The organism is Niallia sp. FSL W8-0954, from assembly GCF_038005605.1.
Lineage (GTDB): Bacteria > Bacillota > Bacilli > Bacillales > Cytobacillaceae > Niallia > Niallia circulans_A.
Window position 1 is genome coordinate 3,277,293 of the sequence record NZ_JBBOTN010000001.1, and the last position, 230,686, is coordinate 3,507,978.

At 35.3% G+C, this 230,686-nt stretch carries 224 protein-coding genes, 2 tRNA genes, 3 pseudogenes, 1 riboswitch and 5 other annotated features (2 of these 235 only partly in view); of the genes and pseudogenes, 39 read left to right on the forward strand and 190 right to left on the reverse strand.

Annotated features, from left to right (window positions below; all coding sequences use genetic code 11):
- From dnaK to gpr, 7 genes are all read right to left on the reverse strand, one after another.
- Positions 1-528, reverse strand: the 5' end (the start) of a protein-coding gene (gene dnaK / locus NX902_RS16240) for a molecular chaperone DnaK (protein WP_095334249.1). Its footprint begins 1,302 nt before the window's first position; 528 of the gene's 1,830 nt are visible here — the first part of the coding sequence; its start codon is at positions 526-528; its stop codon lies off the left edge, out of view.
- A 34-nt stretch (positions 529-562) separates the two neighbouring features.
- The gene (grpE, locus tag NX902_RS16245) at positions 563-1,165 is read right to left on the reverse strand and encodes a nucleotide exchange factor GrpE (protein WP_275068604.1); all 603 of its coding nucleotides are present in this window, start codon (positions 1,163-1,165) and stop codon (positions 563-565) included.
- 124 nt (positions 1,166-1,289) lie between these two features.
- Entirely contained in the window at positions 1,290-2,318 is a 1,029-nt protein-coding gene (hrcA, locus tag NX902_RS16250) for a heat-inducible transcriptional repressor HrcA (RefSeq protein WP_095334251.1), read from the reverse strand.
- Positions 2,319-2,471: 153 nt separating this feature from the next.
- Positions 2,472-3,614: a radical SAM family heme chaperone HemW gene (gene hemW, locus NX902_RS16255; protein WP_171509809.1), complete on the reverse strand. Its 1,143-nt coding sequence runs from the start codon at positions 3,612-3,614 to the stop codon at positions 2,472-2,474.
- Between the two features lie 180 nt (positions 3,615-3,794).
- On the reverse strand, positions 3,795-5,630 hold the full coding sequence (gene lepA / locus NX902_RS16260) for a translation elongation factor 4 (RefSeq protein ID WP_163188127.1): 1,836 nt from the start codon (positions 5,628-5,630) through the stop codon (positions 3,795-3,797).
- A gap of 102 nt (positions 5,631-5,732) precedes the next feature.
- Positions 5,733-6,080 (reverse strand): DUF3679 domain-containing protein, encoded by a 348-nt coding sequence (locus NX902_RS16265; RefSeq protein WP_249937867.1) that lies wholly within the window; start codon positions 6,078-6,080, stop codon positions 5,733-5,735.
- A 116-nt stretch (positions 6,081-6,196) separates the two neighbouring features.
- Positions 6,197-7,318 carry a GPR endopeptidase gene (gpr, locus tag NX902_RS16270; protein WP_095334259.1) on the reverse strand — a complete coding sequence of 374 codons (1,122 nt, stop codon included), beginning with the start codon at positions 7,316-7,318 and terminating at the stop codon, positions 6,197-6,199.
- A gap of 208 nt (positions 7,319-7,526) precedes the next feature.
- On the opposite strand from gpr, the gene rpsT reads away from it, so the two are divergent.
- Complete coding sequence (gene rpsT / locus NX902_RS16275) at positions 7,527-7,793, forward strand: 30S ribosomal protein S20 (protein ID WP_016202952.1); 267 nt, start codon at positions 7,527-7,529, stop codon at positions 7,791-7,793.
- Positions 7,793-7,987, forward strand: a complete 195-nt coding sequence (locus tag NX902_RS16280) for a hypothetical protein (RefSeq protein WP_341160846.1) — start codon at positions 7,793-7,795, stop codon at positions 7,985-7,987. Before rpsT ends, NX902_RS16280 begins: the two co-directional genes overlap by 1 nt.
- Before the next feature lie 7 nt (positions 7,988-7,994).
- On the opposite strand, the gene holA is transcribed toward NX902_RS16280, so the two are convergent.
- From holA to NX902_RS16300, 4 genes are all read right to left on the reverse strand, one after another.
- The gene (holA, locus tag NX902_RS16285; RefSeq protein ID WP_123260841.1) at positions 7,995-9,017 is read right to left on the reverse strand and encodes a DNA polymerase III subunit delta; all 1,023 of its coding nucleotides are present in this window, start codon (positions 9,015-9,017) and stop codon (positions 7,995-7,997) included.
- A gap of 461 nt (positions 9,018-9,478) precedes the next feature.
- Entirely contained in the window at positions 9,479-11,809 is a 2,331-nt protein-coding gene (locus tag NX902_RS16290; protein WP_171509810.1) for a DNA internalization-related competence protein ComEC/Rec2, read from the reverse strand.
- A 48-nt stretch (positions 11,810-11,857) separates the two neighbouring features.
- On the reverse strand, positions 11,858-12,436 hold the full coding sequence (locus NX902_RS16295) for a ComE operon protein 2 (RefSeq protein ID WP_095334265.1): 579 nt from the start codon (positions 12,434-12,436) through the stop codon (positions 11,858-11,860).
- A 158-nt stretch (positions 12,437-12,594) separates the two neighbouring features.
- On the reverse strand, positions 12,595-13,230 hold the full coding sequence (locus tag NX902_RS16300; RefSeq protein ID WP_123257995.1) for a helix-hairpin-helix domain-containing protein: 636 nt from the start codon (positions 13,228-13,230) through the stop codon (positions 12,595-12,597).
- A gap of 88 nt (positions 13,231-13,318) precedes the next feature.
- Between NX902_RS16300 and comER the strand changes: the two genes are divergently transcribed.
- The gene (gene comER, locus NX902_RS16305; protein ID WP_123257996.1) at positions 13,319-14,152 is read left to right on the forward strand and encodes a late competence protein ComER; all 834 of its coding nucleotides are present in this window, start codon (positions 13,319-13,321) and stop codon (positions 14,150-14,152) included.
- Between the two features lie 235 nt (positions 14,153-14,387).
- On the opposite strand, the gene NX902_RS16310 is transcribed toward comER, so the two are convergent.
- Genes NX902_RS16310 through NX902_RS16345 form a run of 8 tightly spaced genes read right to left on the reverse strand, consistent with a single transcriptional unit; the run spans position 14,388 to position 19,446 of the window.
- The gene (locus tag NX902_RS16310; protein WP_123257997.1) at positions 14,388-15,134 is read right to left on the reverse strand and encodes a class I SAM-dependent DNA methyltransferase; all 747 of its coding nucleotides are present in this window, start codon (positions 15,132-15,134) and stop codon (positions 14,388-14,390) included.
- Positions 15,131-15,487: a ribosome silencing factor gene (gene rsfS, locus NX902_RS16315; RefSeq protein ID WP_095334273.1), complete on the reverse strand. Its 357-nt coding sequence runs from the start codon at positions 15,485-15,487 to the stop codon at positions 15,131-15,133. Before rsfS ends, NX902_RS16310 begins: the two co-directional genes overlap by 4 nt.
- Positions 15,488-16,057 carry a bis(5'-nucleosyl)-tetraphosphatase (symmetrical) YqeK gene (gene yqeK / locus NX902_RS16320; RefSeq protein ID WP_095334274.1) on the reverse strand — a complete coding sequence of 190 codons (570 nt, stop codon included), beginning with the start codon at positions 16,055-16,057 and terminating at the stop codon, positions 15,488-15,490.
- On the reverse strand, positions 16,047-16,616 hold the full coding sequence (locus NX902_RS16325; RefSeq protein ID WP_095334276.1) for a nicotinate-nucleotide adenylyltransferase: 570 nt from the start codon (positions 16,614-16,616) through the stop codon (positions 16,047-16,049). Before NX902_RS16325 ends, yqeK begins: the two co-directional genes overlap by 11 nt.
- 22 nt (positions 16,617-16,638) lie before the next feature.
- Positions 16,639-16,932, reverse strand: a complete 294-nt coding sequence (gene yhbY, locus NX902_RS16330) for a ribosome assembly RNA-binding protein YhbY (RefSeq protein WP_016202941.1) — start codon at positions 16,930-16,932, stop codon at positions 16,639-16,641.
- Complete coding sequence (gene aroE, locus NX902_RS16335) at positions 16,926-17,762, reverse strand: shikimate dehydrogenase (RefSeq protein ID WP_095334278.1); 837 nt, start codon at positions 17,760-17,762, stop codon at positions 16,926-16,928. The genes yhbY and aroE overlap by 7 nt, the downstream gene beginning before the upstream one ends.
- 43 nt (positions 17,763-17,805) lie before the next feature.
- Complete coding sequence (yqeH, locus tag NX902_RS16340) at positions 17,806-18,909, reverse strand: ribosome biogenesis GTPase YqeH (RefSeq protein ID WP_095334280.1); 1,104 nt, start codon at positions 18,907-18,909, stop codon at positions 17,806-17,808.
- Between the two features lie 3 nt (positions 18,910-18,912).
- Entirely contained in the window at positions 18,913-19,446 is a 534-nt protein-coding gene (locus NX902_RS16345; RefSeq protein WP_328588029.1) for a YqeG family HAD IIIA-type phosphatase, read from the reverse strand.
- Between the two features lie 569 nt (positions 19,447-20,015).
- On the opposite strand from NX902_RS16345, the gene NX902_RS16350 reads away from it, so the two are divergent.
- A complete protein-coding gene (locus NX902_RS16350; RefSeq protein WP_016202937.1) occupies positions 20,016-20,156 on the forward strand; it encodes a sporulation histidine kinase inhibitor Sda in 141 nt (46 codons plus the stop codon).
- Positions 20,157-20,224: 68 nt separating this feature from the next.
- Here NX902_RS16350 and NX902_RS16355 read toward each other — a convergent pair whose 3' ends face one another.
- On the reverse strand, positions 20,225-21,031 hold the full coding sequence (locus NX902_RS16355) for a phosphatidylserine decarboxylase (RefSeq protein ID WP_095334283.1): 807 nt from the start codon (positions 21,029-21,031) through the stop codon (positions 20,225-20,227).
- A 127-nt stretch (positions 21,032-21,158) separates the two neighbouring features.
- Between NX902_RS16355 and pssA the strand changes: the two genes are divergently transcribed.
- Positions 21,159-21,698: a CDP-diacylglycerol--serine O-phosphatidyltransferase gene (pssA, locus tag NX902_RS16360; protein ID WP_095334284.1), complete on the forward strand. Its 540-nt coding sequence runs from the start codon at positions 21,159-21,161 to the stop codon at positions 21,696-21,698.
- Between the two features lie 143 nt (positions 21,699-21,841).
- Here pssA and NX902_RS16365 read toward each other — a convergent pair whose 3' ends face one another.
- From NX902_RS16365 to NX902_RS16380, 4 genes are all read right to left on the reverse strand, one after another.
- Entirely contained in the window at positions 21,842-23,623 is a 1,782-nt protein-coding gene (locus NX902_RS16365) for a M3 family oligoendopeptidase (protein WP_095334285.1), read from the reverse strand.
- Positions 23,624-23,844: 221 nt separating this feature from the next.
- Complete coding sequence (locus NX902_RS16370) at positions 23,845-24,057, reverse strand: sporulation protein YjcZ (protein WP_095334286.1); 213 nt, start codon at positions 24,055-24,057, stop codon at positions 23,845-23,847.
- A gap of 106 nt (positions 24,058-24,163) precedes the next feature.
- The gene (locus NX902_RS16375) at positions 24,164-24,931 is read right to left on the reverse strand and encodes an N-acetylmuramoyl-L-alanine amidase (RefSeq protein ID WP_171509811.1); all 768 of its coding nucleotides are present in this window, start codon (positions 24,929-24,931) and stop codon (positions 24,164-24,166) included.
- A 161-nt stretch (positions 24,932-25,092) separates the two neighbouring features.
- Positions 25,093-25,548 (reverse strand): hypothetical protein, encoded by a 456-nt coding sequence (locus NX902_RS16380; RefSeq protein WP_341123018.1) that lies wholly within the window; start codon positions 25,546-25,548, stop codon positions 25,093-25,095.
- Positions 25,549-25,858: 310 nt separating this feature from the next.
- On the opposite strand from NX902_RS16380, the gene NX902_RS16385 reads away from it, so the two are divergent.
- Positions 25,859-26,179 (forward strand): hypothetical protein, encoded by a 321-nt coding sequence (locus NX902_RS16385; RefSeq protein WP_095334289.1) that lies wholly within the window; start codon positions 25,859-25,861, stop codon positions 26,177-26,179.
- A gap of 139 nt (positions 26,180-26,318) precedes the next feature.
- Here the strand turns inward: NX902_RS16385 and NX902_RS16390 are convergent.
- From NX902_RS16390 to NX902_RS16400, 3 genes and pseudogenes are all read right to left on the reverse strand, one after another.
- A pseudogene (locus NX902_RS16390) lies at positions 26,319-26,711 on the reverse strand (sigma-70 family RNA polymerase sigma factor); the annotation flags it as partial.
- A gap of 17 nt (positions 26,712-26,728) precedes the next feature.
- The gene (locus tag NX902_RS16395) at positions 26,729-28,207 is read right to left on the reverse strand and encodes a recombinase family protein (protein WP_341160847.1); all 1,479 of its coding nucleotides are present in this window, start codon (positions 28,205-28,207) and stop codon (positions 26,729-26,731) included.
- Positions 28,158-28,325 (reverse strand): hypothetical protein, encoded by a 168-nt coding sequence (locus NX902_RS16400; RefSeq protein WP_341160848.1) that lies wholly within the window; start codon positions 28,323-28,325, stop codon positions 28,158-28,160. The genes NX902_RS16395 and NX902_RS16400 overlap by 50 nt, the downstream gene beginning before the upstream one ends.
- 295 nt (positions 28,326-28,620) lie before the next feature.
- On the opposite strand from NX902_RS16400, the gene NX902_RS16405 reads away from it, so the two are divergent.
- On the forward strand, positions 28,621-29,049 hold the full coding sequence (locus NX902_RS16405; RefSeq protein WP_303985480.1) for a CBO0543 family protein: 429 nt from the start codon (positions 28,621-28,623) through the stop codon (positions 29,047-29,049).
- 217 nt (positions 29,050-29,266) lie between these two features.
- Complete coding sequence (locus NX902_RS16410; protein WP_341160849.1) at positions 29,267-29,755, forward strand: hypothetical protein; 489 nt, start codon at positions 29,267-29,269, stop codon at positions 29,753-29,755.
- A 315-nt stretch (positions 29,756-30,070) separates the two neighbouring features.
- Here the strand turns inward: NX902_RS16410 and NX902_RS16415 are convergent, their stop codons facing one another.
- The gene (locus tag NX902_RS16415) at positions 30,071-31,069 is read right to left on the reverse strand and encodes a DUF3231 family protein (RefSeq protein WP_341160850.1); all 999 of its coding nucleotides are present in this window, start codon (positions 31,067-31,069) and stop codon (positions 30,071-30,073) included.
- Between the two features lie 547 nt (positions 31,070-31,616).
- On the opposite strand from NX902_RS16415, the gene NX902_RS16420 reads away from it, so the two are divergent.
- Positions 31,617-32,180 (forward strand): DUF5067 domain-containing protein, encoded by a 564-nt coding sequence (locus NX902_RS16420; RefSeq protein WP_341123023.1) that lies wholly within the window; start codon positions 31,617-31,619, stop codon positions 32,178-32,180.
- 46 nt (positions 32,181-32,226) lie between these two features.
- Here NX902_RS16420 and NX902_RS16425 read toward each other — a convergent pair whose 3' ends face one another.
- The 3 genes from NX902_RS16425 to istA (NX902_RS16435) all read right to left on the reverse strand — a co-directional run bounded on the left by NX902_RS16425 (position 32,227) and on the right by istA (NX902_RS16435) (position 34,932).
- On the reverse strand, positions 32,227-32,487 hold the full coding sequence (locus tag NX902_RS16425; protein ID WP_341123024.1) for a YolD-like family protein: 261 nt from the start codon (positions 32,485-32,487) through the stop codon (positions 32,227-32,229).
- Between the two features lie 223 nt (positions 32,488-32,710).
- A complete protein-coding gene (gene istB / locus NX902_RS16430) occupies positions 32,711-33,430 on the reverse strand; it encodes an IS21-like element helper ATPase IstB (protein WP_036179323.1) in 720 nt (239 codons plus the stop codon).
- Entirely contained in the window at positions 33,427-34,932 is a 1,506-nt protein-coding gene (gene istA, locus NX902_RS16435; RefSeq protein ID WP_171509407.1) for an IS21 family transposase, read from the reverse strand. Before istA (NX902_RS16435) ends, istB (NX902_RS16430) begins: the two co-directional genes overlap by 4 nt.
- Positions 34,933-35,264: 332 nt before the next feature.
- Here istA (NX902_RS16435) and NX902_RS16440 point away from each other — a divergent pair, with 332 nt between their 5' ends.
- Genes NX902_RS16440 through NX902_RS16450 form a run of 3 tightly spaced genes read left to right on the forward strand, consistent with a single transcriptional unit; the run spans position 35,265 to position 35,962 of the window.
- The gene (locus tag NX902_RS16440; RefSeq protein WP_341123025.1) at positions 35,265-35,390 is read left to right on the forward strand and encodes a hypothetical protein; all 126 of its coding nucleotides are present in this window, start codon (positions 35,265-35,267) and stop codon (positions 35,388-35,390) included.
- A complete protein-coding gene (locus tag NX902_RS16445; RefSeq protein WP_235973410.1) occupies positions 35,362-35,565 on the forward strand; it encodes a YolD-like family protein in 204 nt (67 codons plus the stop codon). Before NX902_RS16440 ends, NX902_RS16445 begins: the two co-directional genes overlap by 29 nt.
- A gap of 34 nt (positions 35,566-35,599) precedes the next feature.
- On the forward strand, positions 35,600-35,962 hold the full coding sequence (locus tag NX902_RS16450) for a hypothetical protein (protein ID WP_172860251.1): 363 nt from the start codon (positions 35,600-35,602) through the stop codon (positions 35,960-35,962).
- Positions 35,963-36,437: 475 nt separating this feature from the next.
- On the opposite strand, the gene NX902_RS16455 is transcribed toward NX902_RS16450, so the two are convergent.
- Both NX902_RS16455 and NX902_RS16460 read right to left on the reverse strand, forming a co-directional pair.
- Positions 36,438-36,569: a hypothetical protein gene (locus NX902_RS16455; protein WP_341123027.1), complete on the reverse strand. Its 132-nt coding sequence runs from the start codon at positions 36,567-36,569 to the stop codon at positions 36,438-36,440.
- A gap of 6 nt (positions 36,570-36,575) precedes the next feature.
- Positions 36,576-37,379 carry an SMI1/KNR4 family protein gene (locus tag NX902_RS16460; RefSeq protein WP_172859970.1) on the reverse strand — a complete coding sequence of 268 codons (804 nt, stop codon included), beginning with the start codon at positions 37,377-37,379 and terminating at the stop codon, positions 36,576-36,578.
- A 104-nt stretch (positions 37,380-37,483) separates the two neighbouring features.
- Between NX902_RS16460 and NX902_RS16465 the strand changes: the two genes are divergently transcribed.
- Positions 37,484-38,257 carry an HNH endonuclease gene (locus tag NX902_RS16465; RefSeq protein ID WP_123260829.1) on the forward strand — a complete coding sequence of 258 codons (774 nt, stop codon included), beginning with the start codon at positions 37,484-37,486 and terminating at the stop codon, positions 38,255-38,257.
- A 244-nt stretch (positions 38,258-38,501) separates the two neighbouring features.
- Here NX902_RS16465 and NX902_RS16470 read toward each other — a convergent pair.
- The 9 genes and pseudogenes from NX902_RS16470 to NX902_RS16510 all read right to left on the reverse strand — a co-directional run bounded on the left by NX902_RS16470 (position 38,502) and on the right by NX902_RS16510 (position 43,287).
- Positions 38,502-39,850: pseudogene (locus NX902_RS16470) on the reverse strand (IS1182 family transposase).
- A gap of 128 nt (positions 39,851-39,978) precedes the next feature.
- Positions 39,979-40,512 (reverse strand): hypothetical protein, encoded by a 534-nt coding sequence (locus NX902_RS16475; protein WP_172859969.1) that lies wholly within the window; start codon positions 40,510-40,512, stop codon positions 39,979-39,981.
- Between the two features lie 126 nt (positions 40,513-40,638).
- Entirely contained in the window at positions 40,639-41,439 is an 801-nt protein-coding gene (locus NX902_RS16480) for a hypothetical protein (protein WP_172859968.1), read from the reverse strand.
- Positions 41,440-41,498: 59 nt separating this feature from the next.
- Positions 41,499-41,732: a hypothetical protein gene (locus NX902_RS16485; RefSeq protein WP_095334328.1), complete on the reverse strand. Its 234-nt coding sequence runs from the start codon at positions 41,730-41,732 to the stop codon at positions 41,499-41,501.
- Between the two features lie 132 nt (positions 41,733-41,864).
- Positions 41,865-42,107: a hypothetical protein gene (locus NX902_RS16490; protein WP_235973336.1), complete on the reverse strand. Its 243-nt coding sequence runs from the start codon at positions 42,105-42,107 to the stop codon at positions 41,865-41,867.
- On the reverse strand, positions 42,107-42,316 hold the full coding sequence (locus NX902_RS16495) for a hypothetical protein (protein WP_235973334.1): 210 nt from the start codon (positions 42,314-42,316) through the stop codon (positions 42,107-42,109). Before NX902_RS16495 ends, NX902_RS16490 begins: the two co-directional genes overlap by 1 nt.
- Positions 42,317-42,322: 6 nt before the next feature.
- The gene (locus NX902_RS16500; protein ID WP_172859971.1) at positions 42,323-42,508 is read right to left on the reverse strand and encodes a hypothetical protein; all 186 of its coding nucleotides are present in this window, start codon (positions 42,506-42,508) and stop codon (positions 42,323-42,325) included.
- Between the two features lie 92 nt (positions 42,509-42,600).
- Complete coding sequence (locus tag NX902_RS16505; protein WP_341160851.1) at positions 42,601-43,014, reverse strand: hypothetical protein; 414 nt, start codon at positions 43,012-43,014, stop codon at positions 42,601-42,603.
- Between the two features lie 72 nt (positions 43,015-43,086).
- A complete protein-coding gene (locus NX902_RS16510) occupies positions 43,087-43,287 on the reverse strand; it encodes an XtrA/YqaO family protein (protein ID WP_123258020.1) in 201 nt (66 codons plus the stop codon).
- Between the two features lie 110 nt (positions 43,288-43,397).
- Here NX902_RS16510 and istA (NX902_RS16515) point away from each other — a divergent pair, with 110 nt between their 5' ends.
- Together istA (NX902_RS16515) and istB (NX902_RS16520) are read left to right on the forward strand one after the other, a co-directional pair.
- Positions 43,398-44,687 (forward strand): IS21 family transposase, encoded by a 1,290-nt coding sequence (gene istA, locus NX902_RS16515; RefSeq protein WP_061801336.1) that lies wholly within the window; start codon positions 43,398-43,400, stop codon positions 44,685-44,687.
- The gene (istB, locus tag NX902_RS16520) at positions 44,687-45,445 is read left to right on the forward strand and encodes an IS21-like element helper ATPase IstB (RefSeq protein WP_061801337.1); all 759 of its coding nucleotides are present in this window, start codon (positions 44,687-44,689) and stop codon (positions 45,443-45,445) included. Before istA (NX902_RS16515) ends, istB (NX902_RS16520) begins: the two co-directional genes overlap by 1 nt.
- Before the next feature lie 124 nt (positions 45,446-45,569).
- On the opposite strand, the gene NX902_RS16525 is transcribed toward istB (NX902_RS16520), so the two are convergent.
- Positions 45,570-45,770, reverse strand: coding sequence for a hypothetical protein (locus NX902_RS16525; RefSeq protein ID WP_341123031.1), 201 nt, complete (start codon positions 45,768-45,770; stop codon positions 45,570-45,572).
- A gap of 261 nt (positions 45,771-46,031) precedes the next feature.
- Complete coding sequence (locus NX902_RS16530) at positions 46,032-46,214, reverse strand: hypothetical protein (protein WP_141231373.1); 183 nt, start codon at positions 46,212-46,214, stop codon at positions 46,032-46,034.
- Between the two features lie 272 nt (positions 46,215-46,486).
- On the opposite strand from NX902_RS16530, the gene NX902_RS16535 reads away from it, so the two are divergent.
- Positions 46,487-47,026, forward strand: a complete 540-nt coding sequence (locus NX902_RS16535; RefSeq protein ID WP_341123032.1) for a hypothetical protein — start codon at positions 46,487-46,489, stop codon at positions 47,024-47,026.
- Positions 47,027-47,563: 537 nt separating this feature from the next.
- Here the strand turns inward: NX902_RS16535 and NX902_RS16540 are convergent.
- Complete coding sequence (locus NX902_RS16540) at positions 47,564-48,367, reverse strand: helix-turn-helix transcriptional regulator (RefSeq protein ID WP_341123033.1); 804 nt, start codon at positions 48,365-48,367, stop codon at positions 47,564-47,566.
- 133 nt (positions 48,368-48,500) lie between these two features.
- Here NX902_RS16540 and NX902_RS16545 point away from each other — a divergent pair, with 133 nt between their 5' ends.
- Genes NX902_RS16545 through NX902_RS16555 form a run of 3 tightly spaced genes read left to right on the forward strand, consistent with a single transcriptional unit; the run spans position 48,501 to position 51,579 of the window.
- Positions 48,501-49,661 carry a Gfo/Idh/MocA family protein gene (locus NX902_RS16545; protein ID WP_341160852.1) on the forward strand — a complete coding sequence of 387 codons (1,161 nt, stop codon included), beginning with the start codon at positions 48,501-48,503 and terminating at the stop codon, positions 49,659-49,661.
- Positions 49,662-49,686: 25 nt separating this feature from the next.
- Positions 49,687-50,424 carry a ThuA domain-containing protein gene (locus NX902_RS16550; protein ID WP_249878123.1) on the forward strand — a complete coding sequence of 246 codons (738 nt, stop codon included), beginning with the start codon at positions 49,687-49,689 and terminating at the stop codon, positions 50,422-50,424.
- A 51-nt stretch (positions 50,425-50,475) separates the two neighbouring features.
- Positions 50,476-51,579 (forward strand): Gfo/Idh/MocA family protein, encoded by a 1,104-nt coding sequence (locus tag NX902_RS16555; protein ID WP_123258023.1) that lies wholly within the window; start codon positions 50,476-50,478, stop codon positions 51,577-51,579.
- A gap of 342 nt (positions 51,580-51,921) precedes the next feature.
- On the opposite strand, the gene NX902_RS16560 is transcribed toward NX902_RS16555, so the two are convergent.
- Positions 51,922-52,320, reverse strand: a complete 399-nt coding sequence (locus NX902_RS16560) for a MerR family transcriptional regulator (protein WP_341160853.1) — start codon at positions 52,318-52,320, stop codon at positions 51,922-51,924.
- Positions 52,321-52,789: 469 nt separating this feature from the next.
- On the opposite strand from NX902_RS16560, the gene NX902_RS16565 reads away from it, so the two are divergent.
- Entirely contained in the window at positions 52,790-53,044 is a 255-nt protein-coding gene (locus NX902_RS16565) for a hypothetical protein (protein WP_095334339.1), read from the forward strand.
- A 217-nt stretch (positions 53,045-53,261) separates the two neighbouring features.
- Here the strand turns inward: NX902_RS16565 and NX902_RS16570 are convergent, their stop codons facing one another.
- Both NX902_RS16570 and NX902_RS16575 read right to left on the reverse strand, forming a co-directional pair.
- On the reverse strand, positions 53,262-53,429 hold the full coding sequence (locus NX902_RS16570; RefSeq protein ID WP_164464127.1) for a hypothetical protein: 168 nt from the start codon (positions 53,427-53,429) through the stop codon (positions 53,262-53,264).
- A 585-nt stretch (positions 53,430-54,014) separates the two neighbouring features.
- Positions 54,015-54,203, reverse strand: a complete 189-nt coding sequence (locus NX902_RS16575; protein WP_341160854.1) for a hypothetical protein — start codon at positions 54,201-54,203, stop codon at positions 54,015-54,017.
- 483 nt (positions 54,204-54,686) lie between these two features.
- Between NX902_RS16575 and NX902_RS16580 the strand changes: the two genes are divergently transcribed.
- From NX902_RS16580 to NX902_RS16590, 3 genes are read left to right on the forward strand one after another with little or no spacing between them, the layout of a single operon-like run.
- Positions 54,687-54,827: a YrzI family small protein gene (locus NX902_RS16580; RefSeq protein ID WP_095258117.1), complete on the forward strand. Its 141-nt coding sequence runs from the start codon at positions 54,687-54,689 to the stop codon at positions 54,825-54,827.
- A gap of 26 nt (positions 54,828-54,853) precedes the next feature.
- Positions 54,854-55,006 carry a YrzI family small protein gene (locus NX902_RS16585; protein ID WP_095258116.1) on the forward strand — a complete coding sequence of 51 codons (153 nt, stop codon included), beginning with the start codon at positions 54,854-54,856 and terminating at the stop codon, positions 55,004-55,006.
- Positions 55,007-55,028: 22 nt separating this feature from the next.
- Entirely contained in the window at positions 55,029-55,166 is a 138-nt protein-coding gene (locus NX902_RS16590) for a YrzI family small protein (protein WP_082138421.1), read from the forward strand.
- A 202-nt stretch (positions 55,167-55,368) separates the two neighbouring features.
- On the opposite strand, the gene NX902_RS16595 is transcribed toward NX902_RS16590, so the two are convergent.
- On the reverse strand, positions 55,369-57,300 hold the full coding sequence (locus NX902_RS16595) for a fructose-1,6-bisphosphatase (protein WP_095334342.1): 1,932 nt from the start codon (positions 57,298-57,300) through the stop codon (positions 55,369-55,371).
- Positions 57,301-57,648: 348 nt separating this feature from the next.
- Here NX902_RS16595 and NX902_RS16600 point away from each other — a divergent pair.
- Positions 57,649-57,996: pseudogene (locus NX902_RS16600) on the forward strand (sigma-70 family RNA polymerase sigma factor); the annotation flags it as partial.
- Positions 57,997-58,242: 246 nt separating this feature from the next.
- Here NX902_RS16600 and NX902_RS16605 read toward each other — a convergent pair.
- From NX902_RS16605 to NX902_RS16625, 5 genes are all read right to left on the reverse strand, one after another.
- Positions 58,243-58,482 carry a YrhC family protein gene (locus NX902_RS16605; RefSeq protein ID WP_082138418.1) on the reverse strand — a complete coding sequence of 80 codons (240 nt, stop codon included), beginning with the start codon at positions 58,480-58,482 and terminating at the stop codon, positions 58,243-58,245.
- Positions 58,483-58,665: 183 nt separating this feature from the next.
- Positions 58,666-59,799: a bifunctional cystathionine gamma-lyase/homocysteine desulfhydrase gene (locus tag NX902_RS16610; protein WP_341160855.1), complete on the reverse strand. Its 1,134-nt coding sequence runs from the start codon at positions 59,797-59,799 to the stop codon at positions 58,666-58,668.
- A complete protein-coding gene (gene cysK, locus NX902_RS16615; protein ID WP_095331737.1) occupies positions 59,800-60,723 on the reverse strand; it encodes a cysteine synthase A in 924 nt (307 codons plus the stop codon).
- Positions 60,724-60,860: 137 nt separating this feature from the next.
- On the reverse strand, positions 60,861-61,553 hold the full coding sequence (gene mtnN / locus NX902_RS16620; RefSeq protein ID WP_095331727.1) for a 5'-methylthioadenosine/S-adenosylhomocysteine nucleosidase: 693 nt from the start codon (positions 61,551-61,553) through the stop codon (positions 60,861-60,863).
- Position 61,554: 1 nt separating this feature from the next.
- Positions 61,555-62,205 carry a class I SAM-dependent DNA methyltransferase gene (locus NX902_RS16625; RefSeq protein WP_123258027.1) on the reverse strand — a complete coding sequence of 217 codons (651 nt, stop codon included), beginning with the start codon at positions 62,203-62,205 and terminating at the stop codon, positions 61,555-61,557.
- A gap of 231 nt (positions 62,206-62,436) precedes the next feature.
- Here NX902_RS16625 and NX902_RS16630 point away from each other — a divergent pair, with 231 nt between their 5' ends.
- Positions 62,437-62,649 (forward strand): YrzA family protein, encoded by a 213-nt coding sequence (locus NX902_RS16630; RefSeq protein WP_095331723.1) that lies wholly within the window; start codon positions 62,437-62,439, stop codon positions 62,647-62,649.
- Positions 62,650-62,692: 43 nt separating this feature from the next.
- On the opposite strand, the gene NX902_RS16635 is transcribed toward NX902_RS16630, so the two are convergent.
- The 39 genes from NX902_RS16635 to NX902_RS16825 all read right to left on the reverse strand — a co-directional run bounded on the left by NX902_RS16635 (position 62,693) and on the right by NX902_RS16825 (position 107,774).
- Positions 62,693-63,331: a DUF1510 family protein gene (locus NX902_RS16635; RefSeq protein ID WP_095331721.1), complete on the reverse strand. Its 639-nt coding sequence runs from the start codon at positions 63,329-63,331 to the stop codon at positions 62,693-62,695.
- A 130-nt stretch (positions 63,332-63,461) separates the two neighbouring features.
- Entirely contained in the window at positions 63,462-65,225 is a 1,764-nt protein-coding gene (locus NX902_RS16640) for a peptidoglycan D,D-transpeptidase FtsI family protein (RefSeq protein WP_123260803.1), read from the reverse strand.
- Positions 65,226-65,320: 95 nt separating this feature from the next.
- On the reverse strand, positions 65,321-65,797 hold the full coding sequence (greA, locus tag NX902_RS16645) for a transcription elongation factor GreA (protein WP_047944032.1): 477 nt from the start codon (positions 65,795-65,797) through the stop codon (positions 65,321-65,323).
- A gap of 409 nt (positions 65,798-66,206) precedes the next feature.
- Entirely contained in the window at positions 66,207-66,842 is a 636-nt protein-coding gene (gene udk / locus NX902_RS16650; protein ID WP_095331717.1) for a uridine kinase, read from the reverse strand.
- Between the two features lie 5 nt (positions 66,843-66,847).
- Entirely contained in the window at positions 66,848-68,116 is a 1,269-nt protein-coding gene (locus NX902_RS16655) for a peptidase U32 family protein (RefSeq protein WP_163188147.1), read from the reverse strand.
- 21 nt (positions 68,117-68,137) lie between these two features.
- Complete coding sequence (locus NX902_RS16660; RefSeq protein ID WP_341160856.1) at positions 68,138-69,067, reverse strand: peptidase U32 family protein; 930 nt, start codon at positions 69,065-69,067, stop codon at positions 68,138-68,140.
- A 2-nt stretch (positions 69,068-69,069) separates the two neighbouring features.
- A complete protein-coding gene (locus tag NX902_RS16665) occupies positions 69,070-69,711 on the reverse strand; it encodes an O-methyltransferase (protein ID WP_235850302.1) in 642 nt (213 codons plus the stop codon).
- A gap of 309 nt (positions 69,712-70,020) precedes the next feature.
- On the reverse strand, positions 70,021-71,172 hold the full coding sequence (mltG, locus tag NX902_RS16670; RefSeq protein WP_341160857.1) for an endolytic transglycosylase MltG: 1,152 nt from the start codon (positions 71,170-71,172) through the stop codon (positions 70,021-70,023).
- A gap of 180 nt (positions 71,173-71,352) precedes the next feature.
- Positions 71,353-71,640 carry a DUF1292 domain-containing protein gene (locus NX902_RS16675; protein ID WP_047944340.1) on the reverse strand — a complete coding sequence of 96 codons (288 nt, stop codon included), beginning with the start codon at positions 71,638-71,640 and terminating at the stop codon, positions 71,353-71,355.
- 12 nt (positions 71,641-71,652) lie between these two features.
- The gene (gene ruvX / locus NX902_RS16680) at positions 71,653-72,069 is read right to left on the reverse strand and encodes a Holliday junction resolvase RuvX (RefSeq protein WP_095331709.1); all 417 of its coding nucleotides are present in this window, start codon (positions 72,067-72,069) and stop codon (positions 71,653-71,655) included.
- Positions 72,070-72,073: 4 nt separating this feature from the next.
- The gene (locus NX902_RS16685; protein ID WP_047944338.1) at positions 72,074-72,340 is read right to left on the reverse strand and encodes an IreB family regulatory phosphoprotein; all 267 of its coding nucleotides are present in this window, start codon (positions 72,338-72,340) and stop codon (positions 72,074-72,076) included.
- A gap of 74 nt (positions 72,341-72,414) precedes the next feature.
- On the reverse strand, positions 72,415-75,042 hold the full coding sequence (gene alaS / locus NX902_RS16690) for an alanine--tRNA ligase (RefSeq protein WP_123260802.1): 2,628 nt from the start codon (positions 75,040-75,042) through the stop codon (positions 72,415-72,417).
- 85 nt (positions 75,043-75,127) lie between these two features.
- Positions 75,128-75,359, reverse strand: a binding site (T-box leader).
- 59 nt (positions 75,360-75,418) lie between these two features.
- On the reverse strand, positions 75,419-76,498 hold the full coding sequence (locus NX902_RS16695) for an AI-2E family transporter (RefSeq protein ID WP_095331705.1): 1,080 nt from the start codon (positions 76,496-76,498) through the stop codon (positions 75,419-75,421).
- Between the two features lie 300 nt (positions 76,499-76,798).
- Complete coding sequence (locus NX902_RS16700; RefSeq protein WP_082138431.1) at positions 76,799-76,930, reverse strand: YrzQ family protein; 132 nt, start codon at positions 76,928-76,930, stop codon at positions 76,799-76,801.
- A 56-nt stretch (positions 76,931-76,986) separates the two neighbouring features.
- Entirely contained in the window at positions 76,987-77,175 is a 189-nt protein-coding gene (locus NX902_RS16705) for a hypothetical protein (RefSeq protein ID WP_047944344.1), read from the reverse strand.
- A gap of 298 nt (positions 77,176-77,473) precedes the next feature.
- The gene (gene recD2, locus NX902_RS16710; protein ID WP_341160858.1) at positions 77,474-79,900 is read right to left on the reverse strand and encodes an SF1B family DNA helicase RecD2; all 2,427 of its coding nucleotides are present in this window, start codon (positions 79,898-79,900) and stop codon (positions 77,474-77,476) included.
- A gap of 43 nt (positions 79,901-79,943) precedes the next feature.
- Complete coding sequence (locus NX902_RS16715; RefSeq protein ID WP_095331701.1) at positions 79,944-80,594, reverse strand: tetratricopeptide repeat protein; 651 nt, start codon at positions 80,592-80,594, stop codon at positions 79,944-79,946.
- 170 nt (positions 80,595-80,764) lie between these two features.
- Positions 80,765-81,880 (reverse strand): tRNA 2-thiouridine(34) synthase MnmA, encoded by a 1,116-nt coding sequence (mnmA, locus tag NX902_RS16720; RefSeq protein ID WP_095331699.1) that lies wholly within the window; start codon positions 81,878-81,880, stop codon positions 80,765-80,767.
- A 47-nt stretch (positions 81,881-81,927) separates the two neighbouring features.
- Positions 81,928-83,070 (reverse strand): cysteine desulfurase family protein, encoded by a 1,143-nt coding sequence (locus tag NX902_RS16725; RefSeq protein WP_341160859.1) that lies wholly within the window; start codon positions 83,068-83,070, stop codon positions 81,928-81,930.
- Between the two features lie 142 nt (positions 83,071-83,212).
- A complete protein-coding gene (cymR, locus tag NX902_RS16730) occupies positions 83,213-83,632 on the reverse strand; it encodes a cysteine metabolism transcriptional regulator CymR (RefSeq protein WP_095331695.1) in 420 nt (139 codons plus the stop codon).
- Complete coding sequence (locus NX902_RS16735) at positions 83,632-84,315, reverse strand: YczE/YyaS/YitT family protein (RefSeq protein WP_095331693.1); 684 nt, start codon at positions 84,313-84,315, stop codon at positions 83,632-83,634. The genes cymR and NX902_RS16735 overlap by 1 nt, the downstream gene beginning before the upstream one ends.
- A gap of 268 nt (positions 84,316-84,583) precedes the next feature.
- On the reverse strand, positions 84,584-85,726 hold the full coding sequence (locus NX902_RS16740) for a M20 peptidase aminoacylase family protein (protein ID WP_303985220.1): 1,143 nt from the start codon (positions 85,724-85,726) through the stop codon (positions 84,584-84,586).
- Positions 85,727-85,767: 41 nt separating this feature from the next.
- Positions 85,768-86,568 carry a GNAT family N-acetyltransferase gene (locus NX902_RS16745; RefSeq protein ID WP_164463667.1) on the reverse strand — a complete coding sequence of 267 codons (801 nt, stop codon included), beginning with the start codon at positions 86,566-86,568 and terminating at the stop codon, positions 85,768-85,770.
- A 19-nt stretch (positions 86,569-86,587) separates the two neighbouring features.
- A complete protein-coding gene (gene menC, locus NX902_RS16750) occupies positions 86,588-87,709 on the reverse strand; it encodes an o-succinylbenzoate synthase (RefSeq protein WP_341161080.1) in 1,122 nt (373 codons plus the stop codon).
- A gap of 718 nt (positions 87,710-88,427) precedes the next feature.
- A complete protein-coding gene (locus tag NX902_RS16755; protein WP_163185513.1) occupies positions 88,428-90,659 on the reverse strand; it encodes a helix-turn-helix domain-containing protein in 2,232 nt (743 codons plus the stop codon).
- Between the two features lie 151 nt (positions 90,660-90,810).
- Entirely contained in the window at positions 90,811-93,918 is a 3,108-nt protein-coding gene (locus NX902_RS16760; protein ID WP_163185511.1) for an alpha-mannosidase, read from the reverse strand.
- Between the two features lie 6 nt (positions 93,919-93,924).
- Positions 93,925-94,755 carry a carbohydrate ABC transporter permease gene (locus NX902_RS16765; protein ID WP_341160860.1) on the reverse strand — a complete coding sequence of 277 codons (831 nt, stop codon included), beginning with the start codon at positions 94,753-94,755 and terminating at the stop codon, positions 93,925-93,927.
- 10 nt (positions 94,756-94,765) lie between these two features.
- Positions 94,766-95,668: a carbohydrate ABC transporter permease gene (locus tag NX902_RS16770; protein ID WP_206426390.1), complete on the reverse strand. Its 903-nt coding sequence runs from the start codon at positions 95,666-95,668 to the stop codon at positions 94,766-94,768.
- A 106-nt stretch (positions 95,669-95,774) separates the two neighbouring features.
- Positions 95,775-97,148: an extracellular solute-binding protein gene (locus NX902_RS16775; protein ID WP_123258035.1), complete on the reverse strand. Its 1,374-nt coding sequence runs from the start codon at positions 97,146-97,148 to the stop codon at positions 95,775-95,777.
- A 312-nt stretch (positions 97,149-97,460) separates the two neighbouring features.
- Positions 97,461-98,744 (reverse strand): replication-associated recombination protein A, encoded by a 1,284-nt coding sequence (locus NX902_RS16780; protein WP_163185505.1) that lies wholly within the window; start codon positions 98,742-98,744, stop codon positions 97,461-97,463.
- A gap of 101 nt (positions 98,745-98,845) precedes the next feature.
- The gene (locus NX902_RS16785; RefSeq protein WP_341160861.1) at positions 98,846-99,796 is read right to left on the reverse strand and encodes an ABC transporter permease; all 951 of its coding nucleotides are present in this window, start codon (positions 99,794-99,796) and stop codon (positions 98,846-98,848) included.
- Positions 99,796-100,713, reverse strand: a complete 918-nt coding sequence (locus NX902_RS16790; protein ID WP_341160862.1) for an ABC transporter ATP-binding protein — start codon at positions 100,711-100,713, stop codon at positions 99,796-99,798. The genes NX902_RS16785 and NX902_RS16790 overlap by 1 nt, the downstream gene beginning before the upstream one ends.
- Before the next feature lie 17 nt (positions 100,714-100,730).
- Entirely contained in the window at positions 100,731-101,423 is a 693-nt protein-coding gene (locus NX902_RS16795; protein ID WP_163185497.1) for an ABC transporter ATP-binding protein, read from the reverse strand.
- Complete coding sequence (locus NX902_RS16800; RefSeq protein ID WP_095331669.1) at positions 101,424-101,801, reverse strand: GntR family transcriptional regulator; 378 nt, start codon at positions 101,799-101,801, stop codon at positions 101,424-101,426. It abuts the gene before it with no gap.
- A 6-nt stretch (positions 101,802-101,807) separates the two neighbouring features.
- Positions 101,808-102,569 carry a hypothetical protein gene (locus NX902_RS16805; protein ID WP_095331667.1) on the reverse strand — a complete coding sequence of 254 codons (762 nt, stop codon included), beginning with the start codon at positions 102,567-102,569 and terminating at the stop codon, positions 101,808-101,810.
- Between the two features lie 246 nt (positions 102,570-102,815).
- Positions 102,816-103,583: a tRNA threonylcarbamoyladenosine dehydratase gene (locus NX902_RS16810; RefSeq protein WP_095331665.1), complete on the reverse strand. Its 768-nt coding sequence runs from the start codon at positions 103,581-103,583 to the stop codon at positions 102,816-102,818.
- Positions 103,584-104,006: 423 nt separating this feature from the next.
- Entirely contained in the window at positions 104,007-105,776 is a 1,770-nt protein-coding gene (gene aspS, locus NX902_RS16815) for an aspartate--tRNA ligase (RefSeq protein WP_123260792.1), read from the reverse strand.
- Positions 105,777-105,907: 131 nt separating this feature from the next.
- Positions 105,908-107,182, reverse strand: a complete 1,275-nt coding sequence (hisS, locus tag NX902_RS16820; RefSeq protein ID WP_095331661.1) for a histidine--tRNA ligase — start codon at positions 107,180-107,182, stop codon at positions 105,908-105,910.
- A gap of 98 nt (positions 107,183-107,280) precedes the next feature.
- Positions 107,281-107,515, reverse strand: a binding site (T-box leader).
- 82 nt (positions 107,516-107,597) lie between these two features.
- A complete protein-coding gene (locus NX902_RS16825; RefSeq protein ID WP_164463668.1) occupies positions 107,598-107,774 on the reverse strand; it encodes a hypothetical protein in 177 nt (58 codons plus the stop codon).
- Positions 107,775-107,977: 203 nt separating this feature from the next.
- Between NX902_RS16825 and NX902_RS16830 the strand changes: the two genes are divergently transcribed.
- Complete coding sequence (locus tag NX902_RS16830; protein ID WP_163185488.1) at positions 107,978-109,522, forward strand: N-acetylmuramoyl-L-alanine amidase; 1,545 nt, start codon at positions 107,978-107,980, stop codon at positions 109,520-109,522.
- A 140-nt stretch (positions 109,523-109,662) separates the two neighbouring features.
- Here the strand turns inward: NX902_RS16830 and dtd are convergent, their stop codons facing one another.
- From dtd to NX902_RS16870, 8 genes are all read right to left on the reverse strand, one after another.
- On the reverse strand, positions 109,663-110,103 hold the full coding sequence (gene dtd / locus NX902_RS16835) for a D-aminoacyl-tRNA deacylase (protein WP_095331657.1): 441 nt from the start codon (positions 110,101-110,103) through the stop codon (positions 109,663-109,665).
- 12 nt (positions 110,104-110,115) lie between these two features.
- The gene (locus tag NX902_RS16840) at positions 110,116-112,311 is read right to left on the reverse strand and encodes a RelA/SpoT family protein (RefSeq protein ID WP_095331655.1); all 2,196 of its coding nucleotides are present in this window, start codon (positions 112,309-112,311) and stop codon (positions 110,116-110,118) included.
- Between the two features lie 403 nt (positions 112,312-112,714).
- Positions 112,715-114,073, reverse strand: a complete 1,359-nt coding sequence (locus tag NX902_RS16845) for an IS1182 family transposase (RefSeq protein WP_341122667.1) — start codon at positions 114,071-114,073, stop codon at positions 112,715-112,717.
- Between the two features lie 133 nt (positions 114,074-114,206).
- Positions 114,207-114,719, reverse strand: coding sequence for an adenine phosphoribosyltransferase (locus tag NX902_RS16850; RefSeq protein WP_095331653.1), 513 nt, complete (start codon positions 114,717-114,719; stop codon positions 114,207-114,209).
- Positions 114,710-117,073 carry a single-stranded-DNA-specific exonuclease RecJ gene (gene recJ / locus NX902_RS16855; protein WP_123258039.1) on the reverse strand — a complete coding sequence of 788 codons (2,364 nt, stop codon included), beginning with the start codon at positions 117,071-117,073 and terminating at the stop codon, positions 114,710-114,712. Before recJ ends, NX902_RS16850 begins: the two co-directional genes overlap by 10 nt.
- Before the next feature lie 218 nt (positions 117,074-117,291).
- Positions 117,292-117,591, reverse strand: a complete 300-nt coding sequence (locus NX902_RS16860; RefSeq protein ID WP_095331649.1) for a LapA family protein — start codon at positions 117,589-117,591, stop codon at positions 117,292-117,294.
- Positions 117,592-117,728: 137 nt separating this feature from the next.
- Complete coding sequence (gene secDF, locus NX902_RS16865) at positions 117,729-119,981, reverse strand: protein translocase subunit SecDF (protein ID WP_095331647.1); 2,253 nt, start codon at positions 119,979-119,981, stop codon at positions 117,729-117,731.
- 356 nt (positions 119,982-120,337) lie between these two features.
- Positions 120,338-120,643, reverse strand: coding sequence for a post-transcriptional regulator (locus NX902_RS16870; RefSeq protein WP_095331645.1), 306 nt, complete (start codon positions 120,641-120,643; stop codon positions 120,338-120,340).
- Between the two features lie 257 nt (positions 120,644-120,900).
- Here NX902_RS16870 and spoVB point away from each other — a divergent pair, with 257 nt between their 5' ends.
- A complete protein-coding gene (spoVB, locus tag NX902_RS16875; RefSeq protein ID WP_163185482.1) occupies positions 120,901-122,445 on the forward strand; it encodes a stage V sporulation protein B in 1,545 nt (514 codons plus the stop codon).
- 84 nt (positions 122,446-122,529) lie between these two features.
- Here the strand turns inward: spoVB and NX902_RS16880 are convergent, their stop codons facing one another.
- Positions 122,530-123,171: a DUF421 domain-containing protein gene (locus NX902_RS16880; RefSeq protein WP_095331641.1), complete on the reverse strand. Its 642-nt coding sequence runs from the start codon at positions 123,169-123,171 to the stop codon at positions 122,530-122,532.
- 228 nt (positions 123,172-123,399) lie between these two features.
- Here NX902_RS16880 and NX902_RS16885 point away from each other — a divergent pair, with 228 nt between their 5' ends.
- The gene (locus tag NX902_RS16885) at positions 123,400-123,750 is read left to right on the forward strand and encodes a TIGR04086 family membrane protein (RefSeq protein ID WP_328824417.1); all 351 of its coding nucleotides are present in this window, start codon (positions 123,400-123,402) and stop codon (positions 123,748-123,750) included.
- Between the two features lie 64 nt (positions 123,751-123,814).
- Here the strand turns inward: NX902_RS16885 and yajC are convergent, their stop codons facing one another.
- The 11 genes from yajC to safA all read right to left on the reverse strand — a co-directional run bounded on the left by yajC (position 123,815) and on the right by safA (position 134,508).
- Positions 123,815-124,117: a preprotein translocase subunit YajC gene (gene yajC / locus NX902_RS16890; RefSeq protein ID WP_095331637.1), complete on the reverse strand. Its 303-nt coding sequence runs from the start codon at positions 124,115-124,117 to the stop codon at positions 123,815-123,817.
- A 29-nt stretch (positions 124,118-124,146) separates the two neighbouring features.
- Positions 124,147-125,286, reverse strand: coding sequence for a tRNA guanosine(34) transglycosylase Tgt (gene tgt / locus NX902_RS16895; protein ID WP_095331635.1), 1,140 nt, complete (start codon positions 125,284-125,286; stop codon positions 124,147-124,149).
- Between the two features lie 169 nt (positions 125,287-125,455).
- A complete protein-coding gene (gene queA / locus NX902_RS16900) occupies positions 125,456-126,484 on the reverse strand; it encodes a tRNA preQ1(34) S-adenosylmethionine ribosyltransferase-isomerase QueA (protein WP_095331633.1) in 1,029 nt (342 codons plus the stop codon).
- A gap of 35 nt (positions 126,485-126,519) precedes the next feature.
- Positions 126,520-126,726 (reverse strand): DUF2905 domain-containing protein, encoded by a 207-nt coding sequence (locus NX902_RS16905; RefSeq protein WP_095331631.1) that lies wholly within the window; start codon positions 126,724-126,726, stop codon positions 126,520-126,522.
- Between the two features lie 51 nt (positions 126,727-126,777).
- Positions 126,778-127,773, reverse strand: a complete 996-nt coding sequence (ruvB, locus tag NX902_RS16910; protein WP_095331629.1) for a Holliday junction branch migration DNA helicase RuvB — start codon at positions 127,771-127,773, stop codon at positions 126,778-126,780.
- A 59-nt stretch (positions 127,774-127,832) separates the two neighbouring features.
- Positions 127,833-128,444, reverse strand: a complete 612-nt coding sequence (gene ruvA / locus NX902_RS16915; protein ID WP_123258041.1) for a Holliday junction branch migration protein RuvA — start codon at positions 128,442-128,444, stop codon at positions 127,833-127,835.
- A 205-nt stretch (positions 128,445-128,649) separates the two neighbouring features.
- On the reverse strand, positions 128,650-129,180 hold the full coding sequence (locus NX902_RS16920) for an intercompartmental signaling factor BofC (RefSeq protein WP_095331625.1): 531 nt from the start codon (positions 129,178-129,180) through the stop codon (positions 128,650-128,652).
- Between the two features lie 234 nt (positions 129,181-129,414).
- A complete protein-coding gene (locus NX902_RS16925; protein ID WP_163185479.1) occupies positions 129,415-130,335 on the reverse strand; it encodes an NAD-dependent epimerase/dehydratase family protein in 921 nt (306 codons plus the stop codon).
- A gap of 286 nt (positions 130,336-130,621) precedes the next feature.
- A complete protein-coding gene (locus tag NX902_RS16930; protein ID WP_095331621.1) occupies positions 130,622-131,299 on the reverse strand; it encodes a YhcN/YlaJ family sporulation lipoprotein in 678 nt (225 codons plus the stop codon).
- Between the two features lie 109 nt (positions 131,300-131,408).
- Positions 131,409-132,389, reverse strand: a complete 981-nt coding sequence (locus NX902_RS16935) for a phosphotransferase (RefSeq protein ID WP_164463669.1) — start codon at positions 132,387-132,389, stop codon at positions 131,409-131,411.
- Positions 132,379-134,508 carry a SafA/ExsA family spore coat assembly protein gene (gene safA / locus NX902_RS16940; RefSeq protein WP_341160863.1) on the reverse strand — a complete coding sequence of 710 codons (2,130 nt, stop codon included), beginning with the start codon at positions 134,506-134,508 and terminating at the stop codon, positions 132,379-132,381. Before safA ends, NX902_RS16935 begins: the two co-directional genes overlap by 11 nt.
- A 386-nt stretch (positions 134,509-134,894) precedes the next feature.
- Between safA and NX902_RS16945 the strand changes: the two genes are divergently transcribed.
- On the forward strand, positions 134,895-135,437 hold the full coding sequence (locus NX902_RS16945) for a transcription repressor NadR (RefSeq protein ID WP_047943611.1): 543 nt from the start codon (positions 134,895-134,897) through the stop codon (positions 135,435-135,437).
- Between the two features lie 75 nt (positions 135,438-135,512).
- On the opposite strand, the gene pheA is transcribed toward NX902_RS16945, so the two are convergent.
- The 30 genes from pheA to NX902_RS17095 all read right to left on the reverse strand — a co-directional run bounded on the left by pheA (position 135,513) and on the right by NX902_RS17095 (position 163,310).
- Positions 135,513-136,364, reverse strand: a complete 852-nt coding sequence (gene pheA / locus NX902_RS16950; protein ID WP_095331605.1) for a prephenate dehydratase — start codon at positions 136,362-136,364, stop codon at positions 135,513-135,515.
- Positions 136,365-136,482: 118 nt separating this feature from the next.
- Entirely contained in the window at positions 136,483-136,938 is a 456-nt protein-coding gene (locus NX902_RS16955) for an ACT domain-containing protein (protein WP_047943609.1), read from the reverse strand.
- A 174-nt stretch (positions 136,939-137,112) separates the two neighbouring features.
- Complete coding sequence (obgE, locus tag NX902_RS16960; protein ID WP_047943608.1) at positions 137,113-138,402, reverse strand: GTPase ObgE; 1,290 nt, start codon at positions 138,400-138,402, stop codon at positions 137,113-137,115.
- A 192-nt stretch (positions 138,403-138,594) separates the two neighbouring features.
- Positions 138,595-139,143 carry a Spo0B C-terminal domain-containing protein gene (locus NX902_RS16965; protein WP_095331603.1) on the reverse strand — a complete coding sequence of 183 codons (549 nt, stop codon included), beginning with the start codon at positions 139,141-139,143 and terminating at the stop codon, positions 138,595-138,597.
- Positions 139,144-139,634: 491 nt separating this feature from the next.
- On the reverse strand, positions 139,635-139,925 hold the full coding sequence (gene rpmA / locus NX902_RS16970; protein ID WP_016201696.1) for a 50S ribosomal protein L27: 291 nt from the start codon (positions 139,923-139,925) through the stop codon (positions 139,635-139,637).
- Positions 139,926-139,942: 17 nt separating this feature from the next.
- Positions 139,943-140,275, reverse strand: a complete 333-nt coding sequence (locus NX902_RS16975; RefSeq protein ID WP_123258042.1) for a ribosomal-processing cysteine protease Prp — start codon at positions 140,273-140,275, stop codon at positions 139,943-139,945.
- Between the two features lie 12 nt (positions 140,276-140,287).
- Positions 140,288-140,596: a 50S ribosomal protein L21 gene (rplU, locus tag NX902_RS16980; RefSeq protein WP_016201698.1), complete on the reverse strand. Its 309-nt coding sequence runs from the start codon at positions 140,594-140,596 to the stop codon at positions 140,288-140,290.
- Positions 140,597-140,611: 15 nt separating this feature from the next.
- Positions 140,612-140,691 (reverse strand) — a sequence feature (ribosomal protein L21 leader region).
- 81 nt (positions 140,692-140,772) lie between these two features.
- Positions 140,773-142,209: an Rne/Rng family ribonuclease gene (locus tag NX902_RS16985; protein WP_249928302.1), complete on the reverse strand. Its 1,437-nt coding sequence runs from the start codon at positions 142,207-142,209 to the stop codon at positions 140,773-140,775.
- Between the two features lie 146 nt (positions 142,210-142,355).
- A complete protein-coding gene (locus NX902_RS16990) occupies positions 142,356-143,222 on the reverse strand; it encodes a M50 family metallopeptidase (protein WP_095331599.1) in 867 nt (288 codons plus the stop codon).
- A complete protein-coding gene (locus tag NX902_RS16995) occupies positions 143,215-143,985 on the reverse strand; it encodes a M23 family metallopeptidase (protein WP_095331597.1) in 771 nt (256 codons plus the stop codon). Before NX902_RS16995 ends, NX902_RS16990 begins: the two co-directional genes overlap by 8 nt.
- A 260-nt stretch (positions 143,986-144,245) precedes the next feature.
- Complete coding sequence (minD, locus tag NX902_RS17000; protein ID WP_095331595.1) at positions 144,246-145,049, reverse strand: septum site-determining protein MinD; 804 nt, start codon at positions 145,047-145,049, stop codon at positions 144,246-144,248.
- Position 145,050: 1 nt separating this feature from the next.
- A complete protein-coding gene (minC, locus tag NX902_RS17005) occupies positions 145,051-145,728 on the reverse strand; it encodes a septum site-determining protein MinC (RefSeq protein ID WP_095331593.1) in 678 nt (225 codons plus the stop codon).
- 598 nt (positions 145,729-146,326) lie between these two features.
- Positions 146,327-146,842: a rod shape-determining protein MreD gene (gene mreD, locus NX902_RS17010; RefSeq protein WP_095331591.1), complete on the reverse strand. Its 516-nt coding sequence runs from the start codon at positions 146,840-146,842 to the stop codon at positions 146,327-146,329.
- Positions 146,839-147,714 (reverse strand): rod shape-determining protein MreC, encoded by an 876-nt coding sequence (gene mreC / locus NX902_RS17015; protein ID WP_341160864.1) that lies wholly within the window; start codon positions 147,712-147,714, stop codon positions 146,839-146,841. The genes mreD and mreC overlap by 4 nt, the downstream gene beginning before the upstream one ends.
- A gap of 36 nt (positions 147,715-147,750) precedes the next feature.
- Entirely contained in the window at positions 147,751-148,773 is a 1,023-nt protein-coding gene (locus NX902_RS17020) for a rod shape-determining protein (protein ID WP_047943598.1), read from the reverse strand.
- A 168-nt stretch (positions 148,774-148,941) separates the two neighbouring features.
- A complete protein-coding gene (gene radC / locus NX902_RS17025; protein ID WP_095331587.1) occupies positions 148,942-149,625 on the reverse strand; it encodes a RadC family protein in 684 nt (227 codons plus the stop codon).
- A gap of 60 nt (positions 149,626-149,685) precedes the next feature.
- Positions 149,686-150,264 (reverse strand): Maf family protein, encoded by a 579-nt coding sequence (locus NX902_RS17030; protein ID WP_095331585.1) that lies wholly within the window; start codon positions 150,262-150,264, stop codon positions 149,686-149,688.
- Between the two features lie 309 nt (positions 150,265-150,573).
- A complete protein-coding gene (locus NX902_RS17035) occupies positions 150,574-151,674 on the reverse strand; it encodes an SPOR domain-containing protein (RefSeq protein WP_095331583.1) in 1,101 nt (366 codons plus the stop codon).
- 101 nt (positions 151,675-151,775) lie between these two features.
- Positions 151,776-152,231, reverse strand: coding sequence for a prepilin-type N-terminal cleavage/methylation domain-containing protein (locus NX902_RS17040; protein ID WP_095331581.1), 456 nt, complete (start codon positions 152,229-152,231; stop codon positions 151,776-151,778).
- Positions 152,232-152,261: 30 nt separating this feature from the next.
- Complete coding sequence (locus tag NX902_RS17045) at positions 152,262-153,026, reverse strand: pilus assembly protein PilO (RefSeq protein WP_163185473.1); 765 nt, start codon at positions 153,024-153,026, stop codon at positions 152,262-152,264.
- A complete protein-coding gene (locus NX902_RS17050; protein ID WP_095331577.1) occupies positions 153,023-153,673 on the reverse strand; it encodes a fimbrial assembly protein in 651 nt (216 codons plus the stop codon). The genes NX902_RS17045 and NX902_RS17050 overlap by 4 nt, the downstream gene beginning before the upstream one ends.
- 2 nt (positions 153,674-153,675) lie before the next feature.
- Complete coding sequence (pilM, locus tag NX902_RS17055) at positions 153,676-154,668, reverse strand: type IV pilus biogenesis protein PilM (protein WP_095331575.1); 993 nt, start codon at positions 154,666-154,668, stop codon at positions 153,676-153,678.
- A 67-nt stretch (positions 154,669-154,735) separates the two neighbouring features.
- Positions 154,736-155,482: a prepilin peptidase gene (locus NX902_RS17060; RefSeq protein WP_095331573.1), complete on the reverse strand. Its 747-nt coding sequence runs from the start codon at positions 155,480-155,482 to the stop codon at positions 154,736-154,738.
- A 13-nt stretch (positions 155,483-155,495) separates the two neighbouring features.
- Positions 155,496-155,918 (reverse strand): prepilin-type N-terminal cleavage/methylation domain-containing protein, encoded by a 423-nt coding sequence (locus tag NX902_RS17065; protein WP_095331571.1) that lies wholly within the window; start codon positions 155,916-155,918, stop codon positions 155,496-155,498.
- A gap of 104 nt (positions 155,919-156,022) precedes the next feature.
- Positions 156,023-157,231 (reverse strand): type II secretion system F family protein, encoded by a 1,209-nt coding sequence (locus NX902_RS17070; protein ID WP_163185471.1) that lies wholly within the window; start codon positions 157,229-157,231, stop codon positions 156,023-156,025.
- A gap of 2 nt (positions 157,232-157,233) precedes the next feature.
- Positions 157,234-158,274: a type IV pilus twitching motility protein PilT gene (locus NX902_RS17075; protein WP_095331567.1), complete on the reverse strand. Its 1,041-nt coding sequence runs from the start codon at positions 158,272-158,274 to the stop codon at positions 157,234-157,236.
- 11 nt (positions 158,275-158,285) lie between these two features.
- A complete protein-coding gene (locus NX902_RS17080; protein ID WP_163185468.1) occupies positions 158,286-159,950 on the reverse strand; it encodes an ATPase, T2SS/T4P/T4SS family in 1,665 nt (554 codons plus the stop codon).
- Positions 159,951-159,977: 27 nt separating this feature from the next.
- Positions 159,978-161,330: a VanW family protein gene (locus NX902_RS17085; protein ID WP_163185465.1), complete on the reverse strand. Its 1,353-nt coding sequence runs from the start codon at positions 161,328-161,330 to the stop codon at positions 159,978-159,980.
- Positions 161,331-161,349: 19 nt separating this feature from the next.
- On the reverse strand, positions 161,350-162,084 hold the full coding sequence (locus NX902_RS17090; RefSeq protein ID WP_163185463.1) for a PRC-barrel domain-containing protein: 735 nt from the start codon (positions 162,082-162,084) through the stop codon (positions 161,350-161,352).
- A 17-nt stretch (positions 162,085-162,101) separates the two neighbouring features.
- Positions 162,102-163,310, reverse strand: a complete 1,209-nt coding sequence (locus NX902_RS17095; RefSeq protein WP_163185460.1) for a hypothetical protein — start codon at positions 163,308-163,310, stop codon at positions 162,102-162,104.
- Between the two features lie 156 nt (positions 163,311-163,466).
- On the opposite strand from NX902_RS17095, the gene NX902_RS17100 reads away from it, so the two are divergent.
- From NX902_RS17100 to NX902_RS17110, 3 genes are read left to right on the forward strand one after another with little or no spacing between them, the layout of a single operon-like run.
- Positions 163,467-163,961 carry a type IV pilus modification PilV family protein gene (locus tag NX902_RS17100; RefSeq protein ID WP_095331557.1) on the forward strand — a complete coding sequence of 165 codons (495 nt, stop codon included), beginning with the start codon at positions 163,467-163,469 and terminating at the stop codon, positions 163,959-163,961.
- Positions 163,945-164,526: a type II secretion system protein gene (locus tag NX902_RS17105; RefSeq protein WP_095331555.1), complete on the forward strand. Its 582-nt coding sequence runs from the start codon at positions 163,945-163,947 to the stop codon at positions 164,524-164,526. Before NX902_RS17100 ends, NX902_RS17105 begins: the two co-directional genes overlap by 17 nt.
- Positions 164,527-164,540: 14 nt before the next feature.
- The gene (locus tag NX902_RS17110; RefSeq protein WP_341160865.1) at positions 164,541-166,589 is read left to right on the forward strand and encodes a hypothetical protein; all 2,049 of its coding nucleotides are present in this window, start codon (positions 164,541-164,543) and stop codon (positions 166,587-166,589) included.
- 161 nt (positions 166,590-166,750) lie between these two features.
- On the opposite strand, the gene NX902_RS17115 is transcribed toward NX902_RS17110, so the two are convergent.
- The 6 genes from NX902_RS17115 to spoVID all read right to left on the reverse strand — a co-directional run bounded on the left by NX902_RS17115 (position 166,751) and on the right by spoVID (position 178,785).
- On the reverse strand, positions 166,751-169,600 hold the full coding sequence (locus tag NX902_RS17115; protein WP_341160866.1) for a vWA domain-containing protein: 2,850 nt from the start codon (positions 169,598-169,600) through the stop codon (positions 166,751-166,753).
- A gap of 259 nt (positions 169,601-169,859) precedes the next feature.
- Positions 169,860-171,437: a sensor domain-containing diguanylate cyclase gene (locus NX902_RS17120; RefSeq protein WP_341160867.1), complete on the reverse strand. Its 1,578-nt coding sequence runs from the start codon at positions 171,435-171,437 to the stop codon at positions 169,860-169,862.
- Between the two features lie 313 nt (positions 171,438-171,750).
- Positions 171,751-173,052 carry a glutamate ligase domain-containing protein gene (locus tag NX902_RS17125; RefSeq protein ID WP_163185451.1) on the reverse strand — a complete coding sequence of 434 codons (1,302 nt, stop codon included), beginning with the start codon at positions 173,050-173,052 and terminating at the stop codon, positions 171,751-171,753.
- Between the two features lie 145 nt (positions 173,053-173,197).
- Positions 173,198-175,843 (reverse strand): valine--tRNA ligase, encoded by a 2,646-nt coding sequence (locus tag NX902_RS17130; protein ID WP_341123065.1) that lies wholly within the window; start codon positions 175,841-175,843, stop codon positions 173,198-173,200.
- A 64-nt stretch (positions 175,844-175,907) separates the two neighbouring features.
- Positions 175,908-176,137, reverse strand: a binding site (T-box leader).
- A 166-nt stretch (positions 176,138-176,303) separates the two neighbouring features.
- Complete coding sequence (gene ysxE, locus NX902_RS17135) at positions 176,304-177,392, reverse strand: spore coat protein YsxE (RefSeq protein ID WP_286167700.1); 1,089 nt, start codon at positions 177,390-177,392, stop codon at positions 176,304-176,306.
- Positions 177,393-177,582: 190 nt separating this feature from the next.
- Positions 177,583-178,785, reverse strand: a complete 1,203-nt coding sequence (spoVID, locus tag NX902_RS17140; RefSeq protein WP_235850298.1) for a stage VI sporulation protein D — start codon at positions 178,783-178,785, stop codon at positions 177,583-177,585.
- 294 nt (positions 178,786-179,079) lie between these two features.
- Between spoVID and NX902_RS17145 the strand changes: the two genes are divergently transcribed.
- Positions 179,080-179,832, forward strand: coding sequence for a polysaccharide deacetylase family protein (locus NX902_RS17145; RefSeq protein WP_095331547.1), 753 nt, complete (start codon positions 179,080-179,082; stop codon positions 179,830-179,832).
- Positions 179,833-179,842: 10 nt separating this feature from the next.
- Positions 179,843-180,808 (forward strand): ABC transporter substrate-binding protein, encoded by a 966-nt coding sequence (locus tag NX902_RS17150; protein ID WP_123260781.1) that lies wholly within the window; start codon positions 179,843-179,845, stop codon positions 180,806-180,808.
- A 262-nt stretch (positions 180,809-181,070) separates the two neighbouring features.
- On the opposite strand, the gene NX902_RS17155 is transcribed toward NX902_RS17150, so the two are convergent.
- The 8 genes from NX902_RS17155 to hemA all read right to left on the reverse strand — a co-directional run bounded on the left by NX902_RS17155 (position 181,071) and on the right by hemA (position 189,167).
- A complete protein-coding gene (locus NX902_RS17155) occupies positions 181,071-181,823 on the reverse strand; it encodes an ABC transporter permease (protein ID WP_286167699.1) in 753 nt (250 codons plus the stop codon).
- Positions 181,820-182,563 carry an ABC transporter ATP-binding protein gene (locus NX902_RS17160; RefSeq protein WP_341123067.1) on the reverse strand — a complete coding sequence of 248 codons (744 nt, stop codon included), beginning with the start codon at positions 182,561-182,563 and terminating at the stop codon, positions 181,820-181,822. The genes NX902_RS17155 and NX902_RS17160 overlap by 4 nt, the downstream gene beginning before the upstream one ends.
- A gap of 203 nt (positions 182,564-182,766) precedes the next feature.
- A complete protein-coding gene (gene hemL / locus NX902_RS17165) occupies positions 182,767-184,056 on the reverse strand; it encodes a glutamate-1-semialdehyde 2,1-aminomutase (protein ID WP_095331543.1) in 1,290 nt (429 codons plus the stop codon).
- A 14-nt stretch (positions 184,057-184,070) separates the two neighbouring features.
- On the reverse strand, positions 184,071-185,045 hold the full coding sequence (gene hemB / locus NX902_RS17170) for a porphobilinogen synthase (protein WP_095331541.1): 975 nt from the start codon (positions 185,043-185,045) through the stop codon (positions 184,071-184,073).
- 15 nt (positions 185,046-185,060) lie between these two features.
- Positions 185,061-185,825 carry a uroporphyrinogen-III synthase gene (locus tag NX902_RS17175; protein ID WP_163185441.1) on the reverse strand — a complete coding sequence of 255 codons (765 nt, stop codon included), beginning with the start codon at positions 185,823-185,825 and terminating at the stop codon, positions 185,061-185,063.
- On the reverse strand, positions 185,818-186,753 hold the full coding sequence (hemC, locus tag NX902_RS17180) for a hydroxymethylbilane synthase (RefSeq protein ID WP_095331537.1): 936 nt from the start codon (positions 186,751-186,753) through the stop codon (positions 185,818-185,820). Before hemC ends, NX902_RS17175 begins: the two co-directional genes overlap by 8 nt.
- 41 nt (positions 186,754-186,794) lie before the next feature.
- The gene (locus tag NX902_RS17185; RefSeq protein ID WP_095331535.1) at positions 186,795-187,619 is read right to left on the reverse strand and encodes a cytochrome C assembly family protein; all 825 of its coding nucleotides are present in this window, start codon (positions 187,617-187,619) and stop codon (positions 186,795-186,797) included.
- A 198-nt stretch (positions 187,620-187,817) separates the two neighbouring features.
- Positions 187,818-189,167, reverse strand: coding sequence for a glutamyl-tRNA reductase (gene hemA, locus NX902_RS17190; RefSeq protein ID WP_095331533.1), 1,350 nt, complete (start codon positions 189,165-189,167; stop codon positions 187,818-187,820).
- Positions 189,168-189,531: 364 nt separating this feature from the next.
- Between hemA and NX902_RS17195 the strand changes: the two genes are divergently transcribed.
- The gene (locus NX902_RS17195; RefSeq protein ID WP_095331532.1) at positions 189,532-190,020 is read left to right on the forward strand and encodes a LiaI-LiaF-like domain-containing protein; all 489 of its coding nucleotides are present in this window, start codon (positions 189,532-189,534) and stop codon (positions 190,018-190,020) included.
- Positions 190,021-190,189: 169 nt separating this feature from the next.
- On the opposite strand, the gene yihA is transcribed toward NX902_RS17195, so the two are convergent.
- The 14 genes from yihA to NX902_RS17265 all read right to left on the reverse strand — a co-directional run bounded on the left by yihA (position 190,190) and on the right by NX902_RS17265 (position 209,399).
- Positions 190,190-190,777, reverse strand: a complete 588-nt coding sequence (gene yihA / locus NX902_RS17200) for a ribosome biogenesis GTP-binding protein YihA/YsxC (protein WP_341160868.1) — start codon at positions 190,775-190,777, stop codon at positions 190,190-190,192.
- Complete coding sequence (lon, locus tag NX902_RS17205; protein ID WP_095331530.1) at positions 190,774-193,101, reverse strand: endopeptidase La; 2,328 nt, start codon at positions 193,099-193,101, stop codon at positions 190,774-190,776. Before lon ends, yihA begins: the two co-directional genes overlap by 4 nt.
- A 519-nt stretch (positions 193,102-193,620) precedes the next feature.
- Positions 193,621-195,294: an ATP-dependent protease LonB gene (lonB, locus tag NX902_RS17210; protein WP_095331529.1), complete on the reverse strand. Its 1,674-nt coding sequence runs from the start codon at positions 195,292-195,294 to the stop codon at positions 193,621-193,623.
- A 394-nt stretch (positions 195,295-195,688) separates the two neighbouring features.
- Positions 195,689-196,954, reverse strand: coding sequence for an ATP-dependent protease ATP-binding subunit ClpX (gene clpX, locus NX902_RS17215; RefSeq protein ID WP_047943563.1), 1,266 nt, complete (start codon positions 196,952-196,954; stop codon positions 195,689-195,691).
- Positions 196,955-197,318: 364 nt separating this feature from the next.
- Positions 197,319-198,605 carry a trigger factor gene (gene tig / locus NX902_RS17220; RefSeq protein WP_163185438.1) on the reverse strand — a complete coding sequence of 429 codons (1,287 nt, stop codon included), beginning with the start codon at positions 198,603-198,605 and terminating at the stop codon, positions 197,319-197,321.
- 215 nt (positions 198,606-198,820) lie between these two features.
- Positions 198,821-199,843: a tetratricopeptide repeat protein gene (locus tag NX902_RS17225; RefSeq protein ID WP_163185435.1), complete on the reverse strand. Its 1,023-nt coding sequence runs from the start codon at positions 199,841-199,843 to the stop codon at positions 198,821-198,823.
- A gap of 182 nt (positions 199,844-200,025) precedes the next feature.
- Positions 200,026-200,616 (reverse strand): 3-isopropylmalate dehydratase small subunit, encoded by a 591-nt coding sequence (gene leuD, locus NX902_RS17230; protein WP_095331526.1) that lies wholly within the window; start codon positions 200,614-200,616, stop codon positions 200,026-200,028.
- A 14-nt stretch (positions 200,617-200,630) separates the two neighbouring features.
- The gene (leuC, locus tag NX902_RS17235) at positions 200,631-202,043 is read right to left on the reverse strand and encodes a 3-isopropylmalate dehydratase large subunit (RefSeq protein WP_095331525.1); all 1,413 of its coding nucleotides are present in this window, start codon (positions 202,041-202,043) and stop codon (positions 200,631-200,633) included.
- Positions 202,044-202,434: 391 nt separating this feature from the next.
- The gene (leuB, locus tag NX902_RS17240; RefSeq protein WP_095331523.1) at positions 202,435-203,535 is read right to left on the reverse strand and encodes a 3-isopropylmalate dehydrogenase; all 1,101 of its coding nucleotides are present in this window, start codon (positions 203,533-203,535) and stop codon (positions 202,435-202,437) included.
- Between the two features lie 47 nt (positions 203,536-203,582).
- Positions 203,583-205,118 (reverse strand): 2-isopropylmalate synthase, encoded by a 1,536-nt coding sequence (locus NX902_RS17245; RefSeq protein WP_341161081.1) that lies wholly within the window; start codon positions 205,116-205,118, stop codon positions 203,583-203,585.
- Positions 205,105-206,127 (reverse strand): ketol-acid reductoisomerase, encoded by a 1,023-nt coding sequence (gene ilvC / locus NX902_RS17250; RefSeq protein WP_061798688.1) that lies wholly within the window; start codon positions 206,125-206,127, stop codon positions 205,105-205,107. Before ilvC ends, NX902_RS17245 begins: the two co-directional genes overlap by 14 nt.
- 49 nt (positions 206,128-206,176) lie before the next feature.
- Positions 206,177-206,695, reverse strand: a complete 519-nt coding sequence (gene ilvN, locus NX902_RS17255; protein WP_095331520.1) for an acetolactate synthase small subunit — start codon at positions 206,693-206,695, stop codon at positions 206,177-206,179.
- The gene (ilvB, locus tag NX902_RS17260; protein WP_095331518.1) at positions 206,692-208,407 is read right to left on the reverse strand and encodes an acetolactate synthase large subunit; all 1,716 of its coding nucleotides are present in this window, start codon (positions 208,405-208,407) and stop codon (positions 206,692-206,694) included. Before ilvB ends, ilvN begins: the two co-directional genes overlap by 4 nt.
- A gap of 117 nt (positions 208,408-208,524) precedes the next feature.
- Positions 208,525-208,778: a binding site (T-box leader), on the reverse strand.
- Positions 208,779-209,207: 429 nt separating this feature from the next.
- A complete protein-coding gene (locus tag NX902_RS17265; RefSeq protein WP_095331517.1) occupies positions 209,208-209,399 on the reverse strand; it encodes a YolD-like family protein in 192 nt (63 codons plus the stop codon).
- Between the two features lie 534 nt (positions 209,400-209,933).
- Between NX902_RS17265 and NX902_RS17270 the strand changes: the two genes are divergently transcribed.
- Positions 209,934-210,329, forward strand: coding sequence for a general stress protein (locus NX902_RS17270; RefSeq protein WP_095331515.1), 396 nt, complete (start codon positions 209,934-209,936; stop codon positions 210,327-210,329).
- 200 nt (positions 210,330-210,529) lie between these two features.
- Here the strand turns inward: NX902_RS17270 and NX902_RS17275 are convergent.
- The 4 genes from NX902_RS17275 to NX902_RS17290 all read right to left on the reverse strand — a co-directional run bounded on the left by NX902_RS17275 (position 210,530) and on the right by NX902_RS17290 (position 212,095).
- Positions 210,530-210,603, reverse strand: a tRNA-Arg gene (locus NX902_RS17275).
- Between the two features lie 165 nt (positions 210,604-210,768).
- Positions 210,769-210,842, reverse strand: a tRNA-Arg gene (locus NX902_RS17280).
- 131 nt (positions 210,843-210,973) lie between these two features.
- Positions 210,974-211,483, reverse strand: coding sequence for a metallophosphoesterase family protein (locus NX902_RS17285; RefSeq protein ID WP_095331512.1), 510 nt, complete (start codon positions 211,481-211,483; stop codon positions 210,974-210,976).
- Between the two features lie 6 nt (positions 211,484-211,489).
- A complete protein-coding gene (locus tag NX902_RS17290) occupies positions 211,490-212,095 on the reverse strand; it encodes an XTP/dITP diphosphatase (RefSeq protein ID WP_095331510.1) in 606 nt (201 codons plus the stop codon).
- A 324-nt stretch (positions 212,096-212,419) separates the two neighbouring features.
- On the opposite strand from NX902_RS17290, the gene NX902_RS17295 reads away from it, so the two are divergent.
- Entirely contained in the window at positions 212,420-213,199 is a 780-nt protein-coding gene (locus tag NX902_RS17295) for an alpha/beta fold hydrolase (protein WP_163185432.1), read from the forward strand.
- A 100-nt stretch (positions 213,200-213,299) separates the two neighbouring features.
- On the opposite strand, the gene NX902_RS17300 is transcribed toward NX902_RS17295, so the two are convergent.
- The 4 genes from NX902_RS17300 to gerE form a co-directional block, all read right to left on the reverse strand.
- Positions 213,300-214,367, reverse strand: a complete 1,068-nt coding sequence (locus NX902_RS17300) for a GerMN domain-containing protein (protein ID WP_095331508.1) — start codon at positions 214,365-214,367, stop codon at positions 213,300-213,302.
- A gap of 173 nt (positions 214,368-214,540) precedes the next feature.
- Complete coding sequence (racE, locus tag NX902_RS17305) at positions 214,541-215,338, reverse strand: glutamate racemase (RefSeq protein WP_163185429.1); 798 nt, start codon at positions 215,336-215,338, stop codon at positions 214,541-214,543.
- Positions 215,339-215,347: 9 nt separating this feature from the next.
- The gene (locus NX902_RS17310; RefSeq protein ID WP_123260695.1) at positions 215,348-215,806 is read right to left on the reverse strand and encodes a MarR family winged helix-turn-helix transcriptional regulator; all 459 of its coding nucleotides are present in this window, start codon (positions 215,804-215,806) and stop codon (positions 215,348-215,350) included.
- A gap of 247 nt (positions 215,807-216,053) precedes the next feature.
- Entirely contained in the window at positions 216,054-216,278 is a 225-nt protein-coding gene (gene gerE, locus NX902_RS17315; protein WP_016201768.1) for a spore germination transcription factor GerE, read from the reverse strand.
- Between the two features lie 345 nt (positions 216,279-216,623).
- Here gerE and NX902_RS17320 point away from each other — a divergent pair, with 345 nt between their 5' ends.
- Positions 216,624-217,772: a hypothetical protein gene (locus NX902_RS17320; RefSeq protein WP_123258062.1), complete on the forward strand. Its 1,149-nt coding sequence runs from the start codon at positions 216,624-216,626 to the stop codon at positions 217,770-217,772.
- A 35-nt stretch (positions 217,773-217,807) separates the two neighbouring features.
- Here NX902_RS17320 and sdhB read toward each other — a convergent pair whose 3' ends face one another.
- From sdhB to NX902_RS17335, 3 genes are read right to left on the reverse strand one after another with little or no spacing between them, the layout of a single operon-like run.
- On the reverse strand, positions 217,808-218,566 hold the full coding sequence (gene sdhB / locus NX902_RS17325) for a succinate dehydrogenase iron-sulfur subunit (RefSeq protein WP_095331501.1): 759 nt from the start codon (positions 218,564-218,566) through the stop codon (positions 217,808-217,810).
- A 1-nt stretch (position 218,567) separates the two neighbouring features.
- Positions 218,568-220,331: a succinate dehydrogenase flavoprotein subunit gene (sdhA, locus tag NX902_RS17330; RefSeq protein WP_095331499.1), complete on the reverse strand. Its 1,764-nt coding sequence runs from the start codon at positions 220,329-220,331 to the stop codon at positions 218,568-218,570.
- Between the two features lie 47 nt (positions 220,332-220,378).
- The gene (locus NX902_RS17335) at positions 220,379-220,987 is read right to left on the reverse strand and encodes a succinate dehydrogenase cytochrome b558 subunit (protein ID WP_095331498.1); all 609 of its coding nucleotides are present in this window, start codon (positions 220,985-220,987) and stop codon (positions 220,379-220,381) included.
- Positions 220,988-221,575: 588 nt separating this feature from the next.
- Between NX902_RS17335 and NX902_RS17340 the strand changes: the two genes are divergently transcribed.
- Positions 221,576-222,037, forward strand: a complete 462-nt coding sequence (locus NX902_RS17340) for a YslB family protein (protein WP_095331496.1) — start codon at positions 221,576-221,578, stop codon at positions 222,035-222,037.
- 76 nt (positions 222,038-222,113) lie between these two features.
- On the opposite strand, the gene NX902_RS17345 is transcribed toward NX902_RS17340, so the two are convergent.
- The 8 genes from NX902_RS17345 to NX902_RS17380 all read right to left on the reverse strand — a co-directional run.
- Complete coding sequence (locus NX902_RS17345) at positions 222,114-223,343, reverse strand: aspartate kinase (protein ID WP_163185426.1); 1,230 nt, start codon at positions 223,341-223,343, stop codon at positions 222,114-222,116.
- Positions 223,344-223,513: 170 nt separating this feature from the next.
- Positions 223,514-223,696: riboswitch (Lysine riboswitch) on the reverse strand.
- 59 nt (positions 223,697-223,755) lie between these two features.
- Positions 223,756-225,528 (reverse strand): excinuclease ABC subunit UvrC, encoded by a 1,773-nt coding sequence (gene uvrC, locus NX902_RS17350; RefSeq protein ID WP_095331493.1) that lies wholly within the window; start codon positions 225,526-225,528, stop codon positions 223,756-223,758.
- 314 nt (positions 225,529-225,842) lie between these two features.
- Positions 225,843-226,157: a thioredoxin gene (trxA, locus tag NX902_RS17355; protein WP_047941926.1), complete on the reverse strand. Its 315-nt coding sequence runs from the start codon at positions 226,155-226,157 to the stop codon at positions 225,843-225,845.
- Positions 226,158-226,288: 131 nt separating this feature from the next.
- Positions 226,289-227,248: an electron transfer flavoprotein subunit alpha/FixB family protein gene (locus NX902_RS17360; protein ID WP_095331491.1), complete on the reverse strand. Its 960-nt coding sequence runs from the start codon at positions 227,246-227,248 to the stop codon at positions 226,289-226,291.
- A 16-nt stretch (positions 227,249-227,264) separates the two neighbouring features.
- The gene (locus tag NX902_RS17365; protein ID WP_095331490.1) at positions 227,265-228,011 is read right to left on the reverse strand and encodes an electron transfer flavoprotein subunit beta/FixA family protein; all 747 of its coding nucleotides are present in this window, start codon (positions 228,009-228,011) and stop codon (positions 227,265-227,267) included.
- Complete coding sequence (locus NX902_RS17370; RefSeq protein ID WP_172859649.1) at positions 228,004-229,686, reverse strand: long-chain-fatty-acid--CoA ligase; 1,683 nt, start codon at positions 229,684-229,686, stop codon at positions 228,004-228,006. The genes NX902_RS17365 and NX902_RS17370 overlap by 8 nt, the downstream gene beginning before the upstream one ends.
- Before the next feature lie 224 nt (positions 229,687-229,910).
- A complete protein-coding gene (locus NX902_RS17375; protein WP_095331487.1) occupies positions 229,911-230,318 on the reverse strand; it encodes a DUF350 domain-containing protein in 408 nt (135 codons plus the stop codon).
- Between the two features lie 37 nt (positions 230,319-230,355).
- On the reverse strand, positions 230,356-230,686 hold the 3' portion of the coding sequence (locus NX902_RS17380; RefSeq protein WP_123258066.1) for an endonuclease MutS2. 2,021 nt of this gene lie beyond the right edge of the window; 331 of the gene's 2,352 nt are visible here — the last part of the coding sequence; the start codon falls outside the window, past its right edge; its stop codon occupies positions 230,356-230,358.

Genomic DNA, 230,686 nt, shown 5'->3' on the forward strand with positions numbered 1-230,686 from the left:
TACGTCAAAAGTACCTCCACCTAGGTCATATACTAAGATAGTTTGATCTTCGTCTGTTTTATCTAAACCATATGCTAATGCTGCAGCTGTTGGTTCGTTAATAATACGTTCTACTTCTAAACCAGCAATTTTACCAGCATCTTTCGTAGCTTGGCGTTCTGCATCATTAAAGTATGCAGGCACTGTAATAACTGCTTTCGTTACTTTTTCTCCTAAGTATTCTTCTGCATAGCCTTTTAGGTATTGAAGAATAATCGCAGAAACTTCTTGTGGAGAGTAGTTTTTGCCTTCTACTTCTACTTTATAGTCCGTACCCATATGACGTTTAATAGACATAATAGTGTTTGGGTTTGTAATAGATTGACGTTTAGCAACTTCCCCTACTTGGCGTTCTCCGTTTTTGAATGCTACTACAGATGGAGATGTTCTATTGCCTTCTGGATTTGGGATAACTTTTGGTTCTCCACCTTCAAGTACAGCAACACAAGAGTTTGTTGTACCTAAATCAATTCCAATAATTTTACTCATGGAAATTTCCCTCCTATTTTTTAATATGTAACGCTTATTGACTTACTTTAACCATTGCAGGTCTAATGACTCTGTCTTTAAGCTTATACCCTTTTTGGAACTCATCTACCACAATATTTGAATCCGTTCCTTCGACTTCTTCTTGCATTACTGCTTGATGAAGATGTGGATCAAATTCTTTTCCAACTGCTTCGATAGCCTCTACACCTTCTTTTTTAAGAGCATCAAGGATTCCGCGATAAACCATTTCAACACCTGTGTATAAACTTTGTGTTTGTTCATCTACTGCCTCAATTTTTAATGCTCTTTCCAAATTATCGATGCTTGGTAATAAGTCCATGACAAGACTTTGCGCTCTGTATGTTTGAGCCGCTTCCATATCGAGCCTTGATCTGCGGCGTGAATTATCAAAATCAGCCTGCAAGCGAAGATAACGATTAGATTCTTCTTCTAATTTAGCTTCTAGCTCTGCAATTTTATCATTAGCAGCTTTTAATTCTTCAGCTACATTTCCCTCATTGGAAGGAGACGCTTCTGCCTCTTCGAAAACTTCTTCAACTGTTTCTTCGACTTTAACGTCTTCTTGTGCTGCTTGTTGTTCCATCTCTGCATTGTTCGTTGCTTTTTCTTCTGCCAACTTGTTCACCTCCCTTAAAGGATTATTTACATAAAGACGGGACAGATTGGCAAATAGAAATTCACCAACCTTCTCTTTACTTACTTTAGACCTTCAATCCACACTTTTAAATATTCCACAGAAGTTACTTTTGATACAAATTAGTGAGTACTTTTGTCAGGTCATTCGATAATATATTTAATAAGCTCACAACTCTTGAATATTCCATTCTTGTTGGGCCAAGAATCGCAATCGATCCAATTTGCTCATTCCCAATCCGATAAGAAGCAGAGATAATACTGCAATTTTCCATTGCCGTATTATTATTTTCTCTCCCGATTTTAATACTAATATCGGATGAGTTATTACGAATGAGCTCTGGTATTCCATCCTCTTTTTCAATCATATTTAACAAATTTCTTATTTTTGTAATATCATGAAATTCAGGCTGTCTCAAAATATTTGTCTTGCCACCAAAAAATAACTTTTCATGGGTATCGATTTTCACGGTTTCAGAAAGAGAGTTGATAAAATACTCATAATTGCTAATATGCTGTTTCAATAAGGTAGCGACTTCCTTATAGATTTTATTATGAAGCTTATCAATCGGCACACCCGTTAACCGGTCATTTAAAATATTTACTAGTTTCTCTATTTCCCCTGCGTGAACAGAATCTGGCAAGTGAAACATTCTGTTTTCCACATGTCCTGAGTCTGTCACAATAATAGCAATGGCCGTATGGTTGTTTAAAGGAACAATTTGAATCTTCTTCAATTTATTTTCTTTAACGGCAGGCCCAAGGACAATAGTAGTATAATTTGTTAAATCAGACAATATTTTAGCAGATTTTTGTACAATATTTTCTAATTCGTATATTTTTTCTGCAAACAGTGAGTTAATTCTCAATATTTCTGAACGCTTTAATTTCTGTGGTGATAAAAGATGATCAACATAAAAACGATAACCCTTCTCTGAAGGAACACGCCCAGAAGAAGAGTGGGTTTTTTCGATAAAACCAGATTCCTCTAAATCTGCCATCTCATTGCGAATAGTGGCGGAGCTAAATGTAATGTTTTCTTTCTTTGATAAGCTCCTTGAGCCTACTGGTTGTGCTGTTGAAATAAAATCATCAATAATCACCTGTAATATTAATAATTGACGATCAGTTAACACATTAATCACCTCTGTTAGCACTCTTTATTAACGAGTGCTAAATCTATATATAAAGTAGCAAAAACAAAGGGGCTGTGTCAATAATTTGCACCTTATTTCTATAAGAAATTTTTCCCTTCTCGTATACTACTTCATGACAAACCTAGATTATGATTATTCAAGAACTCCGATAAAGGATTGAAACACTTCATTCCCTAAAAATCTGCCTTTATGTGTTAATTTTAAATAATCACTTTCTATTTCAATAAGCTCTCTGCTTATTAGCTTGTTTATTTCCTTATCAAATAGCTCTAATACATTTTCATTATATTTTTGTTCAAATGAAGATAAACTTACTCCTTTATTTTCCCTTAACCCAAGGAATAATTTCTCTTCCATTTGTTCTATAACGGTTACCTTATGTTCATGCATAATCGGAAACTCACCTTGCTCTAAAGGCTGCATGTATTTCTTTAAAGGTCCATAATTAGAATAGCGATTCCCATGTACATAACCATGGGATCCAGCTCCAAACCCAAAGTACTCTTCATTATTCCAGTATGTGAGATTATGCCGACTTTCGAATCCAGGCTTCGCAAAATTACTAATTTCGTATTGCTGAAAACCATGTCTTGCCATCTCGTCCATTAAGACGCTGTACATACCTGCTTCCACATCTTCTCCAGGTGTAGGTAGTTTTCCTTTTCTCATTAAGTTATAAAAGACAGTTTTAGGCTCTATAATTAAAGAATATCCTGAATAATGCTGAATATCTAATGTAAATGCTGTCTTTAATGTTTCTTGAAAGTCTTCTAACGTTTGACCTGGTAAACTATAAATTAAGTCTACACTGATATTATTAAAACCGATTTTTTTAGCTGCTTCAATGGATGAAAACACATCTTCCGCCTTATGCGTTCTCCCAATTCTCTTTAGTAGCTCATTATTAAAAGATTGTACTCCAAAGCTAAGACGATTCACGCCTCCTTCATACAAAGCTTTTAATTTATCTTCTGTTAAATCACCAGGATTGGCTTCAAACGTATATTCTTGCTCTGGACGAAGCTTAAGTTCTTTATTCACCATTCCACAAAGTCGTTCTAATTGGGAAGCAGATAAGCTTGTTGGTGTACCTCCTCCAACAAAAATCGTTGACAGCTCTTGTTGTCCATATTTTTCAATGGTCAGCTTCATCTCTTTCTCTAAAGAGTCTAAGTATTCATCAACTGGCTGTCCTTTTAAAAATACTTTATTAAAATCACAATAGTGACAAATATGTTCACAAAATGGAATATGGATATATGCTGCTTGTATCAATTTTTCACAACCTTTAAATTAATTAAACTATATTAACCAATAAGTTTCTCCTACTTGTTTCAATAAAAATAAGAAAAGAGGTTGATACCTACCTGGCATCTACCCCTTTACTTATAGCAGTCCATGTTGCGATTAGCAAGTTTCTTGCATAATGACCATGCAATGCTTTTATTGTCATTTTTACTTTTTCGTATTATTGTCGTCCATACGTAATACAGCCATAAACGCTTCTTGCGGTACTTCAACCGAACCAACTTGTTTCATTCGTTTTTTCCCTTCTTTTTGCTTCTCTAGCAATTTACGTTTACGAGAAATATCTCCACCATAACATTTAGCCAATACATTCTTGCGCATCGCCTTAATGGTAGAACGAGCAACAATCTTTTGCCCAATTGCAGCTTGGATCGGCACTTCAAATTGCTGACGCGGAATAAGCTCTTTTAATTTCTCTACAATAACTTTTCCTCTTTCATAAGCAAAATCCTTATGAACGATGAAGCTAAGTGCATCTACTTGTTCTGCATTTAACAGAATATCCATTTTAACCAACGTCGATGTTTTATAGCCAATTAGTTCATAATCAAAAGACGCATATCCTCTTGTATTTGATTTCAATTGGTCAAAGAAATCATAAACAATTTCCGATAAAGGAATTTCATACGTTATTTTAACGCGAGTCTCATCCATATATTGCATATCGAGGAAGACACCTCTCTTTTGCTGGCATAATTCCATAATCGCACCAACATATTCATTTGGGGCCATCATCGTTGCTTTTACATATGGTTCTTCGATTCTGTCAATTTTTTGAGGATCAGGCATTGCTGATGGATTATCTACTTTTATTTCTGTTCCATCTGTCAAAATAACATCATAAATAACACTTGGTGCAGTAGTAATTAGGTCAATTTTAAATTCGCGCTCGATGCGCTCTTGAATAATTTCCATATGAAGCAAACCTAGGAAACCACAACGGAAACCAAATCCTAATGCTTGCGATGTCTCTGGTTCAAATTGTAACGCAGAATCATTAAGCTCTAATTTTTCCAATGCTTCACGTAAATCATTAAACTTTGCACTATCTATTGGATATAAACCACAATAAACCATTGGATTTAGCTTACGGTAGCCAGGCAGTGCTTCTGTTGCACCGTTCTTCGCATTAGTGATAGTATCACCTACTCGAGTATCGCCAACATTTTTAATTGCTGCTGTTAAGAATCCTACGTCCCCAACAGATAAATGATCGGCATTAACTGCTTTTGGTGTAAACACACCTACTTCAATAACTTCAAATTCTTTTCCTGTTGCCATCATTTTGATTTTGTCACCAGGTTTAACTGTTCCATCGACTACTCGAATATAAGTAACAACACCACGATAAGCATCATATAAACTATCAAAAATAAGTGCCTTTAATGGTGCTTCTGGATCTCCTTGTGGTGCAGGAACCTTTTCTACGACTTGTTCGAGGATATCTTCTATCCCAATACCAGCCTTCGCAGAAGCCAGCACTGCTTCAGAAGCATCTAACCCTATAACATCTTCAATTTCATTTCTAACCCTTTCAGGATCAGCACTTGGTAGGTCAATTTTATTAATAACTGGAACAATTTCCAAATCATTATCAATCGCTAAATAAACGTTAGCCAATGTTTGAGCTTCAATTCCTTGAGCGGCATCAACTACTAATACAGCCCCTTCACAAGCAGCCAAGCTTCGAGATACTTCATATGTAAAATCCACGTGTCCCGGTGTGTCAATGAGATGTAATGTATAAATTTCTCCATCTTTTGCTTGATATTTTAATTGGACGGAATTTAGTTTAATCGTGATTCCGCGTTCTCTTTCTAAATCCATTGAATCTAAAAGCTGATCTTTCATCTCACGTGCTGTGAGTGCATTTGTTTTTTCTAATATTCTATCAGCGAGGGTTGATTTCCCATGATCTATATGTGCAATAATAGAAAAATTTCTAATTTTTGATTGTCTCTTTAACATCTCTTCTCTGTTCATTTAGTTCACTCCTACAATAATCGCGCATGTACACTATTTTTGATTATAGCAGTGTGAAGAATAAGATTCAACGAAAAGTAAAATGATTTACTAAACAGTCTTCTATTTTTCTTTTTCTCCCATTATATCTCCAACAAGATTGACTCCTTTTTCTGCTACAGAAGATATCGTATCTGCTACTCCTTTTCCGATGCTAGACAATAAATTAAAAGCTTTCATTTCCTCTAATTGCTGTTTCTTTTCATCCAGATCATGACTAGTAATATTTTCTCCAAGGACAGATGCTTCTAAATTTCCATTCTCCTTATTTATGGCTACAGCACTTTGGAATCCCTCATCTTCATACCCTTTCATTTTATGAATTCCACTATTTGCTTGCTGCATGCCAAATAATACACAAATAAACATCAACAAAACAATTCCGACAGCACCTAATGTATATAGTTTCAACTTGATCAATCTCCTTTATTTTCAGTACCAAGTTTGTATTTTCCAAAACTACCATCCCTAGTAACTCTATTGAAATATATGAAGTAACTAGAAATGGTAGAACCCTTTTAATAAATTTAGTGGGTATTGTACCCTACATTCTCTTGATTGATCGCTGAATGAAGCGCCGCATTTAAGCCATTTGCAAGTAAATTCGCCATGTCTTCTATAAAGACATCGACCTCTTTAGGTGTTACCATTAAGTTATGACCAATTGGTGATAATACTTCATAGATTAGCTTTCTCTTTTCTTCCTCAGGCAATGTTCCAACAATACCTAGAAATGTCTTACGATGCTGCTCTTCTGGTAAATCTTCATCCGTTAATTTTCTTTGTTCACCAAAGGTCAAGCCAGCTGGCGCCAAAGCTCTCGATGGTTTATTTCCTTCTCTTAGCTCCTTGCCAAAATGCTTTAATATATAATCAATTGTGTCACTTGTAATAGACACAGCATCTACGACAGTTGGTACACCGATAGCAATTACTGGTCTGCCTAGCGTTTCTTTACTTAGTTCCTTCCGTTTATTACCTACACCAGAGCCAGGATGGATACCTGTATCGGAAACTTGAATCGTAGAATTCACACGATCAATAGAGCGGGATGCAAGAGCATCAATAACAATCACAAAATCAGGATTTGTTTTCTCGACAACCCCTTTTATAATGTCACTTGTTTCGATTCCTGTTAACCCCATCACACCAGGGGCTAAGCTTGATACCGGTCGATAGCCCTCTTCCACACTTTCTGGCTGCAATTCATATAAATGTCTCGTTACTAGTATATTCTCACAAACCTGGGGTCCTAATGCGTCAGGAGTGACATTCCAGTTCCCAAGACCAACTAATAAACAAGAAGCATCCTCTTTTATATCGCTCTGCTTTAAAAATTGAGAAAACTCTTTTGCAAATACTTGCTCTACCTTTTCTTGCAATTTAGTATCTTGCTGTCGAATACCTAACACTTCTATCGTTAAATATTTCCCTTGTTTTTTCCCGATTAGTTCTTCGCCCTTTTTGGTGACCTCCACATAGGACATCTTAATACCATTTTCTTCTTTCTCCTTGATAATTACCCCATCGAGACGTGACTGATCTTGTTCATTTTGAACAAGCCCTTGATTATGTAAAGCTAAATCTTTTGCTTCAATTGCCAAATCTGTTCGTACTGAATACATACTTAAATCTAGTTTTTCCTCCATTGTTATCCCCTTCCTATTCAATTAATCATTTTATTATTACTAGCATTGCCTTTCTCTCAAAAAAAATTCATATTGTGCAATTTGACTGGAGGTATTGCATTATTAGTCCTCGTTTGATAAAATATCACTTGTTCTTTAAGTTTTTTAGGAATGTATATATCGAGTTTAAATAATGAACTTGATGCTTCGTTTTAGGAGGTGAACGTAAATGCCAAATATTAAATCTGCTATTAAACGTGTGAAAACTAGTGAAGCTCGTAACGCTCAAAACACTACAGTTAAATCTGCAATGCGTACTGCTGTTAAAAAGACTGAAGCTGCTATTGCTCTTAATGATACAACTGCTGCAAATGAAAGTTTTGTAGAAGCTGCTAGTAAGTTAGACAAAGCTGCTGCTAAAGGTCTTATTCATAAAAATGCTGCTGCTCGTAAAAAATCTCGTTTAGCTAAAAGAAAAAATGCTTTAAACGCATAATGAGTAAAAAAGACTATCTTCCTGATAGTCTTTTTTTATTTATAAAGCTTGGGCAGACGGATTCCACTAAACATGAATTAAACAGAGAAAAACCTGAACAATTTCATACAATTGTTCAGGTTAAAAAGTTTTATCGTCACCACACTCAAGACACCTATAGGAACGCAGAGGCAGTCCTACCTCTTTTTGATTAGATCGCCTTTATACTCCACGTCCTATTTGAAACAGAATCAATTCTATGACCATGTTTTTAGGCATTGTCCCTGTTTTTAATTGATAGTCACCTTCCGCAAATAGACGGATACACTTTGTTAGTTCCTCTTCTGTAAATCGATTAGCTTGTCCAGCTGCCAATTTTACTCGGAATGGATGAACTTTTAAAACACTAGCAATTTGCTGTTGTCCATATCCTTTTTGTGCAAGTCCTTTCACTTGATAAATTAAGCGAAATTGATTCGTAATGATAGATAGAATCTTCAACGGTTCCTCATTTTGTTTTAATAAGTCATAATATATCCGCAAAGCTTCATCTATTTTTTTAGAGATTACTTTATCGACAAGAGAAAAAATATTTTGCTCAAGCGATTTAGCAACTAATTCTTCCACAATCTCTTTCGTAATTAACTTTGAATCTTGGACGTATAAAGCCATCTTATCAATTTCAGTTGTCAAAAGAGACAAATTAGTTCCAGCGAGACTTAAAATAGTATCAAGTCCATCTTCATTTATCTCCACATGATTATATGCAGCACGTTGTTTTAACCATTTCTTTAGTTCTTGTTCATTTAATTTTTTTGCTTCTAAAATAGATGCTGTTGTTTTTAGTTGTTTGGTTATCTTCTTTCTTTCATCTAATTTTTCGTAACTTCCTATAAAAATCATAATTGTAAACGGAGATGGCTCTTTCAAATATTCCTCTAGTTTTTTTACATTATGTTCCACTTTAGACTTAGACTTTTCAGCTGTTAAGAAAAAGGGATTATTTAATACAACAACCTTTCTTTCTCCAAAAAATGGGATTGTCTCTGCATCCTCTATCGCTACTTCTATTGGTGTTTCCTCTAAATCATATGTAGATAAATTAAAATCCTCATCTTCTTCGTTTAATAATGATTGCAATAATAAATATTTTGTTTCATTTATTAGAAAAGACTCAAGCCCATATAATAGATAGACAAAAGAAAAATCTCTATTCTTTATTTTTTTCCATAATTCTTCGATCATTTCTTCTCCCCATTCCCTAAAAAAACCATTGTTCCTTATTTACATAGAAAACTATCCCTAATCAATTATTATATACGAAATTCCTAACAGTTGTCCTTCTTTTCGAAAATTCACATACAGAAAGAAGGTCCTTTCGACATCATCTCTTGTTAACGAAACTCTATCCTAAAGCTTTGGTTTAAGCTCTAGGAAGATTTACTAGCAGCAAAGAAATGACTATCTTAAGGACCTTCCTTCAATCTATAATGAACGTTACACATTAAGGCCTAGGATACTTAATGTGTAACGGTGCAATTATATTAATAGTGTGCTCCAATGGCTAAATTCTATTTGTGTCAACTCTTGACAACAAAGGAAATCAGTACGATTCATGTCCATATAGGTAAGTATTTTTTATTCCAATCGGATAGGTATTTAGATGACATTTTTCCATTATTATAGCCATTCACTATTGCTATATTCTATGGAATTTGCAATTGAAACGTGCCACCTTTTTCCGAAAAATAAAAAGAAATTCCCCCATTTTCATCTGTTCTGAATACTTTCACTTTATAGTCCTCTAAAATGGTGAGCACATCCATACTGGGATGATGATACCTATTATTTATCCCAACTGATATAACGGCAATTTTCGGTCTAAGCTGCTCTATAAATACACTCGTTGAAGAAGTTTTACTACCATGATGTCCTACCTTTAAAACGTTTATTTCTCTTAAATCCGGATATTTGTTCATAAGTGCTAATTCTCCTTCTTTTTCTAAATCTCCGGTAAATAACCATGTAATACCAGCGATCTTTGCAAAAATGACAATCGAGCTATTATTTTTTGTTAAATTCTCCTTCTCTATTGGTGCTAAAACCATAAAAGACTCCTTCCCCGTACTCCACTTCTGACCTGCTTGCATAAAACGAATGGGGATTCGTTTCTTTTCCACTAATTTTAGTAAGTGCTCTTCTTCCACAGACCAATCTCCTTTCACATTTGGATACATTATCTCTTTTACACGTAATTGTTCAATAATAGCAGTACTTCCTCCTATATGGTCTAAATCACCATGGGTTAAGATTAATTTATCAATTGTACGAATCCCTTTACTTTTTAAAAAGGGGACAACGGTCTTGGCTCCCACTTCATAAGGGTCTTTCCTCTTTTGCCAGTCTTCTTTCGGGAAATTGACAGTACCACCGGTGTCTATTAAATAAGTTCCTTTATTATATGGCAGTTGAATAAGAATACTGTCCCCTTGCCCAACATCAATAAAAGTAATTTCTCCTTTTGGTGGATAGATATTGTTTAGAAATTGAACACTCAAAAGCAAGAGTGGAAGACAATATAACCACTTTCTTGCGGCCTTCGCCAAATTCTCGTATAAATAAAAGAAGATGGGCAGGCTGAGACTATAAGCGCACATAAAAAAGAAGGATGGCCTTCCCAATATAATGGTGCTAAATGGAAAATTCGATAATTTCAACACCAGCTTATCAGATAATAGGATGACAGCATCTAACGGGAAAGAAAAAAAAGAAATAAATGGTGGGAATACAAAGGAAAGGACATAGAGAACAAGTAAGAACGGCAAAACAATTACCGTATAAAAAGGAATAAAAATAAGATTTGCTAGTAAAGATAAGGTGGGAATTTCAAAAAAGTAGTATAGGATAACGGGGATAACAGCATACTCAGAAATAAATGTCAGGAAGAAGTACATTTTAATGGTTGAGGAATGGTATTCTTTAATTAGTGAGGATGAAACAATGAGAAAAAAACAGACGATAAAAGATAATAAAAATCCAACACTAAATAACATTCTTGGTTGAATAAATAAACATACGGTAAAAACTATACTGATTATATCGATCATCGGCAAAGAAGAGGAAGTATAAAATTTATTTATAGCTAAGAGGATAAAAGCAGAAAATACAGCTCTAATTACGGATGGGCTTAGCCCGGTTAAAACTGCATATATTGGTAAAAGCAATAGCAGAATAGTACTAGCTCTTTCTCTCGTTAAACCAACTCGTATTAGTAAAAAATAAACGATACCTATTAAAACGACAACATGGGAACCAGAAATAGCTAGTAGATGAATAATGCCTATACGTTGAAATGCTTTTTGCAGATCTTCCTCCATCATACTACGATCACCAAAAATTAAAGCTTCTGCAATTGGAATTGTTGTTTCTGAAAAATGATTTTCAATCCAAATAGTCCCTTTTTCTCTTAGCTGCTTTAATGATAGAATAATATTTCTTTCTGTCACACAACTGCTTAAATCCAAATTCCCCACTGATACTAGCCAATAAATCGAATTATTTTCCAGGTATTGCTGATAATTAAAACCATTTTCATTTCGCTGAGAAGATGGAAGTGACAAAGATCCCTTAATAGAGCATGTCTTCCCTATCACCCTCTTCGCTTTTAAAAAGGCTTTTTCTTCTTTCGTTTCTATTTTGTAAGAAAGCAGTAGCTTTTCTTTTGTTTGTTTTTCCCTACCTACTACCCGCCACCTATCTCCATCTATCTCAGCTGGTTCTATAAAAGTAACGAAGAAAGAGGAAGTATCCTCCCTTATTTTCGAGCTGTTCCCATGATCATCATAACCTCCTCGAACAAGGAATAAAAGAAATGTACACAGCAGAAAAGCAGCTAATTTCCATCTCCCTTTCTTCATAAAAAGTAACCAGCCTATAAATAAAAAATAGAATATATAGACCAATACCTGTTGTGTATAGGCACACAACAAGCCGAATAAGGCTGATACTGCGAAGTACAATAGCTTTGTTTGAATCATAAATCGCTCCTCACAAGACCGCTGTAGACAGGCAGTAGAGAGGTTTAATTAAATAGACGTTTTTGCGGTAGGTATAATGGAGAATAATTCTGCCGCTCTTTTTTCCAAAGCCTTTGCCTCTACAGAATCTGCATTATTTTCTTTTAATTGTTTTACAAGAGCTTCTACTAATGCCTTTTTCTCCTCTTTTTTCTCCAGCTCTTTTCTTTCCACTTGCACTGTTTCAATATTAGCCTGTTCAAACAACTCTAGCGCATATGGATGATTTTTATAATCCAATTCGTAATAAACTGTTTTAATACCTGCTTGGACAATCGCCTTACAGCATTGAAGACAAGGAAAATGCGTAACATATATATCTGCCCCAGCAGTTGGAACGCCGAATTTAGCACATTGTAAGATAGCATTCATCTCCGCATGGATAGTTCTGACACAATGATTGTCAATTACATAGCAGCCTTCATCAATACAATGAACACCACCAGCGATGCTACCATTGTACCCTCCAGCAATTATCCGTTTATCTCGAACTATTGTTGCCCCCACTGCCAATCTTGTACATGTGCTTCTTAAAGCCAGCAATTCGCTCTGTGCCATAAAATACTCATCCCATGAAATTCTTTCCACTTTCACTTTCACTCCCATACATAAACCGAATTGAGAAAAACTCTAATACTTTTCATTCCTCATTAAGTTTATCGAGAACTATGTCACCAGTCAATTGCGAAAAGGATTTCCATGCGGCACATAAAGCAATCTCTTGCTTTAAATACATATCCCTAGATTTATTTTATCGAAATAAAGGATTCTAATTTTTCATATGTTTTTTCTCCAATTCCACTTATGTTTTTTAAATCCTCTTTTGTAGAAAAACCTCCATTCTGTTCACGATACTCCACAATGGCCGCTGCTTTAGACGGACCCACTCCTGGTAATTCAAGCAATTCCGTTTCACTAGCTTTATTAATATTTACTGTACCTTCATTTGAAGGAACGGAAGTCTCGTTACCAACTGCATTTCCATTAGCTGCTTCCCCCTCTTCTCCTATATAAGGAACATTAATAATCATTTCGTCTGTCACTCTCATTGCAAAATTCACTGCATTTTTTTCTCCATCTTTCAAAATTCCGCCTGCCTTTTCAATCACATCATTCACCCGTTCTCCTTCATTCGCTTCATAAACACCTGGATTCTTAACCGCCCCTTTCACATCTACCAGCATTACGGTAACAGGCGGTTCTTCCTCTAGTGCTTCTTCTGGCTTCTCCTCTAAGTTTCTTTCAGCAAACAAGTTTTCATGGGGAATTTGTTCTTCTTCACTACTCGAGATAAGAATAGGGTAAAAACGATATAGCAATAAAAGTACGATGCCACCTAAACCAAAGAAAATTATTTTCTTATTTTTACGAAGCCAGTCCATGATAACTAATCATCCTTTCAGGTATATTTTGAAATGTTGCTACATATCGTTATATGAGAAAACGCTCAATTTAAGGGGGGAAGGAAAATTGAAAATTGGAATGATTGGTACAGGAAATATGGGGAAAATACTAATAGAATCAATGATTGATGGAAAAGCGGTTTCCCCCGAAGACTTATTTATTTTCAATCGAACAAGAAACAAAGCTTTAGAAATTAAGGAAGAGTATCCTACCATAAATATATGCGATAGCGACATCGAAATAGCAAAAAAAGCAGAGCTTATCTTTTTATGTGTAAAGCCACATGATATGTATGAGGTAGCCCATACTATTTCTCCCGTTTTAACAGAAGAAAAATGCGTTATTTCGATTACTAGTCCAATAAGCCCTGACCAGCTTGATTCTTTATTTAGGTGCTCTGTTGCTCGCATTATACCAAGCATTACCAATAGAGCATTGGCAGGCGTTTCTTTGTTTTCCTTTGGAAGCAATTGTACGGAAGAGTGGAAAAAACAATTAGAAAGTTTGTATGAAAAATTTTCGACACCATTAGAAATTGAAGATGACATTACGAGGGTTGCCTCTGATATAGTAAGTTGCGGACCAGCTTTTTTCAGCTATCTTACCCAAAGATTTATAGAAGGCGCTGTAGATGAAACAGAAATTGATACAGAAACAGCAACAAAATTAGCTAGCGAAATGCTTATTGGCTTAGGAGAATTATTAAAGAAGGGCTATTACACTTTACCTACATTACAGGAAAAGGTATGTGTAAAGGGCGGGATTACAGGCGAAGGAATAAATGTTTTGGAACGTCAAATAGGAGATACTTTTAATCAACTATTTCAAGCAACACAGGCAAAATATGAGGATGATAAGCAATCCCTTAAAAATCTTGTCACATGGCATAAAAATATATAATGCTCCTATTACTTTCTACTTTACCCATTCGAATTCCTTCTCCCTTTTCAAATTTTTCAAAAAAAATTACAAATGGCTGTTTTTAGAATAGGAAAAAGGGAAATGATCCATCCAAGGACCATTTCCCCCTTTCACATTTTCGCCATAAAAAACAATATGTAGGAAGGATGTTTCCAAGTTTTCTCCTAGAAGCATTTATCTTGCAACTGCAAAACTGCTTTACTGAGGAAACATCTCATTTTTTCTTACAATAAAAGAAAATTCGCTCTGCCTTTTCATCTAATATATCTTGAGAAAAATCGGCTTCAACTTTCAATAAAGTAAACCCAGTTTGTTCGAGCCATTCCGAATATTGGTCAACGGAATAAGTTCGTTGAAAATGGAGTTCATCATATCGACGATACATTCCTGAGGCTGCATCTAATTCAAAAAAACTTAAATCATGTTCAACACTATTGGGATATTCTCCTTCATAGCATTGCCATATAAGGCTTAAATCCTCATCATTGACTGTATAGGTTTGATTGATAAATAATTGATTCATTTTATACAAGGAATGCACATCAAATATAAATAAGCCTTTTTCATCTAAATGGGCATAAACACTTTCAAAAGTATTTATGACTTCTTCTTCGGTTCTTAAATAGTTGATGGAATCACAGCAAATACAAATAAGATCGAAAACGGGTAAGCCCTCTAGCTGAGACATATCTTGTTCTATATAAAATACAGATTCTCCTGCTTCCATTGTCTTCGCTTGAGCAACACTTAGCATATCCTCCGATAAATCAATCCCAGTTACATTATAACCAGTCTGTGCCAGCCTAATCGATAACTCTCCTGTTCCACAGGCTAGGTCTAAAAGGTTTGCTCCATTAACTTTATAATCGGCTGCTGCCTTTTTGATAAGCTGTATCCACTTCTCATAAGGTACATCATTCATTAAGCGATCATAAAGATAGGCAAACTGCTCATAACTCATTGACTGATCACACTTTCCACATTTTCCACTGGTGCATCTCCCCAAAGACGCTCTAAATTGTAATAAGTTCTTTCATCGCGGTGAAAGACATGGACAATAATATCTCCTAAATCAACTAAGATCCATTTTGCCTCATTATAACCTTCAAAACGTTTAACCGTAATTCCAAGTTCACCAGACTTTTCTTTAATTTCATTCGCAATAGCCTGTACTTGCTTGTCAGAATTACCATGACAGATTACGAAATAATCAGCAACAAGAGAAATACCTTTCATATTTAGGGCAACAATATTCTCTGCTCTTTTGTCATCAGCTGCCTTTACAGCAGTCCATAATAAAGTACGTTCATCCATTCAATCAACCTCCATTTTTATACAATAACTGTTATATGTTTCAAAGCTTAAAGGAAATACAGCTCGATTATTCCGAATAAGAAACATAATCGTGTTTTTCACCGCTTGCAAAAAAGCTCTTTCTAAACTCACTTCTGCCAATTCTCTTACTTCATCTACCCCTGGAAAAGCTCGGCCAGGTTCAATATAATCGGCTAAATAGACTATTTTTTCTAGCATACTCATTTCAGGTCTTCCTGATGTATGGTATCTAATAGCATCTAATATTTCTCTATCTTTTATTCCGACTTCTTTCTCAACTAAAAAAGCACCAACTGGAGCGTGCCAAAGTTCTGAATGAAATAATAAAAGATTAGGATCCATATTTTGCTGTATGATAATCTTTTTCATTTCATCCTTTGGGCGAAATTTTGCGTAATCGTGAAAAATCGCTGCTATTTCTGCCTTTCTAGCATCTCCACCGTACTTATTCGCTAACTTAATTGCTGTTTCCATTACACCGATTGTATGAATATAACGCTTTTCCGTTATTTGTTCTTTTACTATTTGTAATGCTTCTTCACGATTCATATAGACGATTCTCCTCAATATATCTCTTTACTTCATCTCTGACTAAAAAGGAAATGGTTTCCCCTTCCTTAACCCTTTCACGAATTAAGCTCGAAGAAATATTTATATCAGGAACCTTTACATACTGCACTGGGTAAGCCGTTTCTAGTTGATATTTAGGGCGGTTCACACTTATGAATTGTACAATTTCCATAAGTTCTTGAATTTTATACCATTTTGGCAAATATTCTACCATATCGGCTCCAATTATAAAATAAAAATCATTGTCTGGGTAAGCCTCATTTAAAAGCTTCATCGTATCATACGTATAGGATTTCCCCTCTCTGTCTAATTCCATCGTTTCGATGCGAAAAGAGGAAGTGGATTCTATTGATAATTGTAACATTTCTACTCGTTGAGTATTTGTTACCGTCCCTGTTTTTATTTTATGTGGAGGTTCTTGATTTGGCATAAACCATATTTCATCTAATTTTTTTGCGTGCAGTACTTCATTTGCTATAATTAGATGTCCTATATGAGGAGGATCAAACGTCCCTCCCAATATTCCAACTTTTTTCAAAAAAATCGCCTCTTCTACCGACTTATGATGGTAAATTTATCGTTTTATTTTCTTTTGATTCTTTATATAATACAATTGTATTTCCTATAATTTGAACTAGCTCACTTTTTGTTCCATTTACTAATTCACTTGCTACCGTATCTTTATCCTCATCACAGTTTTGCAAAATACTTATCTTTAATAGTTCTCTAACCTCTAATGCCTCACTAATTTGTTTAATCATATTGTCATTAACGCCACCTTTTCCTACTTGGAATATAGGGCTCAAATGGTGTGCTTTTGCTCGTAAAAACCTTTTTTGTTTACCTCTTAACATGATGATCCTCCTAATTGTGTTAAAACATTTTGTCTCATTCTAGCTGTATCTGGGAAAATTCCTTGCCATTTCTCAAACGCTAAAGCTCCTTGATATACAAACATATCAATTCCATTTTGCGTTACAGCGCCTTTGGCTTTTGCATCTTTTAATATTTTTGTTTCTAATGGATTATAGATGATATCACTAACGAATGTGCCCTGCTTCAAATTGCTTACTTGAATAGGCGAAACATCTATCTTTGGTGACATTCCAATGGAAGTTGTTTGGATGATAAGATCATATTCCTCAAGATTTTTGTCCACTGAAGCAACTTCCAGTATATTTGTTACAACTGAAAAAGGACACGCTTCTTTCAGCCTTTCTGCATTTGAAAGCGTACGATTACAAATATCTATATGGTGTACTCCATAATTAGCTAGTGAAAAATAGATTGCTCTTGCGGCACCGCCACTACCAATAATCAATGTTTTTTTCTGCTTCAAGTTAGATAGCTGGTCTAATAGACTTCTTAAATACCCTTCCCCATCCGTATTATACCCAACCCACTTTCCATTTTTACAAACCACCGTATTAACTGCGCCAATCGCTTCACTCAATGGGTCTAGTTCATCCAAAAAGGGAATGATTGCTTGTTTATGGGGGACGGTAACATTAAAGCCATCTATATTACTATCCCTCAAACTTTTTAGTCCCATTTCGAGCCTCTCTGTTTTAATATGCATTTTTTTCATTTCAGCATCCAAACCATAGAAATGAAAAAGATCATTATGCATAACAGGTGACATCGAATGCTGAATTGGATCACCAATTACTGCATAGTTCTTCATAAATAGCTGCTCTCCTTTTCCCCTTGCTTTATTGCAAAACAGATTATATCAACGATTTACGCAACAAGGCATGTACCCCTTTAGGCACATAAACAGAAACTTGAATATTCGGTTCATTAATCGTTATCCAGCCTAAGCCTGAAAACACAATATCTGTTTTTGGTTCTTTTATAGAAAAATCATGCCTTACCAACTCTGGAAAAGCCTCCAAATGCTCTCTGTTGGGAGGTGTCAATAATTCACCTGCATGTTTTTCATACAGCTCATCTGCCTTTTCCAACTTCGTCCGATGGATCGTTATTTCATTAGAGAAATAGCATACAAAGCTACTGCGCTCGCCTTTTACAAAATCAAATCGAGCTAGCCCGCCAAAGAATAATGTTTGTTGATCGTTTAATTGAAAAATTCTCGATTTTATTTCTTTTTTTGGCGTGATAATTTTCAAATCTTTTTTATCAACAAAATGAGCCATTTGATGGTGATTAATAATTCCAGGGGTATCCACTAGGTATTTACCATCCGACAATGGAATTTCAATGATATCTAGCGTTGTACCAGGAAAATGTGATGTTGTAATTACATTTTCTTCTCCAGATACCTCTTTAAGAATTCGATTAATAAAAGTAGATTTCCCTACATTTGTACAGCCCACTACATAAACATCTTTTCCGTTACGATGATATTCAATTGCATCCAGTACTTCTTTAATATTCTTTCCTTTTTCTGCACTGACAAGGTATACATCTTCTGGTCTCAATCCTAAATCCTTTGCTTCTTTTTTCATCCAATTGATAACCTTCTGGTGTTTCACCGATTTTGGTAAAAGATCTACTTTATTTCCTATTAGTATTACTTTATTGTTCCCAGTAAAACGATGAAGACCAGGTAACCAGCTTCCATTGAAATCAAAAATATCTACTAATTTTACTATTAGGCTGTCACTTTTCCCTATTTCATTTAGAATCTTTAAAAAATCATCGTCTGTTAAAGAAACATCTTGTACTTCGTTATAATGCTTTAAACGGAAACATCTTTGACAAATAACCTCTTCCTTTTCTAACGAAGAAGAAGGTGCATAACCTAATTCATTCTTATTCTCCGTCTGAATAACTACTCCACAGCCGATACAATGTATTCTTTCTGTCACGTATTAATCCTCCCAAGTTAATTTTCCGTTTCTACGAAACCAATTCAAAATTCTTCTTTCGATTCTACGATTAATTCTAGTCATAAACCCATCTGTTTGCGCAACAGGCACGACTAAAATAGTATGAAATCCACTACGATTCCCACCAAGAACATCTGTTAATAATTGGTCACCAATTACAACTGTTTCTTCTTTTTTTGTATTCATTTGCATGATAGCTTTTTTAAAAGCACGACCAAGCGGCTTTCTAGCAGCAAAAATAAAAGGAATATGCAACGGGTCAGAAAATGATTTTACTCTTGCTTCTTTATTATTAGAAACAATTGTGACTTTAATGTCATTTCTCTTCATTTCTGCAAACCATTCAATAATTTGAGGAGTCGCAAGCGGGCGATCCCATTCTACTAACGTATTATCTAAGTCTGTTATGATGCCTTTTATTCCTTTTTTCTTTAAATCATCTGGGGAAATTTCAAATATATTTTTAACAAACTGATTTGGCAAAAATTGATTTAACACTAAAAAACACCTCTTAATTCTTTCATTTCTATAGTTTAACCAGTTTAACCAGTATGTCTTCCTATTGTTATGGTAACCATTTTTACGATAGAAGAAAATAATATTATACCGTTTTTCTTCTTAAAGAAGATACCATATTCATTCTTTTTTTAATAATAGCAAAATAATTTTCGACAAAATACGCATTTTTCAACATATGTGGATAACATTATACACATAATACCCATTGATTTACATATAGTCCACATAGTTCTCAACAAAATAATCACAGGTTATCCACTGAACGCTGTGGATAAACGAACAGTTGTTCTCTATGTTTATTTTTGTTAAAGTAAGGATACAATATACTATCCAAAAAACTTCCAAGATTAATCCACTAAAAAAAGAAGATTAAAAGTGTTCTCTACATAGCAATTTTTTTACATAGACAAGCTAGTTTTCTGATAAACATTGTCGAATGATACATCTAGTATGCACTTTTTAATCAGCGAATTAAAAAAATCTTATTTCAACACTGAAAACAACTACATTTATATATGTTTTCTATGAAAATCTTCTCATTATATTTGAATGGAGGTGTTTCTGGCATGCGAAAACTGTCAGATGAATTATTGATTGAGTCCTATCATAAAGCAAGGGAATTAAACTTAAGCCCTGAATTTATTCGTCTCATCGAAACAGAGATTCACCGACGTTCTTTAAGCAACAAGATAAAAGTCTCCTCTTAACCCAATAAAAGTAATAATATATTCCATTTGAAAACAGCCTTGTACAAGGCTGTTTTTCTTTTAAACTATTAATTTTTGTATTCATTGCGCTTTTCGAAGCTCTCTCCAATAACCTCTCCTATTTTAACCGGATATGGAATGGAATGAAAGCCTTTCTGTTTAAATGTATTTTTTTCAAATAGTAACACAACAGTTGAGCCAAATGAAAAATAAGCAATTTCCTCTCCCTGAACTACGCGGTCTTTCTTATGGTTTAGGACGATAGAGTTAATAAACATGGCACCAACCTTCACAATACATATCCCGTTTCCTTCCTCTGTCTTTAATTCCGTTATAGACCGATAATTTTTGGAGAGGGTAGATTTCCCCCACTTTAAACCATATTTATTAACAGGATACGATTTATTTCCAAGTGTCCAACGATTTGTTACAGTACCTGTGACAGGACAGTGAATGCGATGATAATGACTTGGGCTTAAATAAAATATTAAATAAGTTCCACCAATATATTTATCCACTGTTTTTTCATCCCCAAGCATTTCATGAATAGAATACGTTTTTCCTTTAACTAAAATAGAGCTATCTTCTCTTACTTCTCCAATATCCTCAATCACTGCATCAACAGGACTAATTATTTCTCTATGATCAGCATGAATATTTCGGCAGTTGGCTTTTAATTTTCTAACAAAAAATTCATGTAAGGATCCGTATTCCTTTAGTTGTTTGTCCATTTCCTCTATATTTATTTTATAAACTTTTGCAAAGGAAGGAATTAAATATCGGCTCCATCTAGAATAAGCAAATTTCTTAATCATATAGGAACTCCATCTTCCATTTGTCAGTTCAATACAAAGTCGATAAATTGTTTCTTTCAATGAAGCAATCCTCCAATAAATAAAAATTTTTCTTTACGAATGATCATATACTAATTAGAATTATATATGATTATATAAAAAAATGGTTGTATGAAATGCAAAACATTTCATACTAGGAGTGAATCTAATGTTTTTACATGGAGTTTTAGAACAAACTATCAAGAAAATTAAAACTCAACTCGCTAATGTGTTAACTTTAACAAATATTTCATTAGGTGCTTTTGCAATTATCTATAGTTTAAAGGGACATCTCCAATTAAGTCTATTACTTATTTTTATCGCTGCATTAGCAGATAGACTGGATGGAATGACTGCCAGAAAATTTAATATCGAATCAGAGCTTGGCAAACAGCTTGATTCTATGAGTGATATCATTTCATTTGGGGTAGCACCGGCATTATTAGTGTATCAAGGGATTTTATTTGAGTTGGGAGCACCAGGATCTTTCTTTACAGTCCTTTATATTGTGTGTGGCGCTTTTCGATTAGCTCGATTTAATATTACGGAAAGTCATGGCTTTTTTACAGGCCTGCCGATAACAGCAGCTGGCTGTATTTTAACCTTTAGCTGTCTATTTTTTACTTTTATACCGAGCCATATTTATTTATTTCTTATGCTTATTCTTTCCATCTTGATGATTGGCAGTTTCAAATGGAAAAAAATATAAGCATTTACTAAAGCTATTCATCAAAAAATGAAGACCTCCTACACACCAGCAGCTTTTGGTATGTAGGAGGTCTTTTATCTATATTCCTTTTAAACGAATGCTGTGGTTCTAGTCATTTCTATATAATCCTATAAAAAGACCTTTCATTCATTCGTTAATGCTAAAAATTCTTCTACATCCTTAATACAAAGATCTATAGCACTATTCCAGAAATCCTCTTTTGTTAAATCAATTTGAAGATGCTTAAATGCCAATTCTTCTACTGTCATGCTTGCTGTATCTCTTAATAGGGCAATGTATTTCTCTTCATAGCCCTTTCCTTCCTCTAATGCTTTTGCATAGATTCCAAGTGAAAATAGAAACCCAAATGTATAAGGGAAATTATAAAAAGGTACACCTGTAATATAAAAATGCAATTTTGAGCCCCAGAAAGAAGGATGGTATTCCTCTAAAGCATCCCCATATGCTTCTTTTTGGGCATTAAGCATTAACGTATTTAATTGCTCCTTTGAAATTAATCCATTCTGACGTTCTTCATAAAATCTTGTTTCAAAAAGAAAACGAGCATGAATATTCATTAACAAAGCTATAGATCGCTGAATTTTATCTTCCAATAATACTAGCTTTTCATCCTCTGATTTAGCAGCCTTTAAAGCTGCATCGGATACAATCATTTCCGCAAATGTAGACGCTGTTTCTGCGACATTCATTGCATAATTTCTATTTAATGTGTGCATATCGCGCATAGCGTATGTATGAAAGCCGTGCCCTAATTCATGGGCTAAAGTTGAAACATTTGATGGCGTGCCAGAATACGTCATAAAAATACGTGACTGAGCACTTTCAGGGAAATAGGTGTGAAAGCCTCCTGGTCTTTTCCCTTTTCTATCTTCTGCTTCAATCCATCTCTCTTCAAATGCTTTCTTTGCGAATCCTGACATTTTCGTACCAAATTGCTCGAAATGCTTAATAATAAATTCGGCACCTTCTTGGTAAGACATTTTTGTTTCTATTTTACCAAGAGGAGCATCCAAATCATACCAGCTTAATTTTTCTAAACCTAACAATTTAGCTTTTCTATTTAAAAATTGTACAAATGGCTGTTTTTTCTTCGAAATTGCATTCCACATCGCCTGCAATGTTTCTTCTTGCATCCGATTAATCGCTAAAGGTTCTTTTAAGAAACTAGTCCAGCCTCTCATCCCATAAACATTTAATCGGAAACCAGCTAAATGGTTTAATGTTTTTGCCAGAATTTCCCCATTTGCATCCCATGCTTTTTCCCATTCTTTAAACACCTTTTTTCTAACCGCGCGTTCAGGGTTTGAAAATTTATTAGCAGCTTGTCCAACGGAGAGATATTCTTCATCAAAAGGAATCTGAATTTTTCCAACGATGGTATCATACATTTGGCCCCAGCCATAATAGCCATCAACACTTAACTTATTTATCAGTGTTTCTTCTTCTTCGGATAATTTTTCTTTAGCAGCCGCTCTTCTTTCTGACAGGACAAAATAAAGTTCTTCTAGATTACTGCCTTTGAACAAGGAATCCCATTCCATATCACTATATAAGGATAATTTCCCATCTAGAACCGTTAATACATTTTGAAACGCAGCACTTAATTCAGTTACTCTACCTCTTAAAGCGCTTGCTCCTTTATCTTCCATATTCTGTGCCTCTAAACAACTGACAAAAGCACCTGCTTGTCTTACTTTCTTTACGACTACTTCAAACTGATTCACAATTTGCTGCAATGAATCTTTGTCCGTCTCCTGTAATGGCTCATACTTATGTACATATGCTGATAATTTGTCAATTTCATCCATAGACAAAGCTAAATGCTCTCTAAACTCTTGAGAATTACTTCCTCCAGGAAATAATCCTTCTAAATCCCATGTAGCTTGATATTCTTCTATCTTCACTTTTCTCCATCTCCTTCCACTGTTACTACTATGTCATTATAGTTTGACTATCGAAATATTTCCATTCTTTCTGTTAAAATAGTTAAATATTTCTGATAACAAAAGAAAAAGCATCGTTATCTAAAACAGATACATGATGCTAGAATCTATATGAATTAACCTGTTTGTATAGGAATTACTATATTTACTATTAGAACATCTAACTTTTTCGTCTTTTTCTCTTAGCGATAAAAGCCACCGAATGCCCAAAAACCCCAAAATAGAATGATAACAATAAAAAGAATGATTAAAAATGCGTACCAGAAACCACCAGCACCACCATATACACCGCCATAAGCAGGATAAGGGGCACCACCATAGCCAAAAGGTGCAGGTCCAAATCCACCAAGCGGAACAGCTGCTGGTACTTGATTTGGGTATCCATAACCAGCCATTCATTTTCCTCCTCTCTTTCTATAAAATATTCTTAATTTGTTGTGAATGTTTTAGGCAATTGTCCCATTTCTAACTTTTTCCTATATATCCGCAAATAAATGTTGTTTACTTACGAGATATAAACGCATGAAACCCAGCTTCCTTCGCTTTTTCTGCTAAACGCTCTGCGTTCTTTCTATTACTAAATGCCCCGATTTGTACTTTAAACAGATTGTTTCGAAATAAAATAGCTGTATCAAATCCCTTTTCAGCTGCTTCCATTGCCTTTTTTTCTGCATTTTCCTTTTCCTTATATGCTCCAATTTGTACACGATAGATCGGTGGTTGATTTTTCTTCTTCTGCAAAGAAAAAGCCCTTTCTAATCCTTGGACATGCCCTTTAGCAATTTTTGTAATAAAATTACTATCTTTTAACTGATTCACATCTGCTACTGTATCAATGAAGCCATTTTCTGTTAACAAAGCGGGCATGGTTGTTTCTCTTAATACATGGAAATTTGCATTTTTCTTTCCTCTATCATTAAATCCTGTCTCATCTATTACTTCCTTATGAATGTCATTCTGATAAGTCGTCGTAGGTGCACCAACTCCCGGATAAATATAACTTTCGAAGCCATTACCCCCACCTGCATTTACATGAATAGAAAGATAAAAATCAGCATTCCAGTTATTAGCAGCATTCACTCTTGCGGACAAACTTACGGCTGAATCATTATTGCGACTCATCCGAATTTCTACATCTTCATATTCATTCAGAAGAAACCTTCTAATCTGTTGAGCAATACTTAAGGTAATATTTTTTTCTTGCAGTCCATTTCCTACTGCACCTGAATCTGAACCACCATGACCAGGATCGATAAAAATTTTAACCATGCTTTTCACCACCTTTCTAATAGTATAGATAGATGGTGAAAATTCGCTTGTTTAAAAGCCCATATACCGAATGTTAGATTCTAGCCCTATTATCTGCGGGAAAATGCCGGCATAATAGGCAGAGTTGAAAAAATAACAATTTTCTCTCTTGATTTACTTTTTTATGAAAAGATAATACTCTCTCTTTCTGTATTCTCGATAAATTTCACCTCATGAATGGAATCATTTTCATCACAATAATAGATGGACTTACTTATAATGGAATTCTCATTTTCTCCAAAACTAAAAAACACGATAAACTTAACCAATCCTTTTTGCAAACCTGCTATGTCAATGCTGTCATTTTCAGCAGTAAATTGATATGGTGTGTTTAAACCCAAATCAAATCTCCAAACTTCATTGTTATATAATTCCCCACTTACTACTGCATGCTTCATCGTGAAATAGGAGTTGATATCAGCTTTCTTTTGCATACTTCTTACCGCATCTTTTAGCTCAGAAATGGAAATTTCGTCCCCCTCTTGATATGTAACATCCTGTAAATCATCTATATTAGGAATGGGCCAGAAATTGTTAATCAAGGATATCAATAATGTAATGAATAGTATATGTCTCATAAACATAGGTCTTCAACCCCTTCGATGAACTTTAATCTTTTCTGCTTTTAGCAGCTTTATATTTCATGTATATTACAAATGTTATAAAACATTTACAAGAAGTGAAAAATTTTTTTGAGACATTTTTTGCATTCTAAGTTTGTACCTGTTCCCTTTTTTTATAAAAAAAGAAGGCCTGTACCTTTCTAACGATATGATTAACCCACTTTAAAAATGATTAAATTTTCCAATTACGCAATCGTTCTTCCTTTTCTTATTCGCATACTTCTAAAGGACATGCATACAATGTATGGAAGGAGGAGAGCACAAAATGAAAAAAATCTCTTTAATATCCATAATCATTCTATTGGGTTTTATTGCTTACATAGAAACACCAACCGCAAAAATTAACAAAAATAATGTTCTCTTTTACGGAGCTATAAAGGAAGAGCAAGAAGTTAGCAGTAATGGAGATGAAATATTTGGAGCTCCTGATCTTGAATATAAATTAGAAGAAACAAAAGAAGAGGATGGGTTTATAGTGGAAGTTTACCGTGAATATGAAATTTATAAAAATCGGCAAGGCGAAGTTGTAAAAACGGTAGCAACCGACAATACAGAATCCCTTCATTATGCAAAAAATAAAAGATAGAATAAGCCGCTTAGTCAAATGTTAAAAAACGAAGCGACTAAGCTGCTCTTCTATCCCTTAAAATACCATTATTGATGTGTCTATATAAACGATTTCTTCATAAGAATGCAAATCTATAGAACATCCTTATGTAAAGTTTTTATTCATTTTTTCGCTTTTTTTCCTTTTCTGCTCGATAAAATTCATGGAACATTTTCATCAATGCTCTTTTCTCTATTCTTGAAACATAGCTTCTTGAAATTCCTAATTCTTTTGCAATTTCTCGTTGTGTTTTTTCCTTCTTTAAATCTAGACCAAACCTGCCGATGATTACTTCTTTTTCTCTTTCATCTAAAACATCAATATATTCCTTTACTTTCTCCAGCTCCATATTCAACTGAATCGTATTCACAACATCTTCCGATTCTGATTTCAGAACATCAATAAGACTGATTTCATTCCCCTCTTTATCTTGACCAATTGGATCATGCAAGGAAACATCTTTTTTGGTTTTTTTCAAAGCTCTTAGATGCATAAGGATTTCGTTCTTGATTACAATAGGGTACTACATTAAAAGATTTGTATATTTATAGTCTCACTGTCTACAACCATTACTTCTTTAATTACCCTTCTCAATATTTCTTGTTTATGTTCAAAAGAAAATTCGTTTTTCTTATTCTTCATATACATATTGATTGCAGATTCCAAGGCAACCACACTTGGTTCTTTACCTGCAGCTACTTCATTTTCATTTAACATTTCGTTATACTTATCTTGTAACTTCTTTTCTTTTAGTTGAAGATTTCTTATTTGTTCTTTGATTTCTTCCAGATCCATATCATCATCTTCACTTAGGCTGACAAGTTGAAACAAACGCTTGCGGCCCTTTTTAGCTTTTTCTATTTCTGCTAAGACGTATTCCATTTCTTCTTTTAAATAGGTCTTTTCATCTTGTTCTCTAAATTCAGCAATTTTCTTTGGATCACTGAGTAAATCCACTATAGTGTCCCATACATACTTATTTAATTTATTTTCACTTATCTGTTTACCGCATCCCTTTGATTTTGAACCAGCATAGTTTTTACGACATGTGTAAATAAAAAAATCTTTACCGTGTGATTTCGTTTTTTTACCTGTCATAGTTCCTCCGCAACGATCACATCTTACTAAACCAGATAATAAATAATGATGAAAGCTAACTTTTGTTTGGCGTCTTCTCCCCTGCTCTAATAGGGACTGGGCATATTCAAATTGTTCTAGTGAAATAATTGCAGGTATCTCCGTTTTTAACCATTCTTCTTCCGGCCTGATTTTTCCATATTCCACTTTTTCCCCTGCTTGTTTTTTTACATAATTACCAACCGTATCATATTTGTTCTGATAATAATTACCTGTGTATGCTTCATTCATCAATATTTGACGAACTACTTGCCGATGCCAGACCTTTGCACCACGTTTTGTTGGAATACTTATATCTGTCAGGTGAAGAGCAATACCATTTATACCCTGAAATTTACTGTTAGGATTGGTGTAATAGTCAAAGATCATCCTGACTACTTTTGCTTCCTCTTCATTTATTTCGTATGTTTCTTTCTCTTTATTATAATGGTAGCCATATAAATGATTGTTCTTAACAACCTTGCCAGACTTGGCTTTTCGATATCTTCCTGTCATAGTATTATGTTTAATCTTAGCTTTATCAAATTCAGAAAAGGCACCCCTAACTTGGAAATACAATTGTCCTTCAGCGTCGTTTTTGTAATCACTTCTGACAAACTGTAACTCTACGTTATTCTTCTGCAGTGTCTCCGTAATCATTAGCTGTACTAATAACTTTCTAGATAACCTGTCAGGATCATAACATATCACTTTATGAATAAGTCCCTTTTCAATATCGTCTTGTAATCTAGTCAACGCAGGCCTATTCATTATTTCGCCAGTTATTCCTTCATCAACGTATTTTAGGTATTCTTCATTTCCAGCTAATTGAATACACTCTTCAATCTGGCCGTTTATGCTGAATCCCTTTAATTGTTCCTCTGTCGACACCCTTGCGTAAATCCCTATCAAGATTATTTTGCTCCTCTCTATATTTCTTTACAATATAATGATAGCAATCTTGGATAACTTTATTCGTATTAGGACCTTTGATAATGTTGACCTTCATGTTGTCATCACCTCATTAATCTATATGAAGTGATGGCTCGTACTTATTAGTCCAAAAAAATTCCTATAAATGATCTTCAGCTTTGCTTACTTTGACTATCTAGTACTCCGCGTTATATTTAGAAGTCTTTTTCCGTATATTCTGTTGAGATTATTTTATTATACAACCGGGAAAGATAGGGAAATGGTTTAAGTGAAAATATTTACCAATAATTGCGCTCTTGAAATAAATAAAATTCAGTTCTGAGGAAAAGATAAAAATAAAAAGGAAAAATAATATGATTTTTAATGTCATGATGGTCTTTATATTGCCTTGGATTGTAGGGTGCTTTCATCTTTACAAAAAGGATAGATTGATAATCCCGCTCATTGGCTCATTTTTTTCAGTAATAGCATTTACTGTAAATGAATTAGGTTTTTATTTGAACTTTTGGAAGGTAAATTCCTCTAATAGTACATTTTCCTTTCTGCCCTTTAATTTAGGTATATATCCAATATTAGCAAGTTATTTAATATTCTTTATTAAAAGAAGGAAGAGTCCTTTTCTTTATATCTTTTTAATATCATTATTTACAACTTTACTTGAAGTGGTATATGTCTTAACTGGAAAGATTATATACGGAAATGATTGGAATTTTATATTTACCTTTTTTTCCTATCTGTTTCCTTATTATCTCGTTTATAAATATTATGTTTTTCTTAAAAGGAAGAACGTTTTAAATTAGAAAATTAAAAGACCGTATATTTATTTTAGAACTAAAGAGCTGTATTCCTCTAACTACTTATTTGATTTCTTCTGGTAATACCGAAGCAGGTTTATTGAATAGGAAACCTAGGTAAGTGAGCTATTTAGTTCTAATTTATTTGGTTATTTAATTAAAACAATTATGTATTATTAGACTCATTCAGAAAATCTACTATTAAAAAGGAAGAAAACAATTTATGGTCTTGCTTACTATTTCGATTATCTTATTTAATTTCATTGCATATAAGAAAAATAAAATACCTACAATGAACAGAAAAGTAAGTCTATGGACTTTTACTATTGCCTTTCAGATCAGTTTTGATGTGATTATTGAATTTAAGTACGGAGGGTATTGGTATTTTGATAAAGGTGTAGATTGGTTTGGAGTTTTTGCACACACGATTTTAATTCCTCCAATCAATATACTATTTATAAGCTACTTTCCATTTAACCACAGTATTATTAAAAAGGTATTATATATTACATACTGGACAGTAGGGATTACAATGTATGAAGCACTGACTTTACTCCCTGAACCTTTGGGCTATTTTCATTTAGGCTGGTGGAAATTGTGGTTTGAATTTATTATTGTACCTATTCTTCTACTTATGATATTGGGTTATTATAAATGGATTAGTAAGTTAGAAATGATAGCATTGGATATTAACAAAAGGAGCAATAAATAATATATTCTTTAGATTCTTAAAAATATTCCTCAGATTCAAACAAGGATTATTTTTTGCGTCTGTTTTAGTGAATATAGCTTAGCTTAGTTCTTTTTATTCCAAAAAACTCCTATTTAAGGAATATTTAGACTACATCGTAAGCTTTGCTTACTTTAACTATCTAGTACTCCCGATATATAACTCCGCTTATTTAATAATTGATGTAATTCTCTATAAAAAGTGTTGAGTTTGTCTTATATAACAAACGGGGCAGTTTAGTGAAAGTTTAATTTACAAATAAATTAAAGGCCCGACCGAGTGGTAGGGCGATGTTGGTTATATCTTTTTTGCAATTTCTTTTCTATTAGGTGCCAGTGGTGGTTGTTCTAACCATTTATTTTCTACCATAAGATCAAACCAATTTTTTGTAACTATAAGATTCTGTAATATAGTCTTCTCATAAGTGGCTACAAGATCTGTTCTCATGGCTGATGCTAATCCAGCACCATGATAATTTTGAGCCGCTTGAAACAGGAGACCCATATGGAAAAGGATTAACTTATCAGAAAATGGTGAATCAGTTGAGGTGGTTACTTCTGTTTCCAGAGATTTTGGCACTGGTAAGTTATCTGCTTGAAGTATTTTTGCTAATGCTTTTATTTGACCATCTGATGTTTTCTCTGATTCAGTTAGAAACTTTCTAATTTCTTTAGATCCTGCTATCTGTGAGAATGCAATAGATAGAGTTTTAGCCATTATACTTTTCTTAAGATTCAACGAAAGACTTATAATTTCTGTTGCAGCAAGCGTTCTACCTTTTCCAAAAAAACCATCTTTAAAATCTTTACTGGTGACATAACTTGGATGTTCGTATGCATAGTATTGTGGATCTCTTTGAAATAGACCTTTTTCAAGTAATAACTCAATAGTTTTATGATACATCTTATTTCCAGCTGTACTACATGAATCGTAAAAGTTTCTCAAATCTTTTCTGACTGAAATGCTTAGGGCAGTGGTATGCCCTAAGATTCCATGTATAGTCATGATATGTAAATAATTTAGGCAGAATGCATCTGAAAACAATCTCTGTTTTCCTAGATATAGGTCAGATTCATTAAATCCAATAGGAATAGGAAATCCTTCTTCCTTGAAGAATTTACCAATTGTGTTCTTTTGTTGGTCAAATGTCTTAATTGCAGTATGAAATATTTCCTTTATTGCTTTATCTTCTATTATTGAATACATATATTTATTAATAATGTCTGTCGCTGTTCCATTTATATACTCTGCCCATAAGGAACCTATTTCAGAAGATGTTAGCATTGATTTTTTCATAATTGATTCACCTCTATAATAATATTTCCAAATGCATACAGGATATGCTGTATAATATAAATTGGGAATTTCTAGTTTACTGCGCTAAAGAAGATTGTGAATAATTACACTTAAACAAAAGGGGGCGTTTGTTAATTAATATGAAAAAATGCCCCCTCTAGAGAATAGGCTTTCTTATGTGTGCATCTTACGGTGTTTAGTAATGAAGGAGGCAGCTATATAGAATACATTAATCTCCTTATTATACCGGTCTATAAATCCCTTTATTCTTAAGTATGAAAAGTGGTCAGAATTCAGAAAACAAACAAGAAATTGATACAGCAAGTGAAATTTGCAAATTTATAGAAGTACTAGTTGATGGTATATTACTGTAGAAGAATTTGAGAATAAAAAAGTAACTATTAATTTTACATAAAGCAGCCCTCCCCATATATATGGGATCTTTTTAATTATTTCTCATTGTCTACTTTTGTCGAAAGTGTAGTAATATTTCCTCTTAAAATGTAAAATGTTGTTGCTTAGCAGACAAATATTAGGGGGAAATTCAATGAAAAAAATTTTAATATTAATTTCTGCGTTGACACTATCTTTAATAGTAGGTTGCGGAAATCAAGAAGAAGGAACGAAAAACAGTTCTGAATCTGGAAATAAAAAGGAAACTACAGTAAATACAAGTGAAGAAAAAGAGACGAATAATAAAGTCTATTTTAAAGATAATGAAGCAAAATTAGTTGATTTAAAAATCAAAATCACAGAAACTAAAGTTATCCAACCGGGTGAAAAAGGAAATGAATATGGAGAAAAACCTGTATTTGCAATTTGGTATGAAACAACTAATTTAAGTGATAAAGATATTGATCCAACTACTGGATGGATGGCAGTATTCGAAGCAGTACAAGATAATAATCCTAATTCAGTTAATACTCTTGAAGTTGGCGGGCTTCCAGATGATCAATTCCTTGATTCTCAACTAGAAACAATTAAAAAAAATGGAACAGTTAAAAACGCGGTAGCTTATGAATTAGATGATTTAGAAACTCCTGTAACATTAATAGCTACACAAGGATTGGGTGGCGATAAATTAGGCGAACAAAATTTTAATATTAAATAATTTTTTTATATATTAAAAAAAGCCCTTCTACAAACGAGTTGGGCTTTTAAACTCTTTTCACTTGTAAAATATCCATAAATGGAACTTTAATTGTTTCAGAAAAATTCTCTATATGAATGAGTTTTGTATTCCCATCCATTTTAACTACTTTCCCTCTGACCGAATCTTCTCTCTTCCACACAGTTAATCTAAGTTCAGTCTTATCCTCTAATGCTTCTGTTAAAGTACTGGCGATTTCCTCTAGTTCAAATTCATCTCTGCTTGGTCTTGATGGTTTTTTAACCTTCTTAGGTTTTGTTAACGTCATAATTATGCACCTCTCCTTACTTTTCGTACTGGTCCAACTGATAGAATATTGCTTATCTTAAAAGTGCGTTGCTGCTTACGAGAAAAGCAATAAGCACTACATGATTCTTCATAAAGTTTGATGACCTTAATCTTACGTTGACTAATTTCTCCTTTTGTATGTATTTGGCAAGCAAAAAATGCATAAAACGGCAATCAAAAATGTAACCACTTGCCAACGAAATTTAATTCTGAATAATTGACTCCTTATAACGATAACTATCGCCTTTAAATACAATCAAATGCGAATGATGGATGAGTCGATCAATTACTGCCTCCGTTAATATTGGATCCCCAAAAACGTGATTCCATTGACCGAATTGAAGGTTTGTCGTGATTATGATGCTTTTGGTTTCATAACACATCGAAATAACCTGAAACAATAATTCAGCCCCTTGTTTGTGAAGAGGAATGTAACCTAACTCATCCAAAATCAAAAGATCCAATTTCTCTATTTGCTTAAAAAGCTTATTGAGATTACCTTTTTCATTTGCTTCTAATAATCGATTAACTAATGATGCCGCTGTATAGAATTTAACAGCTTTGCCATACCTTTGTATGGCATTCAATCCAATTAACGTAGCTAAATAGGTTTTACCTGCACCTACACCCCCATAGAAAATTAGATTTTCTTGCTGCTCCATGAATACTCCATTTAATAGGTCTTCACTACTTAGTCCTGCTGTTAGGACAATGTCCTTCCAATCAAAAGGTTTCCCATTGACTTTAGGTAAGCTTGCTTGTGTAAGTAAAAGATTTGTTTTTCGTTCTTCTCGTTGCTCAATTTCTTTTTCAAAAAGCTTCAGTAAATACTCTTCATTTGATGTGGCTTCTATCTCTTGATAATGTTCTCTAATCCAACTTAATTTCAATCGTTTAGCGAATTCTTGAATCTGCGTACTCAATTTATTTCAGCTCCTTTTAGAAGCTGATTATAATGCTGTAGACCTCTAGTAGCCTCCGGCATAATAGGCAATGACTTTTGGAGATGTACTTCTTCGCGTATCCCTCGACCATTAATTAGTTGGTAGAATACTTGTTTAATTGATTCAACCGAAGGATGACCATGCTCTGATGCAATCTTCAGCGCTTCAGTAATTTTACTAAAATCATAATCTTTCATCACTGTACCTAATAACTTCAGGGCTTCTGATTTTTCAGAGGAAGTACATGAATTAAAATATGTTTGCCATTCTTGTGGTAACTGCTCATAGAAACTAGTATATTTAAGTGCCATAGGACGTTTGGCCATTAGATTTAAGTATGGCTGCCAATTAATCGATTTTCTATATTGACCATAGAGTCGAGGATGGCTAACGACTAGTTGATAATCATCTGTAAGAATATCAATTGAATTATATGAAATACGAATTAGAACCTTATTTAAAGCGTATCTTGGTGAAGTAGAATATAGATTTTTTTCTACTTTAATATAACCGTACTTATCGGCTTTCACTGTTTCGTATCTGATGCATTGGTATTCCTTACTTGGTAAAACCAAAAAGGCTTTCCGATCCTCTTCAAACAGCTGGGATATGAAAGATTCCTTTTCATAATGTTTTCTCTCACGATCTTTCTCAGCTTTTTCCCACAACGTCTTATTAAGTTCGTCTAAATTCAGTACGTGGAGACCAGGCAATAAATAATTGTTTCTCACATATTTCACCATTGCTTCCACATGACCCTTTTCATTCCCACTATTAGGATTACAAAATTCACTTTCGAACCCATAGTGTAGAACGAAGTTCTGAAATTCCTCTGTTAACTGCCGTTCGCCATTTGGCAATACCTTCTTTACGGCAGCTGAAAGATTATCGAATCTAATTGTTCTTGGAACACCACCCATATGGTGAAAAATACGCTTTAATCCTTCTAAAAAACACTCTTTGTTTTGAGCGGGGAATACCTGAAAATAAAATGAATTACTATATGGATAAGAAAGAACCAGATAGGGTAGAGTTATCTGTTCCCCTTGATATTTAAACGGAGCTTCTCCAAAATCCACTTGAGCTGACCCAGGTTTGCTCTCTAGTGATAACGCTGCTTGATTCGCTTCATTTAATAGTTCTTTTTTTCGATGGGATATGTAGTTTCTTACTGTTCGATCAGAACCCTTAAAATCAAACTCCTCTTTTAATTGCTCCCAAATTCTCTTTGCAGTTCTACGGAATTTTCTCTTTTGTTTAAAATCTTCTATTAACCATTCATCTACTATATGTTTAATAGGATCCATCACTGGAGATGGTCTGTCTTGTTTGATATTTTCTACAGGACTAAAATCATCCTGTTCTGCATACTTCTTAACAGTTCTACGATCTCTTCCTATTCTTTGTGCAATCTCCGAATAGTTACTGTCTTTTATGTTTACCTCATGTCTGATATAATTAATTTCGGCCACTGCCAACATCTCCTTAATACCTCCTGCGCTTGTTTGTCCCAACAGGAAGTGTATGTGTATTTTGGAATGTTGACAAGTGGTTTTTTAATTTGTGCAGGGCCTACGGCCCTATTGCACAAATTTAATGCCATACCCTACATTTTTATGATGCCATAAACACTTTTGTATTTAGATAAATCATTTCTAAAACTTCACCATTCATAACAGCTCTTTTAAGTAAACCTTTCATCAGTTAGCCCCCCTTTTTGGATATATTATATACGAACATTCGTTCGAAAACAATATTGAAAACGAACAATTGTTCTTATATAATTATCCTATCAAAAAGGGAGAAGTGGGATATGTTAAAAGACCGTGGGACTAAGAAGAAGTGGGTTGCAATTATGTTACCAGAGCATGTTGCAGGTGTAAAAGAAGTTATTGTGAGAAATAATAAGATTGAGAAGCCTGGAACTAGACGAAGATAAGTTGAATGATATAGACGTTTTGATCCATGAAGCAATGGAATATAATCAGCTTCTTAAATACAGTCTATATAATAATGGATACATAAACACTTTGATTGGCCGTACTGTTTATATTGACTATCTTAATAACCAGTTACGTATTCAAGATGAAAAAATATTATATACATTACATTAGTTGATGTAGAAAGAGCATAAACGGAGCAGAAATAATGAGTAGATTATCTGAAGACGATAGAAACATATTTGAAAATGCTATATACTTACCGATGCTTCTTACAGTACTTGATCGTGATTTAAAAGTTGCTAATGCAGCTCCCTTTAAGCTTAGGCAAGTCTATATAAACTTAATCGAACACACGATGAAACAGGTACAAAGAGATATGCGTGAAAACAATAATAAGATGTATAAACGTAGATGGAAGTTAGTAAAAGGTGAGAATGATGGTTATTTTACCGAGTATAATTTCTATTTCAATGGTTTTCACGAAGTGCATAGATATTTTAATGACAACTTACGGAATAACACAGTAAAGCTACTTAATTATTATTTTTTGCATCGTCATTTAGATTGATCTTTTACAGGAAATTGTTCTAAGAAGGGCCTCGTTATAAAGGGACACGTATAGGGGAAATTAACCGCCGGTTCTACCGGCGGTTGCTTACTTTCTCTATCTTTTAATCTTCTTTTTGTTTCTAATGCTAGTGAAAATTAGTGAACCAACACTGAATATAACCCCTAACAACAAATTATAGAGGAATTCTAAATTATTTGTATTAGAGACACCAAATAAAATAGAAATCAATATTCCAAATAAAAATCCAGCGAACATCACATACAATTTACTATGATTTTTAAAAATTATAATTTGTTCTAAAATCATGCTAAGTATAATAACAATTACACTTAAATAAATAACCTGATAAAAAATTATTGTTATTATATATTCTGTACCAAATTGGTAAATAAAAACAAGAGAAAAAACGATTATATAATATACAATACTAATCAGATACGCCTTAATAAAATTCATATTATCAACTTTCTCTTTAAAATTGGAGATGACTTGTTAAACGCTCATCTAGTGTTGCTATCCAAGCAAGGCGCTTTAACTTTCCAATTTTTCCCTTCAAACAATAAACAGTCATCGTAAAAGATGATGTTTTTGCTTTACTTATCATCTCAAATTACTTTTTATCCTCAATATATTCTAATATCTCATCTCTGAATAGTTTAAATACTGGATTTGTACTTTCCCCAAATATTTTTACTATTTCATTTATGAATTGTTTATCATCTGTTAACTCATAGGTTATTAAATACCATGCAGATCTCCCTGCTTCATTTGAAATAATTTCATTTTCACTTTTTATTAAAACTAATAAATTCTGAAGTTGTTCATTAAGAACTTTTCCATCTTCACCATATAATTTTTCATATGCACTGATACCATTTAAAACATCCGTAGTATCACTACTTTTTATTAGTTCTCTGGCTTCTTCTAAGGTGAAAACAATAGCACCATCTACTTCTTCCTCCTCTTCCTCATATATGTACAAATTATCTAACATTTCATCAAATGAATCGAATAAGCGGATAAATTCATTTTCCTCTGAAAATATGTAAATTACACTTGGATTAGAAGAAGACTCATTATAATCTAATGCTAGCCACTCATGACCATCTCCACTAAGTATTATTATATTTTCTCGTTCAATTTTCCATTCTTCCACAAAGTAATTCGTTTGAAATATTCCCTCACCCTGCTTAATTCCAAATAAATACTCTATTATAATATAATTGTCATCTTCCTCCTGATTCTGTTTGAATGGCAGCGCATTATATTGTAATGTTCCACCATTTTTAATTTTTAATAAGTCAATATATGATTTAGGTAATTTTACATTAAAATGTTTTTCTGCAAGTATAATATCATCTTGAACTAAGTCTTCTAACGTATAATCATCAACCTCAACATTCCAAATATTCACAATAATTCTCCTTTTTTAAAAAAATGTTTATATTTTCCTTTTATTACTATATAATCAATATTGTATTATAAATATACTAAATTTTACAAAAAAGGGGAAGGTATATGAGTAAAACTTTCATTAAGTCATCAGTTATTACATTAATTTTTTCCTTATGCATTACTATTTTTTCGCCTGGTCTTGCATTAGGAGCTGATAACAAAGTTGTATCTAAAAATTTGGAATCGGAATTTATCACTGATAGTCAAAATGAAATTTTAGAGAATACACCAATTGATCTATTGGAAACTGTCCCGCTTGATACATTGGAAGATCATATTATAGATGATCCTTATAACGAAACAGAGAGGATAGAAAATTCTAGTGATTCAGATAATAACTTTTCTATTCTAGTACAAAAACATGAAAAATTCCCAGCTGGGGGAATTTCTGGAAAGGCGCCAACAGTAAAAAGAATAAATGTTAAAACTGTGCAAGTTAAAGTTTATAAAACCTATAACACTACACTATTTAAAAATCTAGTTAATGGTCATCTGGCAGGGAAATATCACCCAGTTACGAAAATTATATTCAACTATCAAGGTTTCCCTATATTCCCAGGTCCAACGTTCAAAATATCTGCTAAATACTGGAAATCAAGCAATACGACCATTTGGAATCAAATCAAGGGTAATGTAAAAGCTGAACTTAAAACTAATACTAAATTTAAAAAGCAGTTTACTCAAAGGGAGATAAGTGACATAAATAAAGGAATTAAACCTGCAAATTTTAGAATACACCACCATCAAAATACAGGAGAAATTCAACTAGTACATAAAAATTTACATGATAAAACTGGGCATACTGGTGGAAAAACAATTTGGGGCAGCTACAAATAACTAGGATATCCAGCATTTTATACTCGGTTTGAGGACCAATAGCTATATCTAGTTTAATCATTTGGGATTGTTTTGCTTTAGTACCAGTTTTTTTAAAAAGAGTTAATGCCCTCTTTTGAGGGCATTAACTCAGCTTGTGGAGAAAGGCACTATATTTTCTTCCACAAGCTTTTTTATTTGGTTTAATATTTATTTTTTTCACTGCCTTCCATCATTTTTATGTAAAAAACAAGGATCGTCACAATTACCCTAGCTTGGCTAGGTGCGTGGCGATCTTTTTCATATTCTGACACGCTGCGGTGAGTAACACTTGCTCACTCGCGTTGTGCAAGCCCCGTAACCGGCAATAACGAAGCCCATGCAGTTCTTTTGAATCTGCGAAGCTTCGCTCGACTTTCTCTTTTCTAAGTTTATAAAGCATTTTTCCGGAAAGGGAGAGTCTGTTTAGGCGTACCTTCTCCTTGAAGTCTTCCCACACATGGCGTGTTATGACCTTTTATTTGTTCTTTGACCTTGTGCACTCCTTCAGGAGTGGGCATTCCGAACATTTTTTAGCATCCGACTTATATTCTCTATATCCTTCTCTTGTTGTAGTGCGATAAACTAACTCCTGGCCATTCGGACAAACATAGACATCCTTTTCTTTTTCATAAGTAAACTTCCACTTTGGGAAAAGTCCTTTTGTGGGCTGAAATCTTCGGTGGGCAATGACGCCAAAAATACTTCTGTCGTGAAGACCTTTACAAATGGGATTCGTTAAATAACCTGAGTCTAGTGCTACAGCTTCCACTTTAAATCTAAATCGTTCAATCTGGCGATCCAATCTAGAAAGGTAAGGGACAGAGTCATGGACATTTCCAGGAGTAACATAGGCATCAGTTATAATATTAAACTTCATATCCGTTGTTCGGTGGTCAAGGTAACAGAACATTTCCTGCTTGTTATCCCTGGACATAAAGCCACAATCCGGATCGGTTGTACTTTTTCGGATTTCTTTTGTTTCTGTCACCTCCTCTCTATCTTTTAGAGCTTTTTTCCGTGGTTTGATCGGTCTTCATCAATAGCTTTATTGAGTTCATCTATGTATTCACGAGTCTCCATTTCTACTTCTTCACGAGTGAACTTGTGCTTATTGGCATTTGCTTTAAGGTGAGTGGAGTCAGTAAATAAAACTCTTCCACCGACCATTTTATGATTGATAGCTTGAAGGACAATTTCATCAAAGATTTCTTGAAAGATGTTTGTATCCTTAAAACGAGTTCGTCGGTTCCAACTGATGGTTGAATGATCTGGAACGGGGTCATGGAGCTTTAAGCCAAGGAACCATCGGTATGCCACGTTCATCTGGACTTCGCGTTCTAATTGTCGCTCTGAGCGGATGCCATAAAAATAACCAATGAACATCATCTTAAATAGCATAATTGGATCCGAAGGACGCCCGTTTTTCTCTGAATAGAAGGGACGGACTTTCTCCCCAATAAAAGAAAAATCAATGTACTTATCAACCTTTCTTAGAAGATGATCCTCCGGGACCAAGTCCTCAATAAAAACAAATTCAGCTTCATTTTGTGATTCTTTTTTCGGTTTGAACATACCATCCACCATCCTAGTAATATTAACTATATTATATCATATTAACGCGGTGAATTAGTGAAGCGAAAGCATAAAATAAAGACTGTCGAGAGTTTCTCGACAGCCTGAGCTTCTACGAATGTAGATACTTATTCTTTGTCAACAAAAATATTATTTTTAAGCTTCTTAAGTCGGTGCTCTAGCAAACTCCTAAAATAAACAACTCTCTTTCTTCCTTTTCTATTCAATTTTGATAAATTCCCTATAATGTTCACTATCGCAAGTACAGCAAACATTATTGCTATAGCAATTAGTATAGATTTTGCTATTTGATTAAATGCCACAAAACTTGTTACAAAAGAAGCAACAATTGCAACTATTGGTGATACATGAATTGAACTATTTGTCTCTTCTTCCATTCCTTTTAATCGTGCAATACTTCCTACAAGTGTATACTCATCTAACTTATCTAATACTTTATGCATATCATAATATGAATTAAGTCTACTATGATTCAATTCTGAGAATTTATCAACTAATGCTAATATCTCTTCATCTTCCCCTATTAAGAGTATCCTCTGAATTTCCTGTTCAAAAAAGTCGTTTTTTTCAACTTTTGCACGAATACTGTTCATTTCTCTTTCTATTCCATCCAATTTACGTTTTAAGCCAAACCATAACATCTCTATCCCCTCCTTAACTCTTTATCGGAAGGGCTAATGCTTTTTAAAGTTTTGTTATTTCTAAACCATATACTAATGATTTAATATCTGGTTTACAGATAACAAAAAAACATCCGAATCGGATGTTTAGTCACTAGTATTTTTAAAGATTTTCTTTTCTCTTTTTCGTGAATCTTGATATATCAGTTCGTTGACACTATCTCTAATCATATCCCTAGGTATATGAATATTTCTATTAATCAGCTCTTTTTCTAAATTGTCCAAATTAAAAGAACCTTGCCTATTGATTAAATCATTAATTACTTCTCTAACAACAGATTTTTCTTGTTCATTCATTTGATATTTAACAAAATACTTCTGTTCTGCGAATGTTTTTAATCCTCTCATTACCGTTCTTTCTAACTCATTGAAACGTTCTAATATGTACTTCTCAGGTTGGCTTACTTCTGGGTTCTTTAATATTGAGATACTTTCCAATGTACTATAAATTGGATTTTCAGGTTTTTCTTCTATTAAAGCTTCATGAATCATTGCTTCAAGATTTTCTTTTAATTCAACGACCCCCTTCATATCATTTGTATAAAAGATTGTTCTAAGCTGATTAATATCAAATGGTAAATCCGTTGTTTTTTCACAAATTTGCACTAGTGGCTTTCTTACAGCATGTCTTACTGCTAGTTCATACATTACATTAGGATTTAGTCCAGTTAAGTTCGCTATTACCAAATCAGATTCTATAATATTTTCAATAACTTGGCGTGTTATATTTCCACCTTTACTAATTTTATGCGCTACTACGATTTCAAAATTTAAATCATTAAGTAATGGGCTAATAACTGCATCGATGACTCCATCTGCATGTCTTCTAATAGTAGATTCGTCTCCTCCTATTGGTGTAATTATAAAACAAGTTTTGCTATCACTCATTAACATTCCCCTTCCGTCTTTTCTTTGTTAATTCGACAAAAGGAGATATTTTCCTGCTATTATCCAACCAAACTTTGGACCCATGATAAATAATTTGTCGTAAAAGAATAATATAAAGCAGCCAACAATGCTACAGTCGCAAGAAAATTAGCTAATTGTTTTGGAAATCTTAATGCTCTTAATAAAATAAAAACTACTATAAATGCTATTGCTCCAGTAATCATGACTATTCCAAATTGGATAGCCATTCCATTTACTGTATTCCCAACAGGACTAAAATCGATTTTTTCCATAAAACACCTCCAAATAATATATCGGGTAAATATGGAAAAATGGTAGTTCTATTTTGCTTTACCGAAGACAATGCTCTCTAACGAAATTAGAGGAAGCAGCCTATTAACCGACTCCCCGTCCTGCCTTCCATTTTACACTACCGATTTTTCACCATGCAAAAGTTTGGAAAAAGTCGTATTTGTGCCGATTTGCGCCTTTATGTCAGCTCTTAATTTATCAATAGAATCTCTAGAAATCTCTAAATGTATCGCTATTTGCTGCCGAGTCATTCCGCTTAGCATACAATCATAAACAATTTTCAATATTTCTTTGTCTAAGAAATCTCCAGCGCTTTCAATGGCGAATACTTTTCGTTGATATTCTCGCAATCTCATTATTTGTTTCTTTCTCGAATATCCATGTCCCTCAATTCTGCTTGTCTTTTGCCAAAACTCCCATGAGGTAATGTTGCTTCAATCCCATATTGAGCAACTCCCCAGGATCGCATGGGTACAGATTTCCCATAAATAATTCTTTGTAGCCTTTCAATTTCTCTTTTCATCATTCGGTAATCTCTAATTAATTCTGCAATATTTATCTCCATTCACCATTACCCTCTTTGTCTTAATGCCCCATTATGTCTTCTATATGTAGGCTTTCTCATGCCCATTAGCTCTTCTAAGTCTCTATGAGAAAGATTTTCTTCCTTATTTGCAACTGACTTTTTCTTAGTTGATTGAGTCTTAAGATGTTGTTTTTCCCATTCTTTAAGCTGTGTTTTTAATGGAGGATTCATCATTATCACCTCATTTGATAAATAAAAAAAGGACACCAAACGAAACGGTATAAACCGCTTGTTCAGTGTCCTCCAGTTGGCTGGTAGAACTATTATTCAAATGTTTTTAGTACAACTAAATATGCTATATTCCTTCTCGGTGTTAAAAACAACCAAAAAAAGGCCAACACACTTAATACAAAATATGATGAACCCCATATTATGGCAAAATACGTAAGAAGTGCTCCCATATTAATTGGCTGATACTCTTCTCTTAATTCGATGGATTTAATTGCTAAATCAAAGTCTACTTTCCCAATAAACAATAAGTACGAAGAAAAAAAAGTGAGAAAAACACTAATTAGTGGAATTAATAAACCTATTAAAGTCTTATTATATTCCTTACTATGTTCTAAATTTAATTCTAACTCATTTGCCATCATGAGTATTTCATCCTTTTGATGATGGGTTTCCATATACTCCTTGAATTTAAGTTTCCCTTTATTATTATATATATTTATTTTCAATAATTTTTTTCAACCTTTTTCAAGTAATTTTTAGTATCCAGTTCATCATATCTTGTTCTTTTACTCTTATTATTAAAATTCTTCTCCTTCATCAAACTTTACCCTTTTAACTTTACCTTGATGAGTAATGATTTTTGTCTCCCCATGTTCCGGTAGCCTAGTAAGCTTAGCTCCTCCATCACACACAACAATGGCAAAGATTCCTTTTTGTTCCATTATATCAACTTCTAGGCGCATTGTACTAGTATTTATCTCTAATTCTTTAAGCCTCATGAGGATCACTTCCCTTACTAGAAATGCTATTTTAAATATGTACAATAATGCTTGGATAAATATGTACAAATTTGCTTTCATTTTACATACTAGTCTTGAGGTGACTAGTCATGTATATATCATTAAATGTCGATGTTAATTTTGAGATTAATAGTCTTTCAGACTTACCAAAATTCAAACAAATAATGGAGCATATGAAAATGAAAATTAATAAGAGTAAATTGGCTGAAGAACTTGGAGTAGATCGACGAACAGTTGAGAAATATCTAAATGGTTTTGTCCCCAAGAGGACAAGAAAAAAGTCCTCAAAAATTGATGAATATTATGAAGTGATCGCTGCTCTTTTATCTGAGGATTCTAAACAGGTGTTTTATTATCGGCGGGTGCTTTGGCAGTACTTAAAGGATAATCACGGTTTAGACTGTGGTGCTTCGACCTTTCGAGCCTATATCGCTCGAATACCTGAATTTAATGCTTACTTTGTGGAGGACAAACGTATTGCTTCTCCGAAGGGGACGGTTCGCTATGAAACTCCGCCAGGTAAACAAGCTCAATTAGATTGGAAGGAAAATATTCAATATGAAACAAAAGATGGCGAGCAGGTCGAGATCAATGTAGCTGCGCTTATTCTATCTACTTCAAGATTGCGAGTATTCCACTTGAGTATTTCCAAGTCACAAAGTACGCTGTTTTCCTTTCTAACAGAAGCTTTTGAAACGTTTGGCGGTGTTCCTGAGGAACTCCTTACGGATAATATGAAAACAGTGATGGATGAAGCAAGAACGGAACATTATCCGGGTAAAGTGAATGCAAAGTTTGAGCAATTCGCAAAAGACTTTGGCTTTAAAGTGAAAGCCTGTATCGCTGGCAGACCAAGGACAAAGGGAAAAGTCGAAACGACAATGAAATTGTTAGACGAAATTCATGCCTATCAAGGACAATTCTCTTTAGAGGAACTGCATCAATTTATACAAGAGTTAGCCAACAGAGTGAATCACCAGATTCACCAAGGGACAGGAAGAATACCAATGATTGAATATAAAAAAGAAAGGAACCACTTACTCCAGCTACCAACTGATAAAGTAAGAGATTCCTATCGCATTAAGCACACACAAGTAAAAGTCAATGCATCCAACATGATCTCCTACAAATCAAACCAGTATTCCGTACCACCAGAATATCAAGGAAAGAAAGTAGGTTTACAAGTGTATGATAACAACTTATGGATTTATTATAACATGAAACTTATTGCACAGCATCCAATCAGCAAAGCGAAGCTAAATTATCAGGAAGCACATTATAAAGCAGGTTTGGCTGTTTCAGCCCCTTACTATAACTATCCGGAAATCGATGATTTGGCAAAGAAAAATCTAGCAACGATTGGAGAAGTGTATAAATAATGAATCTATCCACTAATTATCAACAATTATTAAGAAACCTAGAGTATCTAAAGCTGAAGCAAATGACTCTACATTTAAATGAAGTAATTGATTTCGGAGTCCAGAACCAGCTGTCATTTATTGATACGTTAATCAAGTTAACCAACTATGAAATTGATGTGCGAGAACAAAATATGACGCAGTCGATGGTAAAGGTGGCTGCATTTCCACATATGAAAGAAATAAAAGATTTTGATTTCACTTTCCAAACCTCAGTCAATCAGCAACAGATTCAAGATTTTCTAACCTTTCGCTTTATTGAAGAGAACGAGAATATTGTTTTCTTAGGACCAAGTGGTGTTGGCAAAACACACTTGGCCACCGCCATAGGGATTGCGGCAGCAAAGAAAAGAACAAGTACCTATTTCATTAAATGCCATGATTTAATTCAGAATTTAAGACGAGCACGATTGGAGAACCGCTTAGAAACTCGTCTAAAACATTATACAAAATATAAACTATTAATCATTGATGAGATTGGTTATTTGCCAATTGATCAAGAAGATGCGAAATTATTTTTCCAACTGATTGACATGCGATATGAAAAGCGCAGTACGATCTTAACAACGAACGTAAACTTTAAGGCATGGGATGAAGTATTTCAGGAGCCTAAGCTGGCAAATGCCATCTTAGATCGCATCTTACACCATGCGAAGGTTGTGACAATGGTGGGAAATTCCTATCGTTTAAAGGATCATTTAGTGCAAGAAAACGAGTGATTTTGTACATCCTTAAACGAGCGAAAATGTACATATTTGTGTTGACATTTATACCTTACATTATTAATCTGTTAATCTAGAATACTGGGTAATCCATAATTTCTTTCATTCCACTCCCATAGGCTTAACTGTCCTTTTTCTGAATAGGCTCTATTTGTATTACAGAAGATATCCTCCATCCATATCGCCCTTCACTAAAATCCCCAAATAGATATTCTTTCTCACTGATTTTTGCTTTTTCGGTTCTTGCAAAGTATCCATAATCACCTATAAACCTTTGACAATCTGCTAATTCACCAATAGCAATTATGAATCCAATAGGCAAATCACTGATTAGTTTTATCCCATGTTTTATTAATGTTTTTTGTATTTCTTTTATGATGCCATGCTTCCTTATCTACACTCTTACCGGCATGTATTGCCAATTTTCCAAGATACTTAGTTTGCCAAGATCTCGTTTCGAATTCTTTTCCACCAAGAGCAATCAACGTTGCCCAAGGTTGCCTAATTGTTATAGCTTTTATTTTCCTTCCCTCTTTCTTTGTGTTAATTTATGAAACATTTTTATAAATTAATCGTATAAATATTAATTATTACTTAAAAAGGCGATGCTTGTGATGTTTAAATCCGAATTAGCGAACCTAATTATCAAATAAGTATAGTATGTTGGTTTTACAACGTTTACTTCTCTTAATCCTAATGTATCGAAATGATAGCAATCTTGGATAACTTTATTCGTATTAGGACCCTCGATAATGTTGACCTTCATGTTGTCATCACCTCATCAATCTATATAATGTAATGGCTTGTACTTAGTAGTCTAAAATTTGACTAATTAAAGCTTCTATATAAAAAGTCATAGGCTTTATTTACTAACTATCAGGTAATCCCTATATAACTGCGCTTATTGAACAATTGATGCAGTTCCCCCAAGTGTTGAGCTGAATTTGTTCTTATATAATAAACGGGGGAGGTTAGCGCAAGAAGGAAAAATTTGTATTAATAAAGAATAAATATGAGATTAAGTGCATGGAGGACAATATGATAAAAGAAAAAACACCATTTGTTATTGCTATTTCTGCTGTATCTGGAGGTGGAAAAACAACAATAACCAAGCTTCTAAATCAAGAATTACATAATTCTAAGGTACTGTTCTTTGATGAATATGATTTCAATGGTCCAGATGACATTATTAACTGGGTAGATAATGGAGGAGACGCTAATGATTGGGATGTAAATCCTTTAATAAAGGACTTGCAAGTTTTATTAACGGAATCGCTTGATTATATAATCTTAGACTTCCCATTTTCTTATAAACATGGTCAAGTAAGTAAATTCATTGATTTTTCCATATTTATTGATACTCCATTAGACATTGCTTTGGCAAGGAGAGTAACTAGAGATTTTTGCAATAGCTCAACGGAGGATATTTTATCTGATATGAAAAATTACACATCTAGAGGTAGGCGTGGTTATCTTAATATGCTTGAAACAATTAAACCTGATGCAGACTTTGTTGTTGATGGTACATTACAAGCAGCAGAAGTAATAAATGTTATACTGGATAATATTAAAAATTAATCTTCTAATCTTATCAGTAAAATTATTTGCAACATTACATGTAAAGTAACCAGGTTCGTTTATCCAAGATGGATTAACGCTTTTTGAAATATAAGTCTACAGGGGAAGAATAGCCCAATATAGTTAATGGTTATTTATTTGAAATTTAGAATTATATAGGAGATGTTTAAATGAAAGACAACAAGGGGACAGCTATACTTATTCTCTCTGTTATAATTATCGTTGTAATTGTTTCGAGTTTTTTAAAGTAATAGATTAAATAACAGAAGAACCATGCTGTCATAATTTCTATGCAAAGGAAATAAACTTAGTGGATGCTGCGAGCTTCTTTTTTATTGTCCTTTATTCCCTTCTATTTAGCCGAATGGAAAGACTATTCTTCCTCTTCATCAACCATTTAAAAGAAAGACTGTCCGCCAAGTGGACAGTCCTATTCCAAGTCCATTTACTTAAGCAAATCAAAACTCCTTGTGGTGGATGCTAAAATTCGATGCATACAAATTAAGAAGTCCCATTCCCTAAACTTCGATTTAAAAATCAAATAGTAAGAAAAGGATCCAGATCACTAAACGGCCGAGGGTGCCTTTCTCGATACTCCTTTGGTGTACATTGTTTTATCTTTAGAAAGTTTCGATTAAATGAACGTATACTTTCATAACCACATAAAAAAGCTATCTCTGAGATATTTTTCTCTGAATAGATTAAAAGATAGGATGCATGATTCACTCTTGTTCCGTTTAAAAAATCAACAAAAGACATATTAACATTATTATTAAAATATTTCGATAAGTAATTATAATTGTACCCTAAGTTACTAGCGATACTTTTTAAAGAAATTGCTTCGGTAAAATGATTCTGGATATAAGTTAATAATTTATGTAATAATTCTTGATCTTGCTTTTCTCCTTGAATTAAGCTTGTTTGTTCCATTAGCTCAGATAATAACAGATAAAGAGATGCTTTTTGTTCAAGAAGATTTGCATTATCGTTAAAAAGCGCCTTAGTGAACAGGGTATTGGCTGCCAATGATAGGTTAAAAATCGGATTTTTCAGGGAACTATTTTCTATCATCTTATAAAAAGTGGGGACATATTCAGGCGAAAAGACACAAATATTAGCACGAGAATGAGATTTTGTAACAAATGAATGAATTTCATAAGGCAATATTAATAAAAATTGTCCAGCCCTCACATGATAATTTTTTTGACTAATAATAACTTCCATTTCTCCCTCAAGGAGGAATAATACTTCAAAGCAACGGTGCAGATGACTTGGAAAGTTTAAATCAACCGTTTGATAGTTTGCTATTAAATTAAAATGGTGTGCTTCATATATTAACATACGAAAAAACCATCCTTTAGTGAATACTAAATTTTGTCTAGGATTATATAAGTTTTTACTTGTTGTGTCAAACCTATTGATGATAGATTTATTGGTAACATCGTTATTTTATTATATGAAAAGGAGACACGCTATGGAAAAACTTCGAATTGGAATGGTCGGCTATAAATTTATGGGTAAAGCACACAGTCATGCTTATCGGGATCTTCCACTCTTTTTCCCAAATACTGTTCATCCTGAAATGAAGGTTATTTGTGGGCGAGATCAAAATGGTGTGACAGTTGCAGCCAAACAATTTGGCTGGGAGGAATATACAACCGACTGGAAGAGCCTCCTAGAACGAGATGACATTGATTTAATCGATATAAACGCACCTAGTAATGTACATAAAGAAATTACCTTTGCCGCTGCTAAGGCCGGCAAGCATGTCTTTTGCGAAAAACCGTTAGCGCTTACATTAGAAGACTCACGTGAAATGCTTGATTTAGTGGAAGCTGCTGGTATTAAACATATGGTTGGATTTAACTATCGCTTTGCCCCTGCTGTTATGCTGGCTAAGAAGCTTATAGAGGAAGGACGTCTTGGAGAGATCTATCATTTCCGTGCTTGGTATTTACAGGATTGGCTTGTAGATCCCAATTTCCCTCTAGCCTGGAGACTTCAAAAGGAAATCGCTGGTTCCGGTTCTCATGGAGACCTTGGGGCGCATCTTATAGATCTGTCTCACTTTTTAATCGGAGATATTACAGAGGTTATTGGTATGAATGAGACCTTTATAAAAGAACGACCAATTCCTTCACAAATGATGGGCTTATCAGCAAAAGGTAGTGATAGTGATAAAAAAGGTAAAGTAACTGTTGATGACGCGACACTGTTCTTGGCTCGTTTTGCGAACGGTGCTTTAGGAAGCTTTGAAGCAACTCGCTTTGCTACAGGGCATCGCAGTACCAATTCCTTTGAAATCAATGGAAGTAAAGGTAGCGTTATCTTCGATTTTGAGCGTATGAATGAGCTACAAGTGTATTTTACAGATGATAAGGATGATGTGCAAGGATTTCGACGCGTATTAGCAACTGACCCTTCGCACGCCTTTGCTGAAAATTGGTGGCCGCCAGGGCATACAATTGGCTATGAGCATACGTTTATTCACGAGATGGTTGAACTTATGGAAGCCTTTCAGCAAGATCGACAGCCTGTTCCGAACTTTCGTGATGGTGTAAAGTGCCAGGAAGTCTTAGAAGCCGTTGATGTATCCATTAAAAATCGTCAATGGATACGAATTTCTGACGTTTAAAAAAGTTAAGGGAGCTGCTTATACTATGAAAAAAAATGCATTAATCGTTTGGGGTGGCTGGGATGGTCATCAGCCTGAACAGATAGCAGAAATTTTTAAAAGAATCCTCGAAGAAGAGAACTTCCAAGTAGAAGTATCTAATTCATTAGACTCCTACGCAGACAAAGAAAAATTAAAAAGCTTAGATCTAATTGTTCCCCACTGGACAATGGGAGAAATTGAAAAAAAGTATATCTTAAATATTTCTGAAGCAGTTGCTTCTGGTGTTGGTCTAGCTGGATGCCATGGGGGAATGTGTGATTCCTTTCGTAATAATGTTGACTGGCAATTTATGACTGGCGGTAATTGGGTTGCCCATCCTGGAAATGATGGTGTGGAGTACATGGTCAACATAAAACATACTTCTAGTCCACTATTAGAAGGGCTCTCGGATTTTAAAGTTACCAGTGAGCAATATTACCTTCATTACGATCCAGCTGTTGAAGTGCTAGCTACCACCCGCTTCCCAGTTATTCATGGACCACACTCTGCTAATAAAGCGGTAGATATGCCTGTAGTTTGGACCAAACGCTGGGGCTTTGGAAATGTGTTTTATAATTCATTAGGGCATCAAGCTAATATCGTTGCTATGCCAGAAGTTTCACTCATTATGCGCCGCGGATTTCTATGGGCAGCTGAAGGAAAAAAACGTATCGAAAATGTAGACACAGCTTCTAGTTATGAAAACGTACGTAACTATACAGGTATGGGGGACAGTCAATAAGGAAGGATACAGCAAATACTATCAGAAACATAATGAAGCGGAGGATCTCTTATGAGGAAACTTAAAATTGGCATCATTGGTTGTGGAAATATTAGTTCCGTTTATATGGAAAACTGCCCGAAGCTTCCTTATCTCGAGCTGGTGGCTTGTGCAGATTTAGATACAGGGCGTGCCCGTACTCAAGCCAAAAAATTTGGTATACCATTGGCTTATTCCGTTGCAGAATTACTCTCGGATCCAGAGATAGAACTAGTGATAAACTTAACGATTCCTAAAGCACATGCTTCCGTAACCATTCAGGCATTAGAGGCCGGTAAGCATGTCTATACAGAAAAGCCACTTGCTGTGACACGCGAGGAAGGACAACTAATTTTAGAAGCCGCTAAAAAGCATAATCTGCTCGTTGGTAGTGCGCCAGATACCTTCTTAGGTGCTGGTATTCAAACTGCTGTTAATCTGATTGAACAAGGAGAAATAGGAGTACCAATTGGTGCATCTGCCTTTATGATTGGCCGTGGTCATGAGCATTGGCACCCAGACCCTGCCTTTTATTATGATACTGGCGGGGGTCCTATGTTTGATATGGGACCTTACTACTTAACAGCATTAGTGGCTCTATTAGGACCGATTAAACGAATTTCTGGTTCCACTCGCATTAGTTACCCAGAAAGAACGATACTTAGTACACCAAAAGCGGGCACGAAATTGAAAGTATCAATACCTACGCATATTTCAGGAGTGATTGATTTCGCTTCAGGTGTAATTGGAAGCATTACGACGAGCTTCGATGCTTTCGGAGGTACATCGTTACCTCCTATTGAAGTCTATGGAAGTGAAGGTACATTACTTGTTCCTGACCCTAACACCTTCAGCGGTCCTGTGAAAATAAGAAAACGTGATGAAAAAGAATTTAAAGAAGTTCCTCTTACTTATGGATATACCCAAAACAATAGAGGTCTAGGCGTTGCTGACATGGCTAGAGCGATTATCGAAGGTGGAAAATATCGCGCAAATAGTGATTTAGCGTATCACGTTTTAGAGGCGATGTATGGCTTCCATGATTCATCAGATAATGGTCAGCATTATCTGATGAAAAGTACGTGCGACCGCCCAAAATCCTTGCCCTTAGAGGGACAGGAAAAGGAATTCGATTAGAAACACAAGCAAAATAAAAATATCTTTCCCTGTACTTCGAGCTTTTATCGAAGTGCAGGGTTAAAATTAAAGACTAAACAATAAATTGCCTTTATCCCCTTGCTGGAGAAAATTTGATGAACGTAATCAATTACTATTATCTGCCGATTAAGATATACCAACTCTTCAATGTATGCAAGAACGTTAGTATCATTAGGTGCCTTTCCTTCTTAAATAAATCGTTTCATTTTACCAGTCCATGTGGCCATTTCCTTTTCTAATTCAAGTTGCACAGTAAGCGAGTGTAGCTTATTATGCACCGAATCGGACGAATGTTCACTAATCCAACGATTTCGAGCTTCCTCATTTTTCAAAGCATGAATGAGTACAAGCAACGAATCGTGATTGACGGGTTCGGGTCCGGAAACGATACTTTGAACGCGGGTAATGGCTTGTAAAACCGTTTCCAATCTGTTTTCGCTTTTCTTCCAGCATCTGTGCATAATTGACCAGTGTCATTGCTAAATTTTGCTCCGGTTGCTTAAGATATTCCGAAATTTCTCCAAGTGACAAATCCAAAAACTTTAGTAATAATATTTTTTGAAGCTGAGCGATGGAATTGTTGTTATAGATCCGATGTCCATGTTCTGTGTATCCAGAAGGTTTCAATAGCTCCATCTGATCATAGTGACGCAGTGTTCGTTCAGTGACTCCAGTTAGCTTTGCAAATTCTCCAATAGAGTAATTTTTCTCTATTGACATTTGTTATCACTCCCTTTCATATTGAACTTTAACACTTGACGTTACGTCAAAAGCAAGGACTTTTTTCAATTTTACTTTTATTATAGGAAACTTAAATTAATGATTGTCTGTTCATCACCAAATCTGATATATTAGCTGCTGGTAATTACAAAATCCAACTAGTTTTTTATAATACATTGCAACTTTCTTCGAATTTATCATTATTCTTGTTTTTTCATTAAAAATAGTTAACATACCTTGTCATCCCCCTAACATCATTTCTTTTAACTTAGGCTTAAATTCTAATGCATGAGACACAGCATAAATTTCTGGTAATAAGACTAATCACCATGACCAACCATTGATTTCAGTTTACTTTAAAATAATAAAAAACATAATAAAAAAGATACCAAATAGTAAATCTTCTAATTGCCAAACTTCACCAAATCACTTACAATAAAAGGTATAAATGACCATATTTGGAGGTGTTATGAAAACAAAACAATTTACAATAGGTTATAATTGGGTTGTAACAATCCACGAAGAATATTCCTTATTCAAAGATTTAGCCAATGAATTTAAATACTCAGTTGTTGACTCAGATAATGAAACAATTACTATCTTTACAGTTTCTAATTCTCATGTAGATTTTGACCACACATCTTATAATCTACATCCTGTAGTTGGTTTCGATGACCAACGTACCATTGAAATCAAACATAAACCTTATGAAGAAGAAGAATAAGGCATTGTGCCTTATTTTTTTTGATTAAAAAAGACCTCACCAATTAAGGTGAAGGTTTTCTACGATTTTTAATTTTAGTCAAAATAAATATTAGATATTTCTCTTTAACAGTCCAGGTAACATAATCAATCCAAATAAATGGAACTATTTACCATAATGATCACCCTGCAAAATGCTGCATCTACAACAATAATGCCAGTAAAAAGGAAAGCCTTCATTACTTTTGGATTAATTTTATTAAATGATGAGCAGAGATTGCGGATACCGGTATAACAATAAGCCCAATAATTATAATAGTAAATAAATCAGCTGTCGGACTTAATGGAATCCATCTATTGAACACATAACCTACTAATTTCACATACACTACAAAAAAAACTATCATTATAAAATAAAAAATTATACTATTTTTATATCTGTTCATTTCCAATTCTCTCCCTTTTTGTATTTTATTATCCTCATATTAACTCTAAGTATGAAATATTTCTTTAATTTTTTGATTTAATAAAGAAAAAATGCCCATTCCAAAGAACAGGGATGTGTGAGGTAATCATATTGTATAACATATCCATTCAGATCATTTTATAGCATTTTGTCTTCAGGATAGTCTAAATTCCAGTTTTTCTTAGAAGGCTTAACCTCTTTTAAACTTAGCAAGAGTAGTATTAAGTGCTTTAGCAATTTTTGTGGCTTTATCCCTCTTTTTAACGATATAAGTTTTAGAAGATTCATTCTTAATAATAATAGTTCCACATTAAAAGATTTATTTATAGTCTCACTGTCTACAATAACTAATTCTTCAATTACCCTTTTCACAATTTAACGTTTGTGATTAAAAGTCATTCTAACTAAAAATTTTTGAGGTATTATTTTTTTGAATTATCTTTTACTATTTTTAACCATAGTTAAAAACATAATGATGATAAAAATAATTGTAAATACAAATTATGTTAAACAATTTATTATCCCTCTAACTATATTCAATCGCTATTTTGAATGAATATATAAAAGAACCAAAGGTTTGTTGACTTTTATAATTTTCTGTATCAAATTGGATTCGAAAGGGAAAAGCAACGAATTGAAAATTACTTTCTATTTCCATGTTTGGCAGTTTTAAATCAAGTAACTTCCTTGATTTTGGAGAAATACTGCTTGGCAATCGGATACCTCTTCAAGTTTTGCACACTAAGATTTTCCCCTGGTGCATGTATATGTGTACATCAATGAAATAACATTATTTCTTCCATTTGAACAGCAGACTGGAATAACAAAAACCCTAAAAAACCGTGTGGAATATCCATTTTTTCAAAAAAAGGTTTACAAGATTGGCATTCGAGGATATAATTACCAATGTGAGAACAAAAAAAATCGAAGGAGGTTGAATAAAATGATCAGAATTTTACCAGAATTAAACAATGTAGTACTAATTGAATATTTAACGTACACGAATTCAACCGCTTCGGAATGGGATTATTTATCTTAGTTTTCATTTAACTAAAATTATCCAACCGCAGGGTAGTCGTGTCCTGCGGTTTTATTATGCCCTTTTTAAGCCGCAGATCAGTCTATTTGCGGTTTTTTTGTGCACTCACGAGAAAAAAATTCCATTTATGGAAAATTTTAAACTAGGAGTGAAAGAAAAATGACATTAAATCTAATTTTTTTAACAGTTACGTTTAAGAAAAAGCAATATACAAATGCTGAATTTTTACAAGAAATTGAAATGGAAAAGAGAATAGAAGAAAATCGCAGAAAACTCCATGAAATGGGCTATAGGTTGTAAAACATTCACATATAGGAGGTGAAAACATGACCTTAAATATTTTCTTTATTACCATAACTATAAATAGGAAAAGACCGACGGAAGAAGAACAGAATCATTTACAGGAGATCGAGCAAATATTCGAAGAAACGAAAACAAAGCAAATTCGTTCTGGATATTTTTCAAATTTCCATTACTAATAATAAATAGGAGGTATTAACTATGATAATAAATATGCTGTTTTTTACCATTACCGTTCATCCCAAAAAGATGACAGCCGAAGAAATTACTCATCAGCAAATGATTGAAGAAATCATGGAAGAAAATAGAAGAAAACAATATTCAATCATACGTTTCTAAAAAAATAGAATAAAATAAAAATTAAGGAGAGGTGGATAAAAATGTTTTTAATTATTTTACAGAGTCGACAATCAATCTTATGGGCGGATAAAGACACAGACTAACGTAGGGAAAGAAATATAATGTAGCAAGCCACCAAGCATGAAGAAATAAGAAAAGAACAAACAGTGGGAAACAGTAAGCCACACTGCTTGTTCTTTTCTTATTTTTTTAGATAGCGATATTCTAATAATCGATTTAAATCATTCATTTGCTCAAGTAACTTTTGCCCTACATTTGTTTCAAGTACCTTTTTCCGTTTTAATTCTCTGTCTACTACTCTTTTTACCGATAAGACATCGGTGCCATTTTCTAACACATCTTCTTTTGAAGTAAAGCGCTTATGGGCAACCAATTGCATGCCATAGGAATTATATAATAAGGTATAGCCGGCAATTCCTGTTTTAGATTGATAGGCTTTGGAAAATCCTCCATCTATCACAATCATTTTTCCATTCGCTTTAATTGGATTTTCTCCATTAATTTCCGCAACAGGTGTATGACCATTTATAATATGCCCCTGATCAGGGTTTAAATTAAATTCCTCCAAAATATGGCGGCAGACCTCTTCGTTTTCCCGTAAGGAGTAGTAAGGATTCTTTTTTTCTTTATGTGTTTCCTTTTCTTTAATAAAATAACGTTCAAATGTAGTCATATCTTTTTTGCCAAATAACGAGGAATTTTCCCCAGTCCATAAATACCAAACTAAATCTGTTGCAAAGTCATCAGTTATTTCAGGATGATTAAAGCTATAACGCAAATAATATTCAAATAGATCAAATAATTCTTTTCCTCGATAATCTTTCCCGTCTATACGCATCGATTTCATTGATCCATCTTCATTTAATGGAATACAACCATGGATTAATAAATTGCTATTATATCTTAAATATAAACTCCCCTTATTTATAAGAAAATGAATATGTTTTGCTAGTTTCTCAGAATGTTGAATCGAAAAAAGCAGTTTATTAATAACTTGCTCTTCTTCTTCTAAAAGGAGAGATGGATCTTTCGGATCAATTGTATTAAAACAGGTATTTTCAAGCGAATAAATTTTACCGTTTAAATCTATGGTATTATGCTCATAATCAATTTTTTCTAGAAGCAGGCGGTGGTGCATTTGAAAATCAGGTCGCCTTTTAATAATAGGTATTTCAAGTTTAAATTGAATAATAGAAATAGCTTGGTGAATTTTTGTGATTTGTAAAATATTTTCGTCTGTATTTTCTTTGGCATTCATTTTTGGACGAAAAGCTTTGTTATCTTTATAATATTTATTTGCTAAGTTTAAGAGTGGACGTAAATTTATCCCATAAGCATCCTCAATAATATCTAAATTATCATATCTAGCACATATCCGAATAATATTAGCAAGACAGACTTTAGATCCTGCATATGCACCAATCCATAGAACATCGTGATTACCCCACTGGATATCCACGGAATGATAATCCATTAATGTATCGATAATTTTATCAGGATAAGGCCCCCGGTCGTATATATCGCCAACAACATGCAAATGGTCGACAACCAGTCTTTGAATAGTATAGGAAAGTCCGATAATTAGTTTATTAGCTTGTCCTAGTGAAATTATTCTGTTAATGATGCTTGAATAATAATCTGTTTTATTATTTAATTCATTTTTTTCATATAATAATTCTTCAATAATATAAACAAACTGTTGTGGTAATGCTTTACGAACTTTGGAATTGGTATACTTGGAGGATGCATAAGAAACTAAGCGAATCATTCTTTCAATGGTATCTGCATACCATTTATCTAGTTCTTTCGTATGTATAAATGAATTCACTATTCTTTTCAATTTCTCTTCTGGATAATAAACCAAAGTGGCGAATTCATCGATTTCAGCACTTAAAAGCTCATCTTTAAATAAATCGCGAATTTTTTCTTTCACATTTCCTGAACCATTTCTTAATACATGTTGAAAAGCATGAAACTCACCATGCAAATCGCTGACAAAATGCTCCGTTCCCTTAGGAAGATTTAATATTGCGTCCAGATTGATGATTTCTGTTACTACTTTTTCTTCCGAATCATACTTTTCTGTAAGCAAATCTAAATATTTCGTATCCATTTGGTCCACCTCCGAGTAATAGAAAAAAGTTATTAATATATGTATTATACAAGGTAATAAAAAGAATTTAATAAGATTTTAATAATAAATGGAAAATAAAACGTAGCCTCGTAGCAAACTGGGAGATTCTTCTATGTTCAGCCTGTGAACTACTAGCAGCAAATCGAACCTTTACAGCTCTTTTTTATCGTAGAAAGGTATTTCCTGACACTACCCACAATATGCAGACAATAAACCAAAATAAAATATATTTTCCAAAGTTTATTGTCGGTTGGACATGCAAAACCTACTCTCTTTTCACATAGTAATGAAGTATAGGCAAATGTCCTTGAATGTGGAGGTGGAAAAATGTCTGGAATCTTATTGTCAATTGGAGCTTTACTCAAAGAATTAGTTTTTCTTGTGTCCTATGTAAAGAATAATGCATTTCCCCAACCATTATCAGCGAGTGATGAAAAAAAATATTTACGATTGATGGCTGAAGGAGATTCGCATGCAAGAAATATGTTAATAGAGCATAATTTACGCTTAGTTGCTCATATTGTAAAAAAATTCGAAAATACAGGTGAAGATTCAGAGGATCTAATTTCGATTGGAACCATTGGACTAATAAAAGGGATAGAAAGCTTTTCTGAAGGAAAAGGAACAAAATTAGCTACTTATGCTGCCCGATGTATTGAGAATGAAATCCTTATTACAATAGGGTAGAGCGGCTCGTAATTAAATAAAAAAGAGTAATCCCAAGTCTCTTTTCTTTGATCAGCAATCACTCTGTTACCTTCTCCCTCTTCCTTTCAAGCGCAGATCGTGATAACAACAAACATCATAAAGCAATCTTTAAACAAATAAAAAACCCAAACAATTATACGAAGTTTCCACTTCCTATAAGTTCGGGTGTTGCTTTAGCTGGCATCTCATTGTCTAACATCCTATTCCTCTCCATCACGATTCTTTCCATTTATCCAAAAGTTTTTTTAATTTCTTCGCTTTGGCAAAGAATAAAATCGAAACACTTAAGAAGACAATTGAAGTAATAAGCATGCCTTCATTATAACCTGTTACCTTATCCATTTTAGGAATAATTACTCCTATATAAAAAAATGCTCCAACAGCTAGCAAAACGGTGCCAAATTGCTGATAATCAGATATCTTATCTGTTAAAATTTTTATCTTTTTCTCCATTTCTTCCCCTACTTTCTACTAAACTATATAATTACCATAACATAGGAATAGTAGATTAAGCTTTATGAAATCAATAGCTAAATTGCGATATTATGGAAAAAATTATTGCGCTTCATCACGATTCATCCATAAAAAAAAGAGATTTACAAATAGGTTTCCTATCCGTAAATCTCTTGTCGATCATTATTGTAATGCCTGTTTTAGATCTTCCACTAAATCTTCTACATCTTCTAATCCAACAGAAATTCTTACAAGACCATCTGTTATCCCTAGCTCTGCTCTTCTTTCAGGCGGAATGGAGGCATGTGTCATTCTTGCTGGAACAGAGATTAGACTTTCTACAGCTCCTAAACTTTCTGCAAGTGTAAAATATTTCACTTTATTTAAAAGCTTATCAGCATTCTCTGCACTTCCCACATCAAAACTTACCATTCCTCCAAAGCCATGTGCTTGTTTCTTGCTAATTTCATGGTTTGGATGTGTAGGCAGTCCTGGATAATATATTTTTGCAATGGCTGGATGTTTTTCTAGAAAACTAACGATTTGCCTTGTGTTGCTTTCATGCTCTTCCATTCGAATTCCTAGTGTTTTCATCCCTCTTATTAATAGCCAAGAATCATGTGGTCCTAACACTCCACCAGTTGAATTTTGCACAAAATGAAGCTCTTCTCCTAATTTTTCGTCCTTTACAACAACAAGCCCGGATACCACATCACTATGACCACCAAGATACTTTGTGGCACTATGAAGGACAATATCTGCTCCCAATGTTAATGGCGTTTGCCAATAAGGAGTAGAAAAAGTATTATCAACAATCGTTAATAATCCCTTTTCTTTTGCAATCCGTGAAACGGCTTCAATATCTGTGATTTTTAATAATGGATTTGTTGGTGTTTCAATATACAAAGCTACTGTATTTTCTTTTATAGCCTCTTGGATATTGTTAATATCACTTGTATCGATAAAGGTTGCCTCTATTCCAAACTTATTCAGAACCTTTGTCATCACACGGAAGGTTCCCCCATATACATCGTCTGTTAAGAGGATATGGTCCCCCTTCTTAAATAGCATCATAACCGCAGTGATTGCTGCCATACCAGAACTAAATGCAAAGCCTCTTTTCCCTTCTTCTAAATCCTTGATAAGCTCTTCTAATGCATGGCGAGTAGGGTTTCCAGTTCTAGAGTATTCAAAGCCTTTATGATTGCCAATACCGTCTTGTTTATATGTGCTTACTTGATAAATCGGAATGTTCACTGCTCCTGTGTGCGGGTCTCCAGGAATTCCACCATGTATTAATTTTGTTTTTCTTTTCATTTAAATCCCTCCATCAAATATTTTTTTGCTCATATAACGATCACTAGAGTCTGGAAAAACCACAACGATATTACTGCCACTTTCTGCTTTCTGCGCTTCCTGTACAGCGGCATATAAAGCGGCTCCAGAGGAACTTCCTACAAGCAAACCTTCTTTTTGAGCTGCAAGCTTCACATACTCAAATGCATCTGCATCAGAAACGGTAGAAATTTGATCAAAATAGCTGGTATCCATATAGGCTGGGATGAACTCCATCCCAATTCCTTCCGTTTTATGTGGTCCACTTTTCCCACCATTTAAAATAGAGCCTTCTGGTTCTACTACTACCGCTTTGACAGCTGGATTTTGTTCTTTTAAATAGCGGGCTGTTCCCATAAAAGTACCACCTGTTCCAGCACCAGCAACAAATACGTCAACCTGATAATTTAATTGCTCCCATATTTCTGGCCCCAGTGTTTTATAATAAGTATTTGGATTTGCTTCATTTTCAAATTGTCCTGGTACATAAGCATTAGGAATGTTCCGCTGCAATTCTTTCGCTTTTTCAATTGCCCCTTGCATGCCTAAGGAAGTAGGCGTATGAATTATCTCCGCCCCTAATGCCTTCATAATTTCCTGCTTTTCGATACTAAATTTTTCCGGCACACAAACTATTACCTTTATTCCTGTATTTAATGCGGCAAGAGCTAACCCAATACCTGTATTACCTGCCGTAGGCTCAATAATGGTTCCACCTTTAGTAAGCTTTCCACTTTTTAACGCTTCTTGAATTAATTCATAACCCAGTCTATCTTTTATGCTTCCACCTGGATTACAAAATTCTAATTTCGCATATAAATGAACATTTTTAGGTAATGAAAAATGAGTCAATTCAAGCATTGGTGTATGACCTATTAACTCATGCACATTTCGATAAACATTCAAACTCCACACCACCCACTTATTTTCCCCCTATATAACAAGTTTCTTCCTAGACAAAAATTTCTCCATAACTTATTATTCTTAGTTGTTTACTTGCATTTAGAAGAAAAGAAAGGAAGGGTTTCCCCTTCTGCTCTTCTTTATATTCTCTCAACGATTCCTAACACTAGATTTGCTGAATGGACAGCCGCTTTTTCTAAATACTGATCAAAAGATAAATGGGATTCCTTTCCAGCAATATCAGATAAAGAGCGAATAATAACAAATGGAATATTATGTTGATAAGCAACCTGAGCGATTGCAGCTGCTTCCATTTCAACAGCTTGCAGATTCTCGAATTTTGATTTTATAAAGGCTGCCTTTTCTGGTTGATTGATAAAAGAGTCACCAGTTGTAATTAAACCTGTCACTACAGAATGATTGCCAATTTCCTTTGCACTTTGTTCTGCTGCAGCAATTAATCTTTCAGTCGCCTTAAAGCTTGCTGGCATTTGTGGAACTTGGCCGTATTCATAACCAAAAATAGTGGCGTCTACGTCATGATGACGTACTTCACTCGAAATAACAACGTCTCCTACTTCAAGAGTTGGATTTAATCCTCCTGCTGAACCTGTATTGATTAGATAGTCTGGTTTAAATGTTTGCATTAGAATCGTTGTACTCATTGCGGCATTCACTTTTCCTATGCCAGAACGAAGTAAAACAACCTCTTTCCCAAATAATTCACCTTCAATAAACTGAAATCCAACGATTGTCTGTTCTTTCTTATTTGCTATTTTTTCACGTAGTAAAGTTACTTCTTCTTCCATTGCACCGATTATTGCGATTTTCAATTCACTTACCTCTTTCGCTTATTTTTTCCCCTTCCATCATCCATACAAAGTCATTCAACTTCTTAAAATATGCGGAAAAACCGTACTTCTCTAAAATTTCCGTTAGAAAGGGGATTGTTGTATAATACTCTCTTTGCAAGTCTTCTGCTAAATGGTGATGCTCCTTTTCCTTGGCATTCTTAATTGCCTCATCGTACGCATCTTTAGTGACATACATGGTATCTGCAAACACTATTTTACCACCTAAAGGGAGGAGATTACTATACTGTTTAATCGCTTCTTCTTTTTCTTGGTCGGTTAAGTGATGAAAAGCATAAGTACTTACAAAGGTATCTGGTTGCTGATCTAGCTTAAAGTGAAGAAAATCCCCATCTATTATGGTTGCTTTTGCATTAATTTTCTCCTTCGCCAACTTCCTCATTGCAGGCGATGGTTCTATGGCGGTAACCGTTAAACCCTTTTCAATCAGTTTAACAGTTAAATTTCCTGTACCAGGCCCAAATTCAACAACATGCCCTGTGGCACGTTCTGCTACCATTTTTAATATATAATCATACTTGTGAAAAACAGCTTCGTATTCTTTATTGTTAGTGAGACTGTCATCGTAAGAATCCGCCCATTGTTCAAAAATCTCAAGAAACTCTTTTCCCATAGCATTGCACCCCTGTTTTCTTAAATATATAATTCCTATAAGTATACTATGGTTTTAAATATTTCTTGTTCTTAATTTATCATATCTTTCTTTTTGTTATCAAGATGCAAAAAATAGTAAGTTTATTCCCTATTTTCAATCTTTATCAGACTGTTTTTATGTATTAATATTAATCCATTGTCTCCTTATGTTATGATATTTTTACTGTTAGGAAGAAAGGAAGATTTAAGCATGAATATCCAATTAGAAATGATAGAAGATAAGGTAGAGTTTTTTGAAGGAGAAAGTCTAAAAGCAATCGAGAAAAAAATCAATGAACAAGTAGAAGTCAATAAAGCTATATTGCTTTCTGTTCATTCTGTCTCCCATCAAGTTACTTTACTAGAGAATGGTCGGCCTTATTACACCGCCGTTGTCCATTTTAAAATGAAAAAGCAGTTTTAAAAAACAATAAAAAAGAACTGGAGCTTGATTCTCCAGTTCGAGTTTAACGAATATTTAAGTCTTTTATTTCTTCTACCTTCGTTGGTTTCCATCCACTTCCATCTACCCATTCTATATATACTCTATATTTTTCAGATTTATCTTTAGATGATACTGTTCCAATAGACTTCTGAGGATCATGATTATTATTTCCAAGGAACCAAACAGTCATATTCCCGCTATCTAAGCCGGTTGCATAAGATAATGCTTTAATTTGTTCGTTCCAGTCTGCCCCTTCTGAATAAGTAGCTACATGCTCCCCTGTTTGGGATGTTCCAACAGGCTTCCAGGAAGGATTCTCAATCGTTTTAATAACATTCGAGTCACTGCCACCTTCTGTGACAATTTCCTCCCCATCAGATTCTTTTTCTTCTTCTGAAGTAGTGTTCTCCTCTTTATTATCTGATTTAGTCGTCGAAGCAGCTGTTTTATTCTCATCCGATACTTCTTGACCTGATTTCGGTTCGTTTTCTTTATTTTTAGCTGTATTTTTTTCATCATTTGTATGAAAAATAGAATATGATACAAATACAATTAGTAAAATCACAGCAACGATTAATCCATTTAAAATAAGATTCGTTTTCTTTCTTTTAGAACGTTGTGCATATCTCGTTTTACCTTCATTATTTATTTCATTACTCAAGGTGTTTCTCCCCCTATTTTCTTTCCATTTCCTCTTTATATAAGTTGATTTAACTCTCACTTTTCTTCTTTCACTGTACATATTTTAACATGGCAGTACACTTTTAGAAAAGCAAGAACCTATTGGCGTACTAGCGAGCAGCATTTTGCTGCTTTTTATCGATTCCTTTAACTACCTCTGCAAATAGTTGGTTGACCCCGCCTTCGTCTGAATAAACATCTAAATTCACTGTTACTAAGGCATATTTAGGCTTCTCATAAGGAAAATAACCTGCAAACCATTTATTATGTAACTGCTTCTCCTCTTTATATACGCCTGTTTCTGCCGTTCCTGATTTTCCAGCAATTTCATAGGGAAGATCTTGAAACCATCTGCCAGTTCCTTTATTGTTTGTAACAACTTCTCTTAAAAGTTTTTGGAGCCTTGAGGCGGTATAAGGAGATATTTTTCCTCCATCTAACTCTTGCTTATCAAAGGAATAAAAGGTTGTGCCATTTTTGTATTGAATATCTGAAACAACTCTGACACTTTCCTTTTCTCCTCCTCTAGCAATAGTCGCCATCATATTTGCCACTTCTAATGGTGTAACCCGTACCTCATGCTGTCCGATTCCCGTTAATGCAACATAGTTCTTATCCTTTTTCGCCTCCTCATTCAAAAACACTCTTCCCATTTCTTCGCCACTAAATTGTTTAAAATCAGGAGAATGAAAAACACTGCCTCGCCACCCCACCAGGCTAGTCAATGATAATTTAGCTGCATATTCCTCGATTAAATTTTCATCTATATCACTTAACTTCTTCGCTATTGTCCCAAAGGTATTGTTGCAACTAACTGCAAAGCTATCTGTAAAATTTAACATTCCATGCTGATATGTTAAGTCCTCTTCGCCATTGATCTTCTTGCTGCAATCATATTGCTTATTGTTATCATCCAATTTATTGTCGATCGCAGCTGCTGCAATGACTGTTTTGAAGACAGAGCCGACAATCTGCTGTTTTAGCATATAGTTATTAACTCCATCTGTCTGATAAGGATCTTCTGCATTTATCTTCGGCCTAGAAACCATTGCAGCAATCGAATTATCGTCTAGATCTAACAGAACTAGTCCACCTTTCTTTATGCCTTGTTCATCTACTAAGTCTTCTGCCATCTGCTGTAAATCTGTGTCTATGGTTGTGCGGACATTTACAGGATAAAACGGATTTGCAGGTTCTACATATTTAACATTTAAGCCAAAGAGTGGTCCTCCTTTTGCATCTACATGATAGACAAGCTTCGATTCGCCATCAGGCAAAAGAAATTCATCAAAGCTTCTTTCTAAGCCTGTTAAACCAATTAATGTAGAACCTCCTAGCTTTCTATCAGGATATCGCTTTCCTAATTGCTCTTCATTTTGACCAGTAATCCCTAGCAGTTGTTCGGCGATACTATTATTGATATGAAACTTTTTCTCTGCGGCAAAAACACCTGGAATCTTCAGCTGATTGATAGCAGACATTTGCCTGCTTGTTAATTCCAATGGTTTCTTTCCTCCAAAAACAACCGGATCTTTTGCATCGATAATACTATTCTTTACATTGTATTCACTTGTCCCAATAATATCCGCTACTTTTTTGCTATCCCAATCCATTTTTTTTAAAAAAGGAAATAATATTAAAACTGCTTTTGTCTGATGTGTTAGCGAATTTCCATTTTTATCAAGAAAGGTTCCTCGACCATTGTCCAAAAGCATTTCTTGTGATCTTTGTTTTACACTTGCTTCCACCAAATTAATATTATGCTTAGTGAAATGATTTGTCTCTATTAACTGCACTTGTATTAGCCTTCCTAGCAATATACATAAAGCAAATAAAAAAAGGATACCGATGCCAACTATTCTTTTTCTCCACATAAATAAAACACCTCATCAAAAGTGTTGACGAGGTGTCCCATTTATAAACAAGTCCATGATAACTTTTTATTCCGTTATCCATTCCATTAAATTACTTATTTAATTGTAACGATTTGTACATTCATTTCTCCGCCTGGAGTCTGTACAATTACTTTATCGCCAACTTTTTTGCCAATTAAGCTTTTAGCGATTGGAGAATCGTTTGAAATCTTCCCTTCGAATGGATCTGCTTCCGCACTACCAACGATTGTATATGTTTCTTCTTCACCGTCTGGAAGCTCGACGAATGTAACAGAACTACCAAGTGAAACAGTGTCGCGATCTAACTCATCTTCCGAGATAATTTTTGCATTTCGAATCATATTTTCGATCGTAGTGATACGACCCTCTACAAAAGCTTGTTCTTCTTTCGCAGAATCATACTCTGAGTTTTCGGATAAGTCACCGAAACTACGTGCAATTTTAATACGTTCTACAACTTCTTTACGTTTAACTGTTTTTAACTGTTCTAGTTCCTGTTCTAATTTTTCTTTACCTGCTAATGTCATTGGAAATTCTTTTTCGATTGCCAAAATCTTCACTCCTTCAAGTATGGGATTAATGAATAGCCATGAAACTATTTGTAAAATCCCTAATAATTATGTATTTAAAGATAATAGCACGACATCTTAGAAATGGACGCGCTTTTTTTTCTAATAGAATGAGTTTAATACGGATTGAAGAAAAAAGAAAGCATTTTCTATTAGATTGCCTGTAATGATTTAACATTTTTTCACTAATTAGCGATTTTTGTTAAAAGAATGATTATTTTTATGAAATTAACAATAGGAAAAATTATCAAATATCATTACAGAGAGCTCTTTTATTTATCCCATTATTTTAACCCATTGGTTTCTTGCATAATCCATATTTGGAAAAATAGGCTGTCTATAATGGAACAGCCTATTTCCCAGAAATTTTTCATGAATACTTTCTATTGTTTCATAAAAGTGATTTTTGTTCAAGAATTGTTTGAATTTTTGTAACCATAAGATCAATGGCTACGTGATTATGACCGCCCTCAGGAATTATAATATCTGCATATCTTTTTGTTGGTTCAATAAATTGATTATGCATGGGACGAACTACATTAACATATTGTTCAATTACAGAGTCAATCGTTCTTCCTCTTTCTTTGATATCCCTCATTAATCTTCTGATAATACGTAAATCCGCATCTGTGTCAACAAATAACTTCATATCCATTAAATCACGAAGACTTTCATCCTCCAATATTAAGATACCTTCCACAATGATTACATCCTTAGGTTCAACTAGGATAGTTTCATCGGAGCGGGTATGCATGGCATAATTATATACTGGCTTTTCCACTGCTTCATAATTTAATAATTTTTGAATATGATCAATTAATAATTCTGTATCAAATGCTAACGGATGGTCATAATTCGTTTTTAATCTTTCCTCAAATGGTAAATGAGATTGATCTTTATAGTAATAATCTTGTTCGATCATTAAAATCGAATGTCCTTTAAAATGGTCAAATATAGCTTTGGTCACACTTGTTTTTCCAGATCCGGAGCCACCTGCGACACCAATAACTACTGGTTTCGGCTGCATGCTTATTAAAGCTCCTTTCGCATCATATTATTTGGATAAACAGGGTGGTCCACTTTGAATTTAACAATTTGTAAAGGATGTCTTGCAGCATCGATTTCTTTTCCGTCTGCATCCCAAATTTTATCAACAACCATTGTAAAATTATCAATTTCCGGACCAAAAAATTCCACTTCCTGCCCCTGTTTGAAGAAGTTTCTTTGTTGTAATGTTACTATTTTTGTCTCTTCATTATAATCGAGCACTAAACCAGCAAAGTCAAAAGTGGTCTTTTTGCTATGATTTCCAAACATTTGCTCTTTATACCCTGGCTGACCTTCAAAGAAAGCAGGTGCTGTATCTCGATTTGCACATTTATCTAGTTCTTTAAGCCATTCCTCTTGAATGACAAAATGATCTGGATCTGCACAATAGGCATCAATCACTTTTCGGTAAACACTAACAACTGTAGCAATATAATGAATGGATTTCATTCTACCTTCAATTTTTAAACTGTCTATGCCTAGTTCAATCATACGTGGAATAGATTCGATAAGCTTTAAATCTTTTGGACTCATCGCAAAAGGAGCATCACCTTCAGAGAATAAAGGCTTTTCCTCCACACCATCTAGCTTGTACAAATCATAATCCCAGCGACATGATTGACAACAGCCGCCGCGGTTAGAATCTCGAGCCGTCATATGATTACTCAATGTACAACGACCAGAATATGCGATACACATTGCGCCATGAATGAATGTTTCGATTTCGATATCTACTTTTTCTTTCATTTCTTTTATCTCTTCTGCACTTGTTTCACGGGCAAGCACAACCCGTTCTAAACCTTCTTCCTTCCAATACTGAACTGCCTTCCAGTTAGAAAGAGATTGCTGTGTACTTAAATGCACTTCTATTTCGGGTGCTACTCTACGGCATGTCTCGATAATTAATGGGTCTGCCACAATAATTCCATGTACACCTGCTGACTTTAAGCCCAGTAAGTATTCTTCTAAACCGTCAATATTTTCATTATGTGCAAATATATTGGTAGTAACATATATTTTTGCTTGATATTTCTTAGCAAACTCCACTCCCTCTTTCATTTCTTCAAAAGTGAAGTTTCCAGCATTCGAACGAAGCCCATATTCTTGTCCACCAATAAAGACAGCATCTGCACCGTATGTAACAGCAATTTTTAATTTCTCTAAATTACCAGCAGGTGCTAGCAGTTCCGGTTTCTTTACAATTACTCTTTTTCCATCTCTTATTTCAGAAATAGGATCTTTAACTAATGTCATTTTCCCTTCTCCTCCACTTGTTTAGTAAACCGTTTCTTTAAAGAAAAATCCTGTGTCCAATGGTCTATTAGGTGGTTGAATTTTTTCTATCTCAGCAAGTAAATGGTCTTTTTCTTCTTCATATCGATCTGGATCATTTAAATACAAAGTTATTGCTTGATAATATAGTCCAGTAACGGCAATAATATAGCTTGGTTCTTTCAAAAGACCGTCGATTTTGAAAGAATCAATGCCAGCATCCAATAGATCTGCAAGCTCATCAATGATACAAATGTCATTTGGACTCATAATATGTGTCCCATTTGCATCCTGAAAAATTGGATATTTATTTTCTCTTTCTTTATCATGCAGAAAGAAGTGCTTATCTGATTTACTTGCTTCCAATTCCACTTCTTTCCCTTGATATTGAAAGTAATGTTCTAGTAAAGTACGTTTTGATTGAAACATCGTCGTCATTCCATGAACTTGGATTTCAATCTCCACTTCTGCATTTTCTTTTGTTTCAATGATGGCGTCCATGCTAATTTCTCTTGCTAGGACCGCTCTTTTTGCACCTTTGCGTCCCCAATAATTACATGTGTACCAGTTTGTCCCTGTTGTTTCTGTACTCCAATGCAATTTCATATTTGGCGCAACTTCTCTGGCAATCATTAAAACAGCTGGATCGCCATAATATATTGCATCCGCATTTACAGCCACTAAAAACCGCAGATATTCTGTTACATCCTCGATTTTATCATTATGAAAAATTGCATTTACAGCCACATATACTTTTTTCCCTCTTTGGTGTGCGATTTCAATCGCCTTTTTTACATCGTCCCGATTAAATTCACCGGCTAATCTCAAACCAAATTTTTGTTCTCCGATAACAAAAGCATCTGCTCCATTATCAATAAGCGGCTCTATATCGTTTATACTGGTTGGCGTTACTAGTAATTCCGGTTTTTTCATTCTTATCCCCTCTTTTTACTAATTGCAATACCGTCTCCCACAGGCAAGATTGCTGTGTGATAATCCTGATTTCCCATAAGCCATTGATTATAATTTCTTATTTTCCGTACTAATTGACGAAGGTTTCTACTATCTATCTCTTCTGCTGCCACTAAACCATGAAATAATATATTATCTGTATACACGATTCCGTCATTCGATAACAAAGGGCTGTAAAGATCGAAAAACTTTTGATATTGTCCCTTTGCCGCATCGATAAAGATAGCATCAAACGGTCCATATTGCTCAACTATGGAACCTAATTCAAGGGCATCACCTTGTAAAAGGACAATTTGTGCTTCAAGCTTAAACTTTTCGACATTTTCCTTCGCTACTAAATACCTTTGTTCATCTCTTTCCAACGTAACTATTTGAGAAGATGGTAATGCTTCCGCCATTCTTATGGCAGAATATCCTATCGCTGTGCCAACTTCTAATATTTTTTTAGGCTGCTGAATTCGTAGTAATTGTAATAATGTTTCAATCCCTATTAACTCCATAATGGGAACTTCATTTTGTTTCGCATAATGTTCCATTTCACTAATCTGGTTATTTCTTTCTGGAATTAAATTTTCAATATACTCCAGGATTTGTTTATTTTGCAAGGATGAGTCCCTCCTAATTAATCCATAAAGCCCTATCCTTTTTTCTTCTACCTAAAAATAGTTAGCTTCTTATTAAGAACCTAACACATCAAAAAAGTGTATATAATTTGGGTATTTCATTAAATGTATACTCAAAAACACTTGTACCATTTTATCATAAAATATAGGAGAATGCTAATAAATCTTCAGATATCAACAGCAATCCATATAAAAGATGACAATTTTTCGAACAAAATAACGTAATTTCAAAAAAAGACTACAGTCCAAACATCTTTTTGTTTGACTGTAGTCTTTTTTTGTTGAAGAATGTTAGTCATTCTCTGTAATATATTTTGCTTTCAATTCATTATGTTCATTAAGCGATTTAGAAAAGTACACTTTCCCATCTTTTGAAGCTAAGAAATAGAGATAATCTGTATTATCCGGATGCAATGTCGCTTCCATAGAAACAGTTCCTGCATTGGCAATAGGTCCAGGTGGTAAGCCTACATTTTGATAGGTATTATAAGGTGAATCTACCTCTAGATCTTTATAATAAACTCTATCCTTATGCTCTCCTAAAGCATAAAGTACTGTCGGGTCTGTTTGCAATGGCATCCCTTGTTCGATACGATTATAGAACACACTGGCAATTTTCTTTCTATCCACATTTTTGGTTGCTTCTTCTTCAATTAACGAAGACATTGTTAAAAATTGATGGACGGTTAATTTATCTCGTTCAATTTCCGTTTCATATGCTTTTACTACACTTTCTGTTTTATCAAGCATTACGGAAATGATTGCTTCCAATGTTGGCTTTTCTTCATAATAAGAATAAGTTGCAGGAAATAAATAACCTTCTAGCGGATATTTGATATTTTTCGCCCAAATTTCTGTTGTTAATAAATCTGGATATTTGGCCATTAGCCCTTTGATAAATGCTTCATCGTTTAATTGTTTCCAAACCTCTTCTTCCTTTTGGTTTGTCTTCTTCGCGATAATAGCGGAAATTTCTTTTAATTGTCTTCCTTCAGGTATCGTCATGGTAAAGACCGGTTCTTGCATAATTTTTCCGGTTTTCAAGCTGTCAATAATCTCTTGAATCGACATGGATGGATTCATATGATATTCTCCAGCCATGAAATTCGACTCATTTTTAAATTTCACATAATATTTAAACACCTTTGCGTTTTTTACAAGCCCCTTATCTTCAAGCAATTGGGAAATAGTGCTTACACCAGACCCAATCGGGATTTCCACTACAATATCTTTATCACTATCTGGATTAACTGGTTTTAATGCTGATTTTATGTAAAAGTAACCAGACGTCCCTACAACTGCTACAATCATAATTAATACTAAGGCAACAATGACCACGACTCTTCTGACTAATTTTGCTTCTTGTTGTCTCTGATTTAAATTAGCTATAAATAACTCCTTCTTACTATTTATTGTATTGTTCTCGTCTTTATTATTCGTCAATCTTTTCCCTCCTTGACACACACCACTCCAACATTTTTTACATATCTCGACCTATTATACTATATTTTGCTAAGAAAGTTGTAGCTTTTAGTGAAATTTACATACTACTGAAAGCTGGACTAGTAGTTAACAAAAAATAAAAAAAGAGCCCAAAAGGACTCTCTTTTCTTCTATCCGTTATTACTCTTCTTCTTGTTCAGCAAGGAATGTATTTAACATTTCTTCTACTAAATCCCATTCTTCTTCAGTTTCAATCGGAGATAGTTCACCGTCGCCTGTTTCTTCATTTGGAATGAAGGAAGATGCGTGGATGTCGATTTCTTCATCATCGCTTTCATCTCCAAGAGGATAATATAATACATATGATTTTCCAAATTCATCTGATTCAAATGTAAATAGAATCTCACATAATTGTTCATTTCCTTGTTCGTCTACAACTGTAATTGTATTAGTCTCACCGTGTTCCATATTTCCACCTCATTATTTTTGACTGTCTAAATATCCTTGCAAAATGATAGATGCAGCCATTTTATCGATTACTTTTTTACGTTTTTTTCTACTAACATCTGCTTCCAATAGAATTCTTTCAGCAGCCATCGTTGTTAGTCGTTCATCCCAAAAAACAACCGGCAGTTCAAATCGTTCTTCTAAAAGCTGCCCGTACATTTGACTAGCTTCTCCACGAAAGCCTATGCTGCCATTCATATTTTTAGGAAGTCCAACCACTATTTTACCTATATCATACTCAACAATCAAGGACGCAATACGGTCAAGCCCAAATTGTTCTTTCTCTTCATCAATTTTAATTGTTTCAATTCCTTGTGCTGTCCATCCTAAAGCATCACTAACAGCAACTCCTACTGTTTTTGAGCCAACATCTAAGCCCATTAATCGCATACGTCTATTCCTCTCGTTGCTGTTTTAAATAAAACTTTACAAGTTCCTCAATAATTTCATCTCGTTCTAATTTTCGGATGATATTGCGTGCATCCATGTGACGGGGAATATAAGCAGGATCCCCAGAAAGTAAATAACCAACAATTTGATTGATTGGATTATAGCCTTTTTCTTGAAGTGCATCGTAAACTTGATAAAGTACTTCTTTTACATCATGTTCATATGGTTCTTCTGGAAAATTGAATCTCATTGTTTTATCAAATGAGCTCATTTTGAACACCCCATTTCCTTTTCGAACAATTTCTGTTAAGAGTTATCTACATTTTACACTACTTGTCCTTAATATCAAACGGATTTCACATATTCTTGTACAAATTCTAATGCTTCATTTAGTTTAGAAGGATCTTTACCGCCTGCTTGAGCCATATCTGGACGGCCGCCTCCGCCGCCTCCACAAATGGAAGCTACTTCTTTTACTATCTTTCCTGCATGGAAACCTTTATCCATTAAATCCTTGGTTACACCAGCAATAATATTTACTTTTCCTTCATTGACACTTCCAAGTACTAATACGACAGAATCTATTTTTTGTTTTAATTCATCTGCCATTGTGCGAAGATTATTCATATCTACATTCGGGATAGAAGCCGCTAATACTGGGACTTCATTCACTAATTTCACTTGATCAACAAGATTGCCTGCTTCAATATTGCTTAGTTTTGCAGCAAGTGATTCATTTTCCCGTTGTAATTGCTTCACCTCTGTAAGAAGACTGTCTACGCGAGTAACGACATCTTTGGGACTAGTTTTTAACTTATTCGCCGCTTCTTTTAATAAGTGAATTTGATCTGTCAGTTGTTGGTATGCCGCTTGTCCAGTTACTGCTTCAATACGTCTTGTTCCTGCGCCAATTCCAGCTTCCGAAACAATTTTAAATAAACCAATTGCTGAAGTATTATCAACATGACACCCGCCGCATAGTTCTAAGCTATACTCACCAACTTGGACAACACGTACTACTTTTCCATATTTTTCACCAAATAAAGCCATTGCACCCATTGCTTTAGCCTCATCGATATCCTTGTAATCAATTTGAACTGCAATACTTTCCCATATCTTTTCGTTAACGATTCGTTCAATCTCATCTAATTCCTCTGCAGTAATTTGCCCAAAATGAGAAAAATCAAAACGTAAACGATCTGGTTGTACAAGAGATCCTGCTTGATTAACATGTGTTCCAAGAACATCTTTTAATGCCTGATGTAATAAATGAGTTGCTGTATGGTTCTTTATAATTTTGGAACGATTTTTACTATCCACTTTAGCTGCTAATCTATCATTTACCCTAACAGCTCCTGTTTCAATTATTCCTTTGTGTAAATTTTGACCATTTGGCGCTTTTTGAACATCTTCCACGCTAATTGTCACATGATCCGATTTTAACGTTCCTTTGTCAGCAATTTGACCGCCGCTTTCTGCATAGAATGGTGTTTTGTCTAATATAAACTGAATTTCATCCCCAGCTTCTGCAGTCTCTACTTCTTGACCATTTCTTAATAAAGCCACGATTTGCGCTTCATTTGACCACTGATCATAACCAATAAATTCACTTTCCACTTTAATATTGCCTAACACTCCACTTTGAACTTGCATGCTGTCAACTTCTTGGCGTGCTTTTCGGGCGCGATCACGCTGACTTTCCATTTCTTTTTCGAAACCTTCATGATCAATAGCCAGACCTTGCTCCTCTGCATATTCCTCTGTAAGTTCAACTGGGAATCCATACGTATCGTACAAACGGAAAATATCTTCTCCAGCTATAACTCCATTGTCTTTTGCTTTCTCCATTACTTCGGAAAGGATAGCAAGACCTTCATTTAATGTTTCATGGAATCGTTCTTCTTCACTTTTCATGACTTTTTGAATAAATTCTGTCTTTTCCTTTACAGTAGGATAATAATCTACCATAATTTCAGCCACTACTGGAACTAATTCAAACATAAATGGTCTGTTTATATTAATTTTCTTTGCATAACGAACTGCTCTGCGCAACAAACGTCTTAACACATAACCTCTTCCTTCATTTGACGGAAGAGCCCCGTCACCTATTGCAAAAGCCACTGTACGTATATGGTCTGCGATTACTTTAAATGCTTCATCGCTTAAAGAGTCCTTGCCATACCGGACATCTGCTAATTGTTCAGTCGCGCGAATAATCGGCATAAATAAATCTGTATCAAAGTTTGTTGGAACATTTTGAACAACAGACGCCATACGCTCCAAGCCCATACCTGTATCAATATTCTTCTTTGGCAGAGGTGTATAAGTGCCGTCTGGATTATGGTTAAATTCAGAGAAAACAAGGTTCCATACTTCTAAGTAACGATCATTTTCTCCACCTGGATATAATTCTGGATCGTTGATATCATTGCCATATTCTGGACCACGATCATAGAATATTTCTGTATTAGGACCACTTGGACCTTCACCTATGTCCCAAAAGTTACCTTCTAAGCGAATGATGCGATTCTCTGGTATGCCAATTTTATCTCGCCATAAAACATATGCTTCTTCATCCTCTGGATGGATGGTTACAGAAAGCTTTTCTTTATCAAAGCCAATCCATTTTTCATCTGTCAAGAACTCCCAAGCCCATTCGATTGCTTCTTCTTTAAAATAATCCCCAATCGAAAAGTTACCAAGCATTTCAAAAAAAGTATGGTGACGCGCCGTTTTGCCCACATTTTCAATATCGTTTGTACGAATTGATTTTTGCGCATTTGTTATTCTTGGATTTTCAGGAATAACGCGACCATCAAAATATTTTTTTAAGGTAGCTACACCACTATTAATCCATAATAATGACGGATCATCATGAGGCACTAAAGATGCACTTGGCTCAATCGCATGCCCTTTGCCCTGAAAAAATTCTAAAAATTTGCTTCTTATTTCTGCACCAGTTAAGTTTTTCATCACATATCCTCCTGTTTTTTCTTATGTATTTGCTACAACCACTAACGTTTGCCGTTTTAAGGCATAAAAAAAACTCCCATCCCTGGACAGGGACGAAAGTATTGCTCGCGGTACCACCCTGATTATGGATAAAAGTATAAAAAAATAACAATAAATAATATCCATCTCTCAACATTCCTTAACGCGGAAAACGGCAGTGATTAGCTGCATTCAAGAATTAGCTTTCAATTATCCTTCACCTAGAACTCCTTTCAGCCAAAGGGAATTCCTCTCTTTAGAGTGGACTATAATCTACTTATTTCTTTCACCATTTTATCGATATATGCTTCATTCGAATTATACTGATTATTAGGCAGTATTGTCAATATTGGTCTATTTATATACGTTTTATTTCTCGTTCTTTTTTTCCAAAATGGGTTTTCATATGAATGATTGCTACTTTTACAATGGATAATAAAGGGACTGCCACAATCATTCCAATCATCCCGCCTATCTCCTCTCCTAGCAATAGCGCAAACATAATAAACAAGGGATGCATATGAGTACTTTTCCCTACTATATATGGCGATAATATATTTCCTTCGAGAAATTGCAGAATAATAATGATAATCACGACAATAATGATCATTTTCACAGAAACAGTACTTGCAACAATTAAAGCTGGAACAGCTCCAATTACCGGTCCAAAATACGGAATGACATTCGTTATTCCTATGATCATTCCTAATACAAGGGCAAATTTCATATGAAAAATCAAAAAAAGAAGCATAGAAATAACTCCAATAATTGTACAAACCAATAATTGTCCTCTTATATAGCTGCCTAATGATTCATTTACATCCTCTAAAAATAAGCGAGCACTATTGCGCCATTTATTAGGAATTAATCCATTAAAGCCTTTTCTTACCGCATTTATATCCTTTAACATATAAAAAGAGATAAAGGGAATAAGCATAATTATAATCGAATAATTGACAATCCCCATGGCACCATTAATTACTTTATTCAAAAGGGATTCCATTTTCCTTTCAAATATGTCAATTCCACGGTCAACTTTTTCCTGTAGGTTAAGCGGCCAAGATTCCATTTTATTTTGAATCGAATCAATTAAATCTTTATATCGCTCTGCAAGCTTTGGAGCACTAACTGTCAGCTCTTCCAGCTGCTCAATAAGAATGGGGATACCTTTATAGATCGCATACCCAATCCCGCCAAAAAATAAAATATAAATAAATGCAACAGACAACCCTCTATGTAAACCTTTTTTATGTAATAATTCTACTATTGGATGAAGTAAGTACGTAAAAAACGCACCAATAATAAAAGGAGTTATAACCTTTGTTATAAGACTTAAAATGGGTAACCATATCGGTGATAATTTTATAAAAATAAATAAAACGATAAAAAGTAATAAGGTAAATCCTAATCGATAATACCATTTTATTCTTATATCCATTTCCTTTCCTCCCTCTTTAATGTATTGTGAGAGATAATAGGAATTTTTATGCATTTTTTTATCTAGTATTAAATTGTAAAAACGGCTTAGCTATCTATGTAATCCCCCACAGACTTAGGCTTGCTTACCGACACATAGCGTGGCTGCAGGACAACCGAACGCCTGCTTGACTATAATTATCAACATAATAATAAAATGAAAAAACCCAAGCAATGATACGAATTTTTTGATTCCGGTATCATTGCTTGGGTTAAAATTTCGGCAGGAAGGTTCGTTCCAGCCTTGTCTTCTAACTCACAATTAAAACATCTTCATTACTTTCCTCTGCACTTTTTTCAGTTGTTTTTGACTCATCATATTATTTTTTTGCATATAGCTAAGTGCCACTACACCAGCCCCAATAGCTATTGCTGTATTTATCGCTTTACCCATTTACTTTGCACCCCTTTTTATATGGAAGTGAGCGCCAAGTTTACACGGAGAAAAACTTAGCTTAATCGACGCTCTTCTTCGTCAAATAAGTCGTCTAAAGAACTTAAGCTTCCATCTTCTTCTACTTGATGTGTATGAATAATCCCTTTCGTAAGCGATAATTCAATAAAGCAATTCCAGCAGTAATATTGATTTATTCCAATTTTCCCAATATCTTTGCTCTGGCAATTTGGACATTTGAGCATAGGAAACACCTCATCTTCATTCGTTTCATGAAATATTCCACCTAACATGGAAATTCCAGGTAAGTATTCCCATTATGCTCTTTAACCCATCCAAATATACCAGTATTTTTAGGAGTTGGCTGTTTTTATTGGAAAATTAGAATCCGACTGGATTTTTTCGAAGAAGATAGCATTACTATTTTTCACCTAGAACTTTAAAACATGTAGTACAAACATTGGCAAAAAAAATCCTCTAAAAAAGAGGAATTCTCCGTAAAAATAGAGGTTTTCTTAAAAAGTTTGTACTTAAGTAATTTTCTTAGGATTCAGATGCTTCCATAAAATCATATGGGGAGATATTTTCCATTCCAATCATTGGATCGATTTGATTGATTTTACCTTCATACAATAAATCAAATGAATTCTCTTTTGTTATTTCCATCGTCTCGTCTGGTTGATATACATCGGCAAATGCCTCTTTGATTTTTTCTTTTAAGGTTGTTTGCCGATTTAGTTCATCATTCCGGCTAACGCCTAATTCCATTGCTTCCACTTCTCCACAAAGAATCAAAAATTGTTTACTTCTAGTTATTCCGGTGTAAATTAAATTTCTTCTTAACATGCGATAATAACTTTTGACGACGGGCATAATGACGATTGGAAACTCACTGCCTTGCGATTTATGGACAGAACAGCAATAAGCCAGCGTAATTTGATTTAAATCCTGTCGCGTATAGGTTGCTTCTATTCCATCAAACGAAACAATAACCATATCTTGCTTTTCCGTATTTTCCTTCGCATAAAAGATCGATACAATCTCACCCATATCACCATTAAAAACATTGCTTTCTGGTTGATTGACTAGCTGAAGGACTTTATCACCGATCCGGTATGTAACATCTCCAAATTTCAGTTCTTTTCTGGTGCCATCTGGATTAGGATTTAAGATTTCCTGTAAGATGGCATTTAAGCGGTCAATTCCTGCTGGTCCTCTATACATCGGTGCCAATACTTGAATATCCATTGGCGCAAAGCCTTTGTTTTTCGCATTCAAAACAATTTTTTCAATTGCCTGCGGAATTTGACTGGAAGAGCATTTTATAAATGAACGATCCCCTTGAGGCACAAGAAGATTAGCCGGCAGCTGGCCTTTTTTCATTTCATGTGCCAGCTCGATTATCGATGATCCTTCCGCTTGTCGATAAATATCTTTCAACTTAACAGTAGGAATACATGCTGAATCAAGTAGATCTTTTAATACTTGGCCCGGTCCTACTGATGGCAGCTGGTCTTCATCTCCTACAATAATTACTTGAATATGTTCAGGTAAAGCCTTAAATAATTGATGGGCTAGCCAAATATCAACCATCGAGGTTTCATCGACGATGAGGATTTTTCCCTCCAAAGGATGTTCCTCATCCCTTTCAAATGTTCCTGTCCCATTCCATCCCAGCAATCGATGAATAGTAACTGCTGGTAAACCTGTTGATTCAGCCATTCGTTTAGCCGCTCGGCCAGTTGGCGCCGCAAGAATAAATGGATAGGGTTCATCTTTTTTATAATCATTAGGCTCTAAGGAACAGCCGTGCAATTCACCATATAATTCAACAATTCCCTTTATGACAGTTGTTTTCCCCGTTCCGGGACCACCTGTCAAAATTAGCATCGGGGACATAAGCGCCGTTTGAATCGCTTCTCGTTGAGAGGGAGCATATTGAACACCGATACGGTCCTCTAAGTTTCCTAACGCCAGCAGAAACTCCGATTCTGGAAATTGGTCTTTATATTCAGATTGCTCCATTACTCGCTTTATATTTCGTACAAGTCCTTTTTCTGAAAAAAACAATGAAGGTAAATATATTTTTTTATCCTCCACTATAATTTTCCCTTCTTCCTCCAGCTGAATAACCTGATCTGCTATTTGCGAAAATTCTATCTCCTCTTTTTGATTTTCTTCAAGCAGGGCTTTTACTTTTTCTAGTAAAAATTCGGCATGGAGATAGACATGGCCTTCCTGATTACTGCTTAACTCTAAGATATACAAACAGCCAGCCTTTAATCGATCTGGATGATTCCCAGTAATTCCAATCTGTGAACCAAGGTCATCTGCTTTTCCAAAACCAATCCCATCAATATCCTCCACTAATTTATATGGATTTGTCTGGACTATTTCTAGCGTATTTTCTTTATATACTTGATAAATTTTCATCGACAATTGCGGACCAAACCCATATTGATTTAGAGAAACCATTGCTTGCTCTAACCCTTGATTTTTCATTAATGTATCATAGAGGATTTTCGCTTTATCTGATGCAAGTTTGGGCACTGTCTCTAAAATCGATGGCTGATTCATGATTTTGGAGATTGCTTCTTCTCCTAAAGTATCCACAATATTCTCTGCTGTTTTTTCCCCAATCCCTTTAAATAAGTTGCTCGATAAATAAGCAATAACCCCTTGCTTTGTTTGTGGCATTTCTTTTCGAAAGGAAGTTGCCTGCAGCTGTAAACCGAATCTCGGATGCTCTTTAAAATCACCAAAGTATGTATACGTTTCTTCTTCGTTCATCTTTGGCAAATAGCCAGTAATAACCGCTTCTTTATCGTCATAATCATGATTCGTTTCATCGACTCTTATTCTTATCACAGAGTAAAGATTCTGTTCATTATGAAAAATGGTAACAAGATGTCGTCCCTTCACATACTTTTTTTCCTTTTCAAAAAGATCCAAAGAGTTCTGCTCGTTCAACTGAATTCCTCCTTTCTTCCCTTACATTTCATTTCTCTTTCCATTACTTTTCTTCGATAATTTGCTTTCCGTAACCAGCAAGAAGATGATCTGGCTGGATTTCTAGCGCCTTATTGAACATTTCGACTGCTTTCGCTGTTTCTTCTTTAAAACCATAGGCAACCCCTAAATTATAATAAGCATCTGCATGAGTGGCATCTAATGCTAGACAGGATTGAAATTGTGTAATTGCTTCTTCAATATATTCATTTTGTGCCAAACAGAGCCCTAGTTGAAAGAACGCCTCTGCATCTTGACTATTTAGTTCAACTGCTCTTTGAAAATAAGGGATTGCCAATTTCCCTTTATCTAAACCAACATAAGTAAGTCCAAGCATAAAGAAATTATCACTTGATTCTAGTCCCTTTTCTAATGCTAGTTCAAACATATTCTTTGCGGATTCTAAATTTTCTTTTTCATAATAAACGGTTCCTGCACTATAATAGGCTGCAGCCGTTGTATCATCTATTTCAATCGCCTTTTGGTAGAAAGATAATGCTCTTGTATCATCACCTAAAGCTGATAAAACATTGCCAAAATTAACGTAAGAAACTGCATTGTTCGGATTTTTCTCAATCTCTTCCATAAAAATTTTTGCCGCTTCTTCCCATTTGCCTTCTTGCATATATTGTATTCCTAATTGACTATTATCCATCTTAAAACACTCCATTTCTTATTGGTAGTATAGCATATTTTCTAATCAAAAATGAGAAAAGCAACTACACAAAAGAAACTAGCAAATCCTCCTATTACAGGAGAATTGCTAGCTGCTTTTTGCAGTATGTAAAAACTGTCGACCAACTAATGTTAGTCGACAGTTCATCCTTAACCTACATATGTTAATCTTTCATTATCACGGAACACTTTATCAATTGTTCCTCCGCCTAAGCATTCTTCTCCTTGATAGAATACAACTGCTTGTCCTGGCGTTACAGCACGAATTGGTTCGTGGAAGATAACTTTGACTGTATTTTCATCGATAACCTCTACCGTTACTTTATTATCTGGTTGACGGTAACGAAATTTAGCTGTACATTCAAATGATGTACCAATGCGATCTTTGGATACCCAGCTAACGTTGGTCGCAATAATGCTGTCAGAATAAAGCAACTCGTGATGGAATCCTTGACCTACATATAAGACATTCCGTTTTAAATCCTTGCCGATAACAAACCAAGGTTCTCCACTTCCGCCAATGCCAAGACCATGTCTTTGCCCGATTGTATAATACATAAGTCCATCGTGACGGCCAATTACTTCTCCATCCATTGTTTCCATATTTCCTTTTTGCGCAGGAAGATATCCACTTAAGAATTCTTTGAAATTACGCTCTCCTATGAAACAGATACCTGTGCTGTCTTTTTTGGTTGCTGTCGCAAGATTTGCTTTAGCAGCAAGTTCACGAACCTTTGATTTTTCCATGCCGCCAATAGGGAACATTACTTTGCTTAATTGTTCTTCTGTTAGTTGATTTAAAAAATATGTTTGGTCTTTATTATCATCTTTCCCTCTAAGCATGCGCACTTGACCATCTTCTCTGACTACTTGTGCATAGTGCCCTGTTGCAAGATAATCAGCTCCAAGACTCATTGCATGCTCTAAGAAAGCTTTAAATTTAATTTCTTTATTACACATTACATCGGGATTAGGTGTTCTCCCCGCTTTATATTCATCAAGAAAATAAGTGAACACTTTATCCCAGTATTGTTTTTCAAAGTTCACCGCATAATAAGGAATCTCTAACTGATTGCAGACACGAATGACATCTTCATAATCCTCCGTTGCAGTGCAGACACCGAATTCGTCTGTATCGTCCCAGTTTTTCATGAATATACCGATAACATCATAGCCTTGTTCTTTTAAAAGTAACGCAGCAACTGATGAGTCAACTCCACCAGACATTCCTACTACTACCCGGGTATCTTTTGGTGCTTTTTCCATTTTCCATTTCCCCCTTAGCCCTTCCCTTTACATGGAAGGGAAGGTTATCATTTTGTCAGACGGTTAATGATTTTGACTAACTCATGACCGACCTTTTCTATTTGTTGTTCCGTATTATTTAATCCAAAGCTAAATCGAATGGAATTTTTTGTTCTTTCCGATTCTTTGCCAAACATGCTTACTAACACATGAGAAGGTTCGATTGATCCAGCAGTACATGCGGAACCACTCGAAGCAGCAATACCTGCTAAGTCAAGATTAACTAACATTGCTTCCACATTTGTACCGGGAAAGCTTAAGTTTAAAACATGTGGCAAGGTATTATCAACTAATCCGTTTTGTTTAAATGAAATATTATTATCTTTTAAGATACCAATTAGGATTTCTTTATACTTTTTAAACTGCTCTCTCTTTTGCAATCTATCCTGTTGAGAAATTTCTACTGCTAGCTGAAAGCCTGCTAAAGAAGGAACATTCTCAGTTCCAGCTCTTCTTTTTTTCTCTTGTTCGCCACCAAATAATTGAGGATTTAGTTTAATGCCGTTCTTAACATATAAAAAACCTATTCCTTTAGGACCATTAATCTTATGAGAAGAAACGGATAAAAGGTCGATGTGCTGTTCTTTTACATCAATATCTTCTAAACCATAGGCTTGTACCGCATCTGTGTGGAAGACAGCAGGATGATCTTTTAACAATAAGCCTATTTCTTTTATCGGTTGAATCGCACCCACTTCGTTATTGCCATACATAATCGTAACAAGAATAGTATCTTCTCTTAATGCTGCTTTGAATTCATTCAAATCTATTAGTCCGTATTCATTTACAGAAAGATAAGTAACCTCGTAGCCCTTTTTCTCTAATTCTTGGCAAGCATACAATACAGCATGGTGTTCAATTTCCGTTGTAATAATATGTTTTCCTTTCGCTTCTTTGCCTTCTGCAATTCCAAAGATAGCGTAATTATCTGCCTCTGTACCACCGCTCGTAAAAATAATTTCATTTTCGTGTGCACCTATACTAGAAGCAACTACTGCTCTAGCATTATCCAATATATTTCTTGCCTGTCTTCCATAGGCATGAATACTTGAAGGATTGCCAAATTGATCTTTCATGACTTCATACATTCTATCGATTACTTTTGGATGCATGGGTGAAGTTGCCGCATGATCCACATAAATATGTTCCAAGTTATTCACCTACAATTAATTAGTTGTGATCATTTCAGGTTTCTATTTTTTGTCCAATATAAAAAAAATCATCCAAAGAGCTTTCTACATACTTGATTGCTATTATAAAGAAACAGCCATCGATTTTCCAAAAAACAGCTTATTAAATATAAAACATATAACCATCTGAGTTATCGTCTTCTTGATGGTTAGCTAGGTCTTCAATTGTGGTTGAATCTAATACATCTTTTACCGCATCTCTGATTTTCATCCATAAAGCTTTCTTAGCTGGTTCTTCATCTTCGATTCCCTCGACAGGACTTATAGGTCCTTCTAATATCCGAATAATATCTCCAGCAGTAATTTTATTCGGTTCATCACCTAATACATATCCACCATATGCTCCACGAATACTGCGCACATAACCAGCATTACGTAACGGAGCAACTAATTGTTCCAAGTAATGCTCGGATAAATTATTGGTTTGAGCAATTGATTTTAATGAAATCGGTCCCTCTCCGTGCTTTTTTGCTAACTCCATCATAATAGTTAATCCATATCTTCCTTTTGTAGATATTTTCATTATTTTGCCTCCCGCTCCATATTATGTTGGTGAATATTATTCACCGTTCTTTTATTTCGGTCCAATATATAGTTCGTCCATTTTGTACACTGTGGGATACTCCATCCTGCAACTCTTCCTATTAAGGCAGCATAGATAATCGTTCCCCATGATACAGGTCCACCAAGTATCCATCCTATTATTAAAACAATTGCCTCCATTAATAATCTCGTTCTTGCTATGCCCCCGCCAAATTTTTCCGATAAGACAATCATAAGACTATCTCGCGGTCCTGCACCAAGTTTCGCAGAAATATAGAATCCCATTCCATAGCCCATTATAATCAATCCAATTAAAAACATAATCCATTTTTGATAAAGGGTCGAAGGGGTATTCATAAAGGGAAGTAGTAGGAAAAAATCAATAAATACTCCTACTAACACCATATTTAATAAAGCACCAAAAGGAGGAAGTTTTTTTGAAAGGATGGCAGCTATCAATAGGATTAAAAAACCAACTATTATTGCCCAGCTGCCGATGGTCAGACCAAACTGAATATGCAATCCAATATTCAAAACATCCCATGGGGCTGAACCTAAATTTGCAGTAATAATTAATACAATGCCTAATGACATAATCAAAAGCCCTATAATAAAAATAAAAAGTCGTTGAACTGGTTTATCTTGGCCTATTAATGATTTCATCTGCAGTCCCTTTTGCTTTCCCTATCGTAAGTGTTTTTTCTGTATAATTGCCATTATGCATTATAGCATAATTACTTTTATAATTGTTGCAGTAAAGACCTGATATTCATTCTTTATTCAGTATAATTAGTTTATATCCTATCTATTCAATAGGATATCATATTTTTTCGTTTTCGATAAACTTGCTTTTTTTATTGCTGTACATAGAAGCATCTACTAGATTAAAAAAAGGAATTCCTCCTTTGCCAAAAGAAGAAATTCCTTCAATCTATTGTTTTTCTTCCATTAATTTTACTGCCGATAAAGCCATGATTTTTATCCCATGCAGTAGGCTTTCTAACTGAAAATACATGTCTGGGTGATGTAATCCGGGCTGTAAATCTGTGCCTAAGCCAATCATTGTTGTTTGCAGTTGTTCCTTTACTTTCGCATAATAATGAAAATCTTCTCCACCAGGTGTTACTGGAGGCTTCACAAGCCCTTTCGCTCCTAGTATTTCTTTAATGCTTTCAGCTGCTATTTCTTCCATCAATTTATTTGGTGTTGCTGCTGGCATATCGGATAGAAGTTCTAATTCAACTCGAGCACCATTCGCTTCACCTGCAAGTTTCACTTGGCTTTCAAGTCTGGAAATCAATTGTTCCATCGCTTCATTGGTTTGGGCACGAACATCGATGCCAAACTCCGCATAATCGGGGATAATATTAAAATTCTTTCCTCCCGCCTGGACAAAAGTCATTTTTGCAGAAGCAGGGATAATCGGGTTCAACGGAATAGAACGAATAGCCATATTAATAGCTGTAAGACTGTCGATAACGTTTATCCCTAAATGCGGTCTTGCGGCATGTGCCTGCATTCCATATAGTTTTCCTTTAAAGCTTGCCGCTGCTCCATGATAGATTGCAGGAGAACATTCTCCCATTCTCATTTCTTGAATTGGTCGCACATGTAATCCTAATAAATAATCAATATCGTCTAGAAGCCCTTTATTAATAAAGGAAATTGCCCCTGCACCAGTCTCTTCAGCAGGTTGGAACAGGCACTTTATTTTCCCATTTGGTTCTACGCCTAGTTCCTTCAGACATCTTAAGGTAAAAAGCAAAATCGTCGTGTGTGCATCATGACCACATGAATGATTGGCCTTCCATTCTCCATTCACTTGCTGCCATAATGCATCCATATCTGCTCGCAACCCTATAACAGGATTATTTCCTTTCCCCCATTCCCCAACAATCCCAGTTTGATCATCGAATAATTGATAGGGAATGGATAATTTCTCCAGCTCATTTTTTATAAATTTCGTTGTTTCGACTTCTTCCCAGCTTATTTCTGCATGATTATGAAGAAACTGATACATAGCTATTATCTCTTCCTTTTTCCCATCTACCCAGCTGTCTATTTGTTCGTGCATTTTTCCCCTCCTCGTTTATGTAATTCGTTATTCAAATAAGTTCATTCATTCTCTTTGTTTAAGCTTACAATATAATAATTCACTAGTTCATTTGTCTTGTGATAGCTGTGAATGATATATCCCCTTGAAAACAAATGAGTAAAAACATTCCTAAGCATCATACGCCACTTTTCGGCTGTGGCAAAATCTTTTTCTTTTATTGTATGTATATTTTTAGGAACAGGAACCTTATAGGTATCCGCTTTTTTGGATAGGAGTTCAAAAGATAAAGGAATAGGGATTTCTTTTATCGTTTTCCAAGTAACAAGTGATGGAATTTGCTCTCCTGCCGGATGAGGATTTACTGATAGTTTCCCAATATCCCACTCTAACAAAAACCTGTCTGAAGGAAGGCCTCCGTTTAATTCATCCTCCATGGATCCGTAATGATTAGGATAATATGTTTTCACTACCCCTCCTAGTTTCGCTATATTTAGATTGGCATTCCGTGATTCTAGCGGATCAAAAGTCCAAATAATTTTTGAATAGCCACGTTTCAAGGCCATTTCCTTTTGTTTTACTTTCATTTTAAAGCCCAATCCAGCATTTCTATCCTTTGCTTTCACTGCCATCATATGGGACACTAAATAGATTTCCTTTTGATGAAAACCAGGGAAACTATAGCAAAAGCCTACCAGTTCTTCTTTCAAAAAAGCCCCTATAATCATTCCACCATTATGAATAGAGGCAACTAAAAATGGATAGGGTGTAGTATTAGTCCTGCCCCAAATTGAATCTTGAAGGGAAACTACCAGTTGGATTTCAGCTTTTTCAGTTACTTCTCTTATTATATAAGGATCCACTGTCGCCGTTCCCCCCTTATTAAATGAATGGATTAGCATATTCCTTCTTTAAAATTAAATGCTGATTAATCACTGCTTCGTTTAAATCGAACCCAATACCGGCTCCTTTTGGTACTTCTATTTTGCCTGGCGTAGACAATGTGACCTCTGGACAAATAATATCTTTTTTCCAGTATCGATTCGATGCAGATGTATCCCCCGCAATTGTAAAAGCCGGAAGGGAGGTTATCGCGATATTATGCGCTCTTCCGATTCCGCCTTCCAGCATGCCGCCACACCATACAGGAATATCGTGTTTTTTACATACATCATGTATTTTCTTAGCTTCCGTCAAACCGCCGACACGGCCAATCTTAATATTTATTATTTTACAGCTTCCTAATTCAATCGCTTTTCGAGCATCTTCTACGGAATGAATACTTTCATCCAAACATATTGGTGTTGCGAGCTCACTTTGCAAAATAGAATGATCAATAATATCATCATATGCTAATGGCTGTTCAATCATCATCAACTTAAGTGGATCTAATTCTTTAATTCGCTCGATATCTGCTAACGTATAGGCAGAATTCGCATCTGCCATTAGTGGGATGTCATAACCAAAGGTTTGTCTTATTTTTGCTAAAGGCTCTAAGTCATAGCCAGGTTTAATTTTCACTTTAATCTTTTTATAGCCCTCATTCAAAAAGCGTTCCACTTTTGTTAAAAGCATGTCTGTAGTTGGTTCGATTCCAATACTTACCCCAACATCAATCGATGTTTGAATACCTCCAAGCGCTTTCGAAAGAGAAATACCTTGCTGTTTACTATATAAATCCCATATTGCGCCTTCTAAAGCTGCTTTTGCCATATTATTTCTTCTGATTGGAGCGAATCTTTTTGAAACTTCATCTGGGTGCGTTATCTCATCTTTAAACAAGAGTGGTATCAAAAACTCGTTTAGCATATAAATAACAGTTCCAGTTGTTTCCTCGCTATAAGTAGGATCAGGTAAAGCGACAGACTCTCCATACCCAATGTGCTCACCACTATATATTTTAATGATCAGAAAATCCTTTTCTAACAGTTCACCAAAACTTGTCTTAAACGGACTAACCAGCGGCATTTTCACATGTTGGACTTCAATTTTATCAATTTTCACCATTTCACGTCCCTCTTGTCTAGTATCTTTCTTCTATTTTAATAGTAATTTGGATTAATGGAATAAATTTATTTAAAAAATCGAAATATCTACTAAAATTTTTTCTTTAAAAACATAAATGAGACAAAACAAAATATATATTGGATAAAGACGAACAATCTCTAATTCAGTGGTGAAACCAATTCGTTCCATTACACTACAGACACACGATGCGCCGGGGAGCAACCTAAGTCTCCTCGGCTAAAGCCTGTGGGGTCTTAGGCTTTGCTCTGCTTCCCGCAGGAGTCGAGTATCCTCCGTTCCATTTCACTCCTTTTTTAAAGCTTATTTAGTTTTTAAGCAAACTAAAATTACTAGGAAAAAACAGAGCAGACTGAATACACGTAGACTCCTATGGGAGCTGCGAGAAAGTCCAAGACCCCGCAGGAACGAGGAGGCTTGGCGCTCGCCCCATGGAAAGCGAAGTGTATTCAGTCTGCGGGTGATTACCACAAACCTTTTTTCTTAAAATAAATAAAAACCACCAAACAAATTATACGAATATTCTCTAATATGTACGTATAATTGTTCGGGGTTATATTGGGTTGAAATACTTATGTTCCACCCTCAAGATAAACACAAGCCAAAATACGTAGATAGTCAAAATATCTCCTATCATTGTTTTGGTTTTATTCATGTAAAAAAATTGAAGGATGTATGCCGTTCTCTGTGTAACTATTTATTTAGCCATTTTATTAATAACATATTTTCCTGGTGTTATTCCTTCCTGCTGCTTAAAAATCCTAATAAAAGTATTCACATTTTTACAGCCAACCATTTCACCAACCTCTGATACCATATATTTACCCGATTCCAATAAAATTTTTGATTTCTCTACTTTCAATTGATTTACATAATTTTTAAACGAGGATTTTAAATGATCTTTAATCAACTTGCTAACATAGGATTCACTTAATTGAAAATGATCTGCTACTTCGCCTAAAGATAGATCGCTTGTGTAATTTTCTTGAATATAACGAAGAACACTTTCAACTGTAGAAAGTTTAATGGAGTGCTTTTCTTCTAGAAGTAACATTAACTCATTGAATATATCGATGAAGGTATTTTTTAGTATCTCGATATCAGAACTGTTTAAATGAAAGAATAGCGCTTTATTATTCTTTAAAAAATCACTAAAAGACAGATTACATTTATTTAAAATTCTTTTTATCGTATTGATGAGAGCATTTCGAAAATCATATATATTATATATATCCATGCTTTCTTCTCTAAAATTTGTTTCAACTATCTCATTTATCAATTTCTTGGCATGCTTCAACTCTCTTTTCTGCATAAAATTTATTAAAATACTTTCCGTTTCTACACTATAGGAATAATCTTTCCCAGATGATAATGGAATATGGCTGCTGCATAGAGATTTTGTATCAATAAAAGAGTATTTCTGTTCCATAAGCTGAAAGGAAGATTTAAATATTTTTGGCAATTCGCTTAAAGATGGAAAGGCTTGTGAGAGGGTAAAAGTAATTTCTACTCTTAATTCTTGCTCTATCCTCCCAATCATTCGATGTAAAACATCTAAAATAAGATGCTGATTTTTTTCTGCAAAAAACAAACAAAAATGTTTATAATCAATGGGAAAAGAAATAAATTTTTGATTGGTTTCTTTTTCATTGCATAAAGCTAGTACTTTTTTCCTTAATGTTAAAATATTCCCTTCGCTTAAATTGGATTCCCATTCAGAAATCCCCTGCATGGTTATAATGGCAAGAATGCCGCCCTGACTGAATGGATCTAATTGCAGGAGTTTCAACCTTCTCTCCATATTCTGCTTATCATAATTTTCATAAATGATGTTTTTGAGAAAGTTTTCTTGCAAATCAACTAATGAGCTTTGTTGAAGCTGTACTAAGTTCTGATTGGTTTTATTGATAATATGAATTTTAGAGATAATATAATCCAACTCATTTTTTATATAACTGTCCGAACTATTTTTTTCCTCTCCACTTTTAATATTTTTGATAATTTCTTCAATGGGTGAATATGATTTTCTGCTTAAAGTGGTAGTTAGAACAAAACCTAACAAAAGAAGGACAATCAAAATTACTCCGATACTGGTAAGGGTATGAATTGGTAATCCAATTCCTGTATGTACATTCGTTATATATAAATAATGAATAGTTGGTATCGCATTGGAGCGCTTTTGATAGCCATCGTATTTATTAACCGAGCGATAGACAATTTGATTTTCATTGGTTTTTTTCACCGGTAAAAAACTAGCTAGTACGTTTTCTCCCATAATGGTTGTAGAGGCTAAGACAGACGAATCAACCATCGCAAGAATACTATTCGCATCTGGTAAATTGCTCATTAATAAGTCCTTTTTCTCCCACACAATGAAAAAATAGAGATATTGCTTTTCCTGCTGATAATAGATTTTATTGACAATAACTAGTTTATCTTTGGCGTCATAACACTGTAAATCATTGTTTCCCTTTAAATCCATAAAAGCTTCTAACTCTGTGATATTCTCATCCATATGGATAAATTTCATATAGTCTTTAAACAAAAAATAACCATCTGAACTAGTTACATCTGTCCCATAATCTTTTAAAACAGCAAGATTAAAACCTAACTGATCGTTTGAAAAATGATTGCCTGTTAACTCATTAAACATTTTACTATAGACACTATAATTAAACTGATTTTCCTTTAAAAATTCCGCAATAACATCTTGCTGGGATAACAGCTTGACCACATTTAAGGAAACATCTAGGCGATAGTCAATTATATTACTTTCTCTTTCCAAAAACATTTCATTTAATTTATTTATTTCAAGCCGATTTTGGGAATATTCTTGCGAGATAGTCACAAACAAAATAATAGAAGTATAGATAATGATAACCACGGAGAATGATAGAAATAGTTTCTTAAAAATAGTTTTCCGAAACATGTTATCCCCCTCTTTGTTATTATTCCAATTATATTTTTTCCGTTATAATAAAAACAATATTTAGAAAGAGGTATGTAAACTTATGGTATAAAGATGATTAATAGGTGGGAATAAACCCTCCACCTATTAATCGCTAAAAAAATGTTTAGCTTTATACAATTCGTATCGTCTTTATTTCATAGGGACTTAACTCCAATGTAATATTTCCCTCTATATCCACAGGAGGTTCCATATCTTCCTCCAGCAAATTTGTTTCATTCCATTGTCGACAATCAAATAATGGTTCTAAAGTTAGCACTCTATTACTTCCTAGGTGGTCATGCAGTCGTAATATAATCCCTTGACCATTTTCCGCCGCTTTCACAGCATCAATGTATACGCTTTCTTCTGTATGCAATTTAAATAGTCTCTGATTTACTCGTTTCCCTTGTAGTACGGATAATGGCTGATTTAGAGCCCAAGCTTCTTCAACCGTTCTTCCATTTACGAAATCTCCTTTATGTGGTAGAAGACTATACGTAAATTCATGCATTCCTATATCAGCTGTTGGGTCTGGATATATTCCCCCTTTTAATAAGGTAATTCGCATTGTTTGGTCTTTTATATCATGGCCGTACTTACAGTCATTAAGTATGCTGACTCCATAATCCCTTTGCGAATAGTCCACCCACTGGTGTGCTACTGTCTCGAATTTCGCCATATCCCAGCTTGTATTCCAATGTGTAGGCCGCTGGACATTGCCATATTGAATATCATAGGTTGCGACAGTATTGCGAATATCGACATCAAATCCTGCTTTCAGTAATTGTTCCCTTTCTTGCCAATCTGTCTTTGTAATAAAATCTATTCGACGTGAATGTTTATAAACCTGCATATATTGAATAATTCTCGAAGTACCAAATGAATAAACAAATTCAACCTTTGCGTATAGGTTGTTTTGTTCTTTAATGATAATTGATTCTGCGGCTAACTCGTTATACTTTTCTTGATAAAATATGTCGATATCCCATGCATTAAAGTTCATTGGTTTATCTTCAAATAATTGAAGCCTGTTCCCCAAGCCATTTTCTTTAAGTACTTCGCGATGATACTGTTTATCATAAATACTAATTAACTGTCCTTTCTCATTCCAGCGAATTAGATAATAATTCGTATCTATACCGTTTTCTATTGCTTTCATAAAAGGAGCTTCCAGCCTTTTTGCTTCCATCGGTTCAAATTTCAGGATACAAGTTCCGAAAGCTGGTATGTTCGGTGTCTGGACAAGATATCCTGCTTCACACGGCACTGCTTCTAATTCTTCTCCAGAATCTGTTATGAATTTACCAGATTCTTTTTTATCAATTATTACTAATTCCTTTCTCACCCAGCCAGCCGAATTAAATATGGTCCATTGATTTATTGTTGCCTCATCTAACCGTGCTAAGAGTTGAGTAGAGCTTTCCATCGCCTCTCCTATTTCTACCTTATGATCTTGATAAACTTCTTTTATGGATGAACCAGGAATAATATCATGAAATTGGTTACGCAATAACACTTCCCATATGCTCATTATTTCTTCTTTTGGATAATGAACTCCTTTTGAGTCTTGTACAGCTGTATACAAAATTTCTAGTTCTCTTAAAGTTAACTCTAGTCTACGATTCATTTTTTTGACAAAGGCTTGAGATGTATAGGTTCCTCGATGATATTCTAAATATAATTCCCCATCCCACGTATGAACGTAATTTTCTGTAGAATCAATAGTGTCATGAAGCTGGTGAAAAAATTCATCCGCACGCCCTGTTTTCACATGTGGAAGACCTGGGATTTTATCCATACGACGGCGGTTTTCTAACATATCTCTTGTGACTCCACCGCCACCGTCTCCATATCCATACGAAATAAGCAGTTGTTTATTTACATCTTTATTCCGATAAGCTTTATAGCTGCCTAACACTGTTTCTGGTTCTAACTGTCCATTATACGTATAAAACCAGCGAGATGCCCATTGATTATCTACTATGTCTTTTCCTGGTTCTGGTGTAGTAATAAAATGGGTTAACACCTCTGATCCATCTATCCCCCGCCAGACAAAAGTATCATGTGGCATCCGATTGTATTGATTCCAGCTTATTTTTGTCGTCATAAATGTATCTATCCCACTCTTTTTTAAAATCTGAGGCAAAGCCCATGAATAACCAAAAACATCTGGCAGCCATAGATAGTGGACATCTTTATGGAATTCTTTTTTTATAAATTGTGTTCCATGGAGAATTTGCCGAGTTAGTGATTCGCCAGATGGTATATTACAATCCGCTTCCAGCCACATAGCACCATCTATTTCCCAACGGCCCTCTTCTATCCTATTTTTTATTTGTTCATAGATCTCCGGATAATCTTCTTTTATATATTGATAGAGTTGAGGCTGAGTTTGTAAAAAGATATAGTCTGGATATTGCTTCATTAACTGTAAAACAGTTGAAAAACTGCGAGCGGCTTTCTCTCTTGTATGCTTCAGTCTCCATAACCAAGCGACATCAATATGGGTATGACCAATCGCGGTGATTGTTACTAACTCTCGCTTGTCTAAAGCATCTATTCCTTTTTGTAAATTATCATTAGCTAACTTTATACTTTTATAAAAAGCAGGACTGCCTGGGTAGGACCAATCGATATATTTCATGGTTTTTTCTAATAAAGGCAAAAGTTCATATCGTTTTGAGTCATCCTCCTTTAATTGTTTAATCGTTTTTAAAACACAATCTGCGGTAAAATATAAATCATCACATTCTTCATTTAAAATGGTATATTCAGCCATCTTAAATGTATGTGATTGGATTTGCTCAGGACCACCGCCTTCTAATCCGGACCATAATTTCAAGGAAAGTGTTACTTCCTTTCCGTAATAGCCAGGGTCAAGAAAGACTTCTTTATGATTGGAGTCAACGCCTTGGTATGGTTGGCCGTCTACAAAAAGCAAGGATTCAAATCCGGAGTTATAGCCACCGCCTGTTCGACCAAAGTCCAATAGTAAGACTATCCTTCCATCTGATTTAGGAACTTTAAAGGTTGTTTGAATCCATAAATAATAGTCCCTTCCTTCCCAAATATCGCCTAACGAAAAGTCTTGCCAATCAGTAGTAATACTAGGTGGATATTTCTCTGCTCCTTCTATACTTTCTTTTGCTTTCCAATTGTTAAGACTTTGTCTTTCCATGTATCGGTAAGGATTTAATTCTTTCATTCTAGCTTCTAATTTTTCGATTATATAAAACATAGCACCCTATCCTTTCGTAGCTCCGCCTAAACTGAAGCCCTTTGACATAAAATTTTGTGAAATTGTATACAAAATAACGACAGGCAATGTATACATTACCGAAAATGCTGCCAATCTGCCGTAATTAACCATTCCAAAGTTACCGAAAAATTGAAAGATCGTTACAGAAGCCGGCAGCTTTTCTGGACTTTGAATGAGGATATAAGGAACAAAATAATTTCCCCAGCTGCCTGTAAAAGTAAAGATAGCAACTGTGAATATTCCGGGAAGCATTAATGGAGCAACAATTTTTTTTATTCCTTGAAAGATAGATGCTCCGTCCACCCATGCTGATTCTTCTAAATCCAAGGGAATAGAATCCATAAAATTCTTCATCATCCAAATACCATATGGCAAGGAAGAAGCTATTAAAAAAAGCGTCATCGCTATCAAAGAATCTTGAAATTTCAAATAAAGAAATAGCTGAAATACCGGTACAATAACAGCTGTCATTGGTAAGGAAGTCATGAACAAAATGGTCATCATAAAACTATTTTTATATTTTAATGTATACCTAGACAATGGATAAGCAGCCATCACACATAAAATCACAACCAACAATGCCTGTGAAGTCGATATTCCTATTCCAATAAAAAACGAACGCAAAATCGCAGCTTCAGATAATATCGACTTAAAGTTGTCTAAGGTTATCTTTTCTGGCATCTTCAGTGCCTGAATTGCCCCTGGATCTACTGATGCAAATAGCATCCATAATAACGGCAGCAAAAACAAAATTGCCAGAATAGACAGGATTAAATAATGAATAAGTTTTTCCACTTTATATCCTTTTTGAACCAACTCACTTCACCTACACTTTCACTTTCAAGGTTTTCATATATATGAAGCTGGCAATTGCACCCAATACTAATAACACAAAGGAAATCGCTGTCCCATACCCTAACTGATAACTGACAAATGCTTGTTTATACATAAATACAGGAAGCGTTGCTGTACTTACCCCTGGACCGCCACCAGTCATTGTATAAATTAAAGCAAATACACCAAGTGTTTGCAGCGTAACTAACATCATATTTGTGGCGATTGTCCCTTTTACCATGGGGATGGTGATATAGCGAATAACCTGAAATCGACGGGCGCCATCCATTATGGCTGCCTCTTCTACATCTTTTGGAATATCGTCTAAAGCTGCTTGAAATACCATCATGGAGAAAGCAGTTCCTCTCCACATATTCGCGATCACAACACTCACCATTGGAAAAGTAAATAGCCAGGCAATCGGCTTCATATCAAAAAGACTCAACAGCCAATTAGCAGTTCCACTTTCGCCAAGAAATGCCACCCAGCAAAATGCTACCACGACTTCTGGAGTTACCCAGGCAGCAATTATAATTAGACCAACAATTCTTCTAAATGTTTTGTTTTTCTCTTTCATTAAAAAAGCGATCAAAAAGCCAAAGAAACATTGTCCGAGCACCGCTGAGAAAAAAACAAAAACAATTGTATTCCACACACTGACACGGAAGTCGGGATCTTGAAACATCCGGGTAAAGTTTTCAAATCCTACAAACCTTAGCTGACTAGCTTCCGCACCAGTCAGAGCTAAGTTTGTAAATGAAAAAAGTAATGTTAATAGCATCGGTCCAATGAAAAATATCAATAATAAAAGCCAGGTCGGAGCGAGAAAAATAGCTGCCTTAACATGATCCGACTTTCCTTTTCGTTTCGGCTTTTTTCCTAATACTGCTTCCAATTTCATCCCACCTTTAAAAAGGTTATCACTATAACAAAAGGTGATGACCATACAAGGAATAGGTAGTAAATTTCCCTGCTGGTCATGTGTTCAGCCTTTTGTACAGTTATTTAACTACGTTTCCTTCACCGACAATCCTGATTACATTGCTCGCATAATCCTCGGCAGCTTGTTTTGGTGTCTTGCTACCAGTTGCGACTGCCTCCACCATTGTTTGTATTTCTACGGAAACATTCGGATATTTGTCATTAGCAGGACGGAAATGAGCATTCTTCAAATACTCCGTTGCTTCCGAAATGAAATTTTGTTCTTTATAGGCGGGTACTTCCGCTGAATCATCACGTACTGTTAAGTTTCCTTCTGCAACAGCGCGAGCTGCCTGCTGTTCTTTCCCACCTAAAGCTTGGATAACCTTCCATGAAGCATCTGGATTTTTTGCTTTAGATGGAATTGCCCATGTCCATCCTCCAGACATAGTCGTAGTGCCAGGCTCTTGTCCATTTTGAGTCGGCATGGCCGCAAAACCAAATCGTTCTGTGACATTATCCATTGGAACTGCTCCTGTTTCTGTATAATTACCTGTATTCCAAAATCCATCTAATATAATTCCTGCTTCATCATTAGGGAACTTTTCTTGGAATAAAACGGAACTATAGTTGCTGTTAATGGCAATAGATAGTGGCGGACCTAATTTTTTCTGATTATAAACTTGATCAATAAATTGTAAGGATTCCTCGATTCCTTTAGTATTCACATGCCATTTCTTTGTATCAGCATCAAATAACACATCGTCTGTGCCATAGAGCAGCATTTCAAAAGTCTGCATCGATACGGATTCCCCGTTTGCTTTAGCCACTCCCATAGAAAGAGGAATAACATCCTTAGCTGAATCTTTTATTTTTTCAGCAGCTTCTATAATCTCATCCCAATTTTTAGGCTGCCAGTCTTCTGGCAAACCAGCTTTTTTGAAAACATTTTTGTTATACCATAACCCGCGAGAATCAGAAGTTCCTGGGATGGCATATAATTTTCCATCTTCTCCAATCGAGCCTGATTTTAAATTTTCTGTATAATATTTCCATTGATCCCAATCACGCACATAATCATCAAGGGGTAATAAATAGCCTGCATTCGCATCTGAATTTAACATAAAGGAGTCTTCTGCAACCACATCAGGTGCTGTACTTTCTGATTGCATCGATAAAGCCACTTTAGAGAAATAATCCCCCTCACTAGCTGTAATTGGCGATAAAACTATTTTTATGTCTGGGTTCTCCTTTTCAAATTCCGGGATAAATGTATTTGTTAAATATTTTTTTAATTTATCATGCTCTCCTACATCTCTCCATGTAATTTTAATCTGGGTTTTTCCATCAACCTTCCCATCATCAGATGTTGAATTACTTTCGCTTGAGCAACCAATTAATAAAAACGGAAAACATAAAAGAAGCAATAATACTTTTTTAATCGACTTTTTCATTTTTTCAACCCCTTGTTTTTAATTATTCGCTAGTGAAATAACCGCCTACCAAAATGTAAGCACTTTCAATTTAATCTCTAGCTGCCTCTTTTTCAATCTATAAAATAGAGGAAAGTCAGTATTTTTCTTAGATATTTGAAAAAATGAAGATTATAACAAAAAATATAGATTGGCGAAAACGATATTATCTACCATCTTTTGAGAATGTTCGTATAGATATTTCTAACAAGCCCTAAAAAAAGAAGCCTAGTTAAATGACCGCCATACATTTCTTGCATGCATTTAACTAGACTCCATTATATAAGTCTATGCTTATTTATTTTTTTTAAATCCTTTAAGCCTATCGTATATCGCTCCCAGCTTCTTCTCCTCACCAGCTTCAGTTGGGTGGTAATACTGAGTTCCTTTTAATTTTTCCGGGAAATATTCTTGATCAACCCATCCACCAAACGTTCCAATTGGATAGTCATGTGGATAAATATATCCGACATGTCCTAACTTTTTGCTTCCTTCATAATGACCATCCCTTAAATGCATAGGGATATCCCCGACTCTCCCATTGCGGACATCTGCTATGGCAGCATCTAATGCTTTATAGGCTGCGTTAGATTTAGAGGATAAACACATTTCCACAACCGCTACAGATAAAGGAATTCGCGCTTCTGGTAAACCAAGTCGCTCACTCGCCGTCACTGCTGCTAAAACATTATTGCCGACAGATGTATTGGCAAGGCCAACATCTTCATAGGCAATAACTAGCAATCTCCTGTTTACGGCAACTAAATCTCCAGTTTCTAATAAATGAGCAAGGTAATATAGAGCGGCATCAACATCACTGCCTCGGATACTTTTCTGTAGACTAGATAATAAATTATAGAAATGCGAGCCTTTTTTATCCCCAAAAACACCGACTTTTTCAATCATTTGGTCAATGGTATCATCCTTGATAATAAAAACGTCGTCCTCTTTATCAGATGAATAGACAATAGACTCTAAAAGAGTTAATGATTTTCTTGCATCTCCATTAGTGCCTTTTGCAATTTTTGCAATCTGTTCCTTTGAAATTTGAATGGACAGATTCGCAAGTCCTTTTTCATCTTGTAATGCTCGATGCAATAATTCTTCAATATCATCATCCGTTAATCTTTTTAACTGCTTGATTTGTCCACATCTACTGCGAATCGCAGGATTTACATCATGGAAGGGATTTTCCGTAGTAGCACCTATTAAAACAATATCCCCTCTCTCCACATGAGGAAGTAAATAATCCTGCTGCGCTTTATTAAAACGATGAATTTCGTCTAAAAAAAGAATGACTTTCCCTGTCAATCTTGCTTCATCCACTACAGCTTCCACATCCTTCTTTCCTGATGTAGTCGCATTTAGTGCAATAAAAGGTAATTTTGTTGTACCAGCAATAGCAAAGGCAATCGAGGTTTTCCCAATGCCAGGCTCTCCATACAATAACATCGATGGAACATGACCATTTTTAATCATTTTATATAAACTGGTTGTTTTTCCGATAATATCCTTTTGCCCGACTACTTCATCAAGATTCGTCGGGCGCATTCGATAAGCAAGTGGTTCCCCGTTCATTTATACACCTTCTTGTTTAACTTCTTACTTCCATTATAACGTAAAGATAGGAAAGAAGAAAAATAGAATGAAGTCCATAAAAGACCTCATTCTATGAAAAATTACGCCGCAACATCTCTCTTCCTAAACACCCAAAAAGCTAAGCCAATGAATACGACAAAATAAATAACGAGCATAGTAATGGAGAAAGACAAAGTCATGCCGCTCACTAAAGGAGTTCCTTCCAAATACTGCGTTAAATCGGTGTTGGCAAATAATAAATATTTCGCCCAATCAAACCATTTCGCTAATAATAAAGTGACTGTATTGCCCATAAACATTAAGAAAATCGATATCCCAATTGCGAGTGAACTATTCCGAAAAACGGAAGAAATCATAAATGCCATAGTAGTGAGAATAAATAAACTGATCGAATTTAATCCATAATAGCTTATTAAATGCATGAGAATGCTTTGTTCCTTCACTACCCCATTGTAATAAAATAAATATGGATACACTTCTTTCGGCAGTCCAAACAGAATGGCACCTAATATAAAAGAAAAGGCAAAGATGATAAAAATAGTTAATAACCCGAAAAGTAATACCGTTAAATATTTTGATAATAGAATCTTTATTCTGCTTAATGGACGAATAAGCAGAAGTTTTATCGTACCCCAATTAAACTCGTTTGCTACGATTCCAGCTGCAATAATAATTGTAAATAAGCCTGCAAGACTAAGCAGTTGGATACTATCAGCAACAAAATCCCATGCAGAGTATTCTACATTTGTACTAAAATTATGTGTAATTCGATACTCGTTTATAGCTATTTCTTTTGTATAATAATTCCTTGTTTCTTCAGGAAGGTGTTCATCTTCCAGCTGTTCATTATAGCGCTTATTTTCTAATTCAAGTCCATGTTTCCAGTTCTCATTATCAGGGACAGAAAATCCACTTGATTGATATTTATTAAAAACACCAAGCAATAAAACAGCAATTAATAAGAGCACGATCATTACTAATGTTGCTGGACGTTTCCATATCTTCATCCATTCATTTCTTATTAGCTGCATTAATTCAGATCCTCCCTGTGGTTAGTCAATTCTAAAAATCGATCTTCTAATGTTTTTGATACTTCTTTTATGCCAAAAATCTGAACGTCCTGTAAAGCAAGTGCTTTTATTATTCCAGGTATTTGTTCTTTTGTTACCGTAATATGAACTCCCTGCTCTCTTGGCATAACTTGCACTTCCGGCATCATTCCATGTATATGACTTATGGCCTTATCAACAGGATGAAGCTCCATTTCAAATACTTGCTCTACTGCAACAAAGTCCTTTACTAACTGTACATCGACCAGTTTACCTTCTTGAATAATGCCGATGCGATCACACATCATTTCCATCTCTGCTAACAAGTGACTGGAAACAATAACTGCCATGTTTCTCTCTCTAGCTAGCATTCTTAAATGGTCTCTTATCTCTCTTATCCCTGCAGGATCTAATCCATTCGTTGGCTCATCTAAGATTAATACCTTAGGATCATGCAAAAGGCTTTGCGCAAGGCCTAAACGTTGTCGCATTCCAAGTGAATAAGTGCGAACTTTATCATGAATTCGATCTTTTAAACCAACTAATTCAACTGTCTCCATTATTTTTTGCTTTGATATACCTTTCACCATTCGAGCATAGTGCAGAAGATTTTCATACCCACTCAAAAATTTGTACATTTCCGGGTTCTCTACAATGGCTCCAACATGCTGGATTGCTTTCTCAAACTGATTGCGAACACTCTCCTTGCAAATAGTGATATCCCCATCACTCATATTAATGAGACCAACAATCATCCGGATCGTCGTTGTTTTCCCTGCACCATTTGGACCAAGAAAACCAAATACTTCTCCTGCTTTTACTTGGAAACTCAACGAATCAATTATTTTTCTTCCATTGATTATTTTTGAGACATTTTTTAATTCCACTACGGATGTCACTATTATTTACCAGCCTTTCATTTGTTTATATTTGCCTTCATCCACTCGATAATGGATTGACCTTTTTCTTCCCTTAAATCCTCTACTGAAAGATTGGCGATTACATTCCCATTATTTAAAACAACTATATTATCTAAAATGGATTCAACCTCTACTATCTCATGTGTTGCTATCACAACGGTCTGTTTTTCAAAATCAATATAGTTTAATAATCCTTTAACAATTGATTCCCGCACCAGTGGATCTAAACCTGAAAAAGGTTCATCCAGTAATAAAATTGGCGCTGTCCGAGCTAAACAAAGAACAAGCTTCAGTCTTCCTCTGTTTCCCTTCGAAAGATTCTTTATTTTTTTATTTTGCTCTAACTGCATAAAATCTAGTAATTCTTGCGCTTTACCAAGCTGAAAATCATGAAACTGCGATGCTGTATATCGTATCATTTCTTGAATAGTAAAAGATTCATAAAAACGGTCTAGCTCCGTTAAATAGGAAACATCCTCTGCAATTCTACGTGTAGCATTTTTTCCATTGACTAACACCTCGCCATTAGTCGGCTGGACAAGACCAGCAATCATTTTCAACGTGGTTGATTTTCCACTTCCATTTATACCAAGAAGACCATAAATTTTTCCCTCTTCTAAGGTTAAATTTACATTTTCCACTGCATACTCTCTACCATATCTTTTGGTTACATTGCGAAATTGTATCATTTACTTTTCACCCTTCTTCTCTTGAAGATAGATTTCTAATAACTGAACCATTTCTTCTCTTTTGATTCCTAGCTCTTGCATATTACGAATAAACTGTTCCAGTAAATCATGTTGAAGCTTTGTTCTTAGCTCCTCTATAATATCTTCTGATTCGGTTATAAATGTACCCTGACCTCTTCTCGTTTCCACAATCTTCATCCTTTCCAATTCACCGTACGTCCGTTGAATTGTATTTGGATTAACTCCAGATGCAATAGCCATTTCTCGAACAGATGGCAATTTATCTCCTGGCATCCGTTCATAGCGCGCAATTTGCTGTGTAATTTTTTCTACGATCTGCATGTAAATTGGTCTGGATGATTCAAATTCATCTGCCATGGTAATCTACACCTCCACTTTCTTTTCCAATAACCAAGAAGCTATTAGAAATAGGAAGAATAGTGTTAGAATATATCCGCATAATGAAAGAATAGATATCTCTGTTGTTTCTATAGAAGCCTTAAAAAAATTCCGACGTGCTTCAAAAGCAAGTGTATTGTCTACAGAAATTACTGATTTTCTTTTAAGAGCATCAATAACCGGGATTCTATTAAACCAATAGACAGCAATATTCCAAATATTCCAAAGAAGGATTAAAACGACCCAGCGTATTTTATTTAACCATACGATTTTTTTCATGCTGTGATAAAGTGTCCATGAGAAAAAGACCCAGCTGCTGAGGTATATGGATATTCCTAACAGGATTAAACACATAAAAAATAAATTTGTTTGATTGAAAGCTAGTTTCAATTCTCCAACATTCATACTAATCACTGCCACACTAAACATTAAAAACAATGATATTATCGAATACAGGATTCCTGCAATCCATTTTGATAAAAGGAGTTTTATGCTGCTGTTAGGATTATGAAGCCATAATTGTGTTTTCCCTTCTATATTTAAAGAAGTTAACAAAAAAGATGGAAGGTAAAACACATGCGCAAAACAGAAAGTGATGGCAAAAATTGCGACCAACATAATTGTTTTGTAATAACTAGATAGTACAATAGACGTTATCAATCCCAAACTGACAATAATAATACTCGTATACAGAAAAGGAAGACCAAGTTTTAAATCTTTTTTTAATAGCCCATTAAACGAATTCATTTAAATCACCTCATTGTATTAGTGTATTATCTACATAGTACACTAATACTCCAATACTAGTCAATAGGCTTCAGCTAGTTTTTCTAACAATTATATAAATAGTCGGCAAAACACTATGTAAAAAAAACCAAAACAATTATACGTAGCTTTTCCCAGCATTTTCGTATAATTGTTTTGGTTTAAATGAAGCTAGACACTTGTTCCAATCTTTTTCAATCAAGAAATATTTACCGTCATTTTATATGATTATTTCTCGTCTTTTACACGTGTGATTTTTATCTCTTTTAGTAACTCTTTTACGACATGGCTAGCCATTATTAACCCAGCCACAGAAGGAACAAATGCGTTTGAAGATGGTGGCATTTTCGCCTTCCGAATCGGCGCATTATCTTTTCCGACCACTTTACGAACGTCTTCACGAATTACAATGGGACTTTCATCTGAAAATACGACGTTAATCCCTTTTCTAATTCCTTCTTTACGAAGTCTTGTACGAATAACTTTTGCAATTGGATCTGTATGTGTTTTACTAATATCTGCAATTTGGAAACGAGTAGGATCCATTTTATTTGCTGCGCCCATGCTTGAAATGATTGGGATATTTCGGTTTAAACACTCTTTCATTAAGTGAATTTTATAAGCTATCGTATCAGATGCATCTATGATAAAATCTAAGCCATAAGCAAAAATTTCTTCATATGTTTCTTCGGTATAGAACATTTTCAATGCAATTACTTCACAGTCTGGATTAATATCTGCAATACGTTCTTTCATAATATCTACTTTAGGACGGCCAACTGTAGATAATAATGCAATTACCTGTCTATTGACATTCGTAATATCCACATCATCCTTATCAATTAAGATTAATTTTCCTACGCCTGAACGAGCTAACGCTTCGGCAGCAAAGGAACCAACGCCTCCGATTCCTAGAACAGCAACCGTACTGTTTTTCATTGTCTCTAGCCCTTCTTTGCCAATGGCTAGCTCATTTCTCGAAAATTGATGCAACATCTGTTTTCAACTCCATTTAATTTTTCCTACCAACTAATTATGTTTACATATTCCCTTATCAGGAATTTTCATTCTGAAAGAATAAAATTATTACTTAAGAAATATAACATAAATTTTTATCAGCTACCACTACCCTTTCCTTGTTTCCCGATAAGAATTAAAATTTTCCAATTAAATGATAGTTGTAAATATTGCAAGTACTAAAGAACAAAATATGTAATGAGTAAAGAGGATCGATCTCTATTCATAGCTAAATGCTCTGGTAGCCAGTATAAAGCGATACATATTTAACTCCAGTAAATAAACACAAAACGTCTTTTTCGACATAAAAAAACGAACAATCATACGAAATATTGTTGATATCTCCGCATAATTGTTCGGGTCTATATTTGGTGAAATACTTCTATTCCAGTCTCTTAATCATTATTTATTCAGTTTCAAAGATAAATGTAAATCTGTTAATTGGTTTTCACTTACTTCACTTGGAGCATTTGTCAAAAGACAGCTTGCACTTGCTGTTTTAGGAAATGCAATCGTATCACGAAGATTCGTACGTCCAGATAGCAGCATAATTAAGCGATCTAAACCAATTGCAATTCCTCCATGTGGTGGAGTTCCATATTCAAATGCTTCTAACAAGAAACCAAATTGAGCATAAGCCTCTTCCTTAGTAAATCCTAATAAGCTAAACATTTTTTCTTGAATTTCTTTTTCAAATATACGTAGAGAACCACCGCCTAGCTCATAACCATTTAACACAATGTCATAAGCTTGTGCTTTCACTGCTTCAGGATTCGTATCAAGTAATTCTAAATCCGCTCTTTGAGGCATTGTGAATGGATGATGTGCTGCATAAAAACGGCCTTCTTCTTCGTCATATTCAAATAATGGCCAATCTGTCACCCATAAGAAATTGAATTTACTTTGATCAATTAAATCTAGCTCCTTTGCTAATTTTAAACGCAGTGCTCCTAATGCATCGGCAACGACATTCTTTTTATCAGCGACGAATAAAAGCAGGTCTCCTGCTTCAATATTTAACGCTTGCTCAAAGCCTTTTTGCTCTGTCTCGGAAATAAACTTAGAAATAGGCCCTTTTAAGCCGTCTTCTTCAGCTTTTAACCAAGCAAGACCTTTTGCTCCATACACTTTTACGAACTCTGTCAATGCATCAATATCTTTACGAGAATAGTTTCCACTAGCATTCTTTACATTTATTGCTTTTACTTGACCACCTGTTTCAACTGCTGAAGCAAATACTTTAAAGCTAGAGTCTTTCACTATTTCAGAAAGGTCAACTAATTCCATCTCAAAACGAGTATCTGGTTTATCTGAACCATATCTACTCATTGCTTCATCATAAGGCATTCTTGGAAATGGGAGTGTAACATCAATATTCTTAACTTCTTTCATGATTTTTGCCATCATTGCTTCCATCATACTCATAATATCTTCCTGACTCATAAAGCTTGTTTCCAAATCAAGCTGTGTGAATTCTGGCTGACGATCTGCACGTAAATCTTCATCACGGAAACAGCGAGCAATCTGATAGTATCTCTCTACTCCACCGACCATTAATAATTGCTTGAAAATTTGCGGTGACTGAGGCAATGCATAGAATTCACCTGGATGAACTCGGCTAGGTACTAAATAATCTCTTGCCCCTTCTGGCGTACTTTTTGTTAAGATTGGTGTTTCAATATCCAAAAACCCCTCACTATCAAGAAAATCTCTCATCACTTTTGTGACTTGATGACGCATTTTTAAGGTTTCAAACATAACAGGTCTTCTAACATCTAAATAGCGATATTTTAAACGTACATCTTCTGTAACATCTGTTTGATCAGAAATAACGAATGGAGGAGTTTTTGCTTCATTAATGATTTTAATTTCATCCGCAATTATTTCAATTTTTCCTGTTTTAAGGTTTTCATTAACTGTACCTTCTTGGCGTGCAACTACTTTTCCTTTTATATCTAGTACAAATTCATTTCTAACCTTATCAGCAATTTCGATTGCCTCTTTATTTATCTCTGGATTAAATACTACCTGAACGATACCTGTACGGTCACGTAAATCAATGAAAATCAGCCCGCCTAGATCTCGTCTTTTTTGCACCCAGCCTTTTAAAACAATACTCTCACCAATCGATTTTTCTGTTACTTCACCACAAAAATATGTTCTTCCAAACATGAAGTATCCTCCCTATAATCAACATTTGTTTATTCACATTTTTATATTCCTAACGACTCATTCATATGTTTTATTTTCTTTATTTCCATATTGAAAACAAAGAAAATAGCCCTACCCTTCATCCCCCTTGCTCAGAATGCACTAAAATCCTTTAGGGCACTTACAAGCTCGGTTAGCGGAATTTCTTTTTGTTCTCCTGTTTCTAACAGCTTTAAGTTAATTTTGTTATTTTGCAATTCATTTTCTCCTAAAACAGCGACATATTTAGCGTGAAGACGATCAGCTGCTTTAAATTGGGCCTTTACTTTGCGATCAAGATAATCCCTTTCAGCAGAGAAACCAGCCTGTCTAAGCTCATTTACTAATCCTACCGTGTAATCCTTCGCTTCTTCTCCTAACGAAACTAAATAGCAATCCACTTTCTTTTCAATAGGTAATTCGATTTTTTCTGCTTCAAGGGCAGAAAGTAATCGTTCTAAACTCATAGCAAAGCCGATTCCAGGAGCTTCAGGACCGCCTAATTCTTCTGTTAAGCCATTGTATCTGCCTCCACCACATAATGTAGTAATAGCCCCAAACCCTTCTGCTTCACTCATTATTTCAAAAGCTGTGTGGTTATAGTAATCCAAACCTCTAACTAGATTGGAATCAACAAAAAAGGGAATATTTAAAGCCGTTAAATATTTTTGTACCTTTGTAAAGTATGTTTTTGACTCTTCATTTAAGTACTCTAGGATAGATGGTGCAGACTTCATTAATGGATGATCATGATCCTTTTTGCAATCTAGGATTCTCATTGGGTTTTTCTCTAGTCTTGTTTGGCAATCATGACAAAATTCCCCGATGCTCGGTTGAAAATGTGCAATTAGCGCTTCTCGGTGAGCTTGTCTACTTTCTTTATCACCTAAACTGTTAACAACTACTTTTAACTTTGATAATCCCATTGTTTGATAAACGGAATATGCAAGTGCAATTACTTCCGCATCAATAGCAGGATCTTTACTCCCAATTGCTTCCACACCAAACTGAACAAACTGACGAAAACGTCCAGCTTGTGGTCTCTCATAGCGGAACATTTGCCCTAAATAAAAGAGCTTAATTGGCTGAGATGCATATCCATGCATTTTATTCTCCACAAATGAACGAACAACCGCCGCTGTTCCTTCTGGTCTTAATGTTAAGCTTCTTTTTCCTCGATCCTCAAAAGTATACATTTCTTTTGTAACAATATCCGTTGTGTCTCCAACACTTCGTAAAAATAATTCTGTATGTTCAAATATAGGAGTGCGAATTTCGCTATATTGATATCGATCACAAAGTTGTTTAATTTTCCCTTCAATATATTGCCACTTTTCTACGGTACCTGGCAAAATATCTTGGGTTCCTCTTGGAATATTAATATGCATTTTATGTATCCTCCCTGCTTTTAGAAAAACGCTGATATCCGCGCTTAATTCGTAATATTTTCAAATAAAAAAATCTCGTCCCTTGCATCCATCTGAATACAAGGGACGAGATTTTTCCCGTGGTACCACCCTAATTGAAGATTTTTTCTTAAATCTCCCACTTTGCAGTTAACGCCTGCGCACGTTTCTACCTACTAATGAAGAATATTTTCAGAAGAAAGCCTCCCTGAGTGTTCTTTCTCTAAGTCATCATGTAGAAATGCTTGCAGCCTTCATGACATTTCCTCTCTGTTCATGTGTCTCTTAGATACTCTTCTCGATCAATGGCTTTACTAGATTATTTATTATTATTTAATTAATAATAAATAGGAAAGATTGTATTGTCAATAGGATATGAAAATGATTTCCCGCTCTATTATAATTTTCCTAGCTGTTTCTTTAGTTTTTTTACTTCGCCTAATGAAAGACCGAATTCAGAAGCTAGCTCAACCGCATTTGAATTTCCTTCTCTTTGAATAAAATCGTGAAAATCGACACCTAGTAATTTGGAATCAATTTCACTAGTTGATGAACTTTTTTCACCAAATCTCATGCATTTCACCCTTTTTTCTGTTATTTTTTTATAGTATTACCATGAGTGGCTAAAAAATTTCATCAAAAAAATAGTTTCTTGTCTAAATTTGATTAAAAAAAATAAGAGTAGCATAAAGGAATATACCTTCAAAAAGAAGAATCTTATTCTATGTGAAATTATACTAGTCAGCTTTAGACAATTACGGAAGGAGTGCAGCTTGTTTGAAGAATATAAGATGGATGCTATTACTTTTAGTCAGCATCTTCTTCATTCCTACACAGTATCAACATGTATCAGCAGAAAATCAATCAACTGTTCAAGCTAATACGGTCGTAAACGTTAGAGAAAATCCTGGGCTTGATCAAAATGTTATTGGGAAAATGGAGATAGGAAAAGCATATCCTTTAATAAAGGAAGAAAAGGATTGGATTGAAATTCAATATACCTCTTCTTCTACTGGATGGGTAGCCGCTTATTTAGTAACCCAAAATGGACAAAGTACAACTGTCGACCAAATGGAAAAAGAAGAAGAAGCAATTACTTCCCATTCAAACAAAGCCACAATTACAGAGAATGGCCTTCGTCTAAGAAAAGGACCAGGTACAAATTATGAAGTGATTACCACTTTAGGTAAAGGAATTGAAGTTACCGTCCTTTCCGTAAATTACGATTGGTACCAAATCAGAACAGCTTTAGGAACTGGATGGGTCCACAATGATTATCTTCTGTTTGAAGATTCTTCTAATCATACAGAAACAGGAGTACAAAAAAAGTCTAAACAGGAAATAGCTACTGTTGCAGAAGATCAGATTAATCTTCGCAGCAATCCATCTACTAGTGCAGAAATCATCGGGAAAATCAGCATTGGCACTGTAATTACTATAATAGAAGAAGAATCTAATTGGGCAAAAATTCAATACTCTGGTAATATCGGCTGGGTTCATAAAGATCTGTTAAAGAGTAGTGATATAGAAAGTAGAAAAGGAAAAACAATCGATAAGAAAGTTAAACTGCTCTATGATAGAACAAATATTAGAAGCGATGCAACCGTCAATTCAAAAATCTTACTTGTCGCAGATAGCGGCGAAACCTTTCAAGCAGTAGAAATAATTGATGATTGGTATAAAATTAAACTTGCAGACGGCGAATTTGGATACATTGCGGAATGGCTGGTTGAAGATTCGGCATCAAATGATCTCCAAATTACTAATGCTACAGCTACAAAGGATTTAAAGGGAAAAACAATCGTTATAGATCCTGGGCACGGCGGAAAGGATAGTGGCACAATAGGCATTATCGGTACACTTGAAAAGACATTAAATCTTCGTACCGCAAAGTTACTTGCTAATAAACTCGAAGCCTCTGGTGCAAAGGTAATCCTAACTAGAAAAAACGATTTTTTTATCCCGTTACAAACCAGGGTCGATATAAGCCATTTCTATCATGCAGATGCTTTTATAAGCCTTCATTATGATAGCATAAGTGATCGTTCCGTAAATGGTGTTACAAGCTATTACTACACATCTAATCAGAAAAAATTAGCAACCAGCTTACATAAAAGTATCATTGAAGCAACCGATCGAAAGGACAGAGGTGTTAAACAAAATTCATATATCGTCCTTAAGCAAAATAGACAACCTGCCTCTCTTTTAGAGTTGGGATACCTAAGTAGTCCCGCTGAAGAACAAACGTTACTTTCTAACAAGTATCAAGAGACCATTACAACAGCTATCCATAATGGCTTAGAGAATTATTTTAGCTATTAAAGCCTGTTTAGTGAATAGTCATATAAAAAGAAATGAAAAGCCAAACAATCATCCGAGCTTTCGTGATTGTTTGGCTTTTTTTCTGTCTAGATTACTTATGGTTCTAACCTTTTTTAGTTGTATAGGAATCAATCATTTAATTATTTACTATCTAATATTAATGTTACCGGTCCATCGTTTATTAGCTGAACATCCATCATCGCACCAAAAATACCTGTTTCAACAGTTAGGCCATGGCTACGTAAAAGCGTATTGAATTGATCATATAACACCTTTGCCTGCTCTGGCTTTGCGGCATCCATAAAGTTAGGTCTTCTTCCTTTACGCGTATCTCCATATAGGGTAAACTGGGAAATCGATAAAACGGCTCCCTCCCTATCTAAAATACTATGATTCATTTTCCCATTCTCGTCTTCAAAAACGCGAAGATGGATAATTTTATCTGCAAGGTATTTAGCCTCTTCCAATGTATCGCTATGTGTAATACCTACAAGAAGAACGAACCCTTTCTCAATAGCGCCAACTATCTCTCCGTCTACTTCCACTTTTGCTTCTTTTGATCTTTGTAATACTACACGCACACTAAAGACTCCTTAGTTCATTATTCTTCGTACAGAATAGACATCTGGAATTTGTTTAATTCGATCGACAACTTTTTGAAGATGATTGACATTTAGAATCATAATACTCATGTTAATCGTCGCAACTTTATTACGGTCAGACTTACCAGATACGGCTGATATATTAGTTTTCGATTCATTAACGGCCTGGAGAACCTCATTTAATAAACCTCTTCTGTCATAGCCACTTATTTCAATTTCAACATTATATTCTTTGCGGTTATTTAAATTCGTTTCCCATTCCACAGGAATTAGTCGAGCCTTTGCATCTTCAGTGTCAATATTGGTACAGTCTGCCCGATGAACGGAAACTCCTCTTCCTTTTGTGATAAAACCAACTATCTCATCACCTGGCACTGGATTACAGCAGCGAGATAAACGAATTAATAAGTTATCAATCCCTGTTACTCGAACACCAGAAGCACTCTTTTTATTATTGGAAAAAGACTTTAATTCAGCAACTGCATTTGAGATAGTTGAAATCTGTTCTGCATCTCTTTTCTTCCGCCATTTTTCCGTTAACCTATTGGCAACTTGTAGTGCTGTAATTCCGTTGTAGCCTACAGCAGCATACATATCTTCTTCTGTCATAAAATTAAATTTTTCAATTACTGCCTTCACATTCTCCGGTGTAAGAATTTCTTTTAAATCAAATTCCATATTACGAATTTCTTTTTCAACTAATTCTTTCCCTTTTTCGACATTTTCTTCCCTACGTTGTTTCTTGAAAAATTGTCTAATTTTATTTTTCGCTTGGGATGTTTGCGCTATTTTTAACCAATCTTGACTTGGTCCATACGAATGTTTACTCGTATGGATTTCAACAATATCACCTGTTTTTAACTTGTAATCAAGAGTGACCATCTTGCCATTCACTTTTGCTCCAATCGTTTTATTTCCGATTTCTGAATGGATACGATAAGCAAAATCAATTGGTACAGAGCCAGAAGGTAACTCAAACACATCTCCCTTTGGTGTAAAAACAAACACCATATCTGAAAATAAATCAATTTTCAGACTTTCCATAAACTCTTCTGCATTTACGATATCATCTTGGAATTCTAATATTTCTCTAAACCAAGTTAATTTTTCTTCCAATGAGGATCCTTCATTTACGGATTTTCCCTCTTTGTAGGCCCAATGAGCTGCAATCCCGTATTCAGCAATTCGATGCATGTCCTGTGTACGAATTTGCACTTCTAAAGGATCACCCTTAGGACCGATAACAGTTGTATGGAGAGACTGATACATATTAGCCTTGGGCATCGCTATATAGTCTTTAAAGCGGCCAGGCATTGGTTTCCATCGCGTGTGTATAATCCCTAGTATGGCATAGCAATCTTTAATACTGTTGACAACAATTCTTACTGCTAATAAGTCATATATTTCATTAAACTGTTTATTCTGTAAAACCATTTTGCGATAAATGCTGTATATATGTTTTGGTCTTCCCGAAATATCTGCTTGAATCTTTACTTCTGCCGTACCTTCACGAATTTCAGTAACTACTTCATCTAGGTATTGTTCTCGTTCTGCTCTTTTCTTTTTCATTAAATTTACGATACGATAATATTGCTGTGGATTCATATAGCGTAATGCAGTATCTTCTAGTTCCCATTTAATTGTAGAGATTCCTAGACGATGAGCAAGTGGGGCAAAAATCTCCAATGTTTCATTTGAAATACGACGCTGCTTTTCTGCAGGTAAATGCTTCAATGTTCTCATATTATGAAGTCTGTCTGCTAATTTAATTAGGATAACACGAATGTCCTGCGCCATCGCTACAAACATTTTGCGATGATTTTCTGCTTGCTGTTCTTCATGTGATTTATATTTAATTTTACCGAGCTTCGTTACACCGTCAACGAGCATGGCCACTTCACTGTTAAATACTTTACTTATATCTTGTAAAGTAATTTCCGTATCTTCAACAACGTCATGGAGAAAACCTGCTGCTACTGTTGCTGGATCCATTTCTAAATCAGCCAAAATTCCTGCTACTTGGATTGGATGAATAATATATGGTTCCCCAGATTTCCTATATTGTTCACGATGAGCTTCTCTTGCATAGTCATAAGCTTTTTCAATAAAAGCTACGTGCTCTTCGTTTAAATATCCTCTAGTCTTATCGATGACTTGTTCGGCGGTTAACACTTGATCGTTCGCCATGTAATCACCTTTCATATTACAATTATATTATTTAAATTTAGCATATTTTAGACATTCTTTCTATCCTACTACTTTTATGCAAGATTACAAAAAAGAATAAAATTTATTTTAGAATGATTATTACTATTATCGAAAAAAAAAGGGAGATTGTAAAGGGATTGGAAGTAATTTTTATATGGAAAGAAAGAAAAATGTCGAATGAAGGCGATTTCTGCCTAAACATAGCAATTTTTTCTTTCTTTTTCTTTTCGATTATGAAAAAGAGCGCTTGATCAGCGCTCTTTCAGATTGAAGACAAAAGGCATTTGGGAAAGCTATATTTCCCAAATGCCTTTTTAATTTTTGATTTTCTTCTTAGAATCTATCTTAAAAATAAGTATAAATTGCCTATTATTCATATTTTTTATGCCATTTTTGGACTTCCCCAAGTCCAATTGGCTAATTTCTTAAGATTTATTGCAGCAAAAGTTAGCATCGCCTGCATGGACAATTTTTTAAGTCCCCGTAGGGTTGTCCATCGCATACCATGCTTTTCTTTTGCATCTGCAAAGACTCGTTCAATGGATTCTTTTCGACGTGCATATATTTCTTTTACTTCTTGTTTATGACGAAGGTGTTCGGCTTCTTCTAAATAGTCTTCCCAGATATGGCGTTGGATTAACTTTTGATGATTTTGACTCTGAGTACACTGTTTTAGTAAAGGACACTTTGAACACTTCAAGGGATTGGATTTGTACTGCCGATATCCTTCCTTCGTGGTTGTTGTGTATGATAATATCTCTCCTTGCGGACAGATATAGCAATTATAGTGCTCATCATAAACGTATTCATGTTTACGGATAAACCCTTCCTTTGTTTTTGGTCGAGTATAAGGAAGTGCAGGAGTGATGCCATTCTCTATTAGAAAATTACAAATCGCAGGAGTCTTATAGGCCGCGTCAGCAGCAATAGCTAAAGGTTTCTTTACTTTATCCATTATTTTTTCTACTAATGGTTGAAGTATATGACTATCATGAATGTTTCCAGGCGTTACAATGGATCCTAACACAAAACCATTTCGGTCAGTAGCAGCATGAAAAGAATAAGCAAACTGTTTTGTTCTTTCATCTTTTACGTAGTACCCACTTTCAGGGTCAGTAGTACTTTCCTTAATTTCCTTTATCTCTTCCTTTTCAAACTTTTCAGGTGGAAAAGGCTTCTTTCCGTTATCAATACGGTCTTGATTTAATTCAGCCTGAAGTTTCGCTTCATAAGCTCGAGTTTCTTTTCTCACTGTTTTCTTTTCAAATTTACGTTTATTAGCACTAGCTTTAACATGAGTTGAATCAATAAATACATGATCTGCGCTCAATAAACCTTTATCTGTAATCTCTTTTAGAATCCGATAAAAGATTTGTTCAAATAAATCCGTTTCTTTAAAACGACGCTCATAATTCTTACCAAAGGTAGAGAAATGAGGAACTTCTGTATAAAAACCGAATCCCAAGAACCAGCGATATGCCACGTTTGTTTCAATTTCTTTAATGGTTTGCCTCATAGAACGAATACCAAATACATATTGAATAAATGTCATTTTAATCAATACAACAGGATCAATACTCGGACGACCTAGTGTTGAATAGAGTTTTTCAACCAATGGATAAATGAAGGAGAAATCAATAGCAGATTCAATTTTACGCACAAAATGATCTTGTGGTACTAATTGGTCAATTGCGATAACTTCTAACTGATCTCTTTCAGTATTATTGTTTCTTGTCATCATTATCCATCACCTCTAAAATTTCTATTAATAAATATTTTAAATAAAAAAAGACTGTATGCAAACTCGATTTTATCGAGTTTGTCTACAGTCTGAAAGAGCGCTTGATCAGCGCTCTTTTTTTCATGTATACGGATTAATATTCCATTAATGTTAAAATATCATATCCATCTAAATTTTTACGTCCTTCAAGATAAGACAATTCAATTAAAAATGCAATACCAGCGACAACCCCACCTAGTTCTTCAACTAATTTAATTGTCGCCTCAATTGTACCGCCTGTCGCTAATAAATCATCTGTAATTAAAACACGTTGGCCCGGTTTAATCGCATCTTTATGGATTGTTAATACGTCTTTTCCATATTCCAAGCCATATTCTACTTTAATCGTTTCTCTCGGTAATTTGCCTTCTTTACGAACTGGAGCAAAGCCAACTCCAAGCGAATAAGCAACAGGACAGCCAATGATAAAGCCTCTTGCTTCTGGTCCCACAACAAGATCAATTTCTTTTTCTTTTGCATACGTTACAATTTGATCTGTTGCATATCTATATGCATCACCATTATCCATTAATGTTGTTATATCCTTGAATCTGATCCCTTCTTTTGGCCAATCTTCAACGATCGTAACATATTGTTTTAAATCCATTCTTTTACTTCCTCCTCATTATTGACGGATTTCTTTAGAATAAGATCAAACCAATTTTTAAGTTGTTCATAAGATGAATAAATTAATTCATTTTCCAGCTCAAATTGCGCTTGTTTTTGTTGAAAAGAGATAGATTCTGTTAAATCTCTTTTTGGAACATTCTTATTCAGTGAAATAAATCCATCCTTCATTGTAACAAAATTTAATTCAAAAAACACCTTTGACATAAAATCTACCGTTTCTTTACTCCAACCTTTTCTTCTAGCGAGCTCTCCGCCGAATTTTTGCAGGTGAAAATTCCCCTGTTTTGCTAAAAAAGCATAGAACCATTTAAAATGATCACGAGTTGGCATGGTACTAAAAAAGTCACTTTGTTGTTTATAAAAAACAGCATAGATTCTTTCAGGAGCATTGTTAGATAACAATGTTTTTAGCATATCCAAACTAGGGGGATAATCTGCCAGTACCATAGTATTATTCATCGATTCTAGGAATGCTGCTTGCTCTATTGATTCAATCACCTGATAAGAGACTTGTTCATCCATATCCTTAGGAACAGAATCTTGATGAAAAAAAATCCACTGTGCATTTTTAGGCACTACTTCGTATAATTGATTCACTTTTCTTAAACTTCGATAGTCAAACAGCTGCCAATGAGGAACCTCCATATCTTGAATAAAGATTTGTGGTTTTTTACGATTATTCCATTCGTTTATCGAAAGCTCCCCTAATACAGACACTTTTGCACTTGGAGAGATATGATCACATAAGTCACCAATTCCAAATCCTATTCCATCTAATTCAAACTCATTATCTTTTAATACAATCTTTAAATGGTTTTGATTGGAACCTATTTTCCGCATATTGTCGATTTCTAGATCACAGAAGGTTAATTTAGGCTTGGGATTATCGACTCCAAATGGGGCGAGCATTTGCATTTCCTCTATTGATTTAATAGATATATCACTTATTGAAAAGCTGCCATCCACCTTTGTTAATGGAATGAGATTTTCTTCTGTTAATTGTTCAAAGGCTAATCTATTTAAACTATCTCTAAGAACATCTACATCTTCTATTTTCAAAGACATTCCTGCAGCCATTGGATGCCCACCAAAATGAGGCAGAATATCTCTACACGTCGATAAATTTTTATATAAATCAAATCCCTCAATACTGCGAGCAGATCCTTTTGCTATTCCCGTTTCCTTGTCATAACTTAATACAATCGTTGGTCGATAGTACTTTTCTACCAATCGAGAAGCAACGATCCCCACAACGCCAGGGTTCCAGCCCTCTTTCCCTACAATTAGAACACGATTTTCATTTAATGGATAGAGCTCGTCCACTTGTTCCATCGCTTCCACTGTTATCTGATTTACAATCGCTTGTCTTTCTTTATTTGTTTCTTCCATTTCTAATGCTAGTTCTTTTGCAATCTCTGGATCATCTGTTAATAATAAGTCAACAGCCGGATCCGCATCTCCTAATCTGCCAATAGCATTAATACGTGGTGCAAGCATAAATCCTATTGTTTCTTCATTAATCGTATTTTTGTCGATATTCATTTGACGATATAATGCATTTAAACCGATATTATCTGTTTCTTGCAGTGCCCTGATGCCTTTTTTCGCAAGAAGGCGATTTTCTCCTGTTAAGGAGACAAGATCAGCGATTGTTCCAATTGCCGCAAATGGCAATAAATGATGGGGAACTTTTCCATAAAGAGCGTGAGATAACTTGAAAGAAACGCCTACCCCTGCTAACTCACGGAACGGATACTCGCTACCTTCTATCTTGGGGTGAATGATCGCAAGTGCCTCTGGCAATATTGGTCCTGGCTCATGGTGATCGGTAATGATTAAGTCTATTTCCAATTCTTTTGCCACTTCCGCTTCATGAACAGCAGCAATACCCGTATCGACTGTAATAATCAATTGAACACCAATGCTTTTAGCATAGCGAAAAGCCCTCTCATTAGGGCCATATCCTTCGGTAAATCGGTTTGGAATATAAAATTGCACATTGGCTCCAAGACCCTCTAACGTTTTCATCATAACGGTCGTGCTAGTTACTCCATCGGCATCATAATCTCCAAAAATAAGAATTAATTCTTTGTTAGTAATTGCCTTTTGTATTCGATCTACAGCTATATCCATTCCTAAAAGCAGGAAAGGATCATGAAAATCATTATTATCATCAAATAAAAAAGCTTTTGCTTCCTCTGATGTATGATAACCTCTTTTCATTAAAAGAGAGGCTACAATTGGTGCTAGTTTTAGCTCTTCTGCTAATAGTGAAATAGTTTCTTGATTAGAAGTTTCTTCTTGTATCCATCTTTTTTTGGAACGTAACATTCAATCACCTCAATCTAACTATTATACAAGTTAAAAGAAGTCGTTTCAATGCAGGAAGAATGGAAAAACGAATAGTCATTTTTTTCATAATAACTTTAAATATAAAAAAATTATTTAAGAAATCATTTCCGATGAAAAAATAGAAAAAAAAGATGTCTGAAAAGAAATTAATCGAAGTAAACACTCCCCAACGAATTTCTTCTTGCAGACATCCCTTTTTATTTTAGATCTGTTAGAACCTTTTCCTTCTCTTTTTTATCATCCGTTTTTTGTTCTAATGCCTTTTTTTCTTTTTCCAATGTTTTAATTTTACGTTGCAATGAATAAATACGAATAATTCCAGCAGAGCCAATAATTAATCCACCAAGAAGAACAGAAATTAATATGACTAAAATAAGCGGCCAGTCCCCTTCGCCAAATAAGTAATTAACAGAAACCGGTTCGACATTAATAACAGCAAAGACCGCAACAATTAAAGCAAAAATAATTCCCAAAAGCATATTCCATTGAAATTTCATTTACTTCCCTCCCTTTGTATTTTTGGTTCTATTATTTCCTATTTTCCATCTTTCCACTATCATAAACAAGTATTTTTTTAGCGAACATACAAAAACCTGCTCCTTCTGCTTTAGGAGACAGGTTTTTGAAGTGTTTCTTATACTTGTGGTTCGTCTGAAATTGGGCGTTTTTCTTTATACGTAATTAAGACACCTTTTCTCTTTAACTCTCTCTTCTTCCAAACATACCAAAGCTGGGATGCAATAAAGATAGAAGAATAGGCACCGCCGATTAAACCAATTAATAACGCTAAAGAGAAGTTTGTGATGGCACTGCTTCCGAATATTAATAAAGCCACTACACAAATCACAACCGTTATTACAGTATTTATCGAACGAGCGAATGTCTGTCGAATACTTCTATTGATAATATCTTTAATTTCTTGTGGTGTTTTGATACGCTTTTTCTTCGCTAAATTTTCTCTTATACGATCAAAGGTAACAATCGTATCGTTAATCGAGTAACCGACAATTGTCAACACGGCTGCGATAAAAGTAATATCTACTTCTAGTCGTGTGAGACTGAAGATCACGATAATAAAGAAGGCATCATGCAGTAATGCTATTACAGCTGCAAGACCCATATATACTTCAAAGCGAATTGCCACATAAATAATGATTCCGATAGAGGCAAAAATTATCGCTTTAAAGGCATTTTTAGCTAATTCTTTCCCAATTGTTGGTGATACACTGCTGACGTTTGGATCATGCCCATACGTCTTATTAAACTCTGATTTTATCGTATTAATTTTAGTTTGACTTAAATCACCTTTAATACGAATAGCAGCAGTCTCTTGCTTATCACCTGAAATGATGATATCGTCTGCTTTTACATTCAGCTTATCTAAGTGATCTTCAATTTCAGCAGTTGTTAATGCTTTATCTGCCATAACTTCTATACGAGATCCACTTGCAAAATCAATTCCAAGATTAAGCTTGAATATAAACATAATCACAATCCCTGCCACAATTAAAACACTAGAAATTGTAAAAAATATATTCTTATATTTTACAAAATCAAGACGATCAAATTTGGTTGGCAATGTTAAAGTATCGTAATTTTCGCTAATATGCTTAATGTCTTTACGATTGACTCCAAACCACGTAATTTTTTTATCAAACAATTTACTTTTCACTAGTAAACCGAGTAATAATCTAGAACCATAAACAGCAGTAATAAAACTTACTAATATACTAACAATTAAGAGTGTAGCAAACCCTTTTACTGAACTTGTCCCATAAATAAATAAAACAATCGAAGCTATAATGGTAGTTAAGTTTGCATCAAGAATGGTTCCAATGGAGTTTTTATTTCCTGCATGAAATGCAGCTCGCAGCGACTTTCCTACCCTCAGTTCATCCTTGATTCGTTCATAGGTAATAATATTTGCATCTACAGCCATTCCAACACCGAGAATAAGTGCCGCAATTCCTGGAAGCGTTAATACCCCTTGCATTAAATCAAGAACCAACAGATTTAGATAAACATAGATGGACAATGTAATGATAGCAACTAATCCAGGCAGACGGTAATAGAGAAGCATAAATAAAAATACTAGGCCTACACCAATTATGCCCGCATATACTGTATCTTTTAACGCTTGATCTCCAAACTGTGCACCAACACTTGTTGAATATTCTTCCGTTAATTTAACCGGCAACGCCCCAGCATTTAATAATTCAGCTAATCTGGTCGCCTCATCTACGGTAAAATTACCAGTTATAGATACAGTATCCGAATTAATCACTTCACTTACCATCGGTGCGGATAAGTATTTAGGTTCTTCTTTGGCTGCTTCCGCGTTATAAGAATCTCCTTCTTCAAAGTCTAACCAGATGACTAAAGGACTACCTAAAACTGATTGCGTTACTTCTTTAAACTTATTTGCATCTTTTAGTTTTAAAGAAACACTAGGCTTTCCATACTGGTCAAATTCTTGACTTGCTCCTCCCTGCACTAAATCAGAGCCATCTAGCAATTTCTTATCGTGGATATCTCTGAATGTTAGGTTAGCTTCTGTTGAAAGCATTTCTCTTGCTTCATTTTGATCTGTTATACCAGCAAGTTGAACTCTTATTCGGTCTTTTCCCTCTATTTGAATAACAGGCTCGCTTACTCCTAAAACATTTATCCTTTTATCTAGAGCTTGAGCTGTACTTTTTAAAGCCGCTTCATCAATTTTTGCTTTGCCCTTTTCCAGCGGTTCTACTTTATAAAGAACTTCAAATCCACCTTGAAGGTCTAATCCAAGCTTAATATTGTCTAAAATTTTATTTGTTGTTCCTCCCATTAATCCTGCCGCCAAGACAATGATTAACAAAAAAGCAACAATTCTACTGCGTTTAACCATTATGTATTAATCCTCCTCATGAAATACAAAGCAGAAACTTCCCCAACTAATACTAGCCATATTCATTGTTATTTATCAAGAATGATGTCCTCTTTTAATATGAACCTTATAATTAGGTGTTATTCTATTTTTGCGGTTCACTTCTTTCCAGTAAATTAAACTAGCGATTTCTTCTGTTACTTAGAATAAACTCATTATGGAACAGTTTATCATGACTGTCAATTTGTATAGAAAAATATACTAGTAAAGTTATTCTAATTGTCACATAAAGTTAACGACTTGGCTTTTAATACCACCATCCCAGACCATCATCAATTAAAAAACTACCAGAAGAAGTTTTGATTAATAAAACTCCATTATTTCAATAATTCTTTTTTCTCTTCTTCTGATAAGACAGAGAAAAGATCTGCCGTTTTATATGCCTCGATAGTGGCAAAGTTCATATAATCTGCCACCTTAACATTCAGTATATCCTGTACTAGCTCCGAAATTCTAATTTCTTGAGCGGGCTTTCTCCATTTTTTATTCGTTAAAAATACCCATAGCTCGTCTTCCTTAATAGTCTCATAGCCTAGTAAGTGAAACTCTTCTATCTTGCTATTTAATACAGGCTTAACTTGTGAACGATATTGGTCATATATGTGTGTTGATGTTGACGACATTCCTATTCACTCCATTACAGTCATTTTATGTTTCCTTTTAAACATGAGCTATCTGCTTTTACTTCTATACCTCCATAATGCTAAGCAAACCAATTTACATAGAAAAAATATGATTCCATTTTCATCCTAACAATAAAATATCGTCTCTTCCTTACAACAAACGTACTTTTATAAAAAACCTTGTCATGCTTTGTCCACTCTGTTGCATATAGATAATTGTATAGTATTATTCGCTATTTGAGAAGGCAGGGAATAGAATGTCTAAGTTTTTAAAGGGAACAATGATTTTACTTATAGCAGGATTTATTACTAGAGTCCTCGGATTTATAAATCGAATTGTTATTGCACGATTTATCGGAGATGATGGGGTTGGACTCTACATGATGGTTTATCCGACAATGATATTAGTTGTGACCATCACTCAGCTTGGACTGCCTGTAGCTATCTCTAAGAATGTTGCCGAAGCAGAAGCTGCAGGGAATTTACGAAAAGTCAAGAGCATCTTAATCATTTCATTAAGTACAACATTAGGTCTAACAGTAATCTTCACTCCAGCTTTATTTCTTTTAGCACCTTATCTTTCCCAAACACTATTTACAGATGAAAGAACTCTTTTGCCACTTCTTGCGATTACACCAATTATCCCAATAATCGCTGTTTCATCTGTTTTAAGAGGGTATTTTCAAGGTAGACAAAATATGAAGCCAGCTGCAATTTCTCAAGTGATTGAACAAATCGTTCGGATTGCGTTAATTGCGACTTTAACAAAAGCTTTTCTACCTCTTGGAGTCGAATATGCAGCTGCAGGGGCAATGTTAGCTTCTGTTCTTGGAGAACTTGCGTCTTTATTCTATTTACTGGCATCATTTAAATGGAAAAAGAAATTTCACTTACGGAAAAAATTCTTCCAATATGTACATAATGGAAAAAATACTTTCCAAGAATTAATGACAATAGCTTTACCAACAACGGGGAGTCGTATGATTGGTAGCATTGCCTGGTTTATTGAACCTATTGTTGTAGCCCATAGTTTATCATTAGCTGGTCTTTCTGCTATCAATGCAACAAAACAATATGGAGTATTAACTGGATTCGCACTCCCACTCTTAATGCTGCCATCCTTCTTCACTCAATCATTATCAACATCTCTTGTGCCTGCTATTAGTGAAGCAAAGGCTAATAATCAACTAAAGCTAATCGAACATTTATTACAGCAAGCACTTAAATTCACCTTTATGACAGGTGGACTTGCCATTGTAGTGCTGTATGTTTTGGCTGAGCCTTTAATGACCATTATGTACGGAAGCACAAGAGGCACTTCCTTTATTCAGCTTATGGCACCGTTCTTTATTCTTAATTATTACCAAGGCCCACTCCAGGCTACTTTGCAAGCCTTAAATTTTGCTAAAGCAGCAATGATTAACAGCTTTATCGGCGCAGCCGTTAAAACAGCGTTAATTTTTATTCTTGCAAGTCGACCAGAGTTTGGAATTTTCGGCGTAGCTATTGCTCTAATTGTTGGATTTGTTTTAGTAACGATCCTTCATTTTGCTACAATATTAAAAACAATCAGTTTCTCGATTATTGTGAAAGATTATGTAAAAATGCTGCTTGTTATCATGCTAACTGCCTATCTTGGCTCTCTTTTAGTCAAATCAATAACATTCCCTTCCATTCTGATACAAATCATTAGTATTACTAGTTTAATCTGTATCTTTTATATCGTATTGCTTTTCCTTTTCCGTTTAATGAACAAAAGAGATTTAGCAAAAATCCCTTGGATTGGTCCATTTTTTTCTTAAAACTACTTAAACTGTAGCAACCAATGAGCATTCCGCTTCTCACTGGTTGCTTTTTTACTGAAAGATTTCATTGTTGTTCTTTCTTTAATGATCAATCAAATCAATATAAAATTCACCTTCTTGATAACTGCAAAAGGAGATATTTTTTATATTAACATATCCTCTATCTTTCAATTGCTGTCTTAACCATAGATTAGTTTTTCCTATTCTATCTAGGTTGCTCTCTTGAATAATTCCATCCATAATTAATGGGATGGTAATAGATGACTTATTTTCTTCCTTTTCAAATACAGAAAGTTTACCTGATGTTTCTAGTATGGCAAACTCTACATCTGCAATATTTCGGATATTTTTTTCTCTCAGCTGAATTAATAAGTCATCATAATTATAGCGCTGACTTCTCATGGCTTTTTCGTCAATCTTGCCATTTTTAATAATCAATGTTGGTTCTCCCTCAATAAAATCACGCATTTTTTTGCTTTTTAAGGAAAAGAACGCAAGAAGCACTTGGATGGCTAGAAGGATAAACATTGGAAATAGTGTTGGTAAAATCGGATCCTTATAATCTTCTATAGCAACAACAGCAATTTCTGCGATCATAATGAATACAACAAGATCTAGTATGCTTAATTCCCCTATTTCCCTTTTTCCCATCATTCGAAAAATAAGAACGATTAAGAAATAGATTAAAATCGTTCTAAACAAAATGATCAAATACTGGTCCATATTATCTCCTCCGATCAAATATGTTCTCTTTTAATCTGCTCTATAAGATAAAAATAATACGGGAAAGCAGCATTATAACGATGAGAGAAAAATGTATTTTTAAATATTTTTTAATTCTATTTTCTTCCTTCCTGAATATGCTTGTACTAGAGAACTTTTATAGAAAACTTTAGATGTTTTGGAAAGGAGAGGTTTACAATAGAAGAGAGTAAACATGTTGGCAGTTCCATTTTATACGGTCTAATTGCCATTTTCATTATGTTAATAGCAAGTAGTTTGTTCTTTTCCCTTTTATTAAGATTTACATCTATTCAAGAATCATCCCTGCAACATATTATTACAGCCGTATCCTTTATAACTTTATTTGCAGGTGGTTTTATTTCTGGCGGGAAAGGAAAAGAAAGAGGTTGGTTTCTTGGGGGACTTACTGGGTTCATCTATTCCATCATCATTTTTTTATTTTCCTTTTTAGGCTCAGACCAACTATTTACGATAGAACAAACCATTTATCATGTATGTTATACCCTTATTTGTATGATGGGAGGGATATTAGGGGTAAATCTTTCCAAAAATAACTAACCAAAAATACTTCAAATAAAATATAAAAGTGCAGTCTTATTTTTTAAGACTGCACTTTTTTTACTTATTGTTCTGTTTTTTCTAATGTTGGACTAGCTACTGCAGCAGAGGATTCTACGACTTCACGAATTGCATTACGATCAAATGTCAGGCGTGAACCATCTTTTGCTTTTAACACAACCGTTCCTTCATCAATTGCATCGATTGTAGCATGCATGCCGCCAATCGTGACAATCTTGTCCCCTTTTTTTAAGCTACTCTGCATATCACGCACAGCTCTTTGACGCTTTTGCTGTGGACGGATAAGCAAGAAATAGAATAGTACAAACATTAAAATAAACGGTAGTAAACCAGCTAAATTTCCCATCTATATTTCCCCTCCTTTCAAATTCTCTATTAAAAGTTTTTAGCGTTCGGCTTATTAAATCCATAACGTTCGAAAAACTCTTCTTTAAAATCTCCTAAACGGTCGTTTCTGATTGCGTCTCGGACATTCTCCATTAAGTTTAACAGAAAATATAGATTATGGTAAGATGTAAGCCTTATTCCGAATGTTTCGTCACATCGAATAAGGTGACGAATATATGCCCGGCTATAATTTTTACAAGTATAGCAATCACAATCTGGATCCAAAGGTCCAAAATCTCTAGCATATTTAGCGTTTTTCACAACAAGACGGCCTTCACTTGTCATCACCGTACCATTTCTTGCTATTCTAGTTGGTAACACACAATCAAACATATCAATCCCACGAATCGCACCATCGATTAATGAATCTGGTGAACCTACTCCCATTAAATAACGCGGTTTATTATCCGGCATTAATGGTGTTGTAAATTCGAGGACACGATTCATCACATCCTTAGGTTCTCCAACTGATAATCCACCGACTGCATAGCCAGGTAAATCTAAAGAAACTAAGTCTCTTGCACTTTGTTTGCGAAGTTCTTCGTATTCTCCACCCTGAATAATACCAAATAAACCTTGATCCTCTGGACGATTATGTGCCTTTAGGCAGCGTTCTGCCCAACGAGAAGTACGTTCCACTGATTTCTTCATATAATCATATTCTGCTGGGTATGGCGGACACTCGTCAAATGCCATCATAATATCTGACCCTAATGCATTTTGGATTTCCATTGCTTTTTCTGGAGAAAGGAATAATTTATCCCCATTTAAGTGGTTACGAAAATGTACACCTTCTTCCTCAATTTTGCGGAAATCACTTAAACTAAAAACTTGAAATCCGCCAGAGTCCGTTAATATCGCTTTATCCCAATTCATGAATTTATGAAGCCCGCCCGCTTCTTTTACAATGTCATGACCTGGTCTTAGCCATAAATGATACGTATTACTTAAAATGATATTTGCTCCCATCGTTTTTAAATCTTCTGGAGCCATTGTTTTTACTGTTGCTAACGTTCCAACTGGCATAAAAGCCGGCGTTTCAAAAGATCCATGAGGTGTATGCACAATCCCCAATCTGGCGCCTGTTTGCTTACAAGTTTTTATGAATTCATAACGTATTGCTGTCAAATTATTTTCTCCTTCATATAAAGTGAATCTTCCTCGAGATTCATAATTCACTTCCATTTTTAATGAAAAATATCTATTAACAAAAAAGCAATAGAATCAACTATATTATTCTAATGAATATTACTACGAAACTCAAGCAATTGATAAACCCTATCATGCGGATCTATTACTATTGTATAAACATTGCATCGCCAAAACTAAAGAAACGATATCTTTCTTTGACTGCTGTTTCATAAGCATGAAGTACATTCTCTCTTCCTGCCAGTGCACTTACTAGCATAATTAACGTCGATTTAGGCAAATGGAAATTCGTAATCATGCCATCAATTCCTTTAAATTCATATCCAGGGTAAATAAAGATACTTGTCCAGCCACTGCTTTCTACAAATTCACCATTATTCGCAGCAGCAATTGTTTCAAGTGTTCTAGTTGAGGTTGTTCCTACAGAAATTATTCGTCCGCCCTGACCTCTTACTTTATTTAATAAAGCAGCTGTTTCCTTGTTAAGCTGATAAAACTCAGCATGCATTTCATGCTTATCTACATCTTCGACGTTTACAGGCCGGAAAGTGCCTAGACCGACATGCAGAGTAATAAAGGCAATATGTACACCTTTCTTTTTCAGCGCATCTAACAATTCTGTCGTAAAATGGAGCCCTGCTGTTGGAGCTGCTGCAGATCCCCTTTCCTTCGCGTAAACAGTTTGATAACGATCCTGATCGTCTAGTTTTTCTTTAATATAAGGAGGCAGCGGCATCTCGCCGAGTTGATCCAAGATTTCATAAAAAATGCCCTCATATTGAAAATCAAGAATACGACCACCGTGTTCCAACTCTTTTACACAAACCGCTTTTAGTGTTCCATCTCCAAAGGAAATTACGGTACCTTCTTTAACTCTTTTTGCCGGCTTAACAAGTGTTTCCCACATGTCATCTTTTTGCTGCTTCAGCAATAATACTTCAATATGTGCTCCAGTATCTTCTTTCTCGCCATGTAATCTTGCTGGCAATACCCTTGTATCATTTAATACTAAACAATCTCCAGGATTAATATACTCGTATATATCTTTAAATTTGCGATGTTCTAAATCGCCAGTTTCTTTATTAACGATCATGAGTCTGCTGCTTGTACGATCCTCTAATGGAGTTTGCGCAATTAATTCTTCTGGTAAATGAAAATCAAATAAATCTACTTTCATGTCTATCCACCTATTCTCTTTTATACAATCATTTTTTAGCGAAATTTCCCAATAAAATAAAAAACTAAAGATAAAATAATACTAATCACAATACAAGTTGTAATCGGAAAATAAAAAGTTGAATGCTCTTTTTTTATCAAAATGTCACCTGGAAGTTTTCCAATCGGGACTAACTGCATTACTAATCCAATAAGAAATACAATCACACCAATAGTCATTATATACTTAGGAATGTCATTCATTGTTTTCGTCCTTCATTTCGCATATTCTTTTTTATTATTTAGATGTTTCCCTCAATCCAATTTTATATTTAAATGTTCATAAACAAGATGGGTGACACTTCTTCCTCTAGGAGTTCGCTGCAAGAAACCAATCTGCAGCAAATATGGTTCATAGACATCTTCAATCGTATGTGCTTCTTCTCCAATTGTAGCAGCAATGGTTTCTAATCCTACAGGTCCACCTTTAAATTTATAAATCATTCCTAGTAATAATTTATGGTCAATATGATCTAACCCTAAACGGTCTACTTGCAAAAGTTCAAGGGAATGATCTGCCAATTCTTTCGTTATCATTCCATCACCCTTTACTTGTGCAAAATCCCGCACTCTTCGTAAAAGGCGATTCGCAATTCGAGGTGTTCCTCTTGAACGTCTAGCAATTTCCCATGCGGCAAGGTCCTCTATTCCAATTTGAAGTACATCTGCTGTTCGGGAAACAATATCTTTGAGTTGATCTACCTCATAATATTCCAATCTAGATAGAACCCCAAAACGATCTCTTAACGGTGCAGAAACGGAACCAGCTCTGGTTGTCGCACCCACAAGCGTGAATGGAGGTAAATCTAGCCGGACTGACCGAGCGCTAGGACCTTTGCCTATTACAATGTCTAAACAGTAATCTTCCATTGCAGGATATAAGACTTCTTCAATAGCTCGCGGCAAGCGATGTATTTCATCAATAAACAACACATCACCTGGTTCTAAGGCAGTTAAAATTGCTGCTAAATCACCTGGTCTTTCGATTGCTGGACCAGCAGTTGTTCGAATATTAACTCCCATTTCATTAGCAATAATCGTAGCAAGTGTGGTTTTCCCTAATCCAGGTGGGCCATATAACAATACGTGATCGAGAGCTTCTTCTCTATATTTAGCCGCTTCAATAAACACTTTTAAATTTTCTTTTACTTTATCTTGCCCAATATATTCCTGTAATTGAATGGGTCGAAGACTTTTTTCAAATGATAAATCTTGATTATCTGCTTCACTTGAAATAATTCGATCATCCATAGCATTCACTCCTTTCTTCTAGATAGTCGTTTATCCAAAATTAATTCGTTGAACCACACTTATCTTTTTAAAAGAAGCTTTAATGCCAGTTTGATATAACCATCTGTTGTTAACTGTTCCTTCTTTAAATGTGGGATAATTTTTTTGACTTCTTTCTCCGAATATCCAAGTGCAGTTAAAGCAAGCATCGCTTCATCCATTGCTGAATCACTTTCTGCTTTCGCTACATGCTTATCTACTGTAAATAGATCCGGAGAGAAATCTGGCATAAACTCTGCTAATTTTCCTTTCAAATCCAAAATCATTTGTCTTGCTGTTTTCTTGCCAACACCAGGGAACTTCACAAGGAATACTTCATCTTCCGCTTCAATGGCGGATATTACTTGGCTCGGTTCTCCAGATGCAAGTATAGCCAATGCTCCCTTAGGACCAATTCCTGAAACGTTAAGGAGCTTTGTAAATAAAGCTTTTTCATCTTGCGAACGAAAACCGTATAAGCTAATATTATCTTCTCTAACATAATGGTATGTATATACAGTAATCTTACTACCTGAAAAAGCAGAAAACGAAAATGGATTAGGTGTTTTAATCTGATAACCAATCTCATTATTCTCCACTACGATGTATTCTGGTCCAACAAATTCTACATTCCCTTTTATATATTCGTACAAATTAATTTCTCTCCCTTATAAAGAAAACTTCCATAAATAGGGCTCCGTGCCCCTTGAGTGTGGGATAAATCCTAGCCCTTATTTTATCATACTATTTTGTAGAACTGCTATTATAGATGTTTTTCATAATATTCTTACAAAAAAACAAAAAAAGTGAGCAGATTCGACACATTTCATTGTGCTTCCTCTGTTCACTGCCAATTCCTTAATTAGTAGTTTCAATTGTTGTTAAGTTTTTAAAGGTTTCTAGTACTTTAACATAGCGATCTCTTGATTTAATCGGAATCCCTTTTTGTAAATCTTCATGTTGTTTCGATTCCAGTTTCTTCAGATCAATCTGGAAAAAGGACTGAATAATGTTCTCTTCAGCAGGTTTTCCATTATAAATGGTTAATATCCCTTCTTCATTAATACCAAAATAACCATTTGTTTTCAACAATGGTGATATATCATCAACTTCTTGTTTAAAAACAAGCTCCCTGCTTGTCATATCTACCAGCTGCCATTTATCATACTTTGACCAGAAATCTTCCATCGACCATACTGTCTCTTCTATTGTTTCTTCACTCATTTCTCCGTCTAAATAAATCCTTTGCAATACGACTTCCAACTTTTTAGGATTCTCATTTTGAGAGACACCGCTTCCAGTCTTTCCATATACTTGTCCATTAGATAAAAAGACAGTAAGAATACTGACAAGAAGAACAGTTGAAAATAAAAGGAATCTGGTTTTCATTATAACCACCTCTTCACATTACTCACAACAGTAGCTTTATTTCCAAGGAAATAGGGTACTGTCAATCTAAAGCTTGGTTTTAAAACAACCTTACTCTCTATTATTCTCACCATAAAAAATAATTTCATTCCTAATTTATAGCAATCTTATTCCGGAGGATTCTCTCATAACGTATTGTAGTACCTCACTCCAGTTTGCATATTCTTTTCCTATTGAAGAATCCTATTCAATAGTTCATTTTTCTTTTTTGGTGCCTATTTTTATATTATCTATCGCTAAACGAATCCCCTTTAAAAACGGCACTTGTGCCTGCCATCCTAGATGGACTTGTGCCTTCTTTATTGAAATTCTACTTTTCTCTCCTTCTTTCAAACCCTTGTGAGGGAGAGAATCCTCTTTTATCGACGACTGAATAATAGAGACAACTTCTTTCATCGAGTATTTTTCCATTGGACAAATATTAAAAATTTCATTCCCGCCTTTATTTAAACTAGAAACAAAGGCTCTAACAGCATCACTAATATATAGGAAATGCTTCTTATGTTCTCCATCTTTAAAACAATTAGACGGGCGATTTTCTAGCACATTTTTGATTGTTGTTTCCACTATATTGTCATTCTGATTATGGAAGGAATATTCTCCATAAAGAATAGGAAATCTTAAAATCGTATAAGAAAGACCATATAATGTATGATAATTTTGTATGTATTTTTCCACTATCTTCTTCGATAATCCTTCAAATAGTACTGGTTGTAAAGTCATATCCTCTGTGATCACTCCTTCCAAGTCCCCATAAACTGCTATGGTAGATGGAAAGATAATTTTTTCTACTTTAGCTTCCACACATGCTTCCAGTACTTCAATCGTACGGCCAATATTCTTCTCTGACTGTTCAAAGGAGTCTTTCATTTTGTTTGATATAATTGGCTCATTCGATAAGTCAATTACACAATCGATTTGATACTTTGCCATTAAACCTGCTAATTCCATCGTGTTTAAGAAAGTGTGTACTTGATGCTGAACTAGAGAGGTAAGGATACTATTATCATTTGCTTGATCAGCTACTATATGATAAATTTGCTTGTTTGAAAGTTCTTGCATTAGAGCATATCTAATTTTATTCTCTTGTCCACCTACGATTAGCACTCTCACCATATATCCCTCCGCCATTTTCGGCTTTTAACTAATTCTCTGATAGTTCTTTATAACGAATGTTTTTTTTCATTATAAAGTATACATCTTTTCTTTTATAATTACAACAACTAATTCATTATATAGAACACCTTCTTTTCCTTCTTTCTTTTTTCTGTTAGTATTCATTCTTTTCTTCTTTTATAATTTGGGTGAATCTTGTCTACTTTTTTTAATATGTTCCTTATAAAGAACAAATGTATAAAAACTAACTCCAAGTGGTTTATTCCACTCAAAGTTAGTTTTTATTTTATCTGTTATCTCTTGCAGGATTTAAATCCTGAAAAATATTTTCAATATTATTGTTAATCGTTTGTCGCGGCTGACCATTTCGAATCGAACGATTTATATCTTCTATACTGTTAAATACTCCTCTATCTGTGACGACTGAAATATCTCTTCCATTTAGTAAATCATTTAGTTTGTCTTTTACCTGCGCTTTTGTTTTGGCTATATTCTTTGTGTTTTCAACTTCCAATGCAACTAAAACGTTCTCTCTATAAACAAGCGTCCGTGCATTTTTAACATTATCCATTTTAGTAACCCGATCGGATATTTTTTCAGCTAATTCCGTGTCATAGGATACTCTTTCATCCCGATCATTTGTATTTACGTTATCATGATCATTGTTGCGATTATTTATATTTCTAACGTTTGTTCCGTTTCTATTGTTTACATTTCGAACATTCGATCCATTTCTATTGCCTTCATCCCCAAAAGTATGGTCCATCATTTCTGTAATTGGTCCATCGTTATCTGTATTGCCGACGCCATTGTTTCCTTCATGCTGTTCATTTGAATAGTATCCAATCGGCCTAGTATTATTAAGGCGATTTCGATCAGCAGTCTCATCCTCATTTACACCACAACCTGTCAATCCAAAAGACAGTGTCAACAGAACTGGAGCAACTAGTTTAACTTTACGCATAGTAGAATTCTCCCCTTCATGTAAATCTCGAGCAATATCCTTGCTCTCTTTTATCTTCTACTGTTTGGAAAGAAACATACTGTAAAGTCTAGCCAGTCTTTTTCATGTCTTATGTTCCTACGAGTTGTTGAAGTTTTTGATAAAACTTCTTCCTCCTTTTATATTGATTAGTTGTTAGTAATTGTACTTGATCTAACAAGAAGTCATTATTTACATCTTTATTTCTGATTATTCTATTCCATTCCCTCAAAATATCTGTCGGATATATTAAAGCTGTTAAAAACCATTTATCTTTAAAAAGATCGGCATATACTTGCATTTTTTGTAAATCTTGTAAAGACCATCCTATATCAGGGAGAATGCGATTAGCAAATTGTAAATAGTCAGCAATTCGTGGACCAATACTTATTAAATCAAAATCAATTAAGTATAATTCATTATTCTTAACTCGTAAGAAATTATGATGAGCAACATCCCCATGTATGATTACGTTTGGGGTTGTGTCCAAGTAGTCCATTTGTTTTTTTATTAAACCAAATGAATAATCAGCCCATTCCATTATTTCCTCCGCTATGTCTTTTTTTATATATTGCTCAATAATTAGTAAATTCCCTCGAAATTCTTCTAGCCTTTGTTCAAATTTCTTTATTAAATGAAAAGTTGGCAAGATATACTTATATATTTCTACCAGTCGCTCTGTAACCGAATAATAATGTTCCAATAATTGAAGTGCTTCCCTTCTATTCCGCTTACTATGATAGGAAAAAGTATCTCTATGAGGGGGAAGATATTCAATCAGCCCATACACTTTATTATCGATAATGATTGGCTCATCATCGAAATCATAAAATTGATATGTCTGTGTAAAACCTTCTTGTTTAAGTGCTCTTGTAAAAGCAACTTGAACCTTGAGTTTTTGATAACTATTGTACCCTTTTAAAATTATCCAATATTGCTTCGTTTTTATTAGATATACATCATTTCTAATCCTGTTTAATTCGATAATTTGGATTGGTATTTTTTTTTCTAATAAAGAAAGGAGACGATAAAAAAAAGTATCGTCCCCTCTATGATAAAAATCATAGATCACTGCTTTCATCCTCTTGGTATCTTGGCATTCCAAATGGAGTACCTTGATTCATGCCATATGGATTCATAAATGGCGGCTGCCCAATAGTAGGATTATAAGGCGGTGTGAATACTGGAGCATTCCCTCCCGGTCCATATACAGGTGATGTCACGTCTGTAGAAACTGGCTGCGCCATACTACTACCTTCATATGATGGCGCTTCTTGATCTGCACCATAATTTTCCGTTGTATATGAGATTGGCGTATTTCCAACAGCATCTTGAGGATACGGAGATTGATTTATAGATGGTTGATATCCTATCGGATGTCCTCCCATTTCCATTCCTGAAGTGAATCCTCCCGCCATCGGATAGCCTCCTAATTCTAAGCCAAATCCTTTTGGCACTCCTCTCATATCCATTCCTGGATTAAATCCTCCACCCATTGGGTGTCCTCCCATTTCTGGGCCAAACCCTTGCGGCATTCCTCCCATTTCTGGACCAAATCCTTGTGGCATTCCTCCCATTCCTGGATTAAATCCTCCACCCATTGGATGTCCTCCCATTTCTGGACCAAATCCTTGTGGCATTCCTCCCATTCCTGGATTAAATCCTCCACCCATTGGATGTCCTCCCATTTCTGGACCAAACCCTTGTGGCATTCCTCCCATTCCTGGATTAAATCCTCCACTCATTGGATGTCCTCCCATTTCTGGGCCAAATCCTTGTGGCATTCCTCCCATTCCTGGGTCGAATCCTCCACCCATTGGATGTCCTCCCATTTGTGGGTCGAATCCTTGTGGCATTCCTCCTATTCCTGGATTAAATCCTCCACCCATTAGATGTCCTCCCATTTCTGGGCCAAATCCTTGTGGCATTCCTCCCATTCCTGGGTCGAATCCTCCACCCATTGGATGTCCTCCCATTTGTGGGTCGAATCCTTGTGGCATTCCTCCCATTCCTGGGTCGAATCCTCCACCCATTGGATGTCCTCCCATTTGTGGGTCGAATCCTTGTGGCATTCCTCCTTTTCCAGAAGTGGCTCCTTGCATCATTCCATCTACTTGAAAATTGCTTGCTGTAGGGAATGATGGACCACAACCACAATCCTCTTTAACAGGAAGAGTAATAGTCGGATGAACCGCTGTGTGCGTAGGTGCATTTGGTTTATGCGCAACATTTGGTTTTTGAGCTGCACCAGCTACATGGGAAGTAGGTTCATTCTCTATAGGCATCTGACTAAACTGAGCCCATGGTTTTTGACTATTTTCCTGTGGTATCTGATTAACATGGGAAGGCGCCTGATTTATAAAAGCAGAATAGGACGAGGAAGACTCTTCCCAATGGTGTTTTTCTGTAAATTCTACTCCAGGAAATGTTGGATAAACTTGGGATGCAACTTGTTCAACCGGAACTCCTTCAGGAGGGCAAACCCCTGGAGGAAAACCGCTACCTGGCATCATTGGCGATACTTCATAACAATAAGGCTGATAAGGGACAATGGGTGGACATACATCTTTTTGAACTGGTTCTTGATTTGGCAAAACAGGTGCAAGTTGTGTTGGTTCAGGCTTTGTTGGTGCTGGTTTGGCTGGCATTGGTTTTACTGGTGCTGGTTTGGCTGGTGCCGGTTTTACTGGTGCTGGTTTTACTGGTGCTGGTTTTACTGGTGCCGGTTTTACTGGTGTCGGTTTTACCGGTGCCGGTTTTTCTTTCATTTCCACATCAATATCCACATCAACATTAGTCATATTCATGGAATAATAATTCGTTATATCAATTTCGGGAATGATTGGAGCAGGCATTTTTGGTGTAAATGGTTTCTCTTTTGGTATCTCTTTTTTGGGCATTTCCTTTTTTGGCGCTTCTTTTTTTGGTGTTTCTTTTACTGGCATTTCTTTTTTCGGTGCTTCTTTCACAATTGGTTCCATCGTAATCGGCATTTCTTTTTTTGATCCCATTTGAGGAGCTTCTTTCTTTATACTCCCTCCTAAAGTAGGGACTTTAATTTTCATGCCAGGCATAATCATATCAGTATTAGTCAATTGGGAATTTAACGACTTTAACTCTTCGAAATTCACCCCATATTTTTTGGCAATTTCCCAAAGAGTATCCCCTTTCTGAACAATATGGATCTTCACTATAGATTCCCTCCTATGCATATGTCCATATAGTCTATGTTCACACTGCAAAATGGTTATCATTCTATTCAAAAATCTATGCGTTTTTTTTCAAAATATGTGTTCTGGTCGTACAAAGATTGCCCAGATCTTTGTCCTTCTTTTCGCCATTAATTTATAAAAATAAATTGGTTTATTCATTTAGATATTCTTTTGGTAAAATAGAAAGAAAGAAAGAAAAATAAATACTGAGTTCTCCCTTTCAAGTGAAACAGGCTAACTGCCACTATTTTTAAAGTAAATGCCAAATAAATTTGTGTTGTTACCTTTACCGGAGATAACAGAAAAAGCAGATAAAGAAAAGGAAGCTTTCTAATCAGAGTAACTGCAACAAAAGGAGAGATTGGATGACTGAATCAAAAAAAATGCTTGGTGAAGAAAGAAGGGCTTATATTCTTACTTTACTAAAAGAGAAAAATCGACCTTATACCGGCAGTGAACTTTCAAAATTGACAAATGTTAGTAGACAAATAATTGTTGGAGATATTACACTGCTAAAGGCGAAAAATGAACCAATTTTGGCAACTAGTCAAGGCTATTTATATTTACAAGAATCAAAACCGATGCTCTACGAAAGAATTATTGCGTGTAATCATCCACCAGAAAAAACGGAGGAAGAGTTAAATATCCTTGTTGATAATGGAGTAACTGTTAAGGATGTCACAATTGAACATCCAGTATACGGCGATTTGACGGCTTCCATCCTCGTCTCTAATCGAAAAGAAGTGAAACAATTTATGAAGAAAATTAAGCATACAAATGCTGCTTATTTATCTGAATTAACGGCAGGTATTCATCTGCATACCATTACCGCACCATCCCTTGATACATTACTAGAGGCAGAAGAAGCTTTACGAAAAGCAGATTTTTTAATGGAAGAAGAAGCTTAACGTAAATGACAAAAAATCACTAAGACTTTAATCGTCATTAGTGATTTTTTGTCATTCTTCGTATAGTGGTTCTATCTATTCCGTCATGTAATAAGGATAACTCCCCAGTATCTTTACTTCACAGCCTATTGCCTCTAATTCTGCAATAGCACCTGGTATTAATACATCATCCATTTTTCTATCTAAGTCAATAAGAAAGAAATAATTCCCTAATCCAGTTTTTGTTGGCCTTGATTCAATTTTCACTAAGTTTAGTTTTCTCCATGCAAAGGCAGACAATACTTGATGGAGAGCACCAGAACGATCGGCAGGCAAAGTGACCATAAGACTTGTTTTATGACCAACCAGTTGACTTGTTGTTGCTGAATAATGTACAGGATTTTTCGATAAAATGAGAAAACGAGTATGATTATTCATTGAATCATGAATATTATGTTTTACAATCTTCAGACCATATTCTTCAGCTGTTAGCAAATTGCCAATAGCAGCCCCGTTGATATGCGGATTTTCTTTAACAAACTGTGCTGCTGCTGCTGTTGACGTCATATACTCACAAGCTATCCCGTTTAATTCTGTATGTAGAAACTTATGGCATTGAGCAATTGCATGGGAATGACTATAGACTACTTCAATTTCTCTCCATGTGTCTTCCCGGAATGGATGAACCATTATATGTTGTTTTATCGGAACCGTCACTTCCCCATGAATAGGTAAAAATACTTCATGTATTAAATAATCTAATGTAATGTTGACCGATCCTTCTAATGTGTTCTCAACCGGAACTAAAGCAACATCCACTTTATCTTCCATCACAGCATCGAGGCAATTGGGAATGGTTAGAAAAGGAATGGATTCCACCCCAGGAAATTGCTGATTTACCGCCATATTTGTAAATGTTGCTTTTGGACCTAAGTAGCCTACTTTCACTTCTTTCTCCTCCAAAAAAAAATTATTTATTCTGAATTTAATCTTTATAAAAAGAAGATTGACTGAAAAAGTCATCTTCCTAATAAACAACAGGGTCTCCTTATAAATAAATGACTTTTTATGCGCCCGTACTCAAAACGTCCACTTTCTCCACAAATTCAAGCATACGCAATCGCTCTAACAACATATCAATGGATATTTCCATTTCTGCGGTATTTAACGACAGTGTTACATTGGCTCTTCCTTGCAGCGGAATCGTTTGATGGATTGTCAGTACATTGCATCCAGCAGAAGCAACAACACTTAGCAATTTAGACAAGGTACCCGATCGGTCTTCAATATAAAAGAATAACGTAATCAATCTTTCTTTCACTATTGTGTGGAAAGGAAAGATTGTATCACGATATTTATAAAACGCACTTCGGCTTAGGTCTACCTTTTTTACTGCCTCATGGACAGATTCTGCTTTTCCTCTTTCTAAGAGCTCTTTAGCATCTAGGGTTTTGCGCATTGCCTCTGACAGTACATCTTCTCTTACAATAAAAAATTTATGATCTATTTTACTTTGTTTCATCTGCTCACCCCTATAAGGTATAACGGATACTTAATATGTATGATAGAAATAACTCTGGTTTATAAGAACTAGACATTTCGATTTAGTCATTCTATTCCGTATGAGAAACTGCCCTCTCGTATTATTTATTTTTACGAGAGGGAAGATCTTTCATCTTTTTTAAACCATGTTTTCTTAGTCAATGAATTCAAATTCATATTCCATTAACTTTACAGTATCTCCATCTTTAGCGCCACGCTGACGTAATGCTTCATCGATGCCCATGCCGCGCATTTGACGAGAGAATCTGCGAACAGACTCATCACGAGAGAAATCTGTCATCTTAAATAGCTTTTCAATACCTTCACCTGAAAGAACAAAGCTACCATCAGGATCTCTTGTAATATAGAATTGACGCTCATCTACTTCATGTTTATAAACAACGCGGTGAATACCTGCTTCCTCTTCTACTTCCTCTAATGGGAACTCAGGAGTATTCTCTAATTTATCCGCAATTGCAAAAAGAAGTTCACGCAGACCTGATCTAGTTAAAGCGGACACTGGAAAAATTGGATAGTCTTCCTCTAATTTTTCTTTAAATACTTTAAGGTTTTCTTCTGCATCTGGCATGTCCATTTTATTAGCAACAATAATTTGTGGTCTTTCTAATAAGCGCATATTGTATTCCTGAAGCTCGTTATTAATCGTAACATAGTCCTCATATGGGTCTCTGCCTTCAATAGCAGCCATATCAATCACATGGACAATAACTCTTGTACGTTCAATGTGACGAAGAAACTGATGACCTAATCCGATACCCGAATGAGCTCCTTCAATTAACCCCGGCAAATCCGCCATAACAAAACTTCTATTATCTTCTGTTTCCACCATTCCTAAATTAGGAGCGATTGTTGTAAAATGATAGTCAGCTATTTTTGGTTTGGCAGCAGATACAACAGACAGCAATGTAGATTTACCAACACTCGGGAATCCAACTAAACCAACATCTGCTAATACCTTTAACTCCAGAGTAACATCTCTTTCCTGACCTGGTTCCCCATTTTCCGATAATTCTGGGGCAGGGTTAGATGGACTTGCAAAACGAGAATTTCCTCTTCCTCCACGACCGCCACGTGCAATTACTGCTTGTTGGCCATGTTCAGTTAAATCCGCAATAACTTCTTTTGTATTCGCATCTGCAACGATTGTACCAGGCGGAACCTTGACAATCATATCTTTGGCATTGCGACCATGCTGATTTTTTGACATTCCATGCTCTCCGCGAGGTGCTTTGAAATGACGTTGATATCGGAAATCCATTAAAGTACGCAGACCTTCTTCTACTTGGAATATTACATCTGCACCTTTTCCACCATCGCCACCAGCTGGGCCACCTTTTGGAACAAACTTTTCTCGGCGAAAGGCTACCATACCATTTCCGCCATCTCCGCCCTTCACATAAATCTTAACCTGATCCACAAACATAAATTTATTTCCTCCTATTAAGAAAAACATAAGCAGCTTACTTGTCTAATAGTGAACAAGGACTAATCCTTATGAAAGGAGGGTTGCTCTCCTCACTAGAAGGACTAATTATTTTATTCCTACAAACATTTGCAGCTATTTTTTCTAAAAATCACAATTTTCTTTTATGCTATTGCAAACAAGTCCTTCTTATTATTTACCTGTTTGCTCTCTATCCATCCAAACTTCAAATAGGAGTTCTTCTTTTCTCATTTCAATATTTTCCAATTTCAAATGAGAAAAAGGTTGATGAAGAAATTGAAACATAGATTCACTATCTAACAGCTCTCCGTTAAAATCAACATACAAACGAAATCCTTCTACCATGGAATGAATGGAGATGTATAAATGATTATCTGCAAAGGGTTTGCTATATTGATTTAACGTCTGGAAAAATAAGGTTGTCCATTTGGCAAGTATTTCATCTTCTGTCCCTTGACATTTTTCTTCGGCCAACACTTCATATTCCAATCGAAAATAATAATTTTCCCAGTTTGCGATTAATAATTTTGTAGCAAATTGTGGAATATCTAGATTTGATAACTTAGCTTCTTGTTTTGTCTCTGTAATAATATCATTAATAATTTCTTTCACTCGATCCGGTTTATTTAAATCCAAATTCCCTTTTATCAATTGAATTTTATTTAGCCAATCATGACGAACATGTCTTAAAAACTCTATCGTATTCCAGTCTTTATTCATTCTTGTACTCCTACAAAGGTTATTAAGTCTCAGAAGACTGCTTGAAGTAAGTATAACAAAAAATGAACCATCTATGAACAAAAACGATAACTCCATCATGTTAGCCATTCAATTATATCCACTTGAACTTTAGGTTTTCGCTACTGGAAATATGAATTAAAAAATACCCGTTTTCTAAAAGTTCTATCCAATTTATGCACCAAGTTATTTTGGGTTGATTCGATAAAGAAATGTTGAAAGCGAAGTATATGAAGACTGTGGTAACAACAAACTATATACATAAGAGGCAACCTTCTTGATTGCATACAAAAAAGCAATTGATTTCTCTCTATTTTTCAACACTTAGACAAAAAGCCCCTCCTGCTTTTTGTCTAAGTGTTGAAATCATCCTTCACCTATCTGATCACAACATATATTCTTAATCAAAAAAATCTATCCCTTAACAAACAGATAGGCTGACCCTATACGAGCCAGCCTATCTGATCATTATCTTATGCTTCTTGTGCTACTGGGTATACGCTAACTTGTTTGCGATCACGACCAAGACGCTCAAATTTAACGATTCCGTCAACTTTTGCGAATAGTGTATCATCGCCACCACGACCAACGTTTACTCCTGGATAGATTTTTGTACCGCGTTGACGGTAAAGAATGCTTCCACCAGTTACTAATTGACCATCTGCACGTTTAGCTCCTAAACGTTTAGAAATGGAGTCACGTCCGTTTTTAGTAGAACCTACCCCTTTTTTAGATGCAAAAAACTGAAGATCTAATCTTAACATTTCGTTCCACCTCCTATTTAATTATAAGTGATAGTTACGTATTTTCCATAGTCTCGTTCAATTGTTTCTAAAGAAACAATCATTCCCTCTAATAGAAGTTGAATTTTATCTCTTGTCTCTGCCGGAATATTTCCAGGAATCGTACAAGAAATAAAACCTCCATCCTTTCCTTGCTTTATAATGGGTGTAATACCAGTAAGAGAAATAACGGCATTAATGCTTCCAAAAGAAACAGCTGATACTCCTGCACACACGATATCATCCCCACTATTCGCAAAAAGAGCATGACCACTTATCGTAAAGGAATGAATGAGACCATCATTCGATTTGTTAATCGTAATTTCGATCATACAAATTCAACCTTATGCGTTGATCTTTTCGATAACGACTTTAGTGTAAGGTTGACGATGACCTTGCTTTTTATGATAATTTTTCTTCGCTTTATATTTGAAAACGATGATTTTCTTTTGACGGCCTTGTTTTTCAACTTTAGCTGTAACAGTAGCTCCTTCAACAACTGGACTTCCTACTTTTACATTTTCTCCGCCAACGAAAAGAACTTTATCAAAAGTAACAGTGTCACCAGCTTCACCGTTTAATTTCTCGATGTAGATAGCTTGACCTTCTTCAACTTTGATTTGTTTTCCGCCTGTTTCAATAATTGCGTACATTAAACTGCACCTCCTTAATAGACTAAGACTCGCCAATGACAGGCGTTTTGCGAAGCAAAAGCTTAATTACCTGCTATGTGCGGTTGTAGAGCACGGGTGCTACAAACAACATTAAAATACTAACATGTTTAAAAGATACTGTCAATCATATTATCTATTATTAGCTTTATGGTGAATCATTTAACCATTCGAATAAAATAATCCGGCTTTGGAAATTCAGCTATTTCCATTTTAATCATAAAGCCTAATACTTCCTCTAATCGTTTTTTATGTTTATTTCCTACTCCCGTAAATAGAGTATGGACATCTTGTGATACGATAACTTCCACAAGTTCGATATCCATATGGCGATATTCCCATAACTCTCTTTCTAATTGAAAGGCCATACTACTTGCGCTATTCACTAAGCCTGTGCCTTCGCAAATCACACACTTACTTTGCAGTGTTTCGGATAAGGATTTCATCGTTTTCTTTCGGGTGAGCTGCAATATTCCTAGTGTAGTAAATCCAATTACTTTCGATTGTCTATTATCTGATTGCAATTCCTTCTCCAGGATATCCAGCACTTTCTTTTCTTCCTCGCTCTTCATATCAATAAAATCAATTAATATAATGCCAGAAAGGTCTCTTAATTTAATTTGCCTTGCAGCTTCCTTTGCAGCAAGTATATTTGTTTGAAAGACCGTTTGCTCTAACTGATGTTTCCCTTCATATTTACCTGTATTTACGTCAATAATAGTCGCCGCCTCAGCCTGATCGACTATCAAATAGCTGCCATTTGTTAGCCAAACAACTCTTTTCAAAGCTTTATCTATTTCCCTTTCGACATGGTAATAAGAAAATAAATTTTCATTTCCTTGATGAAACGAAACAGTTAAATGGGGGTACATCGCTTGCCATTTTTTCTGCTCTTCAAGACTATCCACAATGACTTCTCCCTCTTTCATTTGTTTAAAGAGAACATTCAACTGTTTAGTAAATTCATCATTTTCATAGACAAGCATTATTTTCTTTTGGCTAGCTTTTTGTTCCAATCTCTTATATTCCTGCCGTAATGCTTCGAGCTCTTCCTTTACTGTTTCTTCCGAACAATTAGCTGCAGATGTGCGAAAGATTAAGCCTTCTTTGTCTGTTTTTATACGACTCCCTATGCTTCTTAACTCTTTTTGCGCAGTATGAGAATGAATTTTTTTGGATACCGCTACATATCGCCCATAAGGCATATACACTAAATGCTCTCCGTTAATCTCAATTATCCCCGTTATTTTAGCACCTTTTGGCCCAGCAGCATCTTTTATTACTTGAACTAATACTCGTTCTCCTTGTTTTATATAAGATGAGACACTTTTCTTTTTTTTCTCCTCTAAAGTTCCATCACTCCGCACAAATGAAGCCATTTTCTCTCTCGGCAAATAGGCTCCTTTGCCTTCCCCAATTTCTACAAATGCAGCGTTCATTCCTGGGATCACCTTTGTCACTTGTCCTAAATAAATATTTCCAACAGTTGTTTTATATTGCGGCTGCTGGACATATATTTTTTCTACTTTCCCATCTTTTAGATAAGCAAATCTATTTTCTCTTGTTTTTATATTAATGATTACTTGATTCAACATCATACATCCTCTTTTTCTGGTTATCCTTTTATTGTAGCTTAGATGAAATGTTTTAGTAAACTTAAGGACCTATTTATTGGACAAATTTCAAGTAAACTCTAACTAAAGAGATCTCATCAGTAATCACCGTTTTAACTATGTATATCTTATAAGACGCATAGTATTTCTTTTATTTTTGCCGTTACGTTCTTTTCTTTAAAATAAACATGTAATAGCTCATTCTCATCCAAAATCGTGTTTTCTTTCCGCTTGGACCTTACAATAATCGGATGTTTGCATCCTCGATGAAATCGCTCTAACACATCCAATAAGGAATCGTCTTCTTGGACTTCTAGAGGAAGTAACTTTCTTAATTCAGTCGATTTCCCATAATATCGTTCCAGTAAAAATCGCATAAACAGAAACCTTCTTTGTTTCCATTCAAAATAAATAGAAAAAACTAAAAAACTAATAATAATCCATGCATTTACATTCTTCGGCATCATAATAAGAACCATTAACAGAAAGATTAAGGTTCCAACAATGGAAAAATAAAGCGTATATTTATGAGATTTGGGAAAGGAATTTTTCAAGGAAAATAAAAGAAACATCAATTTGCCACCGTCCAATGGCCAAATTGGTAGCAAATTAAAGAAAAGGATCATGAAATTATATTGAATAAAGGTATGATACAAGGATTCTGTGAAAATCCCCCACTGCCATAAAAGAAACCCTAATCCAACCAGCCAAATATGCTGTATAGGTCCAGATATTATAACGATTGCCTCTTCTCGCAAAGGACGATTTCCGTGTTCATCCATTTCCGCCACTCCGCCAAATGGTAATAAAGATATTTTCTTTATTCTCCACGAAAAAAATGCGGCAGCAAACGCATGACCTAATTCATGAATAAAAATAATCATAAACAATAAGCATAATTCATAAAAATGGGCAGTCATTACCCCGATAGCAATGACAACCCATAATAGTGGATGAATATGAAGGTACTTAAAAACGCTAAGAAACCTATTCAATTTCAATCACCTGTAAAGGATCGATAAAATCATCATTTTGCTTAATCGCAAAAAAGAATAAACCTAATGTTTCATCTCCTTCATATCTTGAAGCGTTTCCAACTTTTGTTCCTTTTTTAATATTTTCATATAACTTTACATCCACTTCTTCTAAGTTGCCATACCATGATTCACTCTGATCACTATGCTTAATAACGACAGTTTTTCCAAAGCCTTCTTTCTCGCCAATAAAGGTAATTTGTCCTTCATTAAAGGATTGTACCGTTGTATCTACTCCGGTTTCTATCGCAATTCTTTGCCCGTTTTTCTGAAATTCTTCTAATACCTTACCAGAAGCAGATAAAGCATATTGTTGCAATTGTTCTGTATCTTGTTCTTTTCCTTTTTGTTCCGGTAAAAAAGCTAATGGTTTACCGAATTTCTCTTCATACCAATCTGTAACAACCATAAAATTAAATTCTGTCGACATTGCTTGTCTAATCGCATTTTCGACTTTTGCTATTTTTGTGGATGGATGGTCTACTATGATGGCAACAGCAAGAAAAAGAATAGCTGCTCCTAAAATTTTCAACATAAATAAATCTTTTCGAAATAAAGGGTGAATTTTAGGAGGGTAATTTTCCTCTTTTGATGAAAACGTATAATCGAAGTTGTCCTCTTCATCAGACCAAAGCACTCGGTTATCAATATTTTTTTCTATTCTCGCCCGTTCTTTTCTTCTTCTCTCGATTTTTTTTCTAACCTCATCATTTCTTGACCCCATATACTCCTCTCCCCTAACATACTTGTCCTCTTTACCCTATATTTATGTTAGGGAGCTATAAGTTATGCCACTAATAAAAGAATGGTAGAGATATAAAAAAACTGTAAAGAAATAAATTGATTACGCATGAATCAATTTACTCTTTACAGGGCCAGCTATTACGATTATCTCCTATCAGCAGATAGAAGTTTCGTTCATATTTTAAAACAGTTTCGCAACCGACTTATTTATACAAGTATATAAATTTACAATCGTTGTATTTATCTAGCACCAAAGAATGTCTTAATTTTTGCAAACACGCCTTTTGATTCTTCTTCTAACTGCTGCAAAGGAACCGTTTCGCCTAAAATTCTTCTTGCAATATTTCGGTAAGCAATCGCAGATTTACTATTGGGGTTTAAAGCAATCGGCTCCCCGTTGTTAGAAGCTCTTATAACCGCATCATCATCTGCTACAATTCCCAATAAATCAATGGATAGATGGCTAGTTACTTCATCAATATCTAACATATCGCCATTTTTCACCATATGATTTCTAATTCTATTGATAACAAGCATAGGAGGTTCCATCTGCTCTTCTTTTTCCAATAACCCAATTACTCTATCTGCATCTCTAACAGAAGATATTTCAGGAGTCGTAACAACAATGGCTTTATCCGCTCCAGCCACTGCATTTTGATATCCCTGTTCAATTCCTGCAGGACAATCAATGATGATATAATCATAATCTTGCTTTAAGCGAAGAACCAATTCTCTCATTTGATTTGGTCGTACAGCCGTTTTATCACTCGTTTGCGCAGCAGGTAATAAATATAATAGATCATCAAATCGTTTATCTTTCACAAGCGCTTGATGAATTTTACATCTTTCCTCCACCACATCTACTAAATCATAAATGATACGATTTTCTAATCCCATCACGACATCAAGATTTCGCAAGCCAATATCTGTATCTATTAAACAAACTTTTTTTCCTTGTAACGCAAGTGCTGTTCCGATGTTTGCAGAAGTGGTCGTTTTTCCAACTCCACCTTTTCCTGATGTTATAACAATTGCCTCTCCCATCTTAATATCCTCCTTCCAATTTCAGCAAATTAGGTCTTAAATGTGGTAATACTTGTAATCTATCAATCTTAATGACACTGTCATTCACATATGCACATTCCATTTCTCTTGTTTTTTCAGATGAGGTATTTCCAAGCTCTCTCTCAATAAAACGACTAATTCGAATTTGTGTCGGTTTCATAACGGACGCAGCAATGACCGCGTCATCCTTCCCATTATATCCAGCATGAGCTATTCCTTTTAACTGTCCCATAATATAGATGTTGCCGCCGGCGATTACTTTTCCACCTGGATTCACATCACCTATTAATAATAAATCACCGGGGACCTCTAAAACTTGACCAGAGCGCACAATACTGGTTATCGATTTCAATTCATTTTGTTTTAGCCAGTTCTCCGCTTCTTTCTTTGTCACTAAATTACTATTAATCGCTTGAACAGTTAAATTTTGTTTTTCCTGAATGAGATGAATAATGGTTTCTTTTTGTTCATCTGTTACATATCTATTTCCAAGCTCTACTGTCACTTTTATGTCTCGATTTTCATTATGTAGACTGGAGCTCTCATTCAATTTATACTGTAATTCCTTTAGTAGATCCTCGTAAGAACAATTATCATATAGATGCAAACCCAGCCCATTTTTTGTTCCTTTAATTGTTACTAGTTGCCTTTTTTTCATTTCAAGTTGTTCACCTCTGTAAGAAAAGCGTAAGCGTCTCTTTATCCTGCTTGGACATAAAGACATAATACATCTATTTCATCCACCATACTAATAGTCTATCGTTCCTTAGATATAAGACGCAAATGCTCGGATATCGTTATACTTATAAATCTCACTTTGCATAAAAAAGCGCAAACATCCTTATCAAATAAAGAAGAGCTATCGATTCTAAACAAGTATCATGCTGTCTATTAGATGATACAAGTCTCCTAATCGATCCAACAATTTAATTTGATAGATGGTTGGCACTTTAACTTAAAGCATTTACTGCTTTGCATAAATGCTGTTTCCACATGCAAAAATAATGTTTTACTTCTCCGTTCACTTTTTAAATAAGTGTCTTTCACCAACACTATGATATAAGAGTAAGGACTTTAGACCTTTATTTCTAATTCCTTTTTATATCATTCGACAAACGCTTTTAAAATTCCTTTTCGAGCTAAATATATTTCTTCTCAAAAAGAACAAAAGACAAATAGTCACTAATCAAATAAATTTCAGATTGTTGACAACTTAATGTCCAACCTGAAATTTATTATCATGCATTCTAACTATATCATTCTTTTAACTCTGCTGCATACTTCTCAAATAATCGTTTATAAGGATAAGCGACAATGATGATAAAAATAAGATTTAATCCTAAAGACGGTAGAAGTCGTAAATGTAGGAAACTCGCAAAATCAATCGTTGTCAAATTTATCACTTTTATCATTTGATACACAATCATTTCCAGTGCCGAAACAGCGAGTAAATTCATCACAGATACAACAACAATATTACTATGAAAAATTTTCATCAATTTATTAAAAATATAAATGATAAAAGGAAAAGTAAAAAAGTAGATACCTAAAATTTCTGTATAAACAATATCAAAAAGTAGTCCAAAAACAAAGCCATATATGACACCAACATTTCTATTTCCATAAACAGAAAAGAAAAGGATAGTAATGAGCAAAAAGTACGGGACAAAAATCCAGTTTTTCCCAAAAGGATCTGTAGGGAGCAACTCAAGAAATACACTCTCCAAAATAAACATAAAGGAAATTAAACAGCCAATTAAAACTTTTCTCATTGTTCTTCCTCTTTAGGAGATAACGCTGCCCTGTCTACCACCATTACATGCTCAATATCATAGAAGTCCGCTGCCGGCTTAATGTATACTTTCTTCTGCAGTCCATTTTCATCTGGCTCTACTTTATCTACTGTACCAATAGCTAATCCCTTCGGAAAGACTCCACCCATACCTGAGGTTGTAACAAGCTGACCTTTTTTCACTTTCAACCCATTAGGAACTTCTTCCCAAGTCATAATTAATTGCTTTGTTTCTTTATCATAATCAGCAATAATCCCAAAAACTTCGGATTTTTCTTTCTTCTTTTTACCATCATCTTTTGACTGAATAAAAGCAGAAATTCGATTAGCTGGATCTTCAGAACTAAGCAGCTGCACAGTCGCAGTATTAGGTGCTACTGACTTTATTTTTCCTATTAACCCAGCAGAAGTTATAACCGCCATATTTTTCTCTACGCCGTCATTATCTCCCCGATTAATGGTAACTAGTTCTGTCCATTGAGAAGGATTTCTCCGAATTACCGTTGCTTTCATAAGTGTGTAGTCACTTAATGACTCTTTTTCTTCCAATGTTTCCTGTAATGCCTGTACATCTTTTTTGAGACCTTGAACCTGATATTTAAGCTGAGCATTTTCCTCTAGCTTTGCCTTTAATTCTTTATTCTCTTTATATGTATCTTGCAAGGATTGGACATTATCAACAAAACCCACCACATAATGGGCAGGTCTAGATACAAGGGTTTGAACCCAGCCGGTAGTATCCTTTACGAATTGTTCCGGCCAGGTTAATTTGTTTCGATTACTCAATGAAAACCCTATTAATGCCACGAGAATAATGATGCTAACAAGCAATATAATCAAGCGTTTATTCATAAAAAACTGTGGCATGCTTCTACACCTCTACTAAAATTATCGTGAATCTTTTGCTTTATTTTTGAATAAATGAATATGGTCTAAAGCTTTACCAGTTCCGATAGCTACACAATCCAATGGATCTTCTGCTATCACAACAGGCATTTTTGTTTCTTCACTGATAACTTTATCAAGATTACGAAGCAATGCTCCACCACCTGTTAGAACTATACCACGATCCATAATATCTGCAGCTAATTCTGGAGGCGTTTTTTCTAACGTTACTTTGACTGCATCAACAATTGCAGCAACTGTATCTTTTAACGCTTTCGAAATTTCATCTGCAGTAATTTTAATTGTTTTTGGAAGACCTGTTAATAAGTCTCTTCCGCGAATATCCATGTTTTCAATTTGATCTGGGTTTCCAGCACTGCCAATTTCCACTTTAATGCTTTCAGAAGTTCTTTCCCCAATCATCAAATTATACGTTTTACGAATATAGTTAACGATTGCGTCATCCATTTCATCACCAGCAATGCGAATGGATTGACTAGTAACAATACCACCAAGGGAAATAATAGCTACCTCTGTTGTACCACCACCGATATCAACAACCATACTACCAGTTGGCTCCCACACTGGAAGATTAGCACCAATAGCAGCAGCAAAAGGCTCTTCAATCGTATAGGCATCTCTTGCACCAGCTTGACGTGTTGCATCAATTACAGCTCTTTCTTCTACAGCTGTAATGCCTGATGGTACACAAACCATTACATACGGTTTGCCAGAAAAATAGCCCTTATTCTTTGTTGCTTGTTTAATGTAATATTTCATCATCGTTGCTGTTGTTTCATAATCTGCAATTACACCATCCTTCATAGGACGTAGTGCAACAACATTTCCTGGTGTTCTACCAATCATATTCTTTGCATCGTTACCAACCGCTACAATGCTCTTTGTATCGGTTTGTAGTGCAACAACTGACGGTTCTCTTAGTACAATTCCTTTACCTTTTACATAAACTAGCGTATTTGCTGTTCCTAAATCAATTCCAAGATCTCTTGTTCCAAAACCTAACATAAATGTATCTCCCTTTCTGAAACTAATGCAATATTATAAAGTAGGTAGATGTTCTCCTCTTTGTAATTTCCTTTAAATGTTACTTATCTATATTTTGTCATGTTTAGACATAAATAGCCAAAAAATCATAAATTATATTATAGCTTATATCTACAAAAAAGAACAGTATCATACATACCCTTTTTCTTTTAAGCTGATAAATTTATTTTCCCCAATTATGATATGATCTAGCAGATCAATACCAATTATTTTTCCACATTCCACTAATCTTTTTGTCACTTCAATATCCTCTCTGCTTGGGGATGGATCGCCTGATGGATGATTGTGAAGACAAATGATAGAAGCTGCAGATCTTCTAAATGCTTCTTTATATACTTCTCTAGGGTGGACGATACTAGCATTTAAACTACCAATAAAAATGACTTGCTTATGCATGACTTGATTCTTAGTGTTTAAATATAGACAGACGAAATGCTCCTGAGTTAGAAATCTCATTTCATTCATCATATATTTGGCAGCATCCTCTGGTGATCGAATACAATATCGATCGGTAAATTCTAAATTGGAAACACGTCTCCCTAATTCAATTGCTGCCATCAATTGAATCGCTTTTGCCGTTCCAATTCCTTTCATTTCTTTTAACTCATCAAGACTTGCATCCTTCAATAAGCGAAGTCCATCAAAATGGACTAAAAGTTTGTTCGCTAATGTTAATACAGATTCATTTTTGGAACCTGTTTGAATCAAGATAGCAAGCAGTTCATGATTTGCTAAACTTTTTGGTCCCTGTTTCATAAAACGTTCTCTTGGTCGTTCATCATTTGGAAAATCTCTTATTAATAGTGAATCCATTCTTTCTTAGTTCCTCCCTATCATTTGATTTTGGGAAGAAAAGAATAAGGGACCTTTGAATTATTTAGGCATATTGAAGCCTTTCGCTTTCAACTCGCGTACCGTTCGAGAAATCGGAAGACCGACTACGGTGAAATAATCTCCTTTAATTTCTTTCACGAGCGTTCTGCCTACTCCTTGAATTCCATACGCACCTGCTTTATCAAATGGTTCCCCGGTGTCTAAATAATCGTGTATTTCTTCATCTGTTAATTCCCAAAATAACACGTCTGTTTTTTCATAAAATGTGGAACATATTCCATTTGCCATAATGGCGACACCAGTGTAGACAGAATGCGTTTTGCCAGAAAGTTCTCTTAACATACGAAACGCTTCCCCATGCGAAGCAGGCTTGCCTAATATCGCACCATTAAGATATACTATCGTATCAGCACCTAGTATATATGGATACTGTTCATCAGCATAAATTGCTTCAACTTTTCGTCTCGCTAATTCCATGACAATTTCATTAGGAGAAAGAGAAGGATCGAAACTTTCATCTACATTACTACTGGATATTACAAATGGTATTTGGAGTTCTTCAAGGAGCTCTTTTCGTCGAGGAGAAGAAGAGGCCAATATGAGGGTTTGCTTTAACATGATTACACCTACCTACTATTTCAAATTGTGAGATACAGATTAATCCTATCAAAGAATTCGCCGATATACAATTTTGAAACGAAAAATTTTATATAATAGTAAATAAAATGTAATATGACGAAATTTGTAGAAATATTTATACAATTAATACAAAAGATATTTTTGCCTATTTAGTTGTATTGCGGCAGATAATCTATACTCTAGTCAATCGTTCGAAGCTGTATAGATGGGGTACCATTCCCCCATCAACTTCCTTTGCAAAAAAGAAAAGGAGCCACCGTTTAATAAACAGTGCGCTCCCCTAATCCATTATAATGAGACATATACAGCTAAATAGTCTAGCAATTTCTGGTGAACTTCCGCTATTTCGTTCTCGCTGCTCTTTTCCTTTAATTTTATGGTAAGCTCACCACCTTCTAAAAGATAGGCTGCCATTTTTTTTACTTTTTCATTAGTAAACTTGGCTGTTTTTTTCTCGTCGACTAGAGAGAGTGCCTTCTCTAGCTTATTTTTATCCTCCGTTGCAATAGATTGATCAAATTGAACACTTGTTACCATTTGCAGAATGGCAGAATAGATAGCGGACGATCCTTCAATAATCTCCTTCTCTTCTTTCGAGACATTTTTCACTTCATTGCCACTAAACACCATCTCTTTTGCGTAAGTATCTTTTACTTGTTTCTGCCATGCTTTCGCATTCTCCAAATTACTCACAACACCAACAAGAAGAAACTGCTGCTTATCTATCGGAAGAATTTGACTCTTCTTCCCTGCATCTGTTAGCTTCTGCTGCTCGCTTTTCGCACGCTCTACATTAGAGAAAACTCCCTTTTGAAGGACATATGTAGTAATATCCGGTTTGGTAGCACTTTCTGTTGTCGATACAGCTTGTCCACTTTTAGGTTTATCGGAAGAATCATTGGCCAAAGCTGCTATTTTTCCATTTGTAGTGTTGCTTTGATCATTGCTTACCATGTTTAATAAAATAAATCCAAAGCTAGTGCCTAAGATGACAGCAAAAAATACAGCAAAGAAAATAGAAGCAATTACTTCCTTTGGCAACCGCTTTTTCTTTCCCTCTTTCTCTTTTTTGCCTTTTGTGAATGGTTGCTTGTCCTTTTTATTTACAGACGATTGAAAGCTAAATATACTTTTTTCTTTATTTTTTGCTGGAATTTCCTCTGATGCGGGCAAAATCCAATCAAAGCTTTCCTCAAATTCAGCTTCTTGTCCAGCCGCAGACTCTTCTTTAAAAATATCCTGTTCTTTTCCTTCGCTATTTTGATCCTTATAAAAAACAGAAGGTTCACTCCGCTCCACCATGTCGTCATTGTCCTTATTTTGGAATGGACGGTCATTTCCGTTGATCTTAATCGTTATCGTTTTGCGATTCTCCGGTTTTTCATTCACTCGTCCTACCCCCATTTCCATTTATTTCGTTAATCCTATCATACAAGCAAAAAAAAATAACAAGACTTTTGTCGTCTTGTTATAGAATGATTTCGTCAAATTCAGTTGTTGTTAGACACAATCTGACTTGGAGAAAGATCGTTATATTGTATAGCTTGGTCTACTCCCTCTTCTTCTGTACAAAGCTTCCGATTTTCCCCTTTTAAACAAACAGCAATCGCTATGTTATTTTGAATGGTTACATAGCTTTTATCTGATGGAACTAACTCTCGATCTGTATCTGGATCATGAAACGTGCCCATATACCCACTTTCAACAAGTTCAAAGTAAGTGATTCTTTCCTTTGCATCTGCTCCACTAGTTGTCGCTTCCTTAATATAAAAATCAGTAGCTTCCTTCATATTCCATGCGTTTGCAATAAAAGCTCGATCGCGCATATCTCCTATTACTTTTAAGACAGAGGGAATCGCTATTGCAGCTATTATTCCAAGTATGACAATCACAGCAAGCAATTCCATCAAGGTTAATCCCTTATTATTTAGTCTAGTTTTTAGCATCGCTAGACCCACCTTCTTTTTTCAGTTCCTCTATTGATCTTTACTATTTTCTAATGTTCCAGTATCAAAAGGATTCTTTCGTTCAGATACCTTTGGTGGATCCAATTGCGGAAGATCCTCCATTAAATCAGTTAATGTCGGATAATAATATACAGACACTGTTAATTCAAAATCTATTTGTTGATCACTTTCTTCAACGGCGATGATTTCTTTAGGTCCAGTAATATTTAAAGAATCAAAGGTCATAATACGCTGAGAGGATTGGATTTTTTCTAAGAATTTTTCTAGTTCAAAATAAGTAGCTGCCTCTCCTATCATATTGATTGTTGTTTGATGGATACCACTTGGGAGGATGATTTCTTCTGTATTTTTCTTTTCATCTGTTTCCCTATTTTCTTGCTTGTTGGCATCATCGATTGCTTCATCTGCTGTAGAAACTTCTCCATCTGTAACATTTTCATCAACGTCAGATCCATTCACACTTATTTCTAGTATATTCGAATCAGAAATAATTTCTGCTTTTTCTATTTCAAGAAGCGCCTGTTCTAATAAGCGTTTAACCGGTACCTTTTTCTGCAACTCGATAGTATTCGTACTTGTTTCTGAACCAGTCGATTTTAGTTTGGATTCCAAAATATCCGCTTGCTGCTCTGTCATTTGCAGCTCCGTTTTTTTCATAGCTAGTTCATTATTTAAAGGCATTAAATAGAAATAATAACTATATATCGCTCCTAATGCGAGGAAAATAATGCTAAATGCAAACCATATCATTGGCTTATGATCGCTTAATTTCATGGGGAATCCTCCCCTTTTTCATTTTTGTCTTTTTGCTTTTCCATTTCATCTCGCAGCTTTGCTTTATTTAGGACAAATTCGTAGCTTGCAAAATAGCGAGGTTCCACTTCTGATTGTTTTAAAATATCAATGGCTTGATTTACTTGTTCGCTAATTTTATTTTCAAGTGCATCGGTTGATTTTCCTTCCGTCAAAAGCGCCTCGTCTATCCAGCTAATTTCAAGCAAAGAATTTAAATAATAGGCAGCATCACTTTTTGTATCAAACTGGACAATCATGTTTGTCTTATGGTCATCAGATACCTTTAGTTCCTGAATAAAACCTCTTTCCGGCAAGTTCTTTGTTAATTCCTGCAGAAAAAGAACATAATCCATTGATTGATTATTCGCCCAACTGATTGCTGATTCAAGGCTTTGGACAGACTGTGAACTTTTGTACCTCTCTAACTTCTGATTGTAAGTATCAACCAGATTAGTCGTCATTTTTAACGAGTTTTCTGTTGCCGTTAATTCAGCTTTTTTAGTCATATACTGCCAGATAAATAAGCCTATTAATAAAAAAGTAATCAAGAAAGCTAGGATAATCCAAAGCAATTGCGACTTTCTCTTTGGTTCTTTTTTAGGAAGGAGGTTAATTTCTACTAACATTTTTACACCTCTTTTAATCCTAAACCAATGTTTAAAAGGAAACTCGATGGTATAGGCTTATTAGAAACTGATTGGTTCACTTTTAATTCAAAAACAGGAATTTCAAAACGATTCACCATATTTTCAATAATGGCAGAAAGCCACGGATGATCACCTGTTACTACTAATTTTGTTACTAGTTTGTCACCCTTATTTAAAGTATAGCGATAGAAGCTCATCACTTTTTCTAATTCATTATAAACATCTTCAAGACCATTCCAAACTTCAGTATGATCGCCAGTAAATGTCAGCTTTTCTTGCTGTAGTAACTCATCTGTCGTAACGGTCCAGTGGTCTTCCTCCATCTCTTGTAATAAATGTCTCATCAATAAAGGATAATGTTCTTCAAAAATACTTGCGTTCACTGTTTTAATATCGATTTCAACTAACATGATAATGTCATTGTCTTCGACTTTTTCAGAGCGATAGAAATAGCGATATAGTGCTAATGCAGATATATCAGCAGATTGTGGCGATAATTTCGCCTCTTCTAATAAATCCGCATACTGGGCGACACTTTCTTCTGGTGAAGCAAATAAAATAATTTGCTGCTTATTTTTTTCTTTTGCTTTCAATAGATAATAATCAAATACAGGATCCTCGAATGGCAAATGAATCGATGTTCCAAGTTCCATATACAAGTACCCTTTAATTTCATCTTCGCTTACATCTTCCGGAATAGGGAGCTTTCGAATGACAATGGAGGAGTCAGGAACTAGAAAACGAACTTGTTTTTTTGATAGTTTCCATTCATCCACACATTCTTCTAAAATCCATAAAAAATTCTCGACATCTTGAATCACTCCATCATGAATTAATCCAGGCGGCAAATAGCGTTCTCCAAAATTTTGCACTACAGCATCTTGGGAATTCTTCATTTCCACAAATCGTATTACATGATCTTTTATGGTTAAGTTAACTACTTTATTTTTTCCAAAATTAAAATTTAATGCCATATTGAAAACTCCTTATTGTTACTAGATGGAGGAAGAAAAATTACTCCCCAAAAAAGGTATCAGCCTTTTAAAGAAAAATACTTAGATACCATTGGATAATCTGATTACCAAAATAATAGGTTATAAGAGTTCCTAAGGCTATGTACGGACCGAAAGGAATTGGTTGTTTCTTTTTTGATTTACCAATAGCCATTCCGATAATACCGCCAATTGTCCCTAGAAAGGTCGAAAGAAAAAGGGAGACAAGGACTAGCTTAGTCCCTAAAACAAAGCCAATTACCGCAAAAAGCTTTATATCTCCTCCCCCCATTCCTCCTTTTGATACAATCGCAATAACTAGAAGAAGCGTAAAACCAACCGCTGCCCCCAGCAAGGAACTCCACCAGGGATGCAAAGGAATAAAGAATCGTTCGATCATAAAAACAATCGAAAAAAACAACAGCACTTTATCTGGGATAATCATGTATTTTAAATCAGAAACAGTAATAATGATAAATAAGGAAATAAGTGTCCAGGAAACAAACAGCTCAGAACTCCAGCCAAGCAGAAGCGGACTAACGACAAAGAGAATACCTGTCAAAAGCTCAAATATAGGATAGAAGGGGGAAATCGATGCTTTACAGCATTTTGATTTCCCCCTTAATAATACATAGCTTAAAACTGGTACAAGTTCTATCGCTGATAACGTGCGTCCACAGCTTGAACAATGAGATCTCGGCCTAACAATCGATTCATTTAATGGCACCCTTAAGCCTACTACGTTGTAGAAAGAGCCAAGGGTTATGCCGTATAGGAAGATTAGTAGGTAGATCATGTTATTTTACTATTTACTTCACTACAACTGTAGTAGCATTTTTATCATTAATATTTTTTATGGAAGCACCTTTAAATTCAATAGTTTTTTTTCCTGCCTTAACAGGACCAGCAGTTAATTTAAATTCATTGTCTGTTACATCCACAGAAAATGAGGTGATTTCCAAGTTATTTACATAAGAACTATCAATTTGATCTTCAGTGATTTTACCTCCATCAATTTTTGAAACATCATTCGCAGCAGCATAATTCTTGGCAGCATTTAAAATAGTAATTGCATCTGCTCTAACTGCATCTTCTTTTGAATTTTGAATAATTCCTGAAATACTAGGAATCGCAATCGCTGCAATAATTCCCAAAATAACAATAACCGCTAATAACTCGATAAGTGTTAATCCTTTTTCATTTTTGATACGTTGCTTAATTAATTGACGCATATATCTTTCTCCTTAAAATTGGTATTTTTTGTTTTAAATCTATTACTATTATACTAGATTGTTAATTTTAATTATATCTTTTTTTTACTAGAATCCTCTAGAAATTATTGGACATGATTAAAAATCTCAAACATTGGTATTAGGATAGATGACACAATTGTCCCAACAATGCTTGCAAGAAAAACAATCATAATAGGCTCAATCAAGGACTTTAGTCGATCTGTTGCTGTATCGACTTCTTTTTCATAGAAGTCAGCTACCTTTGCAAGCATGTCATCTAATGATCCTGTTTCTTCCCCTATTGCTATCATCTGCGTCACAAGTGGCGGAAACACCCAATGGGCTTTCATTGGCACAGTTAATGACTGACCTTGTTCAAGCGCACCTCTTGATTGAACAAGGACTTTTGCCATTACTTCATTTTCAATAACTCTTTCGACAATCGAAATGGCCTGTAAGATGGGAACAGAGCTTGAAAATAGCGAACTAAGTGTGCGGGTCATTCTCGCAATCGCTGCTTTCTGCAGAATTTTTCCAAAAATCGGCACTCTTAATAGAAAATAATCGAGATAATACTTCGATGCTTTATTATTTCGTATAACCATGATGGCAATAATAAATGCGATCAGCAACAAAGATACTAGCCACCAAAATTTTTGCATAAAGCTGCTTGCCGATAGAACAAATTGTGTAATGGCAGGTAACTCACTATCAAAATCAGCAAACATATCCACAAACGTTGGTACAACACTCACCAATAAAAATATAACAACTATAAAAGCAATAACGGCAATCGCAATCGGATATGTTAAGGCTGAAATAATTTTTTGTTTTGTGTAATGCTGTTTTTCAAAATGATTGGCTAATCTTTCTAAAGTCTCATCCATACTCCCCGTAGCTTCTCCTGCGCGAATCATATTTACAAACATACTGGAGAAAACCTTTCTATGTTTCGCTGCTGCCGTGGATAAAGGATTCCCATCTTTTAAATCTTGTTCTACCACTAATAAAGCCTTCCGCAATGCCTTACTTTCTGTCTGCTCAGCAAGTATCGCAGTTGCATCCACTACTGATATACCTGCTTTTATCAGGGTAGCGAACTGGCGCAAATAAATGACAAAGTCTTGGAGCTTTACAGGACTGCCAAATGTAATTTCCTTTGTTAAAAGAGTTTCAGGAACTTCATTTATTATTTCTGTTATCTTAATCCCTTTTTCTTTTAACTGCACGATCGCTTCTCTTTTGGATGAAGCTGTTACTATCCCTTTTTTTGTTCCTTTTCGATCTCTTCCCGTATATTTATAGCGAGCCATATTTATTGCTCCTTTTCTTGTAGATAAGGAAGTGCAGCTTCTCTTAATACAGCACCAGCGTGAACTAATTCTTTTACATTGCTTTCCAATGTATGCATTCCAGCTGCTTTTGAGGTTTGCATAATATTTAATATCTGATGAATTTTTTCATTACGAATCAAATTGGCTACAGCTGAATTGTTCACAAGAATCTCTGTTGCTGAAACCCTTCCCGATTTATCTGGGGTTGGGAATAGGCGTTGAGCTACAATGCTTACTAAAACAGAAGCCAACTGGATTCGAATTTGATCCTGCTGCGTGGGTGGAAAAACGTCAATAATTCGGTTAATGGTTGCTGGAGCACTCGATGTATGGAGTGTTCCCAGTACCAAATGCCCCGTTTCCGCTGCTGTAATGGCTGTTTGAATTGTTTCTAAATCACGCATTTCTCCAACAAGAATCACATCTGGATCTTGGCGCAAAGATGCTCGTAAGCCATTGGCAAAATTATTGGTATCAAACCCAACTTCTCGTTGGTCAATAATACACTTGCCATGCTTATGCAAATACTCAATCGGATCCTCTAACGTGATAATATGCTTGCGCATAGTTTCGTTCATATAGGCAATCATCGCCGCTAATGTCGTTGATTTGCCACTGCCTGTCGGTCCTGTAATTAAAATAAGCCCCTGAGGCCTTTCAGCAATTTTCTTTATAATAGCAGGAAGCTTTAAATCATCTAGACTAGGGATCGATGTTGGTACAACTCGAATAGCTAAAGCAATGCATGCTCTTTGCTTATACACATTAACCCTAAATCTAGACACTCCTTTTAAACTGTATGAGAAATCAAGTTCACCACGATCTTGGAAGACTTCCCATAACTTCTCTGGAACCATTGTTCTTGCCATTATTTCTGTATCATTTGGTTCTAGATTATTTTTGCCATACCGCTTTAAATCTCCATTTATTCTCATAACAGGAGGAACACCAACTGTAAGATGAATATCTGATGCTTTTAATTCAAAGCCTACTCTCAATAAGTAATCAATACTATGGTTCAATAATGTCCCTCCTAATCAGGGATAGCTACTCTTAATACTTCTTCTGTAGTAGTAATTCCTTGCTTCACCTTTAATAATCCATCATCAATTAGGAAGATGGTTTTTGCTTTCATTGCAAGATCTCGTAATCTAGAAAAAGATTCGCCATTCATAATGACTTTTCTCATTTCCTCATTGATAACTAGCACTTCATGAATAGCTACTCTTCCTTTATAACCTGTCATATTACAAGAAGCACAACCTTTTCCTCTAACAACTTTTTCGATTGTTAGACCCCGTTTTGCGAAGATTTCTTTTTCTCTGACTGTTGCACTATGAACTTGTCCACAGTCTCTGCATACTTTACGAACAAGCCTCTGTGCTACAATTCCTGTTACAGATGAAGCCACTAAAAATGGTTCTACCCCCATGTCTAACAGTCTTGTAACAGAGCCTAGTGAATCATTTGTATGCAAGGTGCTTAAAACAAGGTGACCAGTTAAAGAAGCACGCACGGCTATCTCTGCTGTTTCTTTATCTCGTATCTCACCGACCATGATTACATTAGGATCCTGACGTAATATTGCCCGTAACCCTTTTGCAAATGTCATCCCTACATTCGTATTTACTTGAATTTGGTTAATTCCTTCTAATTGATACTCAACCGGATCCTCTACTGTAATAATATTGACTTCTTCACTGTTTAAACGGTTTAGCGCTGCATAGAGTGTGGAGGATTTACCAGATCCTGTAGGACCTGTAATAAGTATAATCCCTGTTGGTTTCTCAATAAGTTTTGTAAATCTAGCTAAATTCACTTTATTAAAACCTAGTTTATCTAAATCATTTAGTGTACTTCCAAGATCCAAAATTCGCATAACTACCTTTTCTCCAAAAATAGTTGGAAGTGTAGATACACGGAGATCAATGGGATGAAAGTCCAAATTGAACTTCATTCTTCCATCTTGCGGGATGCGGTGCTCTGTAATATCCAAGTTTGCCATAATCTTCAACCGTGCTATCAATACACTTTGCATATGTTTTGGCAAAATTCTTTCTATACGCAATACGCCATCAATCCGATAACGGATTACCACTTTTGTTTCTTGAGGGTCCACATGAATATCACTTGCCTTTAGGGTCGCAGCATTCGATAATATCTGATTGACTAAGCGGACAATCGGCGTATCTTGTTGTTCAACCATGCTGTCGCTCACATCTTCGCCAACTGCGCCATTATCAGATAGCAACTCTTCAAACCCTTCGTCCATATCATAATATTTATTGATTGCACGCAAAATATCATCTTTTGTCGCAATAGCTGTCTCGATTTGAAAACCAGTAGATAAGCGCAAATCATCTATGGTATAAAAATCCATTGGATCAGCCATTGCCACATATAACTTTTCGCCTTCTTTTTTTAGCGGAATAATTAACTGTCTTTTCGCTGTTTCCTTTGAAACGATCGTAAATAGCTTAGGATCAAAGGGATAGCGATACAAACTAACATGAGGAATACCTAATTGAAATTCTAATACCTCGATCAATTGTTGTTCTGTAATATAACCCTTTTGAAGCAGACTATCTCCAAGCCTTTGATCTGGATGCTTATCTTTAAGTGCTTGCTGCAATTGATCTTCTGTCAACAAGCCAGCCTCCACCAACAAATCTCCTAAACGCTTTCGTATTTGTTTCATTGCTTTAGCTCCTGATTTCTATACTTATTATTTTTCTATTTCTGCTTGTGGAGTCTCTTCCTTATTCTCTTTCAAATCCTGATTGTTTGATTCTGTCTGTGAAGGATTCTCTGTCGTTTGATTGTTACTATCCTTCTCTTCCTCTTTGATGTTTTCTCCAGAATCTGAAGGATCATTTAAATCGGTTAAATCTTCGACATTATCTGTATCAATCACTGTTTCCTGTTCTTTTATTAATCCAGAAGCAACTACTTTATTGATTGGAGGATAAAAGTCTTCACTCATTAAATCTTTTTTCACTTCGACTCCATCTTCATTTTTGGCTAAACGATAGACTTTAATTAAAAGTCCATCTGTTCCTTCTGTGATTGTTCTATATTCATTAAACTCTAATAAAGAATCAAATTGGATGACCGTTTTTGGCTTAAATGCTTCCTGATTGGAGAGTACAACATCATATTTAAATAAAAACGGAACCCCGACTACCGAAGCATATAATTTATTGCCAGACATTTTGAATTGAAGCTGATAAGCAGCAGCATTAGGATTATAAAACCGGTAATCCATTTTTTTAGATTGATTGATTTTCGCTTCATATCCTAATGGAGCATAGTTAGGCAATTGATTACTTATAAACCGCTCAGTAATAGTAAAATTAGTTGCTAAGACTAGCTGATGAAGAGCTGTCGCAACCATACTTAAGGTGGTATCTGAATAGGAATCTGTCTGTTTTCCCATTATATCTAGCAACGAGACCGTCGCTTCTTGCCCCACTTCAATAATTGGAAATTGCTTTACCCATTTTGCAACATTTTTTTTGTTTTCCTGAACGTCTAATGTAGTATCTACTAAGATTACTTCTTCTTCCTTTTGGCTGACTAAATAATCTTGGAGCGCAAGTTCGTGATTTCCTTTGTCTAACTGGGAAGCTATCGCTATTAAAGAATCACTCCATTTATTGACGTAAAAAACATCTTCTTCTACGAGATAGGGAGATATTGAATAAAGTAATCCGATTAAATCATCTTGATTTAACGATACAATCAATGCATTGTCTGTGCCCTGATGGATCTTTTCTAAGCTTTCTTGGAATTGGAATGTAAATAAATCAGTAGCAAAGTCAATTGTTTTTTCTTTATAATTTAATTTAATGGAGACTGCCTGAATCCATTCTTCTTGAGAATCCTTCAATGCTTTTAAAGCTTCTTCTAAAGACATTCCAGAGATATCTATTCCACCCACAGTTGTGCCCTCTTCATACCCTTGCTTGGTCGAAAAAATCCTTTCATATGCCTTTACACCAAAATGCGAAAAACTAAAAATAAATGCAGTTGTAATGGCTATAGCTATAAATAGCTTTACAGCTTGAACGTTTTTCATGAAGTAATGACTCCTTTTGTTATGCATACACACTCATGGATAAATCAATTACTACACTCGGTCCCGCGTTTTGCGCTTTCTCAATATCCTCTAGTGCTAATATCGAACCCTTTGCAACAATCAATTCACCATCTGCTGCATAAATATCTTTTGTTACTTGTTTATTTAGCAATAATTCTCTTTGTTTTTCTTTTAACCCATTAAGACCAGCTTCATTTTCTCGCTCCACTTCTTCTAACGCTTGAATTAAGTGGTCATTTGAAGATACAGCTTCTTCTTGAACAAAATTAGGTGTAGCTACTTCTTCTTTCACAATAATGATATCTTTTCCATAGGTGATAACAGCTTCGGATGAAATGACTGATTCTTGTTCCTCCAAAACAAGTCCAATGATTTCACCTGTCTCTTCATTCATTTGATACTCTGTCACTTTACCTACAAGATCTCCTTTTCTCGTAATAACATTTGTATCAATAATCGCGATTTTTTTGCTTGCCAGCTCACTAGCAATAGGAATCTGTGTTAAATCAATGATAGAGTTTGCACTTTCGATCGTTACAGCATATTCTCCTACACCAATCACCTTTTTAAAAGGGATTGCTTGAATACTCTCTTGCCATTCTTCTTGCTCTAATGTTAAAAAATCCACAAAACCTTTTTCTGGATTGATGATTAAAGACTGCACATTTCCTTCTTGTTGTCCGTTAGAAATGCTGATAATCGGTAAACCTTTAAACTGTGTGCTAATTTTCATAATCTATCTCCCCTATACTATCTATTCTTCAGATACTTTTCTTCCATAAATTTGATTTGTTCCAATACAATCGGTTGTTCCATAAATTTTTCCCTAAGTGAATATATTAAACTTTCTAATTTATCCTTTTCGTTATTTTGAACATATGCATCGATTAACAAAGCAGAATAAGCAAAATATTCATTTAAAGGAATAGGCTTCTTCAAACACAGAGTTAATACAGTCTCAAATTCTTCCATATCCATGGAATTCTTCAACATTACTAATTGTGTTAAAGTATTGTTAATTATCTTATGAGCTAATCCACTTACCACATTTTCGTGTTTGTCGTCATCTGATCCGATTTGATTTTCTTGGCTTTGATTCTGGGATACTTCTGCTTGTTCACCCAACATTTCAATCGCAGAAAACTCTTGCGATTCCTCTATATGTTCACTTATAGCAGTCATTTCTTCTGATAGGATTGTTTTTTCCTCTTCCGTTAAATCATTGTCTTCTATATTATTCCAGATCTGTTCCTGTTCCATCTTTTCCACTGACACTGCAACTTCAGCGTACTCGTTAATAGAAAAAGAGATTTCCTCTATTTGATCCTCTTCGGCAATTTCCTCATTTGCTTCATTTGCAGTGGAAAGATCGTTTTCTTCCAGCATTTTTTCAATTTCAGCTAGATAGTTTGTCTCCGCTGGTTCTTTATCTATTTCTTTATCGATAACTTCTTCCTCTATGGAAAGTGAAAATTCTTCATCCAGTTCAACAACTTCTAACTGTTCCATCACATCAAGGTTTATGTCTATGCTCTCGACTGTTTCCTCCTGAATGATATCCTCTTCATTTGTTAAAATACCTTCTCGGTTTACCTCTGGGACATAGGTAATGATATCCCCTTCTTGTTTTACGTCACTCTGGGTAGTTTTTATAGGCTTTATTTCTCGTGGTTCTTGTCTCTTCTCTATAACAGATTCTTCTACTTCTTCTGGCATGACAAAAAGTACTGTTGACCAATTTTTCAACAAAAGATAGCTTGCACTAATAAGGAACAACAGCATGATTAAAATACTTTGCCAGAAAGAAAAGAGCTCCCTTGAAAGTAATCCGATAGCAGAAATACAAAACGCTAATCCGATAATAGTAAACTTCCCTTGATTCGAAAGTCCTAAAGGCAAGATATACAGAATAGGCACAACAAAAATCAAGGACAAAAGCGCCAAAATATATACACTCATTCAAACACCTCCTCTTTTCGAATCATTTCTCTAATCATACGACATTTTTTGTAAATTATCTAAAACTTTTGTATTATTTTTTTGGCATTTTCCATCCTATAATAGCTATTTAGTATTGTATAATAAGATTAGTATTTTTGAAAGCAGGGAAAAAATATGAAAATTTCAAAGCTGATATCTAGTTCCAAAGGATTGACGTTAATAGAGGTCTTATTGTCTCTTACTATCCTTAGTATAATCATTTTAGGTATAATGAACTTTTTTACTCAGGCTTATTCCTATACAAATCTTAATCAAAAAAAAACTGCTGGTATAAATGTTGCTAGAAATGCTTTGACATACATGGAACAAACTACCCAAGAAGACTCCTTTATCAGCATAAAAAATAGAATAGACCATAATAAGGAAGCAACAGGTGAGCTGTTCATCTGCAATAATGAGTATAAAGTAATCTGGAACAAAGATAATCAAGCTTCCTGTACACCTATTAAAATTAATAATATTGATTATCATGTAACCATTAAGCCTGTTTTAGATAAAAATTACAGCAATTTTTTCATTCCTTTAACGGTAACTGTTACATGGAATGTAAACAAAAAAGAGTACAATACTTCCATGGAGGGAGCCATCAAAAGTGAGGATCTTCGATGAAAAAGGGATAACACTATATGAACTATTGGCAACAATCACTATTCTTGCGATCGTATTGCCGGTCATCTATGGTGTCTTTCAGTCTGGGTTATCTTTATATAATAAAATTCAGATAGAAGGACAAATCCGCGACGATGCAGATTATGCCATTTCTATGATGATGAACTCCTTTAACAGTATCCCTTATGACTATGTGACGATAGAAGGTGATTCGAAAATCAGCTTCTATGATACAGAAAAGACTGTATTTGAAAAGAATACTAAAGAGAATTCTTCTTTTTATACTTATGAGAAAGAAAAAATAACACCAGAGAATGCAAAAGTAAGAAGTATTGAATTTGTTGATCAGCAGCTTAAAAGCGAAACGATTACTGCTGTTTCGATCAATAATCAAATTCTAGAGGGGAGCGGGGATTTTACTGGTTCTAAAATAAGGTTGTCCTGTAGTAAAACGGCCCAAGAAGATAAAAATCGTTGCCTTCATGGGTTAATCTATATCACTTTTGTCATTGATCAAGCACGATTAAATCGACCTTTAACTTTAGAAAGTCAATTTGGCTTTTAAGGAGAATACCATTTATGTTCAATTGGAATCAAAAAGGGAACGCCCTAATTACCGTATTATTAATTTCATTAGTTTTCACCACAATAGGTCTTGCAATTGTAGCATCTAGTATAAGCAGTACAAAAAGGGTAGAGACGAGAGAGTCAGATATCAGTATTACGTACGAGAGCAAAAAAGTACTCGAAGAAATAACGTACGAAATGGCTAATGCCTTACAATCCTTACCGTTAGATTATAAGCAGATCGATAACCAATATATCGTGAGTGATTCTTTTGATACACAGCTTGCATCCAATGTTATTATGCCAACATTAAATAAAATTTTAGCAAATCAACCGTATAATGAAGCGATTAGTTGTCTTAGTGTAGTGGATTTAAGCGCTGCTACTAAAGTAGAGATTCCCTCTCATAAAGCGTGCTCTAAAAATACTTACGATTCGGATAGCACTTATTCGATTGATCGAGGATTGGATTTCACCAGAGTGCTAGAAATTATTCTTGTAACCAATAACCCTAACGAAACAGAAGGAGCTATCACGAGAACTTTAAAGAAGCGAGTAATTTTATCTCCCCTTCCTAGCTTTTTGAAGTATGCGCTAGGATCTTATTCTGAACAGGATGATGAAGGACTATTTATTAACGGATCACCTAATGTTAATGGCAATATTTATGCAAATCAGCTTCAAATTAATGATCATGCGAAATACCAGCTAAAAAATGGAAGTAGACAAGAAAAATCATCTCTTCCCCCTTCTATTACCGGTAATATTTATAGTAGTTCTGCAAACTTATTACCAGTGCTGAAAGACAAGAATTTCTATAAAGGAGAAGTACCTTCTTTAAATCATGATAGTCAATTTATTAATATTGATTACAACCGTACTTTTATCCAACGAATGGATACTATGTTAAGAACAGATGATAATTTGAATAGTATAGCTATTGGAGATATAAGTGAAACAGCTAATTTTCCAAGTCTTCTTCAGCACAAAGTGGCTAGTATGGTGAACGATCAACCAAACAGTGCTGCCTTGATTGAAAATGTCCCAGAACAAGAAGCACCTTCTTCTGTATTAGGAGATTCTCTCAAACGACTCTCCAATAGTTTTCAGATTAAGAGTGACAATCATCCATTAGATTTCAAGAACAAAGTAAGCATCAATGGAGATACCGTTATTAACAGCAGCAATTATCCTATTACGTTCGACAAAGATTTGGTTGTTAACGGTGATTTATATTTAGTAAGCAACAACCAATTAAAGTTAGCGGATAATATTTATGTTTCGGGTGATTTACATCTAATCAATTTTGATGGTGAAATGGATTTACAAGGAAATCTATTTGTTGCAGGTGATTTAAATATCGAGTCTGCTGCTGACAATAAAAGTAATCCTCATAACGGTATCAGAATCAACGGAGATATTCTTACAGGGAAGTCTATCCATATCCGTCCTTTAAATACAACCATTTCTTTAAATAGCAATATGATCAGTCTAGATTCATTTACTATAAACGGAGATGAAAAAGGAGAAGAGTCTGGAGAAAATGATATAGTCAAAATTAACTCTGTTGTTTACACATTAAATGAAAGCTTCGTTTCCAACATTAATATTCTTGGCTTGCCATATATTGATAACAGAACAGGTGCCAATCAAGTGGGACAACTGATTTTATTAGCCAAGGAAAAACTGACGATTACAAGGATGAATGAATTTAATCATTTTCATCCAATGAAAGAAACTGGTTTTCCTTATCTTCCAGAGGAGGAGACAATCATCCAACCTTTAAAAGCTTTCTTTTACACGGAAAAAAACGCAGAATTATATGGTGTTGGTTCCCTGTTCTATATTAAAGGTGGCGTTTTTGCAAGAGATTCTCTCGAAATAAATGCAATTCGCGCCAACAGAGAGTTCTCTTCCATTTCTGATATCCCAAATTCAAGGGAAGGAATGCTTTCTCGATTTATCGTTGATTATGACCAAGATGTTTTATTAAGAGGAATAGATGCACTTCCTATAGTGGATCGACTACAAATGATACCGGATGACTTTGTGATTGAATAATTAGTAGTCAGTCTGATAGTGATAATCACAAACCACCTTTCCTAAATATCACAAAAAGCCCGAACAATTACACGAGAGACTATTTACCTCCCTGTAATTATTCGGGCTTAATTTGTGGGATACTTGTGTTCCAGTCTTTGTTCCGCTAGGGTACAAACAATTTACCAGCGTCCATCTCTGTCTTCTCCACTGCCATTATTTCCTTCCTTTTCTTTTACTACTTTGAAAAGGGTAGAATCTTTAGGTTGGGTACCATCTTTTTGCTTTTCTGCAATGGCGGTTATTTCTGCATAACCAACATCCGCTGCTTTCAAATAATATTGACCATCCTGCTTAATTACTTCCACGATATCAGGAGCATTTGACAGAACTTGCTCAATCTCTTTATCTGTTGCATTAGCAGGGTTAAAGATTAAGAGATCATCTACTGCTATAAGCTTGTCATTTGTTTCAGCACTACGTTCGATTGTATAAACTGGCTTCGTAAATGAAATATCCTCTAGTTTTACATGGGGTTCTATAACATGTACTGGAACCCTTTGTACAAGATTGGATCCATCTGTCGTCTTCACAATTAATTCTGTCATTCCTGCTGCATTTCCTATTAAGGTATTTTGTCCAGGAATTAAGCTAGAGATAGATGGATTAGCGACAGCTATATCCAAAGTCTTATTCGTAGCATGATTCGGCTCGACTTTTATCGTAAAGCTCTTTGTACCATCAACGTTCATTTCTATCGGATTAGGCTCAATTGTTATGGAAGTTATCGGCCATGCTATTTTAATCGTTTTTATTATCTCTGTATTATTCGCAAACCCACCAGCTGCTTTGATCGATAGCGTATTTTCCCCTGATGTCTCGATGCTGATATTATCCTCTGGCTTGAATGTTTTCCAGCCAGTACTCTCAGAACCGTTATCGATTTTATAAGCATAAGTCACATTTTGTCCTGGTACTTTCTGGGTTAATACAGTATCAATAAACTCTGTTGAAGTGGAACCACTCTTATAGCGTTTTTTAGTATCCTGTCCAATTAATTCAAAGTCAGGTAAAAAGTGCAAATATGCTTTACTGTTATCTGAATAGGTAATTTCAATGGTTTGGTTTTCAGATTCTTGCGCAAATACCATTTCTTTTACAGGCTTATTAGCAAGATTATAATCATTGGGGTATTCGGTATTAGCTACTTTCTTATTTGTTTCTTGTTCCCTTTTTTCGATTATCCCTGCTGCATCTCCAGTATATTTAATCATTGTAAACTCTTTTAATTGTACTTTCATATTCATCGTTTGTGCAGACGGAGATATAGTTGTGGCATTTATAGGCTGGAAACGAGAATCCTTAAAATATAAGTCTGCTCTTGGCATACTTATATTATTTACAGCATAATTGATCTTATATTCAACTGTTCTATTAATTGTCGAAGGAGTAAAGCTTCCAGTCGAGTAATGAATCTCATTCGGTAAAGTAATAATGGCATATCGACTGCCATCCTTTGTCACTTCTTTCACACTATCTGTGGTGACGATGGATACACTATCTGGCAAAGGTTGTTCGATAACTAAGTTAGATAGCGTGCCACTTACTGTATTATTCACAAGACCAATCGGATTCAGCGTGTATTTGACATTAAAATGATTCGTTTTATCTGATGAATTGCTTGTCTTAATTAAATCATTTAGTTCATTTACTTCTTTTTCTAACATCATGGTCGAAGAAAAACTAGCTGGTGCATCCTCTTTTACTTGGATTGTTGCACTTGTTTTCTTAGTTTGATTATTTCCATCTAAATCTTTATATTGCAAAGTTATATCATCAAATACATACGTTCCCGTTTCACTAAAAGTCAACGGCAAAGCCATATCAATAGATCCTGATGGCTCTTGATTGACAGGGAAAAGAATGTCTTTCTTAATAATGATATCCCCCACGCTATCTGTTGTTACATTTGCATTATCACTTAATTTGACCTTGTTACCAAACTTCGCAATATTTATTTTTATCGTAGCTGAAATAGTAGGTGTATTTACTTTTTCCGAAATCGTCTCAAATATTTTTGCAATAGATTGTTCAGATGCTTGTTGGGCTGTTACGCCTGTTGTTTCGGACAATTTATTCAAATAACTCATATCTACATCCTTGTTTGTTCCAAAACCAATGGAATAGAGTTTATAGTTATTGGCGGCAAGATTATTTACCTCTGTTTCGATATGAGATTTTATTGCTTTTTCCACATAACTTAAACTTGTTGAAACGATAGTTCCATTGGATCTAACAGCTCTAGCAGTGTTATTTGTATAAATAGTATACGTAACTGTATCCTTAACCTGCTTATTTGAACATGATTGCCAGAAATAATAATTTGTGCAAACTTTATCTGTAAATGTTTCCTCCATCATAGAAGAAGTTGGTTCGCCATCTGTTAAAAATACAATATATTTATTAGCATTATTATTGCCGCTTGCCAGCATAGATCCCGCTGTTTGAAAGGACTGAGTATAATTTGTTCCCCCAGTTGCAACAAGGCGATTCGCTACATTATTAATAGTCTTTAAATTATTTCTGACATTATCAGCTGAATTATAAGCATAAATAGGAAAATAAACCATTTTTTCTTTTTCTACATCCGTTGAAAAGGGAATAAATGCAAATCTATCATATACATTTGGATCTTCACTAAAGTAATTAACAGCCTGTGTAATTGCATTTTTTGCACTTTGAAATTTGTATGGATTATAACCAAGCTCGTCCATCGATCCTGATTTATCGAATACAAATGCTAAATCAATAGGAGAACGATTGCTGCTGGTCACTTTCCCTTCCGGTGTCAAGCGAACATCTAAATTTCCTTGTGCTACACCACCGCTTGGTTTTACAATAATATTTTGGGATGGGGTAACAGAAAAGCTAACAGATGGAGTAGTGGTAGATGCATTAGTCTGTACAGGTAAAATGAATACTAAAATCAATAACACGGTGAAAAATTTACTAGCTAATTTCGTTCTCCTCATTAAATTGCACCTCTATTTATAACTCTTTTACTAGTTTTATTTTATAAACGCAATATTACCATCATTATATCAAGTACTTTTGAACTAGTATAGCCTTTTTATAAGGGGGATCAATAATCGCTTTACGATAAAATCTCAAAAAAAAATGAACTTCTCCCAAGAAGTTCAAAGAGCTTTTAATTATTGACTATTCACCCAACTATCAAACAGTTAGGTAAATATACTTTTCTGGTTATTCGACCCTTTTTGCAAGAAGCATTTATTTCACATAACCCGCGACACGATTACGTCCTGCTCGTTTAGCACCCACATATAATGCACGATCCGCATGGCGAATCAATGCTAACGGCTCATCCGCATCTACTGGCGCATAAGCTAATCCAAGGGAAGCAGTAATATTTACATTTTTCACTTGGTGACGATCATCGATATTTTGTTTAATGACAAATGGACTAGAGGCAATTCTCTTGCGGATAAACTCCGCTAAATCAAATGCTTCTTTCTTCTCTATATTGCTTAAGAGGATGACAAATTCTTCTCCACCATACCTAGCAACCAATCCGTGGTCACCAATAAGATTTTGAATTCTTTTGGCGAAACCTATTAAAATCTCATTTCCAGCTTGATGACCATATTGATCATTAATCGCTTTAAAATGGTCAATGTCCAACATAATGAGCACTAGATTGTCCAAATTCTTTTCATTCAATTCAGTGAACTGCTCACTTAAGATTTTATCAAAATAGCGGTAGTTATATAGCTTCGTTAGAGCACATCTTTCACTATTTTCCTTTGTTGTTTCAAAATATTTAGCGTTTTCTAGCGCAATAGCAAATTGGCTGCATAAAAGGTCCAAAACCATTAACTTGATGTTTGCAAATGCCTTCTTCTGTCTGCTTCCCAGCAATAAAACACCAATTACTTTATTATTTTTAATTAGCGGCATACAAAGTATACTTTGAACTCCATCCGGCATATACCCCTTGTTTACCTTCTGCCAATCCTGTTTAGAATGGTATACTTCTGCTTTTTTCGACGCCAACACTTTCCCACATATCCCCTCATTTTCTTTCATTATTTCAGGTAATAGCGGTAATTTCTCTTGCTGCTCCACACGTGATATCATTTCTAATTCTTCATTCGTATTAACTTGATGAATAAACACGAAATCAACTTTAAATAATTCATATAGCTTTTCGATAAAGAAATCGATTGTTTCATTTACATACAAATTTTGAGAAAGTTGATGGCCAATCTCGGCTGTTTTTCGTAAATAATCATTTGCCGTTTGACTAGAATGATATAGCTTTAATATAAGCGATAACGATATAAATGGAACACCGATTAAGATTAAGGCAGCTAGACCAATATATTCATACATGAGATATAAAACAATACCTACCGGATATGTGATAATCGTTGTGATTATTTCCCAAATTAAGTCTTTCGTGACAAACCGTTGCTTTCGCTTATAGATAAAGCGAACAATAAAAAAGATACCCAAAGTATTGAGTAAGAGATAGGAAATAAGATATACAGTAATTAAATAAAATGATTTAAAATTTAAGGCAATATCAAATCCATGTCCCCCTCCGAAACTATAGTAAATAATCCCACTAAAAAAGGAAACAAGGAAAAACATAATCGAATTCATAGGTAAGCGGAATAACGACTTCCTATCTAATTTAGCCTGATAGAGCACCGCTAATAATGAGATTTGTACAAGAATAATTTCCGTAACTAATCCAAAAATTAAGAAAACAGATAAAGTTGCCCATTGCAGAAAAAACACAGGGGTGCCATTTATAATCATCGGCATACTAGCGACAATTGTCATAAATAGTAAAAAAGCAACTAACTCCCAACCCTTATCATAAATTTGCGGAGGGTACAAGGTATAAGAAAACCACAAACCCAAAGGTAGAAGGAGTGTCCAAACTGTCCATATTATTTTTTTGTAGCTTGGATTAATCATCCACTCTCTCCCCCTACCTTTCATCTGTCGGTTAAGTTTATATTTTTATATAACTTTTAATTTATATAGAAACAAAAAAATCGCATCAAATTCTTAAAATTCCCACATTTTAAACCTAATAAATATATACTACCTTTTTCTTTTCTAATAATCTATATTTTTTTGTGCGATATAGTTATTTCAGATAGTTTCTCCAAAATTCCTTTACTTCTGAAATAAAGTACAAAGATCCCGTTATAAGGAACAGGTCATCTACTCTAATCTTTTCCAGTTGCGTGAGAATTGCTTTCTGCCAGTCGCTATTCTGCTCCTTCGATGGATGGTTACTTTCTTCATATAATGTCTTGCTGCTTGCAGCCCTTGGATAGTCAAATGTAACAAAAGTAATTGAAGTTGCCACTTGATCCAATTTAGCAATCATTTTGTCCGTTTTTTTATCAGAAAGTGCTGCAAAGATAATATGTTTTTTCTTATCTTTATAGCGATTAACTAATACATCTACCAGTGCATCGATTCCTTCTTCATTATGCGCCCCATCTACTACGACAAAAGGATTTCCTGACAGAATTTCCAATCGACCAGGCCATTTGGATTGGTATAATCCCTTTCGAATACTATCTTCATTTATGGATTCAAATGTATCCTGCAATATATGGGCACCCATTACAGCTAGTGATGCATTTTCCACTTGGTGCTTACCAAACATGGTAATCTGTAAATCTTCCCATTTAAAAAACATTGACTTTAATTCAAATGATTCACTAGAAGGTGTTGAATGGTATTTATCAATCATAAAGTCCTTATCTAATAGATAGATAGGCGCTTTCCTTTCCATTGCCTGATTTACGATTACTTTTTGAGCACCCTTTTGTTTCACTGCTGCAATAATCGGCGTTTCTGTTTTAATAATGCCAGCTTTTTCAAAGGCGATTTTTTCATAGGTGTCTCCTAAAATCGCTGTATGATCTAATCCTATACTTGTAATAATAGAAAGCAAAGGGGAGATGATATTAGTTGAGTCAAAACGACCACCTAATCCTACCTCATAAATGACAATATCCATTTTATTGATATAAGCAAAATAGTAGAAAGACATCGCTGTAATAATTTCAAATTCAGTTGGTCCGCCAATCTCCATCTGGTCCATTTCTTCGACAATTGGTAATAGTTTATTTGCTAGTGCTAAAATTTCTTCGTCGCTAATTGGTATTCCATTTACGCTAATTCTCTCATTAAATTGTTCGATGTATGGAGAAGTAAAGGTTCCAACTGTTAATCCTGCTTGTTGCAAAATATTTCTTAAATAAGTAACAGTAGATCCCTTTCCATTTGTTCCACCTATATGAACTGTCTTTATCTGTTTTTCCGGATGATTTAGCTTTTCCATCATCATTTCCATTCTTGTTAACCCAGGCTTTATTCCAAAACGCAAACGAGAATGAATCCAATTTAATGCTTCCTCATAATTATGAAACATTGCTACACCCTCTTATAAGATTAATGATTGCCAGTATTTTCTCTAATTAACTTTGGCTAGTATTATGAAAAGTAAATGCTTCATCCATAGAAGAAGGGTGCCTCAAAGGTTTGATAGCGGAGACACCCTTCGTTCTACTATGAAATTAACCTTTTAGTTCATTAATACGTGCTTCAACTGCGGCACGTTTTTCTAAATAATCTTTTTCTTTTGCTTTTTCCTCGTTAATTACTTTTTCTGGTGCTTTTTTTACAAAGCCTTCATTGCTTAATTTCTTTTGAACACGTTCTACTTCTTTATTCCATTTCTCTAACTCTTTATTTAATCGAGCTATTTCTTCTTCCATATTAATTAAACCTTCTAAAGGAAGAATGATTTCAGCACCTGTTACTACAGCCGTCATAGCTTTATCCGGTACAGCAATATCTGTATCAATACTTAATGTTTCCGGGTTGCAGAAACGCTCAATAAAAGATTTATTTTCAAGAAGGGTAGCTTTCACTTCTTCATCTTTAGCTTTTAATAAAATGCTAATTTTCTTACTCATTGGTGTGTTCACTTCTGCACGGCTGTTACGAACAGAGCGAATGATTTCTACTAACAGCTTCATATCATTTGCAGCCTTATCATCTGTAAATGCCGGATTTACTTCTGGCCAGTCTGCAACAGTAATCGATTCGCCAGCATGCGGAAGGTTTTGCCAGATTTCTTCTGTGATAAATGGCATAAATGGATGTAATAAACGCATTGTATTATCAAGCACATACGCTAAAATAGAGCGTGTTGTTAGTTTTGCTGCTTCATCATCACCGTATAATGGAAGCTTCGCCATCTCAATATACCAGTCACAGAAATCATCCCAGATAAAATTATAAAGGACTCTTCCTACTTCTCCAAACTCATAACGATCAGATAGACGTGTCACAGTTTCAATAGTTTCGTTCAATCTCGTTAGGATCCACTTATCCGCAACTGATTTTTCACCTGATAAATCAATCTCATCATACGTTAAACCATCCATGTTCATTAACGCAAAACGGGAAGCATTCCAAATTTTATTCGCAAAGTTCCAAGTAGACTCTACTTTTTCAATACTGAAACGTAAATCTTGACCAGGTGAACTTCCTGTTGATAAGAAATAACGTAAGGAGTCTGCACCATACTTAGCAATTACATCCATAGGATCGACACCATTTCCTAGAGACTTACTCATTTTGCGACCTTGTTCATCCCGAACAAGTCCGTGAATTAATACATCTTTAAATGGTCTTTCCCCAGTAAACTCAATACCTTGGAAAATCATGCGAGATACCCAGAAGAAAATAATATCATATCCAGTTACTAAAGCAGCAGTAGGATAATAGCGCTTATAATCTTCTGCCTCTGTATTTGGCCAGTTTAATGTAGAGAATGGCCATAATGCTGAACTGAACCATGTATCTAATACGTCTGTATCCTGTGTCCAATTTTCTATATCTGCTGGTGCTTCATGGTTTACATAAATTTCACCTGTTTCTTTATGATACCAAGCAGGAATACGATGCCCCCACCAAAGCTGACGAGAAATACACCAATCGCGAATATTTTCCATCCAGCGCATATACGTGTTTTCAAAGCGATTTGGAACAAAGTTAACTTTTTCAGCATCTTTATCTTGCAGGGCGATTGCTTTATCAGCCAATGGCTGCATTTTAACGAACCATTGCGTAGATAGATACGGCTCTACTACTGCACCACTTCGCTCAGAATGACCAACAGAATGCATATGCTCTTCAATTTTGAACAAAACTCCCATTCCCTGTAAATCTTTGACAATTTGCTTACGACATTCGAAACGGTCCATTCCTTCATATTTGCCAGCACGCTCATTCATTGTACCGTCTTCGTTCATTACCAAGATTCTTTCTAAATTATGACGGTTTCCAACTTCAAAATCATTAGGATCATGGGCTGGAGTCATTTTAACAGCGCCTGATCCAAAGTCCATTTCCACATAATCATCCGCAACAATCGGAATTTCTCTGCCTACGATCGGAAGAATTACTTTTTTACCAATTAAATGCTGGTATCTTTCATCTTTCGGATGAACAGCAACACCTGAATCGCCTAACATTGTTTCTGGACGAGTTGTTGCTATTTCAATATATCCAGATCCATCTGCTAAAGGATATTTCATATGATAAAAGGCACCTTGTACATCCTTATAGATTACCTCAATATCAGAGAGTGCAGTTTTGGTAGCTGGGTCCCAGTTGATAATATATTCTCCGCGGTAGATAAGCCCTTTCTTATATAAAGAAACGAACACTTCACGAACTGCTTTGGATAGCCCTTCATCTAATGTGAATCTTTCACGAGAATAATCTAATCCTAGACCTAATTTAGACCATTGGGCACGAATATGACTTGCATATTCCTCTTTCCATTTCCATGTTTCTTCTACAAATTTTTCACGACCAAGATCATATCTGCTTATATTTTGGGCGCGCAGCTTTTCTTCTACCTTTGCCTGGGTAGCAATACCGGCATGGTCCATTCCAGGTAACCATAATACATCATAACCTTGCATTCTTTTCATTCTTGTTAAAATATCTTGTAATGTTGTATCCCACGCATGCCCTAAATGCAGTTTACCTGTTACATTTGGAGGCGGGATTACGATTGTATAAGGCTTTTTTCCTTCATCTGGCTTTGCCTCAAAAAATTTGCCTTCTAACCACCAATCATAGCGACCCTTTTCAATACTTGCTGGATCATACTTTGTCGGCATGGAGATTTCTTTCATTTCCATCCTAATTTCCTCCTAATCGTGTTCCTTTGTACTTTTTAAAGCAAATAAAAAACTCCACTCGTCTTAAAAGGACGAATGGAGTTTGTTCGCGGTACCACCTTTTTTCCAATACAAAATAGGTATTGGCTCTTTAAAAGATGATATCGGATACTGTCCGTCTTTTACTAATAAGCACACCGTTCGCAAAAGAAGCTCGAGGGCTACCTTCCAATGGGTTGAATAGAAATCTCGCAGCTGTTGATTTCCTCTCTTTGAAACAACTTACATTGTACTACTCCCTGTCATTGCTTTAATAATTTATTTTATATATGCTATACTACCGAAAATAACTTAATCTCGTCAATAAGGATTGCCTAAATTTTTTAATTTTATTCATTTCCTTTTTTGTTTGTCTTTACTTTATATACATGTGAAAAAATGGTGACAATTATTACACCCAATAATAATAGACCCAAGTTTTTTAATCCTGGGTCTCTGCTTGTTCCGCAGCATCCTGCTGTGCTTTTTTTTGTCTTTCTATCTCATCCACTCGCATAACAACATATTCAGTATTTTTTAAAAGCCAATATTGTTTAAGCAGCTTTTGAACATATTTTCGTTCATTAATGTCTTTCTTATTTGCTTTCATATATTTCTCACAAACTCGAATAATGGGGCCTGGATGAGCTAAATAACTTAAAAACAATAGCATTTCATCGTATTTTAACGGATTATGCTTAAAGTACGTATATAGCCACTCAATACATTCATCGTTCTGCTTCGGTCCCGTTTTTAATGAGCGTGCGAGAAATGGAAGTAAATCATGACTGGCCGTTCCATACTTAGCTTTTTCAAAATTAGTAAAGTAGCCATATCCTCTATCATCATAAAGAAAATGCTCTGGTGACAGTTTCCCATGAATAATGGAGACTCTTGCCTTTTCATCTTCTTTCGTTTCCTCATACCATTCTTTTAGCTTTGTTTCCGAATAGATCAACGCCTGCCGAATATCATGGTAATACAGACAGAACATTAATTCAAATGGTGACATATACTCTTTACTTTCGCATAGCTCAATAAAGCCATTTAAAAACTCTTGTTCTTTTTCAATATCTAACTGTGTATTTTCAAAATGCTCCTGTCGATCTTCCTTCTCAATTTTCACTTCCTTCGAAGATAAAATATGAAGGCGTGCAAGCTCGCGAAACATTTGCTGATGCTTCCTGGAATAATTCTCTCTTTCCTCATTTGGTAACCAGGGCATTAAGTAGAACAGCTTATTATCATAAAAAATAGCGTATCTACCATCTACAGCTGGATAGATCGGAACAATCCGATTATAGCCTTTTTGATATAGCATTCGAATATGACGGGTGAAATCAGCACCGTGATGAGGATCCATTCGTTTCAAAGCAAAAGTTCCTTTATTACTGTAAATCTTCGCTACTTTTCCGAACTCCTCTACAAAATTCGGTTCGACTGCATATGGCTTCAAAATCGGTGTATACTTCTTTAATATGTTTTGTTCATTCATATCCGCCCACACTTTCTCATAAAGTGAAACTGCCATCTTCTCCGTTTCTATCGATGGTTAGTTGACGATTCGGGCATTTACCATATATTCGATTAACAATCGACTCTGTTTTGTTTTCCTTCCAATTCCTTTCACTCTCTTACCGTTTAAACTTCAAGAATAAAAGACGGGTGAAAAGTCAAGAAAAACAGTCAAGCAGGATTTTCTCCTGCCTGCTGTTTGTGCCCTATTTCTCTACAAAATTCCCAGGAATATATAGAACTTGCCCCTCATATATATCTTGATTTGCTTCCATGCGATTTTCTTTTAACAATGCATGGATATTTACATTGTATCGGTCACTTAATTTTTCTAATGTATCGCCTTGCTGTACAATACAAACTTTCACTTTTGTATGCTTCTCTTCTTCTTTTCTAGCAAAAAATTCTGTAAAAGTAAGAGACTTTGTCTTATTAAAAAGGCCTTTCTTCTTTTTAGGCTCCTCATTAGGAGAAGAAGATGATTCTTCTAGTTCTTCTTCTTCCATAACAACCTCTTCTTGCTTTGCTTCAGAGGAGGACTCGTGATCCGGTTTCTGGAAAACTTCTTCTGCAGTAAATACTTTTTCTTCACTACGTAATATGGAAACTTTCATCTCTGGTTCTGCAGGAGCAGCCTCCTCCTCTTTTCTAACTTCCTCAGAAAAATAAGGGATCTTTGTATGTTCGTTTGTGCTCCATTCATCATCCTCTTCTGGAGTCTTTCTAACCTCTAGTTCGAAGGAAGAATATAAGTCATCCTCTGTTTCCTTCTCTTCACGTAATTCCTCTAGTAAGGGACTAACATTTTGAAATGGACTAACGGCAATTTCAACAGGTTCTTCTATGGAATCAGTTAAAACCTCCTCTTCTTCCTTCGAATGATCCCGTATTAGTTCCACTACTTCTTCCTCTTCTTGCGTATGCCGTGCTACTTCCAATTCTTCTTCCCTTTCCTCTTCCGCTATATCCTCCTCCACTTCTTCTGAAGCCAAGCCAGAAATAGTTAAATCAGCCGTTAAATTTAAGCAGCTTCTTTCGGGAAAAACATAATCAAAAGTATCAATCTCGATTTCCACATCATCAAGACTTGTCACTCTTTCAAGAGGAATCGTAATATCGACAGGGAAATGGTGTAAAAATTCACATACCCCTTCCTCTCTCTCCATAACAGAATGCACTAATTTAGGAGCTTTAAAAACCTCCTCCTCTTCTTGTTCCCCTTCATTGTAGCGCTTGTATTCACCACTAAGCTCTAAAGAGCCTTGAATGATAATATACTGATCGTTCTCTTGGATTGTTATATTGGGATCAAGTGAAATGGAAAGCAGATCTGCTACTTCCTGTCCTTTTTGAAACCAGACGGACTCTTCCAACGAAAACCGTAAAATAGACGAATTTTCTTGAGACAAAGCGACTCCTCCTCTCATTCCTTTCACGTGTATATCACTATTGTCTTTAAAAACTTATGATTATCTGTAACACTTTATGAATATTTCTTTTATTTGTTTAGCTAAGAAAGAATCGAACTTTAACAAAAATCTAATTTTTCTGAATTTATACACCAAATTGTTAAAACTATTTATAATTCTAGCCGTTTTTTCCTATTAGGGTCCGATATAATAAAAGAAGATTTTGTAAGTTAACAAAATTACTTAAATTGGAAACGCAGAAATTCTGCATTTTATGAAAGAGGAGGTTTTATGATGGCTTTTTCTGTGTTAATGTATCACGAAATAAGAAAAGAGGAAGATTTTCAAGCAGCAGAACAACATCCCATTGATGTCAAACAAGCATATAAGGATTTCTTGCCCTCTCCCCTTTTCATTACACTAGAAAAATTTGAACAACAAATGGAGTATTTGTTTCACAATGGTTTCCACACTTTATCTTTAGAGGAAGTAAAGGCATATTATGAAAGAGGCAATCCCTTACCGGAAAAATCAATATTACTTACTTTTGATGACTGCTTTCAATCCATCAAAGAATATGCATACCCGATTCTCAAAAAATATCAATTTCACGCAACAGCATTTGTGGTAACAGGATGGCTGCATGATAATAAACGTATATTTGTAAAAGATAAATCTGTATGTTTATCTGCAAGGGACCTAGAGGAAATGAAAGACGTATTTGAATATGCTAACCATACACATCATATGCATATACGTACAAGTGAGTCAGAAAGTCTATTAATGACATCTCGTAAAGAAACCTTTGCCAAAGATCTAGATGAATGCAACAATCATATTCTAATCAACCATAAAAATGTATTTGCCTATCCATTTGGCCTATTTAACGAATCCAATGTACTCACTTTAAAAGAAAAAGAATTTAAACTTGCATTCACTTGTGAAAATGGTCACAATGATATGCAGACTAATCCTCTTTTACTAAAAAGAAATGCCATTCCTTATTTAATAGACTTAGAGGCATTTAAAAAAATTATAACTATTTAGGAGAAAAATGATGAAAAAAATATGGACCCTATCCTTCATACTCGTTTTCGTTTTAGTTGCTGCTGCTTGTGGAAAGACAACAGCAACTAAAACAAATGATCAAAAAAGTAACACGACTGAAAAACCATCCGGGGAAGAACTAACGATCGGCATTTTGCCCGCAGAATCAGCAATACCGATTATTTTGGCAAAAGAAAATGGCTACTTTGATAAAGAAGGACTAAAGGTTTCCATCAAATCCTTCTCTGCTCCTACTGATCGAAATGTTGCCATCCAAGCGAATGAAGTAGACGGGACAATCGCAGATGTCATGACAGCAGCAGCTTTTATGGAGAATGGCATAAAGATGAAGATTACTTCTGATATAAGTGAAGATTTTAAAATTCTCTCCTCTCCAAACTCAGGAGTGACAGAGATGAAAGAGTTAGATGGTAAAAATGTTTCACTTGTCCCGAATTTTATCTTGGAATATATTATGGATGATTTTGCAGCGAAAGAAGACTTCACTTATAATATCGTGGAAATCCCTTCTTTTTCTGGCCGTGCGGAAGCACTTATGGCAGATAAAGTGGATGGAGTAGTTTTTACAGAACCACAGGCTAGCATGCTAGTCAGCCAAGGAGCTCACCTTTTAGGAAGCTCAACAGATGCAGGGATTAAAGGAGGAACCATTTTATTTTCAGATGAACTAATATCCTCTAAACCAGCAGATATCAAAGCTTTTTATAAAGCTTATAATAAAGCTATTGACTATATGAACAATACAAAAGCTAAGGAATATGCTGATATATTAACTAAATACCAATTTCCTGATGCTATGAGCAATTATTTATCAACAAAAGAAAGCTTTCCTTATGCCAGTGTAGTGCCAAAAAATTCCTTTGATTCGATTGTTCAATGGACAAAAGAGAAAGGGCAAATTAAAGAAAGCTATTCCTATGAAGATTTAACAGACTTTACTTTGTTGCCAAATTAAAAAGTATACTTTTTAGGAAAAACAGAATACAAGTAGACTGATTTAATTTGTTTACGAATACTATTCATAGTAGATTCTCCTTGCTGTGTATTGATTGCAGTTGATATATGCAGCATATAGGAGGATCTTCTTTATAACTAATCCCACAGGAATACTCCTATGGGGCTGCGCGAAGTACATGCTGATGTGCTCCCCCCAGCCTACTTTCTTAAGTTAAATGGAACAAATTAACGCCTTCCCTCTAAACTATATGTATCTCTCTTTACTTATAATTCCAAGGTGTCATTTTTAATTCTAGTTTATCTAATAAAATAAATAGCAATAAACCAATACATCCTAAGGCTACAATTCCTGCGAACATTTCTTCATAATTCATTTTTGTCCAGGCGCTGATAATATAGTAGCCAATTCCATATGTCGTTGCATAGTTTTCGGCAAAAAATAAGGTTGCTAAACTAATCCCTATGCTGATTCTTATCCCCGTAAATATCGCAGGTAGTATGCTTGGAAAAATTAAATAAATGAATTGCTGAAAAATAGCTGCCCGATAGCCGTTCATCACTCTGAAATAGCTTGCCGGTATTTGTAAGACACCATCTCTGACAGACAAAATGATTTGAAAAATAATAATCCAAATAATTAACATGATTTTAGACTCGTTTCCTAAACCATACAAAATCATAAATATCGGTAAAAATGCTACTTTGGGAATTGGATATATATAATATAAAAAAGGGGATAGCCATGTATTAACTCTCTTATTTTTCCCTAAAATAATTCCCATGGGAATACCTATTACCAAAGAAATAAATAATGCAATGAAAATTCTTAACAAACTGGCTCCTGAATGAAGAAGCAATATATATTTGTTGTGCCACATATAGGTAACTGTTAAAAGCGGAGATGGGATGGTGTGAGACTGGAGGAGAAAATAGACAATATACCAAAATAAACCGACACTTATAAAACCTAAGAATAGTTGATTCACGATGATTTTTTTTATAATGTTCTTCATACCTCTACCACCGCTAATCTTTTTCGGACTTCAATACAAGCCTTATAGAAGGACAGATTTTCTTTTGCTCTCTCTACTCCAAATAGGGGATTTTCGATCATCTCGATATCACCATTATCTTGTAGCAATAAAATATACTCCCCAAGAAGGACTGCCTCTTCAATATTATGCGTAACAAACAATAACGTGGTCTGCCGTTTTTCCACCTGCTCAGCAATTAACTGTTGAATTTGTTCTTTTGTCATTTCATCTAATGTAGATGTTGGTTCATCCATTAGCAACAAATCAGGTTTATTAATAAGTGTTCTTGCTAAAGCTACCCTTTGCTGCTGCCCTCCACTTAACTCCGTTGGATATTTATTCTCCATCCCACTTAATCCCACTTCTCTCATTAATGCTGTTACACTTTCCTTTATTTCCTGTTTTGTTTTTCTTTTATCTAACTTTAAAGGCATTGAAATAGAATCAAAAACTTTTAACCAAGGAAAAAGGCCTAAATCTTGAAACATAAAGCCAATATCCTTTTGTGGTTGCTGGATTTTCTTCCCATCCATTAATACTTCTCCCTCCGTTGGGCTTAAGAAACCAGCGAGAAGATGGAGAAGTGTACTTTTCCCCACTCCAGACTTACCAATTAAAGCATATGATTTGCCCTTTTCTAAATCCAAATTGATTTTATGTAAGATAGTAGTATGATCATACGTAAAACTAACGTCCTGCATCTTTATAAATGAATCCATAAAAATCCCTTCTTGTCCTATTAATAGTTGCATCATAACATACTATTTCCCTTCATAAAGTGGCAAAAAATCGACAGTTCTAGGTAATTTGAATACATAGAAAGATGGGATCAAGTAAAACAACCTAAAATCCCGATAAATTGCCATGGGGATTTTAGGCTGTTTTATTTTGCTATAACGAATAAGTTACTTTACAGTTTTATTTAAGCCTTCAACGTAGAAAAAGCTTGTTCAGCAGCACGAATCGTGTGCTCAATATCCTCATCCGTTAATGCTGTAGATAAAAACATCCCTTCAAATTGAGAAGGAGGAAGAAATACGCCTTGTTCTAACATACTATTATAAAAGGCTGCAAAGTAATCTAGATTAGATGTTTTTGCACTTTCATAATCTTTTACATCTTCATTAGTAAAGAAGAAACCAATCATAGAGCCAGCGCGATTTACTGTGAACGGAATCTCATATTTTGCAGCTGCTTCTTTTAAGCCTTCTTCTAAACGGTCCGCTTTTCGGATAAACTCTTTATACGTATCTTTTGTTAATTGCGATATTGTTTCAAAACCTGCTGTCATTGCAAGTGGATTACCAGATAAGGTACCAGCTTGGTATATTGGTCCGCTTGGCGCAATTTGGTTCATAATTTCCGCTTTTCCACCATATGCACCAACAGGTAATCCTCCACCAATTACTTTTCCGAGACAAGTTATATCAGGTGTAATGCCAAAATAGCCTTGCGCGCATCCGTAGTCCACACGAAATCCTGTCATGACTTCATCAAAAATAAGTAAAGCACCATATTCTGTTGTCACATCACGCAAACCTTGCAGGAACCCTGGCTTCGGAGGAACAACTCCCATATTTCCCGCAACCGGCTCCGCAATAATAGCTGCAATGTCTTCGCCATACATAGAAAAGGCGTATTTTACGCTCTCTAAATCATTATAAGCAACCGTAATCGTATTTGCTGCAACGCTTTCAGGCACTCCAGGACTATCTGGTAAACCAAGTGTCGCTACCCCAGATCCTGCTTTAATAAGCAAGGAATCGCCATGACCATGATAACAACCTTCAAACTTCAGAATTTTATTTCTCCCCGTATAGCCTCGAGCTAAACGGATTGCACTCATTGTAGCCTCTGTGCCAGAAGAAACCATCCGAACGATTTCGATACTAGGCACTCGTTCTTTTACAAGGGCAGCAAGTTCGTTTTCAATTAACGTTGGTGCTCCAAAACTAGTTCCTTTTTCAGCAACTTTTTTAATACCCTCGACTACTCGATCATCAGCATGTCCTAAAATAAGCGGCCCCCATGATAAAACATAGTCAATATATTCATTGCCATCAATATCGTAGATTTTAGAGCCTTTCCCTGCCTCCATAAACACTGGGTTTCTTTTAACAGATTTAAAAGCACGGACAGGGCTATTTACCCCTCCTGGCATTAATTCTACTGCTTCTTTATATGCAGCTTCTGATTTTTGATAGGAACGCATTTATCTTTCCTCCTTTATTGTTCTTTTAACATACGTGCAACATCTTTAGCAAAATACGTAATAATTAAATCTGCTCCAGCACGTTTCATACTAATCATTGTTTCCATTATAATTCTATCTTCCTCAATCCAGCCATTTTGTGCCGCAGCTTTTACCATGCTGTATTCTCCACTTACATTATAGGTAACAATCGGCAGATTCCATTCATTTTTCATATCACGAACAATATCTAAATAAGGAAGACCTGGCTTAACAATAAGAAAATCTGCTCCTTCTGCTACATCACTTTCAGCTTCTCTAAATGCTTCCAGACGATTAGCGGGATCCATTTGATAGGCTTTGCGATCTCCAAATTGTGGAGTACTATCAGCAGCTTCACGGAATGGACCATAAAAGGCAGAAGCGTATTTTACAGCATAACTCATAATTGGTATATCAATGAATCCAGCTTCATCTAACCCTTTTCTAATCGCAGCTACAAAGCCATCCATCATATTAGAAGGGGCAATAATATCCGCTCCAGCTTCTGCTTGGCTTACTGCAGCCTTCACAAGTAATTCTAATGATTCATCATTAAGCACTCTTCCAGCTTCAATTACTCCACAATGTCCGTGGCTAGTATATTCACATAAGCATGTATCTGCAACGACAATCATTTCCGGATAGTTAGCTTTAATGTATTTGATACCTTCCTGAACAATACCATGATCATGAAATGCTTGCGTTCCACATTCGTCTTTTTCCTTTGGAATACCGAATAATAACACAGATTTGATTCCAAGCTCTTGAACCTCATCCATCTCTTCCTTCAATCGATCAATGGAAAACTGATAAATACCAGGCATAGAGGAAATTTCAGTTTTACTATTTTCTTCTTCTGTAATAAAAATCGGATAAATTAAATCATCCAGATGTACATATGTTTCTTTCACTAATGCTCTCATATTGGCAGATTGTCTTAATCTGCGATGACGTTTAAATTCAACCATGTTCTTACCCCCAACTTAATTTGTTAAATACTGCACTAAATGTTCCAGAATACTATCTGTTGTATATGGTTTTGCTGTGATTGTTACATGCATTCCATAGCTGTGCAAGGTTTCTGTTGTGATTGGTCCAATACTAATCACGATACACCTTTCCACCCTATCAATCAATTGATGTTTTTGGATGATTTGCATAAAATGATGGGCGGTGGAGGAGCTGGTAAACAGTAATACCTCTATATCATTTTCCTTTACTTCATTAACAAGCAATTCTTCACTTTCTAGCGGGAAATACGTTTCATACAATATAGCTTCATCTACTTGTAAACAGGCTTTCTTTAATTGCTCTGCTAGAAATTCTCTTGATCTGTTTCCTTTTATAATTAGAATTCTCTGTTGTTTTTCCAAAATGGCTGCAAACTCTTTGGCAAACTGTTCAGCAACAAAATCTGTCGGCATAAAATCAGCTTGATACCCATATCCCGCAATAGCAGCTGTTGTCTTTTCGCCAATAACAGCAATTGGAGCTACAAGGGTTAATTCTAATCTGTTCATTTCTTTAAAAAAAGCATCTACTCCATTACGGCTCGTAAAGACAAGCCAATCATATGCTTTATTTTTTAAAGAAGCAATTACTCCATCTGGAAGTTGTTTTTCTCGAAACGCGATTAAAGGCACTTCAACCGGAATACCGCCTAGATCAATAATCTGCTTTGATAACACACTCGCTTGTTTTTTTGATCGAGGGACGAGAATTTTTTTTCCAAGAAGCAGATTAGCCATCGATAACATTCTCCTCTTTCAACCGATCAATTAAGGCCTTCGCACCTTTGTCTGTTAAAATGGCTGCTGCTTGCTCCCCTACTTCTACTGGGTTTTTTCCCGATACTTCTTCCTTGTATATCTGTTTGCCATCAGGTGAAATAACTAATGCTGTTAATGACACTTCATCTTTTTCTACTTGTGCAAACCCTGCAATCGGAACTTGGCAGCCGCCTTCCATACGCTGTAAAAAGGCTCTTTCTGCATAAACAGTACGCGTCGTATCTTGGTTGGACAGCTTGCTTAAAAGTTCCAATACCTCTTTATCATCTTCGCGGCATTCAATAGCAAGGGCACCTTGGCCAACTGCCGGTAAGCATACTTCAGGCTCTAGAAACTCTGTCACTACATCGCTTGTCCATCCCATTCTCGCTAACCCAGCAGCAGCTAATATGATGGCATCATATTCTTCTGTTTCTAGCTTATTTAGACGGGTGTCTATATTTCCGCGAATCCATTTGATTTCAAGATCAGGACGAACTGCAAGTAATTGAGCACCTCTTCGCAAGCTGCTTGTCCCAATGACTGCCCCTTCTCTTAAATCTTTTAAAGGAATATGATTTTTACTAATCAAAGCATCTCGATAATCCTCACGCTCAGGAATACAGCCAATGGTTAATCCTTTTGGAAGCTCAGCCGGCATATCTTTCATACTGTGAACAGCAATATCAATTTCCTTATCCAGCATACTTTGCTCGATTTCTTTTACAAATAGCCCCTTTCCTCCAACCTTGGATAAAGTGACATCGAGCACAACATCTCCCTTGGTAACCACTTCTTTCACTTCAAATTCAAAAGAAGAATCTAATTTCTTCAGCTGATTAATTACCCAATTTGTCTGAGTAATAGCAAGCTTACTTTTCCTCGAACCAACAATTATTTTACGCATAAAAAGTACCTCCAACATATTTCCGTTATGTAGTCTTCCTTTTAATAATGAAAGGTGGAAAAATTACCTACTAACAAGAAATTAATTAACATAATTAAAAAACTAGCAATATTTAAGAGGGCAATATTTTTCCCCCTCATTTTTCGAGAAACTCGTAAGTACAAAAAGCTGCTATATACGAGTAACACAATAAAGGAGCTGATAATTTTCGGATCATACCAGAGAAAATCAGGTTTTTGAATAATGGCCCATTGCACCCCAAGAATTAAGCCAATTAATAATAATGGTACACCAAACACGCTTAATAAGTAAGATATATGTTCTAGTTTGGCTAAATCGGCGATCCGCATTACCCTCCTTCCCCATTTTTTCTGTTTCAATAAATCATATTGTATACAATAAAGGACAGAAAGAATAAAAGAGATCGTAAACATTCCATAGGCTAAAAGGGCCGCTGTCACATGAATGAACAGTAACTCAGAAACAACCTGTTCCACATGAATTCTGGCAGAATCTCGTGCAGGAGCAAAAGTATGTATTGCCATAACAATAAATCCGACTACATTTGTAAAAAATACAATAAAATCAATTTCCAGCCACTTATTTATTACCAAAGAAAAGGTTACCAATACCCAAGAATAAAAGTATAATCCTTCCATAATTGTGAGAATCGGAAACCTATTCATCTCCACTATATAGATAATTAAGAAAGATGATTGTAATATCCAGACAAATAAAAGTAACCAGAAAGCGACTCGATTTGCTCTCTGGTTATTATGCATAAAATCAAAAAAATATAATAGCACAGATAACGCATAAAGAATAATCGTGAATTCATGGAGTCTAGTCATAAATATATCCTGCATCAGCGCTTCCCCTTTGAACATAAAAGATCATAATACCAAGTTTTTCAACTTAATATAACTCTTATTTCTATAACCCCATCTATATTTTAACCTAAGAAAAGGAAAGTGAAACTACGACCCGAAAAGTTTATTATCGGATGACAAAGAAAGAAATCAAGAGCTCATTCACATTAGGCAGTAATTAAAACATTATCTCAATCATACTTGAATAGACGGCTGTGCAATTGGAGAAAATGCTTCTTTCTCTTCTTTCTTTCCTATATCGCTCGCTTCTTTCGGTGCATCGGCTTCTAAATTGAAGATTTTCATAAAAAGCTGCATTGATTGATCTGCATTCGGTTGAGCCGCTAATTCCTTCGCTTGAAGAATTGGATCTTTTAACATTTGATTCACAATACTCTTCGTATGCTTATTTAAAATCTTTCTTTCTCTTTCAGTAAGGTTAGGAAGTTTTCGATCTAGACTTTTCATTGTTTCACTTTGAATAGCAAGTGCCTTTTCGCGAAGAGCAGAAATGACTGGCACCACACCTAATAAGTGAAGCCATTGATTAAACTCGATAATTTCTGCCTCTATCATGATCATAATCTTTTCTGCTACTTTTTGTCGTTCTTGCAGATTCGCTTCTACAATTCCTTCTAAATCGTCAATATCATAAAGAAATACGCTATCTAATTCCGCGATTTCAGGATCTAAATCTCTTGGCACAGCAATATCAACCATGAATAGTGGATTCCCTTTACGAATTTTCTCCACGCCCTTCATCATTGCCTTTGTAATGACAAATGCATTAGACCCTGTTGAACTAATCACAATATCTGCATCTATTAAAGCACATTGTAGTTCATTCATCGGTTTGGCTTGACCTTCGAAACGATGCGCAAGTACTTCTGCTTTTTCAAATGTGCGATTTATCACAGTTACGTTTTTTGCTCCATTGCTATACAGATTCTGAATAGCAAGCTCGCCCATCTTTCCTGCACCTAATATAAGGACATTCTTATTTAGCAAGGTACCAAATATTTTTTTCGCCAATTCTACCGCAGCATAACTTACAGATACAGCGTTCGCACCGATATCTGTTTCTGTATGTGCTTTTTTCGCAAAGGTAATAGCTTGCTTAAATAATTGATTAAACACCGATCCAGTCGATTTAATGGATTGCGCTGTTAAGAAGCTAGTTCGTATCTGCCCTAAAATCTGTGTTTCTCCAACCACCATGGAATTTAAGCCACATGTCACTTGGAATAAGTGGTTTAATGCACCATCTTGTTCATACACAAATAAATAAGGAACAAACTCTTCTTGTTCCAATTGAAACCACTCTGCTAAAAATTGTTTAATATAATAGCGACCAGTATGAAGCTGATCTACTACTGCATATATTTCCGTACGATTACATGTTGAAATAATCACATTTTCTAAAATGCTTTTTTTATGTTGTAATTGATTCATAGCTTCCCCTATTTGCTCTGAATCAAATGTTAAACGTTCACGAATTTCTACTGGGGCCGTTTTAAAATTTAGTCCGACAGCTACTATATGCATTTCTTTGTGACACCCCCAAAGTAAGTTATACCTAATTATTCCTATTGAATTTTTTTAAACCTTTTATATAAACGGATTAAATTATAATAATTATTAACATGTAGTTATTATAACAAAATCATTTCAAAAATGGGTAACAATTTGCCTATTAATTGTGAACAAATTGTGAATTCATATGGTAAGATATAGTATTGATAATAGAAAAAGAATTATACTTACGTTATTTACTATAATAGTTTGTACTTCTTTTGCAAAATTATCGTTATTTTATTCGTTTTTTTGTACAATATTGCACTTTACTCATTGTACAGTAACAAAAATCTTCTATGTATTCAAGCTTAGTTTTTTGGAAGTGGAGGAAATAATGAAAACACAAAAATGGTTCTCTGGTATCGTATTAATCGGTTTTGGATTTTATTTTATCTTAAAGGAATTTGATATTACTATTCTACCCAATCTGTACACTTGGCCAACCCTATTAATTATCATTGGGATTGCTTTTCTTTTTCAAGGTTATGGAGGAAAGGATTATGGCGTTATTTTGCCAGGTGTGATTTTAACTGGCTTTGGTTTACACTTTCACTTAGTAAATAAACTTGCTATTTGGCCTGATCATACGGGCACTTTTATTCTAATTATCGCTCTTGGCTTTATTCTTCAAAATCAAAAAACAGGGCAAGGCTTATTAAACGGTCTTCTTTTTCTTTTGTTAGCTGTTCTTTTGCTTTTCTATCAAGAAATTCTTGGTTCGCTAACATTCTTAAAAATAAGTCCTCATACGTTAAATAATTTAATACCTATTTTATTCATTATCTTGGGGGGATATTATTTAGTTTCGAAAAAGAGGAAATAATGATGTTCGTACATAATACATGAGAATAACTCACAAGCATGATTCCTGTTCGCTTTCCGCGGGTTGGACGTCTTTTTAGGCTTGCTATTCAGGATATTATTTCATTTATAAACAAATATAAAAAAACGACTCACTTTTCAACCTAGCTAGCTGATGTGAGTCGCTTTTTTTATTTATTAGCTAAATGCTCTAGTAATGACCAAACTTTATCTTTTCCTTCTCCAGTTTCAGATGAGAATAGGATAAGGTAATCATCTGCACTTAGTCCTAATGTTTCTTTTGTAACTTTTAAATGTTTTTGCCATTGAGATTTGGATATTTTATCGGCTTTTGTCGCAATAACCACACATGGAATCCCATAATACTTTAAAAAGTCGTACATTAAAATATCATCAGCAGTTGGCGGATGGCGAAGATCCGTAATTAAAACTACTGCTTTTAATTGTTCTCTAGAGGTGAAATACGTTTCCAGCATTTTCCCCCATGCTTCTCGTTCCTTTTTCGAAACCTTTGCATATCCATAACCAGGTACATCTACAAAGTGCATGATTTCATTAATTAAGTAAAAATTTAATGTTTGTGTTTTCCCTGGCTTCGAGGAAATGCGAGCTAATGCTTTTCGCCCAAGCATGCGATTAATGAAGGAAGATTTACCAACATTCGATCTACCCGCTAAAGCAAACTCTGGCAGATTTCCTTCAGGATATTGGTTTGGTTTTACGGCACTAATTACTATTTCTGCTTGATTTACTTTCAAAGATTTACACTTCCGTTCAACGCGTGTTTTAATACTTCATCTACATGTGAAACAAGGATAAAGTCTAGTTCTTCTCTTACACTTTCAGGAACATCATCGATATCCTTCGCATTATCTTTCGGGATAATAATTGTCTTTAACCCAGCACGGTGAGCACCAAGAGATTTTTCCTTTAATCCTCCAATTGGAAGAACACGCCCTCTCAATGTTACTTCTCCCGTCATTCCAACCTCTTTCTTGATTGGCTTTCCAGAAAGAGCAGAAACAAGTGCGGTTACCATGGTGATTCCTGCTGATGGGCCATCCTTTGGTACAGCACCTTCTGGAACATGAATATGAATATCATATTTCTCATGGAAATTCGCATCAATGCCCAGCTCTTCCGATTTAGAACGTATATAGCTGAATGCCGCTTGGGCAGATTCCTTCATTACATCCCCTAATTTTCCCGTTAAGACTAATTTACCTTTTCCAGGCGCCAAGGATACTTCAATTTGCAAAGTATCACCACCAACTGTAGTATAGGCAAGACCAGTTGCTACGCCAACTTGATCCTCTTCCTCAGCTTGACCATAATGAAAAATTGGCTTACCAAGGAAATCCTCTACATTTTTAGCTGTGATAACGACTTTTTTCTTCTCAGCTGTTACAATCATTCTTGCTGTTTTGCGGCAAATTGTAGCTAATTGCCTTTCTAAAGTACGAACTCCTGCTTCTCTAGTATAGAGACGAACAATTTTTTGGAGTCCGTCTTCTCTAATTTGGAGCTGTGCTTTCGATAATCCATGCTCTTTAATTTGTTTAGGCAATAGATGATCTTTCGCAATATGAATTTTCTCGATTTCTGTATATCCAGCTATCGAGATAATTTCCATTCTATCACGTAATGGACCAGGAATGGTAGCTAAATTATTAGCTGTTGCGATAAACATAACTTTCGATAAATCATAAGTTTCTTCAATATAATGATCACTGAAGTTGTGGTTTTGTTCTGGATCAAGTACTTCTAGCATGGCTGATGAAGGATCGCCTCGGAAATCATTAGACATTTTATCAATCTCATCTAATAAAAATACCGGATTAATGGTTTCTGCCTTTTTCATTCCTTGAATGATTCTTCCTGGCATCGCCCCAACGTAAGTTCGTCTATGACCTCTAATTTCTGATTCATCACGCACACCACCTAAAGAGATGCGGACAAAATTACGGTTTAAGGAGCGAGCTATAGAACGAGCAAGACTGGTTTTCCCCACTCCAGGAGGTCCAGCAAGACAAAGAATAGGGCCTTTCAAAGAATTTGTCAGCTTTTGTACAGCTAAATACTCCAATACCCTTTCTTTTACCTTTTCTAGTCCATGGTGATCATCATTAAGGATTTTTTCTGCCTTAATAAGATCCAAATCATCTTCTGTTGCATTGGTCCATGGTAATGCCAAGAGCCAGTCAATATAATTGCGGATGACAGAACTTTCTGCAGAGGTAGAAGGAATTTTTTCATAGCGATCTAATTCCTTTAATGCTGTTACCTTTACATGGTCTGGCATGCCCGCCTCTTCAATTTTTTCAAGCAGTGTACTTACTTCGCCAGTTTTGCCATCCTTGTCACCTAATTCTTTTTGAATGGCTTTCATTTGTTCGCGTAAATAATATTCCTTTTGTGTTCTTTCCATTGATTTCTTTACGCGCTGACCTATTTTCTTCTCGAGGTTTAACACCTCTTTTTCATTTTGAATAATGTCGATAACATAATTCATTCTCTGCTTATTATTTAAAGTTTCTAAAATTTGCTGTTTTTCTTTTAATTTAATTGGTAGATGGGAAGCAATAATATCGGCCATTCTGCCCGGCTCTTCCATATCGGAAACAGCTGCATATGTTTCATGCGATATTTTTTTAGAAATTTTTATGTATTGCTCAAAATATTGAAGCATTGTTCTCATTAATGCCTCATCTTCTACGTCTTTGGTAGTTTCTTCTTCAAACAAACGTAGTCTTGCAGCAAAATAACCATCTTCCTCCATCAATTCTTCTAATTCTGCTCTTTGTACCCCTTCAACAAGAACTCTAATTGTTCCATTTGGCAGCTTTAACATTTGCTTCACTTTTGTTAAAGTTCCCATTTTATATAGATCCTCTTCTTCAGGTTCATCTATATCCATATCTTTTTGCATTGTAAGAAAAATTAAATGGTCTTCTACCATTGCTTTTTCGAGAGCTTGCACTGACTTATCACGACCAACATCTAAATGAAGCACCATCGTTGGATAAACCAGTAAACCCCGAAGCGGCAGGAGGGGGACTATTGTTTTTTTATTTTCCTCCATCACGTTGCACCTCCAGCTTTAAAAATCTCTTTCCTTATATCGCCTATTTCTAATCATTATTTACCACATAGGCTCCCTTTGCATTCTAATGCTTTGTACAATTCTATCTTATTTATGAAAATGTGTCTATTAACTAGGGTTATTAGACAAGCCGTAAAAATAGAACTACTTTTCGCCTTCGTTTTTTTGCTAATCCTTATTAAAATAGCTCATTAAAGAAAGCAGAAAGATAAAAAGAAAAGATTGCAATTAAAAACAAGCCTTCCTTATTTAAAATGGCTTATTTAGACGATTTCCATTCAAGAAAAAAGACTGTTTATGCTAACACATATATATTCAATTATATAATAATAATTGGATTTAAGAAAATATAGCCTTATTTTAAAAGGATATTTCTGCACGAAAAACTATAAAGCTTGTTTAGGCTATTTTCCCACAAAAAAAACGCCGACTAACTCTCCCTATACAGAATTAGCCGACAGTGACAATGCTTAATTTAATTAGCATTTTAGCTTAAAATTATATACTCTCTTTCTTTGTTAATGCAATGGTGGAAGCTGGGATTGCTTCTTCTTTCCACTCTTCTTTAAGGAGCGCATTTTCCAGCACTTCATTTAATGTCTTCACAGGAATAATGGTGATATCCTTTATTTCCTCTAATATTGCTTGCATATTTTCCTGTGGGATAATAACTTTTTGAACACCCGCAGCTTTAGCAGCTTTCACCTTTGCGACAACTCCCCCGATAGGCTTCACTTTTCCGTGAATACTGATCTCACCGGTCATCGCTACTTGCCGATCTACAGGCTGCTTGTAGATCGCTGAGTAAATCCCTGTAGCCATTGAAATGCCTGCAGAAGGCCCATCAATTGGAATACCGCCTGGAAAGTTTACATGAATATCAAATTGATCTGCAGGAACATCCATAGAACGTAATACAGTAATGACATTTTCAATGGATCCCTTCGCCATACTTTTCCGTCTAATGGATTTTCCTTGTCCGCCAATACTCTCCTCCTCGACAATCCCAGTAATATTTATGCTTCCTTTTCCATCTTTTGCTGGAATTACTGTTACTTCAATTTCCAGCAAAGCCCCGATATTGGCACCATATACTGCTAATCCATTAACAGCTCCAATAACAGAATGGTTATTAATTTTCCTTTCCATTCTTGGAGAAAGTTGACTAGAATGAATCACCCATTCTACTTCATCATCCTTTATAAAATCGCGATCCTCTCCAATTGCTAGTCCAGCAGAAATCTGGACCATATTAACAGCCTCTCTTCCATTTCTTGCATACTCAGAGAGTGTATCAAGGGCTTTCTCACTTATTCTCATCTTCACCTTATCAGCAGCCTTTTTGCCAATTTGAATCACTTCTTCTTTCGTTAATTCTCGAAAAAACACTTCCATACATCTCGAGCGAATGGCTGGAGGTATCTCGTTTGGCGTTCTTGTCGTCGCCCCGATTAAACGAAAATCAGCCGGTAGTCCATTTTTAAAAATATCATGTATATGGGAAGGAATTTGCGTATTCTCCTCATTGTAATAAGCACTTTCTAAAAAAACCTTCCTGTCCTCTAATACTTTTAGAAGCTTATTCATTTGCGTAGAATGCAATTCTCCGATTTCATCGATAAATAGAACGCCGCCATGTGCATTTGTAACAGCACCTTGTTTTGGCTGTGGGATTCCAGCTTGCCCCATTGCTCCAGCCCCTTGATAAATCGGGTCATGTACAGAACCGATTAATGGATCCGCTATCCCTCTTTCATCAAATCTAGCTGTTGTAGCATCTAATTCTACAAACACAGAGTTTGGCTTAAAGGGTGACTTTTGATTTTTCTTTGCTTCCTCTAATACAAGCCTAGCTGCAGCTGTTTTTCCAACCCCTGGTGGTCCATAAATAATGACATGCTGGGGATTTGGTCCACAGAGAGCGGCTCTTAAAGCTTTGATCCCATCCTCTTGTCCCACAATATCTGAGAAGCTTGTTGGACGTACTTTTTCAGAAAGAGGTTCCGTTAATGAAATGGCGCGCATCTTTCTTAATTGATCCATTTCTTTTTTTGATTCCCGGTCAATCGAAACTTTTTGGCTTCTCTGGCTCTTTAATAAATTCCAGAAATATAGTCCGATAATAATTCCAAAGAATAGTTGTACAAATAAAGCAATCTCCGCCCAACTCATAAAAAATTACCTCCTGAAATCTTGTTGTTTTAAAACTTCGCACATGTATTAGCTCAAGTTTCCTTCAATGGTTAGCGATATGTATCTACCCCTACAGCTCAGATGGAAAGGAAAATTTTTTGATTGAATATCAGCATCAAATTCCGCAGTCGCATCAGGCTATAAATAGATTCTTCCATAAAGACTATATACAAATTGTGCCTTGTCTTTAAAAAATAGTATCTCCTTCCCTTTGTTGGAATAAACAAGATTTCAAGGAAAAAATATATAGGAATGATATATAATTGATGATTAAAATCGAAGTATGGGCTTGTAGCAATTGTTACATCCTTCTACTTTCGCCCGCAAAAAAAGAATCAATGATAGATATCATTGATTCTTCTCGTAACTGTTGTTAAGCTGAAGTTTTTGTTTCTTTATCCACCACTGTTCCATCTTCTAGAACAAGCTTAGGTGAAGCATTATCCGTTACTGTTTCTTTCGTAATGACACATTTAACAATGTCTTCTCTTGAAGGCAGGTCAAACATAACATCTAACATAATGCCTTCGATAATAGAACGTAATCCGCGTGCACCTGTTTTTCTTTCAATTGCTTTTTTAGCAATTTCTTTCAGTGCTTCTTCTTCAAATTCTAATTCGACATCATCTAATTCCATCATTTTCTTAAATTGTTTTACTAATGCATTTTTGGGCTTTGTTAATATTTCCATTAATGCTTCTTCGTCTAATTGACCAAGACTGGCAATAACTGGAAGACGACCAATAAATTCAGGTATTAAGCCAAAACGTAATAAATCTTCTGGAAGTACTTTAGATAATAAATCTTTATCTTCTATTTCAGCTTGTTTACCGTCAGAACCAAATCCAATTACTTTTTGACCTAGTCGTCTTTTAATAATTGGTTCGATACCATCAAATGCTCCACCACAAATAAAGAGAATATTCGTTGTGTCAATTTGAATAAATTCTTGATGAGGGTGCTTTCTGCCACCTTGAGGCGGAACACTTGCAACGGTACCCTCTAGAATTTTTAATAATGCTTGCTGAACCCCTTCACCGGAAACGTCACGTGTAATAGAAGGATTTTCAGATTTACGTGCTACTTTATCAATTTCGTCTATATAAATAATACCTTTTTCTGCTTTTTCTACATCATAATCTGCAGACTGGATTAATTTCAAAAGAATATTCTCAACATCTTCCCCTACATATCCAGCTTCTGTTAGACTAGTTGCATCTGCAATAGCAAATGGTACATTTAATATTCTTGCCAATGTTTGGGCAAGAAGTGTTTTACCACTACCAGTTGGTCCTATTAACGCAATATTACTTTTTGATAATTCTACATCATCAATTTTACTATTTGAGTTAATACGTTTGTAATGATTATACACTGCAACAGAAAGAGCCTTTTTCGCTTGGTCCTGTCCAATTACATATTCGTTAAGGATATCGCGAATTTCTGCTGGCTTTGGTACATCTTTAAATTCTACTTCTTCTTCTGTCCCTAATTCTTCTTCTACGATTTCTGTACATAATTCTATACATTCGTCACAAATGTATACACCAGGTCCAGCAACTAATTTACGAACTTGATCTTGTGTCTTTCCGCAGAATGAACATTTTAGCTGGCCTTTTTCGTCATTAAATTTAAACATGCCTTCACCCCTTAAAACTTCTTTTGTATATTTTTACCGTTACGGATTATTATTTGTTCAGAAACAAATTTTACTTTTTTCAACAGTTATGTATTGAATTGTATCACATGATAGTAATGTACAGGAAATAATACAACTCGGATTTGCAGTTCTCTATCATCCAATAACGGTAAAATGGATATACTTCTTTAATCATAACCAGATTTCGCTTCTTTAAATCTGGAAAATTATCTCTTATTTGATTGTATACTCCTGTACGGTTAGAGTAACTTATTTTATAGTTACCCATATTATATGTTATTTAACACTAATATAAAACTAAGGCACGAAATAGTCGCGCCTTAGTTTTTTTTACTTACTTCTATTATGCAACAGTTTTACTGTTTTCTACAAGGAAATCGATTGCTTTTCTCATTTTTATGTCCATTTGTAAGTTTTCAACTCCGCCTAATGCTTGTTTAATAGCATCTACTGGCATATTGTAAATTTGAGACATATTTTCGAGTTCAGCTTTCACTTCTTCTTCTGTTACTTCGATGTTTTCTGCAGCAACGATAGCTTCAAGTGTTAAGTTTGAACGAACACGTTTTTCAGCGTCTTCTTTCATTTGATCTTTAAGTGCTGCTTCATCTTGTCCTGAGAATTGGAAGTATAGCTCAAGATTCATACCTTGCATTTGTAAACGTTGTTCAAATTCGCTCATCATGCGGTCGATTTCTGTATCAATCATTGCTGATGGAATATCCATTTTCGCATTTTCAGAAGCTTTTTCTACAACTGTATCACGAACTGTGTGCTCTGCTTGATGCTTTTTATCATTTTCTAAACGAGTTTTAATTTTTTCTTTTAATTCAGCTAATGTTTCCGCTTCTTCATCTACATCTTTAGCAAATTCATCATCTAATTCAGGAAGTTCTTTCCCTTTGATTTCATGAACTGTTACTTTAAATGTCGCAGGCTTACCAGCTAAATCTTCAGCATGGTATTCTTCTGGGAATGTAACTTCAACTTCAGTTGATTCGCCAGTAGCAACTCCCACTAATTTTTCTTCAAACCCAGGAATAAATTGTCCTGAACCAAGTTCTAATGAGAAGTTCTCAGCAGTTCCACCTTCAAAAGCAACTCCATCTTGGAATCCTTCGAAGTCGATAACAACTGTATCTCCTAATTCAGCAGTTCCTTCTTCTTTTACTACTAATTCAGCTTGTTTTTCTTGCAATGCTTTAATTTCCGCTTCAACTTCTTCATCTGTAACTGTTGTTTCTACAGCAGGTACTTCTAACCCTTTGTATTCACCTAATGTTACTTCAGGTTTCACTGTAACAGTTGCTTTGAAAATTAAAGATTTTCCTTTTTCGATTTGTTCTACATCGATTTCAGGACGATCAACTGGCTCGATTCCAGTTTCATCAATTGCATTTGCATAAGCTTCTGGTAAAAGAATATCAATTGCATCTTGGTATAAAGACTCAACACCAAAACGTTGTTCAAACATTCCACGTGGAATTCTACCTTTACGGAAACCTGGAATATTTACTTGCTTAACTACTTTTTTAAATGCTAAATCTAAACCTTCGTTTAGTTTTTCTGCATCTAATTCAATTGTAAGAACACCGCGGTTCCCTTCTAAAACTTCCCATTTAGCTGACATACTATAAATTCCCTCCAACAATCTATTCTACTTTTTCATTACTTCTACTAATGTATAGATTAACTTCTTTATTCTTGTTTGGCTACTATTTCTATCGAAACAGAAAGAACCTCCTAATAGGAAAAAAGTTATCTAGTAAGAAATATACATCTTCGCATTTTCTAAATGCAACCATTACATTATATCATAGGTTCTAGTTGTTTCAACATCCTTGCCTAAATATTAGGATAAGAAATTTGCTCCAGCTGATAAATAAACGTTTTTGCTTGTTCAAATTCAGTCTCATCTACTTCGTATAATACAAATATTTCTTCCTCATCCTCTTGGCCAAAATATTGATTTACAACTGCATGATAAGCCGCAGCCCATGTTTCATCCTTGTATTCTGCTAGCGCAAATGGGTACAGCAAAAACATTTGTCGATCTATTAACATTTTAATATTTTTAAATAAAATAGGGTTATTACTTTCCACATAATCAATGAGAATAGTAATAATTTTCTTATATTGCTCCTGTTCTTTCATATCCTTTAATGCTGTTGGTTGTATGACAATCTTTCGATCAAACTTCTCAATTTCTACTTCTTTTTCATATTCTTGCTCTCTTAAAATATTGATTAGCATCGTTTTTAAAAAAGGATTTTTCTCCACATCAAGAAGATACTGCTTTACTTCTTCTATATATGCGCGAATATTTTTGCTAGACATTTTAGCTATTAGCAACATTTCTTCCTGAGGATCCTCTAAGTTCATTAAACTCTCGGTTGTCTCTTCAGATTCCTCTTCTCGATAATCATCCGCTTGCGATAGGGAAGCGGACTCAGCCATTTTTCTGCTAAATAAAAGCATTTTAGAGAAATGTTCTATTTTATTTGCTGGTATTTGGTGTTCTTCTAGCAAACCTTCAATCGTAGTAACTATTTCTTCATATTCATGTAGCTGGACTAGAATCATAATATACAATTCAAGTACATGGATGTAGTCTCCATCATCTTGTTTCAGTGTTTCCTTCGCTAGATGCTTTGCCTGTTCCAACAATCCTAATTCATAGTAAGCGAGAATGAGTCCAATGTTTATGTCACGATGAAATGGATTTCGTTCTTTTGCTTCTTCTAAAAATGAAATAGCCTCTTTGTATTGCTTTTCTTGAATAGCATCTAATCCTTTTTGCAATAATCGTTTATCTAAATCGGGAAAAAAAACAACGTTATCCTTTTTTTCCTGCTCCCGTTTCTTCATCCTTTTAACCGCCTATACATATTCTTTTTGTTGCTAGTGTAGCTTTTTTTTCTCTAGGATGCAACCTACCTCTTCCATAATGTGGTTGCTGCTAATATTTTTAATCTACAAAAACAAACAACAGCAAAAGGAAAGACCCTTAGAAGATAATGATGTGATCTCCTAAGGGTCCCTTCATTAGATTATTTTGAAACGGCTCTATTTTCATATTCTGCTATTTTATCACTGTATTGAAGGGTGATTTCAATTTCATCCCAGCCGTTAATCAACATTTTTTTCCAATATGGATGGATAGAAAACGATGTTGAAAACCCTTGGTCGTCCTCTACTCTCTCTTTTTCAAGATCTATATGAAGAAAATAGGGTTGGCTTTGGGCAGCTTTTAAAAGATATTCTACTTCATCTGTCTGCAATTGAATTGGAAGCATCCCATTTTTCAAACAGTTTTGATAAAAGATATCTGCAAAAGAGGGAGCAATGACAACGGAAAAGCCAAAATCCTGCAAAGCCCACGGTGCATGCTCTCTTGAAGATCCACATCCGAAGTTTTTATTCGCAATTAAAATAGAGGCTCCTTGATTTTCAGGTTGATTCAGTTCAAATTCAGGATTCGGTTCGCCATTTTTCAAATAGCGCCAATCAAAAAACGCAAATCTACCAAATCCTGTCTTTTCGATACGTTTCAAAAATTGCTTAGGGATAATTTGATCTGTATCCACATTTACTCGATCCATTGCTACTGCTTTTTCATAAAGCTTCTTAAAGCCACTCATTAGAGACTCCTCCTTTACACTGTTGCTTGTAATTCTGTATTCACTTTGCGAATATCAACAAATCGTCCATTTAACGCTGCTACTGCTGCCATTGCAGGACTGACTAAATGGGTTCTTGCACCTGCTCCTTGTCTTCCCTCAAAATTACGATTAGAAGTGGAAGCACAGTGCTCACCGCTTGGAACTACGTCGTTATTCATGCTTAAGCACATACTGCATCCTGCATCTCGCCACTCGAACCCTGCTTCAACAAACAGTTTATCTAGGCCTTCTGCTTCTGCCTGTTTTTTAACTTGCTGGGAACCTGGAACAACTAATGCTCTTACTCCAGGAAAAACTTTTTGTCCTTTAATCACTGATGCTGCTTGTCTTAAATCTTCTATTCTTGAATTCGTACAAGAACCAATAAACACATGCTGGATCGCGATATCGGTAATCGCCATTCCTTCTTTTAGCCCCATATATTGAAGAGCACTATGTAAAGCGCGACGATCCGTTTCCTCTTGATAAGAATCTGCTGTTGGAATCTTTTCATCTACTTTAGCCGTCATAGATGGATTGGTTCCCCAGCTTACCATTGGCGCAATATCATTGCCATCAATTGTGATAACTTTATCGTAAATAGCATCCTTATCTGAAGCTAAATTACGCCATTCTTGTACTGCTTCATCCCAATTTTCTGGCGCGTGTTTTCTGCCTTTTAAATAGGCAAAAGTCGTTTCATCTGGACAAATTAAGCCTGCACGCGCTCCGCCCTCAATGGACATATTACATATGGTCATTCTTTCTTCCATCGATAGATTGCGAATCACTTCCCCTGTATATTCAATAACGTGGCCAGTTCCAAAGTTGACTCCATGTTTAGAAAGCACATAAAGAATGACATCTTTCGCATTCACACCAAAGGCTAGCTTTCCATTGACCTCAACTTTTAATGTTTTAGGTCTTGTTTGCCATAACGTTTGCGTAGCAAGTACATGTTCTACCTCACTTGTACCTATTCCAAATGCTAGTGCCCCAAACGCACCATGGGTTGATGTATGACTATCCCCACAAACGATTGTTTTACCAGGCTGAGTTAATCCAAGTTCTGGACCAATCACATGAACAATCCCCTGCTCCGGACTTTGCAGACCAGCTAATGGGATATCAAATTCTACACAGTTTTTTTCTAATGTGGTCATCTGATTTAAGGCAATTTCGTCGTCTATCTTAAAGCGGTTAATCGTTGGCACATTATGATCCATTGTGGCAAAAGTTCGGTCTGGCCTTCTCACTTTGCGATTTTTCATTCTTAATCCGGAAAATGCTTGCGGTGAGGTTACTTCATGGACAAGATGCAAATCAATATATAATAAATCCGGCTTTCCCTCTTCTCTATATACTACATGTTTTTCCCAAATTTTATCGATAATGGATTTTCCCATTACTTTACCCTCCAATCCATATTTTTTCCCTGTTGTTGATTAAAGGGCTGTCAAAGTATTCTTTTGACGAGCCCTTTAACATTTCATTTCTCTCTATTATTAGTCCCTTATCCAATCACTGCCACTTTTGATGAACTGTGTTTATTTATATGCCCTTTGTGCAGTTTTTACATAATTTTGAGCTGTTCTCAAGGTGATTTTCTATTTTTTTTAACTAACTTGCATTGCTTATCAGCCAAAATTTCGTTTTTTCAGCCAAACCACGCTACTTATCAGCCAAATTCTTGATTTTTCAGCCAAACTACGCTATTTATCAGCCAAACTTCTGTTTTTTCAGCCAAACCACGCTACTTATCAGCCAATCTCATTATCCTACAGCAGAGCAACCTTGTTATAATACTTGTGTCACTTTTGCAAGCTGATGAATTTCTTTCTCAACTGCTTCCACCATCGCAGTCGTCGAAACAATTTTACAGTTTGGTGAAAGAATATCTCTTGTTCTATAACCTTGATTTAGAACATTATTTACCGCCTCTTCTATAATCGAAGCTTCTTTCTCCATTTGAAAAGATAATCGCAGCATCATACTTACAGATAAAATCGTTGCAAGGGGATTAGCGATATTTTCTCCAGCGATATCTGGTGCAGATCCGTGGATCGGTTCATAAAGATATGGTCCATTTGCTGACATGCTGCTTGATGCCAACATTCCTAATGATCCTGTTAGCACGGATGCTTCATCGCTTAGGATATCACCAAACATATTTTCTGTGACAATCACATCAAATTGTTTTGGATTTCGAACAAGCTGCATTGCTGCATTATCTACAAGCATATGTTCAAGCATAACATCTGGATATTTTTCCGCTATTTTACTTGCGATTTCTCGCCATACTCTACTAGTCTCTAAAACATTGGCTTTATCAACAGAAGTAACTTTTTTTGATCGCGTTCTAGCAATTTCAAATGCTTTCTCAATAACTCGCTCGATTTCTTCATTTTTGTATAATAGTGTATCTACAGCACCAGGTTTCCCATCGATAATCGTTCGTTCGCTTGGCTTTCCAAAATAGATGCCGCCTGTCAATTCACGGACAACAACCAAATCTACTCCTTCAATAATATCTGCTTTAAGGGGAGATGCTTCCGCCAAGCTTTCATAACAGGTTGTTGGACGAATGTTCGCAAATAAGTTCAATTCTTTTCTTATTTTTAATAGTCCTTGCTCTGGACGTTTTTCAACAGGAAGCGCATCCCATTTCGGTCCACCTACTGCCCCTAAAAGAATTGCATCACTATTTTTACAAATGGTAATCGTCTCATTAGGTAATGGTGTTCCTGTTTTATCTGTCGCACATCCACCAATATCTGCGTATGTAACTTCAAACTGGTGACTAAATAATGTCTCTATTAACTGCAAAATCTTCATAGCGCCTGCTACTATTTCAGGTCCAATTCCATCACCTGGCAATACGGCGATTCTTTTTTTCATTTCTACTCGCTCCCTATATCAAAGCTTGATGTTTTAGACCTCAATCCCTACACTTTTTCAAGAAATTGTTCTTTGGCAAGAATCCCTCTATTAATCGCATTTATATAGGCCTTTGCAGAGGCTATTAATACATCTTGGTCTAAACCTCTTCCTGTACTTTCTTTTTCGTCATATTGAACTCTGACAAATACTTGAGCTAATGCATCTCTGCCAGCTCCCAGTGACTGAATTCGATAATCTTCCAACTTCACCTGGCCAGATATAGACATTTCCAATGTGTTATATAATGCTTCAACACTTCCAGAACCAGTGCCATGTTGAATAATCAGTTCATTTTTCGGACCGAAAAGTTTCACTGTTGCATCTGCTTCATTATCATTTTTATGTTGAACCTTTACGTCCACTAACTCATAATACTTCTCTTCTTTAGCTAGCTTCTTCTCTAAAACAATGGCAATAATGTCTTCATCAGAAATTTCTTTTTTATGATCTGCTAAATCCTTAAAGGCCATAAAAAGATCTTTCACATCCTCATCATTCACTCGCAGCCCTAGTTCGTTCAGCTTTGTTTTAAACGCATGGCTGCCTGAATGCTTCCCGAGAACCATATTATTGTTGTTTACATAGCCTACAAGCTCTGGAGAAATAATTTCATAAGTCGTTTTCTCCTTAAGAACACCATCCTGATGAATACCAGATTCATGAGCAAAAGCATTGCGACCAACAATCGCTTTATTTCCAGGAACTAGCATGCCCGTTAATTCACTTACAAGACTGCTTGTTCTACTAATTTCTTTTAAATTAATTCTTGTTTTTTCTTGATAATGATCATTTCTAATATGAAGCGCTACCACTATTTCTTCCATAGAAGCATTGCCAGCACGCTCTCCGATACCATTAATCGTACATTCTACTTGTGTTGCCCCATTTTCGATAGCAGCTAATGAGTTTGCTGTCGCCATCCCTAAATCATCATGACAATGAGTAGAGAGAGAAACTTTGTCAATAGATGGAACATTATTTTTTAAATATTGAAAAACTTCTCCATATTCGTTAGGCGTTATATAGCCTACTGTGTCTGGTATATTAATAATTCGTGCTCCCGCTTGAATAACTTTTTCTATTATCTCTGCTAAAAATGGCAATTCTGTCCGACATGCATCCTCTGCACTCCATTGAATAACTGGGAATCTTTCAGCTGCATACTTTACAGCTGAAACAGCTCTTTCGATCACTTGCTCTTTCGAAAGTTTTAGCTTATATTCCCGATGGATAGGACTTGTTGCTAAAAATACATGAATTCTTGGTTCTGCTCCATCCTTTAATGCTTCCCAAGCTGCATCAATATCAGATGTTACCGCTCTTGCTAGGCCGGTAACAGAGCTATTTTTTATTGTACGTGCAATTTGTTGAACAGATTGAAAATCACCTTTAGAGGCAGCAGGAAAGCCTGCCTCTATAATGTCTACATTCAATTTTTCTAACTGCTCAGCAATAACCAACTTCTCAGCCAAATTTAAGTTTACGCCAGGAGATTGCTCTCCATCTCTCAATGTCGTATCAAATATCTTAATTTTTGCCACTACCCACCACTTCTTTCTTTCGCGAGCTTTTAACAAATGGCATCATTGCCCGCAATTCTTTCCCAACCTTCTCGATTAGATGCTCGCTCTCTCTATCATTAATTGCGTTGAATACTGGTCTATTCGCTTGATTTTCAAGAATCCATCCTTTTGCAAATTTACCTTCTTGAATATCTGTAAGGACAGCTTTCATTTCTTTTTTCACCTCATCTGTAACAATACGTGGTCCTGTTACAAAATCGCCCCATTGTGCGGTATCAGAAATAGAATATCTCATTCCTGCCATTCCATCTTCATACATCAAATCAACAATTAATTTCAGCTCATGTAAACATTCAAAATATGCTAATTCTGGTTGATATCCAGCTTCTACTAATGTTTCAAAGCCTGCTTTTACTAGTGCTGTAAGCCCTCCACATAGAACCGCTTGTTCACCAAAAAGATCTGTTTCTGTTTCTTCTTTAAACGTTGTCTCCAGCGCTCCTGCACGTAATGCTCCAATCGCTTTTGCGTAAGCAAGTGCCAGTTCTCTCGCCTCACCAGTTACATCTTGATAGATTGCAAATAATGCTGGGACTCCTGCTTCTTGTTCATATGTTCTTCTTACTAGGTGACCTGGACCTTTAGGAGCAACTAATAGTACATCACTCTCACTAGGTGGAACAATTTGATTAAAATGAATATTAAATCCATGGGCAAACATTAACGCTTGATTTGTTAAGTTAGGTTTAATTTCTTCATTATATACTTTTGTTTGTAGTTCATCTGGAAGCAAAATCATCACAATATCAGCCTTAGCTGTTGCTTCTCCAACTGGAAATACGTCAAATCCGTCTTCCACTGCTTTATTCCATGAATTCCCTTTTCTTAACCCGATGATTACTGAAACACCACTATCCTTCATATTTAAAGCATGTGCGTGGCCTTGTGATCCATAACCAATCACTGCAACTGTTTTCCCGTTAAAATATCCTAAATTTGCGTCTCCGTTATAATACATTTTTGCCATAATTAATCTCCCTTTCGTCTGTAAAAATTAGATTTATTTAATATTAGAATTAAACGATAGAATAGTTACTTTTATGATTTGCTATTTTTTGAGAGCCACGAGGGAATGCGGTTGTGCCTGTTCTAGCCAACTCTTTAATCCCATATGGTCTAAGCAGTTCAATAAAAGCTTCAATTTTTGATGATTCACCAGTAATTTGAATAACGAGGCTTTCTTTACTTACATCGATTACCGAACCTCTAAATGGCTCAATAACTGAGTATAATTCATGCCTTGTCTGCGGTGTTGCAAGTACTTTAATTAAAGCCAGCTCTCTTTGGACAATTGCTTGATCGGTGATATCCACCACTTTCAAAATATCAATCTGCTTATTTAGCTGTTTTGTGATTTGTTCAATGATGCCATCACTCTCAACATGCACCACACAAGTAATCCTTGAAATTCCTTCATGCTCCGTATGCCCTACCGATATACTTTCAATGTTGTAGTTTCGTTTTGAAAAAAGATTAGTAATTCGGTTTAACACACCAGATTTATTCATAACAGTTAGGCTAATTATTTTCTTCATGGCTTCATCCCTACCATTTCGTGTAATCCTTTCCCTGGTGCAATCATTGGATAGACATTTTCATCTGGATCAATACGGAAATCCAATAATACAGGTTCTCTTATCGCTAACACTTCATCCAGAATATTAGCAGCTTCATCAACTGATGAGATTTGATATCCCTTTATTCCATATGCTTCTGCTAAAGCAACGAAGGACGGTTGATAAGATTCTTTACTATGTGAAAAACGAGATTCATAGAATATTTCTTGCCACTGTCTTACCATTCCCAACGCCCGATTATTAAAGATAATAATCTTGATTGGCAAATTTAATTCTCTTATTAAAGCAAGCTCTTGACTGCACATTTGGAAGCCGCCATCCCCGCTGATTGCAAGCACTGTTGCTTTTGGATCTGCTAATTGCGCTCCAATACTGGATGGAAGACCAAATCCCATTGTTCCTAATCCTCCAGATGTTACCCAGCGATTGGATTCTTTAAAATGATAGTATTGCGCTGCCCACATCTGATGCTGTCCAACATCTGTTGTAACAATCGCTTCCCCTTTTGTTTTTTCAAAGAGCATCTCCAAAACTTGCTGCGGTTTTAGAAGATTGGATTCTTTGTAATAATACGGATACTCATTTTTCCAATTTTCAATCTTTTCTAACCATGCGTTATGGTTTGATTGCAAGCCTTTTTGTTTTATTAGCATAGTTAATGCTTCTTTCGCATCTGCAACTATTGGAATCTTCGTTGGGACAATTTTGCCGATTTCTGCTGGATCAATATCTATATGGGCTTTAATAGCATTTGGTGCAAAATGAACTAGATTTCCTGTTAACCGATCATCAAATCTTGCTCCGACATTGATTAATAAATCCGCCTCATATAAGGCCATATTAGCAGCATAGCACCCATGCATTCCTCCCATCCCAACAAACAACTTATTATCAGCTGGAAAACCACCTAATCCAAGAAGCGTGTGTACAACTGGAATTTGTTGTTGTTCTGCGTATTCCAGTAATTCTGCACTCGCTTTTGCAAAATTGACACCAGCACCTGCCAAAATTACTGGTTTTTTTGCAGCACTTACAGCTTCTGTTAATTTTCGAATCTGCAAGTAATTCGGCTGTGTCTTCGGCTGATAACCAGGAAGCTCAATATCCTGTTCAGCAGGAACGTCTGAAATGGTTGCAGCAATATCCTTTGGAATATCAATTAATACAGGACCAGGTCTTCCACTTGTCGCTATATAAAACGCTTCTTTAATGATTCTTGGAATATCTTCAAGGTTACGAACCTGACAATTATATTTTGTTATTGGGGTAGTGATCCCTAAAATGTCCGCTTCTTGAAAAGCATCTGTACCAATCACCCCTGTTGCTACTTGGCCTGTAAAGACAACTAGCGGTAATGAATCCATCATCGCATCGGCAAGCCCTGTTACAATATTTGTTGCACCTGGACCTGATGTTGCAATGACTACTCCTGGTTTTCCAGAAATTCTCGCATACCCTTCTGCTGCATGAATGCCGCCTTGCTCATGTCTAGGTAGAACATGAAATATTTTCGAATCGTAAATCTTATCATAAATTGGTAAAACAGCCCCTCCAGGGTATCCGAAAATAAATTCTACATTTTCTTTCTCCAAAGCCTGCAATAAGAGATCAGCACCAGTTAACGGTTTCACTTGGGCCTTTGTATTTTCAAAGGCAGTCTCCTGTAACATTTGTATAACCTCCCTAAAATACTTTCCTTTTACTTCTTTACATAAATACTACCAAGAAAGGCTTTGCTAACAAAAAAGCCTTCCCACCTCCAATGGTTACTAATGGCTTTTAGTAAACAAAGGGGTGAAAAGGCATTTCCTTTCCACGGTACCACCCTCATTCATACACTAATGGATAAGCGTATGCACTTTATGAACGGTTCGTTCTCTTTTGATAACGAGTGGAAACACTCGGTTAGCTCTAATAGGGAGACCTTTCAAGCTAACACTCTGAGGTGAGTTCATTAACTATTGGTTCACCGATTTACACCAACCACCGGCTCTCTGTGGAATCCAAATAGAAAACTACTTATCCTCTTCATCGAATTACTATATTTACTATGTTAAACAAAGTCAGTTTGTCATGTTGTCTTTTGCCTGTTTTTACAAGTTGAACATCTTGTGTTTTTCATTTATTGAGGTTATCTTACGCTGAATTTAAACAGGAGTCAACACCATTTTTGAGAATTATTTGATTATTTAAACAACAACCCACTAATCAGGAAACGCTTACATTATTGGTCTATAAAGAATGCCTGTACTTTTTAATCGTTCAAAAAATTTTTTAAAATTCTTTTTTTACTGAAAATACATCACTTTCTTACATTTCCATTTTCCTATGGTGCTCATTATAATAAAATAATTCTTTCTTTTAAAGAAAAGTGTTAAATAATCTAACACGTTTTTTTATTGCGCAACATACTCCCTAAAACAAGAAATGCAACCGCACTTAAAGAAAGCGATTGCATTAGAGAGTTAAATTAAGATACGGCACATATATCTTGAATCCACGATAAACGGATTTGATACGTATTTTCTTTGTCATCTTTTAAATCAATTGTTTGATCGTTGAGATTTAACTTCTGAACCTGTCCTTTAATTGTTTCTAATAATCCATTCTTATAATAATTAATAACTATAAGCCTACTTCTTCCTAATTCCTTGAGAATCATGGTGCATATCTCCTTCTATATTTTTTATATTAATGTTCATCTATTCACATTGTTTCATTTCTAGTTTATTTAACTTAAATCTATTATACATAATAATAGTAAGCGTTTTCAAGTATTTTACGTGATTTTCTGAACATTATTTTTCTTACTTCCATTATTACCTATTTTGTTTCTCTTTATTCCTTTCCAGGTAATTTTCTCCCCCTTTTTCCTTGCCAATTCCTATTGCATCTGTAGATTGGGAAAGTTCAGTGCGAATAAATCGTTATATAGAAAAGGGGTATCCCTTTCTAACTCTTACATCGTTTGTAAAAAAAGATAACCAAACAAGAGTTTATAATAGGATTTCACAAAGGTTATTCCTTCATCATTATTCTAATATAAGATAGACAAAATTTTCTTTCTATTTGAAAAACAAAACTTCCTAACAGCTAATAAAGGACTCTTTTTCTAAAAAAATCTCTGTTTATTCTTTTCATAAGGGGGAATATATACTATATGCAAGAACTAATTGTTTAAAGGAGGAATAGGTATATGACAAAAAGTGTTGTAGGTATATATGATTCTCCTGAAGCTACAGTAAATGCTATTGAGGAACTTCTCTCTAAAGGATATTCACCAAATCATATTTCCGTTATTACAAGAAGCGAACAAACTGCATTAATCGAGCAAGAGACAAATGTAGATACTGCAAGTGGAATTGATGAAGTAGAACCAACATCTTTTTTAGATCGGTTAAAGACTTTCTTTTCCGATACTGATACAGAGCCATATGAAAAAGAGTTACAAGAAGGGAAATACATTGTTCTTCTCGATAATGACACAGAGTCAGAAGAAGAGAAGCTAAATAAATTAAACTTCGATAATAATGAAGTAGATGTTATACCATCTCAAACGATGAATACAACAGTGGAACGCAAAAAAATATAGCCAGAAAAGAGGGGGAACGCCCCCTCTTTTTTTTGATATGTCCCAACCTTTAATTAGGTAAAATTTCTTCTTTTCTCACATAAAAACCCCTCCAGTTACATTAAACTGGAGGGGCATTTAAAAGCATAGCTTAAAATGCTTGCATAATAAAAAAGGATTCGAATCGATGGCCGAAGCCGCGACAGAATCCTTTATTGTTACGTCCCAGGAGAGATTCGAACTCCCGACCGACGGCTTAGAAGGCCGTTGCTCTATCCAGCTGAGCTACTGGGACATGTTTTAAATTGCAATCAATTATTTCAGCGATAACTACCTCAACTAGTATATCATATACAAGTTCATTAGAATAGTATCTCTAAGCAAATCTTCTCATTAATTATTCGTCAATAACGCATTTACAAAAAGCCCTGAAACAACCAATTAACTATTTACAAAAATACGTCCCAGGAGAGATTCGAACTCCCGACCGACGGCTTAGAAGGCCGTTGCTCTATCCAGCTGAGCTACTGGGACATGCTATGTATTTATTCAGTCCTTATGAGGACAATAGTTATTATATGATTATAGCAACATAAAGTCAATAGTTTAGTGAACCTTTTTTTCCTAATGAGGAATTTTTTTCTTCCTCATTAGGAAAAAGCCGACTAAAAAGGAAATTCACTTGTTAATTCTGGTAGTAATCCACTATGAAAATCATAAACTTCTGTCACAAATCGATCCATTTCAATCGTTAAAATAACATACGTTTGTTCTTTTCTTCCTCTAGGCAGTCTTAAACTACCGGGATTAATGAAAAGAACATCATCAACTACTTCCATCCCCAAGAAATGAGAATGGCCGAAACAGGCAATATTTGCCCCCACTTCCTTTGCCTTATACAGCAAGTTATTAAGGGAGGATTTGACGCCATATAGATGTCCATGTGTTAAAAAAATCTTTTTATCTGCAATTTCTTGAGTGGTCTCTGTTGGAAATTTGTCTTCATAATCACAGTTACCTTGCACAGTAATATACCCCTTCATCACTTCCTCACTTGCTGATAGCTCAGAATCCCCACAATGCAGAAATAACTCGACATCTTCTTCATGTCTTTTTTTTAAAGCACCTAACTCGGATACCAATCCATGACTGTCACTTACAATCAAAATTTTCATCCAGTTCTATTTCCCTTCTTTAAAAACAGTCGGAAGCTGTTCTTTTAGTTTTTTCAATGCGTTTGCACGATGACTAATTTTATTTTTCTTTTCAGGCGGCAATTCCGCCATTGCCTTTTCTTCTGCTTCTACATAAAAGATTGGATCATAGCCAAATCCATATTCTCCTCTTCTTTCCTCCAGAATAACCCCTTCACAAGTTCCAGTAAATGTTAAGGAGTCTTCATTTGGAATCGCAACTGCTAATGTACAACAAAAACGAGCAGTTCGTTTTTCTAATGGTACACCCTCTAATTCATACAAAACCTTGTCCATATTATCTTGATCATTCTTTTGTTCTCCTGCGTAACGTGCGGAATATACTCCTGGTCTCCCATTTAATGCATCAATAACAAGACCAGAATCATCGGAAATAACGACACGATTTAACAGCTTAGAAATCGTTTCTGCTTTAAGGAGAGCATTTTCTTCAAATGTTGTTCCTGTCTCTTCTACATCTTGGACATCTGGAAAATCTAATAGTGTTTTTACTTCATAGCCAAGTGGTGAAAACATTTGTACAAATTCTTTTGCTTTGCCTGTATTCTTAGTTGCAATAATAATTTCTTTCATTGTAAAACTCCTTTAGTCTCTATTTGTTATTTCTTATGTTGAACTATGTAAATTAATGTACTTTCTTATAGTTTACTACGCTTAAAATCATCCGTCTAATATCAGTATATACCCTTTCTTTCTTATTTCCAAAGGCAGTTTTGTGAAGTTTATGCGATGATATCCATTCGCTCACCTACAGAAAGCAAACCATTATTCCTAGAATCACTTATCACTAAATAAAAATAAAGTTATTATTTCATTTGAACGAAACAATTTCACCCTAAGAACGTATTTATTATAACAAGCCAATTTATACCACTAATCAAAGAAAAGAGGTAAAACATGTCTTTACACTATCAGGAGTATGGTGATAAAAGTGCTCCACTGATGCTATTTATACATGGTGGTGGAGTAAGTGATTGGATGTGGGATAAGCAAATTCAATACTTCACTCATTATCACTGTGTTGTTCCCCTCTTACCTGAACATGGATTGAATAATGATAAAGTTAAATTTACTATAAAAGGGAGTGCACAAGCATTAATTAAATTAGTGGAAGATAAAGCTAGAGGAAAGAAAGTAATCTTAATTGGATTTTCTTTAGGTTCTCAAGTCATTGTGGAAATGATCAGTATGAAACCAGATATAATGAATTTTGCCATAATCAATAGCGCTTCAGTTAGACCGATTTTATGGGCAAAGAAAGTAATAAAACCTACTATTGCATTAACCTACCCATTAATTCAAAATAAGACCTTTTCCAAACTGCAAGCCAGAACACTATATATCAGCGATGACTATTTTGAAAAATATTATGAAGAAAGTTGTCAAATAAGTTCTGATACCCTTGTTCGAGTATTGGAAGAAAATATGTCCTATCAACTCCCTAAAAACTTTGCAGAGGCCACTGGAAAAATATTGGTTACGGTTGGTGAAAAAGAAAAAGCCATGATGAAAAAATCTGCAAAAGATATTGTAGCGGCAAATTCGAATGGAATCGGCGTGATTATCCCTAATATTGGCCATGGAGTATCTTTCGCTATGCCTGATTTTTTTAATCATATGGTCGAAACGTGGATTCAAAAAGGTGTTTTACTAAATGAATGTAAAGTGATAAGTTAATATTTATTATTTGCTAAGGAAAGTTTTTGTCTCCCAAAAAATAACGTTCATACGAAGAAGGGGACAAGAATATAACTATTCTCGTCCCCTTTATCCATTATTAGAAGCTACCAGTATTCACATTTTCTGGGCGTGTCACTGGTTTAGTTAAACTTTTTCCTTCTGCGTTCACTAAATCTGCTTCTCCATTCACAGTAACAGCAACACTTTCAATGCCTTCTTGCTCTGTTAAGGATAATACTAATGAATTTAATACTTCATCAGCCAGTACCTTTTCTTCTCCATTTAAGCCACTCGAATATATATTCTCGTTAAAGTTTAACGTAACCTTGCCATCTTCTACAATTGGATCATCCAACAGCTTTACGTCATTAGGTAATAAGCTTGTCAGAGCTGCTCCTCCGCCCATACCAGGTCCTTCTATTAGCTCTCCTACTGCAGCAGCGACATTATTTTCTTCGCCATTACTAATACGCTTCGTTACTGGCACATAATAATAGGAGTCCAACTCTCCACCAATATAATAAACAGTCAATGGTCTTGTGTTTGTAATGTCTGTGACATCATCTGTATTAATGTTGATGCCATCCGCTCTTGTTAATGCCCCTTGAATTGGCGTTTTATTTACAGGCATCTCTGTCAGCTCATGACCATTTAACGAAAGCTTCACACTATCGATGGAATCAAATTGTGTCAATGTCCATGTAATGGACTGCAAGATTTTCTCTTCATCTTTAGCCTCGTATTCTTTGAATTCCTTGGAAAAATCTACAGTAGCCACTTTATCTTTATCTACATTAATACTTATTTTTGTATCTTGAGGAATTACTGCTTGAAAATCATTTGGCAGCAATTCAGAAACTTTCCCACCCTTAACTAAATATTCCAAGCTTTCTTTTGCAATCGAATTCGTTTTTGGCAGATTTAATGTTTGAGGAACGACATACCCATTTTTATCCATTAAGTATAATTCAACTGGCATTGCATCCTCTTTCGCCACTTCACCAGTTGTTTCCTTATCCGCATCCTTTTTAACTGCATCCTCTTTATACGAAGTAGTTTGCGGTGGATCGACTTTTTCTTTATCTCCTAACAAGCTACAACCAGAGATCAACACAGATGATATGATAACCGCTGAAACAATGGTCAATTTGTTATTCTTAGACATCTTCATCACTCCTAAGACAGTTTGTACTAATATATATACGAGCCTATATTTTTTTTAGACCGTCTTTAGGATATTTTTTTCAAAAAAAGACTGTCTCCCTATTTCCATTGCAAAATGTTTAGATGGGAAATCGTCTAAACATGATGTAATAGAACAGAAGACAGTCTTCTTTATTATGTTAATTTAACTGTTTCAACAGCATGTATTTCTTGATTCAGCCAATTGGAAGCGATGCGGGCAAACATCTCTTTTGATCCAGTTGTATAAAAATAATGTTCTACTTGATTCTCTCCAGAAGCAAGTTCATCATGATGGTTGAGGATAGTACTAACTTCGCGGGCAGTTTCTGCTCCTGAACTAATTACCTTTACCTTTTTTCCCATCTCTTCCTGTATAACTTTTGCTAACAAAGGATAATGGGTACAACCAAGAATTAGAGTATCTATCTCTTTATTCTTTAATGGCCACAGCGTTTCTTTCACAATTTTCCTTGCGACTGGTCCATCATATTCGCCGCTCTCCACTAAAGGGACAAATTTTGGACATGCTAAACTAATTGTTCTCACTCGATTATTAATCTTCTTTAATGCTGTTTCATATGCCCGACTTCGAACAGTACCTATTGTTCCAATCATGCCTATATAATTATTTTTCGTTACCTTAATTGCTGTCCGTGCACCTGGAACGATTACGCCAATCACCGGAATAGACAGCTGTTCGCGTATCTCCTCTAGTGCGACTGCAGTAGCTGTATTACAGGCAATCACAAGCATCTTTATGTTTTTCTTCAACAGGAACCTAGTCATTTCCCAAGTAAATTTCTTCACTTCTTCTCCCGTTCTTGGGCCATATGGACATCTTGCCGTATCCCCTAAGTAAACGATATTTTCAAAAGGAAGCTGGCGCATTATCTCCTTTGCAACTGTTAATCCACCAACCCCAGAATCTATAACCCCTATTGCTCTTTCCAAAAAACCGCCTCATTTTTCTCGCATTACTTGATGTAACCGCATAAAATTTTTCTTTAATTCTTCAATATCTTCCGTTGAGTACTCATTTAATACCTCTTGAAGATAACCTTGACGCTTCTTGATAACTTCGTCAATTAATCTTTTTCCTTCTTCTAGCATATGAATACGAACCACACGTCGATCATTGGGATCCTTCACTCTTTGAACTAACTGATTTTTTTCCATCCGATCAACCAAATCTGTCGTAGTACTAAACGCAAGGAACATTTTATTAGATAATTCCCCAATCGTCATATCCCCTTCTTCAAATAGCCATTGTAAGGCAACAAATTGAGGAGGAGTCATCGTATAATTACTTAAAATCTCTCTTCCCTTTTGTTTGATAATACCAGATATGTAGCGCATATCTTTTTCGATTGTAGCTATATTCTCTAAGTATTCCTTTACATCTTTTTCTTCAGTCATCATGATTACAACTCCCATATATAAATATACAAATATAATGAATATCCGACAATTTTCTATAATTCAGTACCTCTAATTATAATCTACAATTCTCCCCTCGTAAATGTATAAGGTAAAAAGTTAATGTCCATGTAAAAATTGCCGAATAAAGCCATGATTCCACTACTTATTCACATTAAAAAGAAGATGACCCATATAAGCGGTAAAGGAGTGGAATTTCCTGCCCGCTTATACAAGATCATCTTCTTTATTATAGTTCTAGTTCTCCCATTCTAAGGAGTTCTACAACAGCCTGTGAACGCCCCTTCACGCCCAGCTTCTGCATAGCATTAGAAATATGATTTCGAACTGTTTTCTCGCTTATGAATAAATCACTCGCGATTTCCTTAGTCGTTTTATCTTGGACTAACAGCTCAAATACTTCTCTTTCTCTTTTGGTTAATAATGGCTTGTGAGTAAATTCATTCTCCTTCAAGTAGTGTAACCCTCCTTGCCTTTGCCAGCTATGAACTTTGGGATGGGTATAGTTATAGTCTGAATATATTATGTAAGATGACACCTTGGAGTGACTGGATTTAAGCAAATTAGGAAAGGTTTTTTCGGTTTTTCATGATTAGTACTCCATTCCCATCATTTGACGATAATTTTACGTACTTATGAACTTTCAACACACGAATTTTCATTATAAAATAGTCAAAATGTAGTACGTGCAATTATCATCCCTTTTTCCAAGCTTTCTAAAAAAATCGTGTTATAATTTAAACAATGAACCTTAGTTCGTAGTAAATTTCTGTTATCAAAGAAAGTTTTGGTGATATTGATGGACTTAAACATTGAATTATTGGCAAATTTACATATAGAAATTCTTCAGGATATGTATTTTGATTATGAAGAGAATAGTACTACATATATTGATATGGTAACGATTATGGGGAGTCTATTTTATTTTGAGCAACAAACGAAAAAGGCGCGAAAAAATAATCGCTTAATTGTGCCTGTTTTTAATTTAAGCCTCTGGGAAAAAAATAAAGCTATCTTAACAGAGCTAATAGATTGGATAATGGATGAACCTGTTTATCTGACTTTCCAGCAAAATGAAGCAGAGCTTTTTGCTCCATCTTTTTACCTTCCTAATCATCAGGAAGTAACCTTATTTTTGGATGATATAGCATCACTTGTGGGTGTTGCGAAAAATAATTGCATAGATCCGCCCATCACTTCTGACTACATTCGACTAAAAAACATGGACAATGAACAGAGCAAACAAGAAAAACTAGCTACATTTTTACGAAGTAGTGTTTCAGATGCTGGAGAGATTATTCATTTAGGCTCGGCAATTTGCAAGAAGATCAGAAGAAATCGATCAGCCGCTAGCATATGCTTGCTTGTATCGATTGCAGCAGCAAAAACATATTTTAACGGGAAAGGTACTGTATATGTCTATCAAAATAGCAAAATTAATAAGGATGTTTCTATCGATGGAGATGTACTGCTTAAAGCTACTCATCCAAAAACATTTAATCTAATAAATGCTCTTTATTCCAGCTTGGAGCTTGATTTGACTATCCAGACGCCTATCTTATATAGACCCTTCCATCGTGTCATCAATGAGATTCCTAAAGAATATAAGCTGCAAATAAAAAACACGGCAGAGTGTCTCCGAATACGAGGAGATGGGTATATATCAGCGAAAGTTCCATGCGGAATTTGTCTGCCATGCTTGCAAAGAAAAATGGTCTTATCGGCCAGTAATAATGAATTATATGATACCTTATACGAGTATGATTACGGGCAAAAGACTGCTGATATAAAAAATGAAGAAGATAAACGTATCTTAACAGAGAATCTGCAAGCCCTCGAACATGCTATTGAATATCTAAAGACAAATGTAAGTAGACTAGCTAGCGAGGAACAAACAATAGCAGAGGAATTCATTTTCACTTATCATCAATTTATGGAAAAATATTAGCACAAGAAAGACCACCTTAACTGGTGGTCTTTTGTTTAATGGTCACTTCCAAAGAACTCTTTAAATGCCTGGAACGTTGTTTCTCGGTTTAAGGCTGCAATTGATGTAGTTAGTGGAATGCCTTTTGGACAGGACTGCACACAGTTTTGAGAATTACCACAGTTAGCCAGTCCGCCGTCTCCCATTATCTCTTGCAGTCTTTCCTCCTTATTCATCTCTCCTGTTGGATGTGAATTAAAGAGACGGACTTGAGAAAGAGGTGCTGGTCCAATGAAATTAGATTTACTATTTACATTTGGGCAAGCTTCTAAGCAGACTCCACATGTCATACATTTCGATAACTCATATGCCCACTGGCGTTTTTTCTCTGGCATTCTTGGTCCAGGCCCTAAATCATATGTGCCATCAATTGGTATCCACGCTTTGACTTTCTTTAAACTGTCAAACATGCGGCTTCGATCGACTTGCAGGTCGCGCACCACAGGGAAGGTTCTCATTGGCTCTAGACGAATCGGCTGTTCTAATTGATCAATGAGTGCTGTACAGGATTGGCGTGGTTTTCCATTGATGACCATAGAACAGGCTCCGCAAACTTCTTCCAAACAGTTCATATCCCAAGCAACTGGAGAGGTCTTTTTCCCGTCGCTTGTAACTGGATTTCTGCGAATCTCCATTAATGCAGAAATGATGTTCATATTAGGACGATAAGGTAAACTAAATTCTTCTACATAAGATGGTGAATTAGGGTCATCTTGCCTTTCAATTTGTAATGTTACAGTTTTTTGCTCCCCCATTTTATTTCACTCCCTCTTTTTGCTTTGAATAATCTCTTTTTCTCGGTTTGATTAAGGAGGTATCGACTTCTTGATAATGGAAATCTGGTGCCTCATTTGCGCCAACAAATTTAGCCATTGTTGTTTTTAGGAAATCTTCATCATTTCTTTCTGGAAATTCTGGTTTATAATGTGCCCCACGGCTTTCATTTCGGTTGTATGCACCGAGAGTAATCACACGTGCTAGCTGAAGCATATTTTCTAATTGACGCGTAAATACGCCTCCTTGGTTAGACCATTTTGCTGTATCATTGATATTAATTTTTTTATAACGCTCTAACAGTTCTTGTATCTTATCATCTGTTGCCAGCAGCTTATCGTTGTAACGAACCACTGTAACATTATCTGTCATCCATTCCCCTAATTCCTTATGAAGCACATAGGCATTTTCTGTTCCATCCATTTTCAAAATGCCCTGCCATTTAGCTTCTTCTGCTTTAATAGCGGAATCATAGATGGATGATGATAAATCTTCTGCACTTTTGCTTAATCCGCTTATATATTTAACCGCATTCGGACCTACTACCATGCCGCCATAAATAGCTGAAAGCAAGCTGTTGGCACCTAAGCGGTTTGCTCCATGCTGTGAATAATCACATTCACCAGCGGCAAATAAGCCTGGAATATTCGTCATTTGATCGTAATCTACCCATAATCCACCCATGGAGTAATGAACAGCAGGGAAAATTTTCATCGGAAGTTTACGAGGATCTTCACCAGTGAATTTTTCGTAAATCTCGATAATACCACCCAGTTTAATATCAAGCTCTTTTGGATTTTTATGAGATAGATCTAAATACACCATGTTTTCTCCATTGATGCCGAGCTTTTGATCGACACATACATGAAAAATCTCGCGTGTAGCAATATCCCTTGGTACAAGGTTTCCATAAGCTGGATACTTCTCTTCCAAGAAATACCATGGTTTACCATCTTTATATGTCCAGATACGACCGCCTTCTCCACGAGCTGATTCACTCATTAAACGTAATTTATCATCACCAGGAATTGCAGTTGGATGGATTTGAATAAATTCACCATTTGCATAATAAGCTCCTTGCTGATAAACAACAGATGCTGCTGAGCCAGTATTTATAATAGAGTTTGTGGATTTCCCAAAGATAATTCCCGGGCCGCCAGTTGCCATAATAACAGCGTCTGCAGGGAAGGATTTAATCTCCATTGTTTTTAAATCCTGTGCCTTAATTCCTCTGCATACTCCTTCGTCATCTGTGATAATACCAAGGAATTCCCAGCCTTCATACTTCACAACAAGTCCGTCGACTTCGTATCTTCTTACTTGCTCATCCAATGCGTATAGAAGCTGTTGTCCTGTTGTTGCACCTGCAAAAGCCGTTCTGTGATACTGTGTTCCTCCAAAGCGGCGGAAGTCCAGTAATCCTTCTGGTGTACGGTTAAACATAACTCCCATTCTGTCCATCAAGTGGATAATGCCAGGAGCTGCCTCAGCCATTGCTTTAACCGGTGGTTGGTTCGCTAAGAAGTCACCGCCATAAACCGTATCATCAAAATGTTCCCATGGAGAATCTCCTTCTCCTTTTGTATTTACCGCTCCATTAATCCCGCCTTGGGCACAAACAGAATGAGATCTTTTTACAGGCACAAGGGAAAATAATTCTAAAGGAGTCCCTGTCTCTGCTACTTTGATTGCTGCCATTAATCCTGCTAAACCACCGCCAACGATGATCACTTTCCCTTTCTTCATAACAACCGTTCACTCCTTCATCTATTACTCTACTAATCTAGTATTTATTAAACAAACGCCAATATTGCTCGTACACCTACAATTGATAATGCAACAAATATTCCTAGCGTTACATATGTATTAATTCGTTGAGACTTAGGCGAAACAGTAATTCCCCAGCTTACACAGAATGACCATAAGCCATTAGAGAAGTGGAAAATCGTGGAGATAACACCCACTAAATAAAATGCAAGCATCCCTGGGTTTGCTAAATTTTCACTCATCATGTCATAATTTACTTCTTGACCTAATTGAGCTGCTACTCTTGTTTCCCAAACATGCCATACGATAAAAATTAACGTAAAGATCCCTGTCACCCTTTGAATATAGAACATCCAATTTCGAAAAAAACTATAATTTTTTGTATTATTTTTGGCTGTAAACGCAATATAAATTCCATAAATCGCATGATACAAAATCGGTAAAAATATTACAAAAATTTCGAGAAAATACCGAAAAGGTAAATGCTCCATAAAGCCAGCTGCCTTATTAAAAGCTTCTGGACCTCTAGTTGCAAAGTGATTGACAACTAAATGTTGGATTAAAAATACACCTACTGGAATCACTCCTAATAACGAGTGAAGCCTTCTGAATAAAAACTCTCGATTTGCTGCCATAAAATTCCCCCCTAATTGATGACATACTCCCATTGTCCATAAAGCGATAACATAACCAAAAATTCTTACAATTTAGTGACAATTTAATTGTACTCTTAAAAAAAAATGCGGTCAAGAAAACGGATACATTAAATAAATTTTCTTTCGCTTTTTTTCTATCTATATGTCCCAAAAAAGGAAAAATTTCCTCCTTTCTCTTCTGTGCATAAATTTAACAAACAAATCAAATAATAGAATCAATGTAAAGAACTTGAACAAATATTGATTTTATCGTTATGGAAGCAAGATTTTTTCCTTTAAAAGGAAAAAATTATTAAGACATTATTAAAAAAATTGCTTATTGTTTAAATAGATTTTCACGTTTTTTAGTCACCCTAATTCAAAAATCGTTCCCTTTTCTTATGATTTTTTTCCGTTTTTACAGTATACTATTTAGACAATATATTTTATTCTATTTTATTTGGTTTCCGTACTTTTTACATAAACCGATGTATGGAAATATTGCAAATGCCAAAAATGATAACTTTTAGGAAGAGACTATCTTGTAATTATGTAAATATAATAGAATCATAGAAAGAGGAGAGCATATTGAGTGATTTAACATCCTTAGAAGAAAAAACACAGGTGGAGTCAGATCCCCTTACTGTTCCCGCGTATGGATATGAATTAATTCGAGAGATACTTATCCCCGAATTATTAGGTCGGGACACGCCTGATCTGTTATATTGGGCCGGTAAACGTATTGCCCGATTATTTCCTTTAAATACTGTAGAAGAAGCGTATGCTTTTTTTCAAAAGGTCGGATGGGGAAATTTAGAAGTTGTTAAACAAACAAAAAATGAAATTATCTATCAATTATCCAGCGAGCTGATTGAAAAAAGATTAAAGGAAAAAGGGAAATGCACCTTTCAATTAGAAGCAGGTTATTTAGCTCAACAATACGAACAGACAAAAAAAGTTATTGCAGAAGCCTTTGAAGACCCAAAAAGAAAAGAAAAAAAAGTAACCATAACGGTTCGCTGGGATAGTAAAGATCCTGTAGAAGGATAAAAAGAACTCCAAAAGAAAGAAGAATTTTAATAGTCTTCCTTCCTTTGGAGTCTTTTTTGCTTCTACTAATCATTTCTTATGCATGCACAGGTAGTTTACTTAATTCAAATGCATCGTGAAGAATTTCTACTGCTTTTACCATCTTCTCTTTCTCAATTACCGTTGATACTTTAATTTCGGATGTGCTAACCATTTTAATAATAATTTTTTCTTGTGATAATACTTTAAACATATCTGCTGCAACTCCCGGATTAGAAATCATTCCAGAACCGACTATCGATACTTTTGCCAATCCTTGTTCAGAAGTTACTTTATCGTATCCTAATTCCGCCTTATTTTCTTCTAGCACATTCAATGTTTCTTCTAAGTCACTATCTTTTATCGAAAAAGACAAATTTGTCAGCTGGTCATTTGTTAAGCTTTGAATAATAATATCGACATTTATATGATGGGACGCAAGGGTGGTAAAAATAGTAGAGAGACTTGTTAAGGGATTTCTTAATCCAAATACCGTCACACTCGTAATATTGTCCTCAAATGCCACTCCGCGTACAACTAAATTTTGTTCCATGGAAACTTCCTCCTCGATGATTGTTCCTTCTTCTTGTTCCATACTTGAGCGAACCACTAATGGTACTTGATAGTTTTTTGCATATTCTACTGCTCTTGGATGCAGGACTCCTGCCCCTAAATTAGCTAATTCCAGCATTTCATCATAAGAAATAGCTAATAGTTTTCGTGCGCTTTGCACAAAACGTGGGTCGGTTGTAAATACGCCTGTTACATCTGTGTAAATATCACATTTATCCGCTTTTAAAGCTGCTGCAATCGCAACCGCCGTTGTATCCGATCCACCACGTCCAAGTGTTGTTATATCTCCCGCGTCAGTTACTCCTTGAAATCCAGCTACTACTACTACTCTTCCTTGTTGTATCTGTTCTTGTACTTTTTCTGTTTGTATATTTACTATTCGCGCATTCCCATGAACATTCTCTGTTTCTATTCCTGCTTGCCAACCAGTATAGGAAATGGCATCTACTCCTTTCGCCTGTAAAGCCATAGATAGTAAGCTGATGGTAATTTGCTCTCCTGTGGATAGTAAGACATCCATTTCTCGTTTAGATGGCTTTGGATTTATTTCACTTGCAAGCGTTACAAGCGAATCGGTTGTTTTCCCCATAGCGGATACGACGACGACTACATCATTGCCACGATTTCTTTCTTCGATTACTCTTTCTGCTACATGAAGAATTCTTTCTGCACTGCCTACGGAAGTACCACCAAATTTTTGTACAACTAATCCCACTTCATTCCCTACCTTCTTGTAATCTTAGAGGTTTCTTTTTATTTCTCATTGCTTTTTTTTATGTACTTTTCTTTTCCTCTTTCGCAATCTTAATTAGTAAAAGACAAATAAAAAAAGCAATGAGAATATCTCATTGCCGTGCAGCTAAATACATTATAAATATGCACAAACAGTGAGATAGCTCTCCAAAACAGTTTCTTGTTTTGACAGTCTTACATTTATTCAATGCAAAACCAGCAAAGAAAGTCATGAGAACTTTCCTTACTTCGGCGATCTATCCCTTTCATAATTCTTCCCTGAAGCTCATTCTTCTCCGAATTATTACTCTTGAAGCTCGCACCTCTACCTTCACTTATTAAGTTATAAGTTGCCATCATTATAGCACAGTGGATTCATTCCGACAATTAATTTTTTATTCCTTTAATTTAGCAAGTAATTGTTCAGCCACATTTGCGGGAATACCTGCTTTCACAAATTCTTCGATCGTAGCTTCTTTCATTTTCTTCACAGATCCAAAGGTTTTTAAAAGTAATTTTCTGCGCTTTTCTCCAATCCCAGGAATGTCATCCAATAATGACTGAAAAGCATTCTTCCCTCTTAATTGACGATGGAACGTAATGGCAAAGCGGTGAACTTCATCTTGGATTCTTTGTAATAAATAGAATTCCTGACTATTTCGCTCAAGCGGGATAATCTCCAATGGATTTCCGAATAGCAGTTGAGAAGTGCGGTGCTTATCATCCTTTACTAAACCAGCAACTGGAATATCTAAGCTTAATTCATCGAGTAGAACCTCTCTAACTGCTTCAAGATGCCCTTTTCCACCATCAATTAATAGTAAATCTGGAAGCGGCAGCCCTTCTTTTAAAACACGCTGGTATCTTCTTCGAACTACTTCCCGCATGGATTCATAATCATCTGGTCCTTTTACCGATTTGATCTTATACTTGCGGTATTCTCGTTTCGCTGGTTTTCCATCGATAAAGACAATCATCGCTGAAACTGGATTCGTCCCTTGAATATTACTGTTATCAAATGCTTCAATCCGCAGTGGTGTGTAAATCCCCATTTGTCTGCCTAGGTTTTCCACTGCTTTTATCGTACGCTCCTCATCACGTTCGATTAATGCAAACTTTTCTGTTAAAGCATTCTTCGCATTTTTATTAGCTAATAATACAAGTTCCTTTTTTTGCCCTCTCTGCGGCTTTATCACTTTTACATTTAATAATTCTTCGACAATATCTCCTTGGATCTCGTCTGGAAGATAAATTTCCTTTGGTTTAAAATGATTGGCTTTCTCATAAAACTGCCCTAGATATGTTAGCATTTCCTCTTCAGGCTCTTGATAAATAGGAAACGTACTAACATCGCGTTCAATTAACTTTCCTTGACGAACAAAAAATACTTGAACACACATCCAGCCTTTATCATAGGAATAGCCAAAAATATCTCTGTCTACTAAATCCGTCATCATCATTTTTTGCTTTTCCATTGTTGCTTCGATATGAGCGATTTGGTCACGGTATTCCTTAGCGCGTTCAAAGTCTAATTCTTCTGATGCTGCCATCATTTTTTCAGATAGTTCTTTTTTAATATCTTTATATCCACCATTTAAGAACTTGATGATATCATCTGTCATCTTCTTATATTCTTGTTCGGTAACCTCATTTACACAAGGAGCTAAACATTGTCCTAAATGATAATATAAACAAACTCTATCTGGCAGCACATTGCACTTACGTAAAGGATAAATGCGATCAAGCAGTTTTTTTGTTTCATTTGCTGCTTGGACGTTTGGATATGGGCCAAAGTACTTGCCCTTGTCTTTCTTTACATTTCGAGTTGTAATCAGCCTTGGATGCCTTTCAGCCGTCAATTTAATAAATGGATAGCTTTTATCATCCTTCAGCATAATATTATATTTTGGATCATGCTTCTTAATTAAATTTATTTCTAATATTAATGCTTCAATATTGGAAGAGGTTATGATGTATTCAAAATCTTCAATTTCATTGACTAGTCTTAATGTCTTGCCATCATGAGAGCCTGTAAAGTAGGAACGAACTCGATTTTTTAATACCTTTGCTTTTCCTACATAAATAATGGTACCTTGTCGGTCCTTCATCAAATAACATCCAGGCTGATCAGGTAAGATCATTAATTTATTTTTAATGATGTCGTTCACAATTTTCCCTCCCAGCTCACAAACCTTATAAACGAACATATATACTATCTTCTCTAATTATAGAGAATTTCATCGATTCATCAAGGAAAAAGTATGGAATGGGAATATTTTAGGGAAAACGGTTTATTGTTATATGAAAAAATAAGGAGAAAAGAGGGGGAATGATTTTATTGCGATGTTTTGTTATAACGGCTTTTATCGGATTATGATTATATTTTCCATTTCTACCAGCAAGTTTATTTTTTCTCCATAAAAAACCTGCAGACACTAGTGGTGTCTACAGGTCTTTTTCTTTCAAAAATGAAAGAGTTTCATTAAACATGTTTAGCTAATAGTTCAGAAAGAGCTTCTTTTGGTTGGAATCCAACTACTTTATCTACTACTTCACCGTCTTTAAGAACAAGTAAAGTTGGGATGCTCATTACGCCAAATTTAGATGCTGATCCTTGGTTTTCATCTACATCTACTTTAACGATTTTTACACTATCTCCCATTTCGCCATCAAGTTCTTCAAGAACTGGAGCGATCATTTTACAAGGTCCGCACCATGGTGCCCAGAAATCTACTAATACTACACCTGAACCTGTTTCTTCTTGGAATGTTTGATCTGTTGCATGTGTAATGGCCATTTATAATTTGCCTCCTTATTTGATAAACTAACAATATCGAAAGTATACCATGGTTTCTTAGATGATACTAATAATATGTTTCAAATATCATTTTCCCCTACTATCAGCTAATACATTCACCCATAATTAGATCATTCCCATTCTTTTAATAAAGAAGGTATTATTTCAAAAATATCTCCTACAATCCCATAATCAGCTACTTCAAAAATGGGAGCATTTGGATCTTTATTAATAGCGATAATGGTTTTGGCAGATGTTACCCCAACAAGATGTTGAATAGCCCCTGATATTCCGCAGGCGATATATATATCTGGAGCCACGGTTTTTCCTGTCTGACCAAGCTGAATAGAAGCATCACATACTCCTAATTCTACTGCACCTCTGGAAACACCAACTGTTCCGCCAAGAGTGTCAGCTAATTTCTTCACTAGTGCAAATCCCTCTTCGTTTTGAATGCCTCTTCCAGCGCCAACAATAATTTTTGCATCTACTAAGCCAGCTGCCTTTTCTCTTTTTTGTTCGAGTCCAATTAAAGTAGCTACCGGCTTATCGATATTTACTTTCAAAGAACGAACATTCGGTTTTGTTTTCTCTTTCTTTGGGAGAGTCGTCCATTTTTTGGGCTTTATTGTCATAAGAAAAGAAGAATCTTCAACTTCTGTCCGTTCCGTTAATTTTCCAGAATAAGCAGACCGAGTTATAGACAGTTTATTATCATGAAAGACAAAACTCTCTATATTTGAAAATAAGGATAGATTCCATTTCTCACTTAAATACGGGAAGATGGATCTGCCGATATCATTATGTCCACATAAAAGAATAGAGGGTTCAAGTTGTTCCCAAACAGATAAGAGGGCTTTTATATATGATTCATTCGAAAATCTAGCTAACAAAGGATGTTCCACGATAATGATTTGATCGACATCCGTTTCATCCCATTCAGATGCGTTCTTTCTCATATCCTCTCCCATTAGCAAGAGAATCGTTTCTGCCTCCGTTTGTAATTCCTTTGCTGCTGAAATACATTCAAGGGTAATGGAGGCAAGTTTTCCTTCTTGATGTTCTCCCAACACAACGATTTTTCCCTTCATATTAACTCCTCCATTACTATGACTTTAATAATTTGGATAATGAAGCAACTTGATCTTTTATTTCCCCTTGCAACATTATTTGTTTACGATTTAATTGTGGATACGAATAGTGGCTGAGCGTTTTTTTTGCTCGACTGTCCTTTAACTGGATGATTCGAAAAGGCTTCTTTTTTGCTTTCATGATTCCAGCAAGTGATGGCAATCTTGGAACATGTAAACTTTGTGGAATGGTAGCTAAAAAAGGAAACGGAACTCGATATGTTTCGATGTCTCCATCTGCATTTCTTATAATTCTTGCATGTTTTTCCTCTTGTTCGATTCGAATTGCTTTCACAAAGTAGGGAATATCTAATAAAGCAGCAACCCTAGGACCTACTTGACTTGTTGCTCCATCTGTAGAAAAATCTCCTGCTAATAGAACATCGTAGTCTATATTCTGCAAATATTCCTGTATCTTTTTAGCTATATGAGCTGGATGATCTTCATTAGGATTAGATTCTATTAAAACAGCTTGATCTGCTCCCATAGCTAAAGCTGTTCTCAATTGCTTTTCTCCTTCTTTTTTACTTACCATCAGCACCGTTATACGCCCACCATATTTTTCTTTTAATTGAAGGGCTTCTTCTAAACTTATCGCATCTGGCGGATTGATGATAAACTCTTTTTCTTCTACCAATGGTTGTTCTGCTTCAAGTACGAGGGAAGCTTCAGGAGAAACGGTTCTCGATAATAAAACCACAATCTGCAATGCTTTATTACTCATTTTCTTCTTCACTTTCTTTCTTCAATTGTCTTCTTAATACTTTTCCTACTGCCGTTTTCGGAAGTTCTTCTCTAAATTCATAAATACGAGGTACTTTAAAAGATGCCAATTTCCTACGCATAAACTGATTCAGTTCTTCTTCTGTAACCGTCATTCCTTCGCGCAATACAATAAATGCTTTCACTGTCTCTCCCCTATAAGAATCCTTCACTCCCACAACTGATGCTTCCATAACAGCTGGGTGCTCATACAAAACTTCTTCAATTTCACGAGGATAGATATTAAAGCCGCCTGCAATGATAATGTCCTTTTTCCGATCGACGATATAAAAATACCCTTTCTCATCCATATATGCGATATCACCAGTTAGTAACCAGCCATCTTTTAAAACCTTATTGGTTTCTTCTTCATTGTTCCAATATCCTTTCATTACTTGCGGCCCCTTAATTGCAAGCTCACCAACTTCTCCCACTGGCAATATATCACCTGACTCTAATGAAAAAATAGCTGCATCAGTCCCTGGCCAAGGAACACCAATACTTCCTTTTACAATTTCATTGTCCCAAAGAAAATTCACGTGGGTAACAGGAGAAGTTTCCGTTAATCCATAGCCCTCTACTATTTTCCCGCCTGTCTTCTCCTCAAATTTCTCAATAACCTCAACTGGTAATGGAGCAGAACCACTAATCGCTCCTTTAATCGAGGAAAGATCGTATTGGCTTATGTCTGGATGATTCATTAAACCAATGTAGATAGTAGGTGCTCCTGGAAAGACAGTTGGCTTTTGTTTATGGATTGTTTTTAACAAACCACTCGCATCAAATTTCGGAACAAGAATCATTTTATATACTTCCATTACTGATAATACAAGAACTGTCATAAGCCCATACACATGGAATAATGGCATGACGGCAAGCATTTTTTCTTTTCCCTTTTCCATCTTATATAGCCATTGTCTGCACATAGAAGTATTGGCTACTAAATTTTGATGGGTGAGAATAACTCCCTTTGGAAAACCTGTCGTTCCGCCAGTGTATTGTAGAATCGCTATATCTTCTTCAAAATTTATCGGTACTTCCTTTAGTACTGATTCTTTGGACTTTAATGTTTGGATAAATAGATGAGTAGAGTTTGATGATGAAATTGTTGGAGGTTTTCCTTGCTCTTTCGCTTGAATGAATGGATAGACAATATTTTTGGGAAATGGGAGATAATCTTTAATAGATGTAACAATAATTTGTTCAAGATCTGTTTGCTTCATTACTCTTTCCACTCTATTGTAGAGCATATCTAATGTTATAATTACTTTCGCCCCTGAATCTTTCATAATAAATTCTATTTCTCGCTCTTGATAAAGCGGATTTACTGGTACAGCGATAGCTCCCGCCTGCAAGATTGCATAGAAACTAATAACTGTTTGTGGAATATTCGGCAGCATTACTGCAACCCTGTCCCCTTTTTTTACACCTAAGTGCTGTAAATAAGCTGCAAATTGCAATGTTTTCTTATAAAGTGTTTTAAACGTCATTTCTTTTCCCATAAAATGAATAGCTTTATGTTTTGGATACTCATTTGCCGCGTATTTTAATAATTGTGGGAGAGTATCTGCACGATAATAAACATTTTTGGCAATTTGTTCAGGATAAAGTTTTAACCATCTTTTCTCTGTTTCCAACACAATTCCTCCATTTAATTCTATTGTTGTACTAGCTTATTATATGGAGGAACATATTCATTGGATTATGTATAAGCCTACTTTCCCTTTAATTGACACAATTCCGCATAAAAACAGCCTTTTTAATAGTAACTAAAAAAGCCAAACAATCATGCGAATGTGATTTGTTTGGCTTTTTGGCTTTGAATATTTACGTCCAACCTTCATTTAAAATACTATATTTATTAAGAGATACCTGCACCAATTACAAAAGATAAACCAACAGAAATAATCATAGAAATAAAGCCGACTGCTCGATTATCATTTTTTATTTCATCGTCAATATTAAATTTAGGGGTTAAAAATTCAAAGATGAAATAACCAATTAACAATAGGACAAAACCATATACACCCCAGATAATCATTTTCAGTAAAGAATCATTTTGCATAATTGAATGGCTGAAAATATTCGCTATTCCAAAGATTTTTCCGCCTGTCGCCATCGCAACTGCTAGATTCCCATTTTTTATTTCATCCCAATTATTATATTTTGTTACAAGTTCAAATATAGCTAAAAATACAACAAGGCTTAGAATAACAACACTATAATCGCCGGCCGTTTTTACATATTCATTTTCCCAAAATTGTGCCATAAGGTTTCTCCTCTACCATTATTCTCCAAAAGAATATTTATTTAAATTCGACAACCGTTACGCCGCTGCCGCCTTCTCCTGCTTCGCCAAAACGAATCCTTTTTACTGCGCGATGATTTTTCAAATACTCTTGAACACCTGAACGGAGGGCTCCTGTTCCTTTCCCATGAATAATGGAGACTCGCGGATAGCCAGCAAGCAAGCTATCATCTATATACTTTTCTACTCGAGCAAGAGCATTTTCAAATCTTTCGCCACGTAGGTCTAACTCCAAGCTAACGTGATAGTCTTTTCCTTTTATCGTAGTTAGTGGTTTTGTTTCTACTACCTTAGGCGCTTTGATGAATTCAAGATCTTTTTCTTTGACC

Bases quoted from the DNA above. Each gene is read 5' to 3' on its own strand.
- lon (WP_095331530.1), bottom strand. From the start codon at position 193,101: ATGGAGGAAAATAAAAAAACAATAGTCCCCCTCCTGCCGCTTCGGGGT.
- minC (WP_095331593.1), bottom strand. From the start codon at position 145,728: ATGAAAAAAAGGCAACTAGTAACAATTAAAGGAACAAAAAATGGGCTG.
- NX902_RS16425 (WP_341123024.1), bottom strand. From the start codon at position 32,487: ATGACGTTAACAAAACCTAAGAAGGTTAAAAAACCATCAAGACCAAGC.
- NX902_RS16755 (WP_163185513.1), bottom strand. From the start codon at position 90,659: ATGTTTCGGAAAACTATTTTTAAGAAACTATTTCTATCATTCTCCGTG.
- mreC (WP_341160864.1), bottom strand. From the start codon at position 147,714: ATGAATAAACGCTTGATTATATTGCTTGTTAGCATCATTATTCTCGTG.
- cymR (WP_095331695.1), bottom strand. From the start codon at position 83,632: ATGAAAATATCTACAAAAGGAAGATATGGATTAACTATTATGATGGAG.
- NX902_RS16840 (WP_095331655.1), bottom strand. From the start codon at position 112,311: ATGGCGAACGATCAAGTGTTAACCGCCGAACAAGTCATCGATAAGACT.
- gpr (WP_095334259.1), bottom strand. From the start codon at position 7,318: ATGGAGGAAAAACTAGATTTAAGTATGTATTCAGTACGAACAGATTTG.
- aspS (WP_123260792.1), bottom strand. From the start codon at position 105,776: ATGTTTGGAAGAACATATTTTTGTGGTGAAGTAACAGAAAAATCGATT.
- NX902_RS16705 (WP_047944344.1), bottom strand. From the start codon at position 77,175: ATGCTCAAATGTCCAAATTGCCAGAGCAAAGATATTGGGAAAATTGGA.
- NX902_RS17265 (WP_095331517.1), bottom strand. From the start codon at position 209,399: ATGATTCTCAAGGAATTAGGAAGAAGTAGGCTTATAGTTATTAATTAT.
- leuC (WP_095331525.1), bottom strand. From the start codon at position 202,043: ATGGGAAAATCCATTATCGATAAAATTTGGGAAAAACATGTAGTATAT.
- NX902_RS16605 (WP_082138418.1), bottom strand. From the start codon at position 58,482: ATGGAGAAAAAGATAAAAATTTTAACAGATAAGATATCTGATTATCAG.
- NX902_RS17185 (WP_095331535.1), bottom strand. From the start codon at position 187,619: ATGCAGGATATATTTATGACTAGACTCCATGAATTCACGATTATTCTT.
- pilM (WP_095331575.1), bottom strand. From the start codon at position 154,668: ATGGCATTAAATTTTAATTTTGGAAAAAATAAAGTAGTTAACTTAACC.
- lonB (WP_095331529.1), bottom strand. From the start codon at position 195,294: ATGAGTTGGGCGGAGATTGCTTTATTTGTACAACTATTCTTTGGAATT.
- istB (WP_061801337.1), top strand. From the start codon at position 44,687: ATGAATCTATCCACTAATTATCAACAATTATTAAGAAACCTAGAGTAT.
- NX902_RS17300 (WP_095331508.1), bottom strand. From the start codon at position 214,367: ATGTCTAAGAATAACAAATTGACCATTGTTTCAGCGGTTATCATATCA.
- NX902_RS16570 (WP_164464127.1), bottom strand. From the start codon at position 53,429: ATGATAGTTTTTTTTGTAGTGTATGTGAAATTAGTAGGTTATGTGTTC.
- NX902_RS16500 (WP_172859971.1), bottom strand. From the start codon at position 42,508: ATGAATCCTCCATTAAAAACACAGCTTAAAGAATGGGAAAAACAACAT.
- pssA (WP_095334284.1), top strand. From the start codon at position 21,159: ATGTTTTTACATGGAGTTTTAGAACAAACTATCAAGAAAATTAAAACT.
- yajC (WP_095331637.1), bottom strand. From the start codon at position 124,117: ATGGGAAATTTAGCTGGTTTACTACCGTTTATTTTAATGTTTGTACTA.
- NX902_RS16625 (WP_123258027.1), bottom strand. From the start codon at position 62,205: ATGGGAAAAGAGTTTCTTGAGATTTTTGAACAATGGGCGGATTCTTAC.
- NX902_RS16350 (WP_016202937.1), top strand. From the start codon at position 20,016: ATGCGAAAACTGTCAGATGAATTATTGATTGAGTCCTATCATAAAGCA.
- NX902_RS16450 (WP_172860251.1), top strand. From the start codon at position 35,600: ATGAGTAGATTATCTGAAGACGATAGAAACATATTTGAAAATGCTATA.
- NX902_RS16385 (WP_095334289.1), top strand. From the start codon at position 25,859: ATGAAAAAAATCTCTTTAATATCCATAATCATTCTATTGGGTTTTATT.
- NX902_RS17175 (WP_163185441.1), bottom strand. From the start codon at position 185,825: ATGGCTAATCTGCTTCTTGGAAAAAAAATTCTCGTCCCTCGATCAAAA.
- NX902_RS16580 (WP_095258117.1), top strand. From the start codon at position 54,687: ATGACATTAAATCTAATTTTTTTAACAGTTACGTTTAAGAAAAAGCAA.
- NX902_RS17125 (WP_163185451.1), bottom strand. From the start codon at position 173,052: ATGTTTCATAATTATGAGGAAGCATTAAATTGGATTCATTCTCGTTTG.
- NX902_RS16585 (WP_095258116.1), top strand. From the start codon at position 54,854: ATGACCTTAAATATTTTCTTTATTACCATAACTATAAATAGGAAAAGA.
- obgE (WP_047943608.1), bottom strand. From the start codon at position 138,402: ATGTTTGTGGATCAGGTTAAGATTTATGTGAAGGGCGGAGATGGCGGA.
- tig (WP_163185438.1), bottom strand. From the start codon at position 198,605: ATGTCAGCTAAATGGGAAGTTTTAGAAGGGAACCGCGGTGTTCTTACA.
- holA (WP_123260841.1), bottom strand. From the start codon at position 9,017: ATGATCGAAGAATTATGGAAAAAAATAAAGAATAGAGATTTTTCTTTT.
- NX902_RS17195 (WP_095331532.1), top strand. From the start codon at position 189,532: ATGAAAACACAAAAATGGTTCTCTGGTATCGTATTAATCGGTTTTGGA.
- recJ (WP_123258039.1), bottom strand. From the start codon at position 117,073: ATGTTACGTTCCAAAAAAAGATGGATACAAGAAGAAACTTCTAATCAA.
- NX902_RS17365 (WP_095331490.1), bottom strand. From the start codon at position 228,011: ATGAGTAATAAAGCATTGCAGATTGTGGTTTTATTATCGAGAACCGTT.
- hemC (WP_095331537.1), bottom strand. From the start codon at position 186,753: ATGCGTAAAATAATTGTTGGTTCGAGGAAAAGTAAGCTTGCTATTACT.
- NX902_RS17065 (WP_095331571.1), bottom strand. From the start codon at position 155,918: ATGCGTCAATTAATTAAGCAACGTATCAAAAATGAAAAAGGATTAACA.
- NX902_RS16485 (WP_095334328.1), bottom strand. From the start codon at position 41,732: ATGGAAAAAATCGATTTTAGTCCTGTTGGGAATACAGTAAATGGAATG.
- NX902_RS16685 (WP_047944338.1), bottom strand. From the start codon at position 72,340: ATGAGCTCATTTGATAAAACAATGAGATTCAATTTTCCAGAAGAACCA.
- NX902_RS16465 (WP_123260829.1), top strand. From the start codon at position 37,484: ATGAGTAAAACTTTCATTAAGTCATCAGTTATTACATTAATTTTTTCC.
- NX902_RS16805 (WP_095331667.1), bottom strand. From the start codon at position 102,569: ATGAATTCGTTTAATGGGCTATTAAAAAAAGATTTAAAACTTGGTCTT.
- NX902_RS16455 (WP_341123027.1), bottom strand. From the start codon at position 36,569: ATGATAAGTAAAGCAAAAACATCATCTTTTACGATGACTGTTTATTGT.
- NX902_RS17090 (WP_163185463.1), bottom strand. From the start codon at position 162,084: ATGAAAATTAGCACACAGTTTAAAGGTTTACCGATTATCAGCATTTCT.
- NX902_RS16370 (WP_095334286.1), bottom strand. From the start codon at position 24,057: ATGGCTGGTTATGGATACCCAAATCAAGTACCAGCAGCTGTTCCGCTT.
- NX902_RS16860 (WP_095331649.1), bottom strand. From the start codon at position 117,591: ATGAAATTTCAATGGAATATGCTTTTGGGAATTATTTTTGCTTTAATT.
- NX902_RS17320 (WP_123258062.1), top strand. From the start codon at position 216,624: ATGGACTTAAACATTGAATTATTGGCAAATTTACATATAGAAATTCTT.
- NX902_RS16405 (WP_303985480.1), top strand. From the start codon at position 28,621: ATGGTCTTTATATTGCCTTGGATTGTAGGGTGCTTTCATCTTTACAAA.
- NX902_RS17020 (WP_047943598.1), bottom strand. From the start codon at position 148,773: ATGTTAGGTTTTGGAACAAGAGATCTTGGAATTGATTTAGGAACAGCA.
- NX902_RS16550 (WP_249878123.1), top strand. From the start codon at position 49,687: ATGAAAAAAAATGCATTAATCGTTTGGGGTGGCTGGGATGGTCATCAG.
- NX902_RS17375 (WP_095331487.1), bottom strand. From the start codon at position 230,318: ATGGCACAATTTTGGGAAAATGAATATGTAAAAACGGCCGGCGATTAT.
- yhbY (WP_016202941.1), bottom strand. From the start codon at position 16,932: ATGTTAAGAGGTAAACAAAAAAGGTTTTTACGAGCAAAAGCACACCAT.
- NX902_RS17225 (WP_163185435.1), bottom strand. From the start codon at position 199,843: ATGAAGAAACGGGAGCAGGAAAAAAAGGATAACGTTGTTTTTTTTCCC.
- NX902_RS16440 (WP_341123025.1), top strand. From the start codon at position 35,265: ATGTTAAAAGACCGTGGGACTAAGAAGAAGTGGGTTGCAATTATGTTA.
- hisS (WP_095331661.1), bottom strand. From the start codon at position 107,182: ATGCATATTAATATTCCAAGAGGAACCCAAGATATTTTGCCAGGTACC.
- NX902_RS17045 (WP_163185473.1), bottom strand. From the start codon at position 153,026: ATGAAATTAAGCGATCATAAGCCAATGATATGGTTTGCATTTAGCATT.
- NX902_RS16510 (WP_123258020.1), bottom strand. From the start codon at position 43,287: ATGAGGCTTAAAGAATTAGAGATAAATACTAGTACAATGCGCCTAGAA.
- NX902_RS16945 (WP_047943611.1), top strand. From the start codon at position 134,895: ATGACTGAATCAAAAAAAATGCTTGGTGAAGAAAGAAGGGCTTATATT.
- NX902_RS16795 (WP_163185497.1), bottom strand. From the start codon at position 101,423: ATGATACAATTTCGCAATGTAACCAAAAGATATGGTAGAGAGTATGCA.
- NX902_RS17285 (WP_095331512.1), bottom strand. From the start codon at position 211,483: ATGAAAATTTTGATTGTAAGTGACAGTCATGGATTGGTATCCGAGTTA.
- NX902_RS16410 (WP_341160849.1), top strand. From the start codon at position 29,267: ATGGTCTTGCTTACTATTTCGATTATCTTATTTAATTTCATTGCATAT.
- NX902_RS16590 (WP_082138421.1), top strand. From the start codon at position 55,029: ATGATAATAAATATGCTGTTTTTTACCATTACCGTTCATCCCAAAAAG.
- NX902_RS17095 (WP_163185460.1), bottom strand. From the start codon at position 163,310: ATGAGTGTATATATTTTGGCGCTTTTGTCCTTGATTTTTGTTGTGCCT.
- NX902_RS17360 (WP_095331491.1), bottom strand. From the start codon at position 227,248: ATGAAGGGAAAAATCGTTGTGTTGGGAGAACATCAAGAAGGAAAACTT.
- NX902_RS16760 (WP_163185511.1), bottom strand. From the start codon at position 93,918: ATGTTTTATATAATCGAAAAATTAGAAGCTAGAATGAAAGAATTAAAT.
- NX902_RS16400 (WP_341160848.1), bottom strand. From the start codon at position 28,325: ATGAAGGTCAACATTATCAAAGGTCCTAATACGAATAAAGTTATCCAA.
- NX902_RS16380 (WP_341123018.1), bottom strand. From the start codon at position 25,548: ATGAGACATATACTATTCATTACATTATTGATATCCTTGATTAACAAT.
- queA (WP_095331633.1), bottom strand. From the start codon at position 126,484: ATGAAAGTAGATTTATTTGATTTTCATTTACCAGAAGAATTAATTGCG.
- NX902_RS16880 (WP_095331641.1), bottom strand. From the start codon at position 123,171: ATGGACCAGTATTTGATCATTTTGTTTAGAACGATTTTAATCTATTTC.
- NX902_RS16775 (WP_123258035.1), bottom strand. From the start codon at position 97,148: ATGAAAAAGTCGATTAAAAAAGTATTATTGCTTCTTTTATGTTTTCCG.
- sdhB (WP_095331501.1), bottom strand. From the start codon at position 218,566: ATGGGGGAGCAAAAAACTGTAACATTACAAATTGAAAGGCAAGATGAC.
- NX902_RS17130 (WP_341123065.1), bottom strand. From the start codon at position 175,843: ATGGAAATGAAAGAAATCTCCATGCCGACAAAGTATGATCCAGCAAGT.
- hemA (WP_095331533.1), bottom strand. From the start codon at position 189,167: ATGCATATAGTAGCTGTCGGACTAAATTTTAAAACGGCCCCAGTAGAA.
- clpX (WP_047943563.1), bottom strand. From the start codon at position 196,954: ATGTTTAAATTTAATGACGAAAAAGGCCAGCTAAAATGTTCATTCTGC.
- NX902_RS16475 (WP_172859969.1), bottom strand. From the start codon at position 40,512: ATGTTATGGTTTGGCTTAAAACGTAAATTGGATGGAATAGAAAGAGAA.
- NX902_RS16490 (WP_235973336.1), bottom strand. From the start codon at position 42,107: ATGAGATTGCGAGAATATCAACGAAAAGTATTCGCCATTGAAAGCGCT.
- ilvC (WP_061798688.1), bottom strand. From the start codon at position 206,127: ATGGCAAAAATGTATTATAACGGAGACGCAAATTTAGGATATTTTAAC.
- NX902_RS17050 (WP_095331577.1), bottom strand. From the start codon at position 153,673: ATGTTAGTAGAAATTAACCTCCTTCCTAAAAAAGAACCAAAGAGAAAG.
- NX902_RS17070 (WP_163185471.1), bottom strand. From the start codon at position 157,231: ATGGCTCGCTATAAATATACGGGAAGAGATCGAAAAGGAACAAAAAAA.
- NX902_RS16740 (WP_303985220.1), bottom strand. From the start codon at position 85,726: ATGCACGAACAAATAGACAGCTGGGTAGATGGGAAAAAGGAAGAGATA.
- NX902_RS16415 (WP_341160850.1), bottom strand. From the start codon at position 31,069: ATGAAAAAATCAATGCTAACATCTTCTGAAATAGGTTCCTTATGGGCA.
- NX902_RS17030 (WP_095331585.1), bottom strand. From the start codon at position 150,264: ATGTTAAAGCAAACCCTCATATTGGCCTCTTCTTCTCCTCGACGAAAA.
- NX902_RS17290 (WP_095331510.1), bottom strand. From the start codon at position 212,095: ATGAAAGAAATTATTATTGCAACTAAGAATACAGGCAAAGCAAAAGAA.
- NX902_RS16290 (WP_171509810.1), bottom strand. From the start codon at position 11,809: ATGATTCAAACAAAGCTATTGTACTTCGCAGTATCAGCCTTATTCGGC.
- NX902_RS16965 (WP_095331603.1), bottom strand. From the start codon at position 139,143: ATGAATAAAGACTGGAATACGATAGAGTTTTTAAGACATGTTCGTCAT.
- spoVB (WP_163185482.1), top strand. From the start codon at position 120,901: ATGTCTAAGTTTTTAAAGGGAACAATGATTTTACTTATAGCAGGATTT.
- ruvB (WP_095331629.1), bottom strand. From the start codon at position 127,773: ATGGATGATCGAATTATTTCAAGTGAAGCAGATAATCAAGATTTATCA.
- NX902_RS16420 (WP_341123023.1), top strand. From the start codon at position 31,617: ATGAAAAAAATTTTAATATTAATTTCTGCGTTGACACTATCTTTAATA.
- ilvN (WP_095331520.1), bottom strand. From the start codon at position 206,695: ATGAAGAAAATAATTAGCCTAACTGTTATGAATAAATCTGGTGTGTTA.
- NX902_RS17100 (WP_095331557.1), top strand. From the start codon at position 163,467: ATGAAAATTTCAAAGCTGATATCTAGTTCCAAAGGATTGACGTTAATA.
- hemB (WP_095331541.1), bottom strand. From the start codon at position 185,045: ATGGTTGAATTTAAACGTCATCGCAGATTAAGACAATCTGCCAATATG.
- sdhA (WP_095331499.1), bottom strand. From the start codon at position 220,331: ATGAAGAAAGGGAAAGTGATCATCGTTGGCGGTGGTTTAGCAGGATTA.
- radC (WP_095331587.1), bottom strand. From the start codon at position 149,625: ATGGATTCACTATTAATAAGAGATTTTCCAAATGATGAACGACCAAGA.
- NX902_RS16845 (WP_341122667.1), bottom strand. From the start codon at position 114,073: ATGATGACAAGAAACAATAATACTGAAAGAGATCAGTTAGAAGTTATC.
- NX902_RS16280 (WP_341160846.1), top strand. From the start codon at position 7,793: ATGAGTAAAAAAGACTATCTTCCTGATAGTCTTTTTTTATTTATAAAG.
- NX902_RS16810 (WP_095331665.1), bottom strand. From the start codon at position 103,583: ATGTTGCATCAATTTTCGAGAAATGAGCTAGCCATTGGCAAAGAAGGG.
- NX902_RS16375 (WP_171509811.1), bottom strand. From the start codon at position 24,931: ATGGTTAAAATTTTTATCGATCCTGGTCATGGTGGTTCAGATTCAGGT.
- NX902_RS17160 (WP_341123067.1), bottom strand. From the start codon at position 182,563: ATGGATTCATTTATAAAGATGCAGGACGTTAGTTTTACGTATGATCAT.
- NX902_RS16985 (WP_249928302.1), bottom strand. From the start codon at position 142,209: ATGTTGAATCAAGTAATCATTAATATAAAAACAAGAGAAAATAGATTT.
- ysxE (WP_286167700.1), bottom strand. From the start codon at position 177,392: ATGGCAGTTTCACTTTATGAGAAAGTGTGGGCGGATATGAATGAACAA.
- leuD (WP_095331526.1), bottom strand. From the start codon at position 200,616: ATGAGTGGCTTTAAGAAGCTTTATGAAAAAGCAGTAGCAATGGATCGA.
- NX902_RS16920 (WP_095331625.1), bottom strand. From the start codon at position 129,180: ATGAAAACCAGATTCCTTTTATTTTCAACTGTTCTTCTTGTCAGTATT.
- NX902_RS16540 (WP_341123033.1), bottom strand. From the start codon at position 48,367: ATGTTAATATATGAAGCACACCATTTTAATTTAATAGCAAACTATCAA.
- ruvX (WP_095331709.1), bottom strand. From the start codon at position 72,069: ATGCGATTAATGGGCTTAGATGTTGGCTCAAAAACAGTAGGAGTTGCT.
- udk (WP_095331717.1), bottom strand. From the start codon at position 66,842: ATGCAGCCGAAACCAGTAGTTATTGGTGTCGCAGGTGGCTCCGGATCT.
- NX902_RS16930 (WP_095331621.1), bottom strand. From the start codon at position 131,299: ATGCGTAAAGTTAAACTAGTTGCTCCAGTTCTGTTGACACTGTCTTTT.
- NX902_RS16300 (WP_123257995.1), bottom strand. From the start codon at position 13,230: ATGGACTGGCTTCGTAAAAATAAGAAAATAATTTTCTTTGGTTTAGGT.
- NX902_RS17085 (WP_163185465.1), bottom strand. From the start codon at position 161,330: ATGAAAAACGTTCAAGCTGTAAAGCTATTTATAGCTATAGCCATTACA.
- hemL (WP_095331543.1), bottom strand. From the start codon at position 184,056: ATGCGTTCCTATCAAAAATCAGAAGCTGCATATAAAGAAGCAGTAGAA.
- lepA (WP_163188127.1), bottom strand. From the start codon at position 5,630: ATGAACAGAGAAGAGATGTTAAAGAGACAATCAAAAATTAGAAATTTT.
- NX902_RS17120 (WP_341160867.1), bottom strand. From the start codon at position 171,437: ATGACAATTGTCGCTAGTATGCCGATGATTATAAATGGCACCCCTGTG.
- NX902_RS16480 (WP_172859968.1), bottom strand. From the start codon at position 41,439: ATGAGTGATAGCAAAACTTGTTTTATAATTACACCAATAGGAGGAGAC.
- NX902_RS17295 (WP_163185432.1), top strand. From the start codon at position 212,420: ATGTCTTTACACTATCAGGAGTATGGTGATAAAAGTGCTCCACTGATG.
- leuB (WP_095331523.1), bottom strand. From the start codon at position 203,535: ATGAAAAAAAGAATCGCCGTATTGCCAGGTGATGGAATTGGACCTGAA.
- NX902_RS16530 (WP_141231373.1), bottom strand. From the start codon at position 46,214: ATGAAGGTCAACATTATCGAGGGTCCTAATACGAATAAAGTTATCCAA.
- rpmA (WP_016201696.1), bottom strand. From the start codon at position 139,925: ATGTTAAGATTAGATCTTCAGTTTTTTGCATCTAAAAAAGGGGTAGGT.
- NX902_RS16695 (WP_095331705.1), bottom strand. From the start codon at position 76,498: ATGGATATAAGAATAAAATGGTATTATCGATTAGGATTTACCTTATTA.
- NX902_RS16975 (WP_123258042.1), bottom strand. From the start codon at position 140,275: ATGATCGAAATTACGATTAACAAATCGAATGATGGTCTCATTCATTCC.
- NX902_RS16655 (WP_163188147.1), bottom strand. From the start codon at position 68,116: ATGACATTAGTTAAAGATCCTATTTCTGAAATAAGAGATGGAAAAAGA.
- NX902_RS17150 (WP_123260781.1), top strand. From the start codon at position 179,843: ATGAAAAAAATATGGACCCTATCCTTCATACTCGTTTTCGTTTTAGTT.
- yqeK (WP_095334274.1), bottom strand. From the start codon at position 16,057: ATGAATCGTGAAGAAGCATTACAAATAGTAAAAGAACAAATAACGGAA.
- NX902_RS16715 (WP_095331701.1), bottom strand. From the start codon at position 80,594: ATGGATAATAGTCAATTAGGAATACAATATATGCAAGAAGGCAAATGG.
- NX902_RS17040 (WP_095331581.1), bottom strand. From the start codon at position 152,231: ATGCTAAAAACTAGACTAAATAATAAGGGATTAACCTTGATGGAATTG.
- NX902_RS17145 (WP_095331547.1), top strand. From the start codon at position 179,080: ATGGCTTTTTCTGTGTTAATGTATCACGAAATAAGAAAAGAGGAAGAT.
- rsfS (WP_095334273.1), bottom strand. From the start codon at position 15,487: ATGGATGAACGTACTTTATTATGGACTGCTGTAAAGGCAGCTGATGAC.
- mnmA (WP_095331699.1), bottom strand. From the start codon at position 81,880: ATGGAAAAAGCACCAAAAGATACCCGGGTAGTAGTAGGAATGTCTGGT.
- NX902_RS17270 (WP_095331515.1), top strand. From the start codon at position 209,934: ATGACAAAAAGTGTTGTAGGTATATATGATTCTCCTGAAGCTACAGTA.
- mreD (WP_095331591.1), bottom strand. From the start codon at position 146,842: ATGAGAAAAGTTTTAATTGGCTGTTTAATTTCCTTTATGTTTATTTTG.
- ilvB (WP_095331518.1), bottom strand. From the start codon at position 208,407: ATGTTACAGGAGACTGCCTTTGAAAATACAAAGGCCCAAGTGAAACCG.
- NX902_RS16850 (WP_095331653.1), bottom strand. From the start codon at position 114,719: ATGGATTTAAAACAATATGTTACGATCGTTGAAGATTGGCCAAAAGAA.
- secDF (WP_095331647.1), bottom strand. From the start codon at position 119,981: ATGGTTAAACGCAGTAGAATTGTTGCTTTTTTGTTAATCATTGTCTTG.
- NX902_RS16640 (WP_123260803.1), bottom strand. From the start codon at position 65,225: ATGTGGAGAAAAAGAATAGTTGGCATCGGTATCCTTTTTTTATTTGCT.
- NX902_RS16675 (WP_047944340.1), bottom strand. From the start codon at position 71,640: ATGGAACACGGTGAGACTAATACAATTACAGTTGTAGACGAACAAGGA.
- NX902_RS16555 (WP_123258023.1), top strand. From the start codon at position 50,476: ATGAGGAAACTTAAAATTGGCATCATTGGTTGTGGAAATATTAGTTCC.
- istA (WP_171509407.1), bottom strand. From the start codon at position 34,932: ATGTTGGCAGTGGCCGAAATTAATTATATCAGACATGAGGTAAACATA.
- NX902_RS16560 (WP_341160853.1), bottom strand. From the start codon at position 52,320: ATGTCAATAGAGAAAAATTACTCTATTGGAGAATTTGCAAAGCTAACT.
- NX902_RS16535 (WP_341123032.1), top strand. From the start codon at position 46,487: ATGATAAAAGAAAAAACACCATTTGTTATTGCTATTTCTGCTGTATCT.
- NX902_RS16495 (WP_235973334.1), bottom strand. From the start codon at position 42,316: ATGGAGATAAATATTGCAGAATTAATTAGAGATTACCGAATGATGAAA.
- NX902_RS16630 (WP_095331723.1), top strand. From the start codon at position 62,437: ATGAATATCCAATTAGAAATGATAGAAGATAAGGTAGAGTTTTTTGAA.
- aroE (WP_095334278.1), bottom strand. From the start codon at position 17,762: ATGAAGAACTATGCAGTAATTGGTGATCCAATTCAGCATTCGATGTCA.
- NX902_RS16565 (WP_095334339.1), top strand. From the start codon at position 52,790: ATGAAAACAAAACAATTTACAATAGGTTATAATTGGGTTGTAACAATC.
- NX902_RS16785 (WP_341160861.1), bottom strand. From the start codon at position 99,796: ATGCAGCTAATAAGAAATGAATGGATGAAGATATGGAAACGTCCAGCA.
- trxA (WP_047941926.1), bottom strand. From the start codon at position 226,157: ATGGCCATTACACATGCAACAGATCAAACATTCCAAGAAGAAACAGGT.
- NX902_RS17310 (WP_123260695.1), bottom strand. From the start codon at position 215,806: ATGATGACTGAAGAAAAAGATGTAAAGGAATACTTAGAGAATATAGCT.
- NX902_RS17335 (WP_095331498.1), bottom strand. From the start codon at position 220,987: ATGGCAGCAAATCGAGAGTTTTTATTCAGAAGGCTTCACTCGTTATTA.
- NX902_RS16955 (WP_047943609.1), bottom strand. From the start codon at position 136,938: ATGAAACAAAGTAAAATAGATCATAAATTTTTTATTGTAAGAGAAGAT.
- NX902_RS16660 (WP_341160856.1), bottom strand. From the start codon at position 69,067: ATGAAAAAACCGGAATTACTAGTAACGCCAACCAGTATAAACGATATA.
- NX902_RS16995 (WP_095331597.1), bottom strand. From the start codon at position 143,985: ATGGGGTCAAGAAATGATGAGGTTAGAAAAAAAATCGAGAGAAGAAGA.
- NX902_RS16825 (WP_164463668.1), bottom strand. From the start codon at position 107,774: ATGAGATTTGGTGAAAAAAGTTCATCAACTAGTGAAATTGATTCCAAA.
- NX902_RS16735 (WP_095331693.1), bottom strand. From the start codon at position 84,315: ATGAAATCATTAATAGGCCAAGATAAACCAGTTCAACGACTTTTTATT.
- NX902_RS16595 (WP_095334342.1), bottom strand. From the start codon at position 57,300: ATGGATACGAAATATTTAGATTTGCTTACAGAAAAGTATGATTCGGAA.
- NX902_RS16905 (WP_095331631.1), bottom strand. From the start codon at position 126,726: ATGAATGACATTCCTAAGTATATAATGACTATTGGTGTGATTGTATTT.
- NX902_RS16545 (WP_341160852.1), top strand. From the start codon at position 48,501: ATGGAAAAACTTCGAATTGGAATGGTCGGCTATAAATTTATGGGTAAA.
- alaS (WP_123260802.1), bottom strand. From the start codon at position 75,042: ATGAAAAACTTAACTGGTGCAGAAATAAGAAGCAAATTTTTAGAATTT.
- NX902_RS17080 (WP_163185468.1), bottom strand. From the start codon at position 159,950: ATGAAACAAATACGAAAGCGTTTAGGAGATTTGTTGGTGGAGGCTGGC.
- NX902_RS16310 (WP_123257997.1), bottom strand. From the start codon at position 15,134: ATGAGTTATGAGCAGTTTGCCTATCTTTATGATCGCTTAATGAATGAT.
- NX902_RS16700 (WP_082138431.1), bottom strand. From the start codon at position 76,930: ATGGGTAAAGCGATAAATACAGCAATAGCTATTGGGGCTGGTGTAGTG.
- NX902_RS17155 (WP_286167699.1), bottom strand. From the start codon at position 181,823: ATGAAGAACATTATAAAAAAAATCATCGTGAATCAACTATTCTTAGGT.
- NX902_RS16610 (WP_341160855.1), bottom strand. From the start codon at position 59,799: ATGAAAAGAAAAACAAAATTAATACATGGTGGAATTCCTGGAGACCCG.
- rplU (WP_016201698.1), bottom strand. From the start codon at position 140,596: ATGTACGCAATTATTGAAACAGGCGGAAAACAAATCAAAGTTGAAGAA.
- minD (WP_095331595.1), bottom strand. From the start codon at position 145,049: ATGGGAGAGGCAATTGTTATAACATCAGGAAAAGGTGGAGTTGGAAAA.
- NX902_RS17115 (WP_341160866.1), bottom strand. From the start codon at position 169,600: ATGAGGAGAACGAAATTAGCTAGTAAATTTTTCACCGTGTTATTGATT.
- NX902_RS17110 (WP_341160865.1), top strand. From the start codon at position 164,541: ATGTTCAATTGGAATCAAAAAGGGAACGCCCTAATTACCGTATTATTA.
- NX902_RS16800 (WP_095331669.1), bottom strand. From the start codon at position 101,801: ATGGCAGATGAATTTGAATCATCCAGACCAATTTACATGCAGATCGTA.
- NX902_RS16925 (WP_163185479.1), bottom strand. From the start codon at position 130,335: ATGGTGAGAGTGCTAATCGTAGGTGGACAAGAGAATAAAATTAGATAT.
- NX902_RS17060 (WP_095331573.1), bottom strand. From the start codon at position 155,482: ATGATCTACCTACTAATCTTCCTATACGGCATAACCCTTGGCTCTTTC.
- rpsT (WP_016202952.1), top strand. From the start codon at position 7,527: ATGCCAAATATTAAATCTGCTATTAAACGTGTGAAAACTAGTGAAGCT.
- NX902_RS16870 (WP_095331645.1), bottom strand. From the start codon at position 120,643: ATGTCGTCAACATCAACACACATATATGACCAATATCGTTCACAAGTT.
- NX902_RS16780 (WP_163185505.1), bottom strand. From the start codon at position 98,744: ATGAACGGGGAACCACTTGCTTATCGAATGCGCCCGACGAATCTTGAT.
- istA (WP_061801336.1), top strand. From the start codon at position 43,398: ATGTATATATCATTAAATGTCGATGTTAATTTTGAGATTAATAGTCTT.